Source organism: Streptomyces sp. NPDC002868 (assembly GCF_055563295.1).
In genome coordinates this window covers 114892-343946 of sequence record NZ_JBVHDR010000002.1, presented here as the reverse complement: position 1 = coordinate 343946, position 229055 = coordinate 114892, and the positions used below count along the sequence as shown (strand labels likewise).

Genomic DNA, 229055 nt, shown 5'->3' with positions numbered 1-229055 from the left:
GGGTGTACTGGTACGACGGCGCCCGGCGCCGTATCCACACCCCCGAGCAGCAGTCCATCGCCGAGCTGCCGGACGTCAAGGTGCGCCTGGGCAACCTCAACGCGAACAACCAGCAAAAGGGCGTGGACTCACTCATCCGTACGGACCTGGAGTCGCTGGCCCGGCACCGGGCGATCAGCGACGCGGCGCTGGTGGGCGGCGACGAGGACCTGGTCTCGGCGGTCGAGGCGGCGCAGGGGTACGGCGCGCGGGTCCATCTGTGGGGCATCGAGGCGGCTGAAGGGCGCAATCAGGCGGAGCCGCTGCTGTGGGAGGTCGACAGCCAGCGGACGTTCGACCTGGACTTCTGCCGCCCCTACATCACGCGCCGCCCGGTCACGACGTACGAGAACGAGGGCGCACCGCCGCCGTCGCGGGACGAAGTGCGTTTCGTGGGGGCGCAGATCGCGGCGACGTGGCTGGGGGAGCGGGGGCGGGAGGCGATGGGGGAGTTGCTGCCGGGCCATCCGTATCTGCCGGGCCCGGTGGACCAGGACCTGCTGATCGAGGCGGAGAGGGTGCTGCAGCGGTCGCTGCGGGGGCATGCGGTGCTGAGGCGGGCGCTGCGGGACGGGTTCTGGCAGCACCTGCAGGCCCAGTACTGACGCGCCCGGTACTGGCTCGTTCAGTGTTGATCCCAGAACGCGGCAACGGCTGCGGCGGTCTCGCTGGGGCGGTCGGTGTTCGGTGAGTGCTCGGCGCCGGCGATCACGGTCCGGTGGGCGTCCAGCCGCTGCGCCATCGCGTCGAGCAGCGGCACCGGCCAGGTGTCGTCCCGCTCGCCGGACACCACATGCTTGGGCAGCGGTTGTACGGCGGCGAGTTCGTCGACCCGGTCCGGCTCCACGGTCAACTGGCGGCCGGTGGCGATCAGCTGGGCGGGGTTGTGGCGCAGCCAGCGGCGACGGAGGTCCTCGCCGTTGCCGGGGCCGGTGTCGGCGTCCTCGGGCGGGTCGAGCGCCCTCATGGCATCCCAGACCTGGTCCATCGTCATGACCGCGAGCGCGTCGCTGAGCAGCTTGACCTTCTGCCGCTGGGCGGGCGAGATCTGGGCGGGCCCGGAGGACACGAGGGTGAGCGTGCGGAAGGGGGCGGGGTCGATGAGGACGGCGGCGCGGGCGATCTGCCCGCCGAGGGAGTGCCCGAGGAGGTGCACGGGCCCGCCGATCGCCTCGGCCTGCGCGAGCACGTCGCGGGCCAACTCCTCCTGGGCGTAGGCCTGTTGGTCGTCCGGCCCGGCGGTCTCGTACTGCCCGCGCCCGTCGACGGCGACGGCGCGGTAGCCGGCCTCGGCGAGGGGCTGCAGCAGGGCGATGAAGTCCTCCTTGCTCCCGGTGTACCCGGGAAGGAGGAGGGCGGTGCGGTTGCCGGCGCGGCGGCCGGGGTCGGGCTGCGCATCGAGCACGGCGAAGGTGCCGCGGGGGGTGTGGAGGTCGCGGGAGCGGGCGGAGGGGGGCGGGGTGAAGGTGGGCGGGCGACTCATGCGACGAGGCTAACGGGGACGGGGATTTCCCCTGACCGGGACCCCGCGAGGCCAACGCCCGAAGGGCGTACGGGGGTCCGGGGCTTGCCCCCAGTTCGGGAAGGGGCGGGGTGGGGAAAAGCCAATGGCCCGGCCCCCGCAACGGGGGCCGGGCCATTTTGGGGGCGGTCAGCTCTCGGGCTGAGCCGCCTTCACCGTGCGCGTACGGCGCCGCGGCTTCGTCTCCGGCTCGGTCGCATCCACGACCGCCTCGACCACGGGCTTGGCGGCCCGCGTACGGCGGCGCGGCTTCGTCTCCGGCTCGGTCGCATCCACGACCGCATCCAGGACCGCCTCGACGACCGGCTTGGCGGCGCGCGTACGGCGGCGGGGCTTCGTCTCGGGCTCGGCCTCGACCGTGGCCACTGCCTCGACCGGGTCCGCGACCTTCACCGTGCGCGTACGGCGGCGCGGCTTCGTCGCGACCTCCGCCTCGACGGCGACCTCGGCCTCGACCAGCTCCACCGTCTCCACCGCGGCCGGCGCTCCCACTCGCGTGCGGCGACGGCGCCGCGGGGTCCGCGGCTCAGCCGGGGCGTCCGGGGCTGCGGGTGCGCCCGTCGCGTCCGGTGTCACCGTCGGCTCCGGGGCGTCGAGCGGCGTGGAGCTGCTCCGCGTCCGGCGGCGCTGGCGCGGCGTGCGCGGTGCGCGCTCTTCCCGCGTCGGGGCCGCGGACGGCGACGACTTGCGGCCGCGGCCGCCCGTCTCGCCCAGGTCCTCGACATCCTCCGCCGCCAGGCCCGCGCGGGTGCGCTCCGCCCGCGGCAGAACACCCTTCGTGCCGGCCGGGATGCCCAGCTCCTCGAACAGGTGCGGCGACGTGGAGTACGTCTCGACCGGGTCGCTGAAGCCGAGGTCAAGCGCCTTGTTGATCAGCTGCCAGCGCGGGATGTCGTCCCAGTCCACCAGCGTCACGGCTGTACCGGACGCGCCCGCCCGGGCCGTACGGCCGACGCGGTGGAGGTAGGTCTTCTCGTCCTCGGGCGACTGGTAGTTGATGACGTGCGTCACGCCCTCGACGTCGATGCCGCGCGCCGCGACATCGGTGCAGACGAGGACGTCCACCTTGCCGTTGCGGAAGGCCCGTAGCGCCTGCTCGCGCGCGCCCTGGCCCAGATCGCCGTGGACCGCGCCGGAGGCGAAGCCGCGACGTGCGAGCTGCTCGGCGATGTCCGCCGCCGTCCGCTTCGTACGGCAGAAGATCATCACGAGCCCGCGGCCGTCGGCCTGCAGTATCCGCGAGACCATCTCCGGCTTGTCCATGGAGTGCGCGCGGTACACACGCTGCGTGATGTTCGCGACGGTCGCGCCCTCGTCGTCCGGCGCGGTCGCGCGGATGTGCGTGGGCTGCGACATGTACCGGCGGGCGAGGCCGATGACCGCACCCGGCATGGTCGCCGAGAACAGCATCGTCTGGCGCTTGGCCGGAAGCATGTTGATGATCTTCTCGACGTCGGGCAGGAAGCCCAGGTCGAGCATCTCGTCTGCCTCGTCGAGCACGAGCGCGCGCACATGCGAGAGGTCGAGCTTGCGCTGGCCGGCCAGGTCGAGCAGGCGGCCCGGGGTGCCGACGATCACGTCGACGCCCTTGCGGAGCGCCTCGACCTGCGGTTCGTACGCACGGCCGCCGTAGATCGCGAGCACGCGGACGTTACGGACCTTGCCGGCGGTCAGCAGGTCATTGGTGACCTGCTGACACAGCTCGCGGGTGGGGACGACCACAAGCGCCTGCGGGGCGTCGGTCAGCTGCTCGGGCTTCGCCCGGCCCGCCTCGACGTCCGCGGGGACGGTGACACGCTCCAGCAGCGGCAGGCCGAAACCGAGCGTCTTGCCGGTGCCGGTCTTGGCCTGGCCGATTACATCGCTGCCGGAGAGCGCGACGGGGAGGGTCATTTCTTGGATGGGGAACGGGGACAGAATGCCGACGGCTTCGAGGGCCTCGGCGGTCTCGGGAAGGATCCCAAGATCCCGGAAAGTCGTAGTCAGGGTGCTGCCTCTTCTGTGAGACGCGGCGCGAGGCGAACGACGGGGGTCGTACCGCACCTGGGTACTGGGCCGGCCGTGGGTTGGCCGGATGGCGCGGGACCACTGCCGTCGCTCGAGCGCTCGTGCCGCTGAGGGGGCCCCTCATCTGCGGTCATACGCAACTGTGCGCACGGTCCGCGCGGAGGGCGGTCGGTTCGGAGCCGATCGTGCCACCGACCGGGCATCCTCAAGGGGACTCTGGAGGAGCAAATCCTCCAGTCATACACTGCGATCGCCCGCCGAGTAACCAAAACGCTCGACAGGCGCATTACCACTGTACCCCGGAATCGCGCATGTGTGTTGGGTGAATTCGTAGGAACCGCGGTGCGGGCGGGGCTGACCAGCCCCTTCCGCCCTGCGGTGAGCGGGCTATTGTGCGCTTCATGGAGACGCCTGACAACGCCACTGAACACACCGGGATCGCCGCCCAGGACTGGGCCACGGCGTCCGCCGACCCGCAGTACCGCGCCGCCGTGGTGGATCTGCTGGGCGCGCTCGCGTACGGCGAGCTCGCGGCCTTCGAGCGGCTCGCCGAGGACGCCAAGCTCGCACCGACGCTCGGCGACAAGGCGGAGCTGGCGAAGATGGCCTCCGCCGAGTTCCACCACTTCGAGCAGCTGCGCGACCGGCTCACCGCCATCGACGCCGAGCCGACCGCCGCGATGGAGCCCTTCGCCCAGGCCCTGGACGACTTCCACCGCCAGACCGCGCCGTCCGACTGGCTGGAGGGCCTGGTCAAGGCCTACGTCGGCGACTCGATCGCCAGCGACTTCTACCGTGAGGTCGCGGCCCGGCTGGACACCGACACCCGCGCGCTGGTGCTCGCCGTGCTCGACGACACGGGCCACGGGAACTTTGCGGTCGAGAAGGTCCGCGCCGCGATCGAGGCCGAACCGCGCGTCGGCGGACGGCTCGCGCTGTGGGCGCGCCGGCTGATGGGCGAGGCGCTCTCCCAGGCGCAGCGTGTGGTGGCCGACCGCGACGCGCTCTCCACGATGCTCGTGGGCGGTGTGGCGGACGGCTTCGACCTCGCGGAGGTGGGCCGGATGTTCTCCAGGATCACCGAGGCGCACACCAAGCGGATGGCGGCCCTGGGCCTCGCGGCCTAGCTTTCGGGCGACTCCGGCGACTCCGGCGACTCCGGCGACTCCGGCGACTCGGGCGGCCCCGGAGGAATCGCAGACTCCGGCGGCTTCCGCGGCTCCTCGGGCTTCGCGGAAGCCGCGTCATGCGGCCTCAGAAAGGGAACGCTCGGCGCAGGCGGCGCGTTGACGGCCGGATCAACAGCGAGAGCAGTACGGCTCCGATGGCCGCCGCGCCCACCAGCGTCGCCAGGAAGTGACCGGGACCGAGCGCCGCATGCGTCACATACGCGCCGAACAGCGCGCCCACCGGGCCTGTTGTGAAGACCACACGGCGGGCCGGAAGCCGGTCGGGCAGATGACGGGAAACCGCCCAGGAGAGGGCGAGTCCGAGCAGGACTGAACCGAGCGCTTCCAGCAGCACTGCTGATCACCTCACGGACGCCGGTGCGGGCAAAACGGTCGTAGCCCGTACTACCCGGCGTCCGCGGAACGCAACCCTCCCTGAGCAGCGGACCTGAGAGCGGACTGAGAAGCGGACTGAGCAGCGAAAGAGGGCCCGGCGGGGAATTCCCGCCGGGCCCTCCTGCGTACTGCTCCAGTGGCTCGAGCCGCCCTGCTACAGCGCGCCGAATCCCACGCGCCGTGCCGCCGGCTCACCGATCTCGATGTACGCGATCCGGTCGGCCGGTACCAGGACCTTGCGGCCCTTGTCGTCCGAGAGGCTGAGCAGCTGCGCCTTGCCGGCCAGCGCGTCTCCCACCGCGCGCTCGACCTCCTCGGCGGACTGCCCGCTCTCCAGAACGATCTCCCGGGGCGCGTGCTGCACGCCGATCTTGACCTCCACGGCTATGTCCCTCCGAACGGTCAGCGATGCGCGGTCAGCCGCGCCGTACGCAGCACACATTAGCCCGGCCGACGGACGGGGCCGACGTCCGCGGGGAACGCCAGGAGCGAACATCCCGCGGCAGCGCCGCCGCCGCGCCTCAGTGCTGCTCTGTGCCGTGCAGCGGGAAGCCCGCGATGCCCCGCCACGCCAGCGAGGTGAGCAGCTGTACCGCCGTGTCGCGCGGGATGCCGGAGCCGCTGGAGAGCCAGTACCTGGCCACCACCTGAGAGACCCCGCCGAGGCCTACGGCCAGCAGCATGGACTCCTCCTTGGACAGGCCCGTGTCCTCGGCGATCACGTCCGAGATCGCCTCGGCGCACTGGAGCGAGACCCGGTCCACGCGCTCGCGCACCGCGGGCTCGTTCGTCAGGTCGGACTCGAAGACCAGCCGGAAGGCCCCGCCCTCGTCCTCGACGTACGCGAAGTACGCGTCCATCGTGGCGGCGACGCGCAGCTTGTTGTCGGTCGTCGACGCCAGCGCCGTACGGACCGCGTGCAGCAGGGACTCGCAGTGCTGGTCAAGCAGAGCCAGATAGAGCTCGAGCTTGCCCGGGAAGTGCTGGTAGAGCACCGGCTTGCTGACGCCGGCCCGCTCGGCGATGTCGTCCATCGCGGCCGAGTGGTAGCCCTGGGCCACGAAAACCTCCTGCGCAGCGCCCAGAAGCTGGTTCCTGCGGGCTCGGCGTGGCAGACGTGTGCCCCGCGGGCGCGCTGCCTCTGTCTGCTCGATGGCTGTCACGCCGCCTCCCAAAATTCGTTCCGTGCGCGCTGTGCGCCGCGCCGCCATCGTACTTTTGGGTAACCCGGCTGTGCGTGCTGCGAACGCAGAATTTCACGGACCGGACGGTCTTGGTAGCTCCCGATTCGGGGGCAAAGAGGGGCAGGTCACCGGTAGTCGTCCTCGTCGAGAGAGACGACGCGGGCCTGTTCCGCGGCATCGGCCTCGTTCGCGGTGTCCCGGTCGATGCCGGTCAGCGGGTCGTCGTGCTCCGGTTGTATCTCGGTGTGCTGCTCGGCGGCGTCGGCCTCGGGTACCTCCTCGTCGAGTGCGGCGTCGCCCAGGTCCTCTTCATCTTCGAAGGTCTCCGGGTCAGTGGGATCGACAGGCATGCGGCACCGCTTTCCATGGAGAGCTGCCTTTCCTACGAGCCTAGGAGGTCCTGATTCATGGCGCTACGCGATGTGTGATGCCGAACACACGATCCAGGGTGTGATCGTCTCGTAACATTGCCCGCATGTCTTCGACCGAGCTGCCGGGAGTTCGCGCCATCACCGCTGCGGCGGCCCCCAAGGTCGCGACCGTGCGGGTCGCCGAGGGGGAGGAGTTGCGCTCCGTCGCGCTGCCCGGACTGTCCCTCACGGTCAGATCCCGGCCCCCGGCGCGCACCGGACTGCCGCCCGCTCTGTACGTACACGGACTCGGCGGCTCCTCGCAGAACTGGTCGGCGCTGATGCAGCTGCTCGATGACGTCGTGGACGGCGAGGCGCTCGACCTGCCCGGCTTCGGCGATTCGCCGCCGCCGGACGACGGCAATTACTCGGTCACCGGGCATGCCCGGGCGGTGATCCGGCATCTGGACGCGGCCGGGCGCGGGCCCGTGCACCTGCTCGGGAACTCCCTGGGCGGCGCGGTCTCCACCCGGGTCGCGGCCGTCAGGCCCGATCTGGTGCGCACGCTCACCCTCGTCTCGCCCGCGCTGCCCGAGCTGCGTGTCCAGCGCTCCGCCGTGCCCACCGCGCTGCTCGCGCTGCCCGGGCTCGCCTCGCTGTTCGGCAGACTCACCAAGGACTGGACGGCCGAGCAGCGCACCAGAGGCGTCATGGCGCTCTGTTACGGAGACCCCAGTCGGGTCGACGAGGAAGCATTGCGCAATGCTGTGGAGGAGATGGAGCGGCGTATGCAGCTCCCGTACTTCTGGGACGTGATGGCCCGGTCGGCGCGCGGCATCGTCGATGCGTACACGCTCGGTGGCCAGCACGGACTGTGGCGGCAGGCCGAGCGGGTGCTCGCGCCGACGCTCCTGGTGTACGGGGGGCGGGACCAGCTCGTGGCCTACCGTATGGCGCGCAGGGCGGCGGCGGCGTTCCGGGACTCCCGGCTGCTGTCTCTGCCGGACGCGGGGCACGTTGCCATGATGGAGTACCCGGAAACGGTCGCTCTGGCCTTCCGGGAACTGCTGAACGACTGCGACAGGAGCTGAATCGGGGCCGTGGGACGACACAGCCGCAAAGGCCCCGCACCCAGGGGGTCCGAATCGGACGACAGGTCCGGCATATCGACCGCCGGTGGGCCGGAGGGCGTGGTTCCGGACTCCGGCAGCGGGCGGCGCAGGCGGGGGGTCGCGCCCAGGGGCTCCGAGCAGCACACCCCCTCCGGGTACGGCCCTTCCGGATATGGCCCCTCCGAGTACGGCACGCCGCAGGCCAGGGGCGGGCACCCCGAGCAGCATGAGGCGGGCGGCGGCTGGGGCGTCCCGCAGCAGTACGACAACAGGCAGGGCAGGCAGCGGGTGCAGACACCCGCCGCGCCGCCGCGGATCGCCACGGGGGCGCGAATACCGGGCCCGCGACGGGAGTTCGTCGAGGCCTTCGGCCAGCCGCAGGCACAGCCACAGGCGCAGTCACAGCAGGGCCGGATGCCCGGTCCGCGAGGGGCCGATCCGTACGCCTCCGTCACCTCCTGGGACGACGTCCCCGACCTCGTCTCCGAGCGAGATGTCCCCGATGCAGACGAGGAAGCGCCCGAGGAGCCGCCCGCCAAGGCCGGTAAGGGGCGCACCTTCACCGGGATCGCCGCCGCCGCGGTGACCACCGTTCTCGCGGTCGTCGTGGCCGGCCAGGTCGCCACCGACGGCCCGGCCACATCGAGCGCGCAGTCCGCGGGCGAGGACCGGGGGGCCGCGGAGAGCCCGGCGTCCCGCTCCAAGGGCCGGCAGCCGCCGCCGAAGGGCGCGCCGCCCGCCGCTCCGGCTGCCCCGGTCACGTACGCGAAGCTGATGGCCACTCAATTCTCGATCGATCCGAAGCTGACGGCGAGCGGAAAATTCGAGGCGGTGCCCGGCTTCCAGAAGGCGCCGGGCAAGGGCCGCAAGATCCGCTACCGGGTGGATGTCGAGAAGGGGCTCGGGCTGGACGGCGAACTCTTCGCCAAAGCGGTCCAGGAAACTCTGAACGACGAGCGGAGCTGGGCGCACGGCGGGGCAATGACCTTCGAGCGGATCTCGTCCGGCGAGCCGGAATTCGTCATTACGCTGGCGAGTCCGGGGACCACGGCGGACTGGTGCGCCAAATCCGGTCTGGATACGACCGTCGACAATGTCAGCTGCGACTCCGCGTCGACCGACCGCGTGATGATCAACGCATACCGCTGGGCGCAGGGCTCGGAGACGTACGGCGACAAGGCGATGTTCCCCTACCGCCAGATGCTCATCAACCACGAGGTCGGGCACCGGCTGGGGTACGGGCATGTGAACTGCCGCACGCCGGGAGCGCTCGCGCCGGTGATGCAGCAGCAGACCAAGTCCCTGGACGTCGACGGGATCCAGTGCAAGCCCAACCCCTGGGTGCACCCCGGCAGCTGAGTCCAGTATGCGGGACAGGCGTCTCGCGCACGGCTCCTCGCGCGGCGCTGTTCTGTCTCGCGCCGGGCGACCCGGCCAGGCTCGCCTGCGGCGAACGCTGCAACACGCAGCAGATCGCGCAAGTACGGGACCAACTCGGCCTGAACGACTCGTTGTTCGCTCAGTACGCGCACTTCCTGCAAGGCGTCGTGGTCGGGCGGGAGGTGGTGTTCCAGGCGCAGGAGCTGCTGGAGCGGATCGGGATCGCCCGGGCGCTCGTCGCCGAGCCGAAGCTGATCGTCTGCGACGAGCCGGTCTCCGCGCTCGATGTGACCACACAGGCGCAGGTGATGGAGCTGCTCAGCCGGCTCCAGGACGAGCTGGGCCTCGCGCTGGTCTTCATCGCGCACGATCTCGCCGTGGTACGGCTGGTCAGCGACCGCGTCGCCGTCATGCGTGGCGGCCGCATCGTCGAGCAGGGCGACGTCGACGAGGTGTACGGCTCCCCGCAGGACCCGTACACGCAGCAGCTCTTCGCCGCCCTGCCCGCGCTGGATCCGGTGCTCGCCGCGGCCCGCCGCTTCGCCCGCAGGGAGCTGGCCGCAGCCTGACGCTCAGTAACGAGATACCTGCGTAGCGCGACAGAACGCTACCTGGGTGGGAAAGTTACGTGCATTCACCCCTTCCGGTGGCGTGATGGACAACCGTCCGTCGCGCCACCGGAGTACCGGCTTACCGTCTTCCCGCTGCGAGTCACCGGACCAACGGTGGCCGCCCACAAGGGAGATCGGGGGTGCACCGGTGCGGATCGGACTGCTTACGGAAGGTGGTTATCCGTATGCGACGGGTGAGCAAAGGCTGTGGTGCGACCGGCTTGTGCACGGGCTCGCGCAGCACGAGTTCGACATCTACGCGCTGAGCCGCAGCGCGCGGCAGGAGGACCACGGCTGGATCCAGCTCCCGCCGCAGGTGCAGCGTGTGCGCACCGCCCCGCTGTGGGCGCCCGAGGACGACGGGCGCACGTACGGGCGGCGTGAACGGCGGCGCTTCGTCGGCCACTTCAAGGAGCTTGCCACCGCCGTCTGCGGCGAGGGCGATGGCTTCGCCGACGGCCTGTACGGGCTCGCCGAACTCGCCCGCGACAGCGGCGGCCTCTACGCGGCCCTCCGCTCCGAACTCGCCGTACGCGTCCTCGAATCCGCCTGCCGCGCCCACGGCGCACGCCGCACCGTGCACGCCGCCACCGTCCCCGACTACCTCGCCTTCGCCGACCAGCTGGAGCGCGCGCTGCGCCCGCTCTCCCTCGACTGGTACGGCGAGGACGGCCTCGGCGCGGTCGACCTCTGCCACGCCGCTTCCGGCGGATCCGCCGCCCTGTCCGGACTTGTGGCCAAACGCTTCTTCGGGGTCCCGCTGCTGGTCACGGAGTACGGCGTACAGCTGCGCGCGCACTATCTGGCCGCGAGCGAGGGCGAGCTGACCGCGCCGGTACGGGCCCTGCTCGCCGCCTTCCAGGGACGGCTCGCCGCCGAGGTGTACGCGCAGGCATCCGTCATCACGCCCGGCAACACGCACGCCCGCCGCTGGCAGGAGAAGTGCGGCGCCGACCGCGCCAAGCTGCGGACCGTCTACCCCGGCATGGAGGCGGATCGTTTCGCGGCGGTGGGGGAGCCGGTGGGGGAGGGCGCGGACAGCGGCGACCCGCACACCCTCGTCTGGGTCGGCAGGATCGAGCCCGCCAAGGACCTCATCGCGCTCCTTCACGCCTTCGCCGAGGTGCTCAAGAAGGAGCCGCGGGCGCGGCTGCGGCTGTTCGGCGCATCGGTGCAGGGGCCCCAGGCGGCGACGTATCTCGCCCACTGCAAGGCGCTGGCCGCCCAGCTCTTCCCGGACGAGGCGGCCGACGCGCACGCCGTCGGCACCAACCCCGTCTCCTTCGAGGAGATCGGCGGACCCGAGGCCCCAGAGCTCGCCGACGCGTACGCCTCCGGGGGCGTGGTCGTCCTGTCCAGCGTCGTCGAGGGCTTCCCGATCAGCCTGGTCGAGGCGATGTTCTGCGGCCGTGCGACGGTGTCGACGGATGTCGGCGCGGTCGTCGAAGTCATCGGCGGTACGGGCCTCGTCGTGCCCCCGCGCAATCCGCGGGCGCTCGCGGACGCCTGCCTCGCGCTGCTGCGCGACCCGGAGCGCCGCGAACGGCTGGGCGCCGCGGCGCGCGCACGGGCGCTCGAACTCTTCACGATCGAACAGAACCTGACGGCATTTCGCGGCATTTACCTGGAGCTGATCTCGCACTCCCCGGTGCAGCGCGAGGCCGTGAACGAGGACGGCGAACCATTGCCCTTCGCCCATCCCGCCGAGGCGCATGTACCGGGCCACTGGACGGGCGGCGGCACCCCGTCCAAGGGCCGCACACCACGCTGGGCGGACGGGCGGGGGCTCGTCGCCGCGGCGGCCGTCACCGCACAGGAGGCGCGCGCATGAGTACGTCCCATATCACCGGGGCCGGGGAGGACGCGCCCGCGAAGCCGGGCAAGCCCCCCTCTCCGCGCCGTGGCCCCGCCGACCCCGTCAAGGCGCTCATGCACCGCCACCGGGAACTGTGCGAGCGGGCCGTCGATCCGCTGGAGATCGCCGCGGGCCTCGAAGCCCATGGCGTCACCGACCGGACCGCCTCTCGCTTCCGTCACCGGGACGTCTTCTCGCTCGCCGAGGAGCTGTACGCGCGCGTGCCGCGCGGAGCGGAGTCGGATCCCGGCCCCGCACGTACGGACGCGCGCGTCGCCGAATCGCGCGCCGGGCACGCGGGGCGTGCCGGGCGTGCACTCCTCGCACTGTTGCCGGGCGCCGTCTGCGCCCTGACCATTGTCGCCCTGGAGGCGACCGACGGCGCCGCCCAACTCGCGGCCGGGGCCGCAGGCGCGGCCGGAACCGCCGTCGCGCTCGCCCTCTGCCTGAGGCACGGGCCGCTGCGCGCGGCGGGGCGCACCGTCCCCGCCGTACGCCTGTGGACGCTATGGCTGGTGGCGTACGCGGCGTACGGCGAGGGCCTGCTGGAGCAGATCGCCGACGGCGGACCAGAAGGACCTCTGCCCCTGACCGCCGCCCCGCTCGTCGCCCTCGCCCTTGCCGTCGCCCCCGCGGCCTGGTGCGCCCGCGTCTTCTCCGTACAGGCCCGGCGCAAGCTGGACGGCAGCCGTGGTCTGGAGGAGTTCGCATCCGGCGCGCGCCCCCTGCTGCTGTCAGTCGTCGCGTTCTACGTCTGCGTCCTCATCGCGCTCCTCGCGCTGGCCGGGCTCGTCCTCCCGCACGAGGCCTTCGCCCCCGCCGTCACCCTCGGCACCCTGCTCTTCCTGGCCCGGCTGCTCATCGTCCACGGCTTCCCCGAATCCGCGGCCGCCGGGCTTGCCGCCGCCTGCGCCGCCGAAGTCGCGGCCCCCGTTCTGCTGCTGGCCGGCCGCCTGCCCGGCTGCGGCTTCCTGGCGAGCCCTGTCGAGGCGGCCGTCGGCGCCTGGGGCGCCGGATCCGTACCGGCGATCGCCTGCGGGGCCGCCGCCCTCGGCCTGCTGGCCCACGCCACCGCGGCCCTGTCCCGGGCCTCGGCGCACACCGTCCAGACCGCCCCTGGAGCCGACACCGCGGGCGAACCCCGGCAGCACCAGCACCCGCATCGACAGCAACACCCTTAAGGAGAAAGCGACATGACCCCCCAACCCCCAGCTCCGGCCCGTCGGCACCGAGGGGCCGCGCGATGAGGGTGCTGCTGCTCGGTGCCAATGGATTCCTCGGCCGCTTCGTCGCCGACCGGCTGCTCGCCGACCCGGCCGTGCACCTCACCGCCCTCGGCCGCGGCGACGACGCCGATGTGCGCTTCGACCTCGCCGGCGGCAGCCCGGGGGCGCTCACCCGCTTCCTGGGTGCCGTCCACCCCGGCGTCGTCATCAACTGCGCGGGCGCCACCCGCGGCGGCGCCCGCGATCTGACCCGGCACAACACCGTCGCCGTCGCCACCGTCTGCGAGGCCCTGCGCCGCAGCGGCTGCGGGGCCCGGCTCGTCCAGCTCGGCTGCGCCTCCGAGTACGGCCCCTCCCAGCAGGGGTCGTCGACAGCGGAGGACGCGATTCCACGCCCCGGCGGGCCGTACGGCGTCAGCAAGCTCGCCGCCACCGAGCTGGTGCTCGGCTCCGGCCTGGACGCCGTCGTGCTGCGGGTCTTCTCACCCGTCGGCCCCGGCACCCCGGCCGGCTCCCCGCTCGGCCGCCTCGCCGAGGCGATGCGCCGCGCCATGCAGTCCGGCGACGGCGAACTGAAGCTCAGCGGCCTCGGGGTGCAGCGCGACTTCGTCGATGTACGGGACGTGGCGCGCGCCGTACACGCCGCCTCCCTGTCCGCCGCGCAGGGCGTCGTCAACATCGGCACGGGACGTGCCGTCCGTCTGCGGGACGCGGCCGCAGTGCTGGCCAGGGTCGCGGGCTACGCGGGCGCGCTGCACGAGCTCGACGCGCCCTCCGGCCGCCCGTCCATCGGCGCCCCGCGCTCCGAATCCGTACTGGAGCAGCTGTCCGCGACCCCGGCGCCGTACCCCGACGGCTGCGGCAGCTGGCAGCAGGCGGATGTCCGCACGGCCCGCGACCGGCTCGGCTGGCGTCCCCGTATCAACCTCGAAGAATCCCTTGCCGACATCTGGATGGAGGCAGCATGCCGCATCTGACCACGACCGGCACCCAGCTCGTCGCGACCGGCGCGGAAGGGCTCGGCGTCGGTATCCCCGGCTACGCCCACCCGTTGCTCGCCCCCGTCGAATGGGCCGAACTGACCCGTCCCGGCACGCCGCTGCACTGGGTCGTCCTCAATGTCGACGACGGCCCAGGCGACCGCCCCGACCCGCACTGCCTGGAAGCCACGGGCAAGGTGCGCAACGCGGGCGTACAGGTCCTCGGGCACATCGACATGGCGCACGGCTCGCGCTCGTTCGGCGATGTCGTCTCCGATGCGCACCACTACCTCGAGTGGTACCGCGTGGACGGCTTCCTGCTGGACCGCTGTCCTACGGACCGGGCCGATCTCCACGGGGTGCGGCGCGTCACGGCGACGCTGGAGGCGGTCCTGGACGGCGGGCATCTTGTCCTCGGCCACGGCTCGCACCCCTACCCCGGATATGCGGAGGTCGCCGACCAGCTGGTCACCTTCTCCGGGCCGTGGACCGATTACCGCTGGTCGCAGGTGGCGGAGTGGACGGCGGACTATCCGCCGGAGCGGTTCGCGCACTTCGTCCACGGGGTGCCGCGCACGCATCTGGAGGAGGCCACCCGCATCGCGCGCTGGCAGGGCGCGGGGACGATCTTCTTCACCGACCGGTCCGCACGTTCCGATCACAGGGGACATAGCACCGCATTCGAGGCACTGCCCGGTTACTGGGACGAAATCGTCTCGCAGATCGGACCGGGTGTCTCGGAATGAGGAGGGCCGTGGCAGTGTTACGGAGAGAACAACCGTACTGACATACCGACCAACGGAGCCCCCGTGTCGCTGCCACCCCTGGTCGAGCCAGCTGCTGAGCTCACCGTCGACGAGGTCCGCAGGTACTCCCGCCACCTGATCATCCCGGATGTCGGGATGGACGGACAGAAGCGGCTGAAGAACGCCCGTGTGCTGTGTGTGGGCGCCGGCGGCCTGGGTTCGCCGGCCCTGATGTACCTCGCCGCGGCCGGTGTCGGCACGCTCGGCATTGTGGAGTTCGACGAGGTCGACGAGTCGAACCTGCAGCGCCAGATCATCCACAGCCAGGCCGACATCGGCCGCTCCAAGGCCCAGTCCGCGAAGGACTCGGTGCTCGGCATCAACCCGTACGTGAACGTGGTCCTGCACGAAGAGCGGCTCGAGGCCGAGAACGTGATGGACATCTTCAGCCAGTACGACCTGATCGTCGACGGCACGGACAACTTCGCGACCCGCTACCTGGTCAATGACGCGTGCGTGCTGCTGAACAAGCCGTACGTCTGGGGCTCCATCTACCGCTTCGACGGCCAGGCGAGCGTGTTCTGGTCGGAGCACGGTCCCTGCTACCGCTGCCTCTACCCCGAGCCCCCGCCGCCCGGCATGGTCCCGAGCTGCGCCGAGGGCGGCGTGCTCGGCGTGCTCTGCGCGTCCATCGGCTCCATCCAGGTCAACGAGGCCATCAAGCTGCTCGCGGGCATCGGTGAGCCGCTGGTCGGCCGACTGATGATCTACGACGCCCTGGAGATGCAGTACCGCCAGGTCAAGGTCCGCAAGGACCCGGACTGCGCGGTCTGCGGCGAGAACCCCACCGTCACCGAGCTCATCGACTACGAGGCCTTCTGCGGCGTCGTGTCCGAGGAGGCCCAGGAGGCGGCGGCCGGTTCGACGATCACTCCCAAGCAGCTCAAGGAGTGGATCGACGACGGCGAGAACATCGACATCATCGATGTCCGTGAGATCAACGAGTACGAGATCGTCTCGATCCCCGGCGCCAGGCTGATCCCGAAGAACGAGTTCCTGATGGGCACCGCCCTGGGGGCGCTGCCGCAGGACAAGAAGATCGTCCTGCATTGCAAGACGGGTGTCCGCAGCGCGGAAGTCCTCGCGGTGCTCAAGTCCGCGGGCTTCGCGGACGCGGTGCACGTCGGCGGCGGCGTGATCGGCTGGGTCAACCAGATCGAGCCGGACAAGCCGATCTACTGACGCGAGTGTGCTGGGCCCTGGACCGGAGTGCCGGTCCAGGGCCCTTCGCGCTGTCATGGACAGCTGTCGGCAGGTCTTGCCGTTCAGCTATCCACAGGTCTTGCCGTTCGCCGGGACCTTGCCGTCCAGGAGATACGCGTCCACCGTCCCGGTCACGCACGCTCCGTTCCCGTACGCGCCGTGGCCCTCGCCCTTGTTGGTGAGCAGCACGCCGACGCCCGTGCCGAGCTCGTCCGCCATCTTCTTCGCGCCCTCGTACGGGGTCGCCGGGTCGCCCGTGGTGCCGACGACCAGGATCGGGGCCGCGCCCTCCGCGGCGACCTCGGGAGTCTCCCACTCGCCGGGCACCGGCCAGTTCGCGCACCAGCCCGCCAGGTCCCAGGCCAGATACGGGCCGAAGACCGGCGACACCTTCGTGAACTCGGCCAGATGGCGGGACTTGACCTCGGCGGCCGTCACCCGTCCCGTGGTGTCCGCGCACGATATGGCGCGCTGCGAGTGGTCCTGCGTGCCGTAACTGCCGTCCTCGTCACGGCCGTTGTACGACTCGGCCATCAGCAGCAGCCGACTCCCGTCGCCCCTGTCGGCCTCGTCCAGAGCCTTGGTCAGGGACTGCCACTCGTCCTTGGAGTACAGCGGCGTGATGATGCCGGTGAGCGCGAGGCTCTGGGTGAGCGTGCGGCCCTGCGTGGTGGGCAGCGGCTTGCGGTCGAGCTTGTCGAGCAGGTTCACCACGCGCGCGGTGCCGTCCTTCGCGCCGATGCCGCGGCTCTTGAAGTAGTTCTCCAGAGCGCGCTGGAAGCCGAGGGCCTGGTTGCGAGAGTGCCCCGGGTAGTCGGCGGAGGGGTCGACCACGGCGTCCAGGACGAGGCGTCCGACCCGCGCCGGGAACAAGTGGGCGTAGACGCCGCCCAGTTCGGTGCCGTACGAGAAGCCCAGGTAGTGCAGCTTGTCGTCGCCGAGGACCTGGCGTATCAGGTCCATGTCGCGGGCGGCGTTGGTGGTGCCGACGTGCGGCAGCACCTTGCCCGACTTCTTGGCGCAGCCTGCGCCGAAGGCGGTGGAGTCTTCGAGGTACGCCTTTTCCTCGGCGGGTGTGTCCGGGGTGAAGTCCAGCTGGAACGAGGCCGCTGACTGCTTGCTGTCCCGGCAGACCACCGCGGCGCTGTCCGCGACCCCGCGCGGGTCGAAGCTGACCAGGTCGTAACGGCTGTGCAGCTTCTTGAAGCCTTCTGCCGCGCCGGGCAGTCCGGCCACCCCCGAGCCGCCGGGGCCGCCGAAGTTGAAGATCAGCGAGCCGATCCGCTTGTCCGCGTCGAGTGCCTTGGCGCGGATCAGGGCGATCCCGATCGTCTCGCCCATCGGCTTCTGGTAGTCGAGCGGGGCCTTGAGCAGGGCGCACTGCCATTCCTTGCCCGGTGTCTGTGCGTAGCTGCCCCGGGCCTTCACGGGGGCCTTGCAGCGCTTCCAGTCCAGCTGCTGGCCGGTGAGCGCGGCGGGCAGCGCCGGCTCGCCCGGCTTGCTCGGCGCGGCCTTGCCGGGGGCGGCCTCGGACGCCGAGGGCTTGGCGGTGTTCTTGCCGTCGGTATCCGCCCTGTCCGTACCGCTGTTACAGCCGACGGCCGCCCCTGCCAGCAGCAGCGCGGCCGCGGCCAGGGCCCCCGCCCGTACCCGCATGGTCATCCCGTGCCCCCCATGGCTTCGAAGATTCTTTCGGCATCCTATGCGGGCCTACTGACAGACCGTCCCGGCGGCAGGCGTCTTGCCCTGAAGGAGGTAGGCGTCCACGGCCTGCTGCACGCACTTGTTGCCGCCGTTGTACGCGCCATGGCCCTCGCCCCGGTACGTGAGCTCCACGCCGACGCCCTTGCCGAGGGCGTTGACCATCGCCCTCGCGCCTTCGTACGGGGTCGCCGGATCGCCGGTGGTGCCGACGACGAGGATGGGCGGCGCGCCGGGCGCGGAGACGTCGGGTGTGTTCCAGGCGCCGGGCACGGGCCACTCGCTGCAGCCCATCAGGCCCCAGCCGAGGTAGTCACCGAAGACCGGCGACACCTTGCGGAACTCCGGCAGCTTCGCCTTCGTCTGCGCCAGGGACCAGCGCTCCTTGGAGTCGACGCAGTTGATGGCCGCGTTGGCCGCCGAGATGTTGCTGTAGTGGCCGTTCTCGCTGCGCCCGTTCATCGCGTCGGAGAGCGCGAGCAGCAGCGCGCCGTTGCCGCCGTCGGCCTCGTCGAGACCCTGTTCCAGCAACTCCCAGTACTCCTTGGAGTACAGAGCCTGCGCGATCCCGTTGGTGGCCTGGCTCTGGGTCAGCTTCCGGTCGCCGACGCCGGCGATCGGCTCCTTGTCGAGCTTCGTGAGCAGCGCGATGATCCAGTCCTGGATCTCCTGCGCTGTGGTGCCGGGCAGCAGGCACTGATCGCCACGGTCCACGCAGTCCTGCGCGAAGTTGGTGAGAGCCAGCTGGAAGCCCTTCGCCTGGCCGAGCGAGCTCTGTTCGTAGTCCTTGGTCGGGTCGACGACGGCGTCGAAGACGGCCCGGCCGACCTTGGTCGGGAACAAGTGGGCGTAGACGCCGCCCAGTTCGGTGCCGTACGAAATGCCGAAGTAGTAGAGCTTGTCGTCGCCGAGTACCTGGCGCATCAGGTCCATGTCGCGGGCGGCGTTGGTGGTGCCGACGTACGGCAGATGCTCGCCGGAGTTCTTCTCGCAGGCATCGGCGAAGTTCTTCAGGTCGTCCGTGTACGTCTCTTCCTCGGCGGTGTCGTCGGGTGTGAAGTCCTGGGCGAAGTACGCGTCGAGCTGCTTGTCGTCCTCGCACTCCACCGCCGCACTGCGGCCGACCCCGCGTGGGTCGAAGCTGACCAGGTCGTAGCGGGTGTGCAGCGTGGCGTAGTCCGCGGCGGCGGCGGGCAGGTTGGCGACCCCGGAGCCGCCGGGGCCGCCGAAGTTGAAGATCAGGGAGCCGATCCGCCGGCTCGTGTCGCGGGCCTTCGCCCGGATGAGGGCCAGCTCGACGGTCTCGCCGTCCGGCTTGGCGTAGTCGAGCGGGGCGTCCATGAAGGCGCACTCCCAGGGGATGCCGTCGGGCAGCGGCGAGGGCGCGGTCCCACCGCCCTCCGCCTCCGAGGGCGCCGGGCACTTCTGCCAGTCGAGCGTCTGCGAGGCGAGATCCTTCGCCCGCTCCTCGCCCGTGCCCTCGCCTTTGTCGCCGCTGTCGGAACAGCCGGCGGCCGTCAGCAGCACGGCGACGGAGACAGCGAGTGCGGCGGTGCGCGGGGCGGTGGTGCGCAGGGCGGTGGTGCGCACGGCCGCGGAAGAGGTCGGCATGCCGCCATGGTGCGCCGCGGGAGCGCGTGGCGCGCGGGCGGCGGTCCATGCGGGTGGCGCGGGGCGCGGGACGTGGCGGGCGGCCGGGGGCGAGCGCGCCCTCCGGGCGCGCTGTCCTCAAGCGCTCCCAGATTTCGTCCGGGGGGACCCCCACGCGCTTGATTTCAAGCCCGTCCGGCACCTGGGGACAGAGCGGCCGCCGGACGACCCCGGCACTACAGCGCGCCCTTGCGCGTGAGGTGGTTGAAGGCGAACCACCCCGGCAGCACCGGCAGCCACAGCGTCATCATGCGGTACAGCAGCACCGCCGGCGCCGCGACCTCCTTCGGCACACCGGCCACGATCAGACCGAAGGTCAGCGCACCCTCGACCGCGCCCACACCGCCCGGCGTCGGCGCCGCCGAGCCCAGCGCGTTGCCCGCCAGGAAGACCACGGCGATGCTCGCGTAACTCAGCGGCTGGTTGCCGTTGTCGAAGGCCCGGACCGACGCGTCCAGGCACATCACGAACACACCGGTCAGCAGCAGCATCCCGCCGATGCCGGTGAGCAGCTTCATCGGCCGCTGCAGTACGTCGAGCATGCGCGGCACCACCCCGGCGAACAGCGAGCGCAGCCGCGTCGAGACGAACTTCCGCAGGAACGGGATCGCGGTCACGACCAGCACCAGCACAGCGACCGTCAGCAGACCCGCGATCACCGTCCTGGACGGGGTGAACGACGCCGTCCGCTCCGTACCGGTCAGATAGCCGAAGGCGAGCAGCAGCAGGATGTGCGCGCCGAGCCCGAAGAGCTGGGACGCGCCGACACTGGCCACCGCGAGGCCGGGACGTACTCCCGAACGCTGCAGGAAGCGGGTGTTCAGCGCGACGCCGCCGACCGCCGCCGGGGCGACGATCTTGACGAAGGACCCGGCGACCTGTGCGACGACGGTCCGCAGGAACGACACCCGCTCGGGCACGAAGCCCAGCAGGCTCATCGCCGCCGCGAAGTAGCTGAGCACGGAGAAGGCGACCGCGGCCGCCACCCAGCCCCAGTGGGCCCGGGCGAAGACCGTGCCGAAGTCGATGCCGGCGAGCTGCGAGAGCAGGAAGTACGCGGCGACCGCGCCGGCGATGAAACTGACGAGCGTACGCGGCCTGATCCGCTCCAGGCGGACCGGCTCGACCGGCGCCTGTGGCCTGATCAGGAGCATCTGCCGACGGATCTGGGAGAGTAGATCCTCCTCGCGCACCTCGTCCATGGCCTCGTCCATGGCCTTCTTGTCGGCCTGCTTCTCCGCCCGTTCGGTCTTGCGAACGGCCTTGCGGTCGTCGACCGCCGCCTCTTCCGTCTCTGCCGTACGGGCCCGCTTGGCGGCCGCGGACGCCTCCAGCACCGCCTCCCGCTCGCGGTGCGACCGCTCGCGGGCGAGTTTGCGCAGCGTCGCCCGGGTCGAGCGGCTCAGGGCGATCGGCTGGAGCAGCGGCAGACAGTCGGCGACCTTGTCGGGGCCGAGCACCTCGACGGCGGTGGCCACCGCACGCTCGGCGCCGACCCGCAGGCCGGTCGTGGTGAGCAGCTGCGCGATGTCCATGCGCAGCACCACATCGCCCGCCGCGATCTCGCCGCCGCGCAGATCGGTCAGGATCACCTTGCCGGAACGATCCACCAGAATCGCGTCGCCGGTCAGCCGCCGGTGCGCGATACGCCTCGACTGGAGCGCCTTCACCTGCCGCCAGGCCCCGCGCAGCACGTCGTCGGTGATCTCGTCGTCCGGCATGGAGTCGAGGGACCGGCCGCCCAGGTGCTCGTACACCAGCATCACGGCGTCCGGGCCGAGCTCCGACGTCGCGATGAGCTTGGGCGCGTTGGCACCCGCGGCGATCGCCGCGTACGCGAGCAGCGCCTCCTGCTCCAGGGCCTGGCGCAGCGACGGGATGGAGCGGCGGGTGGTGATGGAGCGCAGCGTCAGCCGACGCCACACCCGGTAGAAGAAGCCCTGTGCCTGCTGCTCACGGTCGACGACGGTGACATCGAGCGGTGCGCCCTCCTCCAGCGTGACCTGGTAGCGGCGGCCGCGGTCGCCCGGCTCGGCGGAGTCGGGGACTTCCTCGGCGCGCATGGCGGTGACCGGGCGGAAGCCGACGTGGCGCAGACCGGCCAGCAGTGTCTGGCCGGTGGGCCGTACGTTCGGCGAGCCGACGGCGTACAGCGTGCCGTAGGCGACGGTCCAGCCGAGCAGCACGGTGAGGATGATCGAGAACGGGGTGGTGTAGCCGGCGACCAGCATCGCGAAGGCGTCGAGCAGTAGGACCACCCACAGGACCACGCGCCAGCGGGGTCTGCGGGACATGCCGACGGCCGTCATGTACGCGATGACGGGCGCGAGATAGCCGTGGACGGGGTCGGTCAGCCCGCCGCCGCTCTGCGCCTGGGTCAGCGCCTCCTGGAGGGGGCCGGGCGCGGCCCTGGCGACCCAGAGGTCGGTGGCGAGGGTGGCGCCGTGCGCGAGCACGGCGGCGAGGACGCCGTCCGCGATCCGCAGCCCGTCCCGTTTGATCAGCCGCTCGATCGCGAAGGCGACCGGGACGAGCAGCACGGCGATGCTGGAGACCAGACCGGCGATCTTGACGAAGAGGTCGGGTGCCTGTCCGGTGCCCTTGTTGATGTCCTGCTCGAGGCCGGATGTGGTGCCGTGGGCGAAGGCGGCGATGGCGAGTACGACGGCGATCGCGAGGATGCCGATGAGCAGGCGCAGCAGGTCGGAGGGGCGGTGGACGCGGGCGGCGAGCAGCGGCTCGTCCCCCGAGACCCGGTCGACGCCGTGGCCGCCGGGGGCGTCTGCCGCTTTGTCCGCAGCTTCGGCGGTTTTGTCGCTGGTTTTGTCGCTGGCTTTGCCTGTGGTTGTGTCCGCGCCTTTGTCCGCGCCTTTGTCGGTGGCTGTGTCGGCGGCTTTGGCCGCGGTGTCTGCTGCTAGGTCCGCGGATGTGTCCAGAGCCTGGTCAGTGGCTTCGTCCGCCGCTTCCTTTTTCCCCTTGGGGCCGTCGGCACCCTCACGCGGAACGGGCGCGTCCGGGTACGACTCGGGCTCGGGGGTGCTCGCCGCCTGAGGAGGCTGCACGCCCTGCTCCTTCGCCGTCTCGGTCTCTTCTTGATCTCGTATCACCAGTCACCGCCCGCATGATGGTGGCACGGCCCGCCGACAGAGGGGGGCATCAGGGTGCATTGCGGGGGCGTGAGGCGGGCAGGATACGCCCCTTTGCCCCTCGGGTCCTGCTGTCCGGGTCGTTGTCGGTGGCGTACGGCAGGATGGACCGGATGGAAGAACTGCCGGAGTACGCGGAGCGGGTGCTCGAAGTCGCCGAGCTGATTCCGCCGGGACGGGTGCTGACGTACGGCGACGTCGCCGAGTGGCTCGGGGACGGCGGGCCGCGCCAGGTCGGCCGTGCGATGTCCCTCTACGGCGGCGGCGTGCCCTGGTGGCGTGTCGTGCGCGCGGACGGCGCGCTGCTGCCCGGCCATGAGCTGCGTGCCCTGGAGCACTACCGCACGGAGGGGACGCCCCTGCGCGAGGCCGCGCGCAGCGCCGAGGGCCACGTGCCGCGCCTCGACATGAAGCGCGCGCGATGGGACGGCGGCGGTGGTGCCGGCGACAGCGCTCACATATGACAGCTTCCGCCATTTGGCGGTCGCGCGGGCGCTCTGCCGACCGTACGGAGTACGCGCCGGACTCACTGCGTCGCGGTAGCGCGCTGGCGTAGCGTCGTCAGCGCGCGGCACGAACCGCTCCATCACCACCAGCACACCCACCAGGACCGGCGATCCACGTGAGCTCCTCCTCCACCACAGGGCGTACGACGTACCAGCAACAGGTACGCCAGGGGGTCCCCCCACGCCCGCAGGGGCGTAGGGGAAGGACCCCGGGCGCGTACCGACTGGTGCGTACCCCGCCGAGCCCCGTGGATCCCCTTCTGCTGGACGCAAGTCAGCGCGCGGTGGTTGACCACGATCACGGTCCGCTGCTCGTCCTGGCGGGTCCGGGCACCGGCAAGACCACCACGCTGGTGGAGGCGGTCGCCGCGCGGGTGGCCAAGGGGACGGATCCGGAGCGGATCCTGGTGCTCACCTTCAGTCGCAGGGCGGCGGTGGAACTGCGTGACCGGATGGCTCTGCGGCTCGGCGGCGCGCAGGGGCCGCAGGCGACGACCTTCCACTCCTTCTGCTACGCGCTGGTCCGCGCGCACCAGGACGCCGATCTGTTCTCCGAGCCGCTGCGGCTGCTGTCGGGTCCCGAGCAGGACGTCGCCGTACGCGAGCTGCTGACGGGCCAGCTTGACCTGGAGGCGGAGGGGCTGGCGCGCAACCACTGGCCGGACGAGCTGCGGGCGTGCCTGACGACGCGTGGCTTCGCCGACGAGGTACGAGCGGTGCTCGCCCGGAGCCGTGAACTGGGCCTGGGCCCCGACTCCCTGGCCCGTTTCGCGGCCCGTACCGGCCGCCCCGACTGGGGGGCGGCCGCGTCGTTCCTCGCGGAGTATCTGGACGTCCTGGACCTGCAGGGAGTGCTCGACTACGCGGAACTGGTGCACCGGGCGGTGCTGCTTGCCCAGCGGGTCGCCTCGCCTTACGACTTCCCCTACGACGCGGTGTTCGTGGACGAGTACCAGGACACCGACCCGGCCCAGGTACAGCTGCTCCAGGCACTGGCCGGGCAGGGCCGCACGCTGGTCGCGTTCGGCGATCCGGACCAGTCGATCTACGCCTTCCGCGGCGCGGACGTGAACGGCATCCTCGACTTCCCCGATGCCTTCCGGCACGCGAACGGCAGCCCGGCGGACGTGGCGGTCCTGACGACGTCCCGGCGCAGTGGCGAGCACCTGCTGGCGGCGACCCGGCTGCTGACCCGCCGGATGCCGCTGCCCCGCCTCCCGTCGGAGAAGGTCCGGGCGCACCGGGAGCTGGGCGCGGTCCGGGAGGGCGGCCGGGTCGAGACGTACACCTACCCGACGGCCTCGACGGAACTGGACAACATCGCGGACATCCTGCGCCGGGCCCATCTGGAGGACGGCGTCCCCTGGCACGACATGGCAGTCCTGGTCCGCGCGGGCGGCCGCACCATCCCCTCGGTGCGCCGCGCCCTGGCGTCTGCGGGCGTCCCCCTGGAAATCGACGGCGACGACGTCCCTCTGCGCCACGAACCGGCGGTGTCCCCGCTGCTGACGGCACTGCGGGCGGTGGCTACGGCGGCGACGCAGCCGCAGAGGGCGCAATCAGCCGACACTGCGGAACGGGGCGGCGACACTACGGGGCAGGCGGCCGACACTGCGGGGGAGGCGCCGGACGACCCCACCACCCCCTGGCTCAGCACTGAGACCGCCCTCACCCTCCTCACCTCCCCCCTCGGCAGCATGGACGCCGCCGACCTCCGCCGCCTCGGCCGTGCCCTTCGTGACGAGGAGCGCGCCGGCGGCAATCGCGTACCCCCACCCTCCGACCAGCTCCTCGCCCGCGCCCTCGCCGAGCCCGAGCGCCTCGTCGCGCACGACCCCGCGTACGCCCGCGGCGCGCAGCGGCTCGGCGCGCTCCTGCGTAAGGCGCGCGAGCTCCTCGAAGGCGGCGGCACCGCCGAAGAGGCGCTGTGGGAGCTGTGGGCCGGCACCCCCTGGCCGCAGCGCCTCGAACGCGCCGCCCTCCGCGGCGGCGCGGCCGGCCGCAATGCCGACCGCGACCTCGATGCCGTCTGCGCCCTCTTCGAGACCGCCGCCCGTGCCGAAGAGCGCACCGGCGGCCGCGGCGCCCTCAACTTCCTCGAGGAGATCGAGGCCCAGGACATCGCCGCCGACACCCTGGCCAGGAGAGCCACCCAACCCGACGCCGTACGCCTGATGACCGCCCACCGCTCCAAGGGCCTCGAATGGAGCCTCGTCGTCGTCGCCGGCGTACAGGAAGGCCTCTGGCCCGATCTGCGACGGCGGGGCTCGCTCCTGGAGGCGGACAGGATCGGGCGCGACGGGCTCGCCGAGCCCCTCACCCCCGGTGCCCTCCTCGCAGAGGAACGCCGGCTCTTCTACGTCGCCGCCACCCGCGCCCGCGACCGCCTCGTCGTCACCGCCGTCAAGGCACCCGCCGACGACGGCGACCAGCCCTCCCGCTTCCTCACCGAACTCGGCGTCGAACCCAAGGACATCACCGGCCGCCCCCGCCGCCCCCTCGCCGTCGCCGCGCTCGTCGCCGAGCTGCGCGCCACCACCGTGGACCCGCAGGCGACACCCGCGCTGCGCGACGCCGCCGCCCGCCGCCTCGCGCGCCTCGCCGCGCTCGCCGACGACGAGGGCCAGCCGCTCGTGCCCGCCGCACACCCCTACCGCTGGTGGGGCCTGTACGAGCCGACCCACAGCCGGCTCCCCCTGCGGGACCGGAACCAGCCCGTCACCCTCTCCGGCAGCGCACTGGACCAGCTGGCCAACACCTGTGCGCTCCAGTGGTTCCTGGGGCGCGAGGTGAAGGCGGACACCCCCGCAACGGCCGCCCAGGGGTTCGGCAACGTCGTTCACGTACTCGCGGACGAGGTCGCCTCCGGACAGACCCCCGCTGATCTGGCCGTTCTGATGGAGCGCCTCGACTCCGTCTGGAGCGCGCTCGTTTTCGACGCGCCATGGAAGTCGCAGCAGGAGAAGGAGCACGCGCGCGTGGCGCTCGAACGCTTCCTGCGCTGGCACGTCATGGACCGCGGCGGCCGAGCCCCCGCCGCGACCGAGCACGACTTCGACGTGACCCTGGAGGCCGGCGAGTACGAGGTACGCATCCGAGGTTCCATGGACCGCGTAGAGCAGGACGCCGAAGGACGCGCGTACGTCGTGGACTTCAAGACCGGCAAGCAGACGCCGACCCGGGACGAGGTCGCCCGGCACCCTCAACTCGCCGTCTACCAGCTTGCCGTGCGCGAAGGCGCCGTGGACGAGGCCTTCGACGGCCGCCGCCCCGAACCCGGCGGCGCCGAGCTCGTACAACTGCGCCAGGCCGCCGCCAAGAAGGAGGGCGGTGACGCCCTCCCGAGGATCCAGGCGCAGGAGCCGCTCGCGGGGGAGTGGGTCGGCGAGCTGCTGGCCACCGCCGCCGGCCGCGTACTCGATGAGCGCTTCACCCCGAGCGCGGGGCAGCACTGCACCCACTGCACGTTCCGTTCCTCGTGCAGCGCCCAGCCGGAAGGCCGCCAAATAGTGGAATGAGCGGTGTTTTGTCGCGCATTGCCGCATTTGCATGCATCCAATAAATGACGACAAGGCGACACGCGGACCTGCAAGGGGAGACACATGGCGGCCAAACGGAAGTCCTTGGTTACGGCGGTGGTCTTCTCGGCCGCGACCGCTGCGCTGGCGGGCTGCTCCAACGATGGCGACATCAAGGTCAAGAGCGCCTCCGAGGAGAAGAAGGAGCAGCAGAAGCAGGAGGGGGAGCAGGAACCGGCGGCCGTCACCAGCACGGCACCCACAGACCTCACCGGCCTGACCGCCGATCAGATCGCGGCCAGGGCCGTCGCGGCCACACAGGCGGCCCGGTCCATGAGGATGGCGGGCCAGGTCACCAGCGAGGGCGAGCGGGCGTCCGTCGACCTTGCGGTGGACAACAAAGGCGCATGTACGGGCAAGCTGGGCTTCGGCGGCGGCAGCTCCGAGCTGCGCCAGGTCAGCAAGGTCCTGTACATGAAGGGCAACGAGAAATTCTGGCGCGCCTCGCTCAGCGAGAGCAGCTCGCCCGGCACAGACGGCGAAGGCGTCGTCGAGCTGGTGAAGGACCGCTGGATCAAGATGCCGGCGGGCAGCGCGAAGGCCATGGGCGGCGTCTGTGACCTCAAGGCCATGCTCGCCGAGAGGGACAAGGACACGTCGGAGCGTCAGGGGATGACCAAGGGACCCGATGCCAAGGTCAACTCTGTGCCCACAACGACCCTCGTGAAGAAGAAGCCCGGCGGCGAAACGATCATCATGTACGTGGCCAAGAAGGGTGAGCCGTACCTCATGAGGGTCGTCAGGGCCGGCGGTGACGGGCCTGGCACGATGACCTTCTCCGACTACAACAAGCCGGTCAAGGCCGTGGCCCCGCCGGCCGACCAGGTCGTCGACCTGGAGAAGCTGGGCACGGGCTTGAGCGCGGGCCCTGGGTCTGGCACCGGCACCGGCTCCCGCTTCGGCCTCGGCTTCAGTTTCATTTTCGGCTTCGGGGCCGGGTCCGGCCCCGAAGCCTGACGCCCCCGACGACGAGGCCGAGGCCGCGCCCGACGCCCGCCCGAGGCGGTTGAGACCGGCGGGGACCATCGCTGTCAGTGGTTCCCATTAGCCTCTCTGAGGTGACCGCACGCATCACCGACCCCGAGCAGCTCAAAGAGCTCCTCGGCATCCCCTTCACCCCGGAGCAGACGGCCTGCATCACCGCGCCGCCCGCCCCGCAGGTGATCGTGGCCGGTGCCGGCTCGGGGAAGACGACGGTGATGGCCGCGCGGGTGGTGTGGCTCGTGGGGACCGGCCAGGTCGCCCCCGAGCAGGTCCTCGGCCTCACCTTCACCAACAAGGCGGCGGGCGAGCTCGCCGAGCGCGTCCGTAAAGCTCTCGTGCGGGCGGGGGTGACGGACCCCGACGTCATCGACCCGGACAACCCTCCTGGCGAGCCGCGCATCTCCACGTACCACGCCTTCGCCGGGCAGCTCCTCACCGACCACGGGCTGCGGATAGGCCTGGAGCCGACCGCGCGCCTGCTCGCGGACGCCACCCGCTACCAGCTCGCCGCGCGTGTGCTGCGCGAGGCGCCGGGCCCGTATCCCTCGCTGACCAGGTCCTTTCCGTCCCTGGTCAGCGATCTGCTGGCGCTCGACGCGGAGCTCGCGGAGCATCTCGTACGTCCGGAGCAGCTTGGCGCGTACGACTCCGAGCTGCTGCGCACCCTGGAGAACGCCCGGCTGAGCAACGCCGAACTGCGCAAGGTGCCCGAGGCGGCCGCGGCCCGCCGTGAGCTGCTCGATCTGACCGTCCGTTACCGCGAGGCCAAGCGCGCCCGCGACCTCCTCGACTTCGGCGACCAGATCGCGCTCTCCGCCGAACTCGCGCTCACCAGGCCCGAGGTCGGAGCCATCCTGCGGGACGAGTTCCGGGTCGTGCTGCTCGACGAGTACCAGGACACGTCGGTGGCCCAACGGCTGCTTCTGTCCGGTTTGTTCGGCCAGGGCACCGGTCATGCCGTGACCGCGGTCGGCGACCCCTGCCAGGCCATCTACGGCTGGCGCGGGGCCTCCGTCGCCAACCTCGACGACTTCCCGGCGCACTTCGCGTACCCCGACGGCCGCCCCGCGACCCGCTTCTCCCTCAGCGAGAACCGCCGCAGCGGCGGTCGCCTGCTGCACCTCGCCAACGGCCTGGCGGCCCCGCTGCGCGCCATGCACGAGGGCGTCGAGGCGCTGCGGCCCGCCCCGGGCGCCGAGCGCGACGGGTCCGTACGCATCGCTCTCCTCCCCACCCACGCGGAGGAGATCGAGTGGCTCGCCGACTCGATCGCCCACCTGGTGCGTACGGGCAAGGAGCCGGGCGAGATCGCGGTCCTGTGCCGCACGGCAGGCGACTTCCCCGAGATCCAGGGCGCGCTCGTCGCCAGGGACGTCCCGGTCGAGGTCGTCGGCCTGTCCGGGCTGCTCCACCTGCCGGAGGTCGCCGACCTGGTCGCGATGTGCGAGGTCCTGCAGGACCCGGGGGCCAACGCCTCTCTCGTACGTCTGCTCACCGGGCCGCGCTGGCGGATCGGCCCGCGCGACCTGGCCCTGCTGGGCCGCCGGGCCCGGCTGCTGGTCCACCGCGCCTCGTCCGACGGGACGGATCCGGATGAGCGGCTGGCCGCGGCCGTCGAAGGCACCGACCCCGCCGAGGTCATCTCGCTCGCCGACGCGCTGGACACGTTCCTGGAGTCGGCGGACGGGGAGGACGTCGACCTCCCCTTCTCCGCGGAGGCCCGGGTCCGCTTCGCCCGCCTCGCCGCCGAACTGCGCGACCTGCGCCGCTCCCTGGCCGACCCGCTGATGGACGTCCTGCACCGCGTCCTGTCCACCACCGGCCTCGAGGTCGAACTCTCCGCGTCCCCAAACGCCCTGGCCGCCCGCCGCCGCGAGACCCTCGCTAACTTCCTTGACACGGCGGCCGGTTTCGCGGCAGTGGACGGGGAGGCCACCCTGCTGGCCTTCCTCGCCTTCCTGCGTACGGCCGCGCAGTACGAGAAGGGCCTGGACAACGCCCTTCCGGGCGGCGAGAACACCGTCAAGGTCCTGACGGCCCACAAGTCCAAGGGCCTGGAATGGGACGTGGTCGCGGTCCCGGGCCTGGTCGCCAAGCACTTCCCGAACGATCAGGCGCGCGAGGCGTGGACCTCCCAGTCCAAGGTCCTGCCGCACGCCCTGCGGGGCGACGCAGCCACCCTTCCCTCCGTCGAGTCCTGGGACGCCAAGGGCCTCAAGTCCTTCAAGGACGCGATGAAGGACCACCAGCACACGGAGGAACTGCGCCTCGGCTACGTCACCTTCACCCGCCCCCGCTCCCTGCTCCTGGGCTCGGCCCACTGGTGGGGCCCGACCCAGAAGCGCCGCCGCGGCCCCTCGCTGTTCCTGCAGGCGCTGTACGACCACTGCGCGGAGGGCTTCGGCGAGATCGAGATCTGGGCGGACGAACCGGAGGAGGACGCGGAGAACCCGACCCTGTACGAAACGACGGCGGACCAGGCCTGGCCCCTGCCGCTGGACGCGACTTCTCTGATGCGCCGCCGCGCCGCGGCGGACACGGTGCTGGCGTATCTGGACGAGCCGGAGGAGCTCCTGTCCGAGCCGGACCAGCCCCAGTCGGAGCCGGACGAGCCCCCGTCCGAGGCGGAGGAGTTCCTGTCCGAGACAGAGGAGTTCCTGTCCGAGCCGGGAGAGCCGGACTGGGACGACCCCTGGGACGAGCCGGAACTCCCGGACGTCGCTGCGGCCGACCTGCCACACCCGCGCCGCGAAGCCGACGCTCTTGAGGCGGCGGCCCCCACCCCCGAAGACGCCCGCACCATCGCCTCCTGGGACCGCGACCTCGACGCCCTCGCCGGTGAGCTCCGCCGTAGCCGCGCGACCGTCCGAGACGTTGCCCTGCCCCCCTCCCTCTCCGCCTCCCAGCTCATGCGCCTCGCCGCCGACCCCGACGGCTTCGCCCAGGAGCTGGCCCGCCCCATGCCGCACCCCCCGCACCCTGCGGCCCGCAGAGGCACGCGGTTCCACGCCTGGGTGGAGTCGCGGTTCGAGGAGCTCCCGCTTCCGATGCTCGGCCCGGACGAACTCCCCGGCGGTGACGCCGACGACCCCGAGATCGCGGACGAGCGCGACCTGGCCGCGCTCAAGGAGGCTTTCGAGCGCACTCCGTACGCCCGCCGCACGCCCTACCGCGTGGAGTCCCCGTTCCAGCTCACCCTCGCGGGCCGCGTGATCCGCGGCCGTATCGACGCCGTCTACCGCGACGAGCCGGCACAGGGGACGGCAGACGAGGCGACGGGGACGTACGAAATCGTCGACTGGAAGACCAGCCGCACAAACACCGCCGACCCCCTCCAGCTAGCCATCTACCGGCTCGCCTGGGCCGAGCAGCACGACCTCCCCCTCGAAGCCGTCAACGCCGCGTTCGTTTACGTACGCACCGGAGAGATCGTCCGCCCCGACCCTCTCCCCGCCCGCGCCGAGCTGGAGCGCATCCTGCTGGGCGAGACGGCCGACGAGACGGTCACCCGCGCCCGTTAGGCTCAGGTACATGAGCGACACCCCGGACAGCGCCGTCCGTACGTACATCGAGCAACACCGCGCCGCCTTCCTGGACGACCTCGCCGACTGGCTGCGCATCCCGTCCGTGTCGGCCCAGCCCGACCACACCGCGGACGTCCGGCGCAGTGCCGACTGGCTCGCGGCCAAGCTCAAGGAGACCGGCTTCCCGGTCACCGAGGTCTGGCCCACCCCCGGTGCCCCCGCGGTCTTCGCCGAGTGGCCTTCCGGCGACCCGGATGCGCCCACCGTCCTGGTCTACGGCCACCATGACGTCCAGCCCGCCACCCGTGAGGACGGCTGGCACACCGACCCCTTCGAGCCGCAGATCGTCGACGGCCGGATGTACGGGCGCGGCGCGGCGGACGACAAGGGGCAGGTCTTCTTCCACACCTTGGGCGTACGGGCCCACCTCGCCGCCACCGGACGCACCGCCCCCGCGGTCAATCTCAAGCTGCTGGTCGAGGGCGAGGAAGAGTCGGGATCGCCGAACTTCCGCGCCCTGGTCGAGGCCAACTCCACCCGCCTCGCCGCCGACACCGTGATCGTGTCCGACACCGGCATGTGGTCCGAGACGACCCCCACCGTCTGCACCGGCATGCGCGGCCTCGCCGACTGCGGGATCGAGCTGTACGGCCCCGACCAGGACATCCACTCCGGTTCGTTCGGCGGCGCGGTACCCAACCCGGCCACCGTCGCCGCCCGTCTCGTCGCGGCGCTGCACGACGCCGACGAGCACGTCACCATCCCCGGCTTCTACGACGGCATCGAGCCGCTCACGGACGCCGAGCGCGAGCTGTTCGCCGAGCTCCCCTTCGACGAGGCGTCCTGGCTGAACACCGCCAAGTCGCACGCCACGCTCGGCGAGGCCGGCTACTCCACGCTGGAGCGCATCTGGGCCCGCCCGACGGCCGAGCTCAACGGCATCGGCGGCGGCTACCAGGGCCCCGGCGGCAAGACGATCATCCCGTCGTCCGCCCAGCTGAAGCTCACGTTCCGTCTTGTCGCGGGCCAGGACCCGGAGAAGATCGAGCAGGCTGTCGGCGACTGGGTCGCGGCCCAGGTGCCGGCCGGTATCCGCCACGAGATCACCTTCGGCGCCTCGACCCGCCCCTGTCTGACGCCGCTGGACCACCCCGCCCTGCAGTCGGTCGTACGGGCGATGAGCCGCGCCTTCGACGGGCGGAAGATCCGCTTCACCCGCGAGGGCGGATCCGGTCCCGCCGCGGATCTTCAGGACGTGCTCGCGGCCCCCGTGCTTTTCCTGGGCATCTCCGTACCGTCCGACGGCTGGCACGCGCCCAACGAGAAGGTCGAACTGGACCTGCTCATCAAGGGTGTGGAGACCACTGCCCACCTGTGGGGCGACCTCGCCGCCGCCCTCCGCTAACTGCCATCCAATCCACCCGGGGGAGTTGGAAGTACCTGTGAGCACCACCAGCAACGGCACCACACACCGCCCGATCGATCTCACCGCGCCGATCGGTCTCACCGTGCCGAGCGGTATCGATCGCGAGGCGCACCACCGCCTCGACGAGGCCTGGCTGTCGGCGGCGTGGAGCCACCCGACGACCCGGGTCTTCGTGGTCTCGGGCGGCCAGGTGCTGGTCGACGACACCCCCGACGGGCGCACCGAACTGGTCATGACCCCGGCCTTCGAGGCCCCCCTCACCGAGACCCACCGCTACTTCCTCGGCACCGACGAAGACGGCGTGCGCTACTTCGCGCTGCAGAAGGACGCCCTGCCCGGCCGCATGGACCAGTCGGCCCGCCCCGCAGGCCTGCGCGAGGCCGGACTGCTGCTCTCCCCGCGCGACGCGGGACTCCTGGTGCACGCCGTCGCACTGGAGAACTGGCAGCGGCTGCACCGCTTCTGCTCACGCTGCGGCGAGCGCACGGTCATCGCGGCCGCGGGCCACATCCGCCGCTGCCAGGCATGCGGGGCCGAGCACTACCCCCGTACCGACCCCGCCGTGATCATGCTTGTCACCGACGAGGAGGACCGCGCGCTGCTGGGCCGCCAGGTGCACTGGCCGGAAGGGCGCTTCTCCACGCTGGCGGGCTTCGTCGAGCCGGGGGAGTCGATCGAGCAGTCGGTGCGTCGCGAGGTCTTCGAGGAGGCGGGCGTCACGGTCGGCGAGGTCGAGTACATCGCCAGCCAGCCCTGGCCCTTCCCGTCCAGCCTGATGCTCGGCTTCATGGCGCGGGCGACATCCTCCGAGATCGACGTCGACGGCGAAGAGATCCACGAGGCACGCTGGTTCTCCCGGGAAGACCTGCGGGCCGCATTCGAGTCCGGGGAGGTGCTGCCTCCCTACGGGATCTCGATTGCGGCCCGCCTGATCGAGCTCTGGTACGGCAAGCCGTTGCCGAAGCCCGGAGATGTGGCCTGAGCGGTCCCCCGCTCAGACGCCGATCTTCTGCTTGACCTGGGCCAGCGAGGGGTTGGTCAGCGTCGAACCGTCCGCGAAGAGCACGGTCGGGACGGTCTGGTTGCCCCCGTTGGCCTTCTCGACGAAGGCCGCGGAATGCGGGTCCTGCTCGATGTTGATCTCGTTGTACGTGATGCCTTCGCGGTCCATCTGGCTCTTCAGCCGACGGCAGTAGCCGCACCACGTGGTGCTGTACATCGTCACAGTCCCCTGCATGGTTTCTCGCGCTCCTCTGTCTCGTCCGTCTCGTTCGTCTCGGTCGTGCGAGTTCGCTCGTGCGCGCTCGATGCGTGCTCATGCGTGTTCGCACGGCGTAGAACGTACGTGATCTGGCCGCCATTCCCGCATTAGTACGACCGCCCCCGGCCCCCCTGTGGACAACTGCCGCACCCATCTCTGCCGACCTGGCAGCATGGCGGTGTGACAGCAGCAACGCACTCCTCTCTTTTCCCGCAGGTCCCCGAGTCGGCGGACGCGGTGCTCGACGGGCTCGACCCCGAGCAGCGCGAAGTGGCGACGGCCCTGCACGGTCCGGTGTGCGTGCTGGCAGGCGCCGGCACGGGCAAGACGCGCGCGATCACCCACCGCATCGCGTACGGAGTGCGCGCGGGCATACTCCAGCCCGCCAGTGTGCTGGCCGTCACCTTCACCAACCGCGCCGCGGGCGAGATGCGCGGCCGGCTGCGCCAGCTCGGCGCGGGCGGCGTCCAGGCGCGTACATTCCACTCAGCCGCGCTGCGCCAGCTCCAGTTCTTCTGGCCGAAGGCGGTCGGCGGCGATATGCCCCGCCTCCTCGAGCGCAAGATCCAGCTGGTCGCCGAGGCATCGGCCCGCTGCCGCATCCGGCTCGACCGCAATGAGCTGCGGGACGTCACGAGCGAGATCGAGTGGGCCAAGGTCACCCAGACCGTGCCCGCCGACTACCCGGCCGCGGTCGCCAAATCGCACCGCGACGCCCCGCGCGACCCGGCCGAGGTCAGCCAGATCTACGGGATGTACGAGCAGCTCAAGCGCGACCGCTCGGTGATCGACTTCGAGGATGTCCTGCTCCTCACGGTCGGCATCCTCCAGGACCGCCACGACATCGCCGACCAGATCCGCCGCCAGTACCAGCACTTCGTGGTGGACGAGTACCAGGACGTCAGCCCGCTCCAGCAGCGGATGCTCGACCTGTGGCTCGGCGACCGCGACAGCCTCTGCGTTGTCGGCGACGCCAGCCAGACGATCTACTCCTTCACCGGCGCCACCCCCGACCACCTGCTGAACTTCCGCACCCGCCACCCCAGTGCGACCGTCGTCAAGCTGGTCCGTGACTACCGCTCCACCCCCCAGGTGGTCCATCTCGCCAACGGCCTGCTGAGCCAGGCCCACGGCCGCGCCGCCGAGCACCGCCTCGAACTGATCTCGCAGCGCGCAGCCGGCCCCGACCCCGCCTACACCGAGTACGCGGACGAACCGGCCGAGGCCGAGGGCACCGCCCGTCGGATCCGCGACCTGATCGCCGCGGGCGTCCCGGCCGGCGAGATCGCCGTGCTCTACCGGATCAACGCCCAGTCGGAGGTCTACGAGCAGGCGCTCGCCGATGCAGGAGTCCCGTACCAACTGCGCGGCGCTGAGCGCTTCTTCGAACGCCAGGAAGTACGGGAGGCGGGCGTCGCCCTGCGCGGCGCGGCCCGCGCAGGTGGCAACGACTCCCTGCTCGACGACGCCGGGGACCTCCCGTCCCAGGTCCGGGCTGTGCTCTCCACCAAGGGCTGGACCACCGAGCCGCCCGCCGGATCGGGAGCGGTGCGCGACCGCTGGGAGTCTCTGGCCGCGCTGGTCCGCCTCGCCGAGGACTATGTACGGGTCAAGCCGGACGCGAGCCTCGGCGATCTGGTGGCCGAGCTGGACGAGCGCGCCGCGGCCCAGCACGCCCCCACCGTCCAGGGCGTCACCCTCGCCTCGCTCCACTCGGCGAAGGGCCTGGAGTGGGACGCCGTGTTCCTGGTCGGCCTCACCGAGGGCATGATGCCGATCACCTACGCCAAGACCGATGAGCAGGTCGAGGAGGAGCGCCGGCTGCTCTATGTCGGCGTCACGCGGGCCCGGCTCCATCTCTGCCTCTCCTGGGCGCTGTCCCGCTCACCCGGCGGCCGCGCCTCCCGCCGGCCCACCCGCTTCCTGAACGGGATGCGGCCGGGCTCCGTGGCACCCGGCGCACGCGGCGCGGGCGGTGCCGGTGGCATCGAGCGCGGCAGCGGCGGCCGCCGCAAGCGGCGAGGTCCTGTGCTGTGCCGGGTCTGCGGCAAGACGCTCACCGACGCGGGCGAGATGAAACTGATGCGCTGCGAGGACTGCCCCTCCGACATGGACGAGGCGCTGTACGAACGCCTGCGCGACTGGCGCGCGGACCAGGCGAAGGAGCTGGGCCAGCCCGCGTACTGCGTCTTCACCGACAAGACACTGATGGCGATCGCCGAGGCCGTGCCGGGCAGCGAGGGGGAGTTGGCTCAGATCTCCGGTGTCGGTGGACGCAAGCTCGAGCGTTTCGGAGCCGATGTGCTGACTATCTGTGCAGGTCAGGAGGTTGTGGGGGACGGCGAAGACGACTGATACAAACTCGTCGAAAAAATAGTTTGCGCCCGCCCCAGCAAGCCCCATAGGTTCTTAACCACGGGAACAGCGACTTCTCTGAAGCCCTGTCCTCGTGCTGTACTTATCCGAATACGCGTGACTGGCTCCGGCCGGTCCCTTAGACGCCGAGAGGAGGCGATTCCAGTGATCAGCATCAACACCAGCTTCATCAGCACCGCCAAAATGACCGATCGCTCGGTCGTCTCCGCCTGCTCGCTCGGCTTCTCCGCGGCGTTCAACGGCACCGGTGTGTCCGGCGTCTCTGCCGCGCTTCCGGTCTCCGGTCTGGGCGGACTGCCCGTCATGGAGCGCAATGAGCGACCGACCAAGGCACTGGAAGCAGCAGTAGCAGCGGCAAAGGCTCGGGCCTATGCCTTTGCGGCGGCCAGTGCCGGCACCAAGAAGCAGCAGACGCAGCACCACACGATGTGGGCCTTCCGTGGGCTCGAACCCTGGAGTGATCCAGCCTGATCCAGATCAGGCCGGCGCCTTCAGGGCCGCGGAACCCCACCCGGGATCCGCGGCCCTTCTGTTTTCCCCGAACGGGGCGGACAGAGCGAAGGGGCCTCGGGACAAGAAGCACCCGGTACCAAGCCGACACCCGGCCAACAGGCCGGACCGACCAGACGAGGAACGACACCACCGTGCAACTCGAAGCGCACGCCCCGTCCGTACCGCCTTCCGAGACGATCCCCCCGCCCGCCCTCACGGAGGACTCCACCTTGACTCCGCTCACTGCGCTCACCGCGCTCGACGACGCCATCGAGAACCTCGGCGTACCCGTCCCCTGCCGTTCCTATGACCCGGAGGTCTTCTTCGCCGAGTCGCCGGCCGATGTCGAGTACGCCAAGTCCCTCTGCCGTACCTGCCCGCTGATGGAGGCCTGCCTTGCGGGCGCCAAGGAGCGGCGTGAGCCGTGGGGCGTCTGGGGCGGAGAGCTCTTCATCCAGGGCGTGGTCGTCGCCCGCAAGCGGCCGCGTGGTCGCCCGCGCAAGAACCCGGTCGCGGCATGACCGCCCTCGGAACCATCGACCGACCCATCACGCACGATCCCCAGAAGCTGGCCCCAATGACCTCTTCCACGAGCGAGCCGTCCGGCTCCGCCACCCCAGACGTCACCACCATCGGCGCGAACGCCTCGCGTCAGAACAGGACCCGTGAGATGCAACTCATCCCAGAAGCCATGGCTCGTGCACATATGCACGAGCGCCTGCGGGAAGCCGACGCGGAACGCCAGGCCGTGCGCCTGGTCGCCGCCCGGCGGATGCAGCGCCGTGCCGAGCGCGTGTCGCTGCGTGCCCGCCGCGCACTGGCCATGGCCGTCATGCACTGACCGCAATCAAGGCACTGACAGCACACACTGACCCGGGGGCCGGTCCGAACGGACCGGCCCCCGCGGTGCGTTGTCCCTGCGACTGGTCCCCGACGGGGCTATCGTCACGACGTGGACCAGCAGCAGACTCCTCACCCTGCGCAGCCGGGTGCCGAGAGCATCGTGTGTTCCCACTGCGGCGCCGTCGCCGAGGGACCACCGCCCACCTGGACCTGCTCCGTGGAGAACGGCACCCGTCACTACTTCTGCGACGACTGCGCACGCGCCAACATCAGGGCAATCGAGGGCAGGCTCGACTCGGCCTGGTGGTGACCGCCTCCCGCTGACCGCCGCCGGCTGTTGTGGCGCTCGGCCCGTGGCGGCGAACACTCAGGCCTGCACCTCGACAGCCGTGACATCCTCCTCTTCCTCCAGCAGGAAACCGGGCATCCATGACTCGAGTTCGTCCCGCAGCCGCACCGTCGCGTTCAGCTGGCACAGCACGCCGATCGTGCTCAGCGTCACCCGGTGGATCAGCAGATACGAGGGCGGCAGATTGAGCTGCTTTCCCAGCTGATGGGCGGGGGAGCGGATATCCGCGATCCGGGCCGCCTGGGTGCGCATCCAGCTCCGGGTGAAGGTGAACTCCGCCGCCTCCGCCGGCTCGATGATCGGCACCAGATACTCGAGCACCGAGTCCGGGTCGAGCTCTATGGCCTCCTTGACGAAGCCTTCTTGGCGCAGCAGCTCGTAGACCCCTTCGGCCTCGCCCTCCAGCGTCATCCGCAGACATTCGCCGATGGTTGGCGGCAGTCCGCCGGGCAGTCGGTCCACCGTGCCGAAGTCCAGCACTCCGAGCCGCCAGCCTTCGCCGTCCTCCTCCGGGAGCAGCCGGAAGTTTCCCGGGTGTGGATCCGCGTGCAGCAGCCCCGTGCGGGCCGGGCCCGAGAAGAGGAAGCGGGCCAGCAGCTGGCCCGCCCGGTCCCGCTGCTCGTCCGTGCCGTCGGCGATCACCTCGGCCAGCGGGATCCCGTCGATCCACTCGGTCACCAGCACCTGGTCGCACTGGTGCACCACATCCGGCACCAGCACATCCGGATCGTCCGCGAACTCCGCCGCATGCTCCCGCTGTGCCTGTGCCTCCAGCTCATAGTCCAGCTCTTCCGACACCCTGTCACGGAGCTCGGCGATCAGCGGCTTGATGTCCATGCCCGGGATCAGCGGACCCAGCAGCCGGGCGAAGCGGCTGAGCTGCGTCAGATCGGACAGCAACGCCTCCCCCGCCCCCGGGTACTGCACCTTCACCGCGACCTCGCGCCCGTCGTGCCACACCGCCCGGTGTACCTGGCCGATGGAGGCGGCGGCCGACGGCTTGTCCTCGAAATTGAGGAACAGCTCGCGCCACTCCGCACCCAGCCGCTCCTCCAGGACCGTGTGGACCGTACGCGTCGGCATCGGGGGTGCCGCGTCCTGGAGCTTGGTGAGGGCCGCGCGGTAGGGCCCCGCGACCTCCTCGGGGAGCGCCGACTCGAAGACGGACATGGCCTGCCCGAACTTCATGGCACCGCCCTTGAGCTCGCCGAGCACCTTGAACAGCTGCTCCGCCGTGCGCTGTTGCAGTTCCCTGGCCACGATCTCCGCGGACTTCCCGCCGATCCGCTTGCCCAGACCCCAAGTGGCACGCCCGGCGAAGCCCAGTGGCAGTGCGGCCAACTTGGCGGTCCGGGTGACCGCCTTCCGGGGAAGATCAGACATGCGCCCCTCCAAATCCCAGACAGCCGTGCCGCGTGTGCCTGACGGCATTACTTCATTGACGGCGGTTACCCGGCCATTGTCTCGTGCAGCGGCCCGAACTCTGAGGTGTGCTCCCTCTCACTCTTCCCATACGCGCTGCAGACACAGTCGAGGTGCGGCGTGATGCTCTCCGACTGCCACTCCAGCAGCGGCAGTGACGCCTCCCATCGCGCTCCCGTACTCGCGGGCAGCTCCCCGTCGAGGAACGACAGCGCATGCGCCGCGGTCAACCCCGCCACAGCCGTGGCCAGGGCGACATCGCAGGCCGGCACCGCGCCTCGACGGCGGCCCGAGCGCCACTGCGCGAGCAGCCTGGGCCTGCCCGGGTCGCGGTCCGCCCGGCACAGCTCCAGACAGCCGGCGCAGGCCGTGCCCCCGGGCAGCACCAGCGGGCCCACCACTCCGGTCCCTTCCACAACTCCCGCGTACAGATGGGGTGTCCCGGTGGCGATCCAGCCCTCGGCTGCTGCCGGGTCGGGCGCATAGGCCGCCAGCCCGTCCCGCGGCGCCACCACGACCAGGGAAAGGCCAGGCTCGCCCGCGCCCGGCCCCGCCGATTCGGTCGCGCGCGGCGGGCGGTCGGGCGCGCACCGCCGCACCAGCTGCCGTGCCGCCGCGTCGCGCCGCTCACCGACCGCCTCCGGAGGCAGCCCGCCGGGCGCCACGTCCCACGGCTCCGTACACCCGCCGTCCAGCACCTCGACCCGGCCCACCCCGGAGGCGGACAGCGCCGCGGCGACCGTCGCGCCCACCCGGCCCGCGCCCCGGACCTGGACGCGCATCGCCCGCCGGGCCGTCAGGCGCGCTGTCCCGCCGCCCGGTTCCGGATGGACGACGGAGAGCGACGCCAGATCGGGGCGCAGCCGGTCGAGAGCGCCTGCCCGATTCCGTAACGCATCGGCCGCAGGACCGCCCGCCGTCGGATCGTCGAGCAGACCGGCCGACGTCAACCGCTTCACCAGAGCGTCCACTTGTCCGTCCGGCATCCCTATCGCCCGCGCCTCCTCGCGCAGCAGCGGCAGCCCCCTGGTCCCGTCCAGCAGCTCGAGCAGGGCGCCTGTCGCCGTGTCCACCGGGCCGACCATCACCGCATGCGCGGGAGTCACCCCGAACTGCACGGTCTGCCGCTCCCGCCATGCCCGCCTGAGGGCAGGCTTCACCATCGGATGCATATCCACTTCCCCCGTCCACTTCCTCCGTTGAAGTGTTGTCGGATCTCTCCGCCGATCTGTTGTCAGAATGCACGGTCGCGACGGTGGGTGTGAAAAGTTATCCACAGGCACCGGGTATTAGTCGTTCAAATGGTGCACGCCATGGAGTGGATCAAGCTCGAACCGTCCCGGAGGCGGGACTTCCTCCACTGACAGCGGGTAACGTCGGGGCGTGTCCGTCGACCCGTCCCCTCGCTTCGCTGGGGAGACCCCTCCCCCTCGCCTTGTCGGAGAGGGCCCACCGCACAGCGCCGGAAGTCAACAGCGCAGCGCGACAAACCGACCGCCCCGCGGATCGGCGACGAGTGCGGTCGAGGTCCGCAGGAGCGCCCGGCGCAGCAGAACGGTCTCGGCCTACCGGGAGGGCGACCGGACCATCGTGCTCATCCCCGCCCGGATGTCGGAGGCGGAGGAGCAGCGCTGGGTCAGCGTGATGCTCGACAAACTCGCCGCCCAGGAGAGCAAGCGCATCCTCGGCGACACCGAACTGGCCGAGCGCGCCGAGCGCTTGTCCGTCCAGTACTTCGACGGGCGCGCAAGACCGACATCCGTGAGATGGGTGACGAATCAGAACACTCGCTGGGGCTCGTGCACCCCGGCCGAGGGCAGTATCCGCCTCTCGCACCGCCTGCAGGGGATGCCCGAATACGTCGTTGACTATGTGCTCGTCCATGAGCTCGCCCATCTCCTCGTGCCGGGGCACGGGCCGCGGTTCTGGCGGCTCCTCGAGGCGTATCCCCGCACCGAGCGGGCGCGGGGCTATCTCGAGGGCGTCGTCGCCGCCGACCGGCTGCCGCATTTGCCCGCAGCGCGCGGAGAGTAACTGTCGACGGTCCTGTACCGAATGTGTACCGGCTTGGCTCAATGTCGCACTCAGCCGTTAGCCTGACGCGACGCATTCACATTTCGGGATGGGGGACGGTCGTTACGCATGGCCAGGGAATTCCAACGCGGCCACAAGGCCAAGATCAGTGATCTCACGCCGGGAACGGATCTGTACGTAGGTGTGCAGATCGCCGCTCCTGGGCTGACCTTCGACATCAGCTGTTTCGGACTCGACGCCAACGAGCAGCTCTCGGACGACCGGTACTTCATCTTCTTCAACCAGCCGAAGTCGCCCGAGGAGTCCGTTCAGCTGCTCGGCGCGCAGGCCGGTGACACCGAGTCCTTCCGCGTCACTCTCGACCGCATTCCGGCAAACATCCACAGGCTCTCGTTCACCGCGACGATCGACGGCGCGGGGCAGATGTCGAACGTCGGCCCCGGCTACATCCGCATCGTCGCGGGCGGCGAAGAGGTCGTCCGGTACGCCTTCAGCGGCTCGGAGTTCACCACCGAGCGCGCCGTGATGCTCGGCGACTTCTACCTGAAGGATGTGTGGCGCTTCACCGCCGTCGGCCAGGGCTTCGACGGCGGACTCGACGCGCTGCTCAAGAACTTCGGCGGCGAGGTCGCCGAGGAGCAGCCGGCCGCGCCGCAGTCGCAGGGCGCCGCGCCGTCGTTCGCACCGCCAGCGCAGGCCACCGCACCCCCGGCGTTCGGTGCACCGGCCGCACCGCAGGCGCCTCAAGTGCCGCAGCCCGCGCCCTCCTTCGGCGCACCGGCCGCCCAGGCCCCGGCACCGGCCTCCGCCCCTCAGCAGCCGAACCCGCAGATGCACGCCGCGCCCACCATCGCGGCTCCCATGACCCCGTACGGACAGCCGCCGCCTCAGCACGGCCAGGTGCCGGGCCAAGCCCCTGGTCAGATGCCTGGCCAGGTCCCTGGTCAGGTCCCGCCGGGTGCGCCTTCGCCGTACGGACAGCCGGCACCGTCCCCGTACGGACAGCAGCCTCCGGGCGTCCCACAGGGCGTTCCCCAGGGAGCCCCGTCGACCGGCGCCGGTCTCCAGGCCGCCCTGCAGCCCTACCGGGAGACCCCCACCGGCCAGCGCTGGACCCCGCAGAACCAGCAGCTCATGCGGGTCGACCTGACCATGGGCGGCACGCCCGTCCTCGCCCGCCAGGGCAGCATGGTGATGTACCAGGGCAAGGTCGACTTCGGCTACAAGGGCGCCGGTTTCGCCGGGCGCATCGTCGGCAATGCGACCGGCCAGGAGATGCAGCTGATGCGCTGCAGCGGCCGCGGCCAGGTCTTCCTCGCCGAGAACGGCGCGCATCTGCACTCCATCGAGCTGCAGGGTGACGGCATCTGCGTCTCCGCGGAGAACGTCCTCGCGTTCGACGAGTCCTTGCAGCACGAGGTCCGCAGGATCGAGGGCCACGGCATTCCGGGCGGCGCTCTGTTCACCATGCAGTTCCAGGGCACCGGCACGGTCGTCGTGAAGACCCACGGCGTCCCCGTGGTCCTCCCGGTCACGCCGACCACCTTCGCCGACTGCAATGCCGTCGTCGCCTGGTCGTCCGCGTCCCAGGTGATCCTCTCCAGCCAGGTCCGGCTGCGGCGCAACGCGTACCCGGGGCACAGCGGAGAGACCGTCAACCTCCAGTTCCGGGGCGCCCCCGGCAACTTCATCGTCGTCCAGCCGTACGAGGTCTGAGGGAGCCCGAAGAAATGAACCAGCAACTCGCGGGCTTCGCCCCGACCCCGATCGCGGCCCGGATGGAGAACCACGGCCGCACCATGCTCAAGGTCGCCATGGCCAGTGGCCAGGACCTGTACGCACGCACCGGCTCGATGGTCGCCTACGAAGGCTTCGTGCAGTACGAGCCCAACCCGCCCGCCGTCCGCCAGGTCGCCTCCCAGTGGGTGACCGGCGAAGGCGCGCCCATCATGAAGTGCTCCGGTGACGGACTGCTCTACCTCGCCGACTACGGCGCGGACGTGGTCGTCATCAACCTCAACAACGACTCGATCTCGGTCAACGGCACCAATGTGCTGGCCTTCGACGCGCACCTCCAGTGGGGTGTCGAGCGGGTCAAGGGGCTGGCCAAGCTGGCCGGCCAGGGCCTGTGGAACGTATCGATCGCGGGCACCGGCTGGGTGGCCCTCACCTCGCGCGGTACCCCGATCGTCGTCGACTGCGGCCGTGGCGAGGACGAGACATACGTCGACCCGGACGCCCTTGTCGCCTGGTCCCCGAACCTCAAGGTGAAGGGCAAGCGCAGCTTCAAGGCATCCTCGCTGGTCGGGCGGGGCAGCGGTGAGGCGTACCAGATGGCCTTCTCGGGCCAGGGCATCGTCGTCGTACAGCCGAGCGAGGACAGTACCGACCGCCTGCGGATCCGGAACTGAGGGGGAGCGAGAACACACCATGCAGAGTCCGCTTTTCAGCTACACGGAACAGCAGTCCCAGGACCGGTACGTCGTGCAGAATCCGCAGCTGCTGCGGGTCGCGCTGACGGGCCACGACGACGTCCTCGCCCGCAAGGGCGCCATGGTCGCGTACCAAGGGCTTGTCGACTTCGACGGCGAGTACCAGACGAACAATCAGCGGCGGGCCCGCGCCAACACCGGTGAGGGCCTGGACCTGATGCGCTGCTCCGGGCAGGGCACTGTCTACTTCGCCAACCTCGCCCAGTACATCCATGTGGTGGACGTCGACAATGAGGGCATGACGGTCGACAGCGCCTACGTCCTGGCGCTCGACTCCACGCTGCACACCGAGGTCATCGCGGTGGACAGCCAGTACGGAATCTCCGGCTCCGGGAAGTACCAGCTCAATATCTCCGGCCGGGGCAAGGTCGCGCTGATGACCTCGGGCCAGCCGCTGATGATGCAGGTCACGCCGGACAAGTACGTCAATGCCGACGCCGACGCGATTGTCGCCTGGTCCTCCGCACTGCGAGTCCAGATGCAGGCGCAGACGCATTCCTCCGGCGTACGGCGAAGGCGCGGCAACACCGGCGAGGGCTGGGAGTTGAGCTTCCTCGGCCAGGGTTTCGCCCTTGTGCAGCCCAGCGAGGTCATGCCGCCACAGGGCGCGGAGATCGGGCAGGGTCTGCGCGCGCAGTACGGCGTGGGCCAGCAAGGCGCCCACGCCCAGAACCAGAACAACGCCTGGAACTGACGAGCAAGGACGCGGGTAAGGGGCGGTCTCCATGGAGACCGCCCCTTACCCGCGCTCAGTCACAGTGCTGCGCGCGTACGCTCCAGCAGTCGTACGACCGACTCGTCGGCCACCTCCGCCACCTCGTCGTACGCGAACCAGCGCAGATCCAGCGACTCCTCGCTGATCTCCTCGACCGCCCCGGCCGGCGCCATCGCCGCGTACTGCACATCGAGATGCCAGTGGCAGGGCGCCGGAATCGCATGCCGGTCCAGCCGCACGGGACCGCCGGGCAGCAGCGTCAGCCCGCGGATCCCGGACTCCTCCGTGGCCTCGCGCATCGCGGCGTCCGCGAGCGTCGTGTCACCCGGCTCGCAGTGGCCGCCCATCTGCAGCCACATGCCGAGCTTTCTGTGCAGCGTCAGCAGCACCCGCCCGTGCTCCGGTTCGACGACCAGCGCGCTCGCCGTGACATGCCCGGTCTCGCAGGCCTTCCACATCCCGTCCGGGTGCGCTGCCAGGTGTTCCAGATAGAGCTGTCGCAGTTCCTGCTGATGCTCGTAGCTCTTCAGTACGAGAACGGCGTCGTCATACAGGCTCACTGGTCCTTGTCGCCCTTGTCGCCCTTGTCGCCCTTGTCGGCCTGGTCGGCCTGGTCGTCCTTGCCGAGGTCCGTGTCCTTGTCGAGCTTCGGCTTCCCGCCGCCCGCCGCCTCGCCGAGCATCTTGTCCAGCTCCGAGAAGTCGAGCTGCTCACGGTGGACAAAGCCGTCCGGGTCGTCCAGGTCGGTGGCCGTCGGCAGCATGTCCGGGTGCTCCCACAGGCCGTCGCGGCCGTCCACACCCCGCGCGTCGGTGAGCGAGGCCCACAGCCTTGAGGCGTCCCGCAGCCGGCGCGGACGCAGCTGAAGGCCGATGAGGGTCGCGAAGGTCTGCTCGGCGGGACCGCCGGAAGCGCGCCGCCTGCGCAGCATCTCGCGCAGGGCGTCCGCAGAGGTCAGCCGCCTCGACGCAGCTTCGTGCACCACCGCGTCCACCCAGCCCTCGACCAGCGCGAGCGCGGTCTCCAGACGGGCCAGCGACGCCTTCTGCTCCGTGGTGTCCTCCGGCTGGAACATGCCCTGCTGGAGGGCCTCCTGCAGCTGCTCGGGGTGTGAGGGGTCGAACTGGCCGACCACGTCCTCCAGCTTGGTCGTGTCGACCTTGATTCCGCGGGCGTACGCCTCGACCGCACCGAACAGATGCGACCGCAGCCACGGCACATGGGCGAAGAGCCGCTGGTGGGCGGCCTCGCGCAGGGCGAGATACAGCCGCACCTCCTCCTTCGGCACGCCGAGGTCCTTGCCGAACGTCTCGATGTTCAGCGGCAGCAGCGCGGCCTTGCCGACCGGGCCGAGCGGCAGACCGATGTCGGTCGAGCCGACCACCTCGCCCGCCAGCACCCCCACGGCCTGCCCGATCTGCTGGCCGAACATCGCGCCGCCCATGGAGCGCATCATGCCGATCAGCGGGCCCGCCATGGCCTGCATCTCCTCCGGCAGCACATCGCCCATGGCCAGGCCGACGCGCTCGGCGACCGGATCGACAAGCTGCTGCCACGCGGGCAGCGTCGCCTCGACCCACTCCGCGCGGCTCCACGCCACGGCGGTGTTCGCCCCGGAGGGCAGGGACGTGACGCTGTCCAGCCACAGATCGGCGAGGCGCACGGCCTCCTCGACCGCGGTCCGCTCGGCCGGGCCCACGCTCTGGTCCTTGGTGCCGTCCTGTGTGCCCTGCGAGACCGTCTGGCGCGCGATCTGCTTGGCCATGTCCCAGTTCACGGGACCGCCCTCGTAGCTCAGCATCTGGCCGAGCTGCTGGAACGCCGCGCCCAGGTCATTGGGGTTCAGGGAGCCGAACATCGCGGCGAACGGATTGTCCGCGCCTTCCCCGAAACCGAAAGGATTTGCCGGGGACGGCCCGCCGGAGCCCTGTCCACCTCCGGCGGGATCCTTCTTCTTGCCCTCGTCGCCGTTCTCCGGCTCCTCCGGCGGAAGGCCGAATCCGAATGGGGTGTCACTCACGGGGTTCCTCGGCTCGTAGGGCCGCCGGCTTCCTGCCGACGGCGAATGCCCGACAACACCACCCAGCGTAGACATCCGGGCCGCATATGGGCTCGGGTGCTCCGCCGACTCTTGGGCTGCGGCAGGATGGACGCCACCTGGTGCGCACGCGTCATTCGCGTTCGTACTGAAGACAACCGCTGGAGACGCCTGGTGAGTTCCCCAGATCCGCAGGTTCGCGCAGCGCGAAACCCCTCAACCCAGACCTCAGGTCGCGGGTCGGCCGGCCGTGGTCCCGTCGTCGCGGTCACCGGTGCCGCCTCGGGCGTCGGCGACCTGCTCACCCGGCGTCTCGCCGCGTCCGACGAGATCAAGCAGGTCATCGCCATCGACGAGCGCCGGGGCGAGGTTTTCGAGGCGCAGTGGCACATTCTCGATGTGCGTGATCCGGCCATCGCCGAGAAACTGCGCGGCGCGGACGTGGTGGTGCACCTGGCGCTCGACCTTGACCTGGAGACCGACTCCGCCGCCCGTACCGCGTACAACGTGCGCGGTACACAGACCGTGCTGACCGCCGCGGCGGCGGCCGGTGTCCACCGGGTCGTCCTGTGCACATCGGCGATGGTTTACGGCGCGCTGCCGGACAACGACATCCCTCTCTCGGAGGACGCGGAACTGCGCGCCACCGCCGAGGCCACGGGTGTCGGCGACCTGCTGGAGATCGAACGCCTGAGCCGCCGCGCGCCCCGCGCCCACCCCGGGCTCAACGTCACGGTGGTAAGGCCCGCCGTCCTGGTGGGCGGTACTGACACCGCGCTGACCCGCTACTTCGAGTCGCCGCGGCTCCTCGTGGTCGCCGGATCCCGTCCCACCTGGCAGTTCTGCCATGTCGAGGACCTGGTGAGCGCGCTGGAATATGCCGCGCTGGAGAAGGTGGACGGCGAGCTGGCGGTCGGCTGCGACGGCTGGCTGGAGCAGGAGGAGGTCGAGGAGCTCAGCGGCATCCGCCGGATGGAGCTGCCCTCGGCGGTCGCCCTGGGCGCGGCGGCCCGGCTGCACCGGATCGGCCTCACCCCGTCCCCGGCCGGGGACCTGGCGTACACCATGCACCCCTGGGTGGTCAGTGTGAGCCGCCTCCACGACGCGGGATGGCGTCCCCAGTGGACGAACGAGGAGGTCCTCGCCGCGCTGCTGGAGGAGGTGGAGGGCCGCCACACGGTCGCCGGCCGTCGCCTCGGCCGCAAGGACGCGACCGCAGCGGGTGCCGCGGGAGCGACGGTCGCGCTGCTCGGTACGGCCGCACTGGTGCGGCGCGCGCGCAAGGCGCGGCGACGTCTGTAGGAGGCTCCAAGGAGGCGTGTTCCCGGCCGGTCGAATGGGCTATTCCGCGATGTCAGTGGCGTACGGCACGATGGACGGCATGGCAAGCAGGTACGACCACCCCGGCGAGCAAGCGGCGAACGAGCCCATCCGCCTGCTCGCGATCCGTGACACCCCGCTCTCCGTCGACGAGGTCTTCGCTGCCGTCGGCGACGACGCGGCGGGCGGCACCGCGCTCTTCGTCGGCACCGTGCGTAATCACGACGGCGGCGCCGATGTCGACACGCTGGGGTATTCCTGCCACCCCACAGCCGAGGCGGAGATGCGCCGTATCGCCGAGAAGGTCACGGCGGAATTCCCCGTTCGGGCGCTCGCCGCCGTCCACCGTGTGGGTGACTTGGCAGTCGGCGATCTGGCGGTCGTCGTCGCCGTGTCGTGCCCCCACCGCGGGGAGGCCTTCGAGGCGTGCCGGAAGCTGATCGACGACCTCAAGCACGAGGTGCCCATCTGGAAGCACCAGAAATTCTCCGACGGCACGGAGGAGTGGGTCGGCGCCTGCTGAGGGGGTGGGCTGATCGGAGCATGTTGAAACCCGGTCGGCTCCCATGCGCCCCGATTTGCGTAACCGCCCCCCTGGCCTGAGCGTTGAACCGGCAGATGACTAGTCTGCTGATCATCCGGTTTCGTTCGCTCACAGGGTAGGGAGGTCGCGATGGCAGCACTCGCCTGGTTGCTGATTCCGCTTTTCGCTGCCGTCGGGGCTGCGATATGGGGAGGCTGGGCTTCACGGAACCGGACGACCGGGGATGTCGCCGAGCTTGCCGGTTATGCGCGGTTCCGCGATGCGATGGAGAAAACCGACTCCGGTACTGACGCCGCTTGACCCGGGTGTGACCCCGCCGCCGAACGTACGCAGTTGCCAAGTCGCCCCGTACGCAGCGGCCCCGACGGTGGTCTGACAGACCCGTCCCGTACTGTCGTTCCATGCCACGCCGCACCGCGACGATGCTCGCCTCCACCCTGACTTTCATTGCGCTTCTCTGCGCAGGGGTGTTCATCACCGTGCCGTACTCGGAGATGTCGCCCGGACCGACGGTCAACACGCTCGGCGCGGCTGGTGGCGAGCCCGTCCTGCAGATCTCCGGCCGCAAGACATACCCGACGACCGGCCATCTCAATATGACGACGGTCAGGGTCACCGGCGCGGACTACAAGATGAACCTCGTCGAGGCGGTGTACGGCTGGCTGGCCCACGACAACGTGGTGGTGCCGCACGACACGCTCTACCCGGACGGGAAGACCGAGGAGCAGTCGACTCAGGAGAACGCCGAGGAGTTCAGCCAGTCGCAGGAGAGCGCCAAGGTCGCCGCGCTGAGGCAGCTGAAGATCCCGGTGAAGTCGCGGGTCGTGGTCTCCACGGTCCTCAAGGACTCGCCCTCGGAGAACCGGCTGCACGCGGGCGACGTCATCCGCGCCGTCGACGGTACGGCGGTGAAGGAGCCCGGCGACGTGGCCAAGCTGGTCGTGAAGCACAAGCCCGGCGAGGACGTGGTCTTCACGATCGTCCCCGCGAAGGAGGCGGCCGCGGCGGAGAAGGTGGGCAAGGAGCCCAAGGGCACCGAGAAGATCACCGTCACCACGGTGAAGGCGGACAAGGGCGACCGGGCGATCGTCGGCATCCATGCCGGGACCGACCACACGTTCCCGTTCGGCATCGACATCAACCTGGCGGATGTGGGGGGTCCCAGCGCGGGCCTGATGTTCGCTCTCGGGATCGTCGACAAGCTGACGCCGGGGGACCTCACGGGCGGGAGGTTTGTGGCGGGCACCGGCACGATCGACGACCAGGGGAAGGTCGGTCCGATCGGCGGGATCGAGATGAAGCTGGTCGGGGCGCGCAACGCGGGCGCGAAGTATTTCCTGACGCCGAGTGAGAACTGCGCGACGGCGGCGTCGGACATTCCCGACGGGCTGACGCTGGTGAAGGTGAACACGATCGACGACGCGGCGAAGTCGCTGGAGAAGATCAAGTCGGGGGACACGGCGGGCCTGGTGGGCTGCTCGGCGAGCTGACGCCGGGGTCTTGGCGGGCCTCCGCGGCGGACGCCGCCCTGCGGAGCTCCTCCGCCCCGCGAGACACCTGTCGGCCGCCCCGCGCCCCGCGCCTGCTGGGCCGCCCGCGCCGCTGCCCGTGGCTCGGCGCCGAGCGCGCCCCGCGCCCGGCGGCTGCACCGCGTCGGCCTCGGCCGCACCGCCCCGCACACGGCAAACCGCCGTACCCGGTCCCTCCCGACCCGGTACGGCGGTTTCTTCGTGCCGTCAGGACTGGCTACGCCTCGAACGTCGCCGCAAGCGCCTCCGCGAGGCCCGGGACCAGGGCCGAGCCCGTCAGGACCTCCTTCGGGGAGTCCTTCTCGCGCAGGCGCAGCGCCGACTCGCGGGCGCCGTCGCGGAGGACCGCCACCGTCATCCGGACCTCCTGGCGGTCCGGATGGGCCGCGACCCACTTGGTCAGGGCCTTGTCGTCGAGACCGTCCGGGACGGAGGCCTCCGCCGACGGCGGGAGCATCTGGCGCTCCACCGTGAGCGCGCAGCCGGCCACGGCGTCCGGCCAGGCGATGGTGGCCAGGAACTCGTCCAGCGGGGTGCCGGCCGGGATCTCGTCCTGCTCGATCGGGGTCAGCGGCGCGGCCGCCTCATCGCCGTCGAGGCCGAGCTGGGCCGCGAGCTCCGGCTCCTGGGAGCGCAGTTGCGCGGTGTCGACGAGCGCGAAGAGCCTGGCCGGCTGGTCCCAGCCGAGCCCGGATGCGTACTCGTCGATCTCAAGCACTGCGCGGGTCAGCGGGCTCGCGGCGATCGGGCCCGACGCCGGAGGCGGCTGATCGGATGGGGTGGAAGGGGAAACGTTGGACATGCCTAATATCCTGCCTCCTTCCGACCCCAAGACGGGAACTAGGTAAAGCCTCAGTAAGTTGCAGTAGTGGGCTCTACGATCGCGGGGCCCGTTTCACACGACCGCGAACTTCGAGGTGCGCACGTTGGCTTTCCAGATGCCGGACCGCGGCGGAGGCCCGACCGGGCCACGGATCAGAGTGGGCCGGCCGTCCCGGCGTGTCCGCACCCTGCTCATGACACTGGGCGTCCTGGCCGTGCTGGCCATGGTGTTCGTCATGTTCGCCGGGTTCTGGACGGACTGGCTCTGGTACCGATCGGTTCACTACTCGTCCGTCTTCACCACCACCCTGTGGACCAAGGTCGGACTGTTCGCCGTCTTCGGCCTGCTGATGGCCACGGCTGTCGGCCTGAACATCTGGCTCGCGCACCGGCTGCGCCCGCCGCTGAGTGCGATGTCGCTGGAGCAGCAGAGCCTCGACCGGTACCGCATGGGCATCGCCCCGTACAAGAAGTGGGTGCTCCTCGCGATCACCGCTCTCGTCGGGCTGATCGCCGGAGCCTCCGCCACCGGTCAGTGGCGGACCTGGCTGATGTGGGTCAACGGCGTCTCCTTCGGCCAGAAGGACCCGCAGTTCCAGATGGACGTGTCGTTCTACGCGTTCGACCTGCCCTGGTACCGGTTCCTGCTCGGCTTCGGCTTCGCGGCCGCAGTGCTCTCGCTGATCGCCGCCGCCCTCACGCACTATCTGTACGGCGGACTGCGCATCACCAGCCCCGGCGCCCGGGCGACCGGCGCGGCCACCGGCCATCTCTCGGTGCTGCTCGGCGTCTTCGTCTCGCTGAAGGCCGTGGCGTACTGGCTCGACCGGTACGGCCTCGCGGTGAAGTCCAGCGACTTCAAGGCGGCGGGCAACTGGACGGGCCTGCGGTACGTCGACGCCAACGCCTACCTCCCGGCGAAGACGATCCTCTTCTGCATCGCCGTCATCTGCGCCGTGCTCTTCTTCGCGACGCTCTGGCGCCGCACCTGGCAGCTGCCGGTGATCGGCTTCGGCCTGATGGTCCTGTCCGCGATCCTCATCGGCGGCCTCTACCCGGCGATCGTGCAGAAGTTCCAGGTCCAGCCGAACGAGCAGGCCAAGGAAAGCCCGTACATCAAGAAGAACATCGAGGCCACGCGGCACGCGTACGGCATCGACAGCGCCAAGCCGGAGGACTACTCCGGCAAGGGAGACCCCAAGCGGAAGGCCCAGCAGCGTGCCGCGGCTCCGACTGCGGCCAGCTACCGCCTGGTCGACTCGAACGTCGTCTCGCCCGCCTTCCAGCAGCTCCAGCAGGAGCGCAAGTACTACCAGTTCCCCGCGACTCTGGACGTCGACCGGTACAACGGCCCCGACGGCAAGCCGCAGGACACGGTCATCGGTCTGCGCGAGCTCAACATCAAGGGCATCCAGAAGCGCAACTGGATCAACGACCACTTCACGTACACCCATGGCTACGGCGCGATCGCGGCCAAGGGCACGAACACCATCACGGACCCGGACAAGGGCACTGTCGGTTCGCCCGACTTCACCGAGTCCGGGCTGCCGACCAGAGGCCAGCTCGGCAAGTACGAGCAGCGGATCTACTACGGCGAGAAGACTGAGCAGTACTCCATCGTCGGCGGTCCGCAGAAGGAGCTCGACTACGAGAAGAACGGCGAGGAGACCACCAGCTACAAGGGCAAGAGCGGGGTCAACCTCTCCAATCCGCTGAACCGCGCGGCGTACGCCGTTGCCTTCAGCGAGCCGCAGATCCTCTACTCGGGAGCTGTCGGCGAGGGCTCGCGGATTCTGTACAACCGTACGCCCAAGGAGCGCGTCGAGGCCGTTGCCCCCTGGCTGACCATCGACGGTGACGCCTACCCGGCGGTCGTCGACGGCCGCATCCAGTGGATCGTCGACGCGTACACCACGACCAACGGCTACCCCTACGCCTCTCGTACGACGCTGGGGGACACCACCGCCGATTCGCTGACCACCAATCAGCGCGCGGTCGTCGCCCAGCAGAACCAGGTCAACTACATCCGCAACTCGGTGAAGGCCACCGTCGACGCCTACGACGGCACGGTCAACCTGTATCAGTGGGACACCAAGGACCCGGTGCTGAAGACCTGGATGAAGGCGTTCCCGGGCACGGTGAAGGCGAAGGACAAGATCTCGCCGGAGCTCAAGGCCCATCTGCGGTACCCGCAGGACATGTTCAAGGTGCAGCGCGAGCTGCTCACCCGGTACCACGTCACCGAGCCGGAGCAGTTCTACAGCGGCAGTGACGCCTGGCAGGTGCCGGACGACCCGACGAACAAGGACACCAGCGCCGTCCCGCCGTACTACCTGAGCCTGAAGATGCCCGGGGACACGGCGCAGAAGTTCTCGCTGACGACGACGTTCACACCGGCCGGACGCCCCAACCTGGGTGCGTTCATGGCGGTCGACGCCGACGCCAACAGCGGCAAGTACGGCACGATAAGGCTGTTGAGAGTCACCGAGACGGTCCAGGGACCGCAACAGGTGCAGAGTGAGCTCAACGGTGTGCCGGAGGTCGCGACCTTCGTCCGGGACCTCAGAGGCACCGACTCGGACATCGAGTACGGCAACCTGCTGACGGTGCCGCTCGACGGCGGGTTCCTCTACATCGAGCCGGTGTACGCACGGGGCGGAAGCGCGAACTATCCGCTGCTGAAGAAGGTCGCCGTCGCGTACGGCGGAGGCAAACCGGTCTTCAAGGACAGCCTCACGGACGCGCTCAACGCGGTCTTCGAACAGAGCGGCGCGCAGCAGCCACCTCCGACGACGACACCACCGCCGGGCGACACCACCAAGCCGCCACCGGCGACCGGTGACGCGGCGCTGAAGGCTGCGATCGCGGACGCCCAGAAGGCGTACGACGATGCCGAGGCCGCACTGGAGAAGAAGCCGACGGACTGGGAGGCGTACGGCAGGGCGCAGACTGCCTTGCAGGACGCGCTGGAGCGGGCCGCGGCGGCGCAGTCCAACCCCGCGCCGAAGACCACCCCATAGGGCCGCTGAGCAGGCACCATCCCGCGTCGTGGTACGGTTGCAACACAACGACGCGGGGTGGAGCAGCTCGGTAGCTCGCTGGGCTCATAACCCAGAGGTCGCAGGTTCAAATCCTGTCCCCGCTACTGAAATGAAAGAGGGCCCGGATCCTTTGAGGATCCGGGCCCTCTTCGCGCGTATGTGCTGCCGGTGAGAACTGTGTGCCGCGTGGGGCGAGTTGGGGTCGAGCGTGTTTGACTTATCTCTCTGTGGGCATGTCGACAAAACGCTGAAGTGACCTCACTGGCTGCGGTATACCAGGTGTACGCGGGTTGCAGGTGGTGCGACGATGGAATTTATGGGGGACAGGGCAACTCTGTTGGAGACAGGGCGGTTTGTGCAGCGGCACGCCGGAAGGGTGGCGGACGCGACCAGTCCTGCCGATGCCGTTGACAACGTTGAAGGTGCCGGCAGTGGTGCGAGCGTCGACCCGGTGGAGACCGCCGGGGCCGAGGCACGGCACCGGCGTGCGGCCGACGGCGGTGACACCGCGTCGATGAGCGTGCTCGGCGCGCTGCTGCTGCGGCGCGGCGACCTCGACGGCGCCGAGCCCTATCTGCGTGCCGCGACCGCCGAGGGTGACCGTGCCGCGGCCAACAATCTGGGTGTCCTGCTCCACCAGCGGGGATACGCCGACGAGGCGGCCGGGTGGTGGCGTATCGCCGCCGTCGCCGGTTCCGCGGCCGCGGCGCACGCGCTGGGGCGGCACTTCCGCGAGCGCGGCGACGAGCCCGCCGCGGAGTACTGGCTGCGCCAGTCCGCCGAGCAGGGGCACGCGCTGGGCGCGTACGCCCTCGCCGATCTGCTGGAGCACCGCAGCGATGTGGGCGCGGTGCGCTGGCTGCGCGCGGCGGCGGAGCAGGGACACCGCGAGGCGGCGTACCGGCTCGCCCGCGCGCTGGAGCGCCAGGCGGCACAGGAGGCCCGCGCGGGCGGCGCCGTGGGCCTGGTGATGGGACGCGCGGGGTCCCCGGCGAGGGACACCGACGGCATCGCCCCGGGGTCCGTCGGCAAGGGCGGCGAGGACGGCGAGAGCGGCGAGAGCGCTGAGCTCGGCGATCGCGCTGAGCTGTCCGTACTCGACGAGGCCGCGCAGTGGTACCGGCAGGCCGCCGCCCGTGGGCATCGGCGGGCCGCGCTGCACCTCGGCGCGATCCTCGAGAAGCGCGGCGAGCTGAAGGAGGCCGGCCGCTGGTACCTCACCTCCGCCAAGGACGGCGAGGCCCGTGCTGCGTGCGCGCTCGGGTTTCTGCTGCGGGACGCCGGCGACGAGGAGAGCGCCGCCGTCTGGTGGCTGCGTGCTGCCCAGGACGGCGACGGGAATGCCGCCAACGCCCTCGGCGCGCTGCATGCCGCCCGCGGCGAGCAGCAGACCGCCGAGCGCTGGTACCGCGCCGCCATGGACGCCGGTGACGTCAACGGCGCGTACAACCTGGGGCTGCTCTGCGCTGCCCAGGACCGTACGCCGCAGGCCGAGCAGTGGTACCGCCGCGCCGCCTACGCCGGGCACCGTGAGGCCGCCAACGCGCTCGCCGTACTGCTCCTGCAGGCCGGCGACGCGACCGGCGCCGAGCCCTGGTTCTCCAAGGCCGCCGAGGCCGGAAGCGTCGACGCCGCCTTCAACCTGGGCATCCTCTACGTCGGCCGCGACGACGACCGTACGGCCCTGACCTGGTACGAGCGGGCAGCGGCGGCCGGTCACACCGAGGCCGCCCTCCAGGTGGGCATCGCGCTGCTCAGGGACGGCGACGAGCAGGCCGCCGAGCGTCATCTGCGCTGCGCGGCGGGCGGCGGCAGTGCCGAGGCCGCCTTCCGGCTCGCCACCGTGCTGGACTCGCGCCAGCCGCCGCCCGGGCCGCCCGCGCTCGGCGAGCCGATGGCCGAGAAGAGCGAGTGCGAGGAGTGGTACGAGCGCGCCGCCGAGCTGGGGCACCGCCGTGCCCAGGTACGAGTCGGGATGCTCGCCGCCGCCCGCGGCGACATGACCGACGCCGCCCGCTGGTACCGGGAGGCCGCCGAGGCGGGCAGCCGCAACGGCGCGTTCAACCTGGGGCTGCTTCTCGCCCGCGAGGGCAACGAGCGCGAGGCCGCCCTGTGGTGGTCCCGCGCCGCCCGCGCAGGGCACGGCCGGGCCGCGCTGCGCCTGGCGCTGCTCGCCGCCCGCAGGGGTGAGCTGACCGAGGGCCAGCGGTGGTGCGCGCGCGCCGTCGAGCTGGGGCCCGCCGAGGTGGCGGAGCGGGCCGCGCGGCTGCGCGAGGCGCTGCACCAGGAGCTCACGGCGTAGCACGGCATAGCGACGAATATCGATTTGCGCTGGTCGGCGGGGTGACGTAAGGTCGTGTTCACCGACGCGGGGTGGAGCAGCTCGGTAGCTCGCTGGGCTCATAACCCAGAGGTCGCAGGTTCAAATCCTGTCCCCGCTACTGACAGACGAAGGCCCGGATCCTCAAGGATCCGGGCCTTCGTCGTATGCCCGCGAGCGGGACGCCGTACGCCGTGGAGCCGTACGCCGCTGAAACGCGAAGGGCCCGGCACCACATCGGTGCCGGGCCCTTCGGATGCGTACGTCTCAGGCCGACGCGCAGTTCGGGCATGTGCCGCGGTACGTGACCTCCACGTCGGAGATCATGAAGCCGAAGCGCTCCGTGTCCGGCAGGTCCGCCAGCGGGTTGCCCGAGGGGTGGACGTCCCGGATGGCGCCGCACTGGGCGCAGACCAGGTGCTGGTGGGGCTGGTGGGCGTTCGGGTCGTAGCGCTTGGCGCGGCGGTCCGTCGAGACTTCCAGGACTTCGCCCAGGCTGACCAGCTCGCCCAGCGTGTTGTACACCGTCGCCCGGGAGATCTCGGGGAGCCTCTTCACGGCACGCGCGTGCACCTCGTCGGCCGTCAGGTGGACATGTTCGCCGTCGAGGACCTCTGCCACGACACGCCGCTGGGCCGTCATGCGCCAGCCGCGTCCGCGAAGTCGTTCCAACAGGTCACTCATAAGGGTCAGCCTAACAGTGGTGGGACCCAGGTCCCGAACGGGTGTGAGTTTGGACGTTCACTTGACTTAGACAAAGTCCATTGTAGGATCGGGGCCTGGCAGATGCCAAGGGACAGGACTCGCAGTTATGACGCAGGAGGCGCACGTGACGCAGGGACCGCTCACTACGGAGGCCGGCGCGCCGGTCGCCGACAACCAGAACAGCGAGACCGCGGGCGTCGGCGGTCCTGTTCTCGTTCAGGACCAGGCTCTTCTCGAGAAGCTCGCGCACTTCAACCGTGAGCGGATCCCGGAGCGCATCGTGCACGCGCGCGGCGCCGGCGCGTACGGCACCTTCACGCTGACCCGCGACGTATCGCAGTGGACGCGTGCGAAGTTCCTGTCCGAGGTGGGGAAGCAGACGGAGACCTTCCTCCGGTTCTCCACCGTCGCCGGCAATCTCGGCTCCGCCGACGCCGTGCGCGACCCCCGCGGCTTTGCCCTGAAGTTCTACACCGAAGAGGGCAACTACGACCTCGTCGGCAACAACACCCCGGTGTTCTTCATCAAGGACGCCATCAAGTTCCCCGACTTCATCCACACGCAGAAGCGCGACCCGTACACCGGCTCGCAGGAAGCCGACAACGTGTGGGACTTCTGGGGCCTCAGCCCCGAGTCGACGCACCAGGTGACGTGGCTCTTCGGCGACCGTGGCATCCCGGCGACGCTGCGCCACATGAATGGCTACGGATCGCACACGTACCAGTGGAACAACGAGGCCGGCGAGGTCTTCTGGGTCAAGTACCACTTCAAGACCGACCAGGGGATCAAGAACCTCACCACCGACGAGGCCAACCGCCTCTCCGGTGTGGACCCGGACTCGCACCAGCGTGACCTGCGTGAGGCCATCGAGCGCGGTGACTTCCCGTCGTGGACCGTGCAGGTGCAGATCATGCCGGCGGCCGAGGCGGCCACGTACCGCTTCAACCCGTTCGACCTGACCAAGGTCTGGCCGCACGAGGACTACCCGCCGATCGAGATCGGCAAGCTGGAGCTCAACCGCAACCCGGAGAACATCTTCGCCGAGGTCGAGCAGTCGATCTTCAGCCCCGCGCACTTCGTGCCGGGCATCGGCCCGTCGCCCGACAAGATGCTCCAGGGCCGTCTCTTCGCGTACGGCGACGCCCACCGCTACCGCGTCGGCATCAATGCCGATCACCTGCCGGTGAACCGCCCGCACGCCACCGAGGCGCGCACCAACAGCCGTGACGGCTTCCTGTACGACGGCCGCCACAAGGGCACCAAGAACTACGAGCCCAACAGCTTCGGCGGCCCGTTCCAGACGGACAAGCCGCTGTGGGTGTCGACCCCCGTCGCCGGTGCCACCGGCAACCACGAGGCCCCGTCGCACGCCGAGGACGACAACTTCGTGCAGGCGGGCAACCTCTACCGGCTGATGTCGGAGGACGAGAAGGGCCGCCTCATCGAGAACCTCGCAGGGTTTATCTCGAAGGTGTCGCGCGACGACATCGCCGAGCGCGCGGTCAACAACTTCCGTCAGGCCGATGGCGACTTCGGCAAGCGGCTGGAGGCTGCGGTCCAGGCCCTGCGCGGCTGACTCGAGCTTGCCGTAGAAGAGAGGGCCGGATCCCCTGTCCAGGGGGTCCGGCCCTCTTGTGCGCGCTGACTGGTGAATGCACGATGATCGGCGAATGCGGGCGCCGATCAGCGACTGCGTGCGCTGACTGGTGAGTGCGTGTGCTAACCGGCGAGCGTCGCCGGGTGCCGCCTGGCCGGGGCCCAGCAGCGGATGATGTCGCGTACGGAGACGATGCCGACAGGCCCGTCGCCGTCGAGCACGATCAGATGCCGGAAGCCGCCGTGCGTCATGGCCTCCGCGGCCTCCTCCAGGGTCCAGGACGGCGCGGCGAAGACGACGTCGGTGGTGGTGTGGGTGCCGGCGGTTTCCAGATCGGGGTCCTGCCCCGCGCCCACCGAGTTCAGGATGTCGCGCTCGGTCAGAATGCCGAGCCCGCCGGCGTCGGTGTCGAGGACGACGGCTGCGCCGATACGGCGCGCGGCCATCAGGCGGGCTGCCTGGCGGAGTGTGTGTGCGGGTCCAATGGTGAGGACCACCGTGCTCATGGCGTCACGGACGAGCATGGATGGAGCCACCTCCTTGGTGGATCGGTCGTTCGGGAACCGATTCACAAATTCACAAGTGGGGGGACTCTCAGAGTCTCAGTCCCGCGGGGTGGCAGCAAGAGGGCGGGCGTAGCCCGTTGGAAGGGTGTATATGCCCGGCAAATAAGCCCGTCGGTAGCGCTGGTTCCCGTCAGTAGCGCTGGTTGAGATAGCCCAGCAGTTCCTCGTGGAGCAGACCGTTGGACGCGGCCGCGTTTCCGCTGTGCGGGCCCCGGCGTCCGTCCAGGCCGGTGAAGGATCCGCCCGCCTCCTGTACGACGATCGCGGTAGCCGCCATGTCCCACAGCGAGAGCTCCGGCTCCGCGCAGATGTCCACCGAACCCTCGGCGACCATCATGTACGGCCAGAAGTCGCCATAGCCGCGGGTGCGCCAGCAGGCCCGGGTCAGATCCAGGAACCCGTCGAGCCGCCCCTGCTCCTCCCAGCCGCTCAGCGAGGAGTACGCGAACGACGCGTCCTGGATCCGGCCGACCTTGGAGACCCGCAGCCGGCTCGCGGAGCTCAGGCTGCGCCCGGTGTACGCGCCGCCGCCCTGCGCGGCCCACCAGCGGCGGCCCAGCGCCGGGGCCGACACCACGCCCACGACGGGCTGGTAGCCGCCCTCGCCCTGCACCATCAGAGAGATCAGCGTCGCCCAGACCGGCACACCGCGCACGTAGTTCTTCGTGCCGTCGATCGGGTCGATGACCCAGCGGCGCGGGCCCGTGCCCTCGATGCCATACTCCTCGCCGAGGATCGCGTCGCGCGGCCGTGCCCGCTGGAGCTGTCCGCGGATCAGCTCCTCCGCCGCCTTGTCGGCCTCGCTCACCGGCGTCATGTCCGGCTTGGTCTCGACCTTCAGGTCCAGAGCCTTGAACCGGTCCATTGTGGCGGCGTCGGCGGCGTCCGCGAGGACATGGGCGAGACGCAGATCGTCGTGGTAATCGGGCATGGTCGTCACTCTATCGGGGCTCACGGGGGCCATCCCGGGGCGCTGTCCGCCATGGCTATTGACAGTGGATGGCGTCCCGTCAACCCTGAGCGCAGTGCCGCACGGCCGGGGAGGCACACGGCCGGGGAGGCACACGGCCGGAGAGCCGCATGGCCCGGGAGGCGTCGATGCCTACAGCTCGAGAGTCCTTGCTGAACGCCGCTCTCACGGCGCTCGCCCAGCTGCCCTGGTCAGGGGTGCGGATGGTCGATGTCGCCTCTGCCGCCGGGGTCTCGCGGCAGACCCTCTACAACGAGTTCGGCAGCAAGGACGGCCTCGCCCGCGGGCTGGTGCGCCGCGAGGCAGATACGTATCTGCACGGGGTCGAGCGGCTGCTCGCCGAGCGGACCGACGCCGCGGACCGGCTGGTCTCGGTCGCAGTGTGGACCGTCGGCGAGGCGCGGGCCAAGCCGCTGCTGCGGGCCCTGCTCACCGGCTGCTGGAGCGAGCGGCTGCCCGTGCCGAGGCCCGCCCGCCGCGGCGCCGTGCTGTCCAAAGCGCCTGCCCAGCGCCGCGCCGACGCGGGGCTGCCGTCCCCGGCCGAGCTGGTCGCAGCCGTACGGGACCGCTCGGTGGCCGCGCTGGGGAAGGGGTCTGAGCACGGCCACACGAAGGAGGAGTCGGCCGATCTCGCCCACCGCAGCGAACTCGCGGTGCGGCTCGCGCTCTCGTATGTGATCGCGCCTGTCGGTGAAGGGATCGGGCCGTTGGTGCGCGCGGCCGTCGGCGGAGCCGTCAGTGCGACGAGCCCGACAGCTGCAGACCGATGACCCCGACGATCACCAGCGTGATCGAGACGATCTTCAGGGTGGAGACCAGGTCGCCCAGGAAAACCATTCCGTAGACGGCGGTGCCCGCCGCGCCGATGCCCGTCCACACCGCGTACGCGGGCCCTACATCGAGCTTCCTCAGCGCGAGCGTCAGCAGACCGAAGCTGCCCAGCGCGAAGGCGGCGAACGCGATCGTCGGCCAGAGCCGGGTGAAACCGTGCGAGAGCTTGAGACAGACGGCGAAGCCCGTCTCGAGGAATCCGGCGACCACCACCAGCAGCCACGCCATGGTCTGTGCCTCCCGCATCAGTCGGTGACTGCTTCGTCGCACTTGGTGCGAGTATGCACTTACCAAGAGCGGCGGGCCGCAAACGTGCGCGAGTCAGTCGCCTTCGCGTCGTTCCCGGGTAGCGAGCAGCCGCCGCAGCGAGTACAGCCGCGCCGGATCCGCATGCCCCTCGGCCACCCAGTCGTCGAGCGCGCAGTCCGGCTCGTCATGACTGCATGCTCGCGGACAGCCTTCCGTACCCGGTACGAGATCGGGGAAAGCGAGGATCACCCGGGACGGGTTGACATGGTGCAGCCCGAAGGAGCGCACGCCCGGGGTGTCGATCACCCAGCCGCCCTCCTTGTCCGCCAACGGGAGCGCGAGCGCCGACGTGGTGGTGTGCCGGCCGCGGCCGGTGACCGCGTTGACGACGCCGGTGCTGCGCCGGCGCTCCTTGGGTACGAGGGCGTTGACCAGGGTCGTCTTGCCGACGCCGGAGTGACCGACGAACACGGTGGTCCGGCCCTTGAGGTGCTCATGGACCCGCTCGGCGGCGACTCCGTCCACGAACTCGTCGCGGGTGGTGACGATATGGGGGACGCCCAGCGCGCCGTACTTCTCCAGCAGCTCGTCGGGCGAGGCCAGATCCGACTTGGTCAGTACGAGGAGCGGCGTGAGCCCGCCGTCGTACGCCGCGACGATGCAGCGGTCGATCAGCCGCGGCCGTGGTTCGGGGTCGGCGAGCGCCGTCACGATCGCCAGCTGATCGGCGTTGGCGACGACGACCCGCTCGTACGGATCGTCGTCGTCGGCCGTCCGCCGCAGGACGGATTTCCGCTCCTCGATGCGCACGATGCGGGCGAGGGTGTCCTTTTCGCCGGAGAGATCGCCGACGATCCCGACCCGGTCACCGACCACCGCGGCCTTGCGGCCCAGCTCGCGGGCCTTCATCGCCATGACGACCCGGTCGTCGACGAGGCAGGTGAGCCGGCCGCGGTCGACGGTCAGGACCATGCCCTCGACCGCGTCCTCGTGCTTGGGGCGGATATTGGTCCGGGGGCGGTTGCCCTTGCGGTTGGGGCGGACGCGGATGTCGTCCTCGTCGGGGTTCTTGCCGTAGCGGCGCATCTCGTCAGGCCCCGAGCATTCCGGCCCACATCCGCGGGAAGTCGGGCAGGGTCTTGGCGGTCGTCGCCACGTTCTCGATCTGTACGCCCTCGACGGCGAGGCCGATGACTGCACCGGCCGTGGCCATCCGGTGGTCGTCGTACGTATGGAAGACGCCGCCGTGCAGCGGGCGCGGGCGGATGTGCAGGCCGTCCTCGGTCTCCGTGACATCGCCGCCGAGTTCGTTGATCTCCTTGGTCAGGGCCGCGAGGCGGTCCGTCTCATGGAGGCGCAGATGGGCGACGCCGCGCAGCGTGGAGGGGGAGTCGGCGAGCGCGGCGACGGCCGCGATGCCGGGGGTCAGTTCGCCGACCTCGCCGAGGTCGGTGTCGATGCCGTGGATTCGGCCGGTGCCGGTGAAGGTCAGACCCGCCTCGGTCAGCCGGCAGGAGCCGCCCATCTCGGTGAAGATCCGGCGCAGCGCGTCACCGGGCTGGGTGGTCCGCTCGGGCCAGTCGGGGATGGTGACCCGGCCGCCGGTGATCAGCGCGGCGGCGAGGAACGGCTGGGCGTTGGACAGGTCGGGCTCGACGGTCAGATCGCGGCCGAGCAGGGCGGACGGGGAGACCCGCCAGACGTTGGGCTCGCCGCCGGTCTCCGGCTCGTCGACCTGGGCGCCGACGGCGCGGAGCATGTCGACGGTCATCCGGATGTGTGGCATGGAGGGCAGGGTGCCGCCGATGTGCCGTACCTCCACGCCCTGGTTGAAGCGCGGGGCGGACAGCAGCAGGGCGGAGACGAACTGGGAGGACGAGGACGCGTCGATCCTGACCGACCCGCCGTCGAGCGCGCCGCTGCCGTGCACGGTCATCGGGAGCGAGCCGCGGCCGTCGTCGTCGATACGGGCGCCGAGCACACGCAGAGCGTCGATCACGCCGTTCAGCGGGCGCTCGTAGGAACGGGGGTCGCCGTCGAAGCGGACCGAGCCGTCGGCGAGGGCGGCGACCGGGGGCAGGAAGCGCATGACGGTGCCGGCGTTGCCGACGTCGACCGTGGCCGGGCCGTGCAGGCCGGCCGGGATCACGCGCCAGGTTTCGCCCTCGCCGTCCGGGCCCACGCCCTCCTCGATACCGACGCCGAGGGCGCGCAGCGCCTCCGCCATCAGGAAGCTGTCGCGGGAGCGCAGCGGGCGGCGCAGCCAGCCCGGCTCGGCGGCGAGTGCGGCCAGCACCAGGGCACGGTTGGTGACCGATTTGGATCCGGGCACGGTGACCGTCGCTTCGACGGCCCCGGTCGCGTAGGGGGCGGGCCAGAGGGCGGGGTGGACGGAGCTTTCGGTCATGGCCATCACTTTAGTGGCTCGGCGGAGGCCCGGATCTTGATCAAATGCGGCGAAATAGGGGCGTAACCGAGGAGTGATAGAGGGCTGTGCGGGTCTTCGGGCGGTCGGTCAGAGGCCCAGCAGCCAGCGGCCGCCGCCGATCAGCGAGCAGAGCGACACGGCGTGGAAGAGGAACAGCCACATCGCGGGCGGTACGTGCGTCAGCCGGGAGAGCTGATCGGCGTCCGAGTCGGGCGCTCCGCCGTGGCGGCGCTTGGACTGCAGCTCGAAGGCCGGTCGTACGCCGCCGAGCAGCAGGAACCAGACGGCGGCGTAGGCGAAGGCGGCCTGTACGCCGGGTTCTGTCAGCCAGGAGACCAGGAGGAAGGCGGCACCGGTGACGATCACGGTGAGCGCCCCGTACGCATTGCGGATCATCACCAGCATCGCGATGAGCAGGGCGGTGGCCAGCCACAGGAGCAGCGTGATGTGGTGCGCGGCAAGCAGCCAGGCGCCGCCGAGGCCGAGGAGAGGCGGCGCGGTGTAGCCGGCCGCTGCGGTCAGGATCATGCCGAGGCCGGTCGGCTTGCCGGCGCTGACGGTGAGGCCGCTCGTATCGGAGTGCAGCCGGATGCCGTCCAGACGGCGGCCGGTGAGCAGGGCGAGGAGGCCGTGGCCGCCTTCGTGGGCGATGGTGACGGCGTTGCGGGACAGACGCCATATGGGGTGGGGGGCGACGGCGGCGAGGGCGACGAGGCCGGTGGCGATGACCAGCCACTCGTCCGGGGCGGGCTGATTGCCGAAGACGCGGTCCCACAGGTCGGCGGCGGGCTGGGTGCTGGCCATTTGTCGGGCGGCTCCTCGGGCGGCGGGCGGGAGTGGCAGTGTGGCACTTATGTGCGGACGGTATGCAGCGAGTCGTAGACCCGAGGATCTCGCCGGTCTCTTCGAGGTCGAGAAGTGGGAGCCGGAGGAGACCTTGGCGCCCGACTGGAACGTGGCCCCCACGAAGGAGGTCTACGCGATCCTCGAACGCCCTGTGAAAGACGCGGATGATCCCCGCCCGGTTCGCCAGCTGCGGGCGCTGAAGTGGGGGCTTGTGCCGTCGTGGGCGAAGTCGCCGGAGGGCGGGGCGCGGATGATCAACGCCCGGGCGGAGACGGTGCACGAGAAGCCGTCCTTCCGCAGGCCCTTCCTGACGCGGCGCTGCATCCTTCCGGCGGACGGCTATTACGAGTGGGTGACCGGGCCGGGGGAGCGGGAGCTGGAGGTCGAGGGCAAGAAGAAGCGCCCGCGGAAGCAGCCGTACTTCGTGACGCCTGCGGACGGGTCGGTGTTCGCGATGGCGGGGCTGTACGAGTTCTGGCGCGACCGGACGCTGCCGGACGAGCACCCGCAGGCGTGGTGGGTGACGTGCTCGGTGATCACGACGGAGGCGGAGAAGGGGCCGCTGGGGGTGGCGCCGGCGGATGGGCCGCGGTCACTGTCGGACATCCACCCGCGGATGCCGCTGATGCTGACGCCGGACCGGTGGGACGCCTGGCTGGACCCGTCGCGGAGGCAGCCGGAGCAGGTACGGGCGCTGCTGGAGCCGCCGCCGGAAGGCTTGATGCGGGCGTACGCGGTGACGACGGCGGTGAGCAATGTGCGGAACAACGGACCGGAGCTGCTGGAGGAGCTGTCGGGCCCGGAGGAGAGCACGCTGTTCTGACCCGCCGCTTCGTTCTGGCCCGCCGTCTCGCGGTGCCGGGTCCCCCCTCGTCCCACCCCGACGCGGCAGGATGGACGTGTGAGTGGCACTGAGATCGTAGAGACCGGCGCCGGCGACGCCCGCGTCACCTGGGTGTCCGCCGGGCGGCCTCGGCTTGTGGTGGCCGTCAGCCATGGGGCCGGGGGTGGGATCGAGGCGCGGGATGTGCAGGCCATTGCCCGGGCGCTGCCCGCGGACGGGGTCACCGTGGCGCTCGTCGAGCAGCCGTGGCGGGTGGCCGGGAAGAAAGTCGCTCCCGCGCCGAAGACGCTGGACGTCGGGTGGCGCGGGGTCTGGCCCGTGCTGGAGAAACGCGGGCTGCCCGTCGTCGCCGGAGGCCGCAGTGCCGGGGCGCGCGTCGCCTGCCGGACCGCGCGGGAGCTCGGGGCCGTCGGCGTACTCGCGCTGAGCTTCCCGTTGCATCCGCCCGGCAGGCCGGAGAAGTCGCGAGCGGACGAGCTGCTCGGCGCGGGCGTGCCCACCCTCGTCGTACAAGGGGGCAACGATCCCTTCGGGCGGCCTGAGGAGTTCCCCGATGGGGACTACGAGCTCGTGGCAGTGCCGTACGGCGATCATGGGTTTGCCGTGCCCAAACGCGCCGGGATCAGCGAGGAGGAGACCCTCCGGACCGTCACGGACGCCGTCCGGGCCTGGGCGCGCGGGCTCCGGGAATGATGCGCGTGCGCGCACTGTTGTGGCGGATGTCGGGACGTCAGTCAACAGAGCTTGCAGTAGGGAGTCCGTCGCATGGGTTCGACCATCTGCCCGAGCCGCTCGCACGCCGCTGACCTGGAGTGGACGGTGCTTTCCGCGGCCAAGACCGCCCCTGTTGAGGCGGCGGGCGGAGCGGATCGTCGTCTATCCTCCGATTCGAGCGGGTCCGCATTCGGCCTCGCCACATCGTTGGAGGAGGTGGGTCCGGTCACTGGGACCGACGCAGGGACCGACGACGGCCAGGCGGAGCAGTCCGAGGAGACGACCGTCGAGCGCAATGCCCGCTTCGAGCGGGACGCCCTCGGCTACCTCGACCAGATGTATTCGGCTGCGCTGCGCATGACGCGCAATCCGGCCGATGCCGAGGATCTTGTGCAGGAGATGTACGCCAAGGCGTACGGATCCTTCCACCAGTTCCGCGAGGGCACGAACCTCAAGGCGTGGCTGTACCGGATCCTCACGAACACTTTTATCAACTCGTACCGCAAGAAGCAGCGCGAGCCCCAGCGCAGCGCCGCCGAGGAGATCGAGGACTGGCAGCTCGCCCGCGCCGAGTCGCACATGTCGACCGGGCTGCGCTCCGCCGAGTCGCAGGCCCTCGACCACCTGCCTGACTCGGACGTCAAGGCAGCACTGCAGGCCATCCCCGAAGAGTTCCGCATCGCGGTCTATCTCGCGGACGTAGAGGGCTTTGCGTACAAGGAGATCGCGGACATCATGGGAACACCCATCGGGACGGTGATGTCCCGCCTGCACCGCGGCCGCCGTCAACTGCGCGGAATGCTGGAGGACTACGCCCGTGAGCGCGGGCTCGTCCCGGCCGGTGCGGGGGAGTCGAACGACGCGAAAGGCTCGGGCTCATGAGCTGCGGAGAGCCGCACGAGACGGACTGCTCAGAGGTCCTGGACCATCTCTATGAGTTTCTCGACCATGAGATGCCCGACGCCGACTGCACCAAGTTCGAAGTGCACTTCGAGGAGTGCTCGCCGTGCCTGGAGAAGTACGGTCTTGAGCAGGCCGTGAAGAAGCTGGTCAAGCGTTGCTGCGGCCATGACGACGTGCCCAGCGATCTGCGGGCCAAGGTCATGGGGCGCATCGACCTGATCCGCTCCGGTCAGGCCGTGCCCGACCACGACGTGACGGTCGCCGACGTGGAGCTGCCGGGAGTCGCTGCCCAGGAGTAGGCACCGGCACAGTACGTACGCACAAGGTGCGCCCGCGGTTGTCGTGGCGCACCTTTCGCGTATGCCCGCTTCATGTTGCCTGCTTCACATATGCGTGTTTGCGTATACCCCGGCATGTCACCCGTAGGTGCGAAAAGCTGACTACTCGCCGCCGCGGCACCACCAACTCGCTAACCTGGCGCTCCATTTGAGAGAGGGCGAGGAGAGGGCGGGGCAGTGAGGGCCATACCGGCGGCGGCACGCGCCTACATTTTCGGCGCAGTGCTGTGCGCTGCGGTATGCGCGCTGCCCGCGGTGCGGCACGCAGCCGCGGTCCCCTGGAGCGCCGTGCTGCTGCTCGCCGGGCTCTACGCCGTGTGCGAGATGCCCGCCCGCTGCCGCTACATCGGAAAGTCCGTGCCGGTGGGCGCCGGGTCGTTCTTCCCCGTACTGCTCGCCGGGGCGTTCTTGCTGCCGCCGGCCGCGGCCGCGCTCGTCGCCGTGCCCGGCGCTCTGCTGGGCCGGGTCGACCAGCGGCCCGCGGGCGTACGGCGGATCTGGCGGGCGGCGCAGCTCGCGCTCGCGACATGGGGCGCGGCGCAAACGTATCTGCTGCTCGCCGGGGAGCCCACGCTACGGGCGCCGGACTTCCCGTACGCGCTGCTGCCCGCCGCGGCCGGGGCGCTCGTCTTCTGTCTGGTGCTGACGGCGCTCGACGGTGGCATCCTTGCCACCGCGGAACAGCTGCCCCTACGGACCGCCTGGCACGGGCTGTTGCTGCGATCGCTGGCGCCGCACTGTGTGCACGGCCTCGCCGGGCTGATGATGGCCGTGCTGTGGCGCAGTCCGTACGGGCCGCTGTCCGCGCTTCTCGTGCTGCTGCCGATGTACATCTCCTGCTGGATCTTCGCGCAGTACCACCGGGAGCGTGCCGCGCACCAGGCGACGATCCGGGCGCTGGTGCAGGCCGTCGACATCAAGGACAAGTACACCCGGGGGCACAGCGAGCGGGTCGGGCGCGCGTCCGTGCTGATCGCGCGCGAACTGGGCATGGACGAGGCACGGCTCGAGCTGCTCCGGTTCGCCGGGATTCTGCACGACGTGGGAAAACTCGGGGTGCCGACGCGGGTGCTGCGCAAGGACGGGCCGCTGACGCCTCAGGAGCGGCGGGTGATCGAGCTGCATCCGGAGTACGGGCACGACATGGTGCGCGGCATCGGATTTCTGGGGGAGGCGCGGGCGGCGATCCTGCACCACCACGAGCGCCTGGACGGGAGCGGATATCCGTACGGTCTCGTGGGGCGCCAGATCCCGGAGTTCGCGCGGGTGGTTGCGGTGGCGGACGCGTTCGACGCGATGACGTCGACCAGGTCCTACCGGCGGGCGCGGCCGGTGGCGGTGGCTCTGGAGGAGCTGAAGCGGTGCGCGGGGACCCAGTTCGACCCGCAGATGGTGCGGGCGCTGGTACGGGCGCTGGAGCGGCACGGGTGGGAGACGGCGGTGACGTCGGACGAGGCGGGGGTGGGCGCGGGAGCCGGTGCCGGTTCCGGCGCAGGGGCCGCCGGGCGGGGCGCGCGCGGAAACGTCCCTCCGCAGCCGGACCAGGGACGTGTGACGGTGCCGGGGCGTGACACCGGCACTGCGGGCAGACCCGGGTGACTCCCTCGTCGGGGAACCTCGTCCGCGTCGTCTACGCCGCCGCCGCGTTGCTCACCGGCGCTGCGCTGGCCGCGACCCTGTGGCAGGGAGTGGACCAGCCCGGGAACGCCCTTGCCTTCGGGGCGTTCATCGCCGTCGGGGAGCTCGCCCGGTGGGGTGCTCTGCCCGGGGAGCGGGAGCCGGCGCCTCTGGGGGCCGCGGGTGCGCTCGCCTACGCGCTGCTCGGAGAGTGCGCAGGACGGCCCACCACGCACGGGGTGCTTCAGGTCGTCGCCGTCGTCGTCGCGGCCGCGCTCGCCGGGGCCGTACCGCATGTGGCGCGGGGAAGCGGGCCCGCGCTGGAGCATGTGGCCCGGCGGGTGCTGACCGTAGGGTTTGCCGCCGTCTGCTTCCAGCCGCTGTACAACTCCGGTGAGCTGGAGCGCTGGGTCGGGCACGGTGCCTGTTACGCGTTGTTCCTTCTCCTGCTGCTCGTGCTGACCGCCCTGTGCGACGCCGTCCTCGCCGCCGCGATTCTGCACGCCCGCGCCAGCTATCCGTACGGCCCCCTCCTGCGCGACGAGCTCAGAGCCCTGCTCGGCATAGGCTCCGCGGTCTGTGCCACCGGAGCCGTGATGGCCCTCGCCGTCGCCGTCGCCGGACTCTGGGCGCTGCCCGTGTTCTGCGTGCCCCTCCTCCTCGCCCAGCTCTCCTTCCGGCGGTACGCCGCGGTCAGGACCACCTACCGGCAGACCATCGCGTCCCTCGCCCGCGCCACAGAGATCGCCGGGTACACCCAGCCGGGCCACGCCCGCAGAGTCGCCGCGCTCAGCACCGCCGTCGGGCGGGAGCTGGGCCTGACCGGGCCCGATCTGACCGTCCTGGAGTACGCGGCGCTGATGCACGACATCGGGCAGCTGTCGCTCGTCGATCCCGTACCGGAGGGGGCCACCGCCACCCTGCCCGTCGCCGAGCAGCGGCGGATAGCGCTGCTCGGCGGGGCCGTCGTCCGCCAGACCGGCGTCCCCGCGGCCGTCGCCGTCGTGGTGGAGATGCAGGCCGACCCGTACCGCGAACAGCCGCTGCCCGCCCGGATCGTCCGGGCCGTCAACGCATACGACGATCTGGCCGGGGGAAGCGGAGGAACAGCGGGCGGGGCGCTCAGCGCACTCGAGCAGCTGCGGCTCGGCACCGGGCGCGACTACCAGCCGGAGGTGGTCGAATCCCTCGCCAGAGTCCTCGCACGAGGCGGTCTGGCCCCCGTCCCACCTGGGTAACCCATGGGTAATGAGCGAGCCTCCGACTAGGCATGGTTGGATGCGAAAGAAGGCACACAAGCATGCGTCCGGGGGCAGTGACCCGAGCGACCGGCAGGCGGGAATCGTGAGGATCTTCGGGAAGGTACGGCATCGGCCGTCCGCCTCTTGGCGGCAGGCCACCGACCGCGCGTTCACGCTGATCGGCGACGGCCGGTACGAGGACGCGGGCGCGCTGCTGACACGGGCGGCGGACCTCGAGCCCTGGCTCTCCGAGTCCTGGTTCAACCTGGCGCTGCTGCACAAGTTCCGGCACGACTGGGAGCAGGCGCGCGCCGCCGGCCTGCGGGCCGTCGCGCTGCTGGACAAGGAGACCGGCGCCCCCGACTGGTGGAACGTCGGGATCGCCGCCACCGCCCTGCAGGACTGGCCGCTGGCCCGTCGCTCCTGGCAGGCGTACGGACTGAAGGTGCCGGGCGCGGCCGCCGCCAATGGCGAGCCGGTCGGCATGGAGCTGGGCAGCGCCGCAGTCCGTCTGTCACCCGAGGGCGAGGCCGAGGTGGTGTGGGGCCGCAGGCTCGACCCGGCCCGGATAGAAGTGCTCTCCATCCCGCTGCCGTCCTCCGGACGCCGCTGGGGTGAGGTCGTCCTGCACGACGGTGTGCCGCATGGGGAGCGGACCACCTCCGCAGGGCCTTCGTACCCCGTCTTCGACGAGATCGAGCTCTGGGCGCCCTCGCCCGTACCCACCTGGGTGGTTCTGCTGGAGGCCGAGACCGAGGCCGACCGCGACGGCCTGGAGCAGCTCGCCTCGGACGCCGGATTCGCCGCCGAGGACTGGTCCTCGTCGGTGCGGCTGCTGTGCCGGTCCTGTTCCGAGAGCCGGATGCCGAGTGCCGAGGGCGAGGGCGAGCACCTCGACCCGCACGACCACAGCGAGCCGGGCCATCCGGGGCCCCTCGGCCACCGCACTGCGGGCGATCTGTGGTCGCCGGAGCGCGAGTGCGGCATCGCGGCGCCCGCCGGGCTTGTCCGGGGGCTGCTGGACAGCTGGGTCGCCGACAGCCCGGACTCCCGTGAGTGGCGGGATCTCGAGGAAGTCTGCTGATCCCTGGCCGTAGGCTGTACGGGGTCGGATTCGGGATTTCAGGAAGGCGCAGAAGCGGACATGGCGCAGCAGCGGACGGACGAGCAGGTGAACGACGGCTTCGTCGTCGACACGGAGGACTGCGAGGAGCGTGAGCTGGCGCACCGCGAGCGCGGTACGGCACGGCCGATCACGGTCGTCGGCAACCCGGTGCTCCACAAGGAGTGCAAGGACGTCACCGAGTTCGACGACAAGCTCGCGGCGCTGATCGACGACATGTTCGCCAGCCAGAAGGCGGCGGAGGGCGTGGGCCTGGCCGCCAACCAGATCGGCGTGGACCTCAAGGTCTTCGTGTACGACTGCCCGGACGACGACGGTGTACGTCACACCGGTGTCGTCTGCAACCCGGTCCTGGAGGAGCTGCCGCCGGAGCTGCGCGTCCTCGACGACTCCAACGAGGGCTGCCTCTCGGTGCCGACGGCGTACGCCTCGCTGCCCCGCCCCGACTACGCGGTGGTGCGCGGGCAGGACGCCGAGGGCAAGCCGATCCGGGTGCGCGGCACGGGGTACTTCGCCCGCTGCCTGCAGCACGAGACGGATCATCTGTACGGCTACCTGTACATCGACCGGCTCTCCAAGCGGGACCGCAAGGACGCGCTGCGGCAGATGGAAGAGGGCACGCCGCGCTACGAGACCGTGCCGAACGACTGAGTTCCGAGTCTGCGAAGGGCCCGCTCACGCCGAGCGGGCCCTTCGGCGTGTTCGCCGTCATTGGGCGGACAACTGACGCCGTACGAGACCCTGTTGACGCGCGTCGACCGTCCCGCCAGTCTCTGCCGTACACCGCACTCACGGTATGGAGGCCCGATGTTCCGGCGTACCGCACGACTCCTGCTGTCTCTTGTCATGCTCATGGCCGCGGCCTTGGCCGGGGTCGTGGCGACAGCCGGCACCGCCCAGGCGGACGGCTGCTACACCTGGTCGCGCACGCTCTCCCAGGGTGTGTCCGGCGCCGACGTCACCGAGCTCCAGATCCGGGTCGCCGGATATCCCGGCTACGGCGGGGTGCTCGCCATCGACGGCGACTACGGCCCGGCGACCACCGCGGCGGTCAAGCGGTTCCAGTCGGCGTACGGGCTCGGCGCCGACGGCGTCGCGGGGTCCGCCACCTTCTCCAAGCTCTACGCCCTCCAGGACGACGACTGCACGCCCGTCCACTTCACCTACGGCGAGCTCAACGACTGCAACAGCACCTGGGCCGGCGGTGCGGTGAGCGCCGCGACCGCCAAGTCCAATGCGCTGCGCACCATGTGGAAGCTGGAGGCCCTGCGGCACGCGCTCGGCGACCAGCCGATCACCGTCACCAGCGGCTTCCGCTCGCAGGCCTGCAACGACGCGGTCGGCGGCGCGGCGGGCAGCCGTCATCTGTACGGTGACGCGGCGGATCTGGGCGCGGGCCCGCACTCCCTGTGCAAGCTGGCCCAGCAGGCCCGCAACCACGGCTTCAACGGGATCCTGGGCCCCGGCTACCCGGGCCACAGCGACCACACGCACCTCGACCACCGCACCAGTCGCTTCTGGTCGGCGTCGAGCTGCGGCATCTGAGCGCTCGGGTCAGGCAGCCGTGCTGGGGGCGATGGGTCCGCGGAAGGTCCTGCGGTAGGCGTTCGGGGTGGTGCCGAGCGTACGGAGGAAGTGGTGGCGAAGTCCGGCCGCGTTGCCGAATCCGGCGCGGCCGGCGATCGCGTCCACCGTCTCGTCCGTCGTCTCCAGCAACTCCTGTGACAGCAGCACCCGTTGGCGCAGCAGCCAGCGGTAGGGCGTGGTCCCGGTCTCCTGCTGGAAGCGGCGGGCGAAGGTCCGCGGCGACATATGGGCCCGGGCGGCGAGCTGCTCGACGGTCATCTCGCGGTCCAGATGCCGCTCCATCCAGGACAGGACGTCCCCGACCGTGTCGCAGGGGGTGCGCGGCAGCGGGCGCTGGATGTACTGCGCCTGACCGCCGTCGCGGTGCGGCGGCACCACCATCCGGCGGGCGATCTGGTTGGCGACCTCGGGGCCGTGCTCCTGGCGTACGACATGGAGGCAGGCGTCGATCGCCGCGGCGGTGCCGGCCGAGGTGATCACCGCCCCCTCGTCCACGTACAGCACATCGGGGTCGACAAAGGCCCGCGGATGGCGCTGGGCCAGCGCCTGCGCGTGCAGCCAGTGGGTGGTGCAGCGGCGCCCGTCGAGCAGTCCGGCGGCGCCGAGGACGAACGCGCCGGTGCAGACGCTCAGCACCCGGGCCCCGCGATCGACGGCGCTGCGCAGTGCGGCGAGCAGCTCCTCGGGGTATTCGCGGGTGGGGTACGAACCGCTGGTGGGGATGGCGATGAGATCAGCGTCCGCGAGCCGTTCGAGGCCGTACGGAGTGCTGATGGTGAACCCGGCGTGGGTGGGCAGGGTGGGGCCCTCGGCGGAGACCGCCGCGAAGTCGTAGACCGGCAGGCCGTCGTCGCTGCGGTCGTAGCCGAAAACCTCGCTGAGGACGCCGAGTTCGAAGGGATGCACATCGTTCAGGAGGACGGCAGCCACATTTTTCAGCATGGAACCAGTGTGGCAGTAATTCGATGATTTATGACAGTCCTGCCACTGATTTCTTCGGCGCGAAGCGACGACAGTGGAGGACATGAACACATTCCTGGAGTACCTCTTCGTACTGGCCCTTTTCGGGCTTGTCGTCCTTCCCTCGCTGATCGGGCACGCCAGGGACCGTGCCATCGACCGCCAGCTGCGTCAGGCGGAGCTGCGTCCGGCGGAGCTGCGTCCGGCGGAACAGCCTGAGGCGGAGCTGCCTGAGGCGGAGCGCCGCTCCTCGACGCGGGCCGCGATCCCGTCGAGGATGGCCGCCGGCCCGAACTCCAGCCCACGGTCCCGCCCGGCAACGGCCGCGGTGAAGGCCCCGTGCAGGGCGGGATAGCGGTCTGTGTGCCGGCTCAGCAGCTCGTCCAGCTTCAGGAACGCGCCGTTCGGTCCTGCCCTGATTGAGGTCACGCTGAAGGGTGAACGTTGACAGCAGCGGGCCGTCCCCGGCGTGCACCGGGGCAGCCCGCGTGAATGTAAGGCTAGAAGTCGTCGTCGAAGCCGACCGAGCCCTCGACCGCCACCTGATAGGCGGAGGGGCGGCGCTCGAAGAAGTTCGTCAGCTCCTGGACGCCCTGCAGCTCCATGAAGGAGAACGGATTCTCCGAGCCGTACACCGGGGCGAAGCCCAGCCGGGTCAGCCGCTGGTCGGCGACGCACTGCAGATACTCGCGCATCGACTCGGTGTTCATACCCGGCAGACCGTCGCCGCACAGATCGCGGCCGAACTGCAGCTCCGCCTCGACGGCTTCCTTCAGCATGTCCGTGACCTGCTGCTGGAGCGCGTCGTCGAAGAGCTCAGGCTCCTCCTTGCGGACCGTGTCCACGACCTCGAAGGCGAAGTTCATGTGCATGGTCTCGTCCCGGAACACCCAGTTGGTGCCGGTGGCCAGGCCGTGCAGCAGGCCGCGGGAGCGGAACCAGTACACGTACGCGAACGCGCCGTAGAAGAACAGCCCCTCGATGCAGGCCGCGAAGCAGATCAGGTTCAGCAGGAACCGGCGGCGGTCGGCCTTCGACTCCAGCCGGTCGATCTTCTCGACAGAGTCCATCCACTTGAAGCAGAACTGGGCCTTCTCCCGGATCGACGGGATCTCCTCGACCGCGTCGAAGGCGGCCGCGCGGTCGTCCGGGTCGGGGAGGTAGGTGTCCAGCAGTGTCAGATAGAACTGGACGTGCACAGCCTCCTCGAAGAGCTGGCGGCTCAAGTACAGCCGCGCCTCGGGGGAGTTGATGTGCTTGTAGAGGGTGAGCACCAGGTTGTTGGAGACGATCGAGTCGCCCGTCGCGAAGAACGCGACCAGCCGGCCGATCATGTGCTGCTCGCCCGGCGAGAGCTTGGCCAGGTCGGCCACGTCGGAGTGGAGATCGACCTCCTCGACGGTCCAGGTGTTCTTGATCGCGTCGCGGTAGCGCTCGTAGAAGTCCGGGTAGCGCATGGGGCGGAGAGTCAGCTCGAAGCCGGGGTCGAGCAGGTTTTTGTTGAGCACAGTCTTCTCGGGGGCGGCCGTCGGCGCGGAGCGCCGTCCATCGGGGGTGGTGGCCGGGTGACGGGTGGGCATTACTGGCAGGCCTCGCAGGACTCGGGGTTTTCCAGGGAGCAGGCGACGGCGTCGGGGTCGGCCGCCTGCTGTACGGGGATGGGGGTGGCGGACTGAGCCGCCCGGGCGATCCGCGTCGCCGGGCGGGAGCGCAGGTAGTACGTCGTCTTCAGGCCCTGCTTCCACGCGTACGCGTACATCGAGCTGAGCTTCCCGATGGTCGGCGTCTCCAGGAACAGGTTCAGCGACTGCGACTGGTCCAGGAAGGGGGTGCGGGCGGCGGCCATGTCGATCAGGCCGCGCTGCGGGATCTCCCACGCCGTGCGGTACAGCGCGCGGACGTCGGCCGGGATCCAGCTGAAGCCCTCCACCGAGCCGCTGGACTCGCGCAGCGCCTCACGGGTCTGCGCGTCCCACACGCCGAGCTTCTTCAGCTCCTCCACCAGGTAGGCGTTGACCTGGAGGAACTCACCGCTCAGCGTCTCGCGCTTGAAGAGGTTGGAGACCTGCGGCTCGATGCACTCGTACACGCCCGCGATCGAGGCGATGGTCGCCGTCGGCGCGATGGCGAGGAGGAGGGAGTTGCGCATGCCGCTCTCGGCGACGCGGGTGCGCAACGCGTCCCAGCGTTCTGGCCAGTTGAGAGCCACGTCGTAGTGGTCGGGGTGCAGCACGCCACGGGCCGCGCGGGTCTGGGACCAGGCGGGCAGCGGGCCGTTGCGCTCGGCGAGGTCGCAGGACGCCTCGTACGCGGCGAGCATGATCCGCTCGGCGATCTTCGTGGAGAGCGCCTTCGCCTCGGGCGAGTCGAAGGGGAGGCGGAGCTTGAAGAAGACGTCCTGCAGGCCCATCGCGCCCAGGCCCACCGGACGCCACTTGGCGTTGGAGCGGCCGGCCTGCTCGGTCGGGTAGAAGTTGATGTCGACGACCCGGTCGAGGAAGGTCACGGCGGTACGGACGGTCTCGTCCAGCCGCTCCCAGTCGATGTCTCCCGTCGCGAGCACGAACGAACCGAGGTTGACCGAGCCGAGGTTGCAGACGGCTGTCTCCCCGTCGTCCGTCACCTCCAGGATCTCGGTGCACAGGTTCGAGGAGTGGACGACCTTGCCCGGCTCTGCGGTCTGGTTCGCCGTGCGGTTGGAGGCGTCCTTGAAGGTCATCCAGCCGTTGCCGGTCTGGGCGAGCGTACGCATCATCCGGCCGTACAACTCCCGTGCGGGGATGGTCCTGCGCGCGAGTCCCCCGGCCTCCGCCTTGCGGTACGCCGCGTCGAACTCGTCGCCCCACAGGTCGACCAGGTCCGGCACATCGGCGGGTGAGAACAGCGACCACTCGGCGTCGGCCTCGACGCGCCGCATGAACTCGTCCGGGATCCAGTGCGCGAGGTTGAGGTTGTGCGTACGCCGCGCGTCCTCACCGGTGTTGTCGCGCAGCTCCAGGAACTCCTCGATGTCCGCGTGCCAGGTCTCCAGGTAGATCGCGGCGGCGCCCTTGCGCCGGCCGCCCTGGTTCACGGCGGCGACCGAGGCGTCGAGGGTCTTCAGGAACGGCACGATGCCGTTGGAGTGGCCGTTGGTGCCGCGGATCAGCGAACCGCGGGCGCGGATGCGGGAGTACGAGAGACCGATGCCGCCCGCGTGCTTGGAGAGGCGTGCGACCTGGTGGTAGCGGTCGTAGATCGAGTCGAGCTCGTCCAGCGGGGAGTCCAGCAGGTAGCAGGAGGACATCTGCGGGTGACGGGTGCCGGAGTTGAAGAGCGTCGGTGACGACGGGAGGTAGTCGAGGCGGCTCATCAGCCCGTACAGCGCGGCGACTTCGTCCAGGGCCCGCGCGGAGGTGTCCTCCGCCAGCCCGGAGGCGACGCGCAGCATGAAGTGCTGCGGGGTCTCGATCACCTGGCGGGTGAGGGGGTGCCGGAGCAGGTAGCGGCTGTAGAGGGTGCGCAGCCCGAAGTAGCCGAAACGGTCGTCGGCGTCCTGGTCGATCAGCGCGTCGAGACGGGCGGCGTGCAGCGTGACGAACTCGGCCGTGCGGTCGGCGATCAGGCCCTCGCGGTGGCCGACCGCGACCGACGCGGAGAAGGCCACCGCGCCCTGTCCGGCGGCCTCGTCCGCGATATGACGGGTCAGCAGGCGGGCGGCGAGCCGGGAGTAGGCCGGGTCCTCGGAGATCAGCCCCGCGGCGGCGTCGGTGGCGAGGCTGCGCAACTCGGCCGCGTCCGACCGGGCGTTGCGGCCGCGCAGCGCGGCGGCGGCGACGCGCCCCGGGTCGGTGTCCGGCAGATCGGCGGTGAGATCGGTCAGGGTCCGCAGAAGCGCGGTCCCGGGGCCGTCGGCAGCCTGCTCTGCGATGCCTGAAGCCGGATCGGCTGGCGCGATGGTCACGTGGTGCTCTCCCTCGCTCGGCTCTGGGCCGACGGGGGAGGGGGAGGGCCGCGGGGGCGCACGTACCCGGAAAAAGGCAGCACACCGCACGGCATCCACCGACCCAACCGCGAGGCCCGGATGTCTCGGCACCCGGTTCGGTCGAGCCGGATGCACCATCGGCAGGTCTTCGGACTGGTGGGTACGACAAAGCGCACCACAACACACCGTTGCGGGACAGTTCCGGATTCGCACCGGATTCCCCTGCGGCGACAGCGAGCACGAGCATACATGTGGGGGCCGCTCGATGCGGCACCCCCCACATGTTGTGTCGTGACGGGCTACAGCTCCAACGCGTAAGTCAACAGGGGGAGTCCTGGGATGGGCTCCCAGTCCCGGTCGGGCGTACGGACGAAGCCCATCCGCTCGTAGATCCGGTGGGCGGCGAGCATGGTGGGCTGGGTCGACAGCAGGAGCCGCCGGCACCCCTCTACGGCCCGGGCGCGCTCGACGCACGCCCGCACAAGGGCCTCGCCGACACCGCGCCCACGGGCCTGCTCGGCGACGGCGAGCATCCGGAACTCGGCCTCGTCGGAGCGGGCGACATCGGCCCACGCCCCGCCGCCCGAGACGAAGGTCACGCCACCGAGCAGGCGGCCGCGACCGTCGACGGCGACGAGCACCTCGGCATCGGCGGCCCGCCGCGCCACATCCCGCAGCGCATGCAGATACGTATCGTCCTCGCCGAAGTCCAGCAGCCCGTCGCCCAGATATGCCTGGGCGGTGATCTCGCCCAGCTCGGTGTACTCCTTCGGCCGCACTGCCCTGATGGTGATGTCCATGGGCGCAGTGTGGACCGGGTCAGCCGCTCACGCCCACCTCATTGTTGGGGGCGCCGTCGCCGGCCGGGGGCAGGTCGCCGCGCTCCACAGGCGTCTGCCCGCCGATGTCCTCGGCCTGGGGCAGGACCTCGTCCAGCTCACGGTCGTCGGCGAGATGGGCCGCCTCGGCGGCTTCGCGCAGGACGTCGCGCTCCACCTGAGTGCCGGCGCTGATCTGGATCCGCAGACCGTTCTCCGTACGGACGTACTCATGGCCGCTGTCCGAGGTGCGGTACCAGCCCTTGCCGTCCTTCGCGCAGGGTGCGCGGGCCGGGCCGGCCGCGCCCGTGGCCGAACCCATCGGGAGTTCCGAGCAGTTCGCCTCGTCCACCTTGCCCCGGTCGACCAAGAGCGTGATCTGCCCGCCGGTCTTCGATACGTACGTGGCCGAGAAGCCGTCGCCGCCGATGACACCCACGGACTGCCGCGCCAGCTCGAAGCCGTCGGACCGCGTCACATACACATGCTCGGGCAGGGTCTGAAGCGCTCGGGCGCGCGCCTCGAGCGCGGACCGCTCGGGCACAGGACCGCTGGTGCTCCCCGTACCGTCGCTGCCCCGCGTGCCGCTGTTGCCCGCCACTTCCGTACCGCAGCCGGCAAGGGCGAGGGACAGCAGCAGAAGCAGTGACAAACGCGAACCACGTCTCATGCGCACATTCTTATCTGAGGTACGGCGAGGGCCGCCGCGCTTTCCCGTGGGAAGCGCGACGGCCCTCGACCGGTGAGGTCCCCGGTGACCGGTCGGTGCCGGCTCAGTGACCGGCGCCCGCGGTGGCCTTCGGCAGCTCCACCCGCACGCCCGGGTCGTCCGCGTCCGCCGTGTAGTCCGACGGGCTCGTCTCGTCGACACCCTCTGGCGCCTTCGCCGCCCGCAGTACGAACGTCAGGACCACGGTGACCACCACGTTCAGCACGAATGCCGTCAGGCCGATGTAGCCGATCTCGCCGATGCCCGGGATCTCCGCCGACGAGCCGCCGAAGTGCTTCTGCGTCGGGCTCGCCACTCCGTACGCAGCCGCCGTGCCGTAGATCATGCCGACCGCCCAGCCCGCCAGCAGCGCCCAGCGGTGGAACCAGCGCGTGAACAGGCCGCCCACCAGCGCCGGCAGTGTCTGGAGGATCCAGATGCCGCCAAGAAGCTGGAAGTTGATCGCCACCGTCTTGTCCATCGTCAGGACGAAGACCAGCGCGCCCACCTTCACCAGCAGCGAGACCAGCTTGGAGACCTTCGTCTCCTGCGCGGGCGTCGCGTCCGGCTTGATGAAGTCCTTGTAGATGTTCCGCGTGAACAGATTCGCCGCCGCGATCGACATGATCGCCGCCGGCACGAGCGCGCCGATGCCGATCGCCGCGAAGGCGACACCCGCGAACCAGTCCGGGAACATGGTCTCGAACAGTTGCGGAATGGCCAGTTGCCCGTTCTGCACCTTGATGCCCGCCGCGATCGCCATGAAGCCGAGCAGCGCCAGCAGGCCCAGCATCAGCGAATACAGCGGCAGGATCGTGGTGTTGCGGCGGATCACGTCACGGCTGCGCGAAGAGAGCGTCGCCGTGATCGAGTGCGGATACATGAAGAGTGCGAGCGCCGAGCCCAGCGCCAGCGTGGCGTAGCCCCATTGCCCCATCTCGGCCGGCACCAGCGCGCCCCGTGGCTTGTCCGTCACCGGGTTGATCTGCGCGAACGCGTCGCCCGCCTTCGCGAAGATGTCGTCGAAGCCGCCCAGCTTGATCGGGATGTAGATGATCGCCACCGCGATGACGAGGTAGATCAGCGTGTCCTTGACGAAGGCGATCAGCGCCGGCGCCCGCAGCCCGGAGGAGTACGTGTACGCCGCCAGCACGCCGAAGGCGATCAGCAGCGGCAGGTCCTTGATGAACCAGTTGGTGTTCTCGCCGCCGCCGACGCCCATCACGTCGAGCACCGCCTGGATGCCCACCAGTTGCAGCGCGATGTACGGCATCGTCGCCAGGATGCCGGTGACCGCGACCGCCAGCGAAAGGCCCTTCGAGCCGAAGCGCCCGCGGACGAAGTCCGAGGTGGTCACGTACCCGTGCTTGTGCGACACCGACCACAGCCGCGGCAGGAAGGTGAAGATCAGCGGGTAGACGAGGATCGTGTAAGGGACGGCGAAGAAGCCCGCCGCGCCCGCCGCGTAGATCGCCGCCGGGACGGCCACGAAGGTGTACGCGGTGTACAGGTCGCCGCCGAGCAGGAACCAGGTGACCCAGGTGCCGAACGACCTGCCGCCCAGACCCCATTCGTCGAGGCTGTCGCTCTCGGCCCGGCGCCAGCGTGAGGCCAGGAAGCCCATGACCGTTACGGCCAGGAAGAAGAAGATGAAGACGGCGAGTGCGACGCCGTTCACGCCGTCCTTCACTGCGACGCACCCCCCTTGCGGGCGCGCTGGTCGCGCTGCCACAGCTTGTAAGCGATCATGGTTAGCGCGGTGGAGATCAGCACCCAGAGCATCTGGTACCAGTAGAAGAACGGAATGCCGATGAAGGCCGGCTCGACCTTCGCGTACGAACCGACCCACAGCATCGCCACGAACGGCGCGAAGAGGCAGAGGGCGACGACCACGCGCACCGGCGTGATCAGTGGTTGTTTCTCGTCAGGCACTTCCGTCACTTCGGACATACGGCGGCTCCGATTCCTCACGCATCACCTTTGCAACGCGCAGGAAATCTAGGCCAGGGTTTTGCGTAGCGTCACCCCCCGTCCGCATATCGGTACGGCAACGACTTCGGGTTCACCCGCCCTGAACAGCACCTCAGCAGCAGCGGAACCCTGCACTGGGGTCCGACTCCTGACGGTCCGTACGCATACGCTCGAATTCCCGCCGGGACGGTACGGACACGGACGGATCGTGCGAACGCGCATGCGCGACATACCTCTCGTACGCCGACTCGTCCAGCAATTCCCGTACGTACCACCGCACCGCGCTAGCGGCCCGCAGCAGCCCGCTCCGAAGCATCCTGCACCTCCGCCTTCTCCTCCTTGGTCGCCCACAGCCCGGCCGGAGCGGTCAACTTCGACTCCACGAACGGCGCTTCGTCCAGCGTCGCCGACGCCGGATTGCGTACGGCCTTCACGCACACCCGGGCCGCGTCCACGACCACCACCACGATCAGCAGCGCCAGTACCGCCGAAAGCACGCCGTCCACCGTGGAGTTGCTGACGATGGTGTGCATGTCGTCCATGGACTTGGCGGGCGGCAGCAACTTGTCCGCGTCAATGGCGTCCTGGTAGCGCTCGCGCTGGGTGAAGAAGCCGACGCGCGGATCGCCGGAGAACACCTTCTGCCAACTCGCCGTCAGCGTCACCGTGACGTCCCAGGCGAGCGGAATCCCGGTGATCCAGGCCCACTTGAGCCGTCCCGACTTCACCAGCAGAGTGGTGCAGACGGCGAGCGCGACCGCCGCGAGCAGCTGGTTGGAGATGCCGAAGATCGGGAAGAGCTGGTTGATCCCGCCGAGCGGCTCATGCACGCCGACCCAGAGGAAGTACCCCCACAGCGCCACCACGACCGCGCTGGTGATGACGATGCCCGGCTTCCAGCTGACGTTGCGGAAGGGCTTGTAGACGTTGCCCAGCATGTCCTGGAGCATGAACCGGCCCACCCGGGTGCCCGCGTCCAGCGCGGTCAGGATGAACAGCGCCTCGAACATGATCGCGAAGTGGTACCAGAAGGCCTTCATCCCATTGCCGCCCACGACCTGGGAGAAGATCTCCGAGACGCCGACGGCGAGGGTGGGCGCACCGCCCGTCCGCGACAGCAGTGACTGCTCCCCCACCGCCTCGGCAGCCTTCGCCAAATCGCTCGGAGAGATCGTGTATCCGAGGTTCGCGACCGCCTGCGACGCCGACTGGACGCTGTCGCCGATGACACCGGCCGGCGCGTTCATCGCGAAGTAGAGCCCCGGGTCGATGATGCAGGCCGCCACCAGTGCCATGACCGCCACGAACGACTCCATCAGCATGGAGCCGTAGCCGATCATCCGGACCTGCGTCTCCTTCTGGATCATCTTCGGGGTGGTGCCCGAGGCGATCAGTGAATGGAATCCGGAGAGCGCGCCGCACGCGATGGTGATGAAGACGAAGGGGAACAGCGAGCCCGCGAACACCGGCCCGTCGCCCCGGCCCGCGAAGTCCGTCACCGCGTCCATCCGCATGTCGGGCATGGCGATGACGACGCCGAGCGCCAGCAGCCCGATCGTCCCGATCTTCATGAAGGTGGAGAGGTAGTCGCGTGGCGCGAGCAGCATCCACACCGGGAGTACGGAGGCGATGAATCCGTACGCCACCATCCACAGCACCAGCGTCGAGGGCGCAAGCGTGAACGTCTCGGCGAGCGAGGACTCGGCCACCCAGCGGCCCGCCACGATCGAGAGCAGCAGCAGCGCGACGCCGATCAGGGTGACCTCGCTGACCCGGCCGGGCCGCAGGACGCGCAGATAGAAGCCCATCAGCAGCGCGATGGGAATGGTCATGCCGATGGAGAAGGTGCCCCAGGGGGAGCGGGCCAGGGCGTTGACGATGACCAGCGCCAGCACGCCCAGCAGGATGATCATGATCATGAACGCGGCGAGCAGGGCCGCTGCCCCGCCGAACGGACCGATCTCGTCCCGCGCCATCTGGCCCAGCGACTTGCCGTTGCGCCGGGTGGAGAAGAAGAGCACCACCATGTCCTGCACGGCGCCCGCGAAGATGACGCCGACGATGATCCAGATGGTGCCGGGCAAGTACCCCATCTGCGCCGCCAGTACGGGTCCCACCAGCGGGCCCGCTCCCGCGATGGCCGCGAAGTGGTGCCCGAGCAGGACCCGCCGGTCGGTGGGGTGGAAGTCGATGCCGTTGTCGAGCCGTTCGGCCGGGGTGGCTCTGGTCCTGTCGACCTTCAGCACCCGGTTGACGATGAAGCGCGAGTAGAAGCGGTAGCCGATCGCGTACGAGCCGAGGGCGGCGGCGACCATCCAGGCGGCCGACACCTCTTCGCCGCGCGAGAGGGCAAGTACGGTCCAGCCGGCCGCGCCCACCAGCGCGACGAGGGTCCAGATGACGATGGTTCGTGGATTCGTGGTGCGCACCGGGTCGTCCTCCCGTCCCATGAGATGACGGGAGGACGGTAGAGCAGGAATGTGACCTGCGCTACACCATGTGCGGTACGAGATGTCAGCCGAGCCGCGTCAGTCCTGCGGCCCCGGCTCGGCGTCGCGTCAGTCCTGCGGCCGCTGCAACCTCGCGACGAACTTGTACCGGTCGCCCCGGTACACCGAACGCACCCACTCCACCGGCTCGCCCTGCGCGTCCAGTGAATGGCGCGAAAGCATCAGCATCGGCAGGCCCACGTCCGTCCCCAGCAGCCCGGCCTCGCGTGGGTTCGCCAGCGAGGTCTCGATCGTCTCCTCGGCCTCGGCCAGATGGACGTCGTACACCTCCGCCAGCGCGGTGTAGAGCGAGGTGTACTTGACCAGGCTGCGGCGCAGCGCCGGGAAGCGCTTCGCCGACAGATGCGTCGTCTCGATCGCCATCGGCTCACCGCTCGCCAGCCGCAGCCGCTCGATCCGCAGCACCCGCCCGCCGGTCGAGATGTCCAGCAGCCCGGCCAGCGTGTCGTCGGCCGTGACATACCCGATGTCCAGCAACTGCGAGGTGGGCTCCAGGCCCTGCGCCCGCATGTCCTCGGTGTACGAGGTGAGCTGGAGGGCCTGCGAGACCTTGGGCTTGGCGACGAACGTGCCTTTGCCCTGGATGCGTTCGAGGCGGCCCTCGACGACCAGCTCCTGCAGCGCCTGCCGCACCGTCGTACGCGAGGTGTCGAACTCCGCGGCGAGCGTGCGCTCGGGCGGTACGGGCGTGCCGGGCGGCAACGTCTCCGTCATATCGAGCAAGTGTCGCTTGAGCCGGTAGTACTTGGGCACGCGCGCCGTACGGGTCTGTGCCCCGCCCTCGGTCTCCGTACCGGCGCCGTCCGTGGTCATGGCCCGCCTTCCCGACTCCTGTGCTGCTGCCGTCACCGGCTCCTCCGTCTGTTGCGGCTCACATGGTGGCACGGTCCGGTCACGGGTCGTCGCCCTGCCTCAGGTGTCGGTCCGATAACGGACGCGACAGCCCTTCTTATACACCCTTGACACCCCTAAAGGTCTAGGCCAAGCTCCGGGTACTGGTCTAAACCATTAAAGACCAGTACCCAGCCCCACGGGCAGACCCTGAAGCGCTGTCTCTGCGTATTGCGCGACTCCCGGGTGGTGGTGGGGGGTAACTCTTGCATCCCTTGAGGAGGGTGGCGTGAAGCGTAAGCTCATAGCCGCGGTAGGTGTGGCAGCGATGGCGGCTTCGGTCGCGGCGTGCGGCTCCAGCGACAGCAAGGCCGCGAAGGACCCGAAGGACCGCAAGGAGACGCTGACCGTCTGGCTGATGGTTGACGCTCAGTCCACCTGGCCCGAGTTGGTCAAGGACGTCAACAGCCAGTTCAACGCGAAGTACCCGGGCGTCAAGGTCAATGTCCAGTACCAGCAGTGGGCGGACAAGACCAAGAAGCTCGACGCCGCGCTCGCCGGTGACAAGTTCCCGGACGTGGTCGAGCTCGGCAACACCGAGACGATGACGTACATCCTCAACGGCGCTCTCGGCGAGATCGACCCGAAGAAGTACGAGAACTCGGACACCTGGATCAAGGGCCTCAAGGACACCTGCGCATACGAGGGCAAGCAGTACTGCGTGCCCTACTACGCGGGTGCCCGTGTCGCGATCTACAACAAGGACATGTTCAAGGCGGGCACCGGCTCCGACGCCCTGCCCACCACCGAGGCCGAGCTCACCGCCGCGCTCGACAAGGTCCAGGCGAAGAACACCAAGGACAAGGCGTTCTCGCCGCTCTACCTGCCGGGCCGCTACTGGTACGCCGCCATGTCCTACGTCGCCGCGTACGGCGGCGAGATCGCCAAGTACGACGAGGGCAAGAAGGAGTGGAAGTCCTCGCTCTCCACGCCGGAGGCGCAGAAGGGCATCACGCACTTCGTCGACCTGGTCAAGAAGTACAACCACGGCGACAAGACCAAGGACGAGCAGGACCACGCCAACGTCATGGCCAACGAGAAGACCGCTCTTCTCTACGGCAACGGCTGGGAGGCCGGCAGCGTCGTCGACCCCACGGCCAACGGCAACGCCAAGCTGAAGGACAAGATCGGCACCGCCGGTATGCCGGGCCCCGACGGCAAGGCCCTGCCGTCCTTCATCGGCGGCTCCGACCTCGCCACCATCTCCAAGTCCAAGATCCAGGACCTGGGCGAGGAGTGGATCTCGCTGTTCACCAGTGAGAAGTCCGAGGCGGTTCTCGCCGCCAAGAACATCCTTCCCAACAACACCAAGCAGCTCGAGCCGCTGAAGGCGAAGCCGGAGACCGCTCCGATCGCCAACGCCGTGCCGGACGCCTGGTTCACCCCTATCGCCCCCGGCTGGTCCGCGATCGAGAAGAAGGAAGTCCTCGAGCTGATGCTCCTGGACATCATCAAGGGTAAGTCCGTCGAGGAAGCCACCAAGACGGCCGACGCGGAGATCGACAAGCTGATCAACGAGAGCTCCTGACTCTCCTGATCGCACAGCGGGGGTGGCCGGTCCGTGCCGCAGCACGGGCCCGCCACCCCGCCCTCCGGTGACCAGTCCGAACGGAAGGCCACGCACCATGAGTGCCGCCGAAACGAAAGCAGTCGAACCGGCGGTGCCCGTCCAGCGGCACCCCGACGTCCTTCGCCCACAGCCGGCCAAGAGCGGTCGCGCGCCGCGGAAGGCCGGCGCACTGCTGCCCTATCTGCTGATCGGCCCCACGATCGTCGCGATCGCCGCCGTCTTCGTCTGGCCGCTGATCAAGACGACGATCATGTCCTTCCAGGACGTCGGCCGCCGCGAGCTGTGGACCGGCGAGGCCGCACCGTGGGTGGGCTTCGAGCAGTTCTCCAGCATCTTCGGTGACCCGGCCTTCTGGGACTCGGTCGTGCTGACCGTCGCCTTCATGGCCGCCTGTGTGGTCGTCACCCTCGCCTTCGGCCTGGCGGTCTCGCTGATGATGCAGCGGATGTCCACCTGGGTCCGGCTGCTGGTGACCGCCGGGCTGATCGCGGCCTGGTCCATCCCGCTGATGGTCGCCGCCTCGATCTTCCGCTGGTTCGCCGACTCCGACTACGGCGTCGCGAACATGGTCCTCACGAAGTACCTCGGACTGGACTTCCAGGGCCACAACTGGTTCCTCGACGCCAAGCAGGGCTTCTTGGTTATCGGCGCCGTCGTCGTCTGGGGCGCCATTCCGTTCGTCGCCATCACGCTCTACGCGGCCCTCACCCAGGTGCCCAAGGAGCTGGAGGAGGCCGCGGCCATCGACGGCGTCGGCGCGTTCGGCAACTTCCGCTATGTCGTCTTCCCGGTCATCAAGCCGGTCTTCCAGATGGTCGCCACCCTCTCGGTGATCTGGGACTTCAACGTCCTGGGCCAGGTCTGGCTGATGCGCGGCACCAAGCCCGAGCCCGAGTACGAGGTGCTCGGTCTCTACGCCTTCAACAAGGCCTTCGAGTCCAACTCCTTCAGCCAGGGCGCCGCCATCTCGCTGATCACGGTGCTGCTGCTGTCCGGCGTCGCCGTGTACTACCTGCGCCAGCTGCTCAAGATCGGAGAGGTCGAGTGAGCGCCACCACCTCCGCCCTGACGGCCTCTGCCCCCAAGGCCGCCCAGATCCTCAAGCCCGACCGCAAGAAAAAGAGCCGGATCGTCTACAACGTCATCGGGCTGCTGACCTTCGTGGTCATGATCTTCCCGGTGTATTGGCTCGTCATCAGCGCCCTGCGGCCCAACGCCGAGATCCGCAGCTATGACCAGACGCTGTGGCCGTCGTCGGTCACCTTCGACAACTTCAGCCGCGCGATGGACTACGCCAACTTCGGTACGGCGGTCAAGTCCAGCCTGATCATCTGCGTCACCGCGGTGGTCGGCGCCATGTTCATGGCCACCATCGCCGCGTACGCGATAGGCCGCTTCAGGTTCTTCGGCCGCAAGGGCTTCATGATCGTCCTCATCCTGGTCCAGCTGCTGCCGCCGACCGCGATGCTGATCCCCATCTACCTCCAGCTCAACGATCTCGGCGCGCTGAACGAGTACTGGGGCGTCATCATCATCTACCTCGTCTCCACACTGCCCTTCGCGACCTGGATGATCCGAGGCTTCGTGATCAACATCCCGAAGGAGCTGGAGGAGTCCGCGATGGTGGACGGCTGCAGCCAGATGGGCGCCTTCTGGCGGATCGTCTTCCCGCTGCTCGCCCCCGGCCTCGCCGCGGCGTCCATCTACTCGCTGATCAACGCCTGGAACGAGTACCTCCTCGCGTACGTCGTTCTCCAGGACAACGACAAGTACACGCTGAACGTGTGGCTGGCGAACTTCACCACCTCTCGTGGTGTGGACTACGGCGCCCTGATGGCCGCCTCGACGCTCATCGCCATCCCTGTCGTGGCCTTCTTCATGTTCATCCAGAAGAAGATGGCGGCGGGTCTCACCTCCGGTGCAGTGAAGGGATAACGCCGCCTCATGACCACTCTCGTACGTGGATCCTCGGACACTCTGACCCGCGACGCCCTCGCCGTCCTCCAGCCGGGTTTCATCGGCACCACCGCGCCCGAGTGGCTGCTGCGCCGGATCGGCGAAGGACTCTCGGCCGTCGGCCTGTTCGGCCGCAACATCGCCTCGCCCGGCCAACTGGCCGCGCTCACCGCGCAGCTGCGGGCCGAACGGGACGATGTGCTCGTCGCGATCGACGAGGAGGGCGGGGACGTCACGCGCCTTGAGGTGCGTAACGGTTCATCCTTCCCCGGGAACTACGCGCTGGGGGTGGTGGACGATACGGAGCTCACCCGGGCCGTCGCGCGTGAACTGGGCCGCCGGCTCGCCGAATGCGGGGTCGACCTCAACTGGGCACCCTCCGCGGACATCAACTCCAACCCGAACAACCCGGTCATCGGCGTACGGTCGTTCGGCGCCGACACCACGCTCGCCGCCCGGCACACCGCCGCGTACATCGAAGGACTCCAGGCGGCCGGAGTCGCCGCCTGCACCAAGCACTTCCCCGGGCACGGCGACACCAATGTGGACTCGCACCACGCGCTGCCCCGCATCGGTGTGGATCTCGACACTCTGCACGCCCGTGAGCTGGTGCCTTTCCGCGCGGCGATCGCGGCGGGTACCAAAGCGGTGATGAGCGCGCACATTCTGCTTCCCGCGCTCGACCCGAACCACCCGGCGACGCTGAGCCCGCAGATCCTTACCGGTCTGCTGCGCGAGGAGTTGGGCTACGAGGGCCTGATCGTCACCGACGGTATGGAGATGCAGGCCATCTCGGCGGTGTACGGCATCGAGCACGGCTCCGTCCTCGCGATCGCCGCGGGAGCGGACGCGATTTGCGTCGGCGGCGGCCTGGCCGACGAGGAGACCGTACTGCGACTGCGCGACGCGCTGGTCACTGCGGTACGGGACGGCGAACTGCCCGAGGAGCGGCTGGCCGACGCGGCGGCACGGGTACGCGCGCTCGCCGACTGGACGCGGGGGGCCAGGGCGGCCGCAGCGGAGCCGGGCCCGGCCTCGGAGACGGGGGTCACCGCGGCGCAGCCAGGGGCCGGGACCGCGCCCCGCACCGACATCGGGCTGATCGCGGCACGCCGCGCGGTACGGGTGACGGTGGGACAGCTGCCGTACGAGCCGGTGGATCTCGCCCCCTATGTCGCCGCCTTCGCCCCGGTCGCGAACATCGCGGTGGGGGACGAGACCCCGTGGGGAGTGGCGGCGGAGCTGACGGCGATCCTGCCCGGCACCGAGACCGGCACATACGACAGCGCAACCGAGACCTCCGGCTTGGTCGGAAATGTGCTGGCTGCTGCGGCGGACCGTAGGATCATCGCTGTAGTACGCGACGTTCACCGCCACCCCTGGATGGCGGACGCTCTGGACGCCCTGATCGCCGCCCGGCCCGGCACGGTCGTGGTCGAGATGGGGGTGGACCGGGCGGAGCCGAGGGGGGCCCTGCACATCGCGACCCATGGCGCCGCTCGCGTCTGCGGACGGGCCGCCGCGGAAGTCATCACCGGCAAGGGCGCCGGGGCCTGACCGACGCGGACCGTGCACAAGGAATGCCACATGGAGGCACCCCGCATGTCCGAAAAGCCGGGCCGGATCATGGCCGGTGAGATGGCAGAGCAGCCCGCGGTGCTGCGGCGCATCCTTCAGGAGGGCGCGCCGAGGATCCGCGAGGTGGCGACGGCGATCGCGGCGCGGAGCCCGCGGTTCGTGCTGCTGACCGCGCGCGGCACGTCCGACAACGCCGCGCTGTACGCGAAGTACCTGCTGGAGATCCAGCTGGGTCTGCCGTGCGGGCTGACCTCCATGTCCACGACGACGGCGTACGGCGCGCGGCCGGACCTGACCGACGTCCTGGTCGTCACGGTCAGCCAGTCCGGCGGCTCACCGGACCTGGTGGCCTCGACGAAGGCGGCGCGCGAGGGGGGCGCGATCACGCTGGCGGTCACGAACAACCCGGACTCCCCGCTGGCTGCGGTCTCCGAATTTCACATCGACATCCTGGCAGGGCCGGAGAAGGCGCTCCCGGCGACGAAGACGTACACCGCGTCGCTGCTGGCGCTCTATCTCTTCGTGGAGGGGCTGCGGGGCGGCGACGGCGCGGCGGCGAAGGTGCTGCCGGACCTGGCGTCGCAGGTCCTGTCCCGCCAGGACGAGGTACGGCAGCTGGCGTCCCGCTACCGCTTCGCCGAGCGGATGGTCATCACGTCGCGAGGTTACGGCTACCCCACGGCGAAGGAGGCCGCGCTGAAGCTGATGGAGACGAGCTACATCCCGGCGCTCTCGTACTCCGGCGCGGACCTGCTGCACGGCCCGCTGGCGATGGTGGACAACATCTCCCCGGTCATCGCGGTGGTCACGGACGGCAAGGGCGGCGAGGCCCTCCAGCCGGTCCTCGACCGCCTCCGCGGCCGCGGCGCGGACCTGGTGGTGGTGGGCCCGGCCCCCCAGGTCGAGGCGGCATCGGCGGGCTTCGTCCTCCCGACGGACGGGGTTTTGGAGGAGCTCCAGCCGATCCTGGAGATTCTCCCGCTGCAACTCCTGGCGTACGAGGTGACGATCGCCCGCGGCCAGGACCCGGACGCGCCGAGGGCACTCGCAAAGGTCACGGAAACGCGCTGAGGGGGGCGGCGCCGCGGGGCCTGCCCACCCGCCCGCCCCAGGTGTGGGGGAACGGGGTTCCCCCACACCCCCTGCTCCGCGCGCGAACGCTGCGGAGCCCCGCGCGGCGGCGCCGCAAGTAGAAGTAGCCGCACACACCCGCGGGCCGCGGCGCCTGACGGGACCCTCAACCCGTCCGGCACCGCAGCCCGGAGTTGCTCCGGCCGGCAGGTGTGCGGTCCGCGCGGCCGTATCGGAGGTCTCGGCGCAGTCAGGGCAGAGAGCGCCGGGTACCTCGTTCCACCCTCCTGTGCGGGGAGGATGGAGGCTTCAACACAATCATTGTGGACTAGACCATTCTCCGCTGTCCATCCATCTGCAGAGCTTACTTCTCGGCCCATCCTCCGGCACGGCCGGGCAACTCACCCGGTTCACCTCGCAGGTACGCTCGCAGATGTGCCCTCCATGAACGACCTCGTACACCAGCACACAGCCCTGAGTGAATCCGACCTCGAGTGGCTGCATCTGCTGGTCTCGGAGTGGCAGCTGCTCTCCGACCTCTCCTTCGCCGACCTCGTCCTGTGGGTCCCCACCCGCGACGGCACCCGCTTCGTCTCCGTCGCCCAGATGCGCCCCAACACCGGCCCCACCTCCTACCAGGACGACATGGTCGGCCATCTCGTTCCCCGTGGCCGGCGTCCGCTGCTCGACGCCGCGCTCGACGAGGGGCGGATCGTGCGCGAGGGCGACCCGGAGTGGCGCGAGGAGGTTCCGGTACGGGTCGAGTCCATCCCCGTACGCCGCGAGGGCCGCGTCCTCGGCGTCATCGCCCGGAACACCAACCTCCTCACCGTCCGTACGCCCAGCCGGCTGGAGCTCACCTACCTGCAGAGCGCCTCCGACCTCGCCCAGATGATCGCCGCCGGCTCCTTCCCCTTCCCCGGGCAACAAGTCGACATGGACGCTTCCCCGCGCGTCGGCGACGGGCTGATCCGGCTCGACGCGGACGGCGTCGTGCAGTACGCCAGCCCCAACGGCCTCTCCGCGTACCACCGCCTCGGCCTCGCCTCCGACCTCGTCGGACACCACCTCGGCCAGATCACCGCCGAACTCGCCCCGTCCCGCGGCCCCGTCGACGAGGCCCTGGTCAAACTCGCCAGCGGCTACGCGCCCCGTGAGACCGAGGTCGAGGGCAACGGCGGTGTCATCCAGCTGCGCGCCATCCCGCTCAAGCCCAAGGGCACCCGGATCGGTTCCCTCGTGCTCTGCCGCGACGTCACCGAACTCCGCCGCCGCGAGCGTGAGTTGATCACCAAGGACGCGACCATCCGGGAGATCCACCACCGGGTGAAGAACAACCTCCAGACGGTCGCGGCCCTGTTGCGGCTGCAGGCCCGCCGGATGGATTCCGTACGCGGCCGCGAGGCGCTCAATGAGGCGGTGCGGCGCGTCGGTTCGATCGCGATCGTGCACGAGACCCTCTCCCAGAACCTGGACGAGCGCGTCGAGTTCGACGAGATCGCCGACCGGGTCATCGCGATGGTCTCCGAGATCTCCCCGGGCAAGGTCGAGTGCCGCCGTACGGGCCGCTTCGGCATCCTCGACGCCGAGGTGGCCACCCCGCTCGCGATGGTCCTGACCGAGGTGCTGCAGAACGCCCTGGAGCACGCCTTCGCACAGGGGGAGCACGGCTCTGTCGAGGTCGCGGCCGTACGAGGCGATCAGCGCACGGACAGCCGGCTGCTGATCACCGTCCAGGACGACGGGCGCGGACTGCCCGAGGGCTTCGACCCCCAGCAGACCGGCAATCTGGGTCTGCAGATCGTACGGACCCTGGTGGAGGGGGAATTGGGCGGAACCTTCGACATGGTCCCGGCCCCCGTGCGGGGCACCAGGGTCGTCCTCGACGTACCCGTACAGGCGCAGAAGCAGTAGCCGTAGCCGTAGCGGCCGGAAACAGCAGCGAGCCCCGGACCGTATGTACACGGTCCGGGGCTCAGAGCTTTGTGCGCTTCGGGGGTACTGCGCGCTGCGGCTCGGGAGGCGGTGAGTGCGTACTCTCTGTACGCGCCGCCAAGCTCAGGCTCGTAGCAGGGGCTGGCGTCAGGCGCTGGCGTTACGCGCCCGGTTGCGAGCGGCACGACGCTTCATAGCGCGGCGCTCGTCCTCGCTGAGGCCACCCCAGACGCCCGAGTCCTGGCCGGACTCGAGCGCCCACTGCAGGCACTGCTCCATGACGGGGCAGCGACGGCAGACGGCCTTGGCTTCCTCGATCTGCAGCAGCGCAGGACCAGTGTTGCCGATGGGGAAGAAGAGCTCGGGGTCTTCCTCGCGGCAAACGGCGTTGTGACGCCAGTCCATGGCTGCTACCTCTCCTTGGTATTACATGCGGGTTGCTTGTGAATGTGAACGCTTTCACGAATCCCCCCGCAAGGGAAGGGCCGACTGCCAGCTGCACTGGCGTGGTCCTGAGGTTTGAGGAGGGGTTCTGGCGGTCTGTGGGGCCGATGTTGCGGGCCGTCCCGATCGCCATGTAGAGATTCGCAAACCTCGGCGGCGGATACAACCCCTTCCGGAAAGTTTTTTTTGATTCCTCGGTGTCGGCTAGGTCACAGCCGTACTTCTATGGGGTGGAGCCCAGCCCATACGTTCGAGTTAAAGGACTTTCGGCCCTTCCACTCACACAATCACACGCAGTGCACGGCGTACGCCTGTGAACGTCACGCTCGTACGGAGCCCAAGGTGGTCACCGTCCATCTGGAACGGGAGGGGAACCTTCGAATTCAAGGTGAAGTCGGTGAGGTCGTGAAGAGTGACCGCGTGCTTGCCGTGCGGTCCGCGCTCGGGGGTGGAAGTAAGCAGCTGGGTCGCGTAACGGGCCACGGCGGAGGTCGACATCTTGGACAGTGCGACGACGTCCAGGGCGGTGTCGAAGGAGGCCTCCGGGGACGCATACACCGGGCGATTGCCCAGGTAGGTCCAGGGGGAGGTGTTGCAGATTATGGAGAGCACAAGATCGGTGACCGGGTCCTGGCCGGGACGGTCCAGGGTGATCGGGCCGTTCCGGCGGTGCGGCTCGTCCAGGAACTGGCGTACCACCTGGCGCATATAGAGGGCGTGCGTGGACCGCTTGCCGCGCTCCCGCTGCTGTTCGACCCGGCCGATGACGCTCGCGTCGAAGCCGAGTCCGGCGCAGAAGGTGAACCAGCGGGCGGGGACCGCCTCGTCGTCGGTACCCGGGGTGCCGGCCGCGAGACCGAGGCCGACCGTCCGCTCGGTCCGGTCGCGCAGTGCGTCCAGGATGGCGCCGGTCGCCTCGACGGCGTCGTTCGGGAGACCGAGGGCGCGGGCGAAGACATTCGTCGAGCCGCCGGGGACGACGGCGAGGCGGGGGAGGCGGTCGGGGTCGGGGCCGTGGTGGAGCAGACCGTTGACGACCTCGTTCACGGTGCCGTCGCCGCCCAGGGCGACGACGAGATCCATGTCGTCGGACTCCGCTGCCCGGCGGCCGACGTCGCGGGCGTGACCGCGGTACTCCGTGTTCACGACCTCCAGCTTCATCTCGCTGGCCAGGGCGTGGATGAGTACGTCGCGAGTGCGGGCACTGGTGGTGGTTGCTGCCGGATTGACCACGAGGAGTGCGCGCATGCGCAGCAGCGTACCTAGTGGGATTTACCTGGCCCAGCCCAGGGCCGCGCACGACAGCTACCCTGCTGGGATGAGCGCTGACCAGACCCCCCGCCCTGCCCGCCTGACTGCCGCGGCCGCGGTGTCCGGTCTGGAAGGCCTGGCACTGGTCGCGTGCGGCGTCTTCATGCTCGTGATGGGCCTGCTGGGCCGGCCGGACAGTCCGTCGCAGGCGGAGACGGGCGGAGTGACGCTGATCGCACTCGGCGCGATCCCGCTGGCCGCGGCGCGGGGCCTGCTGGGACGCCGCAGCTGGAGCCGCGGACCGGCGATCATCACGCACCTGATGGCACTGATCCCGGCCTGGACGCTGCTGCGCGCGTCCGGGGCGCTGATCCCGCTGGGCATCGCACTGGCGGTGGTCGCGGTGACGGGCCTGGTTCTGCTGGTGAACCCGACGACGACCGAGGCTCTGGGCATCCGCGGCCCCGCGCGCGACGCGTAGCCGCTCGCGCGGGGGCGGTACGTTCCCCTCCCGGTGGCTCCCGGTGGCTCCCGGTGGGGAGGGGCCGCCCCCGCGCCCCGCGGCCGGTTACTCCTCGACCAGGAGCTTCTCGCGGAGCTGTGCCAGCGTGCGGGCCAGCAAGCGGGAGACGTGCATCTGAGAGATGCCCACCTCCTGTGCGATCTGCGACTGCGTCATGTTGCCGAAGAACCTCAGCAGCAGGATCCGCTTCTCGCGCGGTGGCAGGTCCTCCAGCAGTGGCTTCAGCGACTCGCGGTATTCGACGCCCTCCAGGGCCTCGTCCTCCGCGCCGAGTGTGTCCGCCACCGCCGGGGACTCGTCGTCCGTGTCGGGAACGTCCAGGGACAGGGTGGAGTACGCGTTCGCGGACTCCAGGCCCTCCAGGACCTCCTCCTCCGAGATGCCCAGGCGTTCCGCCAGCTCGTGGACCGTCGGTGAGCGGCCGTGCTGCTGGGACAGTTCCGCCGTCGCCGTGGTCAGGGCGAGCCGCAGTTCCTGGAGGCGGCGCGGGACCCGGACCGCCCAGCCCTTGTCGCGGAAGTGGCGCTTGATCTCGCCGACCACCGTCGGCGTCGCGTACGTCGAGAACTCGACGCCCCGATCCGGATCGAACCGGTCCACCGACTTGATCAGGCCGATCGTCGCGACCTGCGTCAGATCGTCCAGCGGCTCGCCGCGGTTGCGGAAGCGCCGCGCCAGATGCTCGACCAGTGGCAGATGCATACGCACCAGCTGGTTGCGCAGCTCCGCCCGCTGCGACGAGCCGTCGGGCAGCTTGCGCAGCTCGATGAACATCGCCCGCGCCCCGCTGCGGTCATGTGGATCGTGGTGCTGCTGCTCGTGCACGTGCTCGCTCATACGGTCCGCCCGCTCTGCCTGCTCCGCCGCGGCCGTCCGGCCGTCCAGTCCGTCCAGTCCGTCCACCGGGTGCGGCCGCGCCTGCTGTTCCGGGATGCCCGTCACCGCGGGTGGCTCGTTCCGCACCGGACCGTCCCCGTTCCTCACGCCGGCCCGGGTCCCGCGCCGCGCTGTTTGTACAGGCTGATGGAGACCGTACGGTCATCGGCGACCGACGAGTCGACCTTGCCGGCCAGTGCCGAGAGCACCGTCCAGGCGAAGGTGTCACGCTCCGGCGCCCGGCCGTCTGTCGTCGGCGCCGAGACCGTGACCTCGAGCGAGTCGTCGACGAGTCGGAAGACGCAGCTGAGAACGGAACCGGGGACGGCCTGCTGCAGCAGGATCGCGCACGCCTCGTCGACCGCGATCCGCAGATCCTCGATCTCGTCGAGGGTGAAGTCCAAGCGCGCTGCGAGGCCGGCCGTGGCCGTACGCAGCACGGACAGGTAGGCACCCGCAGCGGGCAGCCGGACTTCCACGAAGTCCTGAGTCCCGGGCTCGCCTGCGATCTGGGACACCCTCACCTCCAAGGTGGCACAAGCTCTTTCGGGGCTACGGGAGGGGAGATCCCGAAGCCGTCGCTACGTAGTCGGTCGGTCTGTACGTAGCCGGTACTGGCCCGGCGACGCTATCGCGATCCATGGTGCCCTGTCGCCGGGACCCCCAGTCGGTGGCTGTCACTCATGGTAAGCATACGAGCACACACAGTGGCTAGAGGTCTGCGTCACCCAATTACGAGGAACCGGCGGAGGGTTGACGTACCCACGCGTCAGACGATCGAACCGTCGACAAAGCACCAACGCCACCTCTCACCCGGCTCGAAGCTTCGCATCACGGGGTGCCCGGTCTGCGTGAAGTGTGCGGTGGCGTGCCGCAGGGGCGAGGAGTCGCAGCAGCCCACGAGGCCGCAGATCAGGCAGAGTCGCAGCTGTACGGGATGGCTGCCGACCGCCAGACACTCCAGGCAGGTCTCGCTCAGCGGCACCGGCTCGGGGCTGGGCAGTTCTGCTACATGCGGGCACTCACTCATGATTGCCAGATTACGACGCGGGTGGCGCACGTACGGACGGACGTGAGGGACGGCGAGATGGACGCATTGCCACTGGTCGCGCTGATCGCGGCGAGCGCCGCGATCGCCGGGGCGGCCCGCAGGACACCGGTGCCGGCGCCGCTGCTGCTGGTGACCGTGGGGCTGATCGGCGCGTATGCGCCGGGGGTGCCGGACTACACGCTCGACCCGCACATCGTGCTGCCCCTGGTGCTGCCGCCGCTGCTGCACACGGCCGCGCTCGACAGCTCGTACCTCGATCTGCGGGCCAATCTGCGGCCCGTCGCACTGCTCTCGGTCGGCTATACCCTCTTCGCGACCGTCGCTGTGGGTTACCTCGCCTATCTGCTGGTGCCGGATCTGCCGCTGACCGCCGCGCTGGTGCTGGGCGCGGTCGTCGCGCCGCCGGACGCGGTCGCCGCGAGCGCGATCGCCCGGCGGCTGGGGCTGCCGAACCGGATCACGACGATCCTGCAGGGCGAGTCCCTGGTGAACGACGCGACCGCGATCACCGCGTACAAGGTGGCGCTGGCCGCGGCGGTCGGGGAGGGCGCGAGCTGGGCCGGCGGCATCGGGGAGTTCGCGCTGGCGTCGCTCGGCGGGATCGGCGTCGGCCTGGTGCTGATGGTGCCGATCCACTGGCTGCGTACGCATCTGAGGGAAGCACTCCTGCAGAACACCCTCTCGCTGCTGATTCCCTTCGTCGCCTATGCGGCCGCCGAGCGCGTCGGGGCGTCCGGCGTGCTCGCCGTGGTCGTCGTCGCGCTCTATCTGGGGCACCACTCCTGGCAGGTCGACTTCGAGACCCGGCTGCAGGAGGGGGCGGTCTGGAAGATGGTCGCGTTCATCCTGGAGTCGTCGGTCTTCGCGCTGATCGGGCTGCAGCTGCCGTACGTGGTGCAGGGCCTCGGCGGCTACTCGGTGGGCGAGACGCTCTGGTACGCGGTCGGGGTCTTCGTCGCCGTGGTGGTGGTGCGGTTCGTCTGGGTCTTCCCGGCCACCTTCCTGCCGCGCGCACTTTCGCCGCGGATCAGGAAGCGCGAGCCGGACACCAACTGGACCGCGCCGGTGATCGTGGGCTGGGCCGGAATGCGCGGGGTCGTCTCGCTGGCGATCGCCTTCTCGATTCCGCTGGCCACGGCCGGCGGCGAGCCGTTCCCGGCGCGGAACCTGGTGCTGTTCCTGACCTTCACAACGGTGATCGGGACGTTGGTGATCCAGGGGCTCACGCTGCCGGCGCTGATCCGGGCGCTGAAGGTGCCGGGGCGCGACCCGCAAGCCGAGACGCTCGCCGAGGCGCAGGCACAGAGCCAGGCCTCACGGGCGGCGGAGCAGCGGCTGGACGAACTGCTGGCGGATGAGCGCAACGCGCTTCCGCAGCCGCTGGCGGACCGGCTGCGGACGGTGCTGGAGCGGCGGCGGAACGCCGTGTGGGAGCGGCTCGGGGCGGTGAACCCGGTGACCGGGGAGTCGGCGGACGACACTTACCGGCGGCTGGCGCGGGAGATGATCGAGGCCGAGCGCGAGGTCTTCGTACAGCTGCGGGACCAGCGGCGGATCGACGACGAGATGATGCGTACGCTGCTGCGCCGTCTCGATCTGGAGGAGGCGGCGGCCTACCGCGAGGAGCCCTGACCGGTGATCACTGCGGCGACGGCGGTGCCGGGCGGGAAGGCGCCGTCGGCGGCGAGGGTGGTCAGGCCGTAGAGCATCTTGGCGACGTAGACACGCTCGACGGGGAGCTGGTGGCGGGCCTCGAAGTCGTCGGCGAAGGCGTCGAGTGCGGGGGCGGTACGGGCGTATCCGCCGAAGTGGAAGCGGTCGTCGAGCGACCAGTCGCCGGCCGGCCCGCCGAAGGCCTCGTCCTGGAGGCCGCGTATCTGTGTGGCGAGGAAGCCGCCCTTGAGGACGGGGAATCCGATGGCGCTCCCCCTGCCTTCGGTGGGAGGTGCCCCCAGGGGCGCGAGTCCGGCGGCGAGTCCGGCGAGGGTCCCGCCGGTGCCGCAGGCGACCGCGACGACGTCGGCGAGGTGGCGGAGTTCGCGGCCGAGGGCGGCGCAGCTCTGTGCGGCGAGGGCGTTGCTGCCGCCTTCGGGGACGACGTAGACGTCGCCCGGGACCGACCGCAGGATCTCGGCCAGGACCTCCGGGTCGTCCTTCGCGCGGTACGTCGCCCGGTCGACGAACAGCAGGTGCATACCGTCCGCCGCGCACTGGGTCAGGGACGGGTTCAGGAGGCGGGAGGCCAGTTCGTCGCCGCGGACCACGCCGATCGTCTCGAAGCCCAGCAGGCGGCCCGCCGCGGCCGTCGCGCGGAGGTGGTTGGAGTACGCGCCGCCGAACGTCAGGAGCGGGCGGCCCGCCGCCGCGTGGAGGTTCGGGGCGAGTTTGCGCCACTTGTTGCCCGGGAGGTCCGGGTGTATGAGGTCGTCGCGCTTGAGCAGAAGACGTATGCCGTGCCGGCTGAAGCGCTCGTCCTCGACCGGCTGCAGCGGCGACGGCAGTCGCGGCCGCAGGGCGGTGGTGAGGTCGAACGCTTCCCGGGTCACGCACCCATTGTCACGTCAGGCGGTCGTGTCACGTCAGGCGGTCACTTCAGACGTTCGTGGATGCGTTGGCGCATGGAGTTCATCGTGAAGCCACGGGGATCGACCTTTCCCGGCTGCCATTCGAGGTGGCCGATGACGGAGCGCTCGTTCCAGCCGTGGCGGCGGCAGATCGCCGCGGCCGCTCTCTCGATCGCCTCCAGCTGGACGGCCGGCCATGGATCCTTGCCGTCGCCGAGGTTCTCGCACTCGAAGCCGTAGAAGTGGCGGTTTCCGTCGGTGTTCGCCTCGTTGTCCGCGGGGAGTGCCCTCTCCGCGATGACGGCGCGCAGCACATCGTCGTCGCCGAGCCCCGCGTGGTTGGCGCGGCCGTAGCCGACGAGATGGACCTTGCCGTCCTTGGCGATGACGCCGTGGCACAGCGGCCCCGGCAGGCTCGCGTAGCCGTCCCGGCAGATGCGGACGGTTTTCGCGGTGCCCTTGGTAACGGTGTGGTGGATCATCACGCCGTGGACCGGGCCCCACGGGCCCTTGTGGTTGCGGTTGTGCGTACGCCAGTCGCCGACTTGGACGACCGTCAGCCCTTCGTCGCGCAGTGCGTCGAGGAAGCTGTTCGCGGACATGGGTGGGGACATGGCCGGGTCTCCTTGTGAATGCGGGGGGAAGTGAGCGGAATGCTCCGTACTGCGCTTTTACCCCGAACTCCCTTGAAGGGACCGTCTGTTCGCACTACATGCGAGCGATCCGGTCAGCCGCCGGTCGCTACAGGGCACCGGCACGCGGAGCCGTGCAACGTGCCCCGCCCGCGCTGAACTAGTCCCATCCATTTGTGTAATGGCGCACACACTCTCCGTGATGGAAGCTTTCGAGTGCAGGTCAGACCCGTGATCGAGAGGGAGTCACATGTCGGTTGGTTCGGTTGGTTCTGTCGGCGACGAGGTCAGTGAGCAGCAGGCGTCGAAGCAGCAGAGTCTTGGTACGGCCGCCGCGCGGAACCTTGCGACAACCACCAAGTCCGCCCCGCAGATGCAGGAGATCACCTCACGGTGGCTGCTGCGCATGCTGCCCTGGGTGCAGGTGCAGGGCGGCACCTACCGGGTGAACCGCCGCCTCAGCTACTCCGTCGGCGACGGTCGCGTGACATTCGTGCAGACCGGCGACCGGGTGGCGGTCATCCCCGCCGAGCTCGGCGAGTTGCCAGCCCTGCGGGAGTACGGCGACGAGGCGGTGCTCGCCGAGCTGGCGAACCGTTGCGATCAGCGTGAGTTCAGGGCCGGTGAGGTGCTTGCCGCCGCGGGCACCGCGGCGGACCGCGTCTATCTGCTGGCGCACGGCAGGGTCGAGCAGATCGGCACCGGTCCGTACGGCGACGAGGCGGAGCTCGGCGTCCTCGCCGACGGGGCGTACTTCGGCGATCAGGCGCTGCTGGACCGCGAGGCCTCCTGGCAGTACACCGCGCGTGCCGCGACCGCATGCACGGTGCTCGTGCTGACCAGGGACGATGTGCTGAATCTCGCGGAGCGCGCCGACTCGCTCCGCGCGCATCTGGCCGGTCTTTCGTCCCTGCCGCAGCAGCGGACCAACAAGTACGGCGAGGCGGCGATCGACCTGTCCGCGGGCCATGTCGGCGAAGCCGTCGTCCCGCACACCTACGTCGACTACGACGCGGCGCCGCGCGAGTACGAACTGAGCGTGGCCCAGACCGTGCTGAAGGTCCACAGCCGTGTCGCCGACCTCTACAACCAGCCGATGAACCAGACCGAGCAGCAGTTGCGGCTCACGGTCGAGGCGCTGCGGGAGCGCCAGGAGCACGAGCTGATCAACAACCGCGAGTTCGGACTGCTGAACAACTGCGACTACGGGCAGCGGTTGCAGCCGCACGACGGCGCGCCCAGCCCCGACGACATGGACGAACTGCTCTCGCGGCGGCGCGGGTCGAAGCTGTTCCTGGCCCATCCGCGGGCCATCGCCGCCTTCGGGCGCGAGTGCAACAGGCGCGGTCTGGTGCCCGACAGTGTGGAGGTGGCCGGCCATCATGTGCCCGCCTGGCGCGGTGTGCCGATCTTCCCGTGCAACAAGATCCCGGTCACCGAGGCCAGGACCACCTCGATCATCTGCATGCGTACGGGCGAGGCCGACCAGGGCGTCATCGGACTGCAGCAGAGCGGCATCCCGGACGAGATCGAGCCCAGCCTGTCCGTGCGCTTCATGAGCATCGACGAGCAGGCGATCATCTCGTACCTGGTCACGGCCTACTACTCGGCGGCGGTGCTGGTGCCGGACGCGCTCGGGGTACTGGAGAACGTCGAGGTGAGCCGCTGGCGGTGATCCGGCCCGGCCCGGGGCGCGGTATCGCGCCACGCTCCCGGCCGCACCGCTCGGCCCATGCCCGGTGGGCTCCCCGCTCGGCCCATGCCCGGTCGGCTCCCCGTCGGCCCCCGGCGTGCCCAACACCTGGAAAGGCCTGCCCAGATGACCATGTCGGAGACCGTCGAGGCCCGCGAGGCCGTCGACCTCCTGGAACGCACCCGCAGCGCCGTCAATCCCCAACTGCGCACCACCATCGAGTCGTTGCCCGGATCCATACGCCGCGTCGCGATGTACCACTTCGGCTGGGAGCACGCGGACGGCACCCCGGCGGCCGGCTCGGCGGGCAAGGCCATCAGGCCCGCGCTCGTACTGGCCGCGGCCCGGGCGCTCGGCGGGGACCCGCGGCAGGCCGTGCGGGCTGCGGCCTCGGTGGAGCTGGCGCACAACTTCACGCTCCTCCACGACGACGTCATCGACGAGGACTCCACCCGCAGGCACCGCCCCACCGCCTGGACGGTCTTCGGCACCCCGGACGCCATCATCGCGGGCGACGCCCTGCTCGCCCTCGCGCTGCAGCTGCTCGCCGAGGACCGGCACCCCGCGTCTGCCGCCGCGTCGGAGCGGCTCGCGGCGTGTGTGATCGAGCTCTGTGCGGGACAGCAGGCGGACTGCGCCTTCGAGGAGCGCGCGCCGCAGGAGGTCTCCCTCGACGAGTGCCTCGCCATGGCGATGGCCAAGACCGGCGCGCTGCTGGGCTGCGCCTGCGCGCTCGGCGCGCTGTACGCGGGCGGGGGCGAGGAGGAGGCCGCGGCCATGGACGCCTTCGGGCGGGAAGCGGGGCTCGCCTTCCAGCTCATCGACGATCTGATCGGGATCTGGGGTGATCCTGCGCGCACGGGCAAACCGGCCGGCGCCGATCTGGCGTCCCACAAGAAGTCCCTGCCGGTGGTCGCCGCCCTGACCTCCGGCACCCCGGCGGGCGCCGACCTGGCCGAGCTCTACCGCGGCCCGATGAGCCCCAGGGCCGTGTGCCTCGCCGCCGAGGCCGTCGACCGGGCGGGCGGCCGCGACTGGGCACAGCTCCAGGCCGCGGACCGGATGGCCCGGGCCGTCCATGAGCTCGCCCGCGCGGTTCCGGACCTGACGGCGGCGGGCGATCTGCTGGCTCTGGCGGAATTCGTCACCCGCCGCACCCGCTGATGCGGCAGGTGGCGCGAGCCGCAAGCGGGTTGAGACGCTCGCCGGGGAAGGGCCTTGCACAACCCACTACGCCTGAAGCACTATAGATGGAGTGGGTTGCGGCTCGGTTGTCGGCGGCCACGCTCGTATCCCTGACGAAGAGGACCGGTTTGCGAAAGCTCAGCTACTTCATCGCCGCGTCGATCGACGGCTTCATCGGGGCCCCGGACGGCAAGGCGGACTTCTTCACCCCGTTCGCGGTCGGGGACTTCCTCGACTACCTCAGGACCGAGTGTTCGGACACCCTGCCGACCCCGGCCCGGCAGGCCTTGGGCGTAGACGACGCGCCGAACACCGAGTTCGACACGATCATCCAGGGCCGGGCAAGCTACGACCTCGCGCTGGACATCAAGGTCACCAGCCCGTACGCCCATCTGCGGGAGTATGTGGCGTCCCGCAGTATCAAGGAGTCGCCCGACCCGAACGTGGAGATCGTCTCCGGCGACGTGGCGGCCAAGATCCGGGAGCTCAAGCAGGAGGACGGGCTCGGCATCTATCTCTGCGGGGGCGCGAGCCTCGCCGGACAGCTGCTGGACGAGGTCGACGAGCTCGTCATCAAGACCTATCCGGTGATCCTCGGCTCGGGAATGCCCATGTTCGCCGCGGAGTTCCGCATCGCGGACTTCACGCTCGACTCCGTCCGCACCTTCGACAATGGCGTCCTCGTCAGGAAGTACCGCAGGAAGCACTGACCGCAGGACTGTCCGGCTTGCCCATACCGCCATATCCTGGGGGTATGGGCAGCGAAGGACGCGATACCGTCCGCAGCCCGCAGGTCGAGCACCGTTGCCCGGCGTGCGGAGAGCCTGTCGGCACGGTCATCAAACGACACAAGACGCTCGGCGCATACGTCCCCGTCTGGGAACCCGGCCCGTGCCACCATCCCGGGTGTCCACTGAGCGACGTGAGCCAGAGCGAAAAGTCCCCTGAGAAGTCCCCTGAGAAGTCCGGCGGTGAGCCCGGCGGCGATTCCGGCGGCGATTCCGGCGGTGAGCCAGGCGCGGCGGTCGGGACGCCCTGAGGGATCCCGGCTGTTCAGCGGAACAAGTCGTACCGCTACAGTCCGCGCCATGTCATCGGAGTCGACGGAAGTCTGGGCGGGCTGGTACCGCGACCGCGCGGGCGCGGAAGCGTTCACGATCGCGGCGAGCGGGCGGCAACTGCGCACGCGCATAAGGGATGTTGAGTACGAAGGGGCGACATTCGCGGCCTTCAGGGCAGTGGGCGCGGCCGGGGTGCTGTCGTCCTGCGTACTGGAATGGGACATGCCGCTGCCCGTCCACGCGGACGGCGCGGTCCAACAGGCCACGCTCAGCTGCCTGTTGACGCTCGGCGAGCCGCGGCAGGACGGATCGCTGGACCGGGCGGACCTCAATCTGACCCTGCACTACGGCGGGACCGCGTACGAATCCGGTGTCGCCGGGGGTGACTTCGGCGACGCTCTCGGCAGCATCCAGAAGCAGCTGCCGCCCGGCGCGGAGTTCTCGCTGCGTACGCCGGTGGGCGCCTGAGTAGCCGCGCCGGGTGACCCCTCCGGTCAGCGCAGGCCGTCCCAGCCCCAGCGCGGGGTAGGACCCGGGTCCCCGAGGTCCGTGCCCGCCGGGTCTGCCGAGACCTCGCGGGCGATCTTCGTACCCCAGTCGAAGTACTCCAGTACCCGGCGGCGCAGCAGCTCGTCGTCCGGGAGCTCCTTCGCCACCGCGGCGGTCATCAGCTCCATCCAGCGCAGCCGCTGTTCCTCGGTGATCGACAGCCCGAGGTGAGCGCGGAGCAGCGCCTGGTGGCCGCCCAGTTCGGCGGTGAAACGGGCCGGGCCCTCGAAGATCTCGGCGAGCCAGACGGCGACATGCTCGATATGGGTGGGTGTGAAGTCGGCGAAGACGGGGGCGAGCAGGGGATCGGCGAGGACGGCCTCGTAGAAGGTGTTGCTCAGCCGCCGCAGCGCGTCCTTGCCGCCGACGGCCTCGTACAGAGTCTCGGGACGCTCACTCGGTCTCGTCATGGCACCACACTATGCGCGACGAAGGGGCGTCCCGCCACTGACGGCGGGACGCCCCTCTTGTGTCAGGGCAGGTAGGGCGGGGTCAGGAGACGCGGGCGATCGCCGCCGCCAGGCCGTCCGCCCACAGGGCGTTCACGCGGGCGCGTTCCTGCGCGTCCGGGTAGGCGTTCTGGCAGGACGTGCCCGGGCCGCCGCCCGACATCAGCTCGCTGCACGGGCCCTGGTAGTGGTCGGGCAGGCCCAGCACGTGCCCGGTCTCGTGGGCGGTGACCCGGGTGGAGTTGTACTGCTGGTTCTGCCGGTAGTCGAGGAAGATGTAGCCGCGGCCGTGGCCGTCGGTGCTTGCGTACGAGCCGCGCGGGTCATTGCCCTCGCGGTACGAGAAGTCCGCGCCCGATCCCTCCTGCAGCTTCACATTGCTGACTGAGCTGTTCCAGATCTGGGTGCTCTGGGATATCTGGCTGCGGAAGCTGGGCGCGTTGGCGGTGCTGTAGACGACGGTCACGGCCTTGGCGCCGGGGTTCGCGGCGCGCTTGTCGGCGACCGACTTCACGACGGCGTCGAAGAAGGCCTTGGTCGCCTTGGCATCCTCGCTGGATCCTTCGTAGGCGGCGTACGACGAAGGGGCTGCGGCCGCAGGGGAGTTGGCCGCGGTCGCGGGTCCGGCGCCCAGCACGGCGGCGAGGCCGAGGCCGAGGCCCAGTGAGGCGGAGAGTAACGTCCGGGGATGACGCATGGGGTTGCGCATGTGGGGGGCTCCTGCTCGTCCGATGAATCCGATGAACGGGTTCGGGTACCGCAGAGTGTCGGGGAGCCCGCCCCCGTCGCGGATGATGTCAACTGCCGATAAGGCGAGCGCATCACCGTGTCCCGGTCCGTCCGCTGTGCCCCAACTACAGTGTCTGGTGTGACAGTTGGGGCGGCTCTACCCTCGGCTCATGGAGCTCGAGGTGAGGCACCTCCGTGCGCTGTGCGCCATCGCCGACACCGGCAGCCTGCACAAAGCCGCCCGGCAACTGGGCGTCAGCCAGCCGTCCCTGACCACCCAGCTGCGGCGGATCGAGAACTCCCTGGGCGCGGAGCTCTTCTCGCGTGAACGCACCGGCTGCCGGCCGACCCCACTGGGCCGTTCCGTACTGAGCCGGGCCCGCCCGCTCGTGGCCGAAATGACCTCCCTCGTCGTCGAGGCCAAGGCGGCCGCCGCCCGGGCCGACGGCCCCCGGCTGCGCGTCGGCTCCACCGCCAGCCGGGCGCTCGCGGGCTGGCTGCGCAGGCTTCGGCAACGGCTGCCCGGCACCGACATCTCGCTGCACATGGACGTCTCGGCCAACGCGCTGCTGCGGATGGTTGCCGCGGGCCAGCTCGACGTCGCTTTTGTGCACGAGGTGGAGGGCTGTCCGCTGCTCGTGCCGGACGGTCTGTCCGCTCGCGTACTGGTCGAGCGCGAGCCGCAGTTCATCTCGATGGCCCGCGACCACCCTGCCGCCGCCGCGGCCGTCGTGGAACTCGCCGATCTGGCCGAGGACCGCTGGATGGTCGACCCGACGGTGGACGGCGAGTGGGACGGGCTGCGCCGGGTGCTGGGTGCGGCCGGCCTCAACCCGCCCGTCCTGCACGGGGATTACCTCACCGCCGCATCCCTGATAGCGGTCGGGGAGGCGGTCGCCCCCTGCCAGCCGACCACGGGCCCGCGCGACGACATGGCGATCCGGCCGCTGCGTGGCGACCCGCTCGCCGTACGGCTGCTGCTGTTCTGCAGACCCGGTGAGTGCCAGGAGCTGTACGACGCGGTGTACGCGGAGCTGGCGGACGCGTACTGGGAGGCGGCGCTGCGTGCGGCGGCGTACCGGCAGTGGCTGCGCAGACACAAGAGCCCGCTGCTGCACGCGCCCGCGGCCTTACCCCCGTCACGGCGGAGGTAACTTGCTGCCACTGGAGCAGCCGGAACTCTGCAATTTCGTCAAGCCCCGAGTCCGGCCATGATTTGGCCGTATCCTTCCGCGCGGAGTCGGCCGAGCCGAGTGCCGCCTCCAGAGGGGAAACGCCGTGCCGACAGGTAGAGACCGGTCCCGGTTGATCGCCACGGAGGGCGGTCATCGGGTGACGCCTGCCGAGCTGTTCTTCGACTTGGTATTCGTCTACGCGATCACCCAGGTCACCGCTCTGATGGCGGCCGACCCGTCGGCACTGCGGCTGGTCGGTGCGGCCGTCGTGCTTGCGCTGCTGTGGTGGTGCTGGTGTTGCTTCGCCTGGCTGGGCAATGTCGTACGAGCCGACTCCGGAGCCATGTTCGCCGTCCTCGTCGCAGTGATGGCGGTGGTTCTCGTCGTCTCACTGGCCGTGCCGGAGGTCTATGACGACCTACCCGGAGGCCTGTACGCGCCCCTGGTCTTCGTGCTCTGCTACGGCGCCGTACGGATCCTGCATCTGGTCACTTACTGGATCTCCAGCCCCGGTGACCAGGCCCTCCATGCCACCCTGCGCCGTACCGCGCTGCTGTCGGTGGCGCCGCCCTTCGCGCTGCTCCTCGTCGGCAGCAGCCTCACTGGCGTGGCCCAAGTACTCGTCTGGCTCGGCGCGGTCGCGATCGACTACTTCGGGATCTACCTCACGGGATCGTCGGGCTGGCGCGTGGCCTCTCCGGGGCACTTCGCCGAGCGGCACGGCCTGATCGTCATCATCGCCCTCGGCGAGTCCATCGTCGCGATCGGCGTCGGAGTGGCCAACCTTCCCATCTCAACGCCGGTGCTGGCCGCAACCGCTGCCGGAGTGCTGGTCGTTGCCGGACTCTGGCGGCTGTACTTCCGGCAGATCAGCGAGAGTGCCGAGCACCGGCTGACCGAGTTGGACGGCGACGACCGCACCCGCCTGGCGCGTGATGCCTACACCTTCCTGCATCTGCCCCTCGTCGCGGGAATCGTGCTCACCGCGCTCGGCATGAAGAAGGTGCTTCACCAGGTCGCCGACAGCGAGCACTACGACCTCTCGGAACCGCTTCACGGCGTGGTGGCGTGGGCGCTCGCCGGAGGCGTCGGCGTATTCCTGCTCGCGTCGGCGGCGATTCTGCTGCGCACCGGTGGGCGAAAGCCGGTGGCACTCGTCGTCGGAGGGCTCGGCTGCCTGGGGGCGGGCGCGCTGGTTGCCGTGATTCCCGCGCTGCTCGCGCTGCTCCTGCTGGCTACGGCCGTAACGGGACTCGTCGTCCTGCACAGCCGGAAGGCCGGGGCCGCGGAGGCGGATGCGGCATGAACGGGCGAGGCTTCCTGGCGGTGACGCCGCAGTACAGCCCGACCCGTGAACTCCTGTCGGCAGCGGCCAAACAGCGAGGGATGGATGTGGAGGTGCTACCTGCGCACGCCGGAGCAGGTGCTCTGGGGGAGCGGCAGGGCGGGCACTACTACGGCGGCCCTGCCTTTGCCTTTGCGGCGGGGGCAGTCGACGATCTCGCGGTCGCGCTGCTGGAGCCGGCCGACGCATGGCTGTCGGTGCTGCCCGCTGCGTATACCCGACGGAACATCGCTACCTCGACTCTGGGTGCGGCACGGAGGCTGACGCGTCCCGCGTTCGTCAAGCCGCCAACGGACAAAAGCTTCCCGGCCGCCGTCTACGCCGACGGCAGCCGTCTGCCGGATGAGTCCGGGCTGTCCCCCGAGACTCCGGTGCAGATCAGCGATGTGGTGAGCTGGGTGGCAGAGTTCCGTCTGTTCGTTCTGGACGGCGAGGTGCGCACGGGTTCGCAGTACGCCACCTTCGGTCGGCTCGACGCGGCGCCACTGGAGGGGCACCACCACCGTGATGCCGCCCTGGAGTTCGCTGGACGATTCTTCGCCGACTGCGCCCATACGCTCCCCAGCGCCGCGGTCGTGGACATCGGGCTGTTGGCCACACCCGAGAACGGGGCCACCGAGGAGTGGGCCGTCGTCGAGGCGAACATGGCGTGGTTCAGCACCTGCTACGCCGCCGACCCGGACAGGGCCCTGGACGTCGTCCTGCGTTCTGCCGGTCCGCGGGCGCAAGTGGCCGAGCGGGACCACCCGTTCCGGAGCGACCGCGGTCTGTGAGAGCCCGCGGGACGAGGAGGCGCTGCCAGGGGGCGGGGCCTCACAGGCGCCGAGAGCACCCGGATCCGCGCGGATGCCGGGTGCTGTCGTACGTAGGCGAACATCCGCAAAAAAGACGTGACCGGGAAGGTCAGGCCTTCTTCGTCTCCAAGTAATCGGCCAGGTTGGTGGCCCGCAGCGATCTTTCCGGTGGGTCGCTGACCTGCCCTTTCTTTATTGGTGGCCGATGGTCATGATCGGGTGTCTTGCGGACTGTGTGCGGACTGCCGGTAGAACATCCGGCAGTCCGCGTGCTGCACTAGTCCCTTGTTCGCTTCGGTATCCCTACGCCTCACGATTTCCGAGAGCGAGGAGCACTTCAGGGAGCTCCCGCAGAGGCTGAAGCAGAGCGGTCACCTGAAGAGCAGCGCTCTGGGCGCGGCTGTCAGAGAGGGGCTGGGCGATATTCGCTGCCCGGGCATGAGCTCGCATCTGAGAGGCAATCGTGGGGAGCAGTTTGACTCCCTCCTCGAGCGTTGTCAGAACGTCAGCCAGCTCCCTATGTAGGCGCTTGACGGCCTCTGTGTCGGTTTCTGGTGGAGCCGCGGCTGCGTCCGGCTGTGGCGCGGGCGTGCCAGCGCGAGTCGCTGCCGCCACCTTCGGGAAGGTCTTGTTGAACCAGGCCCGACTGGCCGGCTTGTCCAGCGTCTCCCCTGACTCACCAATCTGCATCGGTTGTCGGTCAGACTCATCCATCGCGGCCGCCAGCTCTCGCAGCAAACCGACTGCTCGGACTCGATTGGCGCGCATGGCAGCGATGGCGTTGTTCACACCACGACGAATGCGCAGTGATTCTTCGTTGTCGACCGTCTGGTCGGTGTCGCTGTCGCCGCGTTGTGCGCCTACAGAACCGCGGTCCGCGTCGATGAGGTCGAATGCTGCTAGCCAATGAGGTGCTCGGTAGAGCAGCAGTTCCTCGAATGCATCGGAGTCCTCGTCTGCGGACCCGAGTAGATCAGGCAGGGGGCGCTCCGAGAGCGTCACACCTTCTTTGGCGAGCGCAACGGGGAGCGCATCCGCAACGCGAGGGTTCCAAGGTTCGGGGTAGCTCTCTGACGTGAGAGCTGACCATGCTCGTAGGCGCCGGTTCACATGCTGCCGCCCGAGCGTTGAAGGGGCGGGTTCGCTCAGTGCTGCCCGGATGAGCTGACGCCGAAGGTCGTCCTCCGTGGGGAACAGTTCGCTCAGGAGCTGCATCGACCGCCAGTCTCGTTGTACAGAAACGGGCGCGTCTCCGGGGCCATTGTTGAGTCGGCTGATGGGCTGGGTTCCTGCCAAGACATCGGCGACATCTTCGCTCAGGATGCCGGAGGCGCTGTATGCCCCGAGGATGCTGCGACCGAGTGACCGGCTCCGGTCGTTGGGCTTGAACTCCAATGGAGGGTGCACGTGGTCGCGGCGGTTACTGCTCTGGACGATGCGGTAGAGCCGCTCTGGGGTGGGACTACCAATCACAAGGTGTGCCGTAACGACGGCGACCTTGTGTGCTCGGATGGCGAGGGTGTCGAGGTCACCGGCTTCACGAGCTGCCTTGTACTCGTCGTTGAGCTTGGACGAGTACTTGGGCAGCCAGTAAGCGGGATTGGTGGAAACGTCCAGGCTGTCCATTCCGAGCTTCGCCATAGGGACGCCAGCGACGACCTCGGCGGAGCTGAGGCCGAGTAGCTCCTGGCGGGCTTTGGTGCGGTTGTTGCCGCGTACGGCAGGCCATACCCAGTACGAGGACGGACGCTGATCCCCTGAGGCGTTGACGGATGCCTCGTCGAGAACCAACTGTTGTGCGATGTACATGCACGGTTCCATCTGGCCGTTCAGGACCAGGTCCTCGCGTAGGTCGTAAGGCCGATGGCCGTCGCGCCCGGCAAGTTCGTTGCCGGAGCGTTCGATCGTGGTGAGCAGATCGGGGAGGGCTCGAAACTCGCTGCGCAGTGCGCTGAAGGTTCGTTCCGAGCCGTCGGTGGTGACTGCTGTCCACGGGCGCACGGCAGGCAAGTTGGGTTTCGGGCCGTCAGAGGGGTCGACGGGGGAACGGAACGCCGTGCTGATGCGCTCGTTGTGCCACCAGGTTGCCCCGGCGTAGCCCGCCAGCTTCACGCTTACGGCGAGTGCGGTGCCGGCGTCCGTGCGGATCGGGACGAGAACATCGTCGCGGAGCCGCTCGACTTTGTCGTGCGCACGGGGTGAGTAGAGGAGAGCCTTGGGCTGCACGATGAACGGGGCGATCTGCTCCAGTGCGGCCCGAGGGATGTTGACGCCCTCGGTAGCGAGGACGCCGTCGACCCAGCGTTTCTGCCAGTCGGCGGGAGCGGGCGTGGGGAATGGGGCGTGGTCTTCTTCGATCGGTTCCACAGCGAGACCTTCCGGTGCACGGCGCAGCCAGTGGGGAGACTGGGCCGCATGCGACCAGCGACCAATCGGTCACCAGGAAGTGGGCTCCAACCTCACCGAGGGAAGGTCTGGTGCCGTCATACCGTGGCGCGATCCACTAGAGCAGTGGCAAGGCGGGTAGGACCGCCCTCTGCGTTCGTACCCCTGCCAGTTGCCCGACCTCGCCTGCGCAAGATGGGGTTGCTTCGTCCCTCCGGAAGAGCTCCGGCACGAGATGCAGAGTCGATGCGCAGTACGGGCGCGCTCCACCACTAGTAGTAGCAGCGCATGTGGGTGCACACCAGGACTTCAGGGAGTATCACACGATGAACTGCCGTATTTGATATAGGGAGTTCGTCTCGTGTCATCTCTTGGTCTCAGCGCTTCGATACTGATGCCATTCATGAGCGGCGGTGAGAATGCGCTCCGTCCAGGAGTCTGGCGCGGCGCCCCCGATCTCGGTCCAGATATGGACGTTGGCCTGGGCGAACACCTCTACGGCCTTCGGAGAGGCCGTGTGCCAGGCGGGGATCTCGGCAGCCCAAGCTTCGGCGCTTCCGGGTGTGTGGCCGGAGGCGATGAGCCAGATGATCCAGAAGGCGGGGTCCAGCCAGGCGGCGCCTCGGGTGGCCCAGCCCCAGTCGACGAGGTGGGTGTGGTCGTCTGTGACGAGGACGTTGTGGTTGTTCCAGTCGGTGTGGAGCAGGGCGTCGCCCTTGAATGGCTCCGCGTCGGCTGGGTTGTCGACGTAGGCAGCCAAGCGCTGCTCGGCCCGGCGGAGCTCGATGCCAGGGCAGGCGATCTCGCCGAGCCTGCGCATAGCGGCGGCGACCTTGGGGAGGTCGCGCGAGCCGGGGGAGTAGTCGGCGTGGTGGCCGGCGATGGCCTCGAAGCCCAGAATGTCCCACCCGCCGGTGACGAAGTGGAAGTGCAAGCGCGGGGCGAGCGGTGCGACGTGCGGGTTAATGTCAGCCTCGCGCTGCTGGGTCCAGACCCAGCGGTGGTCTGTGCGCAGGCCCTTGAGGAAGACGGTTCCGTCGCCCGTGTGGATACGGGCGGTCAGGGCGCTGTTCAGGCCAGCGGAGACGGTCTCGGCTTTGAGGATCCGGCCTGTCTCGGCCTCAATGGCGGTGCGGACTCGGGCGGGCAGGTCGTCGAAGTCGACGGCGGTCACAGCCATGGTGGACAGGCTCCCAGATGAGGTCGCCGAACGGGCCTTGCGGCGCGGGAAGACGCCGCAAGGCCCCTTCTTGGGTGGGTCAGTTGTACGGGTTGTCGTCGCCGCAGCCGGGCATGGCGGCCTGAGCAAAGGCGTCCAGATCCTCGATCAGCTCGATGAGGAGGTCGCCCTCCTCAGCCTCGGCCGGACGGGTAGGCGCACGCCGCCGACGACAGAGTGTTCGGCGCCAACGTCCTTGCGGGGATGGCCCGTCAGATGCTCTACCGCGACAAACCTCAGGACGCGCTGGAGCTTGTACGGCTGGCGCAGGAGGGTTCACATGGGGTCGCGGGTGCCAGGGTGCGCGCCATGCTCCATACCCGGGAAGCCTGGGCGCTGGCCGCGATGGGGCGCACCGCGGCATTTCGGCGGGCGACTTGCCAAGCCGCCGAAGCGCTCGCCGATGCGGAGCGGGGTGAAGAGCCGTACTGGATCACGTATTTCGACGAGGCCGAGCTTGCGGGTGTCACGGGCGGGCGACTGCTCGACCTCGCCCGGCAGGAGCCGGGCAGGCACGCTGAGGCAGCCGCTGCCGAGATCCGTCAGGCGCTTGCGAGGAGGGGCCCCGAGGCGGGCCGCAGCCACGCCTTGGACCGCATCGGCCTGGCCGAGTGCCACTTCCTCGTCGGTGACCTCCGGGGCGGTGTAGCCGAGACCCACCGAGCCGTCGATGCCGCCCGTCACACTCGGTCGGACCGCGTGCGAACGCAGCTCGGTGAACTCTATCCGTACACCGTGGGGCACAGCGCGTCGAGGGCTGTGCGCGAGGCCCGCGATAGGATCCGCGACCTGCTGTCGAGCTGACCGGGGAGAGCCCATGACGACCATCGCAGGGACCGGACACATGGACCTGACCGAGGCGAGTGCTCCCCTCGTCCGCACCGCACCGCGCTCGACGAGCTGCTCAAGCCGTACGCGGACGGTGGACTCGTCGGCGTCTCGTGCATCGCCAAGGGCTCCGACTCCCTCTTTGCGGAGGCCGTGCTGGCGGTCAGCGGGCGTCTGGTCGTCGTGATCCCCTCGCAGGACTACCGGCAGAACAAGGTCAAATCCGACCATGCCGAGTTGTTCGATCGGCTTGTCGAGGCCGCCGACGAGGTGCTCGTCATGCCGCACGAGGCGGCGAACCGCCAGGCGTACGAGGCCGCGAATGTGGTGTTGCTGGAGCGCTCCGATCGGCTCGTCGCTGTGTGGAACGGCGAGCCGCCCAGCGGGAAGGGAGGCGGCACGGCAGACGTGGTGGCCGAGGCCCGCGAGGCGGGTCTGCCGGTGGGTGTGGTGTGGCCGGAGGGTGCCGCGCGCCGGGGCTGAACACCGGTGCCACACTCTGTCGAGTTGCCGCTGGCGATGCGTCCACGGCTTCTTGGCGCTGCGTCTGTCCGGTGGAGTTGAGGGCTTCGTCACGGGAGCGAAAACGCCGACAGCACCCGGCTCCGCGCGAATGCCGGGTGCTGTCGTACGTAAGCGAACGTGCGCAAAAAAGACGTGACCGGGAAGGTCAGGCCTTCTTCGTCTCCCAGAAGATCTTGTCGATCTGGGCGATGTAGTCCAGCGCCTTCTGGCCCGTCGCCGGGTCCGTCGACGCCTTCGCGGCCGACAGCGCCTTCAGGGCGTCGTTGACCAGCTGGTGCAGCTCCGGGTACTTCTCGAAGTGCGGCGGCTTGAAGTAGTCGCTCCACAGCACCGAGACGTGGTGCTTGGCGAGTTCCGCGCGCTGCTCCTTGATGACCGTGGCGCGGGCCCGGAAGTGCGGGTCCTCGTTGGCCTGGAACTTCTCCTGGACGGCCTTGACCGACTCGGCCTCGATGCGGGCCTGGGCCGGGTCGTAGACACCGCAGGGCAGGTCGCAGTGGGCGCTGACCTTCACCTTGGGGGCAAACAGGCGGGAGAGCATTGAGCTGTCCTTCCTCGTGATCGTCTTCTCAGGTGGGACATTACTCCGTGAGTGACGTGTTTTCGCGAGTGCCCCCTAGGGCTTAGGACAAAAGTCCAGGGTCAGTATGGGACTGGTGGCCAAACGTACTGTGGGACTCGGAGGTGGCGGATGACTGAGCAGGGGCGGGAGCCGAAAGCGCCGTTCGGAGTCGCCGAAGTGACAGGTCCTTCCATGTACCCGACGCTCAAACACGGCGATCAACTGCTGGTCCACTACGGCGCGGAGGTGAAGGCCGGCGACGTCGCCGTGCTGCGCCATCCGCTCCAGCAGGATCTGCTCATCGTCAAGCGGCTCGTCGAGCGGCGCGAGGACGGCTGGTGGGTACTGGGGGACAACCCGGGGGCCGAGGGGGACAGCCGGCTGTTCGGCACCGTGCCCCATGAGCTGCTGCTGGGGCGGGTACGCGGCAGATACCGGCCGCTCGCGGAGCGTCAGCGCTCCGTGCGCGCCGTCGCCTCCTGGGCGTTCTCGGCAGTGCGGCCCGTGCTCTGCGACCGTTCCGTCTCCAGGCGTTTGCGGGCGCGGTAGGCGGCCACATTGGCGCGGGTCGCGCAGCGGTCCGAGCAGTAGCGGCGGGAGCGGTTGGTCGAGGTGTCGAGGTAGGCGTTGCGGCACGGCGTCGCCTGGCACAGGCCGAGCCGGTCCACTCCGTACTCCGTGAGATGGAACGCGAGCCCCATCGCGGCGATCGCGGCGTACCCCGCCGTCGCGTTGGAGGGGTGGTCGGCCAGGTGCATGTGCCACTTCGGGCGGCCGTCCTCGTCCCGGTGGTCGTGGCCCGAGATCTGCGGATTGACCGGGAACTCCAGCAGCAGCGAGTTGAGCAGGTCGACCGCCTGGGTCTCGTCGCCCGCGTCGGCGGCGGTGAAGACCGCGCGCAGCCGGCCTCGTACCGACCGGAAGCGGGTGACGTCCGCCTCGGTGGCACGGCGCGCTGCCTGGGCGGACGGGCGGAAGAGCTCCCGGACGGCCTCGACCGAGGTGAGGGAGTCCTTGCTGCGGGCCGGCTCCTCGGTGTTGACCAGGCGCACCGCATAGTCCGAGTAATGGGCCAGTTCCACTTGTAGTCCTTACCGCCGCGTTCTAATGTCGACGTAACAGCTGCTATAGCTTCGAGGGTATTACGGACGGGAGGGTTCCGGTGTCGGAGACGGTGACAGGGACGGGTGCGGATACGAGTACGGGAGCAGGAGCCGACTGGCGGGCCTGGCAGGAGAGCTGGGACCGGCAGCAGGAGTGGTACATGCCCGATCGCGAGGAGCGGTTCCGGGTGATGCTGGACATGGTCGAGGCCCTGGTGGGCCCCGAGCCACGGGTGCTGGATCTCGCGTGCGGTACGGGAAGTATTACGGACCGGCTGTTCCGGCGGTTCCCGAAGTCCACCAGCACGGGGGTCGATCTGGATCCCGCCCTGTTGACCATCGCCCGGGGCTACTTCGAGGGCGACGAGCGGGTCACCTTCGTCACGGCCGACCTGAAGGACCCCGACTGGGCGACGAAGCTGCCGTACGACTCGTACGACGCCGTGCTCACCGCCACCGCGCTGCACTGGCTGCGCAGCGGACCGCTGACCGCGCTGTACGGACAGATCGCCGGGGTCGTGCGGGAAGGCGGCGTCTTCATGAACGCCGACCACATGATCGACCGCACCACCCCGCGCATCAACGCCGCCGAGCGCGCCCACCGGCACGCGCAGATGGACCGCGCCAAGGCCGCCGGCGCGCTCGACTGGGCCGACTGGTGGGCGCTGGCCGCCAAGGACCCCGTACTCGCCGAGCCGACGGCGAAGCGCTACGAGATCTACGGCGAGCACGCGGACGGGGACATGCCGTCCATGCACTGGCACGCGGAGAAGCTGCGCACGGCCGGGTTCGGGGAGGCCCGGGCCGTGTGGGCATCGCCTTCCGACACCCTGCTGCTCGCCCTCAAGTAACCGCGGGGAACGAAAAAGGGCGGTACGGACCACAAGGTCCGTACCGCCCTCTCCCGTACCGCTTCGTACCGCTTAAAGCACCTTCGAGAGGAACGACTTCGTACGGTCGTGCTGCGGGTTCGTCAGAACGTCGCGCGGGTGGCCCGACTCGACCACCACGCCGTCGTCCATGAAGACCAGCGCGTCGCCGACCTCACGCGCGAAGCCCATCTCGTGCGTGACGACGATCATCGTCATGCCGTCCTCGGCCAGGCCGCGCATGACGTCGAGGACGTCACCCACCAGCTCGGGGTCGAGGGCGGAGGTGGGCTCGTCGAAGAGCATCAGCTTCGGCTCCATCGCCAGCGCGCGGGCGATGGCGACGCGCTGCTGCTGGCCGCCGGAGAGCTGGGCGGGGTAGTTCCTGGCCTTGTCGGACAGGCCCACCCGGTCCAGCAGCTGCTCCGCACGGGCACGGGCCACCGCCTTGGCCTCACCGCGCACCTGGATCGGCGCTTCCATGACGTTCTCGATGGCCGTCATGTGCGGGAAGAGGTTGAAGCGCTGGAAGACCATGCCGATATCGCGGCGCTTGAGGGCGACTTCGCTGTCCTTGAGCTCGTACAGCTTGTCGCCCTTCTGCCGATATCCGACGAGTTCGCCGTCGACGGACAGCCGGCCGGCGCTGATCTTCTCCAGGTGGTTGATGCACCGCAGGAAGGTCGACTTACCGGACCCGGAGGGGCCGATCAGACAGAACACCTCCTGCGGGGCGACCTCCAGATCGATGCCCTTGAGGATGTGCGCGGGGCCGTAGGACTTGTGGACGCCCTCCGCCTTCACCATGGCGCTCATGCGAGGCCTCCCTTCGGACGGCCGATCGCCAGATTGGCCTTGATCTTCTGCCACGGCGTTGGCGGCAGCTGCCGCAGCGACCCGCGAGCGTAGTACCGCTCGACGTAGTACTGGCCGACGCTGAAGACGCTGGTCAGAGCCAGGTACCAGACCGAGGCCACCAGCAGCATCTCCATGACCGCGAACGACGTGGAGCCGATGTTCGTCGCTGCGCGCAGCAATTCGGTGTACTGCACCGCGGACACCAGGGATGAGGTCTTGAGGAGGTTGATGAACTCATTCCCCGTCGGCGGCACGATCACCCGCATCGCCTGCGGGAGCACGATCCGCCGCATGGTCTTGCCACCGGGCATGCCCAGCGCGTGCGACGCCTCGGTCTGGCCCTCGTCGACCGACTGGATGCCGGCCCGGACGATCTCGGCCATATACGCGCCCTCGTTCAGGCCCAGGCCCAGCAGAGCGACCACGAACGGGGTCATCACGTCGACCATCTCGTCCTTGTAGAACCCGAGGTTCAGGACGGGGAAGATCAGCGCGAGGTTGAACCACAGCAGCAGCTGCACGAACACCGGGGTGCCGCGGAAGAACCAGATGTACAGCCAGGACACCGCACCCGTCACCGGGTTCTTCGACAGCCGCATGACCGCGAAAACAACGCCCAGAATCAGGCCGATCAGCATCGACAGCACGCTGATCAGCACCGTGTTGACCATGCCCGCCAGGATCCGGTCGTCGAAGATGAAGTCCCCGACCGTGCCCCAGTTGACGTCGCCCTGCGAGAACGAGTACACGAGCATGCCCAGCAACGCCACGACGACGACACCGCTGACCCAGCGGCCCCAGTGCCGTACCGGGATGGCCTTGATCTGATCAGGGGGAACGAACGCCCCCTTGCTGACCGCCGAATCCGCTGGTGGCTCGTCGGCGGGCGTTTTGTCGAACTTGTCAGTCACAGTGACTGCCCTTCACTGAACGCTTGAGGCGAGAACGCCGGATTACTTGCCGGCGTTGATGGTCGCCTCGGTCACGGCACTGTTCTTGACGTCCCACTTCTCCAGGACCTTCTCGTACTCGCCGCTCTTGATGATCGCGTTGAGGGCGTCCTTGAGCGCGTCGCGGAGCTGCACGTTGTCCTTGTCGACGGCGATGCCGAACGGACCGGCTTCGGTCTGGTCGCCCACGACCTCGAAGTCGTTGCCGCCGCCCGCGGTCTTCGCGATGTGCGCGGCGACCGGGTAGTCGTTGAGGTCGGCGACGGCGCCACCGGACTTCACGCGGGTCTGGGCCTCGGCGTCGGTGTCGAACGCCTCGATCGTGAGCGCGCCCTTGCCGTCCGTCTTGCACTTGGCGGCCTGGGTCTTGAAGGTGGCCTCGTAGGTCGTGCCGCGCTGGACGGCCACCTTCTTGCCGCACAGGTCGTCGAGCGACTTGATGTTCTCCGGGTTGCCCTTCTTGACCAGGAGCGAGACGCCGGAGGTGAAGTAGTCGACGAAGTCGACGCCCTCGCCGACCTTCTTGCCCTTGTCGTCCAGGCCCTGCTGGCGGGCCTTGGTGTCGGACATGGCGGACATGACGATGTCCTGGCGGCCACTGTTGAGCGACGAGATCAGGCCGTCGAAGGTGCCGCTGGTGAACTGGAACTTGACGCCGAGCTCCTTGCCGAGGGCCGCGGCGATGTCGGGGTCGATACCGACGATCTTGCCGCCCTCCTCGAACTCCATCGGCGCATAGGCGGCGTCCGTGCCGACCTTGATCACGCCGGCGTCCTGGTACTTCTTCGGCAGCTTGTCGAAGAGCGCGGCCTTGCCCGACGTGGCGCCGTTGGACTCCTTGGTGCTCGAGCCCGAGTCTGTCTGGTCACCACAGGCGGTGAGCAGCAGTGCGCCGGCGACCGCGATCGCGCCGACCGCGGCGATCCGGGACCTGGTTGCGGTCGTACGACAGGCGTTGCTTGCGGTCATGGTCGGGATCCTCCGGCGGGTGAGGGGGTGCGATTTGTCGGTCGTGCACTCATCTTCGAGTGTCGCGACCTTGAGTGTTTTCGGCATCTTGCCATTCGGACTAGCCCAATCAGGGGGCAGCGCATGTCAAAATCGGGTAACGGGACACCCCCGGACCCCCTCGGGCCGGTACATCAAGGCCGGACCTTTCACGGGAATGTCTTCTTCCGACCGGAAGATCTGCGGCCCGTCAGGCACTTCGCGCGGATTTTCGGGCGCAAAGCTGACGTGTCCTGACATTCGGCCATGAGTCATGTCAGCAGGCGGATATCGACTCGTCGCCGGGGCCATCGGTCAGGTAAGAAGGACGTTTACACCCCTCATCCGGGGCTCAGGGCGCGTGTGCGGCGCGCCCGCGCGTACGTACCTCCCCCTGCCAGGCGGGCCAACCGCTGAGGCAGGGCACGGACGCGGTGCCCGCCCACCCCTCCTCAACCAGGAGTGGCCACCCTCAACTGATGAAGACTTAAGGGGTCAACCAAATGGCAGCGGAGATCGTCAATCCTCGCAGCGACAGCGAAGACGGTGCGGAGGGAGCTCCCGAGGAGCCCTTCGATCCGGCCTTCGCGCTGCACCGCGGCGGCAAGATGGCCATCCAGGCCACGGTGCCGGTGCGTGACAAGGACGACCTTTCCCTCGCGTACACACCCGGTGTCGCCAAGGTGTGCAGCGCGATCGCCGAGCAGCCGGAGCTCGTCCACGACTACACCTGGAAGTCTCAGGTCGTCGCTGTCGTGACGGACGGGACCGCGGTGCTCGGTCTCGGCGACATCGGACCGGAGGCGTCGCTTCCGGTGATGGAGGGGAAAGCCATCCTCTTCAAGCAGTTCGGCGGCGTGGACGCGGTTCCGATCGCGCTGGCCACGACGGACACGGACGAGATCATCGAGACCGTCGTGCGGCTCGCGCCGTCCTTCGGCGGGGTGAACCTCGAGGACATCTCGGCCCCCCGCTGCTTCGAGATCGAGCGCAGGCTCCAGGAGCGGGTCGACATCCCGGTCTTCCACGACGACCAGCACGGCACGGCCGTGGTGACCCTCGCCGCGCTGCGCAACGCCGCGAAGCTGACCGGGCGCGGTCTCGGTGATCTGCGCGCCGTCATCTCGGGCGCGGGCGCGGCGGGCGTGGCCATCGCGAAGTTCCTGCTGCAGGCGGGCATCGGCGATGTGGCCGTGGCCGACCGCAAGGGCATCGTCAGCCAGGACCGCGAGGACCTCACCCCGGTCAAGCGGGAGCTCGCGGAGATCACCAACCGGGCGGGGCTGAGCGGCTCGCTGGAGAAGGCTCTGGCCGGCGCGGACGTCTTCATCGGCGTCTCCGGCGGTACGGTCCCGGAGTCCGCGGTCGCGGCGATGGCGCCCGGCGCCTTCGTCTTCGCCATGGCCAACCCGAACCCGGAGGTGCACCCCGAGGTCGCGCACCGGTACGCGGCGGTGGTGGCGACGGGTCGCAGCGACTACCCCAACCAGATCAACAACGTGCTGGCCTTCCCGGGGATCTTCGCGGGCGCACTCCAGGTCCGGGCCTCCCAGATCACCGAGGGCATGAAGATCGCCGCGGCGAACGCGCTGGCGGACGTGGTGGGCGACGCGCTGGCGGCGGACTATGTGATCCCGTCGCCGTTCGACGAGCGGGTGGCTCCGGCGGTCACGGCGGCGGTGGCTGCGGCCGCACGCGCCGAGGGTGTCGCCAGGCGCTGACGCTGCTGGTATGTACGCGCACGGGCCGTGCCGTACCCCTTGAGGGGGTCCGGCACGGCCCGTCGCGGCTGCTGGGCGCCGTTGCTGGGTGCTGTTGCTGGGCGCCCACATTTGTTCCGGGGGTTCCTCCGATCGGGCCGGGGGTTCCGCCGATCGGATGGATCCGGGGCGGCCGCGAGGCATGCGCGGAACGCGGCGCAGGTCCGGCGGGACGCGTGTCACACCGGTGCGCGGTTCCGCCGCGCAGCGGCCCGGCCTACCCTCAAGGTCATGTTCGCCGCCTACGCCGCACGCATCGACCGTGAAGCCCCGCTCAACGGCCTGGAGCTGGGCGAACGCCCGGCCCCCGAGTCCCGCCCCGGGTGGACCACCGTCACCGTCAAGGCCGCCTCCCTCAACCACCACGATCTCTGGTCGCTGCGCGGCGTCGGCCTCGCCGAGGACAAGCTGCCGATGATCCTCGGCTGCGACGCCGCGGGCATCGACGCGGACGGCAACGAGGTGGTGCTCCACTCCGTCATCGGCCAGACCGGGCACGGCGTCGGCCCGGACGAGCCGCGCTCCATCCTCACCGAGCGCTACCAGGGCACCTTCGCCGAGCAGGTCGCAGTCCCGACCTGGAATCTGCTGCCCAAGCCGAAGGAGCTCAGCTTCGAGCAGGCCGCCTGCCTGCCGACCGCCTGGCTCACCGCGTACCGCATGCTCTTCACCAACGCCGGCGTACGGCCCGGCGATTCGGTCCTCGTCCAGGGCGCGGGCGGCGGCGTCGCGACCGCCGCGATCGTCCTCGGCAAGGCGGCCGGACTGCGGGTGTATGCCACCAGCCGCGACGAGGCCAAGCGCAAGCGGGCCGTCGAACTCGGCGCGGAGGAGGCGTACGAACCGGGCGCGCGGCTGCCCCGGCGGGTGGACGCTGTCATGGAGACCGTCGGCGCCGCGACCTGGTCGCACTCGATCAAGTCGCTGCGGCCCGGCGGCACGCTGGTGATCTCTGGCGCGACCAGCGGCGACCGCCCCTCGCACGCGGAACTCACCCGGATCTTCTTCCTGGAGCTGAAGGTCGTCGGCTCGACCATGGGCTCCAAGGACGAGCTGGAGGATCTCCTCTCCTTCTGCGCGGCCACAGGCGTGCGGCCGGTGATCGACGAGGTGCTGCCGCTGGACCGGGCCAGGGAAGGCTTCGAGCGGATGGCCGGCGGCGACCTCTTCGGAAAGATCGTGCTGACGCCCTCTTGATGGACCGTCAGGTGTGCTGATGGGATCCGCCCCATGCGTACGCGCCGAACGATCCGGGCACTTGCGGCGGTCTGCTGCACTCTTCTGCTGTCCACGGGCGCCGTCGGGGTCGCGGGGGCCGTCGGGGTCGTGGGGGCTCCGGCCGCCGCGGTCCCGGGCGGTCCCGGCGGCATCCCACGCCTGACCGACGACCGCGGCCGCACCCTCACCCTGCGCGGCTGGAACGTCGAGGACAAGACGAACCGCGGCGAGCGGGCGCTTTCCGCCATCACCGAGAAGCACTTTCGTGACATGCGCGCCAGGGGCTTCAACTTCGCCCGCCTGCTGGTCTTCTGGGACGACCTCGAACCCCGGCAGGGCCACTACAGCGCGGCGTATCTGCGCAAGATCGAGCGGATCCTGGACTGGGCGCGGAAATACGACGTCCAGGTGCTCATCGACGCCCACCAGGATGTCTTCGGCCCCGCCTTCGGGTATCGCGGCATCCCGGAGTGGGCGACGAGGACCGACGGACTGCCCTTCACCCCGCACCCGGACGACTGGTTCTCCGAGTACTTCGAACCGGCTGTACAACGTGCTTTCACCCACCTCTACGAGGACGAGGACCTGCGGCGGGCGCAGGCGCGGATGTGGCGGGTCATCGCCGACCGCTTCGAGCACCATCCGGCCGTCCTCGGCTACGACCTGATCAACGAGCCGATGGGTGAGCTGCGCGTGGGCGAGGATCTGCCCACCGCAGCCCGCCGGATCGAACGCGATCAGCTCACGCCGATGTACAACCGCCTTGCGGACGCGGTCCGTTCGGCCGACGACGGCAACTGGGTCTTCGTCGAGCCGACCCCGATCGTGGGCGAGGGCGTCCCCACGGGCCTCGGCAGGATCGAGGACCCGAAGGTCGTCTACGCCCCGCACTTCTACAACACGGCGATGGAGGCCGGCGCGGACTACGACCCGTCGGCGGGCTGGATCGAGTCGTACGAGGCGGCCGTCACCGCGTACCCGAAGGAGCAGCGGATCCCGGTCGTGGTGGGGGAGTGGGGTCCCCTCAACAACTCCCTTCCGAACATGTCCCGCTTCTACCGCGAGGCGCTGGCCTCCCTGAACCGCTACAGCTCGGGCTGGGCGGGCTACGTCTGGTGCTACGGCGGCGGCTACTGCGCGGTCGACGACCGGGGTCTGTTCCGTACGAACAAGGAGCAGACCGCGGCGCCGTACGCAGCGGCCGTCGCGGGGCGGGTCGCGTCCGATGCGTACGAGCCGGGGACCGGGATGTACCGCCTGGTGTACCGGGCGTCCGAGCGGGCGGGCATGACAGAGGTCTCCCTGCCTCCTGGCCCGACCGGCTGGCGTATCGCCGTGGACGGCCCGGCCTGGACGAGTACCCGGACGGTGCCGGCGGGCAGACCGGGGACGGTGCGGGTCCTTGCCCTGCCCGGGGCGCGGATCGCGGTCACGGTCACGGTCACGGCCAAAGTCACCGTCACCGTCACTCCTCGTACACCACGATGAAGTCGCCGCACTGGCTCGTGTGCGTGGCGAGGGCGTCTCGCAGCCGCCGCAGATGCGCCGTCGTCAGCTGGAGCGGGGGTTCGTCCGGCTGATGCGTGGTGCCGCGGGGGTAGTCCCGGTCCGGGGTGGTCGTCATCTCTATGTGGCAGCCGAGGATGTGGCTGACGGGGGTGGCCGCGCAGAAGGCGAGCAGTCGGTCGACGGTGGCGGCGAAGGCGGCGGTGTCCTGGACGTACAGCCGGCCGGGGTAGAGGGAGTCGCCGGTCAGCAGCAGCCCGGTGTGCCGGTCGTGGAAGGCGACCGCGGCTTCCTGGTGCCCGGGGCCCGGCAGCAGGTCGACAACCCGCCCGCCGAGGTCCAGCTCGGCGCGGCCGTCCGGCCAGTCCTCGAACCCGAAGAAGCCCCGCACCTCGTCGAGTGACGGCCCGACGACCTCGGTGCGCGGCCGGTCCGCGAACTGTGGGTCGCCCGCGATGTGGTCGCCGTGCCCATGGGTATGGGCCACCACCAGCCCGTACTCCGTGCGCGGATGGCGGGCCAGCCACCGCTCGATCAGCGCGTCGACCGTCGCGCGCAGCGGGAAGTGCGCGGGGTCGGCCGTCGCTCCGGTGTCCAGCAGCAGCGCCCGTTCGTTCCCGAACAGCAGGAAGAGGAACGGGGCTTCGAAATGCACGGACTTGTTCTGCCGCAGGATCACGGTGTGCTCGTCGTAGGCATGCGTCTGTATCTCCGGGGCCGGGTCGTGCTTCGGAGAGGGCCAGCCGGCATGCCACTGGACGTCGAGGCTGCCGGTGAGGGACGCGGGCGTACGGAAATCGATCACGAGACCACGGTACGGCGGGGTGCTGTCAACTGGGGTTGACAGTGGACAACTGTCAATGTAGGTTGACAGTTATGACCGAAGCAACCGATCTCGCCGAGCGGGCGGGCGACCGTGACCCGCGGGTGGGGCTGCGGGCGGTCGCCGCGCTGCGGCGACTTCTCGAGCAGCTCGAAGCGGTACAGGTGCGCAGTGCCCGAAATCAGGGCTGGTCGTGGCAGGAGATCGCGGCCGAGCTGGGCGTCAGCCGGCAGGCTGTACACAAGAAGTACGGGAGGCAGTGATGTTCGAACGCTTCACCAAGGATGCCCGTGATGTTGTGACGGGCTCGGTAGAACACTCGGAGCGGGCGGGCGCGGACTCTGTCACCGATGAGCACCTGCTGCTGGCGATGCTGGACCAGGAGGGGACGCGGACGGCGTTCGCGTTCACGGCGCTGGGGATCATGGACCGGCGCCGGTCGGTGGAGGACGCGCTGGCGGACGCGCGGCGGCGGGGCGGTCTCACAAAGGCGGACACGGATGCGCTGGCGGGGCTCGGGATCGATGTGGCCGAGATCGTCTCCAAGATCGAGGAGACGCATGGGGCGGGGGCGTTGCAGGTGGGCGGGGTGTCGAAGGCGCGGTGGTCGCGTCGGCGCCCCTTCGGCGCGGAGGCGAAGGGCACGCTGGTGCAGTCGCTCCGCATCGCGGCGGGCCGCGGGGACCGCGAGATCGGCGGCGAGCATCTGCTGCTGGCGCTGACGGCGCGGCGGGGGGTGGTGGCGGAGGTGCTGGCGGACCACGGGGCGACGTACGAGGCGGTGGAGCGGGTGATGTACGGGGGCGGGGCGGCGCGGGCGGGGTGACCTTGCGGTCCGGGGTTCCTTGCGGTGCGGGGGGTGGGGCTGTTCGGGGTGCGGGCGTACGCGGTGCGGGCTGTTTGTCCCCCACCCCGCCCCTTCCCGAAACTGGGGCGGTGCCCCAGGCCCCCTGGGGGAGGGGTACGTGGGGGGCTGACGCCCCCACCCCCCCCGGGAAGCGGCAGCTTCGCGCCGCCGGGTGCCCCGGATCGCTCCGGTGCAGGGGATGCGCAGGGGGCGTCCTCTGGACGTAAAGCGGTGCAACTCGCGTGCAGCGGAGCCGCAAATCAGATGCGGAGCCGCAAATCAGATCCAGCACAGTCCAGAACACGCGCCCCAGAGCGGCCCCAGCCCCGCGCCCCGCGGCCCCGAGTGACCCGGAACGCCCCAGGCCCGTCCGCGCCCCGCGGTCCCGCTCATCCCGGAACGCCCAGGATCCGCGCCCCGGGCGGTCCGCACCCCCAGCCCTCAGGGCGCCGGTTTCCGTAGTAGCGCTCCGATGTGGGCCGCTGCCGTGGACAAGTGGCGCCTCGCCTCGGCCAGTTGTTGGGGCGTAACGCCGTGGTCCCGTGCCGCGTCCCTGATGTCGTCGCGGAAGCGGTCCAGCAAGCGGTCCAGGTCGCGGGCCGGGTCGCCCGAGTCCGTCGTGTCCTTCGCCCAGCCCGGCTCCGGCTCCGGCTCCGGGGCCACGGTAGCGCCGCGCGCCAGGCCGCCCAACTGCGCGCTCAGTTCCGACAGGCCCTCCCGTACGCCCTTCGGCCAGTCGCCCCGCGCGAAGTGGTCCTGCACCTGGTCCTGGACCTGCTTGGCGATGCGCTGCATCTCCTGGCGGGCCGTCTCCTGCGCCTCTTTCGCCTGGCGGCGCGCCTGCTGCGCGTCCTCGCGGGCCCGGCGCGACTCGTCCTTCGCGCGGCGCGCCTGCTCCTTCCACTCCTGCTTGGCCTTGCGCAGCTCCTCCTTGGCCGCCCGCCACGACTCCTTGTCGCCCCAGTCCTTCTCCGTGCCCGACGTCGTCCGCGTCTGAGTCGCCGCCGCGCGCATCTCGCTGCGCAGCTTCCCCGCCGCGCCGCGCACGTCGTCGCGGATCTCCGCGGCCAGCTCGGAGACCGACTCGCGGATCTCCAGTTCCAGGTCGGCCAGCTCGCCGCTGCGCCCGGCCAGTTCCTCGCGGCCCGCGTCGGTGATCGAGTAGACCTTGCGGCCGCCCTCGGTGGCGTGCGTGACCAGACCCTCGGCCTCCAGCTTGGCCAGCCGCGGGTACACCGTTCCCGCCGATGGCGCGTACAGCCCCTGGAAGCGCTCCTCGAGCAGCCGGATCACCTCATAGCCGTGGCGCGGAGCCTCGTCCAGGAGCTTCAGCAGATACAGCCGCAGACGGCCATGGGCGAAGACGGGCGGCATGTCAGAGCACCTTTCCGGTGGGGGCTGCGTCGTACGGTTCGTCCTCCGCGGGCGGCCGGCGGAGCAGCGCTATCGAACCGGACACGGTCGTCGCCTTGAGCGTGCCCGTGCCCGCGCCCAGCGTGCCGGTGATCTTCTTCGCGCCCCACTGGCCGCTGATCCGCAGGTCGTCGAAGGCGTTGGAGACCGAGCCGCTCGCGGTGTTCGCCTCGACCTGCGCGTCCGCGGGGTGCGGCAGCCGGATCGCGACCTCGCCGGAGACCGTGGTCAGCCGGATGTCGGTGGGCCTGCCCGCCGGGTCGAGGTCTATGACCATGTCGCCGCTGACGGACTCGGCCCGTACGGACGAGCCCGCCCCCTCGATCACCGTCAGATCGCCGGAGACGGAGTTGTAGCGCAGATCGCCGGTGACGGACTGGGCCTCCAGATTCCCGGAGACGGTGTCGGCGCGGACCGCGCCGGAGAGCCCGACGAGCGTGGTGTCGCCGCTGATGCCGCGTACGGCCGTCGTCCCCCGGATCCCGGATACGACCGCTCCCGCGCCGACGACGCCGACCTCCACGGTCGAGCCGGCCGGAACGGCGAGGGAGACGACCGCGCTGCGGTGCCAGCCCTTGCGGTCGAGCCACTTGAGGAAGCCCTTCCAGGGCAGGTCCTCGTACGCGACGGTGAGCGTGGCGCCCTGCTGGGTTACGACCAGCGGGGGGCCCTCGATCTCGGAGATCTCGAGGCGGGCGGAACCTTCGTCGGTGCCCACGACGTTGACCGTTCCATTGACGATGCGCACATTGAGCGCCGTCACGGGGTCGTCGAAGGTGAGCTTCTTGGGCTCAGAGACTTCCCACGTCGACTCTGCCATGGTGCTGACCTCCCGGGGCGGCTGCGACGCAACATATCGCGTCTCCTGCTCAACACGATATATCGCGGTTGAGGGATGTCAAGCATGATGCCGGGCCGGTAAGCGGGCATTGGGCGTACTACCCGGACAAACTGGCCTAGCGTATGGGCCATGAATCCGACACCCGTGGGAGCGCTGCTGCTGTGCCGGGCCGAACCGGCTGTCGTACGGCCCCCGGCCCACCTGCTGCGCGAGCACCAGCTGCTCGCCCCGGCCGGGCAGCAGTGGAGCGTGCTCGTCCCGGAGGGAAAGCCCTGGCTGGACGGCGGCGAACCGGTCGACCGGGTGCTGGCCGGCTGGGCGGCCGCGCTCGCCGTGGGCGTGAACTGGCCGGTGCTCGCCCTGTGGTGGGACGGTGACCGGGCCGGATTCACCCTGGCTTCCGGCTTCCGCAGGCCCGTCGGCTACATCTGGCTCGCGGACGGTACGCCGGTCGGCGAGGACGAGGCGATGCAGACGTTCGCGTCCCGGCTCGGGCTCGATCCCGTACTGGATCTGCAGGCGCTGGAGCCGCTCACCCGGCCCGATCCGGAAGCGGACGCGCGGGCCCGGCTGCTCGGTCTGATCGCGGTCCTGGCGCGGACCGGACTGGCCCTGCCCGCGGGCCTGGCCCCGGGCGAACCGGCCGGCCGGCTGCGGTCGGTCGCCCGCGAGCTGGGCGCGGAGACGGTGGAGTGGTCCGGCTGGCGCGATGCCGTACGGGCGGAACTCCACGCGGTCGAGGAAGGCCGGCTGGGCCCCTGGCTCCGCGGCCCGAAGGCGCGTCTGCTCGGGGCCGCCCAGCTGGCGGCGGGAGTGCCGCTGCTGGCGTGGGGGTTCGCCCGCCGCCCCGGCGGCTTGGGCTGGGCGGCGGCGGGCGTGGTGCTGGTCGCGAACGGGGCGCTCAGCCTGGTGTACGACCGGGTGCGGCGGGAGCCGGGCCGGTCCAACGGAGCCGGTCATCCGGACCGGCCGAACGCGTCCGGTTAGCCGGACCCACCCCCGATCCCCCGGGGCAGCGGAACCGGGCCGACCCCCGACCCTCGATCCTCGGCCCTACGCCCCCTACTCGTCCTCGTCCTCGTCGTCCAGCCGCGCCAGCCACGTGGCCAGGCGCTCCACCGGGACCTCGAAGTCCGGGTTGAGGTCGACGAAGGTGCGCAGCTGTTCGGCGAGCCACTCGAAGGTGATCTCCTCCTGGCCGCGTCGCTTCTCCAGCTCCTCGATGCCGCGATCGGTGAAGTACAAGACATGCTCCTGGTACGGACGGGGTCTACCTCTTTAGATTACGGCGACTTCCGACTCTCCCCTGCAACCGTGCAGGCCAGTAACGTCGTCGCCATTCGCACACCGCCCAAGTGCGTTAGCGCGGGGGCGAGTTGGCCGTGAAGACGGGGGGAACCGTGAACGCACGCGTCCAGCAGATCGAATTGCCCGGGGGAGCCGTCGTGCTCGCCCGGCTGTCCACCGCGGGCGGCGGATACGGCGAGGACGACGAGGACGTCGGCTTCGTCGAGAACGCCACCGCCAAGGTCCAGCAGCTCCAGCAGCTGATCACCGAGGTCGGCGCCTCGGTGCTGGAGGCCGCGGCCGCCGCCAAGCCGGACGAGGCGAGCGTCAGCTTCGGCGTCGAGCTCACCGCCAAGTCCGGCGTCGCCCTCGCTGTGCTCGCCGCCGGGGAGGCCAAGGCGTCGGTCCAGGTCACGCTCACCTGGAAGCTGAAGGATCAACAGAACGACATGAGCGATGACACGGCATGAGCGATTCCGACTCCGTCATCGACGCCCTCACCCGAGCCGCCACCGTCCACTTCTCACCGGTACAGGACGAGCAGGACGAGCAGGGCCAGCCCGCAGCCATGTGGGGCAGCGGCTTCTTCGTCGCGCCCGGCTGGGTCCTGACCTGCGCACACGTACTCGCCCCCCATCTCAAGGGCGACCGGGACCGGATCTTCCACCTCCGCGGCAGCGAGGTGAACGACGACGAGCCGCTTCAGGCGCGGCTCGACTGCTGGCTGCTCGACGGCGAGCCGCGGGCCGAGCAGCGCGTGCCTGTCGAGCAGGATCTCGCCCTGGTCAGGCTTGTGGATCCGCACGTCGAGCACGAGTGCGTCTGGCTCACCGACCGCACCGATTACCCCGGCGGCCGCGGCATCGTCCAGGGCTACCGGCCCGAGCAGCAGGAGTACGGAGCCGAGAAACGCGCCGTGCGCTGGAAGGCCGCCGCGAGGATCAACGGCTTCGACGACGACTACGGGATGCGATTCAGGCCAGAAGCCGAGTTCCCCAAGGGCGGCTCGGGCTCGCCCGTGCTCGACGCCCACACCGGTGCCGTCGTCGGCATCCTCAAGTCCCGCCGGGCCGGGCGGGACGGCGGCATGGCGATCGCGGCCACCGCACTGCGCCGGTTCGGATCCACCTACCAGCTCCTGATGGCCGCGCACGACCGCTGGCACGGCCAGTCCCCGAAGGTCACCGGGCACAACTGGATCGAGCGCCAGCACCAGCTCCCGGGCGCCGGCGTGCACACCAGCGGCGACCAGTGGTGGAGCCCGCACGACCGGCGCGAGGCGCTTTTCCTGCTCGCGGGTGTGCACCCGCCGGGGGCCATCCGGCCCGTCGTGGAGCTGGCCAAGAAGGCCCGCGGCGGTGTCGCCTCCCCGCCCGGCCAGCTCCTGCCGCGCATCTGGCGCGACGGACACGGCCTGCTGTACGAGGCGGGGCAGCCCGTCGCCGCCATCGCCGCGCTGCACTACCTACAGCTGGTGGTGGAGTACGAGCGCAGCCGCGGCGGCGACCCCGTGGCCCTCGCGGACTGGGTGGCCCGCCGGCTCCAGGAAGTGCCCCGCATCGTGCACACCGTGGTCACTCAGGCGACGCTGCCGCCCGGACTCGTACACCCGCGCACGCCCGACGGCCAGGACCGGATCGTCGTCCGCTATCCGCGGCCCGGCGACGGATCCGCCGTCGTCATCGTCGAGCTGGAGCCGGTCTGCGACGCCCGGCCCACCCGCTTCTACTGGCGGATCCGGGTCGACGACGGCCAGGACGTGAACGAGCCGCTGCACGAGGAGCAGACCGGCGACGGCGTCCCGCCCGAGCAGCTCATCCAGCGGCTGCGCGGCCCGTTGGACGAGGTCTTCGCGTCAGTCGACTCGCCCGGCGTCCCGGCACCGCTCGAAGTCGCCCTGCCCGTCGACCATTTCGACACCGCCGTACACCGCTGGCAGCTCACCGAGATGGCCCGGCTGCACTGTCCGGCGTATGTCGGCGTACGGCGGATGGTGGTGCTGCGCGACCTCGCGAGACGAGGAAAACCGGACGCCGTCTGGCAGCGCCGCTGGGAGGGGATGGCGGCTGCCGATGTGCTCACCGCCTGCCGCACCCCGCCGCAGCGGCAGGTCCCCAGGCCCCGGCACTTCGAGGACATGCCGCCGTCCGCCGTGCCTGTCCTGTGCAGGCCCGCAGGCAGCGGGGTCGGCCGGAGAGCCATCGGCATGGCACTTCAAGCGGGGCACGGTATCGCCCTGTGGCACACCGACGGCCATGCCGACCACGGCTGTACGGAGTTCTGCGAGGACCTGCACCGGGGCGCGGCCCAGCTGCTCGGGCAGACCGCGGGCGCGACTGAGCTTCCCGACCGGCTGCGCCGTATCAGGGACGACATCAGCGGATCGAGGAACAGCCGCCACTGGGCGGAGGGGGTGGCCATGCTCTACGACGACCCGAGCCGCCCTCTGCCCGCCGACGACACCGGACCGGTGGACTCCCCATGAGGAGCCGCACCCGAGCAATGGGAGGGCAGGGCGGTGGGTACAGGACAGACGTGGTCCGCCACGGGTCCGCCCACCGACCGCCTATGAGGAGCGAGCGATGGACGACTGGCTGATCTACCGAGGCGTCGGTGCGCCGGATCCGGACCGGATCCGCCGACTGCCACCGCCGCCCCCCTGGCGTGCCTTCTCCGGAAAGCCGCTGCCCGACCCCGCGCCGCCGATCGACAGTTCGTCGACGCGGCGGCTCGGCGCGCGCGTGGCGGCCCCGCCCGCCCAGGACGCCGAGACCCTCGAACTCATCAACGCCGCCCTCTACTTACGGCGTCCGCTCCTCGTCACCGGCGAGCCGGGCTCCGGCAAGTCCACGCTCGCGCACTCCGTCGCGTACGAACTCGGGCTCGGCCGGGTCCTGCAGTGGCCCATCGTCAGCCGCACCGAGCTCAAGGACGGGCTGTACACCTACGACGCCATCGGCAGGCTCCAGGACGCCCAGCTCGCCGAGCGGGGATCCGAGCGTGGGTCCGACGACATCGGCCGGTACATCAGGCTCGGCCCGCTCGGGACCGCGCTGCTGCCGGCCGAGCTGCCCCGCGTCCTGCTCATCGACGAGCTCGACAAGAGCGACATCGATCTGCCGAACGACCTGCTGAATGTGGTGGAGGAGGGGGAGTTCGCCCTCCCTGAGCTGGAGCGGATGGCCGACCGGCCCGGCCAGGACGAGGTGCGGGTGCTCACCGACGACGGCCGCCGGGTGCCCGTCAGGGACGGCCGGGTGCGCTGCAAGGCGTTCCCCTTCGTGGTGATGACCAGCAACGGAGAGCGCGACTTCCCCGCCCCGCTGCTGCGCCGCTGCATCCATCTGCACCTCGACCCGCCGCGCGACGAGCGGCTCGCCGCAATGGTGCAGGCCCACTTCGGAGCCGGATCCGACGAGCGGAACCTCGATCTGATCGGCCAGTTCACCCGCGAGGACGGCGACGGCGAACTGCGGCCCACCGACCAGCTGCTCAACGCCATCTACCTCACGCAGCAGGCGGTCCGCGCGGACGCCGGGCGGCGCGAGGAGATCGCCGAGCTGCTGATACGTCCGCTCGATACCCGACAGCGGTGACCGCGGTGAGCCCGGCCGCCCCGCCCCCCGCACTGACCGCACTGGTCACGCGGCTGCGCGAGGCTGAACTGAAACCCACCGCCGAGGAGTTGGCGGACGCCCTGTGGCTCTCGCAGCATGTGCCCGCGGCCGCATCCCGGCGGCCGGCCCCCGCACCCGCGGGGACGTCCGGGGCGCAGCCCGCGGACCGCCCGGCCGTGGAGGTCACGGAGCGGCCCGCGCCCTCGCCGCTGCACGCGGGAGCGCCGCCGCGCCCCCGCGTCGACCTGTACGGTCCCGCGCAGGGCGAGGGCGCGCCCAACGGCGTACCGGCCGCAGGCATGCGCCGGGTGCCCGTCCCGGCCGCCGCCGCGCTGCCGGACGCGCTCGCCCTCCAGCGCTCTCTGCGGCCCCTTCAGCGGTACCGCCCGCCCATGCGACTGGTACGCCGCGAGCTCGACGAGGTCGCGACAGCGGACCGGGCCGCCGACACAGGTCTCGTGGTGCCGGTGCTGCGCACCGCCCGGCGGCGTGAGGCGCGGCTCGCCCTGGTCATGGACGTCTCCTCGTCGAATGTCGTCTGGGACAAGGCACTTGACGAGCTGCGGCAGGTCTGCGAACGCGCCGGAGCGTTCCGCGAGGTCGCCGTGCACCACCTGAGCGAGGACGAGCCGACGCCCGCCCAGCTCGGCGATCCCACCGGGCGGCAGCTGACCGTGGTGCTCAGCGACTGCGCGGGCCCCATGTGGCGCAGCGGCCGTATGCAGCGCCTGCTGTACACCTGGGCGTCGACCGCGCCGGTCGCCGTCGTGCAGCCGCTGCCGCAGCGGATGTGGCGGCGTACGCATCTGCCCGCGCGGCCGGGTCTGCTGCGGCGGCGCGAAGGACCGGCGGGGCGGCTGGAGTTCACCCCGCACCACGGCGGCCTCGAGCGGGGCATCCCGGTTCCGGTGCTCGCGCTGCGCCGCTCCTCGTTCGAGGCCTGGACCCGACTGGTGGCGGGCGCGACCGGGCAGTCGCTGAACGCCGCCGCGGCGCTGGTAAGAGCCCGCCACGAACCCGCCTCGGGCCGGTCCCGTACCGCACAGGACATCGACGCAACGGCGCGGGTACGGGCCTTCCGCCGGACCGCGTCGCCCGCCGCCGCGCAGCTCGCGGTCTATCTGTCGGCGGTCCCGCTGGTGCTCCCGGTGATGCAGCTCGTCCAGCGCGCCATGCTGGTGCGCAGCGGCCCCGACGTACTCGCCGAGGTGCTGCTCAGCGGCCTGCTGCGGAGGGACGACGAAGGACCGGGCGACCGGGAGGGCGGACCTTCGTACGTCTTCCTGGACGGGGTGCGCGAGGAGCTGCTGGGTCAACTGGGTGCGAGCAGCGCCGCGTTGGTGCTCAAGCACTGCTCCGAGTACGTCGAGACGCGCTACGGGCGTACGGTACGCAACTTCCCGGCCATGGCCGCCGCCTTCCTCGCCGGGTCGGTCGACCCGTACCCGGTGGCATCCGGCAGCCCCGACAACCGCAGCCAGATGGCCTTCGCGCAGATCTCCGCCCAGGTGCTGCGCCGGCTCGGCGGCCCCGAACCGGCCTCGCCCCCCGGCGGCCTGCCGCGACAGGGCCCGGCGGGTCTGCTGGCGCAGGCCCGCGCCTGTCTGGCGCACTTCGGCGAGTACGGCACCGTACGCGACCTGGACGCGGCGATCAGGCTGCTCGGCTCGGCCACCCAGGCAGAGCGTCGCACCGCCGAACGGGCCGTGCTGTACGGCGAGTTGGCCGAGGCGCTGCTGCGGCGCTGGCTGGTGCGCCCGCTGCCGGAGGACCTGCGCGAGGCGCTGGACGCCGCGCAGAACGCGCTGACCGGGAAGCCACAGGCGCATCTCACTCTGGCGCACGTCCTCGAGGCGATGGCGGACGAGGTGGAGGAGGGCAGGCTGAGCCCCGGGCTGATGCCGGAGTGGGTACGGGTCCAGGCGGCCGCGGGCCCCGACGACGCCGGCCTGGTGGCGTCGATCCTGCTCTCGACCGCGGACGCCAGCCTCACCGAACTGATCGAAACCCCGCCGCGGCCGGACGGCCCGGGCGGGCTCGGCAAGGCAGCGGCGGCGGCCAGGATCCGGGTGCTGCGGCGACTGGCCGTGACCGGCGCTCCGTACGCCCTGCGCGGTCCGGTCCGCCCCGAGGACTGGTTCACCGAGACGCTGCAGATCGCCCTCGGCGTCGTACAACTGCTGCTGGCCGACGAGCGCCGGGAGTCCGCGCTGCTCATCAAGGGCGGACTGCTCCTTGAACTGGCCCGCCACTACCGGGGCGAGGGCCCCGTCCCGCGGGCCGCCGACGAGGAGGACCTGATCGCCTCCCGCGCCTTCGCCGACCGGGCCGACAAGGATCTGCACGCCGGCATCGACGGGCTCGACTGGGACGCCGTCCCGCAGACGGAGCTCTGCCGAGCCTGGCTGGATTACGCCGACGCCATCGAGTTCGCCCACCAGTACCCCGACGACGACGCCAGACTGCGCATCCTCCAGGCTCTCGACCAGGCGCGTCGCTACGTCGGCAAGGACGAGGAGGCACAGGCCGACATCCTGCTGCGGATGGCCCGCGTCCTGGAGCAGCGTTATGTGTCCACCGACGGCTGGGCGCACCGCGACTCGGCGATCGCGGCCTGGACCGAGGCCGTGCCGCTGCTGCCCTGGCACGACCCCAGCCGCGCCGTCGTGCTCACCTCGCTCGGCAGGCAGCTGACCGAACGCGGCGTGGACAAGGAGTCGCCCGCCGATGTGCACGCGGCCGTGCGTGCCCTGCGCGGGGCGATCGAAGAGACACCGTCCGCCGATCCCGAACTCCCGCGCCGCCGGGCCCTGCTGGGCCACGCCTACATCGAGCGCTTCCGGGCCGAGCAGACCGTCGCCGATCTCCACGAGGCGGACTGGGCACTGGGCGCCGCCGCCCGCGCGGCCGCCGACCCCGAACTGGCCGCGTACGCCTGGTGGTACCGCGCCGTGGCCGCCGCCCTGCTGGCCCAGCGCACCGCATCCCACCCGAAGCTCCAGGACGCCGCGGCCCATTACCGCCACGCGGCTGCCCAGTCCGGAACCGGCGACCTGCTGGACCGCGCGGCCACCGCCCAGTGGATGCGAGCCACTCGTCTGGAACGTACGGCGGGCTTTGAGCGCGCCCTGGAGGAACACCGGGCCGTGCTGTCCCTGCTGTCCGCCGCGGGTGCGTCGGACTCGGAGGCGGCGAGCCTCATCCGCCACGAGATCGCCAGACTCGAAGAGGCCTGAACAGGCCGAAGAGCCGAATGGCCTGAACAGCCTAGGGTGCCTGAACAGCCCGAAGGGCCCTGTCCCGCGCGGTGTGCGCGGGACAGAGCCCTTCGGTTCGTACGACGGTCAGGCCTCGAAGACCTCGTTGAGCAGCTGCTGCTGCTCCGCCTGGTGACGCTTGGCCGAGCCGACAGCCGGCGACGAGCCGTGCGGCCGCGAGATGCGGCGCAGGCGCTCGGCGCCCGGGATGTCCGCGCCGACGGCCAGGTCCAGGTGGTCGATCAGGTTCAGCGCGATGAACGGCCACGCACCCTGGTTCGCCGGCTCCTCCTGCGCCCAGAGGTACTTCTCGGCGTTCGGGAACTTGGCGATCTCCGCCTGGAGCTCGGCGCCCGGCAGCGGGTACAGACGCTCGAGACGGATGATCGCGGTGTCCGTGTTGCCGAGCTTGATCCGCTCGGCGTCCAGGTCGTAGTAGACCTTGCCGGTGCAGAAGACGACCTTGCGGATCGCGTTCGGGTCCACCTTGCCCGAGTCAACCGCGGTGTCGCCGATCACCGGGCGGAAGCCGCCGTTGGTGAACTCCTCCGCCTTCGACGCCGCCGCCTTCAGACGCAGCATCGACTTCGGGGTGAAGACGATCAGCGGCTTGTGGTGCGGGTTGTGGACCTGCCAGCGCAGCAGGTGGAAGTAGTTCGACGGCAGGGTCGGCATCGCGACCGTCATGTTGTTCTGCGCGCACATCTGCAGGAAGCGCTCAGGACGGGCGGACGAGTGGTCCGGGCCCTGGCCCTCGTAGCCGTGCGGCAGCAGCAGCGTCACACCGGAGGTCTGGCCCCACTTCTGCTCCGCCGAGGAGATGAACTCGTCGACGACGGTCTGCGCGCCGTTGACGAAGTCACCGAACTGCGCCTCCCACATGACCAGCGCGTCCGCGCGGGCCAGGGAGTAGCCGTACTCGAAGCCCATCGCCGCGTACTCGCTCAGCAGCGAGTCGTAGACGTTGAAACGGGCCTGGTCCTCGGAGAGGTACTGCAGCGGGGTGTAGTCCTCGCCGGTCTCCTGGTCCACCAGCACCGCGTGGCGCTGGCCGAATGTGCCGCGGCGGGTGTCCTGGCCGGAGAGCCGGACCGGGGTGCCCTCCATCAGCAGCGAGCCGATGGCGAGGGTCTCGCCCATGCCCCAGTCGATCGTGCCGTCCTCCACCGAGGCCGCACGCCGCTGGAGCTGCGGCAGCAGACGCGGGTGGACGGTGACGTGGTCCGGGATGTTCACCTGGGACTCGGCGATCCGCTTCACGATCTCCTGGGAGACCGCGGTGGTGACGGCCACCGGGAACTCGGGCTGCGGTTCCGGGACATGCGCCGGGGCCGGGTGGCTGGTGGCCTCGCGCACCTCCGCGAAGACCTTCTCCAGCTGGCCCTGGAAGTCCTGGAGCGCCTGCTCCGCCTCTTCCAGCGTGATGTCGCCGCGACCGATCAGCGACTCGGTGTACAGCTTGCGCACCGAGCGCTTCTTGTCGATCAGGTTGTACATCTGCGGGTTGGTGAACTGCGGGTTGTCGCCCTCGTTGTGACCGCGGCGGCGGTAGCAGATGAGGTCGATCACCACGTCCTTGTTGAACGTCTGGCGGAACTCGAAGGCGAGCCGCGCCACCCGGACCACGGCCTCCGGGTCGTCGCCGTTCACATGGAAGATCGGCGCCTCGATCATGCGGGCCACATCGGTCGCGTACATCGACGAACGCGACGACTCCGGGGCGGCGGTGAAGCCGACCTGGTTGTTGATGACGATGTGGACCGTGCCGCCGGTGCGGTAGCCGCGCAGCTGCGACATGTTCAGCGTCTCGGCGACGACACCCTGGCCGGCGAAGGCCGCGTCACCGTGCAGGGCGACCGGCAGGACCGTGAAGTCCGTGCCGCCCTTGTTGATGACGTCCTGCTTGGCGCGCGCGACACCCTCCAGGACCGGGTCGACCGCCTCCAGGTGCGAGGGGTTGGCGACCAGCGAGACCTTGATCTGCTCGCCGTCCAGACCGGTGAAGGTGCCGTTGGCGCCCAGGTGGTACTTCACATCGCCGGAGCCGTGCATCGACTTCGGGTCGAGGTTGCCCTCGAACTCCCGGAAGATCTGCGCGTACGACTTGCCCACGATGTTCGCGAGGACGTTGAGGCGGCCGCGGTGGGCCATGCCGATGACGACCTCGTCCAGGCGCGACTCGGCAGCCGAGTCGATGACCGCGTCGAGCAGCGGGATGACGGACTCGCCGCCCTCCAGCGAGAACCGCTTCTGACCGACGTACTTGGTCTGCAGGAAGGTCTCGAAGGCCTCCGCCGCGTTGAGGCGGCGCAGGATCCGCAGCTGCTCCTCGCGCTCGGGCTTGGTGTGCCCACGCTCGACGCGGTCCTGGATCCACTTGCGCTGCTTCGGGTCCTGGATGTGCATGAACTCGATGCCGGTGGTGCGGCAGTACGAGTCGCGCAGGACGCCCAGCACATCGCGCAGCTTCATCAGGGACTTGCCGGAGAAGCCGCCGACGGCGAACTCGCGCTCCAGGTCCCACAGCGTGAGGCCGTGCTCGGTGATGTCCAGGTCGGGGTGCTTGCGCTGGCGGTACTCCAGAGGGTCGGTGTCGGCCATGACATGGCCGCGGACCCGGTAGGAGTGGATCAGCTCGAAGACACGCGCCGCCTTGGTGACGTCGTCGTCGTGCGAGGCGTCGATGTCCTTGAGCCAGCGGACCGGCTCGTACGGAATGCGCAGCGCCTCGAAGATGTCGTCGTAGAAGCCGTTGTCGCCGAGGAGAAGGTTCGCGACGATCCGCAGGAACTCGCCGGAGGCGGCGCCCTGGATGACCCGGTGGTCGTACGTCGAGGTCAGCGTCATGACCTTGGAGACGCCCAGCTTGTTCAGAGTGTCCTGGGACGTGCCCTGGAACTCCGCGGGGTAGTCCATCGAGCCGACGCCCATGATGACCGACTGGCCGGGCATCAGACGCGGCACGGAGTGGACGGTGCCGAGGCCGCCGGGGTTGGTCAGCGAGACGGTGACGCCGGTGAAGTCGTCCATCGTCAGCTTGTTGTTGCGGGCGCGCCGGACGATGTCCTCGTAGGCCTGCCAGAACTCGAAGAAGTTCATGGTCTCGGCCTTCTTGATGCCCGCGACGACCAGCTGGCGGTCGCCGTTCGGCTTCACCAGGTCGATGGCCAGACCGAAGTTGATGTGCTCCGGCTTCACGAGGGCCGGCTTGCCGTCCTTCTCCGTGTACGACCAGTTCATCGACGGCATGGCCTTGATGGCCTGCACCATCGCGTACCCGATGAGGTGCGTGAAGGAGACCTTCCCGCCGCGGGCGCGCTTGAGGTGGTTGTTGATGACGATGCGGTTGTCGAAGAGCAGCTTCACCGGGACGGCGCGCACGGATGTGGCCGTGGGCACCTCCAGCGAGGCGTTCATGTTCTTCGCGACCGCGGCGGCGGGGCCGCGCAGCGGGACGAGCTGGGGGCCCTCGGACGGGGCAGGCTCAGCTGCCTTGCCGGCGGCAGCCGCCGGCTTGGAGATGGCGGTGCCTGCGGCACCGGCGCTCGCGGCGGGCTTCGCCGGTGCGGCGGGGGCCGCGGCGGCGGCCGGAGCGGCCTGCTGCGGCGCCGCGGGTACGGCTGCCGCGGGTGCGACTGGGGTGGCTGTACCGGCCGGCGTGCCCGCAGACGCTGCGGGAGCGCTCGGGGCGACGGCAGCCGGGGCCGCGGCGGTGGCACCCGCAGCCCCCGCGGCTGCGGCGCCGGACTGCGCGGCGGGGGCTTCGCTCACCGGCTTCGCCCCTGCGGCGACACCCGCGCCGCCCGGCTTGTAGTCGGCGAAGAAGTCCCACCAGGCACGGTCGACCGAATTGGGGTCCTGGAGGTACTGCTGGTAGATCTCGTCGACGAGCCACTCATTGGGACCGAACGCGGCGGCAGGGTTCTTACCCTGCCGGCCTTGGTCGGCCGAGATGCTCGAGTTACTGGGGGACTGAGACGACACGGCGGCAACCGCCCTCTTCCGCTTCACAAGGTGATGGACAGCGGAAATAAAGGCTACGCCTCCCTGGCCGGGAGGTGCAGGCGGGGCGGGTCATCGTCGCGCAAGTCACACCTGAAGGCGCGTTTCGGGGCTGTGAATGGCGGGAAACAAGCGTGGTTCCGCTTCGCCGGGGGCAAGCTCGGGTACGCCACACCGCGGCCGCAGCCCGGTCGGCTCGTACCCTCGACGGCGTACGGCCTTGTTCCGGCCACGTCCTCACTACGCACACGCAGAACGCGCGCTTCCGGTTCGCACCCTACGTCAACCGCGTGCCGAAGGGATCCCCGGAAGGGTGACCTGGATCCGGCATCCCCGGGACGATTCGGCCACCCCGATGCGCCCGCCGTGCAGATCGACCGCCCAGCGCGCGATCGCCAGGCCCAGGCCGGTGCCGCCGTCGCTGCCCTTGCCGTGCGGGGAGGGGACGCTGCCCCGGTTGAAGCGCTCGAAGACCCGGTGCCGCTCCGGCTCCGGGATGCCCGGGCCCTCGTCGAGGACTTCCAGGTCGAGGGACTCCGGCTGCGGGCCGCGGCGGGCGCGTACCGTCACGCGGCCGTGCGGCGGCGAGTGCTTGACCGCGTTGTCGATCAGATTGGCGACCACCTGGTGCAGCCGCTCCGCGTCCGCGTGCGCGGTCAGCTCCGGCGGCGACACATCCAGGTGCAGATGTACGTCGGTACGGGTGTGGTTGCCCGACCCGGAGGTCAGACCGCGCTGGACCGCGGCCAGATTGGCCTCCTTCAGCACCCCGGAGAGGTACGGCCACACCTCGAATCGGCGGGCCTTGAGCGGTACGACGCCGTTGTCGAGCCGGGACAGGTCGAGCAGCGTCTCGACCAGGCGACCCAGGCGTTCCGTCTGCTTGAGCGCCGTACGCATCGTCTCCGGGTCGGCGGCGGAGACCCCGTCGACGACGTTCTCCAGCACGGCGCGCAGGGCGGCGATCGGGGTGCGCAGCTCGTGCGAGACATTGGCGACCAGCTCCTTGCGGTGCTGGTCCACGGCTTCCAGATCGTCGGCCATGCGGTTGATGGTGGAGGCGAGGTCGCCGAGCTCGTCACGGCGGTCTGCGCCGCGCACCCGGCGGGTGTAGTCGCCGTGCGATATGCCTTTGGCCACGGTGTTCATCTCGTCCAGCGGCGCGGTCAGGCCGTGCGCCACGAACTGGGTGATCAGCAAGGTTGCGATCACCGAGAAGACGGTGATGAAGCGGACCTCGGTCTGGGTGCGCAGGGCGACCAGCAGCAGGCCCGTGGTGATGAAGACCGAGACGACGACCAGCGTCCCGAGCTTGGTCTTGATCGAGATCGCGATGGAGGAGGACCGCGGCCGGCTCCGCCGGCCGCCGCGGCCGGGCAGCCGGTCCCAGCGCCGCCGTCTCATGGAGCCGGCGTCTCCAGCGCGTAGCCGACGCCGTGGACGGTACGGATGCGCTCGGCGCCGATCTTCCGGCGCAGGGCCTTGATGTGGCTGTCGACTGTGCGGGTGCCGGACGCGTCGGCCCAGTCCCACACCTCCGCGAGCAGCTGCTCGCGGGAGAGGACGGCGCGCGGCGTGTTCGCCAGGCAGACCAGCAGGTCGAACTCGGTCGGCGTGAGATGTACGTCCTCGCCGCGCACCCTGACCCGGCGCTGGGCGTGGTCGATCTCCAGCTCGCCCAGGCGCAGGATCCCGCTGCGGGGAGTGACCGCGGCGAGGGCCGCCCGCTCCACGCGGCGCAGCAGCACATGCACCCGGGCCGCGAGCTCGCGCATCGAGAACGGCTTGGTCATGTAGTCGTCGGCGCCCACGCCGAGACCGACGAGCATGTCGGTCTCGTCGTCGCGCGCTGTGAGCATCAGCACCGGGACCGGGCGCTGCGCCTGGACGCGGCGGCAGACCTCAAGGCCGTCGAAGCCCGGAAGCATCACGTCGAGCACCATCAGATCGGGCTGCCAGGCCTCGGCGGCGTCGACGGCGGCCGGGCCGTCCAATGCCGTCTGGACCAGGAAGCCTTCCGCCCGCAGGCGGGCGGCGATGGCGTCGACGATCGTCGAGTCGTCCTCGACGACCAGCACCCGGCGCTGGGCGCCGGGTGTGGCCGCGACGCCGTTGTGCGTGGTGTGTGTCTGCTCCATCGCCCCGCCCCTGTACGCGTTCTCGCGAGCTGCATGCCGGTGTAGATCTCGTGTGTAGGTCAGCAGCGTAAAGGCAGTGACGGCGTCCCGGCTACGCAGGGCGAACAGCGAGGTGGACCACGTCGGGTACGCCTCGGGCAACACGGATCTCTTCGGTGGTTACCCCGGTGAATCCGGCATTCCGCAACGCATCCTCAAAAGCCGGGGAGGGCTGCGCGGACCACACGGCGAGGATCCCGCCGGGCTCCAACCGGCCCTGGCAGGCTGCGAGTCCGGTCGGCGAGTAGAGGTTTTCGTTGTCGTCGGTGACGGTCCAGTCGGGTCCGTTGTCGATGTCCAGACAGAGAGCGTCGTAGCGGTCCGTGGTCGTGCGCAGGTGTGCGACGAGGTCCGTGTGAAGGATCACGCTGCGGGGGTCGGCGAGCGCGTCGCCGGAGATCTGTCCGAGGGGGCCGGTGCGATGCCAGTCGATGATCGCCTGCTCGCGCTCGACGACGGCGATATGCCGCCAGCGGGGGTTGGCGGCGGCGCGGGCGAGGGAGAAGCCGACGCCGAGTCCGCCGATGAGGAGGGTGGGGTTGCTCTTCCCGGCGGCGGCGAGGGCTTCGTGGGCGGCGTCGATGAGCAGCCGCTCTGAGCGGCCGTTGGAAGTGTCCATCAGGAAGCACCCATTGGCGATGATCTCGTGATGCGCACCGCGCTGCCGGAGCACGACCTCCCCGTGGGGCCCCTCTCGCCGGTCGAGGGTGACGGGTCCGTCGGCTTGGAGCGGCATGGCGGGTGACCTCCGGGTGACGGGTGCGGGGCGGACGCGTTGTCGGTGGTCATGGTGGCGGGGCGGGGCGAGCGGGACAAATGGTTTCGGTCAAGGGCGGCCGTGGTCTGCCGGGCCAGGGCCGGTCCGACGTGCTCGCGACGTCCGGGAACCTGTGAAGGTTGCCCCGTGTGGCGCACGTCATAGACGGGTGTGATGGTGATCGCGTTGGGTGGGGGTTTGTTCGGGGGCTTGACGAAAGGGGCCTCACGCGGTGCATCGGCCGACGACACGCGACCCGGCCACGGGCCAGGAACTGCTGAACGCCGTCCCGACCCAGCGGAGACCATCCGCGCCGGTCCTCACGGCTCCCGTCCAGGCCCCCGTCACGCCGGCAGATGTCGCACCGGCTGTCGCACCGGCTGTCGCACCGGCGGTGACGCCCGCCCCGACGCCCACCGCGACGACCGCCCCGCCCGCGGGTCTCCCGGCCTGGCGGCGCGTGCTCCAGCTGCTGCCCACGCCCACCGGGACACCGTTCACCTTCTGCTACGTCCTCGTCCTGCTCACCACCTCGCTCTTCACGCAGTACGGCGACCCCGCGACCGTCTCCTCGCTGCTCCGTGGCTCCAGTACCGATGTCGCCCATTTGGCGGACAGCCCCCTGCTCGTTCTCGGCGCCAGCGCGCTGTGGGTCGCGGGCGACCTGCTGGGCCCGTACGCCATCGCCTTCTTCTTCGCGCTCACCGCGCTGGAACGCCGCATCGGAGGCTGGTGCACCGCCGGCGTCTTCCTGGCCGGCCATGTCGCGGCGACTCTGGCCACCGAGATCCCGGTCGGGGTCTCGGTGGTGGCCGGACATCTGCCCGCCACGTCGCTGCACCGCCTCGACTACGGCATCAGCTTCGGCCTGATGGCGAGCATCGGCGCCCTTGCCGGGCTGCTCAGCCCGGTGCTGCGCGCGACGCTGCTCGGCTTCGTCTCCCTGATGCTCCTCCAGGACCTGCTCGCCTTCGAGGACCCGCTCACCAACTGGGGCCATCCGCTTGCCCTGCTGGCCGGCATCGCCTGCTGGCCCGCGGTGCGCCGCTGGGCGCGGTGGCGGAACGGTTTCGCGCTCCGCGACCGGTAAGCATCAGCTCCCGCCCCTGCGCGCCCCCTTGACCAGGTACGAGAGTCGATCGCTGACAGCGAACACCCCCCTGGGAACATCTCCGCAGCGCTGTGCATTGAGTCCATACAGCTCAACTTCACTGCCTAAGGGGAGATCATGGCTTCGACGTCCACACTGCTCACCCTGCCCGTGCTGCCGCTCGACGACGAGGTCGTGCTGCCCGGAATGGTGGTGCCGCTCGACCTGTCCGACACCGACGTACGAGCCGCGGTGGAGGCCGCCCAGGCTGCCGCGCGTTCCAGTGGTGCCAGCAAGCCGACGGTGCTGCTTGTTCCGCGCGTCGACGGGACCTACGCCGCGACCGGCGTGCTCGGAACCGTGGAGCAGGTCGGCCGGCTCTCCGACGGGGACCCCGGCGCGCTCATCCGCGGCCGGGGCCGGGTGAGGATCGGCGCGGGGACCACGGGCCCCGGCGCCGCGCTCTGGGTCGAGGGGGCGCGCGTCGAGGAGATCGTGCCCGACCCGCTGCCCGGCTCGGTCACCGAGCTGGTCAAGGAGTACAAGGCGCTCGCCACCGACTGGCTGAAGAAGCGCGGCGCATGGCAGGTCGTGGACCGTGTCCAGCAGATCGACGACATCTCGCAACTGGCCGACAACTCCGGCTACTCGCCGTTCCTGTCCACCGCCCAGAAGATCGAGCTGCTCGAGACCGCCGACCCGGTGGCCCGCCTCAAGCTCGCCACCGAGCAGCTGCGTGAGCACCTCGCCGAGCAGGACGTCGCCGAGTCCATCGCCAAGGACGTCCAGGAGGGCGTCGACAAGCAGCAGCGCGAGTTCCTCCTGCGCCGTCAGCTCGAAGCCGTACGCAAGGAGCTGCGTGAGCTCAACGGCGAGGACGGCGAAGACGAGTCCGACGACTACCGGGCCCGCGTCGAGGCCGCCGACCTCCCCGAGAAGGTGCGCGAGGCCGCGCTCAAGGAGGTCGAGAAGCTGGAGCGGTCGAGCGACCAGAGCCCCGAGGGCTCCTGGATCCGCACCTGGCTCGACACGGTCCTCGAACTGCCGTGGAACGAGCGGACAGAGGACGAGTACGACATCCAGGGCGCCAAGGCGATCCTGGACGCCGAGCACTCCGGCCTGCAGGACGTGAAGGAACGGATCACCGAATACCTGGCGGTGCGCAAGCGGCGCGCCGACCGCGGGCTCGGCGTCGTCGGCGGACGGCGCGGCGGCGCGGTCCTGGCGCTCGTCGGCCCGCCCGGCGTCGGCAAGACCTCGCTCGGCGAGTCCGTCGCTCACGCGATGGGACGGAAGTTCGTCAGGGTCGCGCTCGGCGGCGTACGGGACGAGGCGGAGATCCGCGGACACCGGCGTACGTACGTGGGTGCTCTCCCCGGCCGGATCGTGCGGGCGATCAAGGAGGCCGGTTCGATGAACCCGGTCGTCCTGCTCGACGAGATCGACAAGGTCGGCTCGGACTTCCGGGGCGACCCGGCGGCCGCGCTGCTCGAAGTCCTGGACCCGGCGCAGAACCACACCTTCCGCGACCACTACCTGGAGGTCGAACTCGACCTGTCCGACGTGGTGTTCCTCGCCACGGCGAACGTCCTGGAGGCCATCCCGGAGGCCCTGCTCGACCGGATGGAGCTGGTCCGGCTCGACGGCTACACCGAGGACGAGAAGGTTGTCATCGCCCGGGACCACCTGCTGCCGCGCCAGCTGGAGCGGGCGGGTCTCGAGCCCGGCGAGGTCGTCCTGGAGGACTCGGCGCTGCGCAAGCTCGCGGGGGAGTACACCCGGGAGGCGGGCGTCCGTAACCTGGAGCGTTCGGTGGCGCGGCTGCTGCGCAAGGTGGCGGCCCAGCACGAACTGGGCGAGCGGGAGCTGCCGTTCACGGTCGGCTCCGAGCAGCTGCGCGGCCTGATCGGACGGCCGCACCACGTGCCCGAGTCCGCGCAGGACCCGGCCGAGCGCCGGACGGCCGTGCCCGGCGTGGCCACCGGCCTCGCGGTCACCGGCGCGGGCGGCGACGTGCTGTACGTCGAGGCGTCGCTGGCCGACCCGGAGACGGGCGCGGCGGGACTGACCCTCACCGGTCAGCTCGGCGACGTGATGAAGGAGTCCGCGCAGATCGCACTCTCCTTCCTCCGCTCGCACGGGGCCGAACTGGAGCTTCCGGTCGCCGACCTGAAGGACCGGGGCGCGCACATCCACTTCCCGGCGGGCGCGGTGCCGAAGGACGGGCCGAGCGCGGGCATCACGATGACGACGGCGCTCGCATCGCTGCTGAGCGGCCGTCAGGTGCGTACGGACGTCGCCATGACCGGCGAGGTCTCGCTGACCGGCCGTGTCCTGCCCATCGGCGGTCTGAAGCAGAAGCTGCTGGCCGCGCACCGGGCGGGCATCACGACCGTCGTGATCCCCAAGCGGAACGAGGCGGACCTGGACGACGTCCCGGCGGAGATCCTCGACAAGCTGGAGGTGCACCCGGTGACGGATGTCCGCCAGGTGCTGGGGATCGCGCTCTCGCCGGCGGAGGTTTCGGTGGCTGCCGCGGCGGCCTGACCGGGGGTGCGGTGTGGGCCCGGCGGTGTTCCGGCACCGCCGGGCCTTCGCGTTGTCCGGCCGCTGCCCTTTCCCGGCCGTGGCCCTTTGTCCGGCCGCGGCCTCTTATCCGGCCGCGGCTTCGCCGTACAGCGCGCGGGCGCGGTCGTCGAAGAGGGCGGCCGTCGACTCGCTGTCCGTGTCGCCGCCGCTCAGTACGCCGATGAGCCTGCCCTGATGCCTGGCGTCCCGGTAACCGGCGAGCCAGGGCCCGCCGCTGGTGCCTTCCCAGAAGCCCGCGCACTCCATGAGCAGCGTCTTCGGCAGATCCGGGTCGGGGCGGGTGTCGGTGGTGCAGGCGACGGGGCGGTTGGTGGGGTTGTGATTCCGGTTCGGATACCCGACGACGGTGACCCGGCGCTCGGGCGGCGAGGCCCAGTCGGCGGTGGCGGCGCCGACGGCCTGCTGCACCTGACGGCCCTTCGCGTCCGGCTTCAGCACGAGGAACGCGTAGTCGGCGGCATCCGCGTCGTCGTCGCCGCCCGTCCAGCGCTCGTCGACGTGGATGGCACCGACCTTCCAGCGCCCGTACGGATACGTCCCCTTGCCCCTGCCCGAGAATCCGGGCGCGAACTCCAGCTCGCCCGGCCGGTACGCGTCCGCGCTGCCCGAGTCCTGGATGCAGTGCGCGGCGGTGGCGATGACATTGCCATGGGGGCTGGCCACGACGCTCGCGGTGCAGAAGTGCTCGCCGTCCGGGTCGATCAGCACCCCGACGGACGAGGCTCCGGCAAAGGTGGTGGCGGAGGCCCGCGGCGCGGGGGCGACGGCCCGCGCCTCGGCCGACCGGTCCGCCGCGGTGGCTTTGGGCGGCGCGGCGGAAGAGGCGGGCCCGGCGCACGCGGTCGCGGCGGTCAGCACGGCCATGGCGGGCCACACGAGCCCCCTGAACGTGCCGCTGGTTCTGTTCGTACGGCTGTGCCAACTCATCCGGACATCCTGCCCGCTCGTGGCTTTCAGTCCAGCCAGCCCCGCAACGTCGCCTGCGCCCCCGCCTGGAAGCGCGTCTCCGCGCCCAGCGTCTCCAGCAGGTGGCTGATCCTCCGGCGTGCCGTGTGCACGTGGACGCCCAGGCGGCGGGCGATCGCCTCGTCCTTGAGGCCCGCCGCCAGCAGGCCGAGCAATTCCTTCTGGGCCTTCGGCAGCGCCGCGCACGCCCGGGCCGAGCCGCCCAATGGCGTGGCCCGGTCCCAGACCGTTTCGAACAGCGGCACCAGCGCGTTGCTCAGCAGCGAGTCGCCGATCAGCAGCGCCGAGGCCTTCGGGTCCGCCGCGTCGGTCGGGGGGAGGAGGGTGATCCGGCGGTCAACCGCGATCAGTTTGGTGGGGACGGCCGTCGACACCCGTGCCCGCAGGCCCTGTTCGACGAGGCCGGTCACCGAGCGCATCCGGCCCGGGTAGGCGAGCCCGTCCCGGTCCAGGACGGTCCGCACCTGAACGCCGCGGTCGAGGAGCGCCTCGATGCCGAGACCCGGCTGCGCGGCGCTGCCGTCCCGCGGCCCCTTCACATACGGCGGGCGGTCCAGGATCGCGACCTCCCGTTCCGCCGACGCCAGCAGGTACTCCGCCCGTTCACCGATCGCCCGCGGGCCCGTCACCACCTCGATGCCGCCATCGGGCGCGCAGGGTGACCCGGACATCAGCCGGCCCGCCAGCTGGTCCGCAGTCATCCGTAATCGCTCCAACTCCGCGGACCGTAAGTGCAGTTCCGCCTGTCGGCGGTGAATGAGCGTACGGATCGCGGCGGCCGGAGCGGCCGGATGCGGCAGCCCGTCCCCGTTCGCGGGCAGCGCGAGCCCGTGCTCGACCAGATGGCCGAGCACCCGGTCCAGCCGGTCCCGCGGCAGTCCCAGCAGTCGTGCCAACTCCTCGGCCCCAGCGGCCTGTTCCTTGAGCAGTGCCTCGTAAGCGCGCTCCTCGGCCTCCCCCAGGCCGAGGGTGTGCAATTCCCCCTCGCTCATGCATCGGATTCTCACTCCGCCTTCACGAGGCACACAAGTGGGCATGTCCACTTGTCAACGCGCAGGCCACATTGATCGGTTGGCTTCCCACCGGTTGCATGGCCACGACCACCTTTACGGCTTGACCAGCACGTGGGAGGGGTACGAACTGTGCGCAAGGCCAGGACAAGCACACAGAGACCGGGCATATCCAGGGGGACCGGTCTCGCCGCACTGCTCGGAGCAGCCGGGCTGCTGCTCACCGCGGTACCGGCACAGGCGGTCACTCCGCCGGCCGCCGCACCGCCCGCCGATGTCATCCCGGGGGCCGAGACGGCCACCCCGTCGCTCGTCGACGGCATCAGGGAGGCGGCGGACGCCAAGGCCAGCCCTGCGGACGCGGCCCGCGGCCATCTCGACGCCAAGGACGGCCGCTACAGGATCGCCGACGCACGGCGCGACCTCGCGCCGCTGCAGACCGTCAGACACGGCGCGGAAGAGGTCGTGAGGCTTCAGCAGAAGCACCACGGCATCCCGGTGTTCGGCGGCCAGTACGTCGTACGCATGGAGTCCAAGGGCGGCGAGCGCTTCGTCACCGGCACCTCCGGCAAGTACTTCACCGGGCTGAAGACCGGCACGAACGCGACGGTCAGCAAGGAGACGGCGGTGCGCCGCGCGGTCGCGGCGACCGCGGCGCGCCTCGGCGGCAAGACGCTGAGCAAGGCCGACGCCGTACGCGGCAAGGGGGCCAAGTCCGCGAAGGCCGCCGCGCTCACCGGCGCCGCCGGCGGCCTGGTGGTGATCCCGCGCGGCGAGGGCGTGCTCGCGTACCACGTGACCGTACGCGGCTCGAACCCCACCACCGGCGAACCGGTGCTTCAGCAGGTCTACGTCGACGCCCGCGCCGGCTACCCGGTGCTGCAGTTCAGCAGCATCAAGACGCTGACCGCGACGAAGGCCGCCGCGTCCGCAGCCGCCGCGTCCGGCACGGCGCAGAAGGCCGCACCGCGGTCCGCGCGCGCGGCCGACGCCGACCCCGCCGCTGGCCTCAAGGGCACCGGCATCAAGCTGGACGGCGCCACGGTCGACCTCGACGTCCAGCTCGACGCCACCCGCGACCAGTACGTGCTGATCGACCAGTCGCGGATGGGGGACACCAGCAAGAACACCCTCACCACCTGGGACGCGCGGGACCGCGACGTGAGCGAGGTGGCCGGCGCCTGGCCGAGCGGGCTGAAGGAATTCGGCCACCCGGCCAAGGAATTCGGCAAGGACGCCACCGAGTCCGGCGCGGTCGACGCCCACTGGGCGGCCAGCAAGGTCTACGACTACTTCAAGAAGAACCACGCCCGCGACAGCCTCGACGGCCGCGGCATGACCGTCAACTCCCTGGTCGGGGTCACCTTCTTCGGCGGTCCGTACGTCAACGCCTTCTGGGACGGCCAGAAAATGGTCTACGGCAGCGGCGACGAGGACTACAAGCCGCTCTCCGCCGACCTCGACGTGGTGGGCCACGAGATGACCCACGGCGTCGTCGAGAACACCGCCAACCTCGTCTACGCCGGCCAGTCCGGCGCCCTCAACGAGGCACTCGCCGACTACTTCGGCAACGCGATCGACACCAGCGTCTCCGGCGCCGCCATGGACGACCCGGACTCCGGTCTGATCGGCGAGGACCTCTGCCGTACGACGAAGCCGCGCGAGTGCGCCTTCCGTAACCTCAACGACGGCGCGAGCACCTCGAAGAACTTCCTCGGCGTCGCCTTCGGCACCGACAACGGTGGCGTGCACCTCAACTCCACCATCTTCTCCGGCGCGCTGTGGGACCTGCGCCAGGACGTGGGCGGGGAGCTCGCCGACCGCATCGTGTACAAGGCGCTGGCCGAGTACATGACGCCGCTCGACGGCTTCACCGACGGGCGCAACGCGGTGCTCGCGGCGGCCAAGGACCTCGGCGTCACCGCGAAGCAGCTCACCGCGGTGAAGCGCTCCTTCAACGCCCACGGCATCGTCCCCGGCTGGGAGGACGCGCTCGGCGTCGACTCCGACCAGTTGCTGGGCAAGGTCAACACGTCCGGCACCGGGGTCCAGGCGGGCGGCGGCTGGTGGGCCGCGTCGCAGTCCAACGACGACGGCTCGGAGCCGTACTCCGTGTACGCGGGCCGTGCGGACGGCAAGGGTGCCCCGAAGCTGATCAGCCCCAACGACGGCCGCTACCACGTCTACCCGGCGACCGACGGCAAGACGGTCGTCTGGGCGGCGTACGGCACGACCAGCCTCGACATCCTCTCCCGGCCGCTCGCGGGCGGTCCGGTCAAGAAGCTCTACACCTCGTTCACGGACGTCGGTGGGCTGCGCGTGGAGAACGGCGTCGTCGTCTTCGAGAGCTTCGGCATCTTCGGCGACCGGCATGTGGGCCATCTGCGCCCCGGCGACCGTGAGCCCACATTCGTGGACGGCGGTGGCTTCGACATACTCACCGCGCTCCCGTCGATCAAGAACGGGAAGCTCGCCTACGCCAAGCTGTATCCGACCCCCGAGGAGTACAAGCTCGGCGTCGAGGTCTACGACCTCAAGACCGGCAAGGCCACCCTCGCGGGCCAGCTCGGTGAGCCGCAGATCCTCGGCCAGAGCGGGATCAACTCCACGCACGCCTTCTGGCTGGTGGACGAGAATCTGAACGACGGGGGCCAGATGGCCGTCCGCCGCTCGGGCCTGGACGGCACCGGCACGGTGGACATCAGCCCGGAGGCCAAGCCGACCGCGCTGCTGCCCTTCGACCTGACGGCCTCCGAGGACGCAGTCACCGTGAACAGCGCGCTGCCCGGCACGGCGTTCCGTAACGAGTCGCTGTCGAAGCTGTGGCAGCTGACGACGGACGGCTCGCGCCAGGAGCGGGTCTCCTGCAACCGCGGCGAGCAGATCTCCCCGGCCGCGGTCTCGGGCCGGCAGGTGGTCTGGATCGACGGCACGACGGGCTGGACCGACCTGGTCACCCGTGAGCGCCCGGCCGGCCTGTGCGGCTGACGACCCCGCGATGACCTCTCGGTGAGAGACGGACCCCCGGCGCCCGTGCGCCGGGGGTTCGGGGGTCCGGCGGTGGCGGCCCGGGAGGACACAGCACAATGGCTGGTGTGAACGACCAACGCGATGACCGGGCCCTGCGGGCGGACTGCGGGAGCTGCTTCGGACTGTGCTGCGTGGCACTGCCCTTCTCCGCATCCGCGGACTTCGCGATCAACAAGGACGCCGGAAAGCCCTGCTCCAACCTGCAGACGGACTTCCGCTGCGGCATCCACACGCGACTGCGGCAGAGCGGCTTTCCCGGCTGCACGGTCTACGACTGCTTCGGCGCGGGACAGAAGGTCTCTCAGGTCACCTTCGGCGGCACGGACTGGCGACAGGCCCCGGAAACCGCATCGCAGATGTTCGGGGTGTTCCCCGTCGTACGACAGCTTCATGAGCTGCTCCGGTATCTGACCGAGGCGCTCACCCTGCACCCCGCCCGCGCGCTGCACGGCGAGCTGCGGCAGCTGCTGGAGGAGACCGAGCGCCTCACGGGGCTCGGCCCCGACGCCCTCGAAAAGCTGGACGTGGCCACGCACCGGCAGGACGTCAATGTGCTGCTGCTCCGTACGAGCGAATTCGTCCGGACCGAAGCGGCCGGCAAGATGAAGGACCGTAAGAAGAAGGACCGCAAGATGAAGGACCGGAAGAAGGACCGCAGGGGCGCCGACCTCGTCGGTGCGCGGCTGCGGGGCGCGGACCTCAGGGGCGCCGATCTGCGCGGCGCGTATCTCATCGCCGCCGATCTCACCGGCGCCGATCTGCGTCTCGCCGACCTCATCGGGGCCGACCTCAGGGACGCGAACCTCGCGGGCGCGGATCTGACCGGCAGCATCTTCCTCACCCAGCCGCAGCTGAACGGGGCCAAGGGCGACCTGTCCACCAAGCTGCCCCTCGGGCTGACCCGCCCCGCGCACTGGTCGTGACCAGCGGGCGCGGGACGGGCTGCGTGCGCCGCTCAGCCGTTGGCGAGCGCCACGACGCGGTCCAGCGCGCCGTTGAACTTGTTGTGGTCGCCGACGATCGGTCCTGACGAGGTGTACTGCCACATCGTCTGGTACGCCCAGCCGGCCGGCAGGGTGCCCGGCGTGGTGTTGTACCGGGCGATCCACAGCGGGTTGGCCGCGCCGAAGCCGCTGTAGTTGCCGGTGCACTGCGTCCACCAGCTGGTGGCGGTGTAGATCACCGCGTCCCGCCCGGTGCGCGCCTTGTAGCGGTTCAGGAAGTCGCGGATCCAGGTGACCATCCCGGACCGGGTCTTGCCGAAGCAGGCGGCGCCGTACGGATTCCACTCGATGTCCAGCGCGCCCGGCAGGGTCTTGCCGTCCCGGGACCAGCCGCCGCCGTTGTTCACGAAGTAGTCGGCCTGCGCCGTCCCGGTCGCCGTGTCGGGCGTGGCGAAGTGGTAGGCGCCGCGGATCATCCCGATGTTGTACGAGCCGTTGTACTGCTGCGCGAAGTACGGGTTCTTGTAGTAGGTGCCCTCGGTGGCCTTGACGTAGGCCCACTTCACGCCGCTGCTCCACAGGCCGGACCAGTTGACGTTGCCCTGGTGGCTGGAGACGTCGACGCCTTCCGTCTGAGCGGCGCGGTTGACCGGCGGTAGGCCTCCCTGTCCGTCGTGGGCGATGACGCCCATGCCAAGGTGCGCCGAGCCGCGCGGGGGAGCGTCAGCGGCGCCGGCGGTGGCGGGGAGGGCGAGGAGGAGGGAGAGAACTGCGAGGAGAGTGCCGGCCGCTGTCGCGAGGCGTGAGCGGTCGGTCGATCCGGATCTGAGCACGGGCATAGCGTGCCTCCGAAGACCTCGGTGGGGGGAACTGACGATGTGTCGACATGTCGTGGCTGATTTTCATGGTGTGGACATGCCAGCTATGACGCTAGGCACGTAGAACCCCCTTGTGGAAGGGGGTCAGGGTGCTGCCGTTGGTCTACGCCTGCGAAATACTGGCCGAGCTGCGGCAATCGGTGCCGCCGAAAGAAACTTTCAGGATCCGGAAAGCGCGCGAGGGGTGCTGACGTGCACGAAAGCGGTACAGGGAGTGAAGCGGACCCCAAGGGTGGGAGTGGTGTGGACCACGAATTCCTCGCTCTGGAACGGGAGTTGGCCGTCTTTCTGCGCCGGGCCCGCGCGTCCTCCGGCGAGATGGCCCGCGAGGTCCACCCCGATCTCGAGCCCGCCGCGTACGGACTTCTCGTGCGTCTTGAGGAGGCCGGGCAGCAGCGCGCCACTGACCTCGCCGGCTACATCGGCGTCGGCAAGGCGACCATGAGCCGCCAGTTGCGTGCCCTGGAGGAGCTCGGCCTGGTGATCCGCGAACCCGACCCGGCCGACGGCCGCGCTTCACTCGTCCGGCTCACCGACGAAGGGCGCTCGCGCTTCCGCCGGGTGCGGGACGCGCGGCGCGACCGCTATATGAGCAAGCTGGCGGGCTGGGACCGCGGCGAGGTCGCGGAGCTGGCGCGGCTGCTGCACCAGCTGAACCAGCGGGCCGAGAGCGAGGAGTGACTCGGGTCAGAGCTCCGCGAAGACCGCCGCCGCGTCGTCGTGCAGCTTCCAGCGGATCACGCTCCCACGCTCCTGGGCCGAGTTCTCCAGCGCCCTGACCCGGTCGATCAGCCCCTGCGGCCCCTCCTTGCGCAGCAGCCCCAGGCACTCGGCCCAGCTGCCCTCCGCGAACATCTCCACCCAGCGGGCCGCACCATCGGTGAGCGCGGCCACGGCCCGCACCTCGCCGCGGGGCGTGCTGCCCGTCACCGCGCGGACCGCCACCCCCGGATCCGCCGCCGCGGTGAAGAACCCGCCCTCCGCATTGCGCAGCGCGTCCGCCGAGGCGTGTGTACGCAGGGACTCGCGGGGCAACTGGTCGATACGGTCGTCCAGCACCGCCCGCACCTCCCCGTCCGGCGACTCCAGCAGCAGCGTCGAGTCGGAGAGCACCAGATGCTCCACCGGCTCCGCCCGGCCGCCCCAGCGCACCATGACCACCGTGGCCTGCGGTGTACGCACGTGAGAAAGGTCACAGGTGTCCCGGTGGGCGTCCGCGGTGCGCCGGATTGCCTCCGAAAGGACCTCTGCCAGTGTCATATCCCGTCGCGAACCGGACAGTTCGACCAGCGCGCCGCCGAGCCTGGCGGTGAACCACGGCACCCCGTGCACACATCCGTAGTCCCCCGCGGGTGGCGTCACACCGTCCAGCACCACGAGCGTTCCGCCCTGGCCGGAGCCCGGCAGGGCCACGGAAGCCCAGTCCTCGTTGGGGCGTTCGGGCGTGCCGGGGGTGGTCGCGAGTTCGATACGCATAATCCCCAGTCTGCATGACACCTTCACGAAGCCCGCATGACCACGCAATTGGCCCGTACAAGCAGGTCAGGGCGTGTTCAGGGGCTGTGTGACGCGGGCCGTCCCGGCTGCGGGCGCGCATCCTGCCAAAGCCCGGCCGGAAGATCCAGCCGATGCTCCGCGCGTCGCCGTATCGGCCGCGGCGGCGACTTGTTCGCCAACTCCCGAGTGATGTTCACTCGTTTCCGTACCAGGGGTAGGCCCTCGCGTGTGAACCGGTCGTCATCTCTGGTCTGGTTCATGGGCGGACGAGTCAAGCAAGATTGCGAGCACCGGTGCAGATGAAGCGGCCTCGGGGCAACGGCGGCAGGCCCATTGAAACTCCGGACGGCTCCCCGGCCCCCCGCGCCGTACGGGTACGCAGCCGTCTGGTAGCAGGAGTCGCCGCCGTCAGCCTCGTCGTGATCGCGGCGGGCGCCCCCGGCGTCCTCGCCACCTCCGCCGAACTGACCGAGTCCCAGGACCTGGTCACCCTTTCCGCGCTGAACCGCCAGGCCGTCACCTTGGCCCACTCCCTCGCCGACGAACGCGACGAGGTCACCGCGTACATCGCGGCGGGCCGTGATGACCAGAAGGGTGACAAGGACGACCGGCGCGAGATCTCCGCCAGCCGCAGCACCCGCGTCGACCGGCAGATCGACGAGATGCGCGGCGCCATCCCCGGCGACCGGGCCGAACTGCGCCGCGACCTGTCCGCCGTGCCCTCTGTCCGCCGCACCGCCCTCACCGGCAAGGGCACGGCGATGGAGGCCTACCGGGCGTACTCCGCTGTCATCGCGAACCTGCACGCCCTCGCCGACGAGCTCGCCGACAAGACCCCACCGCGCGCCGCCGCGGGCACCCTCCCCCAGAGCCTTCGGCCCGGGGGGACCCCCAGCTCGCTGCGCGCGCCTGCCGCACTCGGCCTCGCCGTCGAGCAGGCGTCCGCCACCCGCGGGCTGCTGCTGGCCGCGCTCTCCGTGCCGCGCAAGGAGAGCAGCCCGAGCCTCGACCCGGTCACCGGACTGCCCGTCCAGGACGAGGGCGGGGACGACGGCGAGAGCGACCGTACGCGCAACGCGCTGAGCGCCGCCGCCCAGCAGTCCCGGGTGCGTGAACTCGCTGCGCTCGCCGATTTCGACCAGGCGGCAGGCAAGGACGCCCGCGACTCGCTGGCCGCCACCGTCACCGGATCCGAGGTCAAGGCCGCCGAGCGCTATCTCGCCCGGCTGACCGACCAGCCCGAGCTCTCCTCGGCCGACCGCAAGTCCAACCGCGAAAAGCTCGAATCCTCGCTCACCGCCCGTATCGAGCAGATGCGGGGCGTCGAGTCCTCCCTCGCCGCCGAACGGACCGAGCGTTTCGAGCAGCTGCGCGACGACGACGTCACCGCGCTGGAGATCCGGATCGCGCTGCTCGGCGGCCTGCTGATCGTTGCCATCGGCGTGTCCGCCGCCGTCGCCCGTACGCTCACCCGGCCGCTCGCCGTCCTGCGGATCGGCGCGGCCCGACTCGCGGCCGCCCCCGAGGTCGAGGAGCCGGTCCGCTTCACCGGCCGCAACGACGAGTTCGCGCAGGTCGTACGGTCCCTGAACACCCTGCACGACAAGCTGCGGGACCTCGGCGTGCGGGCCGAGCGGCTGGACAGCGACTGCGGCGACCTGGCCGACGCCCGTTACGCGCTGGCCGCCGAAGTGGCCGCCGGCCGCGCCGAACTCCAGGCGCACACCCACGAGCTGACCGCCGAGCTCGAACGGCTGCGGAACACCGTCCAGCACACCTTCGTCAACCTCTCGCTGCGCACCCTCGGCCTCGTCGAGCGGCAGCTCGGCGTGATCGAGAAGCTGGAGGAGCGCGAGCAGGACCCCGAGCGGCTCGCCACCCTCTTCAAGCTCGACCACATGGCCACCGTCATGCGCCGCCACAGTGAGAACCTGCTGGTCCTCGCGGGCGCCGAGCACGGCCAGGGGCACGCGAGCCCGGTCCCGCTCATCGACGTACTGCGCGCCGCCGTCAGCGAGATCGAGCGGTACGAGCGGGTGATCATCCAGTCCCTGCCGCCGCACGCGCAGGTCGCCGGATTCGCCGCGGACGACCTCAGCCATCTGATCGCCGAGCTCTTGGAGAACGCCGCCTCCTTCTCGCCGCCGGACGCCCAGGTCGAGCTGTCGGGCTGGCTGCTGGAGAGCGGCGAGGTCATGCTCTCCGTACAGGACACCGGCATCGGGATGACCGCCGGGCGGATGGCCGAGCTGAACGCGCGACTCGAGGACCCGGACGCGTACGAGACCCGGGCCGGCCGGGACGGCGAGGGCCTCGGGCTGCGGGTGGCCGGGCTGCTGGCAGCACGGCACGGCGTACGGGTGCAGCTGCGCGAGCAGAAGCAGGGCGGGATCGCCGCGGTCGTCGTTCTCACGCAGGCGCTGCTGCCGACCGGACCGCCGGCCGCCGAGGCGCACACCGTGCCGGTGGGGGGCACCGTCGGGACGCCGACGCAGCATCTGCCCGGGTCGGTGGCGGAGGCCAACTCCAATGCGCTGCCGGGCAGTTCGCGCCGGATTGACCCGTTGGTCGTGGCCGCAGAGCAGGCGATCCGCGCGGCGGAGCCGGACGCGCACGAGCGGACGGCCGACGGGGACCCGGAGAGCACCGGGGTCGACGAGGCGACGTTCGCGATGCGCGTGCCGGAGTCGGTCGCCGAGGAGTCCTTGGCCCAAGAGCCGGTGGCGGAAGAGCCGGTGGCCGCGGTGGAGCCCGAGCTGACCGCCGGATCCGTGCCGACCGCCGGATCCGTGCCGATCGCCGACCCTGAGCCGGTTGCCGAGCCTGAGCCCGTTGCCGAGCCCGAGCCGGTCGATGAGCCGCGGCCCGCCTGGGAACGCGTCACCGACAAGGGCCTGCCCAAGCGCACCCCCAAGGTCGTCAAGCCCGCCGCCGCGCCCGGCGAGCGCGCCGGCAGCATCGACGCCGAAGCCCTGCGCCGCCGCCTCGGCGGCTTCCATCAGGGCGCGAAGGACGGCCGCCGCGACGCCGAGGCGGAGATCGCTGAGATCGCGGACCGGACGGAGACGGATGCAGGCACCGAAGCAGCAGAAGCGGGGGACACAGTCGAGGAGGCACGCAGTTGACTGCGACCGGGACATTCGGCCTGAGCAGTGAAGCCCGCAATCTGCACTGGTTGCTGAGCAATCTCGTGGAGGAGGTGCCAGGGGTTCGCTCGGTCGCCGTCGTCTCGTCCGACGGACTGCTGCTGCTCTCGTCCGACCCCGCCCAGAATGCCGCTCCGGCCGCCACCGGCCGCCGGGAAGGCCCCAGGGGCTCCAGCGCGGATCTCGCCACCATCGTCTCCGGCATCGGCAGCCTCACCATCGGCGCCGCCAAGCTGATGGACGGCGGCGGCGTCAAGCAGACGATGGTCGCGATGGAGGAGGGCAGCGTTTTCGTGATGTCGATCAGCGACGGCTCACTGCTCGGCGTGCACGCCACCCCCGACTGCGATATGACCGTCGTCGCGTACCACATGGCGCTCTTCGTCGGCCGCGCCGGACATGTCCTCACCCCCGAACTCCGCAGCGAACTGCGCAAATCGATGGAGAGCGCTCAGTGACGCCCGCCGCTGAACCCGCCCGAAGGCTTCCCGTCCGCGGCGAGAGCCGACGCCCCGCCCGGGTCCGCCCCTACTCACTCACCGGCGGCCGCACCCGCTTCGGCCATGTGCTGCTCGTCGAGACGTTCGTCGCCGCGCTCGAAGCCCCCGAGGAGCGCAGGGAACTGGCCAACGGCGACCTCTCCTCGCGCGTCATGCCCGAGCTGCGGGCGATCGTCGAGCTGTGCCGCCGTATGCGTACCGTTGCCGAGATATCGGCCCTGCTGAAGATGCCGCTCGGTGTCGTCCGGGTGCTGCTCAGCGACCTGGCCGACCAGGGAAAGATCCGCGTGTACGGGACCGGGCACGGCGCCGGCCAGCCCGACCGCGCGCTGCTCGAAAGGGTGCTGAGTGGACTCCGCCGCCTCTGACACGCTGCTTGCCCGTCCCCACCCGCAGCCCGAAGAGGAGCTGCAGGCCTGGCAGTTGGACCACACCAGGGCACCCATCGCCACCAAGATCGTGGTCGCGGGCGGCTTCGGCGTCGGCAAGACGACCTTCGTCCACTCGGTCTCCGAGATCACGCCGCTGCAGACCGAGGCGCTGATGACGCAGGCGAGCGAGGAGAGTGACGATCTCGCCGCGACGCCCGACAAGCTCACCACGACCGTGGCCATGGACTTCGGCCGGATCACGCTCGACGACGATCTGGTGCTGTACGTCTTCGGCACGCCGGGCCAGCAGCGCTTCTGGTTCATGTGGGACGACCTGGTGCGTGGCGCGATAGGCGCGGTCGTGCTGGCCGACACCCGCAGGCTGCCGGACTGCTTCCCGGCGCTCGACTACTTCGAGAGCAGTGGCCTGCCGTACATCGTCGCCGTCAACCACTTCGAGGGTACGGAGCTGTTCGAGGCCGCAGACGTGCGGGAAGCGCTGACGGTGCCGCCCCACATACCCGTGGTGATCATGGACGCGCGCAACCGGATCACGGTGATCGAGTCCCTGCTCACGCTGGTCGCCCACGCCCTCGAAGCAACCCCCGAATAGCTACGCAACGGAGAACACCCGCCATGCGGAAGATACTCATAGTCGGAGCTGGCCAGTCCGGTCTCCAGCTCGCCCTCGGACTCCAGTCGCAGGGCTACGAGGTCACCCTCATGTCCAACCGCACGGCCGACGAGATCCGGTCCGGCCGGGTCATGTCCACACAGTGCATGTTCCACACCGCGCTGCAGCACGAGCGCGATCTGGGCATCAACTTCTGGGAGTCCCAGGCCCCGCGCATCGAGGGCCTCGGCGTCTCCGTCGCGGCCCCGGACTCCACCCGCGCCGTCGACTGGGTCGGCAAGCTCGACGGCTACGCCCAGTCCGTCGACCAGCGCGTGAAGATGGCCGGCTGGATGGAGACGTTCGCGCAGCGCGGCGGCCAGCTCGTCATCCACGGCGCGGCGGTCTCCGACCTGGACTACTTCTCCCGTACGTACGACCTGATGATGGTCTCGGCGGGCAAGGGCGAGCTGGTCTCGATGTTCGGCCGTGACGCCTCCCGCTCCCCGTACGACGCACCGCAGCGCGCGCTCGGCGTCGCCTACGTCCACGGCCTGGGCCCGCGCCCCGAGCACCCCGGCTATGACGCGGTCCGCTGCAACCTGGTCCCCGGCGTCGGCGAGCTCTTCGTGATGCCGACGCTCACCAACAGCGGCCGCGCGGACATCCTCTTCTGGGAGGGCATCCCGGGCGGACCGCTCGATGCCTTCCAGGGGGTGAAGGACCCTGCCGAGCACCTCTCCCTGACCCTGGAGCTCATGGAGAAGTTCACGCCCTGGGAGTACGCGCGCGCCACCAAGGTCGAGCTGACCGATCCGAACGGCACGCTCGCGGGCCGGTACGCCCCCACCGTCCGCAATCCGATCGGCCGCCTCCCCGGCGGCGGTCTGGTCCTCGGCGTTGCGGACGTCGTCGTCGCCAACGACCCGATCACCGGGCAGGGCTCCAACTCGGCGTCCAAGTGCGCCGCCTCGTACCTCGCCTCGATCACCGAGCACGGTGACCTGCCGTTCGACGAGGCGTGGATGCAGTCCACGTTCGACCGTTATTGGGACACCGCGCAGCACGTCACCAAGTGGACGAACGCGATGCTCGGCGTCCCGCCGGAGCACGTGCTCAACCTGATCGGCGCGGCCGGCGGGCTCCAGCCGGTCGCCGACCGGTTCGCGAACGGCTTCAACGATCCGGCCGACTTCGAGAACTTCTTCTTCGAGCCGGAGAAGGCGAACGCCTACCTGGCCGAGGTGGCCGGAGCTTCCGCCGTGGAGTAGCCGTCGTCCGGCCCCGCCGCGGCGCCCTCCGGGAGCCGCGGCGGGGTGTACGCGCTCAGCGGACTGCCGCCCGGGTCCGGGCGGACCGCGCCGAGCAGCGGATTCGCCGCGATGGGGGAGACCTTGACCTTGGTGCCCGGGCGGGGCGCCTGGACGACCAAGCCGTTGCCGAGGTAGATGGCCACATGGGTGGCCTTGGGGAAGTAGATCACCAGATCGCCGGGGCGCAGTGAGCGCAGCGAGACCTTCGGGAGCTGGGCCCACTGCTCCTGGCTGGTCCGCGGGATCTCGCGGCCTGCCTGCGCCCAGGCCTGCGAGGTCAGCCCCGAGCAGTCGTACGATCGCGGGCCCTCCGCGCCCCAGACGTACGGCTTGCCGATCTGCTCGACCGCGTACTCCAGCGCCCGCCCGCCCTTCTGCGTCGGCGTGCGCTTACCGTCGAGCACACCCGAGGCGAGGAGCTTCTCCTGGGCCTTGGCCGCGTTGGACCGCTCCAGCGCCGCCACTTCGGCGATCTCGGCGGCGGAGAGCGAGGCGAGCATTTTCTCGACGTCCTTCAGCCTCGCGGTCGCGTTGTCGCGCGCCTCCTTCTGCTTCGTCGCCAGCGTCAGCTCCCTGTCCAGCGCCTTGCGGGACGCGGCCGCCAGCCTGGCGGCCCGCTTCGCGCCCGCCTCAAGACCGGCCATCGTCGCCAGCCGGCCGGCGGCCGCGCGCTCCATCAGATGGTCCTGGTCGAGGGCCTGTTTCGGATTCCGGGCGAGCAGCAGCCACAGATACGAGGAGAGCTCGGACTGGCCCCGGTACTGCTCGCGGGCCAGCCGTCCCGCTTCGCCGCGGGCCGCGACGACCGCGTTGCGCGCGCCGGCCAGCTCGCGGGCGAGCCTCGCCGTCTTGGCGCGCTGCTTGTTGAGCTCCTCCTCCGTCGCGTTGTACGTCTCGCCGGCCTCCTCCACCTGGCGGTACAGCGTCTGAAGCGCGGTCAGCATCCCGGAGACGGTCGTAGGCGGTGCGGGTGCGGGTGTGCCGGCCGCTGGGTCGCCGGCCGCGGGTGCGGCCGGTACCGCCGCGACGGTGGTCGCGGCCGCCAGTGCCGCCGTACAGACAGAGCGGAGCAGTCTGCGTGACACTTCATCACCTCCGGCTGCGGGGAGGGCGGGCCGTCCACCCCACGGCCGATCATGCGAGGGCGCGCGTGGGAGTGCCCCGCGAGTGGTCGGATCAGCGCAATACGGTCACTCGTCGGGGCGGAGTGCGGGGTCGCCTCCGGCGTGTCAGTCCACCGGCAGCGCGTAGAAGGTCCGCTCTCGCTGGACGACGAGATTCCGGCCGCCGCCACCGGACAGGGGCACATAGCGGGGGCCGCCCGGGACGTCCTTCACGCCCGCCTCCTGGAACTTCCACAGCCGCCTGCCGTCGCGCGCGGCGAACGCGGTGAGCTGCGCGCCGTCGCCCGCGAGCACCGTGGCGCCGCTCGCGCTGAGGGCGGTGCCGGGGACGCCGTTCCAGACGGGCGCCTCGGTGGAGCGCCGCCACTGCTGGCGGCCGGTGGCGGTGTCGATCGCGCACACCTGCTGGTAGCGGTTGGCGACGTACAGCACCGGGCCGCGCAGGATCCCCTTGCCGAAGGGGAAGATTCCGGTTTGGCCGGCCGCCGGGGTGGCGGCGGCCAGCCGCCACAGCCGTGCGCCGGTGCGGCTGGTGAAGGCGTGCACCTCGCCCGCCGCCGCGGCGAACAGCCTCCCCGTCGTATCGCCGACGACCGCGGCGGCAGGCACCACGCCGGGCAGCGGCAGCGACTGGCGCAGCTTGCCCGTCTTCCGGTCGAACGCGAGCAGCACCGACGCGCCTTTGGACGCGGCGCGCTGCGCGGGGGTGAGGGACGCCGCGTCCTGCCGTACGACGATGTCGGCGGGGCGGACGGCGATCAGGTCGTACCGGGGGATGCGCGGGGGGAGGCCGTTCGTGACCGGGGTGCGCCACAGCCACTTGCGCGCGACGAGGTCGTACGCGAGGAAGTACGCGGCGAGCGCGGCGCCCTTCTTCACGTGGCCGGTCATCCAGAGCGTGCTGCCTTCCCAGCCGGTGATGCTCCCGAGGGTCAGGGTCTCGCCAGGGCCGGCGAGGGTGGTCTTGGCGACCCGGTGCCTGATCTGCCCGTTCAGCGCGGAGATCCACAGGAACTGGGTGGGGCCGTCGACGAGACAGAGCGCGTCGTCGACGGGCACGGCGCGGGAGAGCGAGGCGGCTTCCTTGAGCTGCCAGAGCCGGCGTCCGGTGCGCAGGTCCACGCCGACGGCCTGGTCACCGCCGGTCAGCACGAGCACGCGGTCGCGCCAGACGGTGGCACTGGGCGGCGCGTCGCCCTCCTTGCCGGGCTGCTCGTACCGCCACGCGGGCTCCGGCGGCATTCCCGTGACGCGGGTGCGCCGGGGAGCGGGGCGGGCGTTGGGGGCGGCCTCTGATTCCCCGTCAGCGACGGCGTACACCCCACCGCCGCCGAGGGCGATTCCGGCGAGCCCGGCGGCGATGCCTACGAGCAGGGCCCGCCGGTCGGGCTTGGCGGAAGCGGGGGCGGAGGCGGGGGCAAGGGCGGGGATGGGCGCCGGTGCGAATGCGGGTACGGGCATGGCCTGCGGCATGGGCGGAGCGCTTCGCGCGGCGGGCAGCGCGAGGGCGGCGGTCATCCGGTCACCGGGCGTCGCGTTCGGCACGGGGACGCTGCCGTCGGCCTGCGGGTGCCCGCCGAACGGGTGCGGGCCCGGGGCCTGGCCAGGTACGCCGACGCCCACGGGTTCGGCCACGGCGCCTGCCGTGTGCTGCGGCACCACCACACCGTGCGGAACGACCACACCGAGGGTGAGCCCCTCCACCGCTCCCGCCTGTGACTCCACCGCCTTCACCAGGCTCGGTGGCAGCCAGCCGTCCCTGGCCAGTGCCGCCGCGCCCTCCAGAGCCAAGGTCGCCGCCGCAGTGCTCGCCGACGGGCGGTCCTGAGGGAGCTTGGACAGGCAGCTCGCCACCAGCGGGCGCAACTCGGCCGGCACCCCGCCCAGCTCCGGCTCGCCGTGCGCGATGCCGTCCGCGTCGCCCAGCGGGGTGGTGCCCGTCGCCGCGTACGCGAGAAGCAGACCCAGGACGAAGATGTCGGACGCCGGGCCCGGCTCCGAACCCGTCGACTGTTCCGGGGTCAGATAGCCGAGCTGTACGGACAGTTGCCCGCCCGGGCCCGCCTGGGCCACCGCCGCCGCGCCCAGCGCCCCGAAGGCCGTGAGCCGGGGGCCGTCCGCCGCCAGCAGCACGGTGTCGGGGGCCAGGCCGTGCAGCACCGCACCCGTGGCGTGCACCCGGGACAGGGTCTCCGCCAGCGCCGCGCCCAGTATCCGAACGGCCCGCTCCGGCAGCGGGCCGGCCAGCGCGATCGCCTCGCGCAGCGTCAGCGCCGGGATGTACGCGCTCGCCGTCCACAGTTCTTCGTCGGTGCCGGATCCGAGCGGCTCGGGCACCCACCCGCCGGCCAGCCGTTCCGCGGTCCGCGCCTCGGCCTGGAAGCGGCGCCGGAACGCCGGCACCGCGGCCAGCTCGGGCCTGGCGGCCGAGACGATCACGGTCGTGCCGTCTGGCCCCTGCGCCAGATAGCGGACGCTGCTCGCCGACTCCCACAAGCGCGCCAGCGTGGCGTAGGGGCCGAACTGGCGCGGATCGTCCTGCTGCAGCGGCTCCATGGCGAGCATCCCCCCTGGCGAAACGGTCCTCGCGATCTTATGGCGCACCGTTCGGCTTCGACCAGGGCCACTTGAGCGCGCGTCGCACCGCGCCCTCGGGGGCGTACTCGTACTTCCAGCCGCGCCGCAGACCGAGCCGCTTGGAGTAGCCCGCGGGGACGCGCCGGTATGCGTACACCGTCGGCGGCGTGCCGTCGTCGTTCGGCACGGGGACCTCGTACCACTTCGGGGGATGCCCGGTCGGCCCGACCAGAACCGGCAGCACGCGCCCGTCCAGCGGCCCGCCCACGAAGGGGGTGTTCTCACTTCTCACACCATCAGTCTCACGCAGGCCCGCCGCGCCGCCGGCACCGGGCGCGCCGCCGTCCGGTGGATGGAGCTGAATGGCCATGACGTGGGCCCGTTGGAGTGCTGTCCCGGAGCCGCTCGGTCGGCGCCGTTGACGCCCCACGGGGGGTGGCGTATCACTTTCGGCTAGTGCCGTAACTCCCGTTCCTTTCGGAGGTGTTACCCCTGTGACGACGCGACGAGCGTTTCTCGCCGGCTCGACCGCAGCACTGTCCGCCTCTGTACTGTCGTTAGCAGCTCCGAGCACCGCGTCCGCCGAGGAGGCGCTGATGCGCGACCCCGTATCGCTGGGTGTACCGCTCGCCGACGTCCTGCTTCTGGGCGGCACCGTCGCTCCGGGGCCGGGCGGCAAACCGGCCCTGTGGAACGTGTCGACGGGCAAGCCCGCCTATCTCAACGCCATCAACCCGGCCACCGGAGAACAGCTGGTCAGCGCGCCCCTCACCGGAGCCGACGGCTCCTGGGCCGTCGCCGCCGCGCCCGACGGGGTGTACGCCGGGACCTACGGCAACGCTCATCTCTACCGCTGGCGGCCCGGCGCCGGCGACGTCGCAGAGGACCTCGGCCTGCCGATCGCCGCGCAGACCTTCATCTGGTCGCTGACCTCCGACGCCGACGGCAAGATCTGGGGCGGCACCTTCCCCGGCGGAAAGGTCTTCCGCTTCGACCCGGCGACCAAGGAGTACACCAACTTCGGGCAGGTGGTCGCGGGTCAGACGTATGTGCGGAGCATCGCCTGCGCCGGCGGCAAGGTCTACTCCGGCTCGTACGCCGCGGCACACATCGCCGAGCTGGACCCGGCGACCGGCTCGGTCACCGAACTCCCCAAGCCGCCCGGCCTCAGCACCATAGAGGGCAAGGCCGTGTACGACCTGGACGCTCTGGGCGGACGGCTGTACGCGCGGATCGGCTCCGACCTGCCGGGTCCGCTCTTCGTCTACGACCTCGCCGCGCGCGCCTGGACCGATGAGATCCCCGACGCACACGGTCTGAAGATCGCCCCGCCCGACTCCGGCGGCGGCATCCACCTCATCCAGCGGGGCGAACTGCGCCGCTACGACCCGGCCACCAAACAGCTCACCGGCACCGGCCTGACCCTCACCGGCAAGGTGCAGAACACCCGGTCCATCGGCTGGGCCGAGCTGGGCGTCGCGGACTATCCGGGGCGCAGCGTCGTCGGCACGCTCTGGCGCGGCGAGATGTTCCGCTACAACCCCACCACCGGAGCGCACGCGATCCTGGAGACCAAGGTCCGCAAGGAGCCCATAGAGATCCTGGCGGTGGCCGGGGGCGGGCGCAGAACCGTCTACGCCGGCGGGTTCCTCAACGGCGGCCTGGGCGCGGTCCGTACGGACACCGGGGCCTCTTCGTTCCACCGCTTCGCGCAGATCGAATCGATCCTTCAGTCCTCGGACGGCTCGGTCTGGCTTGGCGTCTACCCCGAGTCCAGGCTCTACCGCTACCGGCCCGACAAGCCCTGGAACAGCCCCGAGTACTCACCCGGCGGCCCGCCGGGGACCACCCCCAACCCCGAGCTGATCTTCAACCTGGGGCCACAGTTGCAGGCCCGCAGCAAATGCCTCGCCGAGGCGGATGACGGGAAGGTCGCCGTGGGCACCGTCCCGTCCGGCGACCGGCTCGGCGGCGGGCTCGCCATCTACGATCCGTCATCCCGGGACTGGCAGTTCACCCGCAATGTCTCGCAGGACCAGAGCCTCTTCGCGCTCGCCGCGTACGACGGTGTGGTCTACGGCGGCGGGTCCGTGACCGGCGGGCTCAGCACCACGCCGCCCACGAGGAAGGCGGGTGCGGTCTTCGCCTGGGACGTGGACCGCGGCCAGAAGCTCTGGGAGTTCGAGCCGGTCAGCACGGAGGGGACGGTCAGCGCGCTGGCCATCGGCCCCGACCGGAAGCTGTGGGGGCTCGCCGGGCACACGCTCTTCGCCGTCGACCGGCAGAGCCAGCAGATCGTTCACCGCTATGAGCTGGGCACCAGGAGCACGGGCGGCTCGATAGTGGTGTCGCGCTCGAAGCTGTACGTGAGCGTGGACGGCGGCTTGATATACCGCATCGATCCGTTCGCCCCGCATCGCGACCCGGTGCTGATCGTCGCGTATCCGCACCGGCGGCTGACGGGGCATCAGGACGGGCGGTTGTACTTCAACCGTGTCGCCGAGCTGTTCGTCGTCGATCCCCGGCACTGATCTCCCGGTGCTGATCTCCCGGCCGGATCACACGATCTGATCGCCAGATCTGAACCCCGGTCTGACCTCGCGACATTGACCCCCCGTCATCAAGGCATTGACATGCCAAAACCGCCCGGCTAGTTTCGGCCCAGGCCGAAACTAGCCGGGCTCTGGCTCCCCTTCTCAGGCCTTCCGGAGGCCCCCATGAAGACAGGCTTCAAGCGCGCCGCCGCACCACTCGCGTTGTTCACGCTCGCCGCCCTGATCACCGGGTGCGGCGGCGACAGCAGCTCGGGGTCGAAGAAGGTCACCGTCTGGATGTACCCGGTGATCGCCGACCCCAAGGCCAACTCCGCCTACTGGACACAGATCGAGAAGGACTTCGCCAAGGCCGAGCCCGGCGTGCAGCTCACCGTGGAGCAGCAGCCGTGGGAGAACCGCGACGAGAAGCTCGCCACCGCGTTCAGCAGCGGCAAGGGCCCGGACGTCGTGCTGCTCGGCCCCGACCAGATCCCGCAGTATCTGAGCAACGGAGCCATCAGGCCGGTCGACGGGGCGCTCAAGGGCACCGAGGACAAGTTCCTGCCGGCCGCGCTCGAAGCCATGAAGCAGGACGGCAAGGTCTACGCGGCGCCGATCTACCACACCGTCACCACCACGCTCTACAACAAGAAGTTGCTGGACCAGGCGGGCATCACCAAGCCCCCGGCCACCTGGGACGAGATCAAGACGGCCGCCCCCAAACTGAAGCAGGCGGGCGCCGCGGCCCTCGACTACTCCGCGGGCAACGAAGCGACGCAGAACCTCAACTTCTACCCCCTGCTCTGGCAGGCGGGCGGCAAGGTCTTCGCCGACGACGGCAAGAAGGTCGCCTTCAACGGGCCCGAGGGCGTCGCGGCCCTCACCTTCGTCACCGACCTGTACAAATCCGGCGCGATCCCCAAGTCCGCCCTGACCAACGCCAACGTCGTCGCCGACCAGGCGCTCGGCAAGCAGCAGGCGGCGATGGGCTTCTCCAACACCCCCGCGGACGCCGCGACCGCGGCCCAGGCCTGGGGCGCGGAGAACGTCGTCGTCGGCCCGCCGCTCACCGGGGCCAAGCAGGTGACCTTCGGCATCCCAGGCGGGCTCGGCATCAACGCCAAGTCCAAGAACGTCTCCGGGTCGGAGAAGTTCCTCGCCTTCATGACGAAGCCGGAGCAGCTCCAGAGCATGGGCAAGGCAAGCGGCTTCCTCTCGCCGCGCACGGACGTCACCGTGCCGAGCGACGCCCCGCACGCCAAGGAGTTCCAGGAGGCGCTCGCCAACGCCTACCCCGGTGAGCCCAACCCCACCGCACGCCAGCTGATGTCACTGATCGCGCCCGAGATCCAGGCCGCGCTGACCGGTAAGAAGAGCCCCAAGGAAGCCCTCGACGCCGCGGCGAAGCAGGCCGACGACCTCCTGGCACGGCAGCGTTGAGTCAGACGTCCCTGACCAAGATCTCCCCGGGCGAGGTCCCTCCCCGCAAGGCCTCGCCCGGCAGGAGCTCTTTCAGCAGGGCCGTACGACGGCGAGAGGCCCGCGTCGGGCTTCTCTTCGTGGCCCCGATGCTGCTGCTGTTCATCGTCTTCCGCTTCGGACCGACCCTCGGCGCCGCGTTCCTCTCGCTCACCGACTACCGGCTGAACGGCGAATGGCAGTTCATCGGGGCCGAGAACTACACCCGTCTCCTCGACGACGACGTGTTCTGGTCCAGCCTCGGCGTCACCGCCCTGTACACCGCGTTCTTCGTGCCGCTGACCGTCCTGCTCTCCCTGGGCACGGCCCTGCTGCTGCACCGCACCGTCTGGGCGCGCGGGTTCTTCCGCGGGGTGTTCTTCCTGCCGTACGTCACCAGCATCGTGCTGGCCGCCGTCATCTGGAAGTGGATCTACGAGGTCCAGGACGGCCTGCTCAATGCCGCGCTCGGCGTCATCTCCCTCGGCCCTGTCGACTTCCTCGGCAACGAGCACCTCGTCCTGCCCTCCATCGCCGTCACCTCCGCGTGGAAGGGCTTCGGCTACTCGATGCTGATCCTGCTGGCCGGACTCCAGTCGATCCCGCAGCACGTCATCGAGGCGGCCACCATCGACGGGGCGAACGGCTGGCAGCGGTTCCGCTGGGTGACCCTCCCGCTGCTGCGGCCGGTGCTGTTCTTCGTCCTCGTCATCGAGGCCATCGGCTCCTTCCAGGTCTTCGACCAGATGTATGTGATGACGGCCGGCGGACCCGTGCGCTCCAGCTACTCGCTCGTCTATTTCCTCTACGACTCCGGCTTCAAGTTCTTCGACTTCGGCTACGCGAGCGCGATCGGCCTGGTGCTCTTCCTCGTCGTACTGATCTTCTCGCTCATCCAGCGACGGCTCATCGGAAGGGACGCGGACTGATGGCGCGGCTGCGACTGCCCGTCCTGCTGGTCCTGGTGGCGCTCGTGACCGTCATCCCCTTCGTGGTGATGGTGCTCGTCGCCTTCGCGCCGCCCGGCGGGCAGACGCTGCCGGGCGCGTTCGACCTGACCCGGGCCACCTGGCAGAACTTCTCCGACGTGCTCAGCAGCGCGGACATCATGCGCTGGGCGGTCAACTCACTGATCTACTCGGTGGTCTCCGTCGCGCTCATCCTGCTGTTCTCGTCCATGGCCGGATATGCGTTCGCGAAGAAGCGGTTCCCGGGCCGTGAAGTGCTGTTCTGGTCGTTCCTGGCGACCCTGATGGTGCCGTTCCAGGCCACCCTCATCCCGTACTACATCCTCGTCTCGGAGCTGGGCGGCGTCGACACGTACTGGGGAATGATCGTGCCTACGCTCGCCAACTCCCAGGCGGTCTTCCTCATGCGGCAGTTCATCCAGCAGCTGCCCGACGAACTCTTCGAGGCCGCGAAGATCGACGGCGCCTCGGAGTGGCGCATCTACACCACCGTCGTCATCCCGCTGATCCGGCCGGTCCTGGCGACCCTGGGCGTCTTCGTCTTCCTCTGGCACTGGAACGACTTCCTGTGGCCGCTCGTCATCGGCCAGTCCGCCGAGATGCGCACGCTCACGGTCGGCCTCGCCACCCTCGAAGGCGAGAACGTCGCGGTTAACCAGATCATGGCCGGGGCCACCATCACCGTGATCCCCTGTCTGCTCGTCTTCGGACTGCTGCAGCGCTATCTGACCGACTCGATCGCCACCACCGGCCTCAAGACATGACCGTTGTCGACATCAACCGGCTGCTCGGCCCGCTGCCGTACGACGAGGTGGCGAGCCGGGACCCGGCCGGGCTCGTCGGCGAACTCGACCGGCTGCGCATCGACAGCGCCTGCGTGGTCCACACGCATGCCGTGTACGGCGACCCGCGCGACGGCAACGAGGCGCTCACGGCCGTCGAGGAGGCCGACGGCGTACGGCTGCGCCCGGTGCCGGTGCTGATTCCCGGGCCGCTCGGCACACCACAGTGGCAGGGCGGCGCCCGGCTGGTGCGGCTGTGCCCAGGCGAACACCGCTGGTCCCTCACCGGCGGGTACGCCCTCGCCCTCGCCGCCGCGCTGGCGAAGACGCGCACCACCGTCCTGCTCGGCTGGGAGACCGTGACCGCCGCCGAGATCCATCAACTGGCGAGCGCCCTGCCGACCCTGCGGATCATCCTCACCGGCACCGGCTACCGCAGCCTGCGCGAGCTCGCCGAACTCATGGACTCGCACGTGGAGTTGTACGTGGACACCTCGACGCTCGCCGGACATCTGCAGGTCGAGTGGTTCGCCGGACGGTACGGAGCCCGCCGCGTCCTGTTCGGCACGGGCGCGCCCGTCACCGACGACGCCGGACCCCGCTACCAGCTGGACACCCTGGCGCTGCCGGACGCCGACACGGCCCTGATCGCGGGCGGCAACGCCCTGCGGCTGCTCGGCGAGGGCGAAGACCCGTGACCGTCATCGACGCCCACGGCCACCTCGGACGCTGGTCCGACTTCGCCATCCCGGACGGCTCCGCCCGCAGCCTCGTCGAGGTCATGGACCGGTGCGGCGTCGCCACCGCCTGTGTCTCGCATCTGCTCGCCGTCGGCCCCGACGCCCGCGCCGGAAACGCCCTGCTGCTCACCGAGCTCGCACAGCACCCCGGACGCCTCCTCGGTTACGCCGTCTTCAACCCGCACGATCCCGAGGCACCGGCCCGGCTGCGCGACCTGATGGACGCGCCCGGCGTCATCGGGGTCAAGCTCCACCCCGAAGTCCATGAACTCCCGCTCGACCACCGCGCCTACACCCAGGCTTTCGACATCGCCGCCGACCGCGGCCGCATCGTGCTCGCGCACAGCCAGCAGGCATCCGCCTTCTCCGAGCCGGTGCGCTTTTCGGCCGTGGCCCCCCGCTACCCGGAACTGCCGCTTCTGATGGGTCACTCGGGCCTGTGGACCAGCGGCTTCGCACCCGCCGCCGAAGCCGCGGCCCGCTGCCCCAATCTGGTCCTGGAGACCTGCGGCTCCCGGATGACCGCCCGCCATCTTCTGCGGCTGGTCGCCGAGACCGGGGCCGAGCGCATCGCCTTCGGCTCCGACGCCGTCTTCCTCGATCTGCGGGTGGGGCTCGGGCGCGTACTGCTCGCCGACCTCGACGAGGCCGACCGGGCGCAGATTCTGCACGGCACCATGGACCGCCTGCTGAAGGGCCTGAAATGACGCCCGTGCGCACCGAAGGGTGGCCGCAGTGGCCGCCGCCGGCCGGCGAGGAGCAGCGCGAGCGGCTGCTGCGGGTGCTGGAGAGCGGAGAGTGGGGAGCGACCGCGGGCAGCGAGACCGAGTCCTTCGCAGCGGCCTTTGCTGAGAGCGTCGGCGCTTCTTACGGCGTCTGCACGGTCAATGGCACAGTGGCGCTCTTCCTGGCGCTGCGCGCGCTCGGGGTGCGGCCGGGTGACGAAGTGATCGTGCCCGCCTATACGTTCGTGGCCAGCGCCACCGCGGTGGTGCTGGCGGGGGCCCGGCCCGTTGTCGCCGACGTACTGCCCGAGACCCTGCACCTGGATCCGGCGGCGGCGCGGCGGCTCGTGGGACCACGGACCCGGGCCGTCATGCCGGTGCATCTGGCGGGCGCGCCTGCCGACACCGAGGCGCTGCGCTCCTGGGGTATCCCGGTGGTGGAGGACGCGGCCCAGGCGCACGGTGCGCGGCGGCACGGACGGGCGGCCGGGAGCCTCGGGGACGCGGGCTGTTTCAGCTTCCAGTCCAGCAAGGCGATGACCGCGGGGGAGGGCGGCATCGTGGTGACGGACGACCGGCGCACGTACGAGCGGCTGTGGTCGCTGCACAATGTCGGCCGCCGCCGGGACGGGGGCTGGTACGAGCACCCGGAACTGGGCTGGAATCTGCGGATGACGGAGTTCCAGGCCGCTGTGCTGTATCCCCAACTGCCCATGCTCGACCAGCAGTTGGCGCACCGGGCGGCACGGGCGGCGACGCTGGGGGCGGCTCTGCAGGAGGTAGAGGGCCTGGATCTGATCGGGTCCCCTGACGGCACCACCCGGCACACCTGGCATCTGGCCATGCTGCGTTATGACCCGGCGGCCTTCGGCGGCCACCCCAAGGCGGCGCTCCTGGAGGCCATGACCGCTCAGGGCATCCCGCTGGACGCCGGCTACCGCTCCCTGTCGCGCGAGCCCTGCACCGGGGGCGGGCCGTGCCCGGTCGCAGAGGCGGCCGAGGACACGGTCGTCTGGGTGCGCCAGCCGATGCTGATGGCCGACGACGCGGCCATGGCGGACATCGCACGCGCCGCGCTCCTGGTCCAGCAGGCTTTCCGGCAGCGCCCGTTCAGCCGTTGAGACGCGGCAGCACCTCGGACCCGAACGCCTCGATCGCGCTCAGGGCGTCCTTCTGCGGCATGCCCGGCGGCTGGATACGCAGCACCACACCGTCGGCGCCCATCTCGCCGTAAGCCCCCAGACGCTGGACGCACTGGTCCACCGAGCCGATCACGGAGCGCGCCTCGATGTCGTCCCACTGCTGCGCGTAGCGCGCGGCATCGGCGGAGGTGCGCTTCCAGTCGCCGTAGGCGTCGTACAGACCGCGCAGCGGGGCCTCCAGGGCGGAGCGGGCCTGCTGCGAAGAGGGCGCGGCGTAGCCCTCGCGGCAGATGATGACCTCCGCGCCCAGACTCGCCGCGCCGCGCGGGTAGGAGCGGTACTCCGCGATCTTTTCCGGGAGTTCGGAGTCGAGTTCGTTGAAGGAGGTCGTCCAGCCGTCGCACATCCGGGCCGTGCGCTCCAGCGCCGCCGACACCCGCCCGCCGTTCCAGATCCGGGGGCGCGGGGACTGCACCGGACGCGGCGACAGGAAGGCCTCGTCCACCGAGGTCCAGCGGCCGTGGTGGGTGACCTCGTCCTCCGTCCACAGCCGGGTGACAAGCTCCAGGCACTCCTCGAAGCGCGACACGCGCTCGCGCGGCTGGGTGCCGTACAGAGTGAACTCCTCGGGCCGGTATCCGAGTACGAATCCCGCCGTGAGCCGCCCTCCTGACAGCACGTCGATGTGCGCGAGGGTCTCGGCCAGCCACACCGGCTGGTAGACGGGCGCGATCAGCCCGGCCGTCGCGAGGCCGATCCGCTCGGTGTGCGCGGCGAGATACGCCAGGGAGGTGAGGGCCTCGTGGTATCCGGGCCGGTGCAGATGCCGTTCGCCCAGCACCACCCAGTCGAATCCGGCCTGTTCGGCAAGGAACACCTGTTCCACCGCGTCGGCGAGCCGGGGCCGGTCGGCCTTGTCCGCGTAGAGATTGACGTACAGGCCGAGACGCATGGCGCGCTTGGGCATTCTCGCTGGCCTTTCCTTTACGGTCCGGGCCGTAAAGGCTAGCGTGTCGACAACGACCGCAACAGACGGGAGAGATCGCTCATGTCTGCGACGGAGAACCTGGTGCGCAGGCTGCGCGGTGCCGTACTGCCCGCGGTGGCCACACCCATGGATCTCCGGGGAGTCGTGGACCTGGACGCGCTGCGCGGATACGCGGAGCGGATCGCGGCCGCCCGGATCGGCGGCGTCGCGGTATGGGCCCATACGGGCCGCGGTCTTCATCTCTCCGAACCCGACCGACAGCAGGTGCTGAGCATCTGGCGGGAGGCGGTCGAAGGGCCGATCGTGGCAGGCGTGGGGGTGCCACGATCGGTCCGCCCCAGGACCCTGCAGGAGGCCGTGTCCGCCACGGTCGCCATGGCCGTGCATGCGGCGGAGGGCGGTGCGGACGCGGTCATGGTCTATCCGCTCGCGCAGCTCGATGGGGACGACGACGAGGCCGTACGGCTGCACGAGAGCGTGGCCGCGGAGAGCGGGCTGCCCGTGCTCGGCTTCTTCCTGCACGGCGAGGCGGGAGGCTATCCGTATCCGCCGGCGCTGATCCGCCGACTGATGGCCCTGCCGTCGGCCGCGGGGATCAAACTCGCCACCCTGGACCGGGCGATGGCGTGCCAGGACGCGATCCGCGCGACCGAGGAGAGCGGAAAGCTGGTGGTCACCGGCGAGGACCGGATGTTCGGCCCGTCCCTGATGTGGGGCGCGGACTCGGCACTGGTGGGCATCGCGGCGGCGCGGGTCGGCCTGACGAGCGCGGTGCTGGACGCCTGGCGCGCGGGCGACCACGCCGGTTTCGTGCGCGCGTCGGGTCGCCTGGACCGGTTCGCGGAGGCGACGTTCCTGGCGCCCATCGAGGGGTATGTGCAGCGGATGCTGTGGGCGGCGGTGTGGGAGGGGCTGCTTCCGGAGTCGGCGGCGTGTGATCCGTACGGGCCGGGGTTGGCTGTGGGGGAGCGGCGGGTGGTGGTGGACTGCCTGGAGGAGCTGGCAAAGGAGCCGGACGAGGCCTGAGGCGGGGGCCGCCTGAACCGGTGCTCAGCCCCGGGCCCCGCGCCTCAATCGCCGGCGGGGCTGTTTCGGGCTCGGCCCCGGACCCAGCGCCTCAGACGCCGACGAGGCTTGTTTCGGGGCTCCGCCCCGGACCCCGCGCCTCAAACGCCGGCGGGGCTGAATTTCGCGTCCGGGACCGCGCCCTCAACGTCGGCGGGGCTTGATTTCGCGTCCGGGTCCGCGCCTCGAACTCCCCCCGGACGAAGTCTGAGATTGAGGACAAAGCCCGAAGGGCGTACGGGGTCCGGGGCGGAGCCACGGTTACGGGAAGGGGCGGGGTGGGGAAAGAACCCCCTCCAAGCCGAACAGCCCCACCGCGTTCCGCCACAACACCCCCTCCCGCTCCTCAAACGAAAAGCCCGCATCCCGGACCACCCCCAGCGACACCGACGGATCGATCAGCGTCGAGTCCGTCCCGAACAGCAGCCGCTCCACCGGCACCCCCGCCGCCCGCGCGTAGTCGATCCGGCCGGCGTCCGTGACCGTACGGCAGTGTTCGAGGTAGAGCCGGTCGCACGCCGCCGCCGCGTGCGCGGCCTCGCGCCAGGCGTCGCCGCCCGCGTGGCCCATGATGATCCGCAGCCGCGGCCGGCTCTCCAGCAGCTCGGGCAGCAGCGCGACCTCCGGGCCCCAGGTGTGCAGCAGCAGCGGCACCCCCGCCTCGTCGACAACGTCGAAGGCCTCGGCCATCTCCCGCGTGCCGATCAGCCGCCCCGGATAGTGGGTGTGGATCTTCGCGCCGACGAACCGGCCGGTGTCCAGGCAGCGCCGCAGATCCTCGGCGCTCTCCTCGATACGGTTCGGGTTCACCACGGCGTAGCCGAGCAGCCGCGGGTGCACGGCCAGCACCTCGCGCAGCGCGGCGTTGCCCGCCACGGCGTCGTACACCACCGCCTCGGCGGCCGACACCAGTTGCAGATCGATGCCGTACTTGTCCATCAGGCGGATGTTGAACGCCGCGTCGCCCGTGTCCATGTGGAACGGCCACGGGCCCACATGCCCATGCACATCGATGATCGGCATCAGCCCAGCAGCTCCTCGACGTTCCCGCCCGCGATCGCCGCGCGCTCGGCCTCCCCGATGCCCGCGTAGCGCAGCCGCAGCGTCTGCGGGGAGATGTCCATGAAGGGGGTGCGCGAGCCGAAGACCAGATGGCGCGCGCCCGCCGTGTCGACGACCCGCTCGATCGCGTCGGGGGCGGAGAGCAGCCGGGTGGTGGCCCGGAAACCCGGTTCGCTCCGGGCGAGGAGCAGGAAGTCGGCCAGCACATACGAGTGCACGTCGAGGAAGACGACATCCGCGCCGCGTCCGGCGAGCACCGGCCCGTAGTGGCGCGGGTCCCCGTCGTGCAGGAGGACCAGACCGCGGGCGACGGCCTGCCCGATCACATGCCGGTAGCCGGGGAAGTCCGGTTCCACGTCCTGCTGCTCGGTGAACAGCCGCAGGAAGCGCACGCCCTCCGCGTCCAGGGCGTCAAGACGATCGTCGGCGGCGAGCGCGTCCCGCAGATCCACGGTGCCGACCGGCAGCAGCTCGGGGCAGTCGGCGAGGTCCTTGACCGTACGGATGTTGCCCGCGGCGTCGTCGAAGAGCGCTCCCCGCGTCGACATGGCCAGCGCCCTGGAGACGGGGGAGCGGGCGAGGCGGGCCCTGACCTCGGCGAGGCCGATGTCGGCGTGGTGCCTGGGCCACGGGCCGTACAGCACGTCGACGTCCCAGCCGATGAGTTCCTCGGGCGCGGTCCGCAGCCAGTCGTAGTCGGTCACCGCGGTCACCGTGCGTGGGCCCGGTCGTGGACGGTGCGGATCGCGCGGGCGATGTGCTCCACGTCCGCCTCGGTGTATCCCTCGTTCCAGGGGAGGGCAAGCAGGGTCCGGCCGATCAGCTGCTCCGCCTGCGGACACAGCCCCGGCGGGTACCCCGGCAGGGCGGGATTGGCGTATAGCGGACGTTCGAGATAGCCCGGCATGGTGGGGACGCCCTCGGCCTGAAGGTCCTTTGCCCAGCGGGAGTTGTCGTCGACGAGCAGCGGGAAGAGCCACCAAGCGTGGCCCGGCAGCGGCTCGGGCACGGTGACCCGGTCGAGCCCGGCGAGCGCGGCGACGAGCTGCCCGGCCCGCTCCCGCCGCACGCGTACGACGTCCGCCACCTTGGCCAGCTGCGCGCGGGCCACCGCCGCGGTGAGCTCGGTCATCCGGTAGTTGAGGCCCATCTCGCGGTGGATCCGGCCCTCCGTGCGGTCCCAGCCCTTGTCCATGAACAGCCGCATATGGCGAGCGAGCCCGGGGTCGTCGGTGAGCGCGAGGCCGCCGTCGCCCGCGGTGATGTGCTTGTACTGCTGAAGGCTGAAGCAGGCGATGTCCCCGACCGTGCCGAGCAGCCGGCCGGTGCTGTCCTCGCCGAGCCAGGCCTGCGCACAGTCCTCGATGAGCACAAGTCCGTGCCGGTCGCAGATGGCGCGCAGCGCGTCGATGTCGGCGGCGGCGCCGAAGAGATGCACCGCGATGACGGCCTTGGTACGGGGGGTGAGCGCCGCCTCGACGGCGCCGGGGTCGAGGTTCCCGTCCTCGGGACGTACGTCGGCGAACACCACCCGGCCGCCCTGCGCGACGACCGGCGCCACCGTGCCGAAGTCCGAGAGCGGCGTGGTGATCACCTCGTCGCCCGGGCCGACCCCGGCCGCCGCGACCGCCAGATGCACCGCGGCCGTACCCGAACTGCAGGCGACCGTTTCCCCGCGGGACGGGCGGGACGGGCGCGACGGGCCGGACCCGCGGGACCCGCGGGAGTACAACCGCGTCATCTCGGCTTCAAGGGAACGTGCTTCACTGCCGAAGGCGCTGCACAGCACCGCGGAGTCCAGGACGCGCAGCACCGCGGCCCGTTCCTCCTCACCGAAGGTGCGGCCGCGCGGGCCGAGAACTGTGGGCAGCGGCATTTCCCGTTCGGGCATCGGGGCACTATCCTCTCCGCAAGCATGCGGTTATGGCCTGGGCCGAAATTAAAGCCGCGGTTGTCGGGCGTCAACCCCGTCCAGAAGTACCCCAGAACCACTCCAGAAGAACGGAGACCGGCCGATGGCTCTCACGGTCGGCGTCATCGGTCCCGAGGACCTCGTGCACAAGGTGGTCGCGGTCGGCGGCTCGGCCGGGGCGGACCGGCTGGTGCCCCTCCCGTACCGGCACGAGGACGAGACCCTCGACGTGGTCGGCAGGGCGCAGGCCGAGGTGGACGCGCTGCTCTTCACCGGCGTCGTGCCGCACACGCTCGCCACCGCCGCCGGAATCGTCGACCGGCCCGCGATGTATGTGCCGTACAGCGGCGCGACCCTGCTGCGTGCCCTGGTCGAACTGCTCCGCCTCGGCCACGACGTATCCCGTATCTCCATCGACACGCTGCGCCGCAGCGAGGTGATGGAGACGCTCACCGAGGCCAAGCTGCCCACCGACCATGTGCATGTACTGCCCTACCGGCCCGGGCTGACCTCGCAGGACCTGGCGGAGTTCCATCTCGCCGCGCGGGACAGGAAGCAGACGCGGGTCGCCCTCACCTGTCTCGGCTCGGCCTTCCATCTCCTCGACCACGAGATGCACGCCGTACGTCTCGCGCCGTCCCGGCACTCCATACGCTCCACGCTCCAGGCCCTTGTGCTCGCCACCGCGGGACAGCACAGCGGCGACGCCCAGGTCGCCCTCGGCATCATCGATCTTCCGGCGGCCGACAGTGAACTGGCCGCGGATCTGCGAGTGCTGGGCGGCAGCCTCGCCGATCTGGCGGACGGGCAGCGTCTGGTCGTCACCACCCGGGGCGTCCTGGAGGAGGTGAGCGGGCAGTTCACCCGCCTCCCCTTCCTCGACGACCTCGCGGCCCGGCACGGCGCCGCTCATGTGGGCTTCGGCCTCGGCCGCACCGCCGCGGAGGCCGAATCGCTGGCCAGGCGCGCGGTCAACCGGGCCCGTTCGGTGGGCCCGGTGGCCGGAGTCGTCTCCATGACCGACGACGTCGACATCGTGATCGACGCGGAACGCTCCGCGTCCACGCTGTCCGCGGCGGCGGCCGGGCCGGAGAGCACGGTCACGCTCGCCCGCCGCGTCGGGCTGAACCCCAAGACGCTGGACCGGCTGCGTGAACTGGCCGCTCAGGAGCAGGACGAGGGCATCACCGCGCACCGCGTGGCGGAGCACCTCGCCGTCCAGCAGCGCACGGCCCGCCGCATCCTCAAGCGCCTGGAGCGGGCGGGGGTGGCCGTACCGACGGGCAGCCGGCAGCTGGGCCAGACGGGCCGCCCACCGATCGTCTACCGCGTACGCCTCTAAGCCCGCCCTTACGGTCCGGGCCGTAACTCGAAGGAGCCGTGCTTGAAGATCGTCTCGGTCCACACCCGCGTTGTCAGGGCCCCTTACCGGCGGCCCTTCGTCATCAGCAGTGGAACCAGCCCCGAACTCATCAGCCTGGTCGTCGAAGTACGTACGGCGGACGGCGACTCCGGCTTCGGTGAGGCCTCCCCGATGACCGCGTACACCGGCGAGACCCTCGCCGGCCTTGAGGCGGCGCTCACCGAACACGCTGCCCCGGCGCTGATCGGCCGCGACGCCCGCGACCTGGCGGGAGCGCACGCCGCCATGGACGCCGCCATCCGCGGCCAGCAGCTGGCCAAGGCGGCGCTGGACATCGCGCTGCACGATGTGGCGGCGCGGGCGGCGGGCTGGCCCGTGCATCTGCTGCTCGGCGGCTGTGTCCGCCCGCGCATCCCCACCACCTGGGTGGTCGGTCTCGGGACGGTCGAGGAGATGGTTGAGGAGGCGGCCGCGTACGCCGCACGCGGCTTCACCCACATCAAGGTGAAGGGCGGCGAGGACCCGGAACTGGATGTGCGGCTGGTCCATTCCGTGCGCGGTGCCGTGCCGGACTTTGTGGAGCTCAGCCTCGACGCGAACGAGGGCTACGACCCCGGCATCGCGGGCCGGACCGTCGGCCGGCTCACCGACGCCGGGCTCGACCTGATCGAACAGCCGCTGCCCCGCTGGGACTTGACCGGCATGGCGGCGCTGCGCAGCCGCGGCGGTGCGCGCGTCATGGCCGACGAGAGTGTGCACTCGCTGCACGACGCCCTGGAGATCGTCCGCCGAGGGGCGGCCGATGTCCTCAACATCAAGATCCTCAAGGTGGGCGGGCTGTACAGGGCCCGGCAGATCGCAGCGCTCGCCGAGTCCGCGGGCCTCGCCGTAAAGATCGGCACCATGCCGGAGTTGGGCGTCGCCACTCTGGCCGCGGCCCATCTGACCGCCGCCCTGCCGCACGCCACGGTCCCGGCGGACCTGGTGGGCCCGCTGCTGGTGCATACGGAACCGCTGGCGCCGACGGCGTTCGCGGCGACGGGGGAGACGGGATGGGTGGACGTACCGGTGGGTCCGGGCCTGGGCCACGACCTGTAACCCGCGGCGCTGGCCCCCCTCTGGGGCTCCGCCCCGGACCCCGCGCCTCAAACGCCGGCGAGGGCGTTGGGGGTCCCCCCGGACGAAGTCTGGGGGAGATTGAGGACAACGCCCGAAGGGCGTGCGGGGGTCTGGGGGCTTGCCCCCGGTTCGGGAAGGGGCGGGGTGGGGAACAGGCCCGCCGCAGGCGTAACCCCAGCCCGACGCCCGCTACCGCAGGCCCGCCGCGTCCCCCGCCACCGGCCCCACCCGCCGCGCCAGCACCCCCACCGGACCCGCCGCCCGCTCCAGCGTCAGCAGGCCCCTGACCGCCTCCGCCGTCTCCTCGTCGCTCGCGGCCGTCGCCGCGAGCAGCGCGATCAGATGGTCGACCAGCCAGTCCCGCAGCTCCTCCGCCGGCGGCTGCTTCCCCTCGTCCAGCCAGATCAGCGACGCCGCCTCGACCGCCGCGATCCAGGTGCGCACCATCATCCGCAGCCGCGGTCCCGGCCGCGCAACGCCGATGTGGACGACGATCTGCTCGGCCGCGGCCCGCCGCACCTCGTCGACGATCGCCGTCGTACGGGAGGTCTCGGCGACGCTGCCCCCGCGCAGCAGCGCGCTGAACCCGGCGTCGTGTTCGTCGACGAAGGCGAGATAGCGGTCGAGGACCCGGGAGACCCGCTCCGTCGGCGGTCCCGCGGGCGGCTCGGTGAAGCACAGTTCCAGCTGGTCGGCGGCGGAGCGGAGAGCCGTCTCGTACAACTGCTGCTTGCCCCCGGGGAAGTAGCGGTAGACGAGGGGCCGGGAGACCCCGGCCGCCTCGGCCACGTCGTCGAGGGACACCTCGTCCGGCGGCCGGTGCGCGAAGAGCGTGAGCGCGGCGGCGAGGAGCTGCCTGCGGCGCTCCTCGACGCTGAGCCGTCGGTAGGCACGGGTCGCTGGAGCGGGACTGGTCATGCTCGCAGCGTAACTGCCCCGTTCCTGGATTACGCGAGGAGGCCGGAGCTCTTCCAGAGCCTGCGGCCCGGACCCCGCAGGACGCCGATGTCGTCGAGGAAGTCCGTCAGCCGCTTCGCGCCCGACTGCATCACCTCGCGGCGGTGGCCGCTCGCCTTCACCTGGGCGACCGCCTCGCGCCGGTCGAGGCCGACGTCCGTGTACACCTGCGGATTCACGAAGCAGACCGAGAAGACGCGCGCCGCCTCCCCGCAGCTCAGGCGCGTGAGCTCCTGCTCCCAGCGCGGCGCTGTCACCATCTGCCGGCGCAACTCCTCGCGGGCGTATCGCACATGACGCGCCTCCTCCACCACATGGATGCGGGTCACGCCGCGCACCAGGGTCTGGACGCGCTCGTCCGGGAAGGTGAGGCGCTGCATCCAGTCGAGGATCTCCTCGCCGAGCAGCGTCGCCGCGAACGAACCCGGTGTGGTCGAGACGGTCTTCAGGACGCGCGCAAGATTGTGGTAGAGCCGCGGTACGGGATACGCCGGCGCCCCGCCCTTCTGGATCAGCCGGGCGAACATCATCGAGTGCCGGCACTCGTCCGCGATCTCGGTGAGCGCGTAACGGACATGGCTGCTGGTCACGGGCTTGTCGTAGATGTGCCTGACCAGCAGCTGCATCAGGATGATCTCGAACCAGATGCCCAGCGAGGCGAGTGACGCGGACTCGCGCCTGGCCAGGTCCAGCCGCTGTTCCTCGGACATCCTGTGCCACAGCGGGGTGTCGTAGAGGGAGAGCAGCTCCGGCGGCCAGAACCACTTGCCCTCCTCGACCGGGGAGTCCCAGTCGAGCTCCTTGTCGGGGTCGAAGGAGTGCTTGGCGGAGGACTCGAGGAGACGCTGGGCGACCTGCTCCCGGTCCCGGAGCGGGCCGAGTGCGTCGCGGAGCTGCTGCACGTCGCTTTCGGTCACTGTTGTCATGGCTGAGGGCACCTCGCGGGTGGGGTGAGCAACGTCAACTCTTATGAGACTGCCTGTCAGTAAGACCGTCAATCCCTTGCGTACGACTTGTTGACTGGACGTCTACCAACGTGTGAGCCTGCCAACAGTCCGTAGTGGTACGGGATATGAGGCGAAGGAGCCGTCAGTGTCGACTCACGACCGCTACACGCACGCCCCGGAGAGCTTCCACTGGCAGGTCCCGGCCTCCGGCGCGGCCCGCTTCAGCTGGGAGTACGAGGACGGCCGCGACCGACTGCTCGCCCTGTACCAGAAGGGCAAGGACAAGCAGTGGGACGGCGCAAAGCGCATCGACTGGGACCTTGAGGTCGATCCGTACGACCCGCTGGGCACCCCCGACGAGGCGCTCACGCTCTACGGCTCGCGCCACTGGCCGAAGCTGACCGAGAAGGACAAGGGGGAACTGCGCAGGCACTACACCTCCTGGCAGTTCAGCCAGTTCCTGCACGGCGAGCAGGGCGCGATGGTGTGCGCGGCGCGGATCGTGGAGTCGGTGCCCGATCTGGACGCGAAGTTCTACTCCGCCACCCAGACGATGGACGAGGCCCGGCACGCGGAGATCTACAGCCGCTTCCTGCACGACAAGATCGGGATGCTCTACCCGATCAACGACAACCTCCAGGGGCTGCTCGGCGACACCCTGCGTGACTCCCGCTGGGACATGCCGTACCTGGGCATGCAGGTCCTCATCGAAGGGCTCGCGCTCGCCGCGTTCGGCCTGCTCCGGGACACGACGGACAAGCCGCTGCCGAAGCAGATCCTGGCTTACGTCATGCAGGACGAGGCCCGCCATGTCGCCTTCGGGCGGATGGCGCTGCGTGACTACTACAAGGAGCTCAGCGACGCGGAGCTGCGCGAGCGCGAGGATTTCGTCATCGAGGGCTGCTACTTGATGCGCGACCGGCTCAGCGGGGTCGAGGTGCTGGAGAACTTCGGCATCCCCAAGGCCGAGGCGGCGGAGCTCTCCGAGCAGTCCGAGTTCCTGCAGCTGTTCCGGAAGCTGCTGTTCAGCCGGATCGTGCCGTGCGTCAAGGACATCGGGCTGTGGGGTGAGCGCCTGCAGAAGGCCTATCTGGACATGGGCGTCTTCGAGATGGGCGACGCCAACCTCGACCTCCTCATGTCCCAGGACGAGGAGATCGCCGAGCAGCTCGACCGCGAACGCTTCGCGACGGAGGAGCAGGCGCGGGTCGCGGAAGTGGAGCAAGCGATCGCGGAGGGCGCGCAGGCGGCGGGCTGAGCCGAGGGGCCGGGGGGTCGGGGGGCCGAGGGCCGAGGGGGCGAGGGGCCGAGGGGCGAGGGGGCGGGGGCCGGCCGACCCGTGGCGCAGCAGCCGGGCTGATCACTCCGCCGTCGGCGCCGGGAAGCTCGTCCGCAGTGTGAACGCCCGTGGCGTCGGGCCGTGTTCGCGTACATGGACCAGGCGTTCCTCAGCCTCCTGGACCGTCGGACGGTGGCCCCGCTCCACCCACCACAGCGTGGCCATGACCTCCTGGACACGTTCGAACCACTCGTAGCGCCGTCCCAGTAGCTCCCGGTGCTGTCCCTGGTACATGAACGCGGTCAGGGCGTTGATGTCCCGCCACACCGACATGTTCACGATCAGCCACTCATCCCCGAAAACCGGCACATCCATGGCATTTCCGGTCTCGCTCTGGAGCCGCCAGATGAAGCCGTCCGCCGCGTCCGCGACGGCGTTCACCGGGTCCAGGCCATCGACGAAATCCTTCAACTCCGGGGAATCCAGCGGGAATTTGAGCCGGGCTATGTTCACCTGGGCGAGCTCGTAGGTCATGGTCATGGGCGCACCATAGTCGTGTGCCGCTCCGCCGCCACCGCCATTTCGAGGAGCGAGATGTCCGCGCCGCGCGCCGCGACCAGTTGCAGGCCGGCCGGGCAGCCGTCGCTCGTGAAGCCGGCCGGAACGCTTGCCGCCGGGTGGCCGCTGAGGTTGAACGCCCAGGTCAGGGCGGTGGAGTAGAGCTCGCCCGGCCCTTCGTGGCCGTGCGGGCGGTTCGGGGTGGCCGGAGTGAGGAGCAGCTCCGCCTCCGCGAACAGCGCGCCGAGACGGCGGTTGTTCTCCGCGCGCACCGCCGACCCCGCCGAAGGCTCCCCGCGCCGTACCGCCTGCCAGGCGTCCCTCGGGTCGAGCAGCGCGAACGGCCGCTCGTCGAGACGTACGACTCCGGCCGTGACCAGCCGCTCCACCGCAGCCCGCGCGACCGACTCCACCTCGGGATCCGTCCGCGCGAAACCCAGGTCGGGTGACCAGCGCGCCCGTACCGGGAACGGCGGCCGCACCTCCGCGTACCCGTCAAGGACGCAGCGCAGATACGCCCGCGCGTCCGTCGCCGTGCGCGTCAGCACCCCCGCCGTCGCCAGGCCGGTCCGGTCGGGCGAGGGCAGCAGGCCGTTCGTCGTCTTCAGGCCGAACACCCCGCACCAGGCCGCCGGGATGCGCACCGACCCCGCCCCGTCGCTGCCGGTGGCCAGGCCCACCATCCCCGCCGCGACCGCCACCGCCGAACCGGCCGACGAGCCGCCCGGCGTACGGTCCGGGCGCCAGGGGTTGACCGTGCGGCCGTGCGCGCCGAGGCCCCAGGTCTGCCAGTACGTGCCGGGGCCCGGCACCGCCGTCGAGCCGACCGGCACCGCGCCCGCCGCGATCAGCCGCCGGGCCGCGTACGAACGGATACCGAAGGGCCCCTTCACCGCGAACGGCAGCCCGGCAAGGGGGAGTTCGGGCGAAGCCTCGCATGCCGACGCCGCCGCCTCGCCCCACACCTCGATGAACGCGCACAGCTGCGGGTCGAGCCGCGCGATCCGCTCCAGGGCCTCCTCCACCGTCATACGGCTCAGTCTCGCAGCGCCGCCTCCATCACCGCCCGCGCGATCGGCGCCGCGCTGCCACCGCCGCTGATCTCGCCGCGGTCGGCCGACACGTCCTCCTCGACGACCACGGCGACCGCGACCGCCGGCTGGCCCGCGTCGGCCGCCTGCGCCCAGGAGATGAACCAGGCATAGGGCCGACCGGTGTTGTCCAGGCCGTGCTGCGCCGTACCGGTCTTGCCGCCCACCGTCGCCCCATCGATCGCCGCGTTCTCACCGGTGCCCTCCTCGACGGCCTGGACCATCATCCGCTGGAGCTGCTGCGCGGTCGCGGGGTTCATCGCCTGCTGGTACGACTGCGGGTAGTTCCGTGCGATCGTGCGACCGTCCGACCTGGTCACCCGGTTGACCAGATAGGGGCGTTTGAGATCCCCGCCGTTGGCGACAGCGGCTGACACCATCGCCATCTGCAGCGGCGTCGCCGTGGTGTCGAACTGCCCGATCGAGGAGAGCGCCAGCTGATCGACGGTCATATGGCGGTCGAAGTTGGACACGGCGACGCCCGAGGGAATCCGCAGCCTGCGGTCGTTGAAGCCGAACTTGCCGACCGTGTCCAGCATTCCGGCCAGGCCCACCTTCACCCCCAGATGCGCCATCACGGTGTTGCAGGACCACTGGATGGCGTACGCGAGCGAGGCGTCGCCGCAGCCGTCCGTCGCGTTGGGGAGAGTCGTTCTGGTGCCCGGCAGGACATACGGATCGGGCGCGCCGGACGGCGCGTCGATGTCCGTGACCACACCCGCGTCCAGCGCGGCCGCCGCCGTCACGATCTTGAACGCGGAGCCGGGCGGATACGTCTGCCGGATGGCCCGGTTGAGCATCGGCTGGCTGCCCGAAGCATTGAGCCTCGCCCACTCGGTCTTGACCGGCGGCCCGGTACCGGAGAGCAGCCCGGGGTCGTACGAAGGGCTGCTGACCAGTGCCAGGATCTTCCCGGTCGACGGTTCGAGCGCGGCGACCGCGCCCCGCTTACCGCCGAGCCCGTCGAACGCGGCGCGCTGCATCGAGGGCCTGATGGTGGTGACGACGTCTCCGCCGGGCTGCTGGATGCGGCTGATGTCGTTCCAGAAGGGCAGCGGCGCGAGCATGGCATCCGTGCCGGTCAGGACGCCGTCCTCGGCGTTCTCGACGAGGGTGGTGCCGTACGTCTGCGAGGCGTAGCCGGTGACGGGCGCGTACATCGGGCCCTGGGTGTAGGTGCGTTCGTACCGCAGTTGCTGGCCGGTGTCCTTGGAGCCGGTGACGGGCTTGCCGCCGACCAGGATGTCGCCGCGGGGCTCGTCGTAACGGGCAATGGCCAGGCGCCGGTTGGCCGGGTTCTTGTCGAGCGACGAGGATTCGATGATCTGCACGCGGGCGGCGTTGACCAGCAGCGCGACCAGGAGCAGCAGACACAGAGCGGCGGCGCGCCGGATGTAGCGGATCACCGTTCGTCCTCCAGGACCGGCGCGATGACGCCGGTAACGACCACGTCGGGATGCGGCGCGCGGGCCGAGTCGCTGACCCTGATGAGCAGCGCCACGATGATCCAGTTGGTGACGACGGACGAACCGCCCTGAGCAAGGAAGGGCATCGCCATGCCGGTCAGCGGGATCAGCCCCATCACGCCACCCGCGATGACGAACACCTGGAGGGCGATGATCGAGGCGAGCCCGATGGCGAGCAGCCGTCCGAAGGGGTCGCGCAGGGCGAGCCCGGCGCGGTAGCCGCGCGCCACCATCAGCGCGTACAGCATGAAGATCGCGGTCAGGCCCACCAGGCCGAGCTCCTCGCCCGCGGTGGCGAGGATGAAGTCCGACTTGGCGGCGAAGCCGATGAGGATGGAGTGCCCGAGGCCGAGACCCGCGCCGAGCATCCCGCCGGCGGCGAAGGCGAAGAGCGACTGGGCGAGCTGGCTGGGGCCCTGGCCCGCCCTGATGGTGGCGAACGGGTCGAGCCAGTCCTCGACCCGGCTGTGGACGTGCGGTTCGAGGGCGCCGACGGCGAACGCGCCGGCCGCCGCGAGCAGCAGGCCGACCGCGATCCAGCCGGTCCGGCCGGTCGCCACGTACAGCATGATCACGAAGAGTCCGAAGAAGAGCAGCGAGGTGCCGAGGTCGCGTTCGAGGACCAGTACGACGACGCTGAGCAGCCAGATCGTGACGATCGGGCCGAGCACCCGGCCGGTGGGCAGCTGGAGCCGCCAGATCCGGCGGCCGGTGTAGGCCAGGGCGTTGCGGTTGGCCGCGAGATACGCGGCGAAGAAGACGGCTAGCAGAATCTTGGCGAACTCGCCCGGCTGGAAGGAGAGTCCGCCGATCCGGATCCAGATCCTGGCGCCGTTCACGGCGGGGAAGAGGATCGGCACGATCATCAGGACGAGGGCGGCGACGACCGAGAGATACGCGTAGCGCTGCAGGACCCGGTGGTCGCGCAGGAAAACGACGGCCACGATGAACAGTGCGACACCGAGGGTGGACCAGATCAGCTGGGCGGGCGCGGCCTCGTCGAGCGGGGTCTCCAGGTCGAGACGGTAGATGAGCACCAGGCCGAGGCCGTTGAGGAGGACCGCGATGGGCAGCAGCAGCGGGTCGGCGTAGGGGGCGCAAAAGCGCACGGCGAGATGCGCGAGGAGGGCCAGTACGCCGAGGCCCGCTCCGTAGCGCATGGCGTCCGGCGGAACCGCGCTGTTCTTCGTCAGGCCGACGTCGATGTAGCCGTAGACGCACATGAGGACGGCGCAGACGAGGAGCGAGAGCTCGACGCCCCGCCGCTTGGTGAGGCGTAGTTCGGGCGGAGGGGCGTCCCCCGTCGTTGCGGTCATGCCACGCAACGTAGCAAGACGCAGGCCTTTTTCCCTTTATGTCATAGTGCGCCAAAAATGAGCCGACGGGCCGTAAGCCCCGGCTCGGGGTTGTGTCAGTACTGGTACGGCTGCTGGCCGGGCTGCTGCTGAGGCTGCCCGTACGCCTGACCGCCCGGCCCGCCCGCGCCCTGGAGCTGCAACTGCTCCGCCTGCTCCTTGGTCACCTGCTGCTCCATGCCGCAGAAGGTGCACTGCGTCGCGTACTTCGTCGAGAACGGGAACAGCGGCACGAAGAACAGCGTGAACTTCGTGACGCGCTTCCTGAGCGTGTGCGCGGAGGGATTGCCGCAGCGCCCGCACACCAGCGTGAGTATCGCCAGCTGGTAGAGGTAGCCCTTGGTGCCGAAGATGATCATGCTGTTCTCTCCCTCGTCAGTGCCCGCCGGCACAGGGCCAGCAGCTTCTCGTCCGTAAAGATGTCATGGCTGCCGTATCCGCCGTCGATCGCGTTGTGACGTCGTACGGCCGCGAGCTCGTCGCGCAGGATCCGCTCCGCGCCCTCGGCCGTCAGCTCCGCCAGGCACTCGGCGATCGGGACCCGGGTGTTCGGCAGCCCCTCCCAGGCCGCCAGCAGCACCGGCCATGCCCGCCCATGATCTCCCGTCACCCGCCAGAGCGCGATCGCCCCGTCCACCCGGGTCCACGGCTCCGCCGCCCTCAGCAGTTCACCCAGCGCCCCGGCGGCCTCCTCGCCCGCCGGCCCCAGCGCGCCGAGCGCCCTCGCGGCCGACCGCCGGGCCCCGGAGTCCGCGCCGGACAACGCCGCACGCATCACCGGCAGTACGGGCTCGGCGTCACCCTCGATCGCCCACAGCGCCCCCGCCGTCCGCGCCGCGAGGGACTCCGAGAACCCGGAGCCGACGCCCACGCAGCGCAGCAGCTCCCGCAGCTCCGGAACGGCCTCCCGCGCGCCGGGCCCGAAGGCGGTGAGCGCCCGCAGCGCCGACTCGGCCACCCATTCCCTGCAGTAGTCGGGCGCGCCCCGCAGCACCCGCAGCACCTCGGGCACCGCATCGGCGGCCCGCAGCGCCGTCAGCCCGTACAGCAGCGGCCCGGCCCGGTCGTAAAGCCGCTCGTCCAGCTCGATTTCGCCGAGCCGGTGGCGCAGTGCGGGCGCGAGCGACGCCGCGGCCGCGCCCAGATGGTCCAGCACATAGCCCAGATCGTGCGGCGCCTCGGGCCGCTGAAGCGTCCGCGCGAGCACCGGCACCGCGCGCCGGTCGCCCGCCCGAGCCAGCGCGGCGAGCGCGCTGCCGAGCGTGGGCGGCCCGCTCTCCCACTCCCGGACCCAGGCGCCGGGGTCCGCGGCCACCCGGTCCGCCAGCGCGTCCGCGGCGGGCGCGGCGAGGCCGAACAGCTCCCCGAGCGCGTCGGCGGCCGCGTCCGCCAGCCGTTTCTCCGGGTCGGCGAGCTGCTCCCCGATCAGGCCGACCAACTCGTCGTACGCACCGCGCCAGGTCCGCAGCAGCCCGCTGCTCATCCGTACGGCATCGATCCGCTGGCTCCAGTCGGGGCTGCACAACTGGTCGGCGAGCAGGGCGATCCGGTCGTCGACGCGGTCGCCGAGTCCGGAGTGGAGCGTACGCAGCAGATCCGCCGTCCAGGGGGCGCCGCGGCCCGCACGGTCCGCCTCGTGCATCTCGCGCAGCCGGCCGAGGAGCGTGGGCGTCGACGGCCGCTCGGGCACGGGTTCCGTGGCGGGTGCCGCGGGCTCGGCGCAGGAGCCGACCGACTCCGTGCAGGAGCCCACCGGTTCCGCGACGGGTGCTGCGCGATCGGCGCCGGGGCCGATCGACTCCGCGGCGGTGCCCGCCGACTCGGCGCAGGGGCCCACCGGTTCCGCGGCGGGGCCCGCCGACTCGGCCGCCGGGCTTGACGTCACCGGCTCGGCGCGCAGTTCGCGCAGCAGGCCCGTCACCCCCGGCACGACATCGGCCGGCAGCGTGCCCGGCGCGCAGCGGGCGAGCTGCGCGAGCGCGGCCAGCCGCAGCCCCGGGTGGTACGGCGCCCGGGTCAGCCCCGTGAGCCACTCCACCACCTCGGGCGCCAGCTGCCGGTGGCGCAGCGCGATCCGGCCCGCGGCCTCGACGCAGGCGAACCGCACCTCCGCATCCGGCTCGACGCCGAGCCGCTCCCGCAGCAGTCCGAGCACCAGCTCGGGATCGTCGTGCAGCGTGGCGAGCGCGAGCGGAGCCGTGAGCCGCACGCCGCGGTCCTCCGCGTCGACCAGCGCGAGGAAGACGTCCGCGCCCGCCGTCACGGCGGACGAAGCCATCGCGTAGTTCGCGGCGTACTCGAACTCCTCGTCCTCCGGGTCGAGTTCGTCGTCGCCGTCCAGATCGATGCTGCCGATGCTGGTCAGCAGCTCGACGATGCCGCCCCGGTCCTGAACCGCGGGATCCGCCACGAGCTCGATGAGGAAGGGAATGCAGGCGAGCGTCGAGTCGTACACATCGCCCTGGTGGTGCACCGCTCCGTACATCCCGTCGAGCGCCGTCTCGCGCTCCGCGGGATCCGCGGACGCGAGTCCGAACAGCATGTGAGGCACATCGTCCGCCGGCCCATAGGCGTGCGCCAGTGATGCCCAGTCGACCTCGTCGATCCCCCCGAACACGCTTGCCCCCTCCCAAGAACCTTGCGCTTGGGGAGAGTGTGCACTACGGCTCCGGCATCGCGCGGTTATTGCTCCGAAGGCCCCGCGGCTGTTCCCATGGTCGAGGGGTGGTGGCATGACGGGACTGCGCGTCACACCGGCACGCGAGCAGGGCCGGGACCGGCTGTACGTCAGCCTCCCGGACGGCCGCAACGTCGCCTGGTACGACAGGGACAGCGGCCGCCTCAGCCTGGTCTCCGAACGCCACCGCGCCGATGCGCTGGCCGCCCTCGCCCCGTATCTGACCGGCGAGGTCACCGTCGGACCTCCACCCGTGCCCACCTCCGCCGATCTCGCCAGACTGGCCCTGCACCCGGACGACGACCTTGCCCCCAACCGCCCCGGCGAGGCGCTCCACGCCGAGCTGGACCACCTCCCCGCCGGGCGCCGCTTCCGGCAGGACCCGCGCCGCGCGGAACTCGCCGCCCAGCAGCTGCTCGGCGACGGTCTCGACCGGCTGGAGGGCGCGGGCTGGCGGATCATTCACTCGGTGCCGCTGCCGGGCGCCGACCGCATCGACCATCTGGCCGTCGGCCCGGGCGGGGTGCTGGCCGTGCACACCCTGGCGGCCCGCCGGCTGCGGGTGCGGATCGCCGACCCGATGGTCCGGGCCGGCCGCGGCGTGCCGGGCCCGCTGCTGCGGCTGACCCGCCGCCGGGCCGAGCGGGCGACCCTCGCGCTGACGGCGGCGGTGCGCCCGGTCCTCGCCGTGGTGGGGGCGGCGCGGCTGGATGTGCTGCCCGCGCCACCGGACGTACGGATTCTGCGGGAGGCCGAGGTGCCCGCGCTGGCCAGGCTCGGCGGCGTACTGAAGCCCGCGGACATCGAGGCGCTCTACGCGGCGGCGCGCGACCGCCGCACCTGGCTGCGCGCGTAATCCGGCCCTGCCGGTCGTGGTCCTCCAGTCGTGATCCTCTAGTCGTGGTCCTCGGGGAGCCGCAGCCGCAGCACCGTGGTGACCGTGTGCCGTGTCGTGCCCTGCTCCACCTCGGCCGTCAGCCCGGTCTCGACGGCCCGGTACTCGACCTCGCCCACGCCGACCGCCATCGCCGTCCCCGTCCCGGTGCTCGTCCGGTCGGCCAGCGCGGCCGCCGCCTGTGCCCGCAGTGCGGGTGCCAGGGGGCTCGATACCAGCGGCGTGTCGTCGTCCGGCAGTACCAGTACCAGCGTGCTCGGCCGCGCCTGCGGCCCGGTGAAGCCGACGACCGCCGCATCGCGCGCGGAGGTGTGCCGAAGTTTCTGCCACGCGCGCGTGCCGCTCCGATACGTCTGGTCGAGGCGCTTGACCACAAGGCCCTCGACGCCTATCGCGGGCAGCGACTCGAACCAGGTGGCCGCCTCCCCGGCGTCCAGGGTCATCGGCACGGGCTGCAACGGCGGCCCGAGCGGGCCGAGCAGCGCGACCAGCCGCGCGCGCCGTTTCTCGTACGCCGACGGCCGTAGATCCTCACCTCCCTCGGCGAGCAGATCGAAGGCGGCGTACGAGGCGGGCAGCCGGCGTGCGAGGGCGGGTGCGCGCCCCGGAGTGGCGGCCGCGCGCTTCTGTACGGCGGCGAAGTCGATGCGCCCTTCCGTCCAGACCACCACCTCCCCGTCAAGCACCGTGCCGTCGGGCAACTGGCGTGCCGCGTCCGCGAGATCGGGGAACGCGGCGGTGATGATCCTGCCCGAACGGGCCTGGAGCAGCACCTCGCCGCCGAGCCGGAAGATCACCATCCGGTGGCCGTCGAACTTCGGCTCGTACGCCAGACCGCGCCCACGCGGCAGGACGCTCACCGATTCGGCGAGCGCGACCTTCAGGGGCGGCCTGGGCGCGTTCATGGCGGCCCGTCCGGCAGCCGCCCGGCCCGGTTGAGATTGATGAGCGGGCCGAGCAGATCCCCGTACCGGTCGAGCCGTGGCGCGATGTCGCCGATCCGGAAGACGAGGTTCTGGTGCGCCTCGATCTCCTCCCAGGTGACGGGCGTCGAGACGGTCGGCTCGGTGCGGGCGCGCAGGGTGTAGGGGGCGGCGGTGGTCTTCGCGGCGGCGTTCTGGCTGTGGTCGACGAAGACCTTGCCGGGCCGCAGGGAGCGCTTCATCCGGTGCAGGATCAGGCCGGGCAGCGCGGCCTCGCCCTCGACGGCGAGGCTCTTGGCGTACGCCGACACCTTCTCGGAGGGGGTGGGCTCCACCGGCACGAGGACATGCAGTCCCTTGGAGCCCGAGGTCTTGGCGTAGGCGTGCAGTCCGTCGGCCGCGAGCCGCTCGCGCAGCCAGAGCGCGACGGAACAGCACTCGGCGATCGTCGCGGGGGCGCCCGGATCGAGGTCGAAAACCATGCGGTCGGCCATCGCCGGCTCGTCCGCCTGCCATTGCGGCGTATGGAACTCCACGACCAGATTCGCCGCCCACATCAGCGACGCGAGGTCCTGTACGACGACCTGCCGGGCGTTCTTGTCCTCCGAACGGGGGACGGCGACGGTCCGGACCCAGTCGGGCGTTCCTGGCGGCGGGTTCTTGGTGAAGAACAGCTGGCCGTCGGGCCCGTCCGGGTACCGGAGGAAGGACAGCGGACGGTTGTGGAGATGGGCGAGGATCGCACCCGCCGTGGTGGCGTAGTAGTGCAGGATCTCGCCCTTGGTGGTCCCGGTGGCGGGGTGGATGACCTTCTCCAGATTGCTGAGCGCCAGGCGCCGCCCCTCCACCTCCGTGATCGGCGTCATACGATGAGAATCCCACGAATCCCGAAGTTTCGGATGAAAGGGATGAAACGTGCGATCCATATGGAACGGCGCGATCTCCTTCGGTCTGGTCAGCATTCCGATCAAGCTGGTGAACGCCACCGAGAGCCACTCGGTCTCCTTCCGGCAGATCCACACCGTTGACGGCGGCCGGATCCGCTACCGCAAGGTCTGCGAGCTGGAGGAGAAGGAAGTGCCGGCCGCCGAGATCGGCAAGGGGTACGAGGACGCGGACGGATCGATCATCCCGATCACCGATGAGGATCTCGCGGCCCTGCCGCTGCCCACGGCGAAGACGATCGAGATCGTCGCGTTCGTGCCGGCGGAGCTGATCGATCCGCTCCAGATGGACGCAGCGTACTACCTGTCCGCCAACGGCGTCCCGGCCGCCAAGCCGTACACGCTGCTGCGTGAGGCGCTCAAGCGGAGCCAGAAGGTCGCCGTCGCCAAGTTCGCCCTGCGCGGCCGGGAACGCCTCGGCATGCTGCGCGTCGTCGACAATGTGATCGCCATGCACGGGCTGCTCTGGCCCGACGAGATCCGCTCTCCGCAGGAGGCGGCCCCGGACACCGAGGTGACGGTCCGGGAGGCGGAACTCGACCTGGCCGACGCTCTGATGGACACGCTCGGCGACGTCGACCTGGATTCGCTGCACGACGACTACCGGACGGCGGTGGAGGCGATGATCGCCGCGAAGGTGGAGGGCGGCGAGGTGGCTCCCGAGACCGCGCCGGCCGAGCGCGCGGGCGGCAAGGTCATCGACCTGATGGCCGCGCTGGAGAAGAGCGTTCAGGCGGCGAAGGAGGCGCGCGGGGAGGAGGGCGAGGAGGTAGCCGAGGTCGCCGAGGTCACCTCGATCAAGGGACGCAAGCGGGCGGCGGCTTCGCCGAAATCGGCGGGCGGTGCGGGCGCGGGCGCGAAGAAGTCCACCGCGAAGACGGCGAAGAAGACGGTGGCGAGCGCGAAGAAGACCACGGCGGCCAAGCCGACGGCGAGCAAGTCGACGGCGAGCAAGTCCACTGCCACGAAGTCCACGGCCACGAAGTCCACCGCGGCGAAGAAGACGACGAAGAAGGCCGTGGCCAAGAAGGCGACCCCAAAGAAGCGCGCCTCGGCGTGAGGCTGACTGTGCAGCCTGCGCGCCACGCGCAGCTCGCCCGCCGCGCCTCGCGCTCGCGCCTCGGGCGGAGGCGGCCCGTTGCGGCCTCCAACGGCGCCTCGCAGGCGCAGGTGCGGCGGCTGTTCTGCCTCGGCGGCGCCGTCTATGCGCGGCGCAGCAGGTTGTCCAGCACGGACTCCAGATAGTCGGCGCGCTCGGCCCCGACGGGCAGCGTCTGCGGCACGGCATGGCTCAGCTGCGTGTGCCCGAGATAGCTGGTGTAAGCGAGCAGCCCGCGCTGCCGCGCCTGGTCGGGCGGGAAGCCCAGCTCTTCGAAGAGATGCGCCACATAGCCGACCCGGCGCTCCGTCACCCGCGCCAGTACGGCGGCGACTTGGGGATGGTCGGCAGTCGCGAGCAGCGAGACCTCGAGGGGATCGTCGGCGGCGGACGCCGTCACCTGCGCGAAGAGGGTGCGCAGCCGCCGCTCCGGGTCCGGCTCGGACTCCATCGCGGTGATGATCTCCTCGGTGCAGATCTCTTCCCACCGGGCCAGCGCCGCCTCGATCAGCGCATCCCGGTTGGTGAAGTGCCAGTAGAAGCTGCCCTTGGTCGTGCCGAGCCGGGCGGCGAGCGGCTCCACCGCGACGGCGGCGAGCCCGCGCTCCCCGATGGCGGCGAGCGCCGCGTCGGCCCAGTCGCGGGCCGAGAGCCTTTTGCGGCCCTGCCCCGGTCCTGTCTGCCGGGCCTCTTCTGCTTGCACCATGTCCATACGCTACCGTACGGTAAAACATACGCCACCGTATGGAGGTGCGTGATGAACACGGTACGGAACGTTCACGAGCGGCTGATCGACGCCCCGGCGGAGGTGGTCGGCGCCCTGCTTGACCGCATCTCCTCCCCGGACGACCCGCTCAGCCCGAGCCCCGTCTGGCCCCCGATCCGGTTCGACGGCCCCCTCGGCGTCGGCGCGGACGGCGGCCACGGCTTCGTCCGCTACTCGATCGGCGCGTACGACCCGGGGCGCAGCATCCGCTTCGACTTCAGCCCGCCGGGCAACGGCTTCCACGCCCTCGCGATAGAACCGCTGGACGCCGACCGCTGCCGGGTCCGCCATGTCCTCGAACAGGAACAGGGCCTCAAGGCATGGCTGCTGTGGACCCTGGCGATCCGCCCGATGCACGACACGATGATCGAAGAACTCTTCGACAACATCGAGCGCGCCGCGTCCCCCGCCGGTCTGCCGCGTCCCTACCGCTGGACCCGCTGGGCGCGCCTGATGCACGGCCTGGTCCGGGACCGCCCGACCGCAACGAGCGTCCCACCGCAAGCCGCACTGGCCCACCAGGCATTCGCCGCCCCGGACTTCGCCGACGCGTACACCCTCCCCCTGGGCCCGGGCATGCCCCGCGACCCCCAGGCCTGGCGCAAGGTCCTGCCCTTCCCGGTCCGGGCCACGGCCCCGGACGAACTCCTGCTCGGCGAGGACGGCGGCCATCTCGACTTCCGCGCCTCGGTCCTGATCGCCGACGACAAGGTCACGCTCACCACGGTGGTGAAGTTCCACAACTGGCGCGGCAGGCTCTACTTCGCGGCGGTCCGCCGCCTCCACCCCCTCATGGCCCGCAGGATGCTCCGCCGCACCCACTGCCGCCTGGCCTTCGCGGCCCCGCCCGCGCCTGACCGGACACCGTCGCCGCCCGACCTGTCACCAGCACGGATGGACGAAACAGCCGCCCAGTAGAGTGCGCCTTCGTTCCTCTCTCCGTTCCCGAGGTGTCCGTCCGTGAGTTCCGCGAGTTCCGCGTCCCCCAGCACACCGGCCGTGACCGTCGTAGGGATCGGAGCAGACGGCTGGGACGGAATTCCCGCCGCCTCGCAGCAGGCGCTGCTCGGCGCCGAGGTCCTCGTCGGGGGGCCGCGCCAGCTGGAGTTGCTGCCGCCCGCCTGCGCGGGGGAGCGGGTGGCCTGGCCGTCGCCGCTGCGGCCCGCCGTGCCCGGGCTGCTCGCGGCCCACGCCGGGCGTCGTGTCGCCGTGCTGGCCAGCGGCGATCCCATGTTCTACGGGATCGGGCGGGCGCTCACCGAAGTGCTCGGCGCCGGTGTGCCGCGGGTACTGCCGCACCCGTCCTCGGTGTCGTACGCCTGTGCGCGCCTGGGCTGGCCGCTGGAGGACACCGAGGTCGTGACGCTCGTCGGCAGGCCCACCGCGCGGCTCGGCGCGGCGCTGCACGACGGGCGGCGGCTGCTCGTCCTCAGCGCCGGGGCCGCGACGCCCGCCGACGTCGCGGCCTTCCTGCGCGAGTACGGGTTCGGCCCCAGCCGGATGCGGGTGCTGGAGCAGCTGGGCGGGGAGCGCGAACAGCGGGCAGAAGGGACCGCCGACACCTGGGACCTGCCGCCCGGCGATCCGCTGAACGTCATCGCCATCGACTGCCGCCGCGCCCCGGGCGCTCTGCGCCTCGGCGCCGTACCAGGGCTGCCGGACGCCGCGTACGAACACGACGGGCAGCTCACCAAGCGCCATGTGCGTGCCGCAACGCTCGGCGTGCTCGCCCCCGCCCCCGGCGAACTGCTGTGGGACATCGGCGGCGGCTCCGGCTCCATCGCCGTCGAGTGGATGCGTACGCACCGCTCCTGCCGGGCCGTCACGGTAGAGCGCGACCCCGCCCGGGCCGAGCGCATCTCCCGCAACGCGGACCGGCTCGGGGTGCCGGGGCTGCGGGTCGTCACCGGCGCCGCCCCCGAGGCGCTCGCCGGGCTGCCCACGCCGGACGCGGTGTTCGTCGGTGGCGGGCTGACCGTGCCGGGACTGCTCGAAGCGTGCTGGGAGGCGCTGCCTCCGGGCGGGCGGCTGGTCGCCAACACCGTGACGCTGGAGTCCGAGGCGCTGCTGGCCGACTGGTACCGGCGCCGCGGCGGCGAGTTGGTACGGCTCGCTATGGCGCACGCCGTCCCGGTGGGCGGCTTCACCGGCTGGCGGCAGGCCATGCCCGTGACGCAGTGGGCTGTCACCAAGTCGGGCGACGAACGATGACCGGCGCCCGATGCACGTACTGATACTCGGCGGGACCACAGAGGCCCGCCGCCTCGCCGAGTCCCTGCAGCCGGCTGCGCGGGTCACCACCTCGCTCGCCGGACGAGTCGCCGGCCCCAGGCTGCCCGCGGGCGAGGTACGCATCGGCGGCTTCGGCGGGGCCGAGGGCCTGGCGCAGTGGCTGCGGACGCACCAGGTGGACGCGCTCGTCGACGCCACCCATCCCTTCGCGGAGACGATCAGCTTCAACGCGGCGTCGGCCGCGGCCACGGCCCACGTTCCCCTGCTGGCCCTGCGCAGGCCCGGCTGGGTCGCGGGCGAGGGCGACGTCTGGCACATCGCCGGCTCACTGGAACAGGCCGCCGGGATGCTTCCCGCCCTCGGCCGGCGGGTCTTCCTCACCACCGGTCGGATGGGCCTCGCCGCCTTCGCGGGCCTCGACGAACTCTGGTTCCTCATGCGGTCGGTGGACGCCCCGGAGCCGCCGATGCCGCCCCGGACGGAGGTGCTGCTGGACCGGGGGCCCTTCACGCTCGACAGCGAGCGCGAGCTGTTGCGCCGCCACCGCATCGACGTCCTGGTCACCAAGGACAGCGGCGGGGCCGCCACCGCCCCCAAACTCACCGCCGCCCGCGAGGCCGGACTGCCGGTGGTGGTGGTCCGGCGACCGCCGGTCCCGGACGGGGTGGAGGTGGCGGTCACCGTGGACGAGGCGGCCGCCTGGCTGCGTCAGTTCTCCGGATAGCGGCGAGGCCCCGGCCCGCTCGCTGTCCCCGTCACCCGTCCTCTCACTCCTCCTCGCTCGCAAGAGCGTTGACCGCGGCGGCGGCGATGGCGCTGCCGCCCCGGCGTCCGCGCACCACCAAGTGATCGAGACCCGAGGGGTGTTCGGCAAGCGCGTCCTTGGACTCGGCCGCCCCGACGAAGCCGACCGGCACTCCGATGACCGCCGCCGGGCGCGGTGCGCCCTCCTCGATCATCTCCAGCAGCCGGAAGAGAGCCGTGGGCGCGTTGCCGACGGCCACCACGGCGCCCTCCATGCGGTCGCGCCACAGCTCCAGGGCAGCGGCGCTACGAGTGGTGCCGAGCTCGGCCGCGAGGCCCGGGACCGACGGGTCGGACAGCGTGCACACCACGTCGTTGTCCGCGGGCAGCCGCTTGCGGGTCACCCCGCTGGCGACCATGGAGACATCGCACAGGACGGGCGCTCCGGCGCGCAGCGCCGCGCGGGCGCGGGCCACCACGTCCGGGGTGAACGAGAGGTCGCGTACCAGGTCGACCATGCCGCAGGCGTGGATCATCCGGACAGCGACCCGGCTGACATCGGCGGGCAGCCCCGCGAGATCCGCTTCCGCGCGGATGGTGGCAAAGGACTGGCGGTAGATCTCCGCGCCGTCCTTCTCGTACTCGAACACTGTGCTCTCGCTCATCTCTTCAACGCGTTACGGCCGGAACTGGCCGACTGTATCGGCCACCCAGATCAACCGCGGTATCGGACGGTCGACTCGGCTTCCTGCGCGAGGCGGCGCAGGGCCATCAGCGTCGGCTCCAGGAGAAACGTAAGCAGTACTGCGCGCTCGGCCTTTTCGAGCGGATCGTCCGGCCCTTCGAGCTGGTCCAGGTCCAGGGTGGCGGTTTTCTCGGCGAGCTGCGCGTAGGGAACGAGGGAGTGCCAGTCGTAGTCCACGCCGAGAGAGCGCAGGGTGTGCAGCGTCTGTGTGATGACGTCACGGGCGGGATTGTGCTCTGTGACCTCCCAGCCCATCTCCGCCAGCAGCGCGCTCACTTCGGAGTCGTCCGCCTCGCCGTCCTCGTCCTTGGCGGCGCCGGAGGCAGGCCAGACACCGAATACGAGGCCGAGCAGCTCATGCAGGTCGGTCGCGTGCTCGGAGACGGCTTCCAGTACGTCCTTGGCTGCACTGACCGACAGTCCTCGCACGCCGATCAGAGCGCGGATCAGCCGGAGGCGCCGCACATGCGACTCTCCGTACTCCGCCTGGGTCGCCGCGGTTGCGCGGCCCGGCGGCAGGAGCCCTTCGCGCAGGTAGTACTTGATCGTCGCTGTGGACACCCCGCTGCGGCGGCTCAACTCAGAAATTCGCATCCCGGTCCTGCTTCCCTGCTTCCAACTGGCCATTGGGTAGCGGTACTGTCTAATATAGATACTGCTACTCACCAACTGTGGAGGCGAGACTATCGTGCCGACTCTTCCCTGGACGAAGCCGAACCCGGCTCAGCCCAACACCCGCGCCTTCGTCATGGCTTCCCGCCTTGAGGTGAAGTCCATCAAGAACGTGCCGGGCTTCTTTCTGAAGGCGCTCTCCGCCTGGGGTCAGGTGCGCAAAGCGCCGGGCGCGCTGGGTGCGTCCCTCGAAGCCCAGCTGCTGAAGGGTGTCTTCTTCACCCTGTCCGCCTGGGAGGACAAGGAAGCGCTCTACACCTACGCGAGGACCGAGCCCCACAAGAGCATCATGATCGGCCTGCGATCCACGATGCGCAGCTCGACCTTCACGTTCTGGGAAGTTCCGGTGGAGGAGCTGCCGATCGCCTGGAAGGACGCCAAGGCGCGCATCGACGCCCAGGCCCGCGCGGACGCGGAGGGCGCCCGCTGATCGCAGGACCCGAGTCGGGCGCGGCCCCGGGCGCCGCCTTCGTCGTCCTCATCCTCATCCTCGCCAGCCGCATCATCCGCAGCTACGACGTCACCCCTGGCCGCATGAGCGCGGATGATCGTGAACGCCTCGCGGTCCGCGCTCAGTTGACCGGCACCCCTCCCCGCAACTCGCTTCGTCGGCTCCCACGTGGAGCCGAGTGGTCGCCGAACCCGCCCGTGAAGGATTCCGCTCCCCGGCGGTCCGTACGGCGGTGCCCGGACGCAATCGGCGCCTCAACTGGGGTGACCCGCGGTAGCGTCGCCAGACGGCCGCTGTCAAGTGGTGTGACGCTCACGAATCTTTAACGAATCGCTGACTTTTGCGCCGTCGTGCTGTCACAGTGACTGAAGAGGCTGGAGTTACTGACCAGTTGGACCAATTGCTGAGGACTGAAGTCGGGGAGGGACCGTGACACGGCGTATCGCAGCAGCGGACGCACTCGCTGCGCTGTGCACCCTGTTGCTCGCGGTCCTCCTGTTCTGCCAGGCGGCCGTAGACGCCGCCGGAGAAGTGGCATTGGACGCCGGAGGGACTTCCCGAGAGGCCGACTCCATACCTGAGTCGCCCGGCGAACCCGAGCCACCGGGCTCACCGGGCCCACCGGAGTCATCAGACTCAACGGGCCCACCCGGTGAGCTCAACTCACCCAACGAACACGGCTTGCGCGGCTCACACGCCGACTCGTCCCGGGACGATCCGAATCCCCTGGACAAGCCGCCCCCCTACCGCAACGGCGGCCGGCCCAACAGCCTGCTGACCGCCCAAGCCCCGCCCACAGGCGATCGTCCCCCCTCCGCCCGACCGGTGAGGGCGACCCCGCCGCCTCCCGGGTGCTCCACCGACTCCTGGTGCACGGGGCACAACCCCGGTCCACCCGGACAGCGCCCCGCAGCACGGCCTGCCGTGCTTCAAGTGTTCCGCCTCTGATCGATTTGTCGGCTCCCGCACGGCTTCCCCCACTCAGCACCTGCGATCCGACATGACGACTCACCACCGCGCGCCTTGGGCGCGCTGGAGGAACACCCCCATGCACATGCTCATGAAGAATGCCCGCGCCTTCCGGGACCGGGCCGCCGCCCGCGCCGACGAGTTCGGCCGCCTCGCGGAAGGTCAGTCCCCACAAGCGCTGTTCATCACCTGCTCCGACTCGCGGGTGATCCCCTCGCTGATCACCGGAGCCCGCCCCGGCGAGCTCTTCGAACTCCGCACGGCAGGCAGCATCATCCCCGAACACGACCCCGAGCGGCACTCGAGCGAGGCGGCCACCATCGAGTACGCCGTCGAGGTGCTCGGCGTCGCCGACATCGTCGTCTGCGGCCACTCCCACTGCGGTGCCGTCGGCGCGATGGTGCGCCGCGAAGACCTCTCCGCCGTTCCCGCGGTTCGCGGCTGGCTGGAGAGTGCGTCACCCCCGCCCCTCTTCGCCGACCCTTTGTCCCCAGCCATCGCCGAGGCCGTCCAGCACCATGTGCTGCGCCAGATCCGGCAGTTGCGCGACTACCCATGCGTCTCCCGCCGGGTCGCGGAAGGGCGCCTCAGCCTGCACGGCTGGTTCTACGAGATAGACACCGGCTCCGTGCTCGTCCACCGGCCGCACGACGACGCGTTCCTTCCGCTGTGAGCGCCGCCGACACCCGCGAACGCGGGAACCGCGGACGCCACCGGCGGGCGGCGCCGCAGCGCGCGGAGCGACCCTCCGCCTCGACGCTGCGAGCCGATCTCACCGCGTCCGTCGTCGTATTCCTCGTCGCCCTGCCGCTGTGCGTGGGCGTGGCCGTTGCCTCCGGCGTCCCGGCGGAACTCGGCCTGGTCACCGGCATCGTCGGCGGACTCGTCACCGGGCTGCTCCCCGGGAGCAGCCTCCAGGTCAGCGGACCCGCCGCGGGGCTGACCGTCCTCGTCCTCGAAGCCGTCAACGAATTCGGACTCGGGGCCCTGGGCGTCTTCGTCCTCACGGCGGGCGTGCTCCAGCTGGTCATGGGCGCGCTGCGGCTGGGCCGCTGGTTCCGCGCCATCTCCATCGCCGTGGTGGAAGGCATGCTGGCCGGGATCGGCCTCGTACTGATCGCCGGTCAGCTCTACGCCATGGCCGACGCGAAGGCGCCCGGCTCGGGCCCCGCCAACCTCGCGGGCCTGCCAGAGATGCTCATCCGTACGGCCCGCACGCCGGAGGCTCTGACCGCCTTCGCTCTCGGCGCGGTCACCGTCGTACTGATGGCCTTCTGGAAGCATCTGCCGCCGAAGGTCCGCGTGGTCCCCGCACCACTGGCCGCCGTGGCTTTGACCACCACCGCAGTGGCGCTGTTCGCTCTGCCCGTGAAGCGGGTCGAGGTGCAGGGGCTGCTGGGCGCGATCCGGCCACCATCCACCGACGACCTCGGCAGGATCACGGATGCCGGAGTGGTCGGGGCGATCGGCACGGTCGTCGCCATCACGCTCATCGCGTCGGCGGAGAGTCTGTTCAGCGCCGCTGCCGTAGACCGGCTGCACAGCGGACCCGGCACCGACTACGACAAGGAGTTGATGGCGCAGGGCGCGGGCAACGCGTTCTGCGGAGCCCTCGGGGCGCTGCCGATGACCGCGGTCATCGTGCGCAGCGCGGCCAATGTGCAAGCGGGCGCCCGGACCAAGGCGTCACGGGTGCTGCACGGCGTATGGCTGCTGCTCTTCGCGGCACTCGTACCGGCCGCGCTCGGCCTCATACCGGTCGCCGCGCTCGCCGGAATCCTGGTCTTCTCCGGCTGGAAGCTCATCCCACTGAAGGAACTCGGGCCGCTGTGGCGCGAGCACCGCGGGGAGGCGCTGATCCTGATGGCCACCGCGGTCGCCATCGTCGCGACCAACATGTTCGAGGGCGTGCTGGCCGGGCTGCTGCTCGCCGTCGCCAAGACGGCGTGGGAGACGTCGCACGTCCAGGTGCACGTCGACGAAGACTCCGACCGCAGCGGCCCCCTCCGTGTGGTCGTCTCGGGCAACGCGACCTTCCTCCGGCTGCCCAGGATCCTCGACAGCCTCGAGGGACTGCCGAAGGACCGGCACATCGAGCTCGACCTGCTGGACCTGCGCCATCTCGATCACGCGTGCAGTACGGCCCTCGCCAACTGGGCCGACCGGCACAACAAGCACAACAAGCACAACAAGGAGGAAGGAGCCACCCGCGTCCTGATGCCCACGGGCTGACCGGCCCCGGACGCCTCCGCTTCGCCCGTTTCGCCGCGGCGAGGTGGAGGCGTCCGGTCTGTCAGCTGTGACTGGTGTCGATGACGCAGAAGCGATTGCCCTCGGGATCGGCAAGTACGACGAAGTCGGCGTCGTCCGGATAAAGGTCCCAGTCGACGCGCTGGGCGCCGAGGGACACCAGCCGCTCGACCTCGGCGGCCTGGTCGGCCGCGTCCCCGGCGTACAGGTCGAGATGGATCCGCGGATGCTCCTGCACCGGCGTCTCGCTGAGACCGAGCGCCAGCTGGGCCCCGACCCCATCCGCAGGCACCAGCACCACCCAGTCGTCTTCCATCTCCTCGCGCGGGACGTATCCCATGGCCTCCATCCAGAACGCGGCCGCGCGCGGCACATCCGAGACGCCCAGAACAACGGATCCGATTCTCAGCATGCGCCGATTCTGGCGGACAGCTACAGACCCACGACATCGACGCCACTGACGTGCTGCTTCGCGATGCTGACCAAGTCGTTGATCCCTTCCCGGGTGCGCTCTCTTCGTTCGTCGAGTTCAGACCGGCTGTCGGTCTTGTGCAGATTGGCAACCGCGTCGAGGACCTCCTCCGCTGCCCGGCCAAGAGTGTCGTCATCTGTGAGCATTTGGATGCGGAAGAGCGCTTCTTGGGCCGCGGACCGAAGGTCGTACGCGCGGACACGCACCTGGTCCGGGTCCTCGTGCGGTGGCTGCTCGTGCAGGCAGAACCACAAGTGGACCAGACAGCGCCGGTAGTTGAGGAGGGCGCCGGCGTAGACGCAGTAGGCGTCCAGCCGTTCTTGTCGCAGGCTCTCGCTGCGGGTGAACTTGTGGCTGTTCTCGGCTGTGCGCCGCTGGAACGCGAGTGTGAGCCCTGATCCAAGGAGGGTTCCGAGTACGGCGATCCCGCTCGCTATGACTGCTTCCACCTGCCTAGGGGATCATCCATCGGCGGTGCTTGGCAGGCAGATCGCCACGCGGATGTTGTGGGGCATCGCGTGGGAGGCGGACGGACGAGCAAGGCGTGCCGGCCTAGGACACCGGAGCGTGCACAGCGATTACGTGCCCTTGCGCATCGACGGTCAGGGCGACCCGCTCGACCCTGTTCGTCGCCATGAGAACGACCCACACGATGGCCCACAGAAAGCAGGTGACGAGGCTGAGGATGGCGTGCAGCACATGGTTCACCGGCTGACCACGGACCAGCACCGCCTGCGTCTCTGAACGGGACTCCACGCGCCATCCGCTCGCGATCCGCTGGCTCACCGCCCAGTCGAGGATGAGGCGTCGCTGCGCCTCATCGGGCACGCTCCCTTCGGGGCCGAAGTAGCCCGGTGGTGGCTGGAGTGGTTCCCCCCACCCGGCTGTCACCTTGCGGAGCCTCATGAGCTCACCTCCAGACGTGGGGCCCTCCGCCTCGCCATTCAATGAGGCCGCGGATCTCGCCATCCACCCGCACACGTCGTCCACCCGCCGACGACGGCGGGTTCACGGAGACAGGCGAGGCCATGTGTCCAGGGTGCGTCGCGTGGCCGGTCACGGCATGCCGAGATCGGTGTCGGGTGGCAGTACGGGCACGGCGGGATGCAGTCCTCCGTGATTGCACGGAGGGGGAGCAGGCGGATTTCCGACTTCATGTGACAGAGCGTGGCCGGGTGCCCGTACGCTGACCGGAAACCATCGGCACGGAGAGTGTACGTGCCAGTACGTTCGGTTGTCTGTTCGGGGTGGCGGGTGGTCGTGGTACTGAACGAAGCTCAGCAGGGGGACGCCGAGAGGCGCCCGGATCCGCCGGAGGACGCGGACGGCGCGGCGGATCTGTACCGAGCCGTCGGCAAGCAACTGAAGCTGTTGCGGGAACGGGCCGGCTGGACGCAGAAGGAACTCGGGGACAGGCTGGGGTACGGCGAGGACCTGATCTCGGCCTTGGAGCGCGGGCGCAGGACGCCACAGCCGGAGTTGCTGAACGCGGCGGACGATCTGCTGGGCGCGGGCGGCCTGTTGAAGGCAACCAAGGAGGACGTGGCGCGAGCGAAGGCGAGGGCGCGGGTAAGGCATCCGGCTTGGTTCCGCGACTATGCGCGACTCGAGGGAGAGGCAGTCGAGGTCAACTTCTACAGCACGCTGACGGTGCCGGGGCTGCTGCAATCGGAGGCCTACGCACGGAACCTGCTGGAGGCCCGACAGCCTCCACTCGACGACGTAACGATCGAACGGCGAGTCGCCGCCCGGCTCGAACGGCAGGAGATTCTGACGCGATGGCCCGCCCCCATTGTCAGCGCAGTCATCGATGAGTCCGTCCTCCACAGGTTGATCGGCGGCCGAGAAGTTCAGCTTCATCAGTTGAAGCAGCTCCTGCGTCTGGGGCAGCTACGCAGCACCACTTTGCAGGTACTGCCGACAGCGTGCGAGGAGCCTGCGGGGGTAGACGGCCCGTTCATTCTCCTCACGCCCAAAGGGCGCCAGCAGGTCGGCTACGTAGAGGTCCAGAGCGTCAGTCGGCTCATCACAGATCCTGAAGAGGTCCGTATCCTGGCGGCACGCTACGGAAGCATCCGGGCCCAGGCTCTCACCCCTCGCGAGTCCCTGAGCCTGATCGAGAAGCTGCTGGGAGAGCAATGAACACCGAAAAGCCTGGACAGGGTAAGGCGGATCTCGCCTGGTTCAAAAGCAGCTATAGCGGTGCTGAAGGCGGTGAGTGCATCGAGGTCGCCGTCGACACTGCCATGGTCTACATCCGTGACTCCAAGAACGTTCGGCGACCGCACCTCTCGGTCCGGGCGTCCGAGTGGGCGGCGTTCGTGGACTTCGCAGCTGGGCGCTGACCCCTCGGTCCGCAAACGCTGAGGGCGCTGGGGTGCGACAGTCCGCAGCGCCCTCGCGCGAATAGCGCAGCCGCTAACTCGCAGGTCAGTCAAGCACCTTGGCGATGGCAAGGGTGATCCGCTCGATCCAGTCGATCGCGTGGGTCACGAGAGCGCGGCTCTCTGCCTGGCCAGGCGAGTGTGACCTCGCGTTGGCAACAGGGCGGGCAACGGCTCTCATGCACGATACGGCTGCAACCACTGGCGGCAGCCCTTCCCCCAGACAGCCTGACGCCTCAACCTCAAATCCCGCTCTAAACAACCCACTTCATTGCATGTCGCACATCGGGTGAGGACATCATCCCGCCATGACGCCAACGACGAAGCGCAAACTCGTCTGGGGAGTAACTGGTGCTGCGGCCGGAGCCCTCCTCCTCGCTGCCCTCGTCTGGGGCCCCTGGTACTTCGAAGGCCACCACGTCCGCGACGACAAGCTCGCCCCCAGTGCCGGCATCATCGTCACCGGCTTCCGAACCATGCTCGTCGCCCTCGCCGCAGGCGCCATCGGAGCACTCGGCCTCTACTACACCGGCAAGAACCACCGCCTCGCTCGCAAGCAGTTCGCCCAGAGCCAAGACCAGTTCAGCCTGGCGCAACAGCAGTTCGAGCACGCGCAGGAACAGTTCAGGCACACCCAAACCAGGGACCGAGAGCAAGCGGAGTTGACACTCGAAGCCCAAGTAACAAACCGATACGTCGAAGCGATCAAGATCCTCAGCTCCGACAACATTACCCAGAGGCTGGGCGGCATTTACTCACTGGAACGCATCATGCGCGACAGCGTTAAGGACCGCCGAACCGTCCTCGAAGTACTCTCCGCCTTCATCCGCAACCCGCCGCGCACCGAGGAAAAGGACAAGGGGGAGCCCGCGAAGCCGGAGGACCCATGGATGGAACCCCCGGACATCACCGTGGACGTCCAAGCCGCCCTGACGGTGATAGCGCGACGAGACTATGCAGAAGGAACCGAGAGCATCGACCTAACAGCCTCCTCCCTGCGACGAGCCAACCTGCAGCGAGCCCGCCTCGCCGGTATCAACCTCCAGGGCTCTGACCTCTGCCTAGCGCAGATGGACCAAGCGGATCTAGCCGGCGCTGATCTCAGTGACGCAGTTATGAGGGGCGCTCAGATGCAAGGCGCGGTGCTCCGCAAAGCAAGCCTGAAGGGTGCAGACCTGAGGAATGCGAATCTTGCCAATGCAGACCTCGCAGAGGCAGTACTGGCGTCGGTCCAGCTTGAGGATGTCAACGGCCTGAAGGTTCCACAGCTCGTCAGGGCACTGATCGACAGCAGTACGGGACTATCGGAAGATCTCGCAAGCAACGGCATAGTCAAAGATCGCATCGCCAAGCTCGAAAAGGGGCGCAAGCGAGCCACCTAGCGCGGCTTCGAACGCGCGGAATCATTCGGTGCGGTCTGTCCGCCGATGAACGGGCCAGGCGAAAGCAAGTGCGGTTCGAGGCTGTCGACATGTGCGCTGAGGATGCGACGGAACGGGAGGTGGCCCGGCCCTTTAGCGTCTCGCGGATCTCGGCGAGGCGCGCCCACCGCAGCCTGCGGATGAGGCGGCCAGTCGCAGCTCGCGACCGGCCGCACGTCTACTACCTGCCGCACTACGCTCCGAGCTCAACCCCGTCGAGGTCGCGTGGGCCCACCTCAAGACGTCGTTGGCCAACCAGCAAGGCTGGTCAAGCCAGGACCAGTTGCCCCGCGTCAGCCGCCTCAGTCCCCGCCCACACAAACAGGACGATGGGGAGCCGCCACACGACGTGCCGCCGTCGGACGAACCGCCGGCGCAGGGAGAACGCACTGCCTCCGCCGGCGGCAAGGGCCACCGACACGATGAACACGAGCACAACGAAAACCACGAAGATCCCGATCACTACCGCGAAGTACTCCACCGTCCTCACGACCCCCTTCTGCCCGAAGCGTCCCCCGAAGTGACGCCCCCGCGTCTTGCGTGTGAGGGGGATGCCCCCGGTCCCCGCGGCCCAAAGCAGACTTGTCGGTTCCGTCCCTCGCCACCGGGGCAGACGGCTGGTGGCGTTCTGCGACTGCATCCTCTACGCCGCCACGCGGCCGGTGGAGGCTGTCTCGGGCTCGGGAAGCAGCACTGTCACCTCCCCGAGGCGGGATGGGGCACGCTCACGTCGCGGGAGACGAGCCCGGTCTCCGGGAAGAAACCAGATCGGCGCAGCGCAGTAGCACCTGTTCGACTCACCCTCTGGACCACTGCGCCATGAACTCGTAGTCGACGGGACTGCCGGTCCCGGCCTACGGGGATGTCTCATCATCGAGCGATGGGCCCGGGAATCCCAAGCGCGCGACCGGCTGCTCACGGAAAAGGACTGGGCAAATTAATCATCTAGAACACGGCCCAGAAATAAGGGAAGTCACAAACGACAGGGAGCCGGACCCAGTGAGACTGGGTCCGGCTCTTGAAGTCTGGCACTTCTGCAGGCCAGCGGGATGATCACGCTGGTCCCGATGAAGTGCCCCCGGCAGGATTCGAACCTGCGCACACGGCTCCGGAGGTGGCTCGACGGGTCGGCAATTCCCCGGAGGTGATCCACCGCCGGTGTCACGGCTGCATTGACGGCCACGGCCGGGTCCGCCGACCGCTCACTGCGCGACAGTCGGACCCGCTGACGTGTGGCATCGATAGCGTAGGTGGCCAGCGCAAGTGGGACGAAAACCGCTGTAAATGGATCATTGCGGACGAAGGGTCCGTCGATCATAATCCGCGTGTCAGGTTCGAGTCCTGCCTCCGGCATCCGGCCGTCGGCACGATCGAACCTGCGATACCGCTCGCCGTCCCCGGCTCGTTACGTTCGAGTCCCTCCTCCGGCATCGGGAAGTGGCTCCGGAGACCACGTAAGTACAACCGCCCGCCCCAACGCCCTGACCAAGGAAAAGAGCTGACTAGGTTGCTGAGCAGTGGTGGGTACTCGGCCATGTCCAGGACTGCCTTCGCGGTGGCGCTGCTCGTCGCCGGCTTCGCAGTCGCCTCGTGTGGCGGCGACGGCAACAAGGCTGCCGCGAACGGCAAGGTCACGGTCGTCTACCAGGACAACGCGATCAAGCCGAAGGACCGGCAGGCCGTAGCGGTGATCCGGAAGTCCCGCGTGCTCGAGCAGGTCGCCGACTGGGTGAACACGTCGCTCGCCCTCCCGCATGACCTGGTCGTGAAAGTCACCGACAAGGTCCCACCGGGGGTTACGGATGCGGTCGCCCAGCCCGACGGCAGGACGATCTTTGTGCCCCCGCCGTTCCTGACCCAGATCGAAGGGGTCCTCAGCAACGTGGTCAAGACCGTCAAGCGTCCCGCCCTGTTCCCCAGGGCCAGGTTCAACGCCGACGACCTGACCGCGCTGTCGACCCAGTTCATCTTCGGCCACGAGATGGGCCATGCCCTGCAGCGTCAGCTTCTGCTTGCGAACCTCGGCCTCGAGGAGGACGCCGCCGACGGGTTCGCGTCGTTCTACACCGTCAACGAGGTTGGACCGGATCCGTCGCTGGCAGCCGCAATCCTTTTCGACGAGCTCGCCCGCAAGGAGGGCAAGCTGACGCTGGAGGGGCTCTCGAGCGATCACCCCGTCACCCAGCAACGGGTCTTCAACTTCCTTTGCTACCTCGAGGGGAGCGACCCGAAGAGGTTCCGCGGGCCCCTGGTCGGTGCCGGTTACCTGCCGAAAACCCGCGCCCCGTTGTGTCCGCAGGCATGGGCGATGCTGGACTTCGGCTGGTGGACCCAACTCAAGCCACATTTCAGCGGGGCATTCAAGGACCAGGGCAACAAGACGCAGGAGAACGCACGCGACCAGCTGATCGCGGAGACGAAGGCCTTCGCGAAGGAGCTCGACAAGATCCGCAGCGGGCAATGAGCACTCAGAGCCATCGGCCCGCATCTCCGGCCACCCTTAAAGACACGGTCTTCAACGTCGGCGTCGCCGACGGGCTGTAACGCCCGGGGTGTTACACCCTCTCTCCTCGGACAGCCCGGAAAGTCACGCTTTCAGCTGTGTGGCGCTGGACGCCAGAGCGCTGTGGTACGCACCTCGGGATGCAGAAGTGCACCAGCACGTGACCCTGACCGTGGTCGGCCAACGGCTTTCCCGCTCCTTCTCGCACGGCTGTCGGGCGTATTGGGTGGTGCTGCGCAACGGAAGCACTACCCTGCCGCTCATTCAGAGGCCCGCTCCGCGATGAGGTGACGGCACTGCCGCGCGCGGTCTGCTGGTTCGTCGCCCAGGGCGGAGAGTTCGGCCAAGTAGTGGAGCAGGTCTGTGACGGCGTCGTGGTCCGGGCCTCCTGAGAGGAACACCTCGGTTGCCTCCGCCACGTTGGCTTCCGGTTCAAGGAGCAGCACCCGGAGCAGGCCAAAGAACCTGGTGGCGTCAGCCTCCGGTGATTCCGTCGGGGAGGTGAGCAACTCGCTCCACTGCTCCACGCATCCCGCGAGCCCCGACTTCACCGTGTCCAGCATGATCTTCTCGAACAGAAGACCAGGGTCATGGGGCTCGGATGTGACAGCCCGCTCAAGATCTTCACGCGCCCGCGAGTAGTGGCCCGCTTGCCGGCTAGCGACGCCTCGTTGACCAAGAACCCAGGCGTAGGTGGGGTCGAGGTCGAGAGCGGCGGTGAAGTCGGCGATGGCTTGGTCATATTGGTGGGCCTGCCGGTGGGCTTCTCCGCGAGCGCCGTGGGCCCAGGCGAGCGTGGGGTCGAGGTCGAGAGCGGCGGTGAGATCGGCGATTGCCTGGTCGTAGCGGCCCGCTTCCCGGTGGGCTTGCCCTCGTGAGCCAAGGGCCCAGGCGTAGTTGGGGTCGAGGTCGAGAGCGGCGGTGAAGTCGGCGATTGCCTGGTCGTAGCGGCCCGCTTCCCGGTGGGCTTCTCCCCGTGAGCCAAGGGCCCAGGCGTAGTTGGGGTCGAGGTCGAGAGCGGCGGTGAAGTCGGCGATGGCTTGCTCGTAGCGGTCGGCCTGCCGGTGGGCTTGCCCTCGTGAGCCAAGGGCCCAGGCGAGCGTGGGGTCGAGATGGAGAGCGGCGGTGAGATCGGCGATTGCCTGGTCGTAGCGGCCCGCTTCCCGGTGGGCTTGCCCTCGTGAGCCAAGGGCCCAGGCGTAGGTGGGGTCGAGGTCGAGAGCGACGGTGAAGTCAGCGATGGCTTGGTCATAGCGGCCGGCCTGCCGGTGGGCTTCTCCCCGTGAGCCAAGGGCCCAGGCGTAGGTGGGGTCGAGGTCGAGAGCGGCGGTGAAGTCGGCGATGGCCTGGTCGTAGCGGCCGGCCTGCCGGTGGGCTTGCCCTCGTGAGCCAAGGGCCCAGGCGAGCGTGGGGTCGAGATGGAGAGCGGCGGTGAGATCGGCGATGGCCTGGTCGTAGCGGCCCGCTTCCCGGTGGGCTTCTCCCCGTGAGCCGTGGGCCCAGACGTAGGTGGGGTCGAGGTCGAGAGCGGCGGTGAAGTCGGCGATGGCCTGGTCGTAGCGGCCCGCTTCCCGGTGGGCTTCTCCCCGTGAGCCGTGGGCCCAGGCGTAGGCGGGGTCGAGGTCGAGAGCGGCGGTGAGATCGGCGATGGCCTGGTCGTAGCGGCCCGCTTCCCGGTGGGCTTGCCCTCGTGAACCAAGGGCCCAGGCGTAGGTGGGGTCGAGGTCGAGAGCGGCGGTGAAGTCAGCGATGGCCTGGTCGTCGCGGCCCGCTTCCCGGTGGGCTTCTCCGCGGCGAGCGAGGGCCCAGGCATCGTCGGGGCTGAGGTCGAGTGCGGTCGTCAGGTCGCTGATGGCCTGGTCGGTGTGGCTGAGCCAGCGGTGAACGTCGCCTCGGTAGGCCCAGGCACGAGCGTTGTGCGGGTCGGTGGCGATGGCACGGTCCAGCTCGGCGATAGCTTCCTCATCGCGATCGGCGAGGTAGAGGTGCCGGGCGCGGTAGGTCTGGGCCCAGGCTCGGGCAGTAGCGCTCATATGGCCGTGGGTCAGCAGCGCGGTGAGGGAGGCCAGGGCGGGCTCGTCGCCGGTGACGGCGTTCTGAAGGCGGTCGGCCCAAGACAGGAGGGCAGGATCCGTGGTGTCGTTGGCTGCTTGTTCGAGGGCGTCGATCCACTGCCGCAGGATCGACGTATCCGGTCCGGCGGCAAGGACGGCCTGCTCCAGCGCGGGTGCTAACTGGGCTGCGGGGTGTGCGCACAGCCGGTGGTAGGTCTCGTCCAGGCGGTGGCGACGCCACCGGGGATCGCCCCACCGCTTCTCCTCGAGAAGGCCCTGCTCGGCGGCGGTGCGCCAGGTGGCGTGAGTGTCGGCGAGCCGGAGGTGTGCTGTGGTCCAGCGCTGCGGGGAGTGGGTGCGCTGCTGGCGTACCATGCTCGCGCGTACCACTGCGTGGTACTGCTTGAAGTCGCCGCGGCCACTGACGAACGGCTGCCCGCACAGCCACCCCCACAAGCCCCGCGCCTCCTGTGGTGCGGCGGCGGCGAAGACGTCCTCGTTCAGCTGCGGCGCCAGCGCGCATGCCAGGACCGTCTCACGCTGGCGCGGATCCGTGATCCACTGCACAAAACGCTCGACCGCCGCGTCAACCACGTCCCCGTCCGCGTCCACGTCCTCGGCGGCCCCAGGACGGGCAAGGGCAAGGAGTTCCACGAGCAGCGGCAGTCCCATCGACAGCTGCAGCACCGCCTCCACCACCCCCGGCTCCGTTACCCCCCGCGCGGCCAGCAGCGCCCGCGTCTCCGCGTCGGTGAACACCTCCAGCGGCACGTCCGCCACCAACGCCCGCAGCGGCGCCCACTCCCGTTCCGCGAGTTCGTCCCGTCCGGCCAGCACCACCATCACGTTGACCGGCACCGGCCCCAACGCATCCTCCAGCAGATCCCGCAACCACCCGTCCAGGTAACGCCCGGTCTGCTCCCACGTGTCGAAGAACAGCACCACCCACTGGTATCGACCACACAACCGGCCGAGCTCAGAGACAAACGCCCGGCTCACCCCGGCGACGTCACCCCCTCGTGCCCGACGGCCTCGGGCTCGAACACCGGCCCGCAGCCGGTCCAGGCCCTGGGCCGCGGCGTCCGGGTTTGCCATCGAGGTCACCACCCCGGCCCCCGGGATCAGCGACGCCGCACCCAGCGCGGCTTGCGTCACCACCCGGCTCGACACCGACACCTCGCCTTCCGCCGCCCCGGCGCCTTCCGCCGGCACCGGCTCGGCGGCCGCCTCCTGCTCCCGGCGGAACTGCTCGGCTGCCCGGTCGAATTCCTTGAGCGGGCCTGCCTGCTCGGCCAACTGCCGGGCCAGCTCGGCCAGGGCCTGCTGCACGCCGTGCACGTCGCTCTCGTTCACCACCGCGGTCACTGCCCCCGCCCGCCGCGCCACCTCCTGCCACTGCCGCAGCAGCGTGGACTTCCCCACCCCACCCACCCCGCGCACATGAAACAGAAACTCCGCCGGATCCCCCTCCGACTCCGGATCCTTCGCCAGGTTCTCCGCGAACAGCGACAACTGCGCCCGCCGACCTACGAACTGCGACCGCGTACGCTGCCGGATCAGCTCACCACGCGACCGGCTCCGATGCCCCGACCCCGACATGCCTCCACCCCTCGCTCGGCCTGCCATGCCCACCGTTCACGGCGCTGGTCCCGCCAGTAGTATCGCCACTCACCACGTTGTGGAGGACGTCTTTGGTGTCCGGTCCCGTTCTCAACGCCCGTCTATGCTGGGTACGCAGCCGCGTATTTGCCTGAGCCCGATCGGGCGTACGCCGACACCCCTCGCAATTCGCCGCCCACGTGTGGTCGGCTCCGCTGATGGGCTGCCCCCGGTGTTGCAGCTGGTCTGTGACCGGACAGCCCGGACAGCGGCACTTTGAGCTGTCCGGCTCGTTTCCTCAGATCGCAGGCTTAACCGGACAGTCGGACAGCTGGGACACGCTTGGAGCGCGTGTCCGGGGCTTGGTTGGGTCTAGGCGCTCTTCGGCTTGCGGCTGGCGGCCTTCTTCGCGGGTGCCTTGTTGGCCGCGGTCTTCTTAGTGGCCGCAGTGCTCTTCTTGGCTGTGGCCGTCGTCTTCTTCGCGGTGCGCTTCTTCGGCATCTCGTGGACCGTGGCGTCCTCGCCGTCCTCGGCGCGCGCTTGCTTTGCTGCCTGGACGGAGGCGTTGAGGGCGGACATCAGGTCGACGACCGGTCCGGCCGGTTCCTGCCCGCCGGTTGGGGCGGCCTCTTGCCCGCGGCCTTGGCTGCGATGACCTCTTCGAGGGCTTCGCGGTAGTGGTCCGTGTATCCGGAGATGTCCTCGGTCGCCATCGTCTCCATGAGCTGGATCGCAGCTTCGACTTCCTCGTCGTCCAGCTCGATCGGCTGCGGGGTCAGCTCGGACGGGTCGCGGATCTCGTCCGGCCACCTCATCGAGTGGAGGACGAGCGCGTTCTCCTTGATACGGAGCAAGTCAGGCGTTCGCGGCCACGCCAAGCAAACTTGGCCACCGCGACCTTGGAGCTCCGCTCGACCGTCCCGGCTCGGCGCCCCAGAACGGATGCACGGCAAGACGGCAGGACAGCTGCACCAGACGGCGCCGCAGCGCCGTGTACGGAGCCTGATGCCCGGCAAGCTCCGCGTAGGTGCGGTTCCAGTCGCGATGGGCCTGCACCAGGTCGGGCGGCCAATCGATGGAAGCCATAAGCGGCAGAAGCTTGAAAGCCACACCCGACGCCCCTGGGTGGGCCAACCATACGAAGGGCTCGCCCTGTCCGTAGAAGAACGTAGGGAAGCTCGAGTGACGACACCCTGGCCAGGTGCTTGGAACAGGAGCAATCCGCGCTCAGGCTGACCGCTGATGCCTCATCGTTCATTCCGTCGACGAGCCACATCACTTCCCTCACCAGGCGTTCAACGACCGGCGGGGAAAGCTCGCCGAAGGGGAGAACCGAAGGAACAGCCAAAGGTGGGGTCAGTGGCGTCACCTGGCGACGACCGACCAGAGTCCCCAGACGCAATTCCTCGGTGTCGTCATTCACCTGTGTCACCCCTCATCATGCGGGCGATCGGCTGCGGCTGGTTGCGCTTGACCACCAGGATGTAGTGGGCGTTCTTCTCCTCGACCAGGTAGCGGGCCTGTTCGCGGAGGACTTTGAATCAGCGCTGTCCCGTGGGGGGCTTGACCAGCGCCGCGAACGACTCCCGTACCGTCCCGCTGTACATCCAAAACAGACCGTAGCTTTCGGAGGTTTCATCCCATTCGAGTGCGCTGGGCTCACGCCCCTCTTCACCCTTCAGCGAAATTGTCGCAATTATGTTGCTGTATTCATCGAACTTGACGTCGGGCGACTTATGAGCCACCCGCCAAAGAGTGACGTACCGAGGGCGACGGGTCACATTGAGAATCTCGGTGCTGTAACGAAGTCGGGCATGAAATTTAATGTACTCGTCCCCCGCCTGAGCCACCCACTTGGGAGCATCTTCCGCGTGGGAAAGATCCTCATACCACGATGCAGTCGCCGAGTCGGCGTAGTCGCTGCTGAGCGTTCCCCGATCCTTCCTCAAGACCACAGCCTGAGCAGAACCATCGATCGAATCGAATTCGGAGGTTGCGGAGATGCTGACGATCTTAACTTCGCTAAAATCGTCACCCGGCTCCAAAAAGGAACCGCTTTCGTCGGCTATGATCGCACCGGAACTAATCAATTCACGTCCCAATACCTTGATATTACGTTCCACGTCGCCACCAGCCTGAAGGTCACCCTTCCAATCCTTCATCCCCCTGGCCTTCTCGGTGAAATCAGCCGAGCGCCCGTAGACCTCATAAAGGCTACCCAGAATATAGAAGGGCACCTTTCCGCTGTTCTTGACTGACACGGTCATCGGAAGATAAAGGACCGTGCGCTCGGCGTTGAGCTGCGGTTTTCCAAACTTGACCACCATGCGCACGGTAACGGGATTGCTGTACGGTATATACACCTGCGAGTAGATCAAGTTGGCGATGGCGATGAGCGCCGTTACTGCTGCACCGATCGCGACTTTCTTGGGATGGGGTGATTGCCTCCATATCTGTTGAGGGTTGACCTTCCACAGTGCCCAGAAAGACCAGAGCAGGAGAGTGGGCCAGATCCAAGCGTAATGAGTGTATTCTCCGGCATCGATCTGCATGAATAGCAGCAGAGTATTCACGGCCAGTGCGATCACGACGCCTATGAGAACCGCCGCTCCAGAGTAAACCCAGCGCCGCTTCCCCAAGTAGTCGAAGACAGCAATTGCCGCGATCAGCTCCACAGCACCTGCGAAGAGAAACGTGGCGCCCGCCACGCGCCCCCCGTACGTCAGGGCCTCCGAGATGTCCGTTTTCCCTATTCTGCCGAGCACGCCTGCCGTGATGAGGAGACCTGCAGCCATGAGGACGGATATTGCTCGCCGCCTCCAAGAACGGTCCGGCCAGGCCTCGAATCCGCCGCCACGCCAATGGATAAGCTCACTGTCCTCGAGGTCCAGGTCCTTCGGGACTCCGGCACGGCGCAACAGATTGCGTAGGTCTTGCAGAGACCAGGCCCGGCCGACGACCTCACCGCGCACGCGGACGTCCCGCAATCCACGGCTGTCCGGCGGCTCCACCACTATCAGGGGTTGGCTGTTCACGGCACCAGGCTGACCCGGAAGGAGACGCGAACGCATGTGGGGCACCCCGGGTGCGCAGCGGTTCAGCGCTGGAGTGTCCAGGTCAACGCGCAAGCCTCGGACAAGCTGAGCGCTACGCCGTGCGGGTTACTGGCTGCACGGGTTCTGGGCGCCGCTCACCCAAGCAGACGCCCACCCCATTCGGCTCACGCCGCGCCGTGGCAGTCCGCGATCGCCAAGCTCGCGACAGGGATCGCGGACAATCAGGCGCTGACCCAAGTGGGCGAAGCCATCGGGACGCTCGGACTTCCTGTCGTGGTCTTCCCTCGGGTGAATGCGGCGCATGCACGGCATCCTGCGTGGCAACGACACCTACACACTCCGAGAGGCAGGCGTGCGCCTCGTGTACGGGCCGGACGTCGGGCCTCTGTACGAGCCGCGCGACGCGCCGCCAGGCAGAGAGCTGCCCTGGTCGGCTGTCCTCGACGCCGTGGACGAAGTCACCAAGTGATGCATCGTCAACATGCCTGACCTGCAAGGAAAGAGGACCCGAACATTCTGTCCGGGTCCTCTGCTGTTCGCGGCCACATGCTCGTTGGCATGCCAGGGATCAATGAGCGCGCGAACGAGCAGGGGCCTCACTCCCGCAGAACTCGCAGTGATCAAAGCGGGTTTGCGTGAGGCGCGCTCCTCGGCCGAACGGCTGCTGAGGCGCGCGGTTGAAGTCACCGCGAGGCTGGAGAGTCGTTGCCAGCCGACTGCTCAAGGCGGTCGAGACGCTCGCCGAGTTGACGGAGAGCGTCATGAATGCAGCTGAGCTCTTCCGCCAGGGCAGCGAAAGCGGGACTGCTGCCCGGCTCGGTGCCGAGGGGTGCCTAAGGGTCGCGGACAAACGTCCCGCGTCCCTTCTGGGTGAGCACCAGGCCCTCATCGCGGAGCTGGCCGCCGTTGTGGGGCGGGGAAAAAATTTCAACCCCCCCAGGACCGTGAGGCTGGGCAGGCCGTGGAATAGGATGTCTTTCAATGCGAGTGTCTGACTGCGCCCGGCGCCACGTCATGACCGAGGCGGCTTACCCAATGCCACGACGAGTGACCGAAGACGAAGCTGTCAAGGCAATGCTTGACCGAGGAGCGCGCCCGCTGGAACCCTTTCCCGGCACACAACTGCCTTGGAAATGCCGCTGCTTGACCTGCACTGAGGTGAGTTCCCCACGCTACAACGACGTCGTCAACAAGGGGAGCGGCGTCTGCAGCAAAACGTGTCGGTCGCGCAAGATCGCAGCCAAACTCACTCGCGATGGGGCGACGGCTGCTGCTGTCATGCTCGAGTGGGGTTGGGATCCACTGGACGAATACCCGGGCGCCGGAAAACAGTGGGCTGCGAGGTGCGTCCACTGCGGCGTCATCAAGCCGAAGAAGCTGGCGCACGTCCAACGAGGCCGCGGCGGCTGCACCAACTGCGCTGGACGCGATGTCACCGACGAAGCGGCGCGGCAGCTGATGGGCAAGGCCGACCTGGAGCCTCTCATCGACTATCCGGGATCATTGCAGCCCTGGTTGTGTCGCTGCCTGCACTGCGGACACGTCGGAACCCCCACCTACGCCAAGGTCCGCATCCGCGGCCATCAATGCTGGTCGTGCCGCTCGGAGAAGATCGCAGATGCCCTGCGGCTCGATGAGGAGGAAGCCATCGCCAGCATGCTGGGGAAGGCGCTCGATCCGCTCGTGCCCTATCCCGGCAGCACAGAACTCCCCTGGAAAGCTCGCTGCATGACCTGCGAAACGGTCCTGGATCCCGGGCCGACGCTGCACAACATTCGTGGCACGCAACGCGGCTGCCCAACCTGCGCTGAGCGTGGCATCAATCCCGCCAAGGCCGGCTACCTCTACCTCGTTGTCCACGACGCCCACCAAGTCCTGAAGTGGGGTATCGCCAACATCGAACAACGACTGACCCAGCACGTCTCCCAGGGTTGGGAGCTGAGCGCACGTTGGGACTTCGACCTCACCAGAGATGCATGGGCCTTCGAGCGCCAGGTAAAAGCCTGGGTGCGAGGCCAAGGGATCCCGAGAGCGCTGAAAGCCGACGAGATGAAATACGGCAGCCATACAGAGACCGCTTGCCTCTCCGACATCAGCCTTCAACTCGTCCAGAAGTACATCGAGTCTTTGATAGGCCGCAGCCCAGACGCGCCGCCAAAGGCGTAGTTCAGACAACGGCACCACCCTGCTGCGCCAGTACATCACGCGCAGTCAGCCCTCCCGGATGGCGTGCCGGCCGGGTAACCGCCGTCCACCTGCATCAGGCGCCTGTCCGCAGAGTGGGTCGAGGCCCACGCGGTGCCGGTTTCCCGGAGTCGGGCGGCTAGCCGTACTGCGCTGCATCGTACGGCCCTCGCTCAGTGTCGCTGTCAAATGAAGCTGCCCCCAGTCAAGGTCAAACGAGCCTCGGGGGGAGTCGGCGTGGCGTGAAAGCAGGGAGCGTCGGGTGGACACGGAGCGGTTCACGCCGCAGGTGCGTTCAGTGAGGGATCGGCCCTTTCGTGTTCGTGTCAGGGCGTCCCCGTCGGCATCGCCGCCGCCATAACCGCCGCGTACTCGTCGGCGAGCACGGACGCGATCTCCGGGGCCGGGCCGCCGTTGTCGAGCACGACCGGCCAGCCGCCCAGGCGCAGTGCCTCCGCCCGGTACCGCCGGGCTCGGCCGGGGTCGGTGGCGAAGACCCGGGCCAGGGTGGCGTAGGCGTTCCTGCGCTGGAAGTCGTCGGTGACGGTACGGACCAGGCGGTCGGCTCCGTCCGGGTCACCCACCAGGGCGAGGGCCTCGGCGAGCTGCACGAGGATGAAGCCGCGCCGGCCCGGATTGCCGATGCCGCGGGCGGCCTCCTCCGCATCGGCGATCAATCGCAGGGCCGTGGCGGTGGCGGTGTCCCGGTCCGCGCCGTCACGGTCCGCGACGCCCGCGGCGACCGCGGCCAGGCACTGTGTCCGCAGATGGGTGTCGGTCTCCGAGCGCGCGGCGCGTTCGGCGCGCTCCCCGTCACCGCAGCGTGCCCGCTCGCACAGCAGGTCGGGCAGCAGCGAGGTGCGCTGTACCGGGATGGCGAACTCGGCGATCAGCGCTTCCGCATCGTCCAGCAGCGCCCGGGCCCGCTCGGGGTTTGCGTTGGCCAGGGCTGTACGGGCGAGCATGAGCCGGAGTCCAGCGGCGGAGAACGGATCTGTGAGCGCGTCGCACGCCGTCACGGCCTGGTCGATGAGCCGCGTCGCCTCGTCCCGGTCGCCCGCGTCGGCACAGACGCGTGCCCATCGGGCGAGTGACTGTCCCCGCGGGCCGGATTCCTCGACGGACCGGGCCAGCCGCTCCGCGCGCTCGGTGTCGCCCGTCAGAGCGGCTGCCTTCACGATGCCGATTACTGGCCAGGCCCGGCGCGCCGGCTCGGCGACGCCGTCGGCCGCCTTCTCCGCGTCCCGGGTCAGGGCACGGGCGCGCTCCTGGTCGCCGACCACCGCCAGGGCACAGGCCAAGCTGGTGAGTTCGCGGGCGTGCGTGACGAGGTCGACCGTGGCCCGCACGGCGGTCTCGGCCGTCTGCGCCAGTCGGCGGGCGCGCTTCGGCTCCCCGGCCTCGATGGCGGCTCCGGCGGCCGTCGCGAAGCCTTCCGCCTTGCGGTGTGGGTCGGTGACGCCCCGCAGCAGCGTTTCAGCCCGAGCGGGTTCGCCGAGCAGGGCGAGAGAGCCAGCGATGTCGGCGAGCGCCCGCTCCCGCTTCTCGCCCTCGGGTAGTTCCGCCGTCGCGCGCTCGATACCGGGCACCAGCTCCCGTATCCACCCAGGGTCGTCTTTCTCAGCCGCCGCCAGGGCCATGCCGTGGAGTGCGCGGGCACGTCCCTCGGGTGAGATGACTCGGTCCAGCAACCGACATGCCGGGGCACGGTCGTCGGTCATTGCCAGCGTGCCGGCGAGCGAGGCGAACGCGCTGTCCCGCTGGCCCGTGCCGGTGAGGGCTTCCGCTTCGCGCTCGGCCTCGTGCGTGAGCAGCCGTACCTCATCCGGGCCGATCGCCTCGGCGGCTACCGCGGCCGTCAGTCCGAGCGTGGTGGATCGCGTCGGCGCGTCCGCTTCCTCTCGGGCGGCTGCCGCGGCATCCTGCGCCAGGCGGCGGGCCCGTTCCTGCTCACCCAGTCCCACGACGGCGGCGGCCGCACCGGCCCAGCACACCGCCCGCTCCGCGGGACGCGACAGGACGCGGCCCATCTCCTCCAGCTCGCGGGCCAGGTACCGGGCCTGTGCGGTCTCCCCCATCTCGGCGGCGCCGACGGCGAGCACCATCAGCAGCGTCGCCTGCTGGCTGGAGTGCACGATGGCGCGGGCGTTCTCCTCCGCGGCGTACATCAGGTCCCGGGCCCGGTCGCGCTCGCCGGTCTTTGACGCGGCCTCAGCCATCATGGCCAGGCCCTGGCACTGCTCGCCAGGAGTGGTCAGGGAGCGCGCCAGGTTCTCTGCGCGGACGGGGTGGCCAAGCCGCTCCCATACGGCGGGCAGGACGGTCGGCATATGGCTGTTGCGCGTCGTCAGGTAGTCCTGGTGGACGGCGAGCCTGGCCAGCGCAGCCAGGTCCAGGGTGGCGCGGGCAATGTGCGCCTCCTGCGCGGCGGAGATGTCTGCGAGGGCGACCGCGTCGCCGCCGGAGATGTCGAGCAGACGGTCCTGGCGTATGCGGTCGGTGGCGACAGCGGTGAGGCGCTCGGCCTCGTCGGCTGCGGCCAGCATGGCGGTGTAGCCGCGCAGCAGGTATTCGGGGGTGTCGGCCGGCCAGCCGCGGTCGTGGTAGGAGTCTGCCCAGGTGTGCAGCCGCTGCCGGTGCCGGGAGAGGAGCTGGGAGCCAAGTCCGTCATTGGCCGCCTGCTGGAGTTCCTCGTGTCCGAGGATGTGCAGTGTGCCGGTGCCACGCGGGGCGAAGTGGCTGTCGCGGAGGCCGAAGGTCCTGCCGGAGACGGCACGCAGCAGGTTGTCGATCTCGAAGGGGCGGCTCGACGTCAGTTCGGTGAGGTCGGCACTGCTCAGTCCGCCGCCGGCTGCGGTCAGCAGGCCGAGCAGGTCCTGTCCGAGACCGCCGCCCTCCAACAGTCCGCGCAGTTCGCGGCGGGCCTCGTCGCGGACGACGAGGGCGTGCGGCGAGGCGGTCAGAGGGCGGACGACTCCCTCGGCGCGCAGCGGGTGGCCCGCCGGTACATCCTCGGGGATCGGCGGGTTGGGGCGCCCGGCGACGACGATTCGCATTCCGGCCGGCGGCCGGGCCGGGAGCAGGGCAGCGATGCTGTGAGCGTCGGCGCCGGTCACGGTGCCCCGGTCCTCGTCCAGCCCGTCAACCACCAGTACCAGGCGGGACCCGCGGTCGCGCACCACCTGGGCCGCGTCGTGGTAGAGGGCGAACAACTGCTCCTGCTGACGGCGCTCGCCGACCGCGGGCGGCACCTCCTGGCCGGCGAGGACGGCCAGCTGGTCGATGGCTTTCTCCAGGAACGCCTCGCGGTTGTTCTGTCCCGCGTAGCGGGCGGTGATGAAGAACGCGGCGACCTCGATCCCCTCCGGCGGGTGTAGGACGAACCACGACAGGAAGGCGGACTTCCCCGCCCATGCCTCGGCCCGCCACCACATGTAGGCCGGTTGGACGCCGTCGCCTTCCGGGTCGCCGGGCGAGTCCGCGGCGATGCAGAAGGTCGCCAGCTCGGCGAGTTCGGCTTCCCGGTCCAGCAGGGCGGCGGGGGCGATCTGCCGTACTTGCTGCGTGTAGCGATGCCGTGCGGCCGGTCCGTGCGGTGTGCCAACGTGTCCGGGACGGGGATGCGCGACGGCCCATCGGTGGTCGGCGTCGGCGGGTGATACGGCCGTGCCTGAGGTGTGCGGCGGGCGCACGGTGCGGGGGCCGGTGGAGGCGGCCGGGAATCCGTTCAGCCCTGTGTCGGTCCCGGCTGCAGAGGGCGGGGCGCGTGCTCCCCCTCCGGCGGGGTGGTTCTCTCGCCGAGCGCCGGCGCGGACCCGTCGTCGCCGGGCCGGGCTTCCCAGAGGAGCCGCTTCAGCGCGGTGTACGAGCGGTGCGTGACGCTGTCGGGGCGGATGATGGTGAAGTGGTCGCCAGGCAGTCCGCCGATGTCCGGGAAGACGGACCGGGCGGAGGCCGGGGTCACGATCCCGTCGCTTTCCCCGGCCAGGGCGGTGACAGCGATGGGGCAGGTGGAGCCGGTGACCTTGCGCGCGTGGACCACCTGGTTGAGCACGATGCGCTGGGTGTCGGTGACCACGGCGTCCAGGGGCCTGAGCTGCCTCTCCTGTGGGTTCTTCCACAGCCAGCGGCGGCGCAGGGACAGGGCGAACTGTGATCCGTTGTTGGGGCAGGCGAACAGCACCACCCGCAAAATGCGCACCAGATCGGGGCCACGTCCGTTGCCCAGCATCCGTGCCAGGTAACGCTGGACTACGAGTCCGCCTTGGCTGTGCGCCACAAGGGCAAGGCGGTCGAAGCGTTCCGCCTCGGTCTCCAGGTAGACCTTGAGGCTCTCGGCGATGTCGTCGATCTCGGGCACCCGCCGCCAGGCTACCCGGGGCAGCGCCGGTGAGGCGTAGGCGAAGGTCAGCGGCTCGACGAAGGCCAGATCCGGGTCGGCGCCGACCAGTTGGACGAAGGGATCCCAGGTGGCAGGCCCAGATAGGAAGCCGTGGACGAACACCACTCCGAGACGCTGCGCTGCCGACACCATCGCGGGCCCCACCCCCCATCCTCACCCGTATCGCGGCTGTAACCCTATCCTCAAGGGCCTTGCCGGACGGCCCCGATTGAGCAGTCAGGGCGGGAAGTCGCGCCGGTCACCTCATAGTTGCCGAAAGGTTGTCCTTCCGCGCCCTCACCTACCTCCCAGCGTCGCGACCTGCTCCGCCGACCGCACAGGCGGCGGCCAGATGCCAGAGCTGCCACCGACCCTGCCGTCAGTAACTAGCAGTTCCCCCAACAAACCAGCGCATTGAACACTTGATGCCCGCCATTGACCAGGCCGTGCCAGACGGGGCAGTAGCGTCTAGGCGGAAACTGTGACGACCCACCAAACCGTGTGCGTTTCGATGTGCCGTCCGCCACGTTCAGGCAGGTCACATGCGGTTTCCGCGAAGGAAGCGATGCTGGCCTCCGGGTCGGGCCACGGTCGGAAATTTCGCCGTGAGTGCGGCCACCGAATGCCTCGCGAAGTGGCTTTGACCTGCGAAAATCTGCCAACAGAAGAGGCTGGGCGGGTTGTTCGGGGGCGCTACGCGGCTCGAAAAGAGCAACGGTCAAAAGACCGTGTGCGTTTTGGCATGGACGCAAAAAACCCTGATCGGCATTCCTGCAGGTCAGGGTCTTGATCCGGAGTGCCCCCGGCAGGATTCGAACCTGCGCACACGGCTCCGGAGGGCATGCTCGGCTGTGCCGCGCCCATCCCTTTGACCTGTGGGAACGTCTACCCAAGACCACACGCGAGTGAGACTCACACGCTGCTCACACGAAGGCTCCTGTCAAGGCGTGGTCGGGCCGGAGGGGACGCCGATCTAGAATCGAATACGCGTCCGAAAGAAGGCCTCGGCTTGAGCGCCTGCCGCTGTTCACGGGGGAGGTTCGTCACTCTCCGACAGTCGACTTCGCGGTGGGTGTCCTGCACGTTTCGAAAGTTAGCCAGGACTGTTCGAGACACCTTGAAGCAGTCAGTCGTCCAACTCTCGTCAGTTGGTCGGCAGCATTGGCCAACTTTGGATGGACTCCATACACTTGGCAGTCAGTCCATACTGTGGGCCGACTCCAGGGCGTCGAGAACCGGCAGCAGCTCCGACAAGGTGGCCACGATTGCCTTGTCCAGCGCCCCGGCCCTGAGGAGCTGCACACGCTTCGACTCGTCGCGCGCGTATCCGAGGAAGGGGACGCCGAGTGCGGATGCGGCAGTGCAGTCCGCCGGTGAATCCCCGATGATCAGGGACTCGGCAGCGGTCGAACCGGTCGTATCCAGCGCTCGCCTGAGGCACTCCGGGTCCGGCTTCATGAGTTTTGGATCCGGCTTACGGCCATGGACGTGCTCGCCGAAGAAGTCCGAAAGACCCGTGCGCTCGAGATAGCTTCGCACCGCGCGCTCGCAGATGTTAGTCGTGACGGCGAGCCGGAATCCGGCCGCGCCGAGCCGGCGAATCAGCAGGTCGGCGTCTTCCGTCGGCTCCGCCGTCAGTGCTGCTCGCAACTCCTGCGAGGTCAGCTGCTGCTCCATTTCCTTCACCAGGTCGCTGTCCGGGTACATGAGAGCGGCGGCTCTCAGCAGGGCGAGGGGATCATCGGCGGAGCCCGCTTCCACCACCACATCGCCCGGGACGGTCTGCGCGGCCCAGTTCCTGAGCTCGGCGGCGATCCCGGAGGCTCGGTGCCCGTCGAAGAGATGACAGACCGGGCCATCGAAGTCGAAGAGAATGCACTTGGCGGCGCCGAAGAAGCCGACCAGGTCGGTCACGTCCGATTCAGTCACGTCGCTCCGTCCGTCGCGGCAGAGGGCGGCGTGCGGGTGCCACCACTCCCCATACTGCCCGCAACCACTTTCATCGGTCGGGCAGTTGGCGGGGAGCGAGCGGAAGGCCCACGGGAGTGGCACCGATCAGCTGCCCAGGATGATTCCCTTGGCGAGCGTGCCCCACAGCCCGTCGAACCACTCCTGCGCCTGCTTCACGAAGGCCTCGTCCCGTGCCCCTCCGCCCAGCCCGAACGGGAAGAGCATCGAGTTGCTGCCGAGCACGTCGAAGATCTCCAGGGGTGTGTCGTCGATCTGCTCCTCCCGCTTTGTGACGGTATAAAACGCGAACAGCGCCTCGGAGCCGTTCAGCAGATACAGCTTCACGGGTGGGGTGAACGGCAGCGCCCTGAGCGTCACCTCAACGTCGATGCCGCGGGTGCTGCGCAGGCTCGCAGGCTGTGGCGCAGGACGGCGCCGTGGTTGTTGCGCAGCGACAGCCAGTGATCGTGAACCAGTTGGCCGTCGCCGGACTCCTCCTCCGCCAGGCGGGGAAAGGCGAGGTCCAGGTCGCGCGAGGGCACCATCACCCGGACCTTCACGGTCTCGGGCGTGATCCGGCCCGAGCGGATGAGCTGGAGCGGCTCGGCGAGTGCCATGTTGAGGGACTCCGCGGTCAGCGAGACCGCGTCGATACGGACTTGGGGTTTCTCGAACGCCTCGATGAGGCGGGGCCCGAGCCCGGCGGCCGTCTGCTGGGGCTCCTCCACAGCGGGGTCTGCCTCGGCAGGGAGTGCGATCCGGGCGGGAGCGCCCTTGACGGCAGCGGTGAGCAGGCCCGCCTCGCGCAGCAGGTCAAGCGCCTGGCGCACAGCCCGTCGCTCCACGCCGAACTCTTCGGCCAGGCTCTCCTGGGTCGGCATCCGCTCACCGCTCTTCAGCTGGCCGGAGCGGATGCGTTCGGTCAGGATCTTTGCCACTTCGAAGGGCGAGGGGCGCTTCCTGACGCCGTTCACTGGAGCGTGCTCATGGGTCACAACAGAACGCTACAACTGCTGGCTAACTAGCGGGAGTTCCGTGGCAGTTGTTTATTAATTGCAACCAAGTGGGGGGCAAATTCACTAGAGTTGGTCACCAACTCGCCCAACCTGTTGAAGCGCCAACGCACTTCCCTTCATGCCCGCCCACCGTCGTACGGGTGGCGCGCGGATCCGTCCGCATCCCCCGTGCCGCTCCTCTCCTCACCCTGCGGAGGTACCGCCGTGCTGGTGGCGCTCGTGACCAATGGTCATGGGCAGGAACTGACGAGATCTCTAGGTTGCGTCTCTTCGATCAGCGGTTGAGCACCCAGACGGTGGCCTGTTCTCTTCGCGCCATCACCGAGGAGGGTATCGCCGCGTGCCCGTACTGCCGACCCGACACGGACCTCGGTGTGCTGTGAACCGGGAACTGTCGCAGCCTGATGGCATGAGCGATGCGCCGATCGTCGTGCACCGCGCGACCGGCACGGGCGGCCGGCGGGTGACGATCCGTGCCCAGATCGCGGGCCTTGCGCATAACGACGCCGACCTGATCGAGTTCCTAGTGGCAGGGCGGCCACCCGCACGAATACAACGCGGGCTGACGTACGACCTCATCGAATCGGCCGTCCGCTCGCACTGACCAGCGGCGGGACGGCCCCTTGTCATTGTTGGCTATCCCCGGCCGCCCTTGGACGGCCCGAGAGAGTTTGATGGACCGCGGCACCAACAGCTCAACTACACGGGCTGACACAGAACAAGAGCAAGAGGGAAGGCGCCCAGGCGCCTGCGACCTCCAAGCGTCGGCTTCGCCTCCGGGCTGCAACATCCGCTGATGTTGCAGCCCGTCTGTCAACGGACCGGACAGGTGGGACAGCCCCGGTCCGAGCTGTCCCACCCATCTGCGCTGGTCAGATGAGGTAACCGGACAGTGGGACAGCTGGGACGCCGATGCTCCGTGACTCATGTCGTGCTGGTGTCATTGTCAGTGGCTCGCCGTATGGTCACCCCAGCAGAGACCCTGGGGGTTCAAATGCCAGAGCGCATGGGCTGGGGCCAGTACTCCTAGGCTCATGAGCACCCCGTGAGCCGCTATCTAACTGTCAGCTCGCGTTGACCCGCACCCCGAGGTGCCAGACCAAGAGGTCGGTCTGGCACCTCGGGCTCTCGAAGTGAGAGGCCCATGACTTGTCCTTGGGGCTAGGCCGCGTATCGAGTCGTGATCATCGGGTGGTCCTGGTGAGGTCTTTGATCCAGATCATCGAGGCGTGCAGGTGGAGACTGGCGAGGTAGCTGTCGGGAGTCTTGTCGTATCGGGTGTCTCACCGTCCCAGTTCCGGCCTCCTGGTACGTCACGCTCTGGGGCGGGTGAGGCACGTGGAGCCGACGTGAGCCGACCGGTGCACTGATGTCCGGGCGGGGACTCATGGGACATGGCCCGGCACCCGGCTCAGGTTCCGGGGAGGATACGGCGCGTTTCGTAGGCCCACATCGCGATCTCGACCCGGTTGCGGGCGCCGAGTTTGGCCATCAGGCTGGCCAGATGCGTCTTCACCGTGCTGAGGCTGATGTGCAGTGCATCGGCGATCTCGGTGTTGGTCAGCCCGCGAGCGACGGCGAGGAGCACCTGCTCCTCGCGGGCGGTGACGGGGGAGACCGGCTGGGCCACGGGCCGGCCGGCGGGCAGGTCCGCGAATGCCTGGAGCAGACGGACGGTGACGCTGGGCGCGATGAGCGCCTCACCGTCGGACGCCGACCGTACGGCCTGCGCCAGAAGGTCCGGTCCCGTGTCCTTGAGGAGGAATCCGCGGGCGCCGGCACGCAGTGAGCCGTAGACGTACTCGTCGAGGTCGAACGTGGTGATGACGACCACGGCCAGCGGGTCGGCGACGCCCGGGCCGGCGACCAGCCGGGTGGCCTCGAGCCCGTCGAGTACGGGCATGCGGATGTCGAACAGGCAGACGTCGGGGCGTAGTTCGCGAGCCAGACGTACCGCTTCCCGCCCGTCGGCGGCCTCGCCGACCACCTCGATGCCGGGCTGGGCGTTCAGCATGATCCGCAACCCGGTGCGGATGATCGTCTGGTCGTCAGCGACGAGGACGCGAATGGACACCGCTCTCGCTCCTCGCTCTCGGCAGTTCGGCTTCGACATGCCAGCCCCGGTCGGTACCCGGGCCGGCTCGTAGTGTGCCGCCGAGCAGGGTCGCGCGCTCGCGCAGTCCGGTGAGTCCGTATCCGTCGCGACCCCGGCCGGTGCGCCGGCCGTTGTCGCGCACGCTCACCCGTACCGTGTCCCGTTCCGCGGCGACCCGAACGACGAGCTCGGTCGCGTCGACCGCATGGCGCAGCGCGTTGGTCACCGACTCCTGCACGATCCGGTAGACGGCCGCGTCCACGGCCGGCGGCAGCGCGTCCAGTTCGCCGTCGAGCCCCAGGTCGACCCTGAGGCGACCACCCGGGGTGCGCACCAGGCGCTCCAGATCCGCGACTCCGGCAGGGGGCGCCAGCTCGGCGCCGACCCCGCGGTCGCGCAGCGCGGCGACCATGGCGCGCATTTCCTCCAGCGTGCGCGCCCCTTCCTCCTCGACCCCCTCCAGCGCCTCGACGGCGGCGGACGGGTCGGTGCCCGCGAGCACCCGGCCCGCCTGGGCGATGATCACCATGGCCGACACGTGGTGGGCCACCGTGTCGTGCAGTTCCCGGGCGAGCTGCTCGCGCTCGCGGGAGCGCACCTGCTCCAACTGCCGCTCGCGAGCGGTCACCCAGAACCGCACGGCAGCCCCGACCACGCCGGGCAGCAGCAGGAAGACGAAGCCCACGACATTTTCGACGACCGGGGTCTCGTCCGTGACGGAACACAGCGCGCCGGCCGCGAGGATCACCGCGCCGCCCAGCACGATCTCGCGTCCCGATCCCCACCGGGGCAGCGCGTACACCAGCACGAGCACGACCGCGCCGGTGTACAGGCCGACGGGCTCGCGCGGTGCGGCG

General features: G+C 70.1%; 200 protein-coding genes, 2 tRNA genes, 3 pseudogenes and 1 riboswitch (2 of these 206 only partly in view). Of the genes and pseudogenes, 110 read left to right on the top strand and 95 right to left on the bottom strand.

What is annotated here, in order from left to right; genetic code table 11:
* Positions 1-644: the 3' portion of an NYN domain-containing protein gene (locus ACZ3H8_RS07420; RefSeq protein ID WP_398983750.1), read on the top strand. It extends 271 nt beyond the left edge of the window; 644 of the gene's 915 nt are visible here — the last part of the coding sequence; its start codon lies beyond the left edge, outside the window; the stop codon is at positions 642-644.
* Positions 645-664: 20 nt separating this feature from the next.
* On the opposite strand, the gene ACZ3H8_RS07415 is transcribed toward ACZ3H8_RS07420, so the two are convergent.
* Complete coding sequence (locus ACZ3H8_RS07415) at positions 665-1522, bottom strand: alpha/beta fold hydrolase (RefSeq protein ID WP_467398606.1); 858 nt, start codon at positions 1520-1522, stop codon at positions 665-667.
* A gap of 168 nt (positions 1523-1690) precedes the next feature.
* Entirely contained in the window at positions 1691-3454 is a 1764-nt protein-coding gene (locus ACZ3H8_RS07410) for a DEAD/DEAH box helicase (RefSeq protein WP_467398604.1), read from the bottom strand.
* 515 nt (positions 3455-3969) lie between these two features.
* On the opposite strand from ACZ3H8_RS07410, the gene ACZ3H8_RS07405 reads away from it, so the two are divergent.
* Entirely contained in the window at positions 3970-4695 is a 726-nt protein-coding gene (locus tag ACZ3H8_RS07405; protein ID WP_307661280.1) for a ferritin-like fold-containing protein, read from the top strand.
* Between the two features lie 127 nt (positions 4696-4822).
* Here the strand turns inward: ACZ3H8_RS07405 and ACZ3H8_RS07400 are convergent, their stop codons facing one another.
* From ACZ3H8_RS07400 to ACZ3H8_RS07385, 4 genes are all read right to left on the bottom strand, one after another.
* Complete coding sequence (locus tag ACZ3H8_RS07400) at positions 4823-5092, bottom strand: hypothetical protein (RefSeq protein WP_389178568.1); 270 nt, start codon at positions 5090-5092, stop codon at positions 4823-4825.
* A 195-nt stretch (positions 5093-5287) separates the two neighbouring features.
* Entirely contained in the window at positions 5288-5515 is a 228-nt protein-coding gene (locus tag ACZ3H8_RS07395) for a DUF3107 domain-containing protein (RefSeq protein WP_307661278.1), read from the bottom strand.
* Between the two features lie 139 nt (positions 5516-5654).
* Positions 5655-6296 (bottom strand): TetR/AcrR family transcriptional regulator, encoded by a 642-nt coding sequence (locus tag ACZ3H8_RS07390; RefSeq protein WP_398983760.1) that lies wholly within the window; start codon positions 6294-6296, stop codon positions 5655-5657.
* 146 nt (positions 6297-6442) lie between these two features.
* Positions 6443-6667 (bottom strand): hypothetical protein, encoded by a 225-nt coding sequence (locus ACZ3H8_RS07385; protein WP_467398598.1) that lies wholly within the window; start codon positions 6665-6667, stop codon positions 6443-6445.
* A 125-nt stretch (positions 6668-6792) separates the two neighbouring features.
* Here ACZ3H8_RS07385 and ACZ3H8_RS07380 point away from each other — a divergent pair, with 125 nt between their 5' ends.
* From ACZ3H8_RS07380 to moeZ, 8 genes and pseudogenes are all read left to right on the top strand, one after another.
* On the top strand, positions 6793-7758 hold the full coding sequence (locus ACZ3H8_RS07380) for an alpha/beta fold hydrolase (RefSeq protein ID WP_467398596.1): 966 nt from the start codon (positions 6793-6795) through the stop codon (positions 7756-7758).
* Positions 7759-7767: 9 nt separating this feature from the next.
* A complete protein-coding gene (locus ACZ3H8_RS07375) occupies positions 7768-9138 on the top strand; it encodes a DUF3152 domain-containing protein (RefSeq protein WP_467398594.1) in 1371 nt (456 codons plus the stop codon).
* Positions 9129-9728, top strand: a pseudogene (locus ACZ3H8_RS07370) (ABC transporter ATP-binding protein); the annotation flags it as partial. The gene ACZ3H8_RS07375 and the pseudogene ACZ3H8_RS07370, both read left to right, overlap by 10 nt.
* 190 nt (positions 9729-9918) lie before the next feature.
* Positions 9919-11601, top strand: a complete 1683-nt coding sequence (locus ACZ3H8_RS07365) for a DUF3492 domain-containing protein (protein ID WP_467398591.1) — start codon at positions 9919-9921, stop codon at positions 11599-11601.
* On the top strand, positions 11598-12806 hold the full coding sequence (locus tag ACZ3H8_RS07360; protein ID WP_467398588.1) for a hypothetical protein: 1209 nt from the start codon (positions 11598-11600) through the stop codon (positions 12804-12806). Before ACZ3H8_RS07365 ends, ACZ3H8_RS07360 begins: the two co-directional genes overlap by 4 nt.
* Positions 12807-12868: 62 nt before the next feature.
* Positions 12869-13828 (top strand): NAD-dependent epimerase/dehydratase family protein, encoded by a 960-nt coding sequence (locus ACZ3H8_RS07355; RefSeq protein WP_398983773.1) that lies wholly within the window; start codon positions 12869-12871, stop codon positions 13826-13828.
* Positions 13816-14577, top strand: a complete 762-nt coding sequence (locus ACZ3H8_RS07350) for a spherulation-specific family 4 protein (protein ID WP_467398585.1) — start codon at positions 13816-13818, stop codon at positions 14575-14577. The genes ACZ3H8_RS07355 and ACZ3H8_RS07350 overlap by 13 nt, the downstream gene beginning before the upstream one ends.
* A 63-nt stretch (positions 14578-14640) precedes the next feature.
* Positions 14641-15819: an adenylyltransferase/sulfurtransferase MoeZ gene (gene moeZ, locus ACZ3H8_RS07345; RefSeq protein ID WP_467398582.1), complete on the top strand. Its 1179-nt coding sequence runs from the start codon at positions 14641-14643 to the stop codon at positions 15817-15819.
* A gap of 87 nt (positions 15820-15906) precedes the next feature.
* Here the strand turns inward: moeZ and ACZ3H8_RS07340 are convergent, their stop codons facing one another.
* The 3 genes from ACZ3H8_RS07340 to ACZ3H8_RS07330 form a co-directional block, all read right to left on the bottom strand.
* Positions 15907-17502, bottom strand: coding sequence for an alpha/beta hydrolase (locus ACZ3H8_RS07340; RefSeq protein ID WP_467398580.1), 1596 nt, complete (start codon positions 17500-17502; stop codon positions 15907-15909).
* Between the two features lie 48 nt (positions 17503-17550).
* Positions 17551-19116, bottom strand: a complete 1566-nt coding sequence (locus ACZ3H8_RS07335) for an alpha/beta hydrolase (protein WP_467399928.1) — start codon at positions 19114-19116, stop codon at positions 17551-17553.
* A gap of 251 nt (positions 19117-19367) precedes the next feature.
* On the bottom strand, positions 19368-22253 hold the full coding sequence (locus tag ACZ3H8_RS07330; protein ID WP_467398578.1) for a lysylphosphatidylglycerol synthase transmembrane domain-containing protein: 2886 nt from the start codon (positions 22251-22253) through the stop codon (positions 19368-19370).
* Between the two features lie 188 nt (positions 22254-22441).
* On the opposite strand from ACZ3H8_RS07330, the gene ACZ3H8_RS07325 reads away from it, so the two are divergent.
* From ACZ3H8_RS07325 to nudC, 6 genes are all read left to right on the top strand, one after another.
* Positions 22442-22801 carry an MGMT family protein gene (locus ACZ3H8_RS07325; protein WP_467398575.1) on the top strand — a complete coding sequence of 120 codons (360 nt, stop codon included), beginning with the start codon at positions 22442-22444 and terminating at the stop codon, positions 22799-22801.
* Positions 22802-22959: 158 nt separating this feature from the next.
* Positions 22960-26361 carry an ATP-dependent helicase gene (locus ACZ3H8_RS07320; RefSeq protein ID WP_467398573.1) on the top strand — a complete coding sequence of 1134 codons (3402 nt, stop codon included), beginning with the start codon at positions 22960-22962 and terminating at the stop codon, positions 26359-26361.
* 84 nt (positions 26362-26445) lie between these two features.
* Positions 26446-27378, top strand: a complete 933-nt coding sequence (locus ACZ3H8_RS07315; protein WP_467398571.1) for a hypothetical protein — start codon at positions 26446-26448, stop codon at positions 27376-27378.
* Positions 27379-27479: 101 nt separating this feature from the next.
* On the top strand, positions 27480-30926 hold the full coding sequence (locus ACZ3H8_RS07310) for a UvrD-helicase domain-containing protein (protein ID WP_467398568.1): 3447 nt from the start codon (positions 27480-27482) through the stop codon (positions 30924-30926).
* A gap of 10 nt (positions 30927-30936) precedes the next feature.
* The gene (locus ACZ3H8_RS07305; RefSeq protein WP_467398566.1) at positions 30937-32334 is read left to right on the top strand and encodes a dipeptidase; all 1398 of its coding nucleotides are present in this window, start codon (positions 30937-30939) and stop codon (positions 32332-32334) included.
* 37 nt (positions 32335-32371) lie between these two features.
* Entirely contained in the window at positions 32372-33337 is a 966-nt protein-coding gene (gene nudC, locus ACZ3H8_RS07300) for an NAD(+) diphosphatase (protein WP_467398563.1), read from the top strand.
* Positions 33338-33349: 12 nt separating this feature from the next.
* On the opposite strand, the gene ACZ3H8_RS07295 is transcribed toward nudC, so the two are convergent.
* Positions 33350-33592 carry a mycoredoxin gene (locus ACZ3H8_RS07295; RefSeq protein WP_307661262.1) on the bottom strand — a complete coding sequence of 81 codons (243 nt, stop codon included), beginning with the start codon at positions 33590-33592 and terminating at the stop codon, positions 33350-33352.
* A gap of 204 nt (positions 33593-33796) precedes the next feature.
* On the opposite strand from ACZ3H8_RS07295, the gene ACZ3H8_RS07290 reads away from it, so the two are divergent.
* The 5 genes from ACZ3H8_RS07290 to ACZ3H8_RS07270 all read left to right on the top strand — a co-directional run bounded on the left by ACZ3H8_RS07290 (position 33797) and on the right by ACZ3H8_RS07270 (position 37637).
* Entirely contained in the window at positions 33797-35971 is a 2175-nt protein-coding gene (locus ACZ3H8_RS07290) for an ATP-dependent DNA helicase UvrD2 (protein ID WP_467398561.1), read from the top strand.
* A 165-nt stretch (positions 35972-36136) separates the two neighbouring features.
* Positions 36137-36463, top strand: coding sequence for a hypothetical protein (locus ACZ3H8_RS07285; RefSeq protein ID WP_467398558.1), 327 nt, complete (start codon positions 36137-36139; stop codon positions 36461-36463).
* Positions 36464-36636: 173 nt separating this feature from the next.
* Entirely contained in the window at positions 36637-37005 is a 369-nt protein-coding gene (locus tag ACZ3H8_RS07280; RefSeq protein WP_356221594.1) for a WhiB family transcriptional regulator, read from the top strand.
* Positions 37002-37325, top strand: a complete 324-nt coding sequence (locus ACZ3H8_RS07275) for a hypothetical protein (RefSeq protein WP_467398554.1) — start codon at positions 37002-37004, stop codon at positions 37323-37325. The genes ACZ3H8_RS07280 and ACZ3H8_RS07275 overlap by 4 nt, the downstream gene beginning before the upstream one ends.
* Positions 37326-37436: 111 nt before the next feature.
* Positions 37437-37637, top strand: a complete 201-nt coding sequence (locus tag ACZ3H8_RS07270; protein ID WP_307661257.1) for a hypothetical protein — start codon at positions 37437-37439, stop codon at positions 37635-37637.
* 57 nt (positions 37638-37694) lie between these two features.
* On the opposite strand, the gene ACZ3H8_RS07265 is transcribed toward ACZ3H8_RS07270, so the two are convergent.
* On the bottom strand, positions 37695-39059 hold the full coding sequence (locus ACZ3H8_RS07265) for an ABC1 kinase family protein (protein WP_467398551.1): 1365 nt from the start codon (positions 39057-39059) through the stop codon (positions 37695-37697).
* A 65-nt stretch (positions 39060-39124) separates the two neighbouring features.
* On the bottom strand, positions 39125-40270 hold the full coding sequence (locus ACZ3H8_RS07260) for a ThiF family adenylyltransferase (protein ID WP_467398549.1): 1146 nt from the start codon (positions 40268-40270) through the stop codon (positions 39125-39127).
* Between the two features lie 211 nt (positions 40271-40481).
* On the opposite strand from ACZ3H8_RS07260, the gene ACZ3H8_RS07255 reads away from it, so the two are divergent.
* The 4 genes from ACZ3H8_RS07255 to ACZ3H8_RS07240 all read left to right on the top strand — a co-directional run bounded on the left by ACZ3H8_RS07255 (position 40482) and on the right by ACZ3H8_RS07240 (position 44318).
* On the top strand, positions 40482-41132 hold the full coding sequence (locus tag ACZ3H8_RS07255) for a M48 metallopeptidase family protein (protein ID WP_467398546.1): 651 nt from the start codon (positions 40482-40484) through the stop codon (positions 41130-41132).
* Between the two features lie 108 nt (positions 41133-41240).
* A complete protein-coding gene (locus ACZ3H8_RS07250) occupies positions 41241-42848 on the top strand; it encodes a TerD family protein (RefSeq protein ID WP_467398544.1) in 1608 nt (535 codons plus the stop codon).
* Positions 42849-42862: 14 nt separating this feature from the next.
* On the top strand, positions 42863-43543 hold the full coding sequence (locus ACZ3H8_RS07245; protein WP_398983855.1) for an AIM24 family protein: 681 nt from the start codon (positions 42863-42865) through the stop codon (positions 43541-43543).
* A 19-nt stretch (positions 43544-43562) separates the two neighbouring features.
* Entirely contained in the window at positions 43563-44318 is a 756-nt protein-coding gene (locus tag ACZ3H8_RS07240) for an AIM24 family protein (RefSeq protein WP_467398540.1), read from the top strand.
* A 59-nt stretch (positions 44319-44377) separates the two neighbouring features.
* Here the strand turns inward: ACZ3H8_RS07240 and ACZ3H8_RS07235 are convergent, their stop codons facing one another.
* Positions 44378-44899 (bottom strand): NUDIX hydrolase, encoded by a 522-nt coding sequence (locus ACZ3H8_RS07235; protein ID WP_467398538.1) that lies wholly within the window; start codon positions 44897-44899, stop codon positions 44378-44380.
* A complete protein-coding gene (locus tag ACZ3H8_RS07230; protein ID WP_467398536.1) occupies positions 44896-46359 on the bottom strand; it encodes a zinc-dependent metalloprotease in 1464 nt (487 codons plus the stop codon). Before ACZ3H8_RS07230 ends, ACZ3H8_RS07235 begins: the two co-directional genes overlap by 4 nt.
* A gap of 192 nt (positions 46360-46551) precedes the next feature.
* Here ACZ3H8_RS07230 and ACZ3H8_RS07225 point away from each other — a divergent pair, with 192 nt between their 5' ends.
* From ACZ3H8_RS07225 to ACZ3H8_RS07210, 4 genes are all read left to right on the top strand, one after another.
* On the top strand, positions 46552-47679 hold the full coding sequence (locus ACZ3H8_RS07225) for an SDR family oxidoreductase (RefSeq protein ID WP_398983863.1): 1128 nt from the start codon (positions 46552-46554) through the stop codon (positions 47677-47679).
* A gap of 79 nt (positions 47680-47758) precedes the next feature.
* Positions 47759-48220, top strand: coding sequence for a molybdenum cofactor biosynthesis protein MoaE (locus ACZ3H8_RS07220; RefSeq protein ID WP_467398533.1), 462 nt, complete (start codon positions 47759-47761; stop codon positions 48218-48220).
* 150 nt (positions 48221-48370) lie between these two features.
* The gene (locus ACZ3H8_RS07215; protein WP_307661246.1) at positions 48371-48541 is read left to right on the top strand and encodes a hypothetical protein; all 171 of its coding nucleotides are present in this window, start codon (positions 48371-48373) and stop codon (positions 48539-48541) included.
* A gap of 101 nt (positions 48542-48642) precedes the next feature.
* The gene (locus ACZ3H8_RS07210) at positions 48643-49731 is read left to right on the top strand and encodes a YlbL family protein (RefSeq protein WP_467398529.1); all 1089 of its coding nucleotides are present in this window, start codon (positions 48643-48645) and stop codon (positions 49729-49731) included.
* A 256-nt stretch (positions 49732-49987) separates the two neighbouring features.
* On the opposite strand, the gene ACZ3H8_RS07205 is transcribed toward ACZ3H8_RS07210, so the two are convergent.
* Positions 49988-50572: a PPA1309 family protein gene (locus tag ACZ3H8_RS07205; RefSeq protein ID WP_398983871.1), complete on the bottom strand. Its 585-nt coding sequence runs from the start codon at positions 50570-50572 to the stop codon at positions 49988-49990.
* A gap of 136 nt (positions 50573-50708) precedes the next feature.
* Between ACZ3H8_RS07205 and ACZ3H8_RS07200 the strand changes: the two genes are divergently transcribed.
* The 4 genes from ACZ3H8_RS07200 to ACZ3H8_RS07185 all read left to right on the top strand — a co-directional run bounded on the left by ACZ3H8_RS07200 (position 50709) and on the right by ACZ3H8_RS07185 (position 56074).
* On the top strand, positions 50709-53612 hold the full coding sequence (locus tag ACZ3H8_RS07200; RefSeq protein ID WP_467399926.1) for a UPF0182 family membrane protein: 2904 nt from the start codon (positions 50709-50711) through the stop codon (positions 53610-53612).
* Between the two features lie 51 nt (positions 53613-53663).
* Positions 53664-53737 (top strand) — tRNA-Met (locus ACZ3H8_RS07195).
* Positions 53738-53940: 203 nt separating this feature from the next.
* Entirely contained in the window at positions 53941-55935 is a 1995-nt protein-coding gene (locus ACZ3H8_RS07190) for a tetratricopeptide repeat protein (protein WP_467398526.1), read from the top strand.
* A gap of 65 nt (positions 55936-56000) precedes the next feature.
* Positions 56001-56074: transfer RNA gene (locus ACZ3H8_RS07185), tRNA-Met, on the top strand.
* A gap of 146 nt (positions 56075-56220) precedes the next feature.
* On the opposite strand, the gene ACZ3H8_RS07180 is transcribed toward ACZ3H8_RS07185, so the two are convergent.
* Positions 56221-56637: a Fur family transcriptional regulator gene (locus tag ACZ3H8_RS07180; RefSeq protein ID WP_467398524.1), complete on the bottom strand. Its 417-nt coding sequence runs from the start codon at positions 56635-56637 to the stop codon at positions 56221-56223.
* Between the two features lie 127 nt (positions 56638-56764).
* On the opposite strand from ACZ3H8_RS07180, the gene ACZ3H8_RS07175 reads away from it, so the two are divergent.
* Positions 56765-58234 (top strand): catalase, encoded by a 1470-nt coding sequence (locus tag ACZ3H8_RS07175; protein ID WP_467398521.1) that lies wholly within the window; start codon positions 56765-56767, stop codon positions 58232-58234.
* A gap of 143 nt (positions 58235-58377) precedes the next feature.
* Here the strand turns inward: ACZ3H8_RS07175 and ACZ3H8_RS07170 are convergent, their stop codons facing one another.
* Together ACZ3H8_RS07170 and hisN are read right to left on the bottom strand one after the other, a co-directional pair.
* Positions 58378-58779, bottom strand: a complete 402-nt coding sequence (locus ACZ3H8_RS07170; RefSeq protein WP_307661240.1) for a CBS domain-containing protein — start codon at positions 58777-58779, stop codon at positions 58378-58380.
* A 172-nt stretch (positions 58780-58951) separates the two neighbouring features.
* The gene (hisN, locus tag ACZ3H8_RS07165) at positions 58952-59752 is read right to left on the bottom strand and encodes a histidinol-phosphatase (protein WP_398983882.1); all 801 of its coding nucleotides are present in this window, start codon (positions 59750-59752) and stop codon (positions 58952-58954) included.
* A gap of 167 nt (positions 59753-59919) precedes the next feature.
* Here hisN and ACZ3H8_RS07160 point away from each other — a divergent pair, with 167 nt between their 5' ends.
* Complete coding sequence (locus ACZ3H8_RS07160) at positions 59920-60561, top strand: TetR/AcrR family transcriptional regulator (RefSeq protein ID WP_467398516.1); 642 nt, start codon at positions 59920-59922, stop codon at positions 60559-60561.
* Here ACZ3H8_RS07160 and ACZ3H8_RS07155 read toward each other — a convergent pair.
* The 4 genes from ACZ3H8_RS07155 to ACZ3H8_RS07140 all read right to left on the bottom strand — a co-directional run bounded on the left by ACZ3H8_RS07155 (position 60527) and on the right by ACZ3H8_RS07140 (position 64103).
* Entirely contained in the window at positions 60527-60850 is a 324-nt protein-coding gene (locus ACZ3H8_RS07155; RefSeq protein WP_307665830.1) for a DMT family transporter, read from the bottom strand. The genes ACZ3H8_RS07160 and ACZ3H8_RS07155 overlap by 35 nt on opposite strands.
* A gap of 93 nt (positions 60851-60943) precedes the next feature.
* A complete protein-coding gene (gene rsgA / locus ACZ3H8_RS07150; RefSeq protein WP_467398514.1) occupies positions 60944-61957 on the bottom strand; it encodes a ribosome small subunit-dependent GTPase A in 1014 nt (337 codons plus the stop codon).
* A gap of 4 nt (positions 61958-61961) precedes the next feature.
* The gene (gene aroA / locus ACZ3H8_RS07145) at positions 61962-63278 is read right to left on the bottom strand and encodes a 3-phosphoshikimate 1-carboxyvinyltransferase (protein WP_398983888.1); all 1317 of its coding nucleotides are present in this window, start codon (positions 63276-63278) and stop codon (positions 61962-61964) included.
* A gap of 108 nt (positions 63279-63386) precedes the next feature.
* Positions 63387-64103 (bottom strand): M50 family metallopeptidase, encoded by a 717-nt coding sequence (locus ACZ3H8_RS07140; RefSeq protein WP_467398510.1) that lies wholly within the window; start codon positions 64101-64103, stop codon positions 63387-63389.
* 49 nt (positions 64104-64152) lie between these two features.
* Here ACZ3H8_RS07140 and ACZ3H8_RS07135 point away from each other — a divergent pair, with 49 nt between their 5' ends.
* The 9 genes from ACZ3H8_RS07135 (at position 64153) to ACZ3H8_RS07095 (ending at position 72470) form a co-directional block, all read left to right on the top strand.
* Positions 64153-64968: an SOS response-associated peptidase gene (locus tag ACZ3H8_RS07135; protein WP_467398507.1), complete on the top strand. Its 816-nt coding sequence runs from the start codon at positions 64153-64155 to the stop codon at positions 64966-64968.
* 78 nt (positions 64969-65046) lie between these two features.
* On the top strand, positions 65047-65682 hold the full coding sequence (locus tag ACZ3H8_RS07130; protein WP_467398505.1) for an alpha/beta hydrolase family protein: 636 nt from the start codon (positions 65047-65049) through the stop codon (positions 65680-65682).
* A gap of 237 nt (positions 65683-65919) precedes the next feature.
* Positions 65920-66585: a sigma-70 family RNA polymerase sigma factor gene (locus tag ACZ3H8_RS07125; RefSeq protein ID WP_307665828.1), complete on the top strand. Its 666-nt coding sequence runs from the start codon at positions 65920-65922 to the stop codon at positions 66583-66585.
* The gene (gene rsrA, locus ACZ3H8_RS07120; protein WP_307661233.1) at positions 66582-66905 is read left to right on the top strand and encodes a mycothiol system anti-sigma-R factor; all 324 of its coding nucleotides are present in this window, start codon (positions 66582-66584) and stop codon (positions 66903-66905) included. The genes ACZ3H8_RS07125 and rsrA overlap by 4 nt, the downstream gene beginning before the upstream one ends.
* Before the next feature lie 216 nt (positions 66906-67121).
* Complete coding sequence (locus ACZ3H8_RS07115) at positions 67122-68543, top strand: HD-GYP domain-containing protein (protein WP_467398501.1); 1422 nt, start codon at positions 67122-67124, stop codon at positions 68541-68543.
* A complete protein-coding gene (locus ACZ3H8_RS07110) occupies positions 68540-69799 on the top strand; it encodes an HD-GYP domain-containing protein (protein ID WP_467398497.1) in 1260 nt (419 codons plus the stop codon). Before ACZ3H8_RS07115 ends, ACZ3H8_RS07110 begins: the two co-directional genes overlap by 4 nt.
* 106 nt (positions 69800-69905) lie before the next feature.
* On the top strand, positions 69906-70886 hold the full coding sequence (locus ACZ3H8_RS07105; protein ID WP_467399922.1) for a tetratricopeptide repeat protein: 981 nt from the start codon (positions 69906-69908) through the stop codon (positions 70884-70886).
* A 60-nt stretch (positions 70887-70946) separates the two neighbouring features.
* Positions 70947-71576, top strand: a complete 630-nt coding sequence (gene def, locus ACZ3H8_RS07100; RefSeq protein WP_467398495.1) for a peptide deformylase — start codon at positions 70947-70949, stop codon at positions 71574-71576.
* A gap of 156 nt (positions 71577-71732) precedes the next feature.
* Positions 71733-72470, top strand: a complete 738-nt coding sequence (locus ACZ3H8_RS07095) for a D-Ala-D-Ala carboxypeptidase family metallohydrolase (RefSeq protein WP_467398492.1) — start codon at positions 71733-71735, stop codon at positions 72468-72470.
* A 9-nt stretch (positions 72471-72479) separates the two neighbouring features.
* Here the strand turns inward: ACZ3H8_RS07095 and ACZ3H8_RS07090 are convergent, their stop codons facing one another.
* Positions 72480-73454: a GlxA family transcriptional regulator gene (locus ACZ3H8_RS07090; RefSeq protein ID WP_467398490.1), complete on the bottom strand. Its 975-nt coding sequence runs from the start codon at positions 73452-73454 to the stop codon at positions 72480-72482.
* 82 nt (positions 73455-73536) lie between these two features.
* Between ACZ3H8_RS07090 and ACZ3H8_RS07085 the strand changes: the two genes are divergently transcribed.
* Entirely contained in the window at positions 73537-73827 is a 291-nt protein-coding gene (locus ACZ3H8_RS07085) for a hypothetical protein (RefSeq protein ID WP_467398488.1), read from the top strand.
* 145 nt (positions 73828-73972) lie between these two features.
* Here ACZ3H8_RS07085 and ACZ3H8_RS07080 read toward each other — a convergent pair whose 3' ends face one another.
* The 9 genes from ACZ3H8_RS07080 to ACZ3H8_RS07040 form a co-directional block, all read right to left on the bottom strand.
* Positions 73973-74929, bottom strand: coding sequence for a ribonucleotide-diphosphate reductase subunit beta (locus ACZ3H8_RS07080; RefSeq protein ID WP_398984796.1), 957 nt, complete (start codon positions 74927-74929; stop codon positions 73973-73975).
* A gap of 122 nt (positions 74930-75051) precedes the next feature.
* Complete coding sequence (locus tag ACZ3H8_RS07075) at positions 75052-77415, bottom strand: ribonucleoside-diphosphate reductase subunit alpha (RefSeq protein ID WP_467398486.1); 2364 nt, start codon at positions 77413-77415, stop codon at positions 75052-75054.
* Between the two features lie 143 nt (positions 77416-77558).
* Positions 77559-77718: riboswitch (cobalamin riboswitch) on the bottom strand.
* 17 nt (positions 77719-77735) lie between these two features.
* A complete protein-coding gene (locus ACZ3H8_RS07070; RefSeq protein ID WP_467398484.1) occupies positions 77736-78236 on the bottom strand; it encodes a GNAT family N-acetyltransferase in 501 nt (166 codons plus the stop codon).
* A 19-nt stretch (positions 78237-78255) separates the two neighbouring features.
* Positions 78256-78924, bottom strand: coding sequence for a hypothetical protein (locus ACZ3H8_RS07065; RefSeq protein WP_467398481.1), 669 nt, complete (start codon positions 78922-78924; stop codon positions 78256-78258).
* A 103-nt stretch (positions 78925-79027) separates the two neighbouring features.
* On the bottom strand, positions 79028-80653 hold the full coding sequence (mctP, locus tag ACZ3H8_RS07060) for a monocarboxylate uptake permease MctP (RefSeq protein WP_467398479.1): 1626 nt from the start codon (positions 80651-80653) through the stop codon (positions 79028-79030).
* On the bottom strand, positions 80650-80913 hold the full coding sequence (locus ACZ3H8_RS07055) for a DUF3311 domain-containing protein (protein ID WP_467398476.1): 264 nt from the start codon (positions 80911-80913) through the stop codon (positions 80650-80652). Before ACZ3H8_RS07055 ends, mctP begins: the two co-directional genes overlap by 4 nt.
* 133 nt (positions 80914-81046) lie before the next feature.
* The gene (locus tag ACZ3H8_RS07050; protein WP_467398474.1) at positions 81047-81250 is read right to left on the bottom strand and encodes a YbdD/YjiX family protein; all 204 of its coding nucleotides are present in this window, start codon (positions 81248-81250) and stop codon (positions 81047-81049) included.
* Positions 81219-83363, bottom strand: a complete 2145-nt coding sequence (locus ACZ3H8_RS07045; protein WP_467399919.1) for a carbon starvation CstA family protein — start codon at positions 83361-83363, stop codon at positions 81219-81221. Before ACZ3H8_RS07045 ends, ACZ3H8_RS07050 begins: the two co-directional genes overlap by 32 nt.
* 129 nt (positions 83364-83492) lie before the next feature.
* The gene (locus ACZ3H8_RS07040) at positions 83493-84257 is read right to left on the bottom strand and encodes a GntR family transcriptional regulator (RefSeq protein ID WP_356221643.1); all 765 of its coding nucleotides are present in this window, start codon (positions 84255-84257) and stop codon (positions 83493-83495) included.
* 307 nt (positions 84258-84564) lie between these two features.
* Between ACZ3H8_RS07040 and ACZ3H8_RS07035 the strand changes: the two genes are divergently transcribed.
* From ACZ3H8_RS07035 to ACZ3H8_RS07010, 6 genes are all read left to right on the top strand, one after another.
* Positions 84565-85863 (top strand): sugar ABC transporter substrate-binding protein, encoded by a 1299-nt coding sequence (locus tag ACZ3H8_RS07035; protein ID WP_467398472.1) that lies wholly within the window; start codon positions 84565-84567, stop codon positions 85861-85863.
* A gap of 97 nt (positions 85864-85960) precedes the next feature.
* Positions 85961-86953: a carbohydrate ABC transporter permease gene (locus ACZ3H8_RS07030; RefSeq protein ID WP_467398470.1), complete on the top strand. Its 993-nt coding sequence runs from the start codon at positions 85961-85963 to the stop codon at positions 86951-86953.
* On the top strand, positions 86950-87840 hold the full coding sequence (locus ACZ3H8_RS07025) for a carbohydrate ABC transporter permease (RefSeq protein ID WP_467398467.1): 891 nt from the start codon (positions 86950-86952) through the stop codon (positions 87838-87840). Before ACZ3H8_RS07030 ends, ACZ3H8_RS07025 begins: the two co-directional genes overlap by 4 nt.
* Positions 87841-87849: 9 nt before the next feature.
* Positions 87850-89418 carry a glycoside hydrolase family 3 protein gene (locus tag ACZ3H8_RS07020; protein WP_467398465.1) on the top strand — a complete coding sequence of 523 codons (1569 nt, stop codon included), beginning with the start codon at positions 87850-87852 and terminating at the stop codon, positions 89416-89418.
* Positions 89419-89448: 30 nt separating this feature from the next.
* Positions 89449-90510, top strand: coding sequence for an SIS domain-containing protein (locus tag ACZ3H8_RS07015; protein WP_467398462.1), 1062 nt, complete (start codon positions 89449-89451; stop codon positions 90508-90510).
* A gap of 435 nt (positions 90511-90945) precedes the next feature.
* Positions 90946-92424, top strand: a complete 1479-nt coding sequence (locus tag ACZ3H8_RS07010; protein ID WP_398983934.1) for a sensor histidine kinase — start codon at positions 90946-90948, stop codon at positions 92422-92424.
* A 168-nt stretch (positions 92425-92592) separates the two neighbouring features.
* Here the strand turns inward: ACZ3H8_RS07010 and ACZ3H8_RS07005 are convergent, their stop codons facing one another.
* Both ACZ3H8_RS07005 and ACZ3H8_RS07000 read right to left on the bottom strand, forming a co-directional pair.
* Complete coding sequence (locus ACZ3H8_RS07005) at positions 92593-92850, bottom strand: WhiB family transcriptional regulator (protein ID WP_003953983.1); 258 nt, start codon at positions 92848-92850, stop codon at positions 92593-92595.
* Between the two features lie 318 nt (positions 92851-93168).
* A complete protein-coding gene (locus tag ACZ3H8_RS07000) occupies positions 93169-94137 on the bottom strand; it encodes a diacylglycerol/lipid kinase family protein (RefSeq protein WP_307661215.1) in 969 nt (322 codons plus the stop codon).
* 70 nt (positions 94138-94207) lie between these two features.
* Here ACZ3H8_RS07000 and ACZ3H8_RS06995 point away from each other — a divergent pair, with 70 nt between their 5' ends.
* Entirely contained in the window at positions 94208-94621 is a 414-nt protein-coding gene (locus ACZ3H8_RS06995; protein WP_467398459.1) for a hypothetical protein, read from the top strand.
* A gap of 87 nt (positions 94622-94708) precedes the next feature.
* Here the strand turns inward: ACZ3H8_RS06995 and ACZ3H8_RS06990 are convergent, their stop codons facing one another.
* From ACZ3H8_RS06990 to ACZ3H8_RS06980, 3 genes are all read right to left on the bottom strand, one after another.
* On the bottom strand, positions 94709-95647 hold the full coding sequence (locus tag ACZ3H8_RS06990) for an RNA polymerase sigma factor SigF (RefSeq protein WP_467398457.1): 939 nt from the start codon (positions 95645-95647) through the stop codon (positions 94709-94711).
* Positions 95644-96057: an ATP-binding protein gene (locus ACZ3H8_RS06985; RefSeq protein WP_018845530.1), complete on the bottom strand. Its 414-nt coding sequence runs from the start codon at positions 96055-96057 to the stop codon at positions 95644-95646. The genes ACZ3H8_RS06990 and ACZ3H8_RS06985 overlap by 4 nt, the downstream gene beginning before the upstream one ends.
* A 251-nt stretch (positions 96058-96308) precedes the next feature.
* Entirely contained in the window at positions 96309-96569 is a 261-nt protein-coding gene (locus ACZ3H8_RS06980) for a UBP-type zinc finger domain-containing protein (protein ID WP_467398456.1), read from the bottom strand.
* Between the two features lie 57 nt (positions 96570-96626).
* On the opposite strand from ACZ3H8_RS06980, the gene ACZ3H8_RS06975 reads away from it, so the two are divergent.
* Positions 96627-98222 (top strand): Na+/H+ antiporter, encoded by a 1596-nt coding sequence (locus tag ACZ3H8_RS06975; protein ID WP_467398453.1) that lies wholly within the window; start codon positions 96627-96629, stop codon positions 98220-98222.
* On the opposite strand, the gene ACZ3H8_RS06970 is transcribed toward ACZ3H8_RS06975, so the two are convergent.
* Together ACZ3H8_RS06970 and ACZ3H8_RS06965 are read right to left on the bottom strand one after the other, a co-directional pair.
* Positions 98204-99136 carry a 1-aminocyclopropane-1-carboxylate deaminase/D-cysteine desulfhydrase gene (locus ACZ3H8_RS06970; RefSeq protein ID WP_467398451.1) on the bottom strand — a complete coding sequence of 311 codons (933 nt, stop codon included), beginning with the start codon at positions 99134-99136 and terminating at the stop codon, positions 98204-98206. The genes ACZ3H8_RS06975 and ACZ3H8_RS06970 overlap by 19 nt on opposite strands.
* Positions 99137-99177: 41 nt before the next feature.
* Positions 99178-99768 (bottom strand): N-acetylmuramoyl-L-alanine amidase, encoded by a 591-nt coding sequence (locus tag ACZ3H8_RS06965; RefSeq protein ID WP_467398448.1) that lies wholly within the window; start codon positions 99766-99768, stop codon positions 99178-99180.
* 268 nt (positions 99769-100036) lie between these two features.
* Here ACZ3H8_RS06965 and ACZ3H8_RS06960 point away from each other — a divergent pair, with 268 nt between their 5' ends.
* From ACZ3H8_RS06960 to ACZ3H8_RS06945, 4 genes are all read left to right on the top strand, one after another.
* Positions 100037-101461: a family 2B encapsulin nanocompartment shell protein gene (locus tag ACZ3H8_RS06960; RefSeq protein WP_467398446.1), complete on the top strand. Its 1425-nt coding sequence runs from the start codon at positions 100037-100039 to the stop codon at positions 101459-101461.
* A 144-nt stretch (positions 101462-101605) separates the two neighbouring features.
* A complete protein-coding gene (locus tag ACZ3H8_RS06955; RefSeq protein ID WP_467398443.1) occupies positions 101606-102643 on the top strand; it encodes a family 2 encapsulin nanocompartment cargo protein polyprenyl transferase in 1038 nt (345 codons plus the stop codon).
* A gap of 149 nt (positions 102644-102792) precedes the next feature.
* Positions 102793-103374 (top strand): dihydrofolate reductase family protein, encoded by a 582-nt coding sequence (locus ACZ3H8_RS06950; protein WP_467398441.1) that lies wholly within the window; start codon positions 102793-102795, stop codon positions 103372-103374.
* Positions 103375-103752: 378 nt separating this feature from the next.
* Positions 103753-104193 carry a DUF6304 family protein gene (locus ACZ3H8_RS06945; protein ID WP_467398438.1) on the top strand — a complete coding sequence of 147 codons (441 nt, stop codon included), beginning with the start codon at positions 103753-103755 and terminating at the stop codon, positions 104191-104193.
* 26 nt (positions 104194-104219) lie between these two features.
* Here ACZ3H8_RS06945 and ACZ3H8_RS06940 read toward each other — a convergent pair whose 3' ends face one another.
* Both ACZ3H8_RS06940 and snpA read right to left on the bottom strand, forming a co-directional pair.
* Positions 104220-104684, bottom strand: a complete 465-nt coding sequence (locus ACZ3H8_RS06940) for a group II truncated hemoglobin (protein ID WP_467398436.1) — start codon at positions 104682-104684, stop codon at positions 104220-104222.
* 82 nt (positions 104685-104766) lie between these two features.
* Complete coding sequence (gene snpA, locus ACZ3H8_RS06935) at positions 104767-105420, bottom strand: snapalysin (protein WP_467399917.1); 654 nt, start codon at positions 105418-105420, stop codon at positions 104767-104769.
* A 202-nt stretch (positions 105421-105622) separates the two neighbouring features.
* On the opposite strand from snpA, the gene ACZ3H8_RS06930 reads away from it, so the two are divergent.
* The 3 genes from ACZ3H8_RS06930 to ACZ3H8_RS06920 all read left to right on the top strand — a co-directional run bounded on the left by ACZ3H8_RS06930 (position 105623) and on the right by ACZ3H8_RS06920 (position 108745).
* Positions 105623-106606, top strand: coding sequence for a LysR family transcriptional regulator (locus ACZ3H8_RS06930; protein ID WP_467398434.1), 984 nt, complete (start codon positions 105623-105625; stop codon positions 106604-106606).
* 124 nt (positions 106607-106730) lie between these two features.
* Positions 106731-107933 carry a low temperature requirement protein A gene (locus tag ACZ3H8_RS06925; protein WP_467398432.1) on the top strand — a complete coding sequence of 401 codons (1203 nt, stop codon included), beginning with the start codon at positions 106731-106733 and terminating at the stop codon, positions 107931-107933.
* A complete protein-coding gene (locus ACZ3H8_RS06920; RefSeq protein ID WP_467398429.1) occupies positions 107930-108745 on the top strand; it encodes an ATP-grasp domain-containing protein in 816 nt (271 codons plus the stop codon). Before ACZ3H8_RS06925 ends, ACZ3H8_RS06920 begins: the two co-directional genes overlap by 4 nt.
* Before the next feature lie 324 nt (positions 108746-109069).
* Here the strand turns inward: ACZ3H8_RS06920 and ACZ3H8_RS06915 are convergent, their stop codons facing one another.
* Together ACZ3H8_RS06915 and ACZ3H8_RS06910 are read right to left on the bottom strand one after the other, a co-directional pair.
* Complete coding sequence (locus tag ACZ3H8_RS06915; protein WP_467398427.1) at positions 109070-111133, bottom strand: hypothetical protein; 2064 nt, start codon at positions 111131-111133, stop codon at positions 109070-109072.
* 382 nt (positions 111134-111515) lie between these two features.
* Positions 111516-112331, bottom strand: coding sequence for an aminoglycoside phosphotransferase (locus ACZ3H8_RS06910; RefSeq protein ID WP_467398424.1), 816 nt, complete (start codon positions 112329-112331; stop codon positions 111516-111518).
* A 243-nt stretch (positions 112332-112574) separates the two neighbouring features.
* Here ACZ3H8_RS06910 and ACZ3H8_RS06905 point away from each other — a divergent pair, with 243 nt between their 5' ends.
* Together ACZ3H8_RS06905 and ACZ3H8_RS06900 are read left to right on the top strand one after the other, a co-directional pair.
* On the top strand, positions 112575-113174 hold the full coding sequence (locus ACZ3H8_RS06905) for a hypothetical protein (RefSeq protein ID WP_467398422.1): 600 nt from the start codon (positions 112575-112577) through the stop codon (positions 113172-113174).
* 13 nt (positions 113175-113187) lie between these two features.
* Positions 113188-113681, top strand: a pseudogene (locus ACZ3H8_RS06900) (hypothetical protein).
* Between the two features lie 187 nt (positions 113682-113868).
* Here ACZ3H8_RS06900 and sodN read toward each other — a convergent pair.
* The gene (gene sodN / locus ACZ3H8_RS06895) at positions 113869-114264 is read right to left on the bottom strand and encodes a superoxide dismutase, Ni (RefSeq protein ID WP_215095254.1); all 396 of its coding nucleotides are present in this window, start codon (positions 114262-114264) and stop codon (positions 113869-113871) included.
* Positions 114265-114414: 150 nt separating this feature from the next.
* On the opposite strand from sodN, the gene sodX reads away from it, so the two are divergent.
* Entirely contained in the window at positions 114415-114834 is a 420-nt protein-coding gene (sodX, locus tag ACZ3H8_RS06890; protein WP_467398418.1) for a nickel-type superoxide dismutase maturation protease, read from the top strand.
* Here sodX and ACZ3H8_RS06885 read toward each other — a convergent pair.
* The gene (locus tag ACZ3H8_RS06885; RefSeq protein ID WP_467398416.1) at positions 114738-115367 is read right to left on the bottom strand and encodes a CGNR zinc finger domain-containing protein; all 630 of its coding nucleotides are present in this window, start codon (positions 115365-115367) and stop codon (positions 114738-114740) included. The genes sodX and ACZ3H8_RS06885 overlap by 97 nt on opposite strands.
* Positions 115368-115447: 80 nt before the next feature.
* Between ACZ3H8_RS06885 and ACZ3H8_RS06880 the strand changes: the two genes are divergently transcribed.
* Positions 115448-116239, top strand: a complete 792-nt coding sequence (locus tag ACZ3H8_RS06880; protein ID WP_467398414.1) for a class I SAM-dependent methyltransferase — start codon at positions 115448-115450, stop codon at positions 116237-116239.
* A 72-nt stretch (positions 116240-116311) separates the two neighbouring features.
* On the opposite strand, the gene ACZ3H8_RS06875 is transcribed toward ACZ3H8_RS06880, so the two are convergent.
* Genes ACZ3H8_RS06875 through ACZ3H8_RS06865 form a run of 3 tightly spaced genes read right to left on the bottom strand, consistent with a single transcriptional unit; the run spans position 116312 to position 119034 of the window.
* Entirely contained in the window at positions 116312-117073 is a 762-nt protein-coding gene (locus ACZ3H8_RS06875) for an amino acid ABC transporter ATP-binding protein (RefSeq protein ID WP_307661197.1), read from the bottom strand.
* Positions 117070-118026, bottom strand: a complete 957-nt coding sequence (locus ACZ3H8_RS06870) for an amino acid ABC transporter permease (RefSeq protein ID WP_467398410.1) — start codon at positions 118024-118026, stop codon at positions 117070-117072. The genes ACZ3H8_RS06875 and ACZ3H8_RS06870 overlap by 4 nt, the downstream gene beginning before the upstream one ends.
* 42 nt (positions 118027-118068) lie before the next feature.
* Positions 118069-119034 (bottom strand): ABC transporter substrate-binding protein, encoded by a 966-nt coding sequence (locus ACZ3H8_RS06865; RefSeq protein WP_467398408.1) that lies wholly within the window; start codon positions 119032-119034, stop codon positions 118069-118071.
* Between the two features lie 521 nt (positions 119035-119555).
* Here ACZ3H8_RS06865 and ACZ3H8_RS06860 point away from each other — a divergent pair.
* The 3 genes from ACZ3H8_RS06860 to ACZ3H8_RS06850 all read left to right on the top strand — a co-directional run bounded on the left by ACZ3H8_RS06860 (position 119556) and on the right by ACZ3H8_RS06850 (position 123518).
* Complete coding sequence (locus ACZ3H8_RS06860) at positions 119556-120773, top strand: NAD(P)-dependent malic enzyme (RefSeq protein WP_467398405.1); 1218 nt, start codon at positions 119556-119558, stop codon at positions 120771-120773.
* 270 nt (positions 120774-121043) lie between these two features.
* Entirely contained in the window at positions 121044-122009 is a 966-nt protein-coding gene (locus ACZ3H8_RS06855) for a zinc-binding dehydrogenase (protein WP_307661193.1), read from the top strand.
* Positions 122010-122042: 33 nt separating this feature from the next.
* Entirely contained in the window at positions 122043-123518 is a 1476-nt protein-coding gene (locus tag ACZ3H8_RS06850; RefSeq protein ID WP_467398402.1) for a glycoside hydrolase family 5 protein, read from the top strand.
* Here the strand turns inward: ACZ3H8_RS06850 and ACZ3H8_RS06845 are convergent.
* Positions 123496-124341, bottom strand: coding sequence for an MBL fold metallo-hydrolase (locus tag ACZ3H8_RS06845; RefSeq protein ID WP_467398400.1), 846 nt, complete (start codon positions 124339-124341; stop codon positions 123496-123498). The two genes, ACZ3H8_RS06850 and ACZ3H8_RS06845, sit on opposite strands and share 23 nt — an antisense overlap.
* Positions 124342-124412: 71 nt before the next feature.
* Between ACZ3H8_RS06845 and ACZ3H8_RS06840 the strand changes: the two genes are divergently transcribed.
* On the top strand, positions 124413-124622 hold the full coding sequence (locus ACZ3H8_RS06840) for a helix-turn-helix domain-containing protein (RefSeq protein ID WP_018571396.1): 210 nt from the start codon (positions 124413-124415) through the stop codon (positions 124620-124622).
* On the top strand, positions 124622-125185 hold the full coding sequence (locus ACZ3H8_RS06835; RefSeq protein WP_467398397.1) for a Clp protease N-terminal domain-containing protein: 564 nt from the start codon (positions 124622-124624) through the stop codon (positions 125183-125185). The genes ACZ3H8_RS06840 and ACZ3H8_RS06835 overlap by 1 nt, the downstream gene beginning before the upstream one ends.
* A gap of 462 nt (positions 125186-125647) precedes the next feature.
* Here ACZ3H8_RS06835 and ACZ3H8_RS06830 read toward each other — a convergent pair whose 3' ends face one another.
* Both ACZ3H8_RS06830 and ACZ3H8_RS06825 read right to left on the bottom strand, forming a co-directional pair.
* Complete coding sequence (locus tag ACZ3H8_RS06830) at positions 125648-126580, bottom strand: PadR family transcriptional regulator (RefSeq protein ID WP_467398395.1); 933 nt, start codon at positions 126578-126580, stop codon at positions 125648-125650.
* A gap of 1 nt (position 126581) precedes the next feature.
* On the bottom strand, positions 126582-127439 hold the full coding sequence (locus tag ACZ3H8_RS06825) for a DUF4097 family beta strand repeat-containing protein (RefSeq protein ID WP_307661188.1): 858 nt from the start codon (positions 127437-127439) through the stop codon (positions 126582-126584).
* 150 nt (positions 127440-127589) lie between these two features.
* Here ACZ3H8_RS06825 and ACZ3H8_RS06820 point away from each other — a divergent pair, with 150 nt between their 5' ends.
* A complete protein-coding gene (locus tag ACZ3H8_RS06820; RefSeq protein WP_467398392.1) occupies positions 127590-128447 on the top strand; it encodes a hypothetical protein in 858 nt (285 codons plus the stop codon).
* A 75-nt stretch (positions 128448-128522) separates the two neighbouring features.
* Here ACZ3H8_RS06820 and ACZ3H8_RS06815 read toward each other — a convergent pair whose 3' ends face one another.
* Positions 128523-128705, bottom strand: coding sequence for a DUF6104 family protein (locus tag ACZ3H8_RS06815; protein WP_307661186.1), 183 nt, complete (start codon positions 128703-128705; stop codon positions 128523-128525).
* Between the two features lie 155 nt (positions 128706-128860).
* On the opposite strand from ACZ3H8_RS06815, the gene ACZ3H8_RS06810 reads away from it, so the two are divergent.
* The 4 genes from ACZ3H8_RS06810 (at position 128861) to ACZ3H8_RS06795 (ending at position 135600) form a co-directional block, all read left to right on the top strand.
* Positions 128861-129217, top strand: a complete 357-nt coding sequence (locus ACZ3H8_RS06810; RefSeq protein ID WP_467398389.1) for a CU044_2847 family protein — start codon at positions 128861-128863, stop codon at positions 129215-129217.
* Positions 129214-131232 carry a VMAP-C domain-containing protein gene (locus tag ACZ3H8_RS06805; RefSeq protein WP_467398386.1) on the top strand — a complete coding sequence of 673 codons (2019 nt, stop codon included), beginning with the start codon at positions 129214-129216 and terminating at the stop codon, positions 131230-131232. The genes ACZ3H8_RS06810 and ACZ3H8_RS06805 overlap by 4 nt, the downstream gene beginning before the upstream one ends.
* A 97-nt stretch (positions 131233-131329) precedes the next feature.
* Positions 131330-132343 (top strand): AAA family ATPase, encoded by a 1014-nt coding sequence (locus ACZ3H8_RS06800; RefSeq protein WP_467398384.1) that lies wholly within the window; start codon positions 131330-131332, stop codon positions 132341-132343.
* On the top strand, positions 132340-135600 hold the full coding sequence (locus ACZ3H8_RS06795) for an SAV_2336 N-terminal domain-related protein (RefSeq protein WP_467398382.1): 3261 nt from the start codon (positions 132340-132342) through the stop codon (positions 135598-135600). The genes ACZ3H8_RS06800 and ACZ3H8_RS06795 overlap by 4 nt, the downstream gene beginning before the upstream one ends.
* 108 nt (positions 135601-135708) lie before the next feature.
* Here ACZ3H8_RS06795 and ACZ3H8_RS06790 read toward each other — a convergent pair whose 3' ends face one another.
* From ACZ3H8_RS06790 to ACZ3H8_RS06775, 4 genes are all read right to left on the bottom strand, one after another.
* The gene (locus ACZ3H8_RS06790) at positions 135709-139605 is read right to left on the bottom strand and encodes a multifunctional oxoglutarate decarboxylase/oxoglutarate dehydrogenase thiamine pyrophosphate-binding subunit/dihydrolipoyllysine-residue succinyltransferase subunit (RefSeq protein ID WP_467398379.1); all 3897 of its coding nucleotides are present in this window, start codon (positions 139603-139605) and stop codon (positions 135709-135711) included.
* A 300-nt stretch (positions 139606-139905) separates the two neighbouring features.
* Positions 139906-141027, bottom strand: coding sequence for a HAMP domain-containing sensor histidine kinase (locus ACZ3H8_RS06785; RefSeq protein ID WP_467398377.1), 1122 nt, complete (start codon positions 141025-141027; stop codon positions 139906-139908).
* On the bottom strand, positions 141024-141761 hold the full coding sequence (locus ACZ3H8_RS06780; protein WP_307661179.1) for a response regulator transcription factor: 738 nt from the start codon (positions 141759-141761) through the stop codon (positions 141024-141026). Before ACZ3H8_RS06780 ends, ACZ3H8_RS06785 begins: the two co-directional genes overlap by 4 nt.
* 91 nt (positions 141762-141852) lie before the next feature.
* Positions 141853-142536, bottom strand: coding sequence for a spermidine synthase family protein (locus ACZ3H8_RS06775; protein ID WP_467398373.1), 684 nt, complete (start codon positions 142534-142536; stop codon positions 141853-141855).
* Between the two features lie 253 nt (positions 142537-142789).
* Here ACZ3H8_RS06775 and ACZ3H8_RS06770 point away from each other — a divergent pair, with 253 nt between their 5' ends.
* Positions 142790-143647, top strand: a complete 858-nt coding sequence (locus tag ACZ3H8_RS06770; protein WP_467398371.1) for a rhomboid-like protein — start codon at positions 142790-142792, stop codon at positions 143645-143647.
* A 138-nt stretch (positions 143648-143785) separates the two neighbouring features.
* Complete coding sequence (gene lon / locus ACZ3H8_RS06765) at positions 143786-146194, top strand: endopeptidase La (RefSeq protein WP_467398368.1); 2409 nt, start codon at positions 143786-143788, stop codon at positions 146192-146194.
* Between the two features lie 105 nt (positions 146195-146299).
* Here the strand turns inward: lon and ACZ3H8_RS06760 are convergent, their stop codons facing one another.
* Together ACZ3H8_RS06760 and ACZ3H8_RS06755 are read right to left on the bottom strand one after the other, a co-directional pair.
* Positions 146300-147163: a trypsin-like serine peptidase gene (locus tag ACZ3H8_RS06760; protein WP_467398366.1), complete on the bottom strand. Its 864-nt coding sequence runs from the start codon at positions 147161-147163 to the stop codon at positions 146300-146302.
* Positions 147164-147189: 26 nt separating this feature from the next.
* On the bottom strand, positions 147190-148194 hold the full coding sequence (locus ACZ3H8_RS06755) for a TrmB family transcriptional regulator (protein ID WP_467398363.1): 1005 nt from the start codon (positions 148192-148194) through the stop codon (positions 147190-147192).
* A gap of 150 nt (positions 148195-148344) precedes the next feature.
* Between ACZ3H8_RS06755 and ACZ3H8_RS06750 the strand changes: the two genes are divergently transcribed.
* The gene (locus tag ACZ3H8_RS06750) at positions 148345-151200 is read left to right on the top strand and encodes a M4 family metallopeptidase (RefSeq protein WP_467398361.1); all 2856 of its coding nucleotides are present in this window, start codon (positions 148345-148347) and stop codon (positions 151198-151200) included.
* A 98-nt stretch (positions 151201-151298) separates the two neighbouring features.
* Positions 151299-152165 (top strand): pentapeptide repeat-containing protein, encoded by an 867-nt coding sequence (locus ACZ3H8_RS06745; RefSeq protein ID WP_467398358.1) that lies wholly within the window; start codon positions 151299-151301, stop codon positions 152163-152165.
* 32 nt (positions 152166-152197) lie between these two features.
* Here the strand turns inward: ACZ3H8_RS06745 and ACZ3H8_RS06740 are convergent, their stop codons facing one another.
* Positions 152198-153025 (bottom strand): lysozyme, encoded by an 828-nt coding sequence (locus tag ACZ3H8_RS06740; protein WP_467398356.1) that lies wholly within the window; start codon positions 153023-153025, stop codon positions 152198-152200.
* Between the two features lie 231 nt (positions 153026-153256).
* Between ACZ3H8_RS06740 and ACZ3H8_RS06735 the strand changes: the two genes are divergently transcribed.
* Positions 153257-153745: a MarR family winged helix-turn-helix transcriptional regulator gene (locus tag ACZ3H8_RS06735; RefSeq protein WP_467398353.1), complete on the top strand. Its 489-nt coding sequence runs from the start codon at positions 153257-153259 to the stop codon at positions 153743-153745.
* 6 nt (positions 153746-153751) lie between these two features.
* Here the strand turns inward: ACZ3H8_RS06735 and ACZ3H8_RS06730 are convergent, their stop codons facing one another.
* On the bottom strand, positions 153752-154540 hold the full coding sequence (locus ACZ3H8_RS06730) for a hypothetical protein (protein WP_467398351.1): 789 nt from the start codon (positions 154538-154540) through the stop codon (positions 153752-153754).
* A gap of 314 nt (positions 154541-154854) precedes the next feature.
* Here ACZ3H8_RS06730 and ACZ3H8_RS06725 point away from each other — a divergent pair, with 314 nt between their 5' ends.
* From ACZ3H8_RS06725 to ACZ3H8_RS06705, 5 genes are read left to right on the top strand one after another with little or no spacing between them, the layout of a single operon-like run.
* Positions 154855-157686, top strand: coding sequence for a sensor histidine kinase (locus tag ACZ3H8_RS06725; RefSeq protein ID WP_467398348.1), 2832 nt, complete (start codon positions 154855-154857; stop codon positions 157684-157686).
* Entirely contained in the window at positions 157683-158165 is a 483-nt protein-coding gene (locus ACZ3H8_RS06720; protein ID WP_307661167.1) for a roadblock/LC7 domain-containing protein, read from the top strand. Before ACZ3H8_RS06725 ends, ACZ3H8_RS06720 begins: the two co-directional genes overlap by 4 nt.
* On the top strand, positions 158162-158575 hold the full coding sequence (locus ACZ3H8_RS06715) for a DUF742 domain-containing protein (RefSeq protein WP_467398344.1): 414 nt from the start codon (positions 158162-158164) through the stop codon (positions 158573-158575). The genes ACZ3H8_RS06720 and ACZ3H8_RS06715 overlap by 4 nt, the downstream gene beginning before the upstream one ends.
* Positions 158556-159191 (top strand): GTP-binding protein, encoded by a 636-nt coding sequence (locus ACZ3H8_RS06710; RefSeq protein WP_467398341.1) that lies wholly within the window; start codon positions 158556-158558, stop codon positions 159189-159191. Before ACZ3H8_RS06715 ends, ACZ3H8_RS06710 begins: the two co-directional genes overlap by 20 nt.
* Before the next feature lie 23 nt (positions 159192-159214).
* Positions 159215-160462: a styrene monooxygenase/indole monooxygenase family protein gene (locus tag ACZ3H8_RS06705; protein WP_467398338.1), complete on the top strand. Its 1248-nt coding sequence runs from the start codon at positions 159215-159217 to the stop codon at positions 160460-160462.
* Here ACZ3H8_RS06705 and ACZ3H8_RS06700 read toward each other — a convergent pair.
* The 3 genes from ACZ3H8_RS06700 to ACZ3H8_RS06690 form a co-directional block, all read right to left on the bottom strand.
* Positions 160423-161589, bottom strand: a complete 1167-nt coding sequence (locus ACZ3H8_RS06700) for a C40 family peptidase (protein ID WP_467398336.1) — start codon at positions 161587-161589, stop codon at positions 160423-160425. The two genes, ACZ3H8_RS06705 and ACZ3H8_RS06700, sit on opposite strands and share 40 nt — an antisense overlap.
* Positions 161590-161733: 144 nt before the next feature.
* Positions 161734-164184: an outer membrane protein assembly factor BamB family protein gene (locus ACZ3H8_RS06695; protein WP_467398334.1), complete on the bottom strand. Its 2451-nt coding sequence runs from the start codon at positions 164182-164184 to the stop codon at positions 161734-161736.
* A gap of 37 nt (positions 164185-164221) precedes the next feature.
* Complete coding sequence (locus tag ACZ3H8_RS06690; RefSeq protein ID WP_398984030.1) at positions 164222-164497, bottom strand: hypothetical protein; 276 nt, start codon at positions 164495-164497, stop codon at positions 164222-164224.
* Positions 164498-164699: 202 nt separating this feature from the next.
* Between ACZ3H8_RS06690 and ACZ3H8_RS06685 the strand changes: the two genes are divergently transcribed.
* The 7 genes from ACZ3H8_RS06685 (at position 164700) to ACZ3H8_RS06655 (ending at position 172533) form a co-directional block, all read left to right on the top strand.
* Positions 164700-166736 carry a Vgb family protein gene (locus ACZ3H8_RS06685; RefSeq protein WP_467398331.1) on the top strand — a complete coding sequence of 679 codons (2037 nt, stop codon included), beginning with the start codon at positions 164700-164702 and terminating at the stop codon, positions 166734-166736.
* 186 nt (positions 166737-166922) lie between these two features.
* Positions 166923-168179, top strand: a complete 1257-nt coding sequence (locus ACZ3H8_RS06680; RefSeq protein WP_467398329.1) for an ABC transporter substrate-binding protein — start codon at positions 166923-166925, stop codon at positions 168177-168179.
* Positions 168176-169126, top strand: a complete 951-nt coding sequence (locus ACZ3H8_RS06675) for a carbohydrate ABC transporter permease (RefSeq protein ID WP_467398326.1) — start codon at positions 168176-168178, stop codon at positions 169124-169126. The genes ACZ3H8_RS06680 and ACZ3H8_RS06675 overlap by 4 nt, the downstream gene beginning before the upstream one ends.
* A complete protein-coding gene (locus ACZ3H8_RS06670; RefSeq protein ID WP_398984038.1) occupies positions 169126-169929 on the top strand; it encodes a carbohydrate ABC transporter permease in 804 nt (267 codons plus the stop codon). Before ACZ3H8_RS06675 ends, ACZ3H8_RS06670 begins: the two co-directional genes overlap by 1 nt.
* Entirely contained in the window at positions 169926-170645 is a 720-nt protein-coding gene (locus tag ACZ3H8_RS06665) for an amidohydrolase family protein (protein ID WP_467398324.1), read from the top strand. Before ACZ3H8_RS06670 ends, ACZ3H8_RS06665 begins: the two co-directional genes overlap by 4 nt.
* The gene (locus tag ACZ3H8_RS06660; protein WP_467398321.1) at positions 170642-171394 is read left to right on the top strand and encodes an amidohydrolase family protein; all 753 of its coding nucleotides are present in this window, start codon (positions 170642-170644) and stop codon (positions 171392-171394) included. The genes ACZ3H8_RS06665 and ACZ3H8_RS06660 overlap by 4 nt, the downstream gene beginning before the upstream one ends.
* A 5-nt stretch (positions 171395-171399) precedes the next feature.
* Positions 171400-172533: a DegT/DnrJ/EryC1/StrS family aminotransferase gene (locus ACZ3H8_RS06655; RefSeq protein ID WP_467398319.1), complete on the top strand. Its 1134-nt coding sequence runs from the start codon at positions 171400-171402 to the stop codon at positions 172531-172533.
* On the opposite strand, the gene ACZ3H8_RS06650 is transcribed toward ACZ3H8_RS06655, so the two are convergent.
* Positions 172523-173521 (bottom strand): LLM class flavin-dependent oxidoreductase, encoded by a 999-nt coding sequence (locus tag ACZ3H8_RS06650; protein ID WP_467398317.1) that lies wholly within the window; start codon positions 173519-173521, stop codon positions 172523-172525. The genes ACZ3H8_RS06655 and ACZ3H8_RS06650 overlap by 11 nt on opposite strands.
* 81 nt (positions 173522-173602) lie before the next feature.
* Here ACZ3H8_RS06650 and ACZ3H8_RS06645 point away from each other — a divergent pair, with 81 nt between their 5' ends.
* Positions 173603-174568 carry a dihydrodipicolinate synthase family protein gene (locus ACZ3H8_RS06645; protein WP_467398314.1) on the top strand — a complete coding sequence of 322 codons (966 nt, stop codon included), beginning with the start codon at positions 173603-173605 and terminating at the stop codon, positions 174566-174568.
* 300 nt (positions 174569-174868) lie between these two features.
* Here ACZ3H8_RS06645 and ACZ3H8_RS06640 read toward each other — a convergent pair whose 3' ends face one another.
* Genes ACZ3H8_RS06640 through ACZ3H8_RS06630 form a run of 3 tightly spaced genes read right to left on the bottom strand, consistent with a single transcriptional unit; the run spans position 174869 to position 177560 of the window.
* Entirely contained in the window at positions 174869-175630 is a 762-nt protein-coding gene (locus tag ACZ3H8_RS06640; protein ID WP_467398312.1) for an amidohydrolase family protein, read from the bottom strand.
* Positions 175630-176373 carry an amidohydrolase family protein gene (locus tag ACZ3H8_RS06635; RefSeq protein WP_398984052.1) on the bottom strand — a complete coding sequence of 248 codons (744 nt, stop codon included), beginning with the start codon at positions 176371-176373 and terminating at the stop codon, positions 175630-175632. Before ACZ3H8_RS06635 ends, ACZ3H8_RS06640 begins: the two co-directional genes overlap by 1 nt.
* A 5-nt stretch (positions 176374-176378) precedes the next feature.
* On the bottom strand, positions 176379-177560 hold the full coding sequence (locus ACZ3H8_RS06630) for a DegT/DnrJ/EryC1/StrS family aminotransferase (RefSeq protein ID WP_467398307.1): 1182 nt from the start codon (positions 177558-177560) through the stop codon (positions 176379-176381).
* 124 nt (positions 177561-177684) lie between these two features.
* Here ACZ3H8_RS06630 and ACZ3H8_RS06625 point away from each other — a divergent pair, with 124 nt between their 5' ends.
* Together ACZ3H8_RS06625 and ACZ3H8_RS06620 are read left to right on the top strand one after the other, a co-directional pair.
* The gene (locus ACZ3H8_RS06625) at positions 177685-178923 is read left to right on the top strand and encodes a hypothetical protein (protein ID WP_307661149.1); all 1239 of its coding nucleotides are present in this window, start codon (positions 177685-177687) and stop codon (positions 178921-178923) included.
* A 42-nt stretch (positions 178924-178965) separates the two neighbouring features.
* On the top strand, positions 178966-180042 hold the full coding sequence (locus ACZ3H8_RS06620) for a mandelate racemase/muconate lactonizing enzyme family protein (protein ID WP_467398304.1): 1077 nt from the start codon (positions 178966-178968) through the stop codon (positions 180040-180042).
* 210 nt (positions 180043-180252) lie between these two features.
* On the opposite strand, the gene ACZ3H8_RS06615 is transcribed toward ACZ3H8_RS06620, so the two are convergent.
* Both ACZ3H8_RS06615 and ACZ3H8_RS06610 read right to left on the bottom strand, forming a co-directional pair.
* Positions 180253-180981: a TetR/AcrR family transcriptional regulator gene (locus tag ACZ3H8_RS06615; protein ID WP_467398302.1), complete on the bottom strand. Its 729-nt coding sequence runs from the start codon at positions 180979-180981 to the stop codon at positions 180253-180255.
* A gap of 29 nt (positions 180982-181010) precedes the next feature.
* Positions 181011-181946 (bottom strand): AurF N-oxygenase family protein, encoded by a 936-nt coding sequence (locus ACZ3H8_RS06610; protein WP_467398299.1) that lies wholly within the window; start codon positions 181944-181946, stop codon positions 181011-181013.
* A gap of 166 nt (positions 181947-182112) precedes the next feature.
* Between ACZ3H8_RS06610 and ACZ3H8_RS06605 the strand changes: the two genes are divergently transcribed.
* Positions 182113-183225, top strand: a complete 1113-nt coding sequence (locus ACZ3H8_RS06605; RefSeq protein ID WP_467398297.1) for a ferritin-like domain-containing protein — start codon at positions 182113-182115, stop codon at positions 183223-183225.
* A 102-nt stretch (positions 183226-183327) separates the two neighbouring features.
* Here ACZ3H8_RS06605 and ACZ3H8_RS06600 read toward each other — a convergent pair whose 3' ends face one another.
* From ACZ3H8_RS06600 to ACZ3H8_RS06575, 6 genes are all read right to left on the bottom strand, one after another.
* On the bottom strand, positions 183328-183786 hold the full coding sequence (locus tag ACZ3H8_RS06600) for a DUF3291 domain-containing protein (RefSeq protein WP_467398295.1): 459 nt from the start codon (positions 183784-183786) through the stop codon (positions 183328-183330).
* Positions 183783-184835 (bottom strand): amidase family protein, encoded by a 1053-nt coding sequence (locus ACZ3H8_RS06595; RefSeq protein ID WP_467398292.1) that lies wholly within the window; start codon positions 184833-184835, stop codon positions 183783-183785. Before ACZ3H8_RS06595 ends, ACZ3H8_RS06600 begins: the two co-directional genes overlap by 4 nt.
* Positions 184836-184840: 5 nt before the next feature.
* A complete protein-coding gene (locus ACZ3H8_RS06590) occupies positions 184841-186301 on the bottom strand; it encodes a penicillin-binding transpeptidase domain-containing protein (RefSeq protein WP_467398290.1) in 1461 nt (486 codons plus the stop codon).
* Positions 186298-187677: an FtsW/RodA/SpoVE family cell cycle protein gene (locus tag ACZ3H8_RS06585; RefSeq protein ID WP_467398287.1), complete on the bottom strand. Its 1380-nt coding sequence runs from the start codon at positions 187675-187677 to the stop codon at positions 186298-186300. The genes ACZ3H8_RS06590 and ACZ3H8_RS06585 overlap by 4 nt, the downstream gene beginning before the upstream one ends.
* 95 nt (positions 187678-187772) lie before the next feature.
* A complete protein-coding gene (locus tag ACZ3H8_RS06580) occupies positions 187773-188075 on the bottom strand; it encodes a zinc-ribbon domain-containing protein (RefSeq protein ID WP_307661139.1) in 303 nt (100 codons plus the stop codon).
* Positions 188072-190333 carry a HEAT repeat domain-containing protein gene (locus ACZ3H8_RS06575; RefSeq protein WP_467398285.1) on the bottom strand — a complete coding sequence of 754 codons (2262 nt, stop codon included), beginning with the start codon at positions 190331-190333 and terminating at the stop codon, positions 188072-188074. Before ACZ3H8_RS06575 ends, ACZ3H8_RS06580 begins: the two co-directional genes overlap by 4 nt.
* A gap of 115 nt (positions 190334-190448) precedes the next feature.
* Between ACZ3H8_RS06575 and ACZ3H8_RS06570 the strand changes: the two genes are divergently transcribed.
* Complete coding sequence (locus tag ACZ3H8_RS06570) at positions 190449-191249, top strand: nuclease-related domain-containing protein (RefSeq protein WP_467398282.1); 801 nt, start codon at positions 190449-190451, stop codon at positions 191247-191249.
* Between the two features lie 38 nt (positions 191250-191287).
* Here the strand turns inward: ACZ3H8_RS06570 and ACZ3H8_RS06565 are convergent, their stop codons facing one another.
* Positions 191288-192193, bottom strand: a complete 906-nt coding sequence (locus ACZ3H8_RS06565) for an ATP-dependent DNA ligase (RefSeq protein ID WP_467398280.1) — start codon at positions 192191-192193, stop codon at positions 191288-191290.
* Positions 192190-193077 carry a non-homologous end-joining DNA ligase gene (gene ligD, locus ACZ3H8_RS06560; RefSeq protein WP_467398277.1) on the bottom strand — a complete coding sequence of 296 codons (888 nt, stop codon included), beginning with the start codon at positions 193075-193077 and terminating at the stop codon, positions 192190-192192. Before ligD ends, ACZ3H8_RS06565 begins: the two co-directional genes overlap by 4 nt.
* Positions 193078-193126: 49 nt before the next feature.
* On the opposite strand from ligD, the gene ku reads away from it, so the two are divergent.
* The gene (ku, locus tag ACZ3H8_RS06555; RefSeq protein WP_467398275.1) at positions 193127-194215 is read left to right on the top strand and encodes a non-homologous end joining protein Ku; all 1089 of its coding nucleotides are present in this window, start codon (positions 193127-193129) and stop codon (positions 194213-194215) included.
* A gap of 142 nt (positions 194216-194357) precedes the next feature.
* Here ku and ACZ3H8_RS06550 read toward each other — a convergent pair whose 3' ends face one another.
* The gene (locus tag ACZ3H8_RS06550; RefSeq protein WP_467398272.1) at positions 194358-194966 is read right to left on the bottom strand and encodes a TetR/AcrR family transcriptional regulator; all 609 of its coding nucleotides are present in this window, start codon (positions 194964-194966) and stop codon (positions 194358-194360) included.
* Positions 194967-195011: 45 nt separating this feature from the next.
* Between ACZ3H8_RS06550 and ACZ3H8_RS06545 the strand changes: the two genes are divergently transcribed.
* The 3 genes from ACZ3H8_RS06545 to ACZ3H8_RS06535 are packed head-to-tail and all read left to right on the top strand — an operon-like array spanning position 195012 to position 197976.
* Positions 195012-195938 (top strand): DUF2867 domain-containing protein, encoded by a 927-nt coding sequence (locus ACZ3H8_RS06545; RefSeq protein WP_467398270.1) that lies wholly within the window; start codon positions 195012-195014, stop codon positions 195936-195938.
* A gap of 42 nt (positions 195939-195980) precedes the next feature.
* Positions 195981-197231: a precorrin-6y C5,15-methyltransferase (decarboxylating) subunit CbiE gene (cbiE, locus tag ACZ3H8_RS06540; protein ID WP_467398266.1), complete on the top strand. Its 1251-nt coding sequence runs from the start codon at positions 195981-195983 to the stop codon at positions 197229-197231.
* 10 nt (positions 197232-197241) lie between these two features.
* A complete protein-coding gene (locus ACZ3H8_RS06535) occupies positions 197242-197976 on the top strand; it encodes a cobalt-precorrin-6A reductase (protein ID WP_467398264.1) in 735 nt (244 codons plus the stop codon).
* Positions 197977-198019: 43 nt separating this feature from the next.
* Here the strand turns inward: ACZ3H8_RS06535 and ACZ3H8_RS06530 are convergent, their stop codons facing one another.
* Positions 198020-198646, bottom strand: coding sequence for a precorrin-8X methylmutase (locus ACZ3H8_RS06530; protein ID WP_467399915.1), 627 nt, complete (start codon positions 198644-198646; stop codon positions 198020-198022).
* Between the two features lie 65 nt (positions 198647-198711).
* Positions 198712-199335, bottom strand: coding sequence for a MerR family transcriptional regulator (locus ACZ3H8_RS06525; RefSeq protein WP_467398261.1), 624 nt, complete (start codon positions 199333-199335; stop codon positions 198712-198714).
* A 94-nt stretch (positions 199336-199429) separates the two neighbouring features.
* Between ACZ3H8_RS06525 and ACZ3H8_RS06520 the strand changes: the two genes are divergently transcribed.
* The 3 genes from ACZ3H8_RS06520 (at position 199430) to ACZ3H8_RS06510 (ending at position 203065) form a co-directional block, all read left to right on the top strand.
* Positions 199430-199843, top strand: a complete 414-nt coding sequence (locus tag ACZ3H8_RS06520; RefSeq protein ID WP_467398258.1) for a DUF3291 domain-containing protein — start codon at positions 199430-199432, stop codon at positions 199841-199843.
* Positions 199844-200912: 1069 nt separating this feature from the next.
* Positions 200913-201506, top strand: a complete 594-nt coding sequence (locus ACZ3H8_RS06515) for a carbonic anhydrase (RefSeq protein ID WP_467398257.1) — start codon at positions 200913-200915, stop codon at positions 201504-201506.
* Positions 201503-203065 (top strand): SulP family inorganic anion transporter, encoded by a 1563-nt coding sequence (locus tag ACZ3H8_RS06510; RefSeq protein ID WP_467398254.1) that lies wholly within the window; start codon positions 201503-201505, stop codon positions 203063-203065. The genes ACZ3H8_RS06515 and ACZ3H8_RS06510 overlap by 4 nt, the downstream gene beginning before the upstream one ends.
* A 61-nt stretch (positions 203066-203126) precedes the next feature.
* Here ACZ3H8_RS06510 and ACZ3H8_RS06505 read toward each other — a convergent pair whose 3' ends face one another.
* From ACZ3H8_RS06505 to ACZ3H8_RS06495, 3 genes are all read right to left on the bottom strand, one after another.
* Complete coding sequence (locus ACZ3H8_RS06505; RefSeq protein ID WP_467398252.1) at positions 203127-203495, bottom strand: VOC family protein; 369 nt, start codon at positions 203493-203495, stop codon at positions 203127-203129.
* Between the two features lie 20 nt (positions 203496-203515).
* A complete protein-coding gene (locus tag ACZ3H8_RS06500; protein WP_467398249.1) occupies positions 203516-204004 on the bottom strand; it encodes a hypothetical protein in 489 nt (162 codons plus the stop codon).
* A 103-nt stretch (positions 204005-204107) separates the two neighbouring features.
* Complete coding sequence (locus ACZ3H8_RS06495; protein ID WP_467398247.1) at positions 204108-204461, bottom strand: hypothetical protein; 354 nt, start codon at positions 204459-204461, stop codon at positions 204108-204110.
* A gap of 348 nt (positions 204462-204809) precedes the next feature.
* Here ACZ3H8_RS06495 and ACZ3H8_RS06490 point away from each other — a divergent pair, with 348 nt between their 5' ends.
* The 3 genes from ACZ3H8_RS06490 to ACZ3H8_RS06480 all read left to right on the top strand — a co-directional run bounded on the left by ACZ3H8_RS06490 (position 204810) and on the right by ACZ3H8_RS06480 (position 207321).
* Positions 204810-205697 carry a helix-turn-helix domain-containing protein gene (locus ACZ3H8_RS06490; RefSeq protein ID WP_467398245.1) on the top strand — a complete coding sequence of 296 codons (888 nt, stop codon included), beginning with the start codon at positions 204810-204812 and terminating at the stop codon, positions 205695-205697.
* Positions 205694-205900, top strand: a complete 207-nt coding sequence (locus tag ACZ3H8_RS06485) for a DUF397 domain-containing protein (RefSeq protein WP_467398243.1) — start codon at positions 205694-205696, stop codon at positions 205898-205900. The genes ACZ3H8_RS06490 and ACZ3H8_RS06485 overlap by 4 nt, the downstream gene beginning before the upstream one ends.
* Before the next feature lie 347 nt (positions 205901-206247).
* Complete coding sequence (locus ACZ3H8_RS06480; protein ID WP_467398240.1) at positions 206248-207321, top strand: pentapeptide repeat-containing protein; 1074 nt, start codon at positions 206248-206250, stop codon at positions 207319-207321.
* 307 nt (positions 207322-207628) lie between these two features.
* Here ACZ3H8_RS06480 and ACZ3H8_RS06475 read toward each other — a convergent pair whose 3' ends face one another.
* Positions 207629-207850: a hypothetical protein gene (locus ACZ3H8_RS06475; RefSeq protein ID WP_467398238.1), complete on the bottom strand. Its 222-nt coding sequence runs from the start codon at positions 207848-207850 to the stop codon at positions 207629-207631.
* Between the two features lie 1044 nt (positions 207851-208894).
* Between ACZ3H8_RS06475 and ACZ3H8_RS06470 the strand changes: the two genes are divergently transcribed.
* Complete coding sequence (locus ACZ3H8_RS06470; RefSeq protein ID WP_467398236.1) at positions 208895-209824, top strand: DUF4344 domain-containing metallopeptidase; 930 nt, start codon at positions 208895-208897, stop codon at positions 209822-209824.
* 299 nt (positions 209825-210123) lie between these two features.
* On the opposite strand, the gene ACZ3H8_RS06465 is transcribed toward ACZ3H8_RS06470, so the two are convergent.
* From ACZ3H8_RS06465 to ACZ3H8_RS06445, 5 genes are all read right to left on the bottom strand, one after another.
* Positions 210124-213516, bottom strand: a complete 3393-nt coding sequence (locus ACZ3H8_RS06465; protein ID WP_467398233.1) for a tetratricopeptide repeat protein — start codon at positions 213514-213516, stop codon at positions 210124-210126.
* Positions 213517-213888: 372 nt separating this feature from the next.
* Positions 213889-214095, bottom strand: coding sequence for a hypothetical protein (locus ACZ3H8_RS06460; protein ID WP_467398231.1), 207 nt, complete (start codon positions 214093-214095; stop codon positions 213889-213891).
* A complete protein-coding gene (locus ACZ3H8_RS06455; protein WP_467398229.1) occupies positions 214095-214370 on the bottom strand; it encodes a hypothetical protein in 276 nt (91 codons plus the stop codon). The genes ACZ3H8_RS06460 and ACZ3H8_RS06455 overlap by 1 nt, the downstream gene beginning before the upstream one ends.
* A 1-nt stretch (position 214371) precedes the next feature.
* Entirely contained in the window at positions 214372-214602 is a 231-nt protein-coding gene (locus ACZ3H8_RS06450) for a hypothetical protein (protein WP_467398226.1), read from the bottom strand.
* Between the two features lie 455 nt (positions 214603-215057).
* A complete protein-coding gene (locus ACZ3H8_RS06445) occupies positions 215058-216551 on the bottom strand; it encodes a hypothetical protein (RefSeq protein ID WP_467398224.1) in 1494 nt (497 codons plus the stop codon).
* A gap of 313 nt (positions 216552-216864) precedes the next feature.
* Here ACZ3H8_RS06445 and ACZ3H8_RS06440 point away from each other — a divergent pair, with 313 nt between their 5' ends.
* Together ACZ3H8_RS06440 and ACZ3H8_RS06435 are read left to right on the top strand one after the other, a co-directional pair.
* Positions 216865-217041: a hypothetical protein gene (locus ACZ3H8_RS06440; protein WP_467398222.1), complete on the top strand. Its 177-nt coding sequence runs from the start codon at positions 216865-216867 to the stop codon at positions 217039-217041.
* A gap of 578 nt (positions 217042-217619) precedes the next feature.
* Complete coding sequence (locus ACZ3H8_RS06435) at positions 217620-218738, top strand: hypothetical protein (protein ID WP_467398219.1); 1119 nt, start codon at positions 217620-217622, stop codon at positions 218736-218738.
* 344 nt (positions 218739-219082) lie between these two features.
* Here the strand turns inward: ACZ3H8_RS06435 and ACZ3H8_RS06430 are convergent, their stop codons facing one another.
* The 4 genes and pseudogenes from ACZ3H8_RS06430 to ACZ3H8_RS06415 all read right to left on the bottom strand — a co-directional run bounded on the left by ACZ3H8_RS06430 (position 219083) and on the right by ACZ3H8_RS06415 (position 226082).
* Positions 219083-222448, bottom strand: a complete 3366-nt coding sequence (locus ACZ3H8_RS06430) for a hypothetical protein (protein ID WP_467398217.1) — start codon at positions 222446-222448, stop codon at positions 219083-219085.
* 35 nt (positions 222449-222483) lie between these two features.
* Complete coding sequence (locus ACZ3H8_RS06425) at positions 222484-223290, bottom strand: esterase/lipase family protein (protein WP_467398215.1); 807 nt, start codon at positions 223288-223290, stop codon at positions 222484-222486.
* A gap of 1044 nt (positions 223291-224334) precedes the next feature.
* Positions 224335-225066 (bottom strand): HAD family hydrolase, encoded by a 732-nt coding sequence (locus ACZ3H8_RS06420; protein ID WP_467398212.1) that lies wholly within the window; start codon positions 225064-225066, stop codon positions 224335-224337.
* A 126-nt stretch (positions 225067-225192) separates the two neighbouring features.
* Positions 225193-226082: pseudogene (locus ACZ3H8_RS06415) on the bottom strand (GntR family transcriptional regulator).
* A 430-nt stretch (positions 226083-226512) separates the two neighbouring features.
* On the opposite strand from ACZ3H8_RS06415, the gene ACZ3H8_RS06410 reads away from it, so the two are divergent.
* Entirely contained in the window at positions 226513-226707 is a 195-nt protein-coding gene (locus tag ACZ3H8_RS06410) for a hypothetical protein (protein ID WP_467398209.1), read from the top strand.
* An 807-nt stretch (positions 226708-227514) separates the two neighbouring features.
* Here ACZ3H8_RS06410 and ACZ3H8_RS06405 read toward each other — a convergent pair.
* Together ACZ3H8_RS06405 and ACZ3H8_RS06400 are read right to left on the bottom strand one after the other, a co-directional pair.
* Entirely contained in the window at positions 227515-228177 is a 663-nt protein-coding gene (locus tag ACZ3H8_RS06405) for a response regulator (RefSeq protein ID WP_150497990.1), read from the bottom strand.
* On the bottom strand, positions 228152-229055 hold the 3' portion of the coding sequence (locus ACZ3H8_RS06400) for a sensor histidine kinase (RefSeq protein WP_467398207.1). 269 nt of this gene lie beyond the right edge of the window; 904 of the gene's 1173 nt are visible here — the last part of the coding sequence; its start codon lies off the right edge, out of view — the gene reads right to left on this strand; it ends in the stop codon at positions 228152-228154. The genes ACZ3H8_RS06405 and ACZ3H8_RS06400 overlap by 26 nt, the downstream gene beginning before the upstream one ends.

Coding starts and splice junctions, on each gene's coding strand:
- ACZ3H8_RS07415 (WP_467398606.1), bottom strand. CDS start 1,522: ATGAGTCGCCCGCCCACCTTCACCCCGCCCCCCTCCGCCCGCTCCCGC.
- ACZ3H8_RS07410 (WP_467398604.1), bottom strand. CDS start 3,454: ATGACCCTCCCCGTCGCGCTCTCCGGCAGCGATGTAATCGGCCAGGCC.
- ACZ3H8_RS07405 (WP_307661280.1), top strand. CDS start 3,970: ATGGAGACGCCTGACAACGCCACTGAACACACCGGGATCGCCGCCCAG.
- ACZ3H8_RS07385 (WP_467398598.1), bottom strand. CDS start 6,667: ATGCCTGTCGATCCCACTGACCCGGAGACCTTCGAAGATGAAGAGGAC.
- ACZ3H8_RS07380 (WP_467398596.1), top strand. CDS start 6,793: ATGTCTTCGACCGAGCTGCCGGGAGTTCGCGCCATCACCGCTGCGGCG.
- ACZ3H8_RS07360 (WP_467398588.1), top strand. CDS start 11,598: ATGAGTACGTCCCATATCACCGGGGCCGGGGAGGACGCGCCCGCGAAG.
- ACZ3H8_RS07355 (WP_398983773.1), top strand. CDS start 12,869: ATGAGGGTGCTGCTGCTCGGTGCCAATGGATTCCTCGGCCGCTTCGTC.
- ACZ3H8_RS07350 (WP_467398585.1), top strand. CDS start 13,816: ATGCCGCATCTGACCACGACCGGCACCCAGCTCGTCGCGACCGGCGCG.
- ACZ3H8_RS07340 (WP_467398580.1), bottom strand. CDS start 17,502: ATGACCATGCGGGTACGGGCGGGGGCCCTGGCCGCGGCCGCGCTGCTG.
- ACZ3H8_RS07325 (WP_467398575.1), top strand. CDS start 22,442: ATGGACCGGATGGAAGAACTGCCGGAGTACGCGGAGCGGGTGCTCGAA.
- ACZ3H8_RS07315 (WP_467398571.1), top strand. CDS start 26,446: ATGGCGGCCAAACGGAAGTCCTTGGTTACGGCGGTGGTCTTCTCGGCC.
- ACZ3H8_RS07305 (WP_467398566.1), top strand. CDS start 30,937: ATGAGCGACACCCCGGACAGCGCCGTCCGTACGTACATCGAGCAACAC.
- ACZ3H8_RS07295 (WP_307661262.1), bottom strand. CDS start 33,592: ATGCAGGGGACTGTGACGATGTACAGCACCACGTGGTGCGGCTACTGC.
- ACZ3H8_RS07275 (WP_467398554.1), top strand. CDS start 37,002: ATGACCGCCCTCGGAACCATCGACCGACCCATCACGCACGATCCCCAG.
- ACZ3H8_RS07265 (WP_467398551.1), bottom strand. CDS start 39,059: ATGTCTGATCTTCCCCGGAAGGCGGTCACCCGGACCGCCAAGTTGGCC.
- ACZ3H8_RS07260 (WP_467398549.1), bottom strand. CDS start 40,270: ATGCATCCGATGGTGAAGCCTGCCCTCAGGCGGGCATGGCGGGAGCGG.
- ACZ3H8_RS07250 (WP_467398544.1), top strand. CDS start 41,241: ATGGCCAGGGAATTCCAACGCGGCCACAAGGCCAAGATCAGTGATCTC.
- ACZ3H8_RS07245 (WP_398983855.1), top strand. CDS start 42,863: ATGAACCAGCAACTCGCGGGCTTCGCCCCGACCCCGATCGCGGCCCGG.
- ACZ3H8_RS07240 (WP_467398540.1), top strand. CDS start 43,563: ATGCAGAGTCCGCTTTTCAGCTACACGGAACAGCAGTCCCAGGACCGG.
- ACZ3H8_RS07220 (WP_467398533.1), top strand. CDS start 47,759: ATGGCAAGCAGGTACGACCACCCCGGCGAGCAAGCGGCGAACGAGCCC.
- ACZ3H8_RS07215 (WP_307661246.1), top strand. CDS start 48,371: ATGGCAGCACTCGCCTGGTTGCTGATTCCGCTTTTCGCTGCCGTCGGG.
- ACZ3H8_RS07210 (WP_467398529.1), top strand. CDS start 48,643: ATGCCACGCCGCACCGCGACGATGCTCGCCTCCACCCTGACTTTCATT.
- ACZ3H8_RS07205 (WP_398983871.1), bottom strand. CDS start 50,572: ATGTCCAACGTTTCCCCTTCCACCCCATCCGATCAGCCGCCTCCGGCG.
- ACZ3H8_RS07200 (WP_467399926.1), top strand. CDS start 50,709: ATGCCGGACCGCGGCGGAGGCCCGACCGGGCCACGGATCAGAGTGGGC.
- ACZ3H8_RS07190 (WP_467398526.1), top strand. CDS start 53,941: ATGGAATTTATGGGGGACAGGGCAACTCTGTTGGAGACAGGGCGGTTT.
- ACZ3H8_RS07180 (WP_467398524.1), bottom strand. CDS start 56,637: ATGAGTGACCTGTTGGAACGACTTCGCGGACGCGGCTGGCGCATGACG.
- ACZ3H8_RS07175 (WP_467398521.1), top strand. CDS start 56,765: ATGACGCAGGAGGCGCACGTGACGCAGGGACCGCTCACTACGGAGGCC.
- ACZ3H8_RS07170 (WP_307661240.1), bottom strand. CDS start 58,779: ATGCTCGTCCGTGACGCCATGAGCACGGTGGTCCTCACCATTGGACCC.
- hisN (WP_398983882.1), bottom strand. CDS start 59,752: ATGCCCGATTACCACGACGATCTGCGTCTCGCCCATGTCCTCGCGGAC.
- ACZ3H8_RS07160 (WP_467398516.1), top strand. CDS start 59,920: ATGCCTACAGCTCGAGAGTCCTTGCTGAACGCCGCTCTCACGGCGCTC.
- ACZ3H8_RS07155 (WP_307665830.1), bottom strand. CDS start 60,850: ATGGCGTGGCTGCTGGTGGTGGTCGCCGGATTCCTCGAGACGGGCTTC.
- rsgA (WP_467398514.1), bottom strand. CDS start 61,957: ATGCGCCGCTACGGCAAGAACCCCGACGAGGACGACATCCGCGTCCGC.
- aroA (WP_398983888.1), bottom strand. CDS start 63,278: ATGACCGAAAGCTCCGTCCACCCCGCCCTCTGGCCCGCCCCCTACGCG.
- ACZ3H8_RS07140 (WP_467398510.1), bottom strand. CDS start 64,103: ATGGCCAGCACCCAGCCCGCCGCCGACCTGTGGGACCGCGTCTTCGGC.
- ACZ3H8_RS07135 (WP_467398507.1), top strand. CDS start 64,153: ATGTGCGGACGGTATGCAGCGAGTCGTAGACCCGAGGATCTCGCCGGT.
- rsrA (WP_307661233.1), top strand. CDS start 66,582: ATGAGCTGCGGAGAGCCGCACGAGACGGACTGCTCAGAGGTCCTGGAC.
- def (WP_467398495.1), top strand. CDS start 70,947: ATGGCGCAGCAGCGGACGGACGAGCAGGTGAACGACGGCTTCGTCGTC.
- ACZ3H8_RS07095 (WP_467398492.1), top strand. CDS start 71,733: ATGTTCCGGCGTACCGCACGACTCCTGCTGTCTCTTGTCATGCTCATG.
- ACZ3H8_RS07090 (WP_467398490.1), bottom strand. CDS start 73,454: ATGCTGAAAAATGTGGCTGCCGTCCTCCTGAACGATGTGCATCCCTTC.
- ACZ3H8_RS07085 (WP_467398488.1), top strand. CDS start 73,537: ATGAACACATTCCTGGAGTACCTCTTCGTACTGGCCCTTTTCGGGCTT.
- ACZ3H8_RS07080 (WP_398984796.1), bottom strand. CDS start 74,929: ATGCGCTACCCGGACTTCTACGAGCGCTACCGCGACGCGATCAAGAAC.
- ACZ3H8_RS07070 (WP_467398484.1), bottom strand. CDS start 78,236: ATGGACATCACCATCAGGGCAGTGCGGCCGAAGGAGTACACCGAGCTG.
- ACZ3H8_RS07065 (WP_467398481.1), bottom strand. CDS start 78,924: ATGAGACGTGGTTCGCGTTTGTCACTGCTTCTGCTGCTGTCCCTCGCC.
- ACZ3H8_RS07055 (WP_467398476.1), bottom strand. CDS start 80,913: ATGTCCGAAGTGACGGAAGTGCCTGACGAGAAACAACCACTGATCACG.
- ACZ3H8_RS07050 (WP_467398474.1), bottom strand. CDS start 81,250: ATGCTTCGGAGCGGGCTGCTGCGGGCCGCTAGCGCGGTGCGGTGGTAC.
- ACZ3H8_RS07040 (WP_356221643.1), bottom strand. CDS start 84,257: ATGACCACGGACGGCGCCGGTACGGAGACCGAGGGCGGGGCACAGACC.
- ACZ3H8_RS07030 (WP_467398470.1), top strand. CDS start 85,961: ATGAGTGCCGCCGAAACGAAAGCAGTCGAACCGGCGGTGCCCGTCCAG.
- ACZ3H8_RS07020 (WP_467398465.1), top strand. CDS start 87,850: ATGACCACTCTCGTACGTGGATCCTCGGACACTCTGACCCGCGACGCC.
- ACZ3H8_RS07015 (WP_467398462.1), top strand. CDS start 89,449: ATGGAGGCACCCCGCATGTCCGAAAAGCCGGGCCGGATCATGGCCGGT.
- ACZ3H8_RS07005 (WP_003953983.1), bottom strand. CDS start 92,850: ATGGACTGGCGTCACAACGCCGTTTGCCGCGAGGAAGACCCCGAGCTC.
- ACZ3H8_RS07000 (WP_307661215.1), bottom strand. CDS start 94,137: ATGCGCGCACTCCTCGTGGTCAATCCGGCAGCAACCACCACCAGTGCC.
- ACZ3H8_RS06995 (WP_467398459.1), top strand. CDS start 94,208: ATGAGCGCTGACCAGACCCCCCGCCCTGCCCGCCTGACTGCCGCGGCC.
- ACZ3H8_RS06980 (WP_467398456.1), bottom strand. CDS start 96,569: ATGAGTGAGTGCCCGCATGTAGCAGAACTGCCCAGCCCCGAGCCGGTG.
- ACZ3H8_RS06975 (WP_467398453.1), top strand. CDS start 96,627: ATGGACGCATTGCCACTGGTCGCGCTGATCGCGGCGAGCGCCGCGATC.
- ACZ3H8_RS06965 (WP_467398448.1), bottom strand. CDS start 99,768: ATGTCCCCACCCATGTCCGCGAACAGCTTCCTCGACGCACTGCGCGAC.
- ACZ3H8_RS06960 (WP_467398446.1), top strand. CDS start 100,037: ATGTCGGTTGGTTCGGTTGGTTCTGTCGGCGACGAGGTCAGTGAGCAG.
- ACZ3H8_RS06955 (WP_467398443.1), top strand. CDS start 101,606: ATGACCATGTCGGAGACCGTCGAGGCCCGCGAGGCCGTCGACCTCCTG.
- ACZ3H8_RS06945 (WP_467398438.1), top strand. CDS start 103,753: ATGTCATCGGAGTCGACGGAAGTCTGGGCGGGCTGGTACCGCGACCGC.
- ACZ3H8_RS06940 (WP_467398436.1), bottom strand. CDS start 104,684: ATGACGAGACCGAGTGAGCGTCCCGAGACTCTGTACGAGGCCGTCGGC.
- snpA (WP_467399917.1), bottom strand. CDS start 105,420: ATGCGTCATCCCCGGACGTTACTCTCCGCCTCACTGGGCCTCGGCCTC.
- ACZ3H8_RS06930 (WP_467398434.1), top strand. CDS start 105,623: ATGGAGCTCGAGGTGAGGCACCTCCGTGCGCTGTGCGCCATCGCCGAC.
- ACZ3H8_RS06920 (WP_467398429.1), top strand. CDS start 107,930: ATGAACGGGCGAGGCTTCCTGGCGGTGACGCCGCAGTACAGCCCGACC.
- ACZ3H8_RS06910 (WP_467398424.1), bottom strand. CDS start 112,331: ATGGCTGTGACCGCCGTCGACTTCGACGACCTGCCCGCCCGAGTCCGC.
- ACZ3H8_RS06905 (WP_467398422.1), top strand. CDS start 112,575: ATGGCCCGTCAGATGCTCTACCGCGACAAACCTCAGGACGCGCTGGAG.
- sodN (WP_215095254.1), bottom strand. CDS start 114,264: ATGCTCTCCCGCCTGTTTGCCCCCAAGGTGAAGGTCAGCGCCCACTGC.
- sodX (WP_467398418.1), top strand. CDS start 114,415: ATGACTGAGCAGGGGCGGGAGCCGAAAGCGCCGTTCGGAGTCGCCGAA.
- ACZ3H8_RS06875 (WP_307661197.1), bottom strand. CDS start 117,073: ATGAGCGCCATGGTGAAGGCGGAGGGCGTCCACAAGTCCTACGGCCCC.
- ACZ3H8_RS06865 (WP_467398408.1), bottom strand. CDS start 119,034: ATGACCGCAAGCAACGCCTGTCGTACGACCGCAACCAGGTCCCGGATC.
- ACZ3H8_RS06860 (WP_467398405.1), top strand. CDS start 119,556: ATGGCAGCGGAGATCGTCAATCCTCGCAGCGACAGCGAAGACGGTGCG.
- ACZ3H8_RS06855 (WP_307661193.1), top strand. CDS start 121,044: ATGTTCGCCGCCTACGCCGCACGCATCGACCGTGAAGCCCCGCTCAAC.
- ACZ3H8_RS06850 (WP_467398402.1), top strand. CDS start 122,043: ATGCGTACGCGCCGAACGATCCGGGCACTTGCGGCGGTCTGCTGCACT.
- ACZ3H8_RS06840 (WP_018571396.1), top strand. CDS start 124,413: ATGACCGAAGCAACCGATCTCGCCGAGCGGGCGGGCGACCGTGACCCG.
- ACZ3H8_RS06835 (WP_467398397.1), top strand. CDS start 124,622: ATGTTCGAACGCTTCACCAAGGATGCCCGTGATGTTGTGACGGGCTCG.
- ACZ3H8_RS06830 (WP_467398395.1), bottom strand. CDS start 126,580: ATGCCGCCCGTCTTCGCCCATGGCCGTCTGCGGCTGTATCTGCTGAAG.
- ACZ3H8_RS06825 (WP_307661188.1), bottom strand. CDS start 127,439: ATGGCAGAGTCGACGTGGGAAGTCTCTGAGCCCAAGAAGCTCACCTTC.
- ACZ3H8_RS06820 (WP_467398392.1), top strand. CDS start 127,590: ATGAATCCGACACCCGTGGGAGCGCTGCTGCTGTGCCGGGCCGAACCG.
- ACZ3H8_RS06805 (WP_467398386.1), top strand. CDS start 129,214: ATGAGCGATTCCGACTCCGTCATCGACGCCCTCACCCGAGCCGCCACC.
- ACZ3H8_RS06800 (WP_467398384.1), top strand. CDS start 131,330: ATGGACGACTGGCTGATCTACCGAGGCGTCGGTGCGCCGGATCCGGAC.
- ACZ3H8_RS06785 (WP_467398377.1), bottom strand. CDS start 141,027: ATGAGACGGCGGCGCTGGGACCGGCTGCCCGGCCGCGGCGGCCGGCGG.
- ACZ3H8_RS06780 (WP_307661179.1), bottom strand. CDS start 141,761: ATGGAGCAGACACACACCACGCACAACGGCGTCGCGGCCACACCCGGC.
- ACZ3H8_RS06775 (WP_467398373.1), bottom strand. CDS start 142,536: ATGCCGCTCCAAGCCGACGGACCCGTCACCCTCGACCGGCGAGAGGGG.
- lon (WP_467398368.1), top strand. CDS start 143,786: ATGGCTTCGACGTCCACACTGCTCACCCTGCCCGTGCTGCCGCTCGAC.
- ACZ3H8_RS06760 (WP_467398366.1), bottom strand. CDS start 147,163: ATGAGTTGGCACAGCCGTACGAACAGAACCAGCGGCACGTTCAGGGGG.
- ACZ3H8_RS06755 (WP_467398363.1), bottom strand. CDS start 148,194: ATGAGCGAGGGGGAATTGCACACCCTCGGCCTGGGGGAGGCCGAGGAG.
- ACZ3H8_RS06745 (WP_467398358.1), top strand. CDS start 151,299: ATGGCTGGTGTGAACGACCAACGCGATGACCGGGCCCTGCGGGCGGAC.
- ACZ3H8_RS06740 (WP_467398356.1), bottom strand. CDS start 153,025: ATGCCCGTGCTCAGATCCGGATCGACCGACCGCTCACGCCTCGCGACA.
- ACZ3H8_RS06730 (WP_467398351.1), bottom strand. CDS start 154,540: ATGCGTATCGAACTCGCGACCACCCCCGGCACGCCCGAACGCCCCAAC.
- ACZ3H8_RS06705 (WP_467398338.1), top strand. CDS start 159,215: ATGCGGAAGATACTCATAGTCGGAGCTGGCCAGTCCGGTCTCCAGCTC.
- ACZ3H8_RS06695 (WP_467398334.1), bottom strand. CDS start 164,184: ATGGAGCCGCTGCAGCAGGACGATCCGCGCCAGTTCGGCCCCTACGCC.
- ACZ3H8_RS06680 (WP_467398329.1), top strand. CDS start 166,923: ATGAAGACAGGCTTCAAGCGCGCCGCCGCACCACTCGCGTTGTTCACG.
- ACZ3H8_RS06670 (WP_398984038.1), top strand. CDS start 169,126: ATGGCGCGGCTGCGACTGCCCGTCCTGCTGGTCCTGGTGGCGCTCGTG.
- ACZ3H8_RS06665 (WP_467398324.1), top strand. CDS start 169,926: ATGACCGTTGTCGACATCAACCGGCTGCTCGGCCCGCTGCCGTACGAC.
- ACZ3H8_RS06650 (WP_467398317.1), bottom strand. CDS start 173,521: ATGCCCAAGCGCGCCATGCGTCTCGGCCTGTACGTCAATCTCTACGCG.
- ACZ3H8_RS06645 (WP_467398314.1), top strand. CDS start 173,603: ATGTCTGCGACGGAGAACCTGGTGCGCAGGCTGCGCGGTGCCGTACTG.
- ACZ3H8_RS06640 (WP_467398312.1), bottom strand. CDS start 175,630: ATGCCGATCATCGATGTGCATGGGCATGTGGGCCCGTGGCCGTTCCAC.
- ACZ3H8_RS06630 (WP_467398307.1), bottom strand. CDS start 177,560: ATGCCCGAACGGGAAATGCCGCTGCCCACAGTTCTCGGCCCGCGCGGC.
- ACZ3H8_RS06625 (WP_307661149.1), top strand. CDS start 177,685: ATGGCTCTCACGGTCGGCGTCATCGGTCCCGAGGACCTCGTGCACAAG.
- ACZ3H8_RS06615 (WP_467398302.1), bottom strand. CDS start 180,981: ATGACCAGTCCCGCTCCAGCGACCCGTGCCTACCGACGGCTCAGCGTC.
- ACZ3H8_RS06610 (WP_467398299.1), bottom strand. CDS start 181,946: ATGACAACAGTGACCGAAAGCGACGTGCAGCAGCTCCGCGACGCACTC.
- ACZ3H8_RS06600 (WP_467398295.1), bottom strand. CDS start 183,786: ATGACCATGACCTACGAGCTCGCCCAGGTGAACATAGCCCGGCTCAAA.
- ACZ3H8_RS06595 (WP_467398292.1), bottom strand. CDS start 184,835: ATGACGGTGGAGGAGGCCCTGGAGCGGATCGCGCGGCTCGACCCGCAG.
- ACZ3H8_RS06585 (WP_467398287.1), bottom strand. CDS start 187,677: ATGACCGCAACGACGGGGGACGCCCCTCCGCCCGAACTACGCCTCACC.
- ACZ3H8_RS06580 (WP_307661139.1), bottom strand. CDS start 188,075: ATGATCATCTTCGGCACCAAGGGCTACCTCTACCAGCTGGCGATACTC.
- ACZ3H8_RS06570 (WP_467398282.1), top strand. CDS start 190,449: ATGACGGGACTGCGCGTCACACCGGCACGCGAGCAGGGCCGGGACCGG.
- ACZ3H8_RS06565 (WP_467398280.1), bottom strand. CDS start 192,193: ATGAACGCGCCCAGGCCGCCCCTGAAGGTCGCGCTCGCCGAATCGGTG.
- ligD (WP_467398277.1), bottom strand. CDS start 193,077: ATGACGCCGATCACGGAGGTGGAGGGGCGGCGCCTGGCGCTCAGCAAT.
- ACZ3H8_RS06550 (WP_467398272.1), bottom strand. CDS start 194,966: ATGGACATGGTGCAAGCAGAAGAGGCCCGGCAGACAGGACCGGGGCAG.
- ACZ3H8_RS06545 (WP_467398270.1), top strand. CDS start 195,012: ATGAACACGGTACGGAACGTTCACGAGCGGCTGATCGACGCCCCGGCG.
- ACZ3H8_RS06535 (WP_467398264.1), top strand. CDS start 197,242: ATGCACGTACTGATACTCGGCGGGACCACAGAGGCCCGCCGCCTCGCC.
- ACZ3H8_RS06525 (WP_467398261.1), bottom strand. CDS start 199,335: ATGCGAATTTCTGAGTTGAGCCGCCGCAGCGGGGTGTCCACAGCGACG.
- ACZ3H8_RS06515 (WP_467398257.1), top strand. CDS start 200,913: ATGCACATGCTCATGAAGAATGCCCGCGCCTTCCGGGACCGGGCCGCC.
- ACZ3H8_RS06505 (WP_467398252.1), bottom strand. CDS start 203,495: ATGCTGAGAATCGGATCCGTTGTTCTGGGCGTCTCGGATGTGCCGCGC.
- ACZ3H8_RS06495 (WP_467398247.1), bottom strand. CDS start 204,461: ATGAGGCTCCGCAAGGTGACAGCCGGGTGGGGGGAACCACTCCAGCCA.
- ACZ3H8_RS06485 (WP_467398243.1), top strand. CDS start 205,694: ATGAACACCGAAAAGCCTGGACAGGGTAAGGCGGATCTCGCCTGGTTC.
- ACZ3H8_RS06480 (WP_467398240.1), top strand. CDS start 206,248: ATGACGCCAACGACGAAGCGCAAACTCGTCTGGGGAGTAACTGGTGCT.
- ACZ3H8_RS06470 (WP_467398236.1), top strand. CDS start 208,895: ATGTCCAGGACTGCCTTCGCGGTGGCGCTGCTCGTCGCCGGCTTCGCA.
- ACZ3H8_RS06465 (WP_467398233.1), bottom strand. CDS start 213,516: ATGTCGGGGTCGGGGCATCGGAGCCGGTCGCGTGGTGAGCTGATCCGG.
- ACZ3H8_RS06460 (WP_467398231.1), bottom strand. CDS start 214,095: ATGTCCGCCCTCAACGCCTCCGTCCAGGCAGCAAAGCAAGCGCGCGCC.
- ACZ3H8_RS06450 (WP_467398226.1), bottom strand. CDS start 214,602: ATGGCTTCCATCGATTGGCCGCCCGACCTGGTGCAGGCCCATCGCGAC.
- ACZ3H8_RS06440 (WP_467398222.1), top strand. CDS start 216,865: ATGCGGCGCATGCACGGCATCCTGCGTGGCAACGACACCTACACACTC.
- ACZ3H8_RS06425 (WP_467398215.1), bottom strand. CDS start 223,290: ATGGTGTCGGCAGCGCAGCGTCTCGGAGTGGTGTTCGTCCACGGCTTC.
- ACZ3H8_RS06410 (WP_467398209.1), top strand. CDS start 226,513: ATGAGCGATGCGCCGATCGTCGTGCACCGCGCGACCGGCACGGGCGGC.